Raw genomic sequence first — 228,034 nt, 5'->3', positions numbered from 1 at the left:
AAATCCGGCGGCGCCGGCGAGACACCGACCGGCTCGACCCCGACATCGAGCATCGAGGTTTCGATCTCGCGATAGCCGCGATTGTTCCAGACGACGAAGATCACCGGCGTCCCGGCATCGAGCGCCGCGCCGATCTCCGGCAGGGTGAACTGGAAGCCGCCGTCGCCGGTGAGACACACCACCGGCGCCTCCGGCACGGCAAGCGCTGCGCCGATTGCCGCCGGCGGACCGTAGCCCAACGCTCCGAAGCCGGTCGCGGCGTTGAACCAGCCGCCGGGACGGTCGTGGTCGTAATAGAGGTTGGCGGCATAGATCGGCTGGGTTGAATCGCCGACGATGATGGCGCCCGGCAGCGCGTCGCGGATCGTCTCCACGGCGCGAACCTGCGCCAGGTATTCGGGCCGCAGCTCGGCCAGCGCGGCCTTACGCGCGGCGGCCGCGCGGGCTTCCCCTTCCTGGGCTGCGGGGCGGCCCGGCCCGATCGCCGACAGCAAAGCCTCGACGCCTTCGGAGCAATCCGCCTGGATGCCGACCTTGACGGGCCGGCGCGCGATCTGGTCGGCGCCGATATCGATGCGGATCAGATTCTTCGGCAACACGAAGCCGCCGTCGCCATAGCCGTCATAGTCGGTGGGGCCGAATTCGGTGCCGGCGGCGATCACCACGTCGGCGTCCGCCATCAGCGCACGCACGGCGTTCAGGCTGGGGCTCGCCGGCACGCAAAGCGGATGGCCATGCAGGAGGCCGCGCGCATTGGCGGTCTCGACGACGGGCGCGCCGAGCGTCTCGGCCAGGCGCCGCAGCGCCGCATCGGCCTTCCTGGCGCCGCCGCCGGAAAGGATCAGCGGGCGGCTGGCGGCCTTGATCAACTTCGCCGCTTCGGCGACCGCAGCGGCGTCCGGCGCCGGCGGCGCGGCATTGCTCAGCGCCGCCGCGATGCCGTCTGCAGGCTTGACCATGACATCGGTGGGAATCTCGATATGCACCGGACCCGGCCGCGCCGACGAGAAGAGCGCGAAGGCGCGGGCGAGCGCGGCCGGCAATTGTTCGACCTCGGTGATGCGCTCGGAAGACAGCGCCACCTTTTCCATCATGCCGCGCTGGTCGGGCAGCTCATGCAGGAAGCCCAGGCCCTTGCCCAGCGTATCGGTGGCGTTGACGCCGGAGATGACCAGCATCGGCACCGAATCGGCGCGCGCCTGGCCCATGGCGGTGATGGTGTTGGTCAGCCCCGGCCCGGTGATGACGAAGGCGACGCCCGGCCGGCCGCCGGCGCGCGCATAACCGTCGGCCATGAAGCCGGCGCCCTGCTCGTGGCGCGGCGTGACATGGCGGATCCTCGAGCGCGCCAGGCCACGATAGAGCTCGACCGTATGCACGCCCGGAATGCCGAAGACGGTGTCGACGCCATGCGCTTCGAGCAAAGTGATCAGCGCTTCGCCGATGGTGGTCATTGGTCTTCTCCCTGTTCCGGCGCAAGTCCGAGCTCGGCTTCTATGGCTTTGATGCCGATCGCCGCCAATTCGCCGGGCGAGAACATCTCGCCGGCCAGGCAGCCCTCGACCCAGAGCCCGTCGATGATCGCGTTGATCGCGATGGCATGGTGCCGAAGTTCGGCCGCGTCCGGCTTGCGCTGCTCGGCGGCAAGCACTTCGGCCACGACGGCCTCCACCTCGTTGCGAAAGCCGAGATAGCCTTCGCGGTGGGCGCGGGCGAGCGTCGGATCCGCGCCGGCGCGGCCGATGAAGGTCGCCCACAGCGAGAACACCCGCTGGTCGATGATCGGCGCATTGAGATTGGCGGTGACGAAAGCCGCGAGGCGTTGGCGCGGCGAGGCATCTTCCATGGCCAAGGCCGCTTTCGCCTGCTCGGTCATGCGGCCCATCAACGCCGCATAGGCTTCCTGCAGCAAGTCTTCCTTGCCGGGGAAATAGTGGCGGATCAGCCCGGCGGTGACGCCGGCGCGCAGGGCGATGGTGCGCACGGTTGCGCCTTCGAGGCCATGTTCGGCCACGCTGTCCAAGGTGGCATCGATGAGATCCTGCCGCCGCCGCTCCTCACCCTCGCGGCGGAACTTGCGACGGGACGGCGCATTCATTGGCGCAGGATCGGCCGCGTCAGGCATGTCGGACCGCCTTCGCAGGCGATGCAGAGCGCGTCCGCCTCGAAGATTTCGACCGTGCAGCCGGCGGCTTCCATCGCGGCCTTGGTCCTAGGGAAGCCGGCCACGGCGATGACCTTCAACGGACTGGTCGGCAGCACGTTCAGGCTGAGGCCGTTGGAGGCGGCGAACTCTTGCGGGTCACCTTCGACGAGGCGAATGCCGCGCGCCTTCAGCATCTGGTAGAACGGGGCCGGCAGAAGCGGCGAATAGACCAGCGCGAGGTCGTCTGCCAGCGGGCTGATCACCGACATCAGATGCAGGCACGCTTCTTCGCCCTGCCACAGCGGCAGGTCGAAGCCATAGACGGAAATGCCGAGCGGCGTCAGCAGGTTGGCTACCTGTTGGATGCCTTCCTGGTTGGTGCGCACGCCGCGCCCGATCGCCAGCGTGCGGGCATCCACCCACACACAGTCGCCACCTTCGACCTGGCCGGGCGCTTCGACGCGGCCAAGGATCGGAATGCCCAGCCTTTTGTAGGTTTCCTCATGCAGCGAAGGCTCCTTGGCGCGCAACGGCTTGCCCATCGACAGGATCAGCGCGCCACGGTCGGTCATCAGCGACGGATCATGCGTGAACACCGAATCCGCGAGACCGTCGGGCCTGTCCTCGATCCACTCGATCTCGGCGCCGGAAGCCGCCACCAGCTCGGCGAGGGCCGCATGCTGCGCGGCTGCCTTCGCCGGGTTGAACCCGGGGCCATAGTGCCAGGCTGCCCTGTCGGCGTCGCGCATGGCGTTGGCCGCCGAACGCATCAGCACACGCCGCAACGGCGCCGCCATGGACTGTGATCCGAAAGCGCTCATCGATGCCCTTCTAAGATGAAAAAAAGCGAAAAAATTTCATGAAGGGCTATTTATACACTTGCACAACAACGCCGCAAGTGCCGTAATGAGCGGGATTGACGGGCTCGCGCTGCCGGGTCCATGCTGAAGTCTGGAGTGGGCAGGACAGCGTATGTTGATTAGCCGGATAGACCTTCGACGACCTGTCGTCGGCCATATTGAGGGCACCCGGTGAGCGCGGCAGGAACCGCCGAAGTCCGATCCGGCGAGGCGCAAAGCAGCGCCGCCGAAGCTATCCACGTCGAGAACCTGCATAAAAAATTCGGCCAGTTGCACGTGCTGAAGGGAGTTTCGCTGTCGGCGCGCGACGGCGAGGTGGTCGCCATCATCGGCGGCTCCGGCTCCGGGAAATCGACGCTGCTGCGCTGCATCAACTGCCTGGAAAATCCGACCAGCGGCATCATCCGCGTCAATGGCGAGGAGATCAAGCTCAAGGCCGACAGCCACGGCCACACCGTTCCGGCCGACCGCAGGCAGATCGAGCGGATACGCTCCAAGCTCGGCATGGTGTTCCAGAGTTTCAACCTGTGGAGCCACATGACGCTGATCGAGAACGTCATCGAGGTTCCGGTGCATGTGCTGGGCGTCAAGCGCGACGAGGCGATCGCGCAGGCCGAGAAGCTGCTTGCCCGCGTCGGGCTGGCCGAGAAGCGCGACGTCTATCCGGCCTTCCTGTCCGGCGGGCAACAGCAGCGCGCCGCCATCGCCAGGGCGCTGGCGATCAATCCGCGCGTCATGCTGTTCGACGAGCCGACGTCGGCGCTCGATCCGGAACTGGTCGGCGAAGTGCTGAAAGTGATCGGCGACCTGGCGCGCGAGGGGCGCACCATGGTGCTGGTGACGCATGAAATGAAGTTCGCCCGCGAGGTCGCGACGCATGTCGTCTATCTCTACAACGGGCTGGTCGAGGAGGAAGGTCCGCCGGAACAGCTGTTCGGCGCGCCCAAATCCGAAAGGCTCAAACAATTCCTCCGCAATGTCGGCTAGGAGCCGGCATCAAGCGGAGCGAAAAACCGGGAACAACAACAAACTGGGAGTCCTGAAATGAAGACTGTTCTCAAGACCTTCGCCACAGCGCTGCTTCTCGGCGTCGCGGCGATGGGCGGCGTGGCCAAGGCCGAGCAGGTCAAGATCGGCGTCGCCGCCGAGCCCTACCCGCCCTTCACCTCGCCCGACGCGACCGGCAAATGGGTGGGCTGGGAGATCGACTTCGTCAACGCCGTCTGCGCCGAGGAGAAACTCGACTGCGTCATCACGCCGGTCGCCTGGGACGGCATCATCCCGGCGCTGACCACCAAGAAGATCGACGCCATCGTCTCCTCGATGTCGATCACCGACGAGCGCAAGAAGACGATCGACTTCTCCGATAAGTACTACAACACCCCGACCGCGATCATCGGGCCGAAGGACCAGAAATTCGGCGCCACGCCTGACGACCTCAAGGGCAAGGTGATCGGCGTCCAGGTATCCACGGTGCATGCCGTCTACGCCAAGAAGCACTTCACCGGCGCGCAGGAGATCAAGGAATATCAGACGCAGGACGAAGCCAACAACGATCTGGCCGCCGGCCGCATCGACGCGGTGCAGGCCGACTCGATCGCGCTCGGCGAATTCCTGAAAACCGACCAGGGCAAGGCCTGCTGCGATCTTAAGGGCATGGTGGCTCCGGACGACGAAGTGCTTGGACCGGGCGTCGGCGCCGGCATCCGCAAGGAGGACACCGCGCTCAAGGAAAAGTTCAACGCCGGCATCAAGGCGATCCGCGCCAACGGCAAATATGACGAGATCTCGAAGAAGTATTTCGACTTCGACATCTATGGCGGCGCCACGCAGTCAAACTGAGCCCCTCTCGCAAACGAGTGAGGGCATGGCGTCCGCGCCATGCCCGACCCTTGCCACGCACGCTTGCCGCTGATCTTGACTTCAGCGGCTTGCCAGCAATCCGGGGGCGAAGCTGATCGACGCCTTTCTTCCGGCCTCCGCGGCCGGCATCATCGAACTCCTGTCACCCGTGGCGCCCGGCTGGGGCGGCACGCTGCTGATCGGCCTGCTTCATTCGATCGAGATCGCCGTGGGCGCAACCTGCCTCGGCCTCATGATCGGCACCGCCGGCGCCTTCGGCAAGCTCTATGGCGGCCCGGTGACGCGCGACCTTCTGGCCGTCTACACCACGGTGGTCCGCGCGGTGCCGGAACTGGTGCTGATCCTTTTGCTGTATTATGCCGGCACCGACCTCATCAACCAGGTGCTGACGGCAATGGGCTACAGCCGTGTCGACATCAGCGGACTCGCGGCCGGCATCTTCGTGCTGGGTTTCGTCCAGGGCGCCTATTCGACCGAAGTCATCCGCGGCGCCATCCTCGCCATCCCCCAGGGCCAGATCGAGGCTGCCCGAGCCTACGGCATGCCGCCCGGCCTGATGCTGCGACGCATCACGCTACCGGCCATGCTGCCCTTCGCCATACCCGGCCTCGCCAATCTCTGGCTCATCGCCACCAAGGACACCGCCCTGCTCGCCGTCGTCGGCTTCTTCGAACTGACGCTGGCGACGCGCCAGGCTGCGGGCGTCACCAAAGCCTACCTGCTCTTCTATCTCGCGGCCGGCGCGCTCTATCTCGCACTCACGCTGTTCTCCAATCTGATCATCGGCCGGGTCGAGGCATGGTCGCGGCGCGGCATGCCTTCCGTCAAGGAGGCGCGCTGATGTCAGCCGAAGCCACCGCGATCGACATGGCGGCGCGTGCCTCGATCTGGCTCAAGCCGCACCGCATCGTGCTGATCTTGATCGCCTTGGCGCTGGTGCTCTGCGCGGCCTTCTTCATGCGTTGGGACTGGCTGCCGCAATATTGGGAAATGGGCCTGATGGGCATCTGGCGGGCGCTGTGGATCCTTGCCGTCACTTGCGCGCTGGGCTTTGCGCTGGCCGTGCCGCTCGGGCTCGCCCAGGCCGGCGGGCCGATCTGGTTCTCGGCGCCGGCAAAAGCCTTCTGCACGATCATCCGGGGAACGCCGCTGCTCCTGCAGCTCTGGCTGCTCTATTACGGCCTCGGCTCGGTCTTCCCGCAATATCCATGGATCCGCGAATCGTGGCTGTGGCCATACCTCAGGCAGGCCTGGCCCTACGCCGTGGTGGCGCTGACCTTCTCCTTCGCCGGCTATGAGGGCGAGGTGATGCGCGGCGCCTTTGCCGGCGTGCCGCGCGGACAGCTGGAGGCGGCCCGAGCGTTCGGCATGAGCCGTTGGAAAATCTTCTGCCGCATCTGGCTGCCGCAAGCCTTCTACCGGGCGCTGCCGACGCTGACCGGCGAGACCGTGCTGCAGCTGAAGTCGACGCCGCTGGTGGCGACGATCAGCGTCATCGACATCTTCGCCGTCTCCTCCAAGGTGCGCCAGGACACGTACCTGACCTACGAGCCTTTGCTGCTTCTGGCACTGATCTATATGACGATCACCGGCATCCTGGTCTTCGTGTTCAGCCGGATCGAGGCGCGGATTCCGGTGAAGATCGGTTAGTAGGGGAGTAGGGGAGTAGGGGAGTAGGGGAGTAGGGGAGTAGGGGAGTGTTCAGCCACGATCCGCATTCACATTTCCATCCCCAGTCGCTATTCGCTCCACAATTTCCCCCTACTCCCTTATTCCCCTACTAACCTACTCCCTTAGGACAGCGACGATGCAACTCACCCTCGACCAGGCAACAGGCCTATGCCGGATGGCGGCGCTCGGCGCCGGCGCCAATGAGGAGGCGGCGCAGTCGCTGACCGCTTCCATCATCGCCGCGGAGGCGGAAGGCCTGTCGACGGTCGGGCTGTCGCATTTCATCGACTATCTGGAAGCGCTCGAAGCCGGCCGCATCGACGGCAATGCCGATCCGGTGGTCACCCGGCCGGCGCTCGCCGTCTACCTCTCCGACGCGCGCGGCGGGCTTGCCCATACGGGCTTCGACCGCACGATCGATGACCTGATCAAGGCGGCAAAACTGTTCGGCGTCTCGATCTTCTCGCAGAAGAACGCCTATACATGCGGCGCGCTCGGGTATTTCACCGGCCGGCTGGCGGAACAGGGGCTGGTCTCCTTCGCCGCCACCAACGGGCCGGCGGTGCTGGCCGGTTCAGGCTCGGTCAAGCCGGTCTATTGCACCAATCCGATGTCCTTCGCCTCGCCGGCCGCCGACGGGCCGCCGCTGGTCATCGACCAGTCGTCGAGCGCCACCGCTTTCGTCAACATCCGCAAGGCGGCCGAAGACGGCAAGAAGATCCCCGAAGGCTGGGCGCTGGACGCCAGCGGCAATCCGACCACCGATCCGGCGGCGGCGATGAAGGGTGCGATGCTCGCATTCGGTGGCCAGCGCGGCGCCAACATCGCTTTGATGGTCGAGGTGCTGGCCGCCGGCATTTCCGGCGCCAACTGGTCGCTCGACGCGCCCTGGTTCACCGGCGGGCCCGACAGCCCCGGCACCGGCCTTTTTGTCCTGGCCATCGAGCCAAAACTGCTCGACCCGGATTTCGAGCAGCGCATGAAGGACCAGCTCGACCGGCTGCGGCGGCGCTATGGCGTGCATATTCCCGGCCGCTCCCGCGCCGAAGCCGCGGAGAAGGCAAAGGCGCGCGGCATCACCACGTCCAGGGCGGTCGTGCAGCGCATTTCGGAATTCGCCGAGCGCTATTCGGCCTGATTTTTCCCACGCTGTCGAACCTTTTTCGCCGCCTGACTCCACCCATATCCGGCACCCCACGCCGCGAGCCGCCTTGGTCGGCTTCGTCCGGCTCGCGGCTGGCGGCGCCGCGCCGGGCGTTCAGGGCGGGGGCGGGCGTGCTTGCTTCACGCCACCTTGATACCGTCTCAGGTCAGGCCGCCTCGTTGGACCCTGTTTCGGCGCGGACACTGCCCGGAAAACCCCGCTTCGGCGGGGTTTTCTGCTTTCTTCAACCGCTGCAGGAGGGGCGCTCCGGGCAGGTCCAAAAACAACGCAATGGCGACCTCCGGTCGCTCTTTGCCTTTGGCGAGAAACGGATTAAGAAACGGCTTCAGCCAAGCACGCGCGCGGAGCCAGTCATGACCGAAATCCTGCAGACCCCCAAGCTCGTCGTCGTCTTCGGCGGCTCGGGCTTCGTCGGTCGCCATGTCGTGCGGGCGCTCGCCAAGCGCGGCTACCGCATCCGTGTCGCCTGCCGGCGGCCCGATCTTGCCGGCCATGTGCAGCCGCTCGGCAATGTCGGCCAGATCCAGCCGGTGCAGGCCAATGTGCGCGTGCGTTGGTCGGTCGACCGCGCGGTGCAGGGCGCCGACCATGTCGTCAACCTCGTCGCCATCCTGCATGAGACCGGGCGTCAGAAGTTCGGCGCCGTGCACGATTTCGGCGCGCGCGCCGTCGCCGAGGCCGCCCGCTCGGTCGGCGCCGGCCTCACCCAGATCTCGGCGCTCGGCGCCGATCTCAATTCGCCGTCCGACTACGCACGCACCAAGGCGCTCGGCGAAAAGGCGGTGTTCGAGACGATTCCCGATGCCGTCATCTTCCGCCCTTCGATCAATTTCGGACCGGAGGACCGCTTCTTCAACCGCTTCGCCGGCATGGCGCGCCTCTCGCCCGTCCTGCCGCTGATCGGCGGCGGGCAGAACAAGCTGCAGCCGGTCTATGTCGGCGACGTCGCCGAGGCGATCGCGCGCTCGGTCGACGGCGATGTCAAGGGCGGCCAGATTTATGAACTCGGCGGCCCGCAGGTGCTGACGTTCAAGGAATGCATGGAGGAGATGCTTGCCGTGATCGAGCGCAGGCGCCTCCTGGTGCCAGTGCCGTGGTGGGTCGCGAACATCCAGGCGTCGATCCTTCAGTTGCTGCCCAATCCGCTCCTGACCAAGGACCAGGTGCTCCAGTTGCGCGAGCACAACATCGTCTCGGATGAAGCCGCCAAGGCAGCCAGGACGCTTGCCGGTCTCGGCATCCAGCCGCAGGCGGTCGCCACCATACTGCCCAGCTATCTGTGGCGCTTCCGCGCCGCCGGCCAGTTCCAGCAGCGCCGGCCGATCGCCGACCGCTAAAGTATTTCGTTACACCCGCCGCGAGACCTGCATCGGCAGGCCGCCCTGCGGCTGCGTGGTGAGCTTCTGCACCGGCCATGGCCGGGTGTCGGACGTCGCATCGAAGCGAAAGCGCGACAACAGGATCGCCAGCGCGATGATCGCCTCCTGCATGGCGAAGCTGGCGCCGATGCAGACGCGCGGGCCGGCGCCGAAAGGCAGGTACTGGAAGCGGTCGATCCGATCGCGGTTTTCCGGATGGAAGCGCTCCGGCATGAAGGCGTCCGGCCTGTCCCAGAGTTTTCTGTGGCGGTGCACGACCCAGGGCATCACCAGCACGGCGGCGTATTTCGGGATATAAAGGCCGTTCCAGGTCTCTGGCTCGATCGGCTCGCGGTTGATCGAGGGCGCCGGCGGATAGAGCCTGAGCGCCTCCTCGAAGGCGGCGCGGGTGAACGGCATCGCGTCCAGCCACTTCGTCGGATCGGGCTCACGCGCCAGCACCGCGTCGATCTCCTGCTCGACCTTGTCGCGCTCCCAGGGCGCCTCGGCCAGGCAATAGATGGTCCAGCCCAGCGCCCGCGCGGTCGTCTCATGGCCGGCTCCGATGAAGGTGATGATGTTGTCCTCGACCTCGGCGCGGGTCAGCCCGTCCGGTCCCTCGGCGCGCAGCAGAAGCGTGAGGAAATCCTGCGGTACGCCGCCCGGGTCGCGCTTCATCCGCTCCTCGCGCATCCTCACCGTGCCGGCAACGATGTTGCGGAAATAGGCCATGGTCTTGCGACCGCGGATGCGGGTGAGGCGCGGCAGCCATTCGGGCGCGCGCAGAAGGTCGAGCGGGTCGACGCGGCCCATGGTCTCGAACAGGCGGTCGATCTCCTTGGCGAAGCTGCCCGGCTCACCGGCGATCTCGCCGGAAAACAGCGTCTCGGCCAGGATGTCATAGGTGAGCAGCGTCATGTCGTGGGCGACATCGGTCGTGCCACCAGCCTCGTATCTGGTGACGAAATCCAACGTGCGCTTCAGCATCGGCGCGGCGAAGCCGAAGATGTGGCGCGGCGTGAACACCGGCGCCATGGCCTTGCGCGAGCGTTTCCAGACCTCGCCCTCGGCAGTCAGCAGTCCGTCGCGCAGGATCGGACGCAGGATCAGCTGGCGCACCGTGGCCATCTTGTAGTTCCTGGCGTTGTCGATCAGAACGTGGCGGATGAGGCCGGGATCGTTGGCGACGATCAGATGCCCGCCGACGCCATTCGCCGAAATCCAGGGTTCGTTGTAGGTGTGCTCGCCCCACAATTCGAGCGGGTTGCGGTAGACGATGCGCATCATCTCCAGCGTCGAGGGCGGCTCGGTGCGCGGCTTCGGCGCCGGCGGCACGAAGGGGGCGGGCTTGGTGTCCATGAAGATGCTCCGCTGACAGCGCCGAATGTAGTGCCCTACGAAGCAGGCGTCCATGTGACAGGCAACCGGCGGCGAAGCGCTGAAGACTCTGCGGCCGCCGCACAGGTGCGGAGTCCTCCGGTACGGCACTTGCGGGGCCGCGTTTCGGCGCGGCTTTCGCGGTCGGATGCCCACCTGCGCAGGCCAGCATCTCGTGCGGGCCTGAAAAGACCGCTCGCCAAGCCGGCAAAATGGCCGCAAACCTTGGAAAAGCAACCGTTTGCGCCTATATCTAGGACATCAAAACGGCGCGATTCGCGGCCATTTTTCCGCGCCGGACCATCGACATCAATCAGACAGGTATTCATGAGCGACCAGACCGAAAGCGCCATTGGCGTGGAAGCCGAGTACGGCGCCGATTCCATCAAGGTTTTGAAGGGGTTGGATGCTGTGCGCAAGCGGCCAGGCATGTATATCGGCGACACCGATGACGGCTCGGGCCTGCATCACATGGTCTATGAGGTGGTGGACAACGCCATCGACGAGGCGCTGGCCGGCCACGCCGACCTCGTCTCGGTCACGCTCAACCCCGATGGTTCGGTGACCGTCATCGACAATGGCCGTGGAATTCCGACCGATATCCACCCCTCGGAGGGTGTTTCGGCGGCCGAAGTGATCATGACGCAGCTGCATGCCGGCGGCAAATTCGACCAGAACTCCTACAAGGTGTCCGGCGGCCTGCACGGCGTCGGCGTCTCGGTGGTCAACGCGCTTTCCGCTTGGCTAAAGCTCAAGATCCGCCGCAACGGCGAAATCTTCGAGATGAGCTTCACGCATGGCAATGCCGACGCGCCGCTTAAGGTCACCGGCACCTATGTGCAGGACAAGCAGCCCGGCACCTACGAGGGCCGCAGCGGCAGCGAGATCACCTTCTTCCCGTCGGCCGAGACCTTCAGCATGATCGAATTCGATTTCGGCACGCTGGAGCATCGCCTGCGCGAGCTTGCCTTCCTCAATTCGGGCGTGCGCATCATCCTGACCGACGCGCGCCATGCCGACCTCGTGCGCCACGAGCTGCATTATGACGGCGGCCTGGAAGAGTTCGTGAAGTATCTCGACCGGGTGAAGAAGCCGCTGATCGAGGCGCCGATCGCCATCCGCGCCGAGCGCGACGGCATCACGGTCGAAGTGGCGATGTGGTGGAACGACAGCTACCATGAGAACGTGCTGGCCTTCACCAACAACATCCCGCAACGCGACGGCGGCACGCATCTGGCGGGCTTCCGCGCGGCGCTGACCAGACAGATCACCGGCTATGGTGAATCCTCCGGCCAGACCAAGAAGGAAAAGGTCTCGCTCACCGGCGACGACTGCCGCGAAGGCCTGACCGCGGTGCTTTCTGTCAAGGTGCCGGACCCGAAATTCTCCTCGCAGACCAAGGACAAGCTGGTTTCCTCCGAGGTGCGCCCGGTGGTGGAGAGCCTGGTCAACGAGGCGCTCGGCACCTGGCTGGAAGAACATCCGAGCGAAGGCAGGGTGGTGGTCGAGAAGGTGATCCAGGCGGCCGCTGCGCGCGAAGCCGCGCGCAAGGCGCGCGACATCACCCGCAAGAGCACGCTCGGCGTCACCTCGCTGCCCGGCAAGCTCGCCGACTGCCAGGAGCGCGACCCGGCCAAGTCGGAAATCTTCATCGTCGAGGGTGACTCGGCCGGCGGCTCGGCCAAGGGCGGCCGCTCGCGCCAGAACCAGGCGATCCTGCCGCTGCGCGGCAAGATCCTCAATGTCGAGCGCGCCCGCTTCGACCGCATGCTCTCCTCCGACATGATCGGCACGCTGATCACCGCGCTCGGCACCTCGATCGGCAAGGACGAGTTCAACGCCGACAAGCTGCGCTACCACAAGATCATCCTGATGACGGACGCCGACGTCGACGGCGCCCACATCCGCACGCTGCTGCTGACCTTCTTCTTCCGGCAGATGCCGGAGTTGATCGAGCGCGGCCATCTCTACATCGCCCAGCCGCCGCTCTACAAAGTGACGCGGGGCAAGAGCTCGCAATATCTCAAGGACGAGAGCGCCTATGAGGAATATCTGATCGAGTCCGGACTGGACGAGGCCTCGCTGGTGCTGGCCTCCGGCGAGGTCCGGACGGGACAGGATTTGCGCGCCTCGGTCGACGACGCGCTGGCGGTGCGCCAGCTGATCAACGGGCTGCACACGCGCTACAACCGCAGCGTCGTCGAGCAGGCGGCGATCGCCGGAGCGCTCAACGCCGACGTGCTTGCCGATCTCGGCCGCGCCAACGCGATGGCCGAGCGCGTCGCGAAGCGGCTGGACATGATCGCCGAGGAGACCGAGCGCGGCTGGACCGGGCGGCTGTCGACCTCCAATGACGGCTCCGGCGGCTATGTGTTCGAGCGCACCGTGCGCGGCGTGAAAGATGTGGTGCAGCTCGATGCCGGATTGATCAATTCGGCCGATGCGCGCCAGCTCGACCGCTACGCGCCGCGGCTTTCGGAAGTCTATGCCGAGCAGCCGAGCCTGCGCCGGAAAGAGACCTCGGAGCTGCTTTCGGGGCCGCTGGCGCTGCTCAACGCGGTGTTCGCTTCCGGCCGCAAGGGCCTCACCATGCAGCGCTACAAGGGCCTTGGCGAGATGAATGCCGAGCAGCTCTGGGAGACCACGCTGGACCCGAATGTGCGCTCGCTGCTGCAGGTCAAGGTCAACGACGCGACGGACGCCGACTCGCTGTTCTCGCGGCTGATGGGCGACGAGGTCGAGCCGCGGCGCGAGTTCATCCAGGACAACGCGCTGTCGGTGGCAAATCTGGATATCTGAGCGCGCCTTACACAGTCAAAAGAAAGGCCCGGCAAATGCCGGGCCTTTCTTTTTGACGCCTGTTATACGGCTCAGTGATCCATTGCCTTGACGATTTCCTCGGTCATTTTCTTGGCGTCGCCGAGCAGCATCATGGTGCCGTCCTTGTAGAACAGCGTGTTGTCGATGCCGGCATAGCCGGAGCCTAGCGAGCGCTTGACGAACAGGCAGGTGCGGGCCTTGTCGACGTCGAGGATCGGCATGCCGTAGATCGGCGAGGACTTGTCGTCGCGCGCGGACGGATTGGTGACGTCGTTGGCGCCGATGACATAGGCGACGTCGGCCTGCGCGAACTCCGAGTTGATGTCCTCCAGCTCGAACACCTCGTCGTAAGGCACGTTGGCCTCGGCGAGCAGCACGTTCATGTGGCCCGGCATGCGGCCGGCGACCGGGTGGATGGCGTATTTGACCTCGACACCGGCGGCCTTGAGCTTGTCGGCCATTTCGCGCAGCGCGTGCTGCGCCTGGGCGACGGCCATGCCGTAGCCGGGCACGATGATGACCTTCTGGGCGTTCATCATCAGATAGGCAGCATCGTCGGCCGAGCCCTGCTTGACGGTACGCTCGATGCCGTCGTCGGCAGCCGCGGCCGTCTCGCCGCCGAAACCGCCGAGAATGACCGAGATGAAGGAGCGGTTCATGCCCTTGCACATGATGTAGGACAGGATCGCGCCCGACGAGCCGACCAGCGCGCCGGTGATGATCAGCGCCAGATTGCCGAGCGTGAAGCCGAGTGCCGCCGCCGCCCAGCCCGAATAGGAATTCAGCATCGACACCACGACCGGCATGTCGGCGCCGCCGATCGGGATGATCAGGAGCACGCCGAGCACCAGCGAGGCGGCGACGATGAGCCAGAAGACGACCTTCGACTCGGTGGTGACCAGCAGCACGATCAGCACCGCCAGGGCGACGCCGAGGGCGATGTTGATGAGGTGGCGGCCGCCGATCATGATCGGCTTGCCGGACATGCGGCCGTCGAGCTTCAGGAAGGCGATGACCGAGCCGGTGAAGGTGATGGCGCCGATGGCGACGCCAAGGCTCATCTCGACCAGCGCCTGGGCGTGGATGTCGCCCGCCGTGCCGATGCCGAAGCTTTCCGGCGCGTAGATAGCTGCGGCGGCCACCATGACGGCGGCGAAGCCGACGAGCGAGTGGAAGGCGGCGACCAATTGCGGCATCGAGGTCATGGCGATGCGGCGCGCAGTGACCGCGCCGATGCCGCCGCCGATGGCGAGGCCGAGCACGATCAGGCCGAAACGGCCGGCCGAGGGGGTCGCCAGCGCCAGCGTGGTGGCGATGGCGATCGCCATGCCGATCATGCCGTAGAGGTTGCCCTGGCGGCTCGTGGTCGGATGCGACAGGCCGCGCAGCGCCAGGATGAACAGGATGCCGGAGACGAGATAGAGGAAGGAAGCGAGATTGACGGTCACGTCACTTTTCCTTCTTCTTGTACATGGCGAGCATGCGCTGGGTCACCAGGAAGCCGCCGAAGATGTTGACCGAGACCAGCACCAGAGCGACGAAGCCGAAGCCCGCCGCAAGGCCGGAAGCCGCGATGCCGACCGCGAGCAGCGCGCCGACAACGATCACGGAAGAGATTGCATTGGTGACGGCCATCAGCGGCGTGTGCAGCGCCGGCGTCACGGACCAGACGACATAATAGCCGACGAAGATCGCCAGCACGAAGATGGCGAAGCGGAAGACGAAGGGATCGATGGCGCCGCCCGAGAGCGCGTGCGCCGCGCCGCCGGCGGCATCGGCCGCGCCCGGCGCATTGTTGGCGAGATCCTGCACCGCGAGCCTAACGGCGGCGGTCGCCTGATCGAGCTGGTCGAGGGCTTTCTGCAAGGCGTCCATCACGCGGTCCCCTTAGGCTTGGCTGCGGCCTTCTTCCTTGCCGCCGGCTTGGCATCGGCGGCATCGGCAACCATGGTCGTCGCCGGAATGGCCGCCGGCTCGGTGCGCGGCTCCTCCGCCTTGGCGAAATTGGGATGCACGACCTTGCCGCCATCGGTCAACATCGTCGCCTTGACCAGTTCGTCGTCGCGCTTGATGGCGAGCGTCTTGGTCGTCTTGTCGACCATGGTCTCGAGGAAGGCGTAGAGGTTCTTGGCGTAGAGCAGCGAGGCGGAGGCGGCGACACGGCCAGGCACGTTGAGGTGGCCGATGATCTTGACCCCGTTCTCGGTGGTCACGACCTTACCGGGCACCGCGCCCTCGACATTGCCGCCGCGCTCGACCGCAAGATCGACGATCACCGAGCCCGGCTTCATCGAGGCGACCATGGCGGCCGACACCAGCTTCGGCGCCGGGCGGCCGGGGATCAGCGCGGTGGTGATGACGATGTCCTGCTTGGCGATGTGCTCGGCCGTCAGCGCCGCCTGCTTGGCCTGATATTCCTTCGACATTTCCTTGGCGTAGCCGCCGGCGGTCTCGGCCGCCTTGAACTCCTCGTCCTCGACCGCCAAGAACTTGGCGCCGAGCGACTGCACCTGCTCTTTCACCGCCGGGCGAACGTCGGTGGCGGTGACGACCGCGCCGAGGCGGCGCGCCGTGGCGATCGCCTGCAGTCCGGCGACGCCGACGCCCATGATGAAGGCTTTCGCCGCCGGCACGGTGCCCGCCGCCGTCATCATCATCGGCAGCGCGCGATCATATTCGGCGGCCGCGTCGATCACCGCCTGGTAGCCGGCGAGATTGGCCTGCGAGGACAGCACGTCCATCACTTGCGCGCGGGTGATGCGCGGCATGAATTCCATGGAGAAGGCGGTGATGCCGGCCTTGGCCATGGCGGCCACCGCGGCATCGTTGCCGTAGGGGTCCATGATGGCGATGACGGCGGCGCCCGGCTTGTAGCCCTTCAGCTCCGCATCCGTCGGACGGCGCACTTTCAGCACGACATCGGCGTTCTTGGCGTCGGCCGCCGTTCCGATGGTGCCCCCGGCAGCAATGAAATCCTGGTCGGGGATGCGGGAACCGAGGCCGGCGCCCTTTTCGACGATCACGTCGAAGCCGATACCCGTCAGGCGTTTGACCGTCTCCGGCGAGGCCGCGACGCGCGGCTCGTTCGGGTCGACCTCACGAGGGATGAATACTATCTGTCCCACCGGATGATCCTTTCGGCTGGAACCTTGTTGCGCAAGGCGTCGGCCGGGACGTCCGGTGACGTCGAGTGCAATTGGCTTGGGAAATCTACCGCAGAATGAGAGTGCCGACGGCCATGATCAGGATGAACAGGATGGTCGCCGAGAAAAAGCCGCCAACGAAGAAGCCGAAGGCCATAGCGATAAGGATGGCGGCGCAGACCAGCGAGCCGTATTTGGCAAGGCCGAGGAAGGCCTTGTAGGTACGGTCATGCTCGGCATAGTCCATCTGCGCGCCAAGCTCGACAGGACCGGTCGGCGAGTGATCAGCCATGGAAGTACCCCTTCGAAAATGCCTGTGAGGCACATAGCGAAAAGCCGAACCAAGAGCAATGGCGCTATTGCCGCACGGCCAGCGACAAGAGCCTCAAACGAAAGTTGAAATTGAACGCGTTCCTTCGTCGGCGCGGCGAGGGGGATTCAGCCGGCGAGGTGGGGGAAAAGGCCGAGCAGGCCGACGACGATCAGGTAGAGCGCGACGATGTAGTTGAGCAGCCGCGGCATCACCAGGATCAGCACGCCGGCAATCAGCGAGATCAGCGGCGTCAGCGCGAGCGAGTGGATGGTCATGCGGGAATCCTTTCATTCGACTGGCAGCGGAGCTTGTTGACGCAATTCCGGCCGGAAACCGTTCACATTTTTCCTGGAATTGCCAACGCCACAGCCGGCGAAAGGTTCATGGCTGCAAGGTCAGGCGGCGGCGCGATAGTATTTCGCCGTCGGTACGATCGAGAGGGGTGTCAGCCGGTTGATGGCCGGATTGCCGAACATCAGCCGCTGTTCCATGGGCGTCGACCTGAAGAACGGAAGTCGTTTGAGCGTCAGGCGCATGTTTTCGCCGGCCGGGATTTCGAACAGTGCGAGCGGGGGAAGAACGCCCGGAAATACTTTACCCTCTGTCCTCTGCACGGCCTGAAAGTAACGGACGTAAAAAGCGGAATGCTCCATCTTCACCGGCGTCAGTACGGAGTCCTGGCCAAAATAACAGGAGGCGACCATGGCAATCCTGAGTGTCAGGAAAGGCAGCACGCCGGGTGCCGGCGCGCTGTCGGGATCGGCTGCGAAGCGGGTTCCGTCGATGAAGGTTTCGCCGCGGGCGAGGCGCGGGAGCAGGACCTCGGGATAGGCGTCGACCGAAGGCGAGTATGGCTGCGCACTGGTAATATAATGGAAACGCAGTGTGCTGACCAATTGGCCATAGCAATAGACACCGAACCGATAGGCGTTGGGCAGATTATCCCAGCGATCCTCGAACATCCCACTCGCGATCGGGCCACACATACCTGAGCGCCGATAGGAATTGTAGCGGAGCCGATAGATCGCCTCCTGATCTTCACCCCCCGTGATGAGACGATATTCGACATGATCCAGGAGTTCCATCATCGACCGGTTGAGCGCGGAGTCCATCCTCGCGCTGGCGTCGGCCGACGCACTCTTCCTCGCAGCATCCATTGTCAGTCCTCGAATTCCGCCTGCGACTAAGGCTATTCGAGTTGAAATGAGACACAAGCTGAAAATTCGATATTGCTGATTTACCTCTCGTTAACCTTAATGCCTGGCGCCCAATTTCGCTGATCATGGGCGAAAAAGCAAATCACGACGCGAGCGACCGTCTAATGCCAACCAATTATAATCGACGAAGTCGTTTCGAAGTCAGAGCTTCGAATGCGCCGAAGGCATGCCAGCCTACACTTGTCCTGTAGCGGCCAATATATTTGGCGGGCCCTCAATACAGGTCGCAATTCTGCAAAGTGGAAGCCGTTTTGCGCTTTGCCCGGAAATCCGGTCAGCTGGCTGTTCGTTTGCCGGCGATATACAAATCCGCGGCAAACGGCCACGTGACGCTCGACATGGTCTCGATGCCCGACGCGCTGAGCGCGGCGCCGAAGAGGAAGCCCTGCAGGAAGTCCGGCTTGACCAGATGGACCAGCGTCTTCAGTTGCTCGAAGGTCTCGACCCCTTCTATGGTGACCGAAAGACCCAACGTCCGGGACAGGCCGACGATCCCCTTCAGGAGATCTAGCGACTGCCGGTTCTGGTTCAAATCGACCAGGAATGAGCGATCGATCTTGATCTTGTCGAGCGGCAGCTTGTGCAAATAGCTGAGGCTGGAATAGCCGGTGCCGAAGTCGTCGAGCGCGATGCGCGCGCCGAGCGCCTTCAGTTCCTCGATCGATTCGCGCGTCAGCGACTTATCGTCCAGCAACGCGGTCTCGGTAACCTCGATTTCAAGCCGATGCGCCGCAAGGCCCGATTTGGCCAAAGCATCGCTGACCTTCTGGACGATATCGCGATTGCGGAAGTCCTTGGCCGACAGGTTGACCGACACGCTGGTCTGAGCCGGCCATTTGGCGCATTCGGCGCACGCGGCCTCCAGCACGAAAGAACTGATCTCGGAAACGATGCCCATCTCCTCGGCAAGCGGAATGAAAACGCTGGGCGAGATCGGGCCGAGATCGGGATGATCCCAGCGGCACAGCGCCTCGCAACTGGCGATGCGCATGGTGCTGACGGAAACGATCGGCTGATAGACGACGCGCAAATCCTTGGCCTGCACGGCATTGCGCAGATCAGCCTTCATCAGCTGGCGGTTGCGGAAAGCGGCATCCATGGCCGCCTCGAACAGCCGCCAGCTGTTCTTGCCGAGCTCCTTGGCCTTGTAGAGGGCAAGGTCCGCCTTGACGATCATGGTGTCCGCATCGGTGTCCTTGACCTTGGAAAGCACAGCGCCGCCGCTGGCCTGGATGCGCAAGCCGTGGCCGGCTACGTCCACCTCGCCCTGCAGGTCCGCGAATATCTGGTCAAGCAGGGTGCTGAGATGGCTCTCGTCCTCGACGCGGTCGAAGAAGACCATGAACTCGTCGCCGCCAAAGCGGCTGACGGTGATGCCCGGCCCGGCAATCGCCGCGAGGCGCTCGGCCACGGCATAGATCAGCCCGTCGCCGACCGGATGGCCGAGCGTGTCGTTGACGCTCTTGAAGTCGTCGAGATCGAGCACCGCCAGACCGCAGAGCCGGTCCTGGTCGCCGGAGGCCATCGCCTCGCCGACAAGCTCGTGGAAATAGGCGCGGTTCGGCAGTCCGGTCAGATTGTCGTAGCGCGCCATGAAGCGGATCTTTTCCTCCGCCTCGACGCGCACCGTCACGTCCTCGAAGGTGATGACGCCCAGTTCCTGGCTGCCTTCGCGGGCGGAGAATTCGTAATGCTGACCATTGGCCAGCGAAACAAGCACCTTGCGGTCGCGGCCTTCACGCAGGGCGCGCGTCAGCTGCGCCTCGATGTAGCGGCAGTCTTTCGGCGCCAGCATGCCGCCGGCGACGCCGCGCATCAAAAGGCCGTGAATGGAGCGTCCGAGCAAGGCATCGCCCGATCTCAGCGACATCAGGCGGGCGGCTTCGGCATTGGCCACCGCGACGCGCCCGTCCGGACCCAGCATGACAAGGCCGTGCGACATGGTGTTGAGCGCGCGATCGAACCGGCGTGTCAGGTTCCTGGCCTGCTTGTGGCCGACGACCGCGGAGAAGAGCACGTTGCGGACATGGTCGGCGCTGCTGATGGTGACGAACGTCAGCGGGATGATCATCAAGCCGAGGACGACAGAGGGCATATCCGTGCGAAGGATGAGCGCAAGAGCCGCCGGCCCGACGAGGGTCAAGGAAAAAATCTGGACCATGCGCATGGACCCGTAGCTTCGTCCGACAACCGTTACCAGGGTGGTCAACGACAACGACACCGACGCCAGTTCAGCAAATTGATCAGGACGCAGATAGATCGACACGAAGCAGAATGACCCCAATGCGAGGCCCTGCGCGCTGCCTTTGAGAATATAATTGCGCTCTATCGCTTCTGCCTCTGCGACACTTGCTATAATGCCGCCTGTTCTATGGAAGCTTCGGATGCTGAAGTACCGCCAGAGGCTGGCCGATAGCAGAACGAAAGCCAACGTCAGATAAAGCAGATCCTGCGTACGCAGGTAGACCATGAAACCGAGAATCCAGTAGCATACACCGCCGATCGCCACCATGCCGGCGTTGTCGAACAATGCCCGCACGAACTGGATATAGACATCCGCCGGGATGTTCTCGGTCTTTGTTCTGCCCATGTCGCTGGCCCAACACTACGCCCTCTAATGCCACGCCCGCCTTAAGAAAGGCTTAGAACAGCGGCCTGACCTCGGTTGCCGAAGTTACCAAACCGAGGGGCAGATCAGAGAATCTTCGGCAACAATCGGCCGGGCGGCGCGTTCACTCCGCCGCGCGAAGCGCCTGCTCCGCCGGAGCCTGGGCCAGACGCTCGATCAGCCGCGCACGCTCGCCCGCTGCCTTCGCGGCGCTGGCCTGCCGGACATGGCCGTAGCCGCGGATCAGCGCCGGCACGGAGGCTAGAGCGGTTGCGGCCTCCACCCTGCCCGGCGCAAGTGCTGCGGCGATCAGGTCGAGATCGGCCTCGTAGTCTCTCAGCGACTGCCGCTCCATGCGTCGCTCGGCCGTGTAGCCGAGAAGATCGAAGGCGGTTCCGCGCAGGCACTTCATCGCCGCCAGCAGCCGAAAGCCCTTCATCATCCACGGGCCGAAACTCGACTTCCGGGGTTTGCCGTCATTGGCGCGCCGCCCAAGGATCGGCGGCGCGAGGTGGAATTCGAGCTTCTCGTAGCTCTGGAACTGCTTGGCGAGGTCGGCAGCGAAGGTGCCGTCGGTATAGAGCCGCGCAACCTCATATTCATCCTTGATCGCCATCAGCTTGAAGAGGTTCCTAGCGACGGCCTCGGTCACCGCGGTCGAGCCTGGCACGGCCTTGGCTTCGGCGGTCCGCAACGCCGCCACCCGGTCGGCATAGCGCCTGGCGTAGGCGGCGTTCTGATAGGCGGTGAGGAAGGCGACGCGGCGGGCGATGACATCGTCCAGCGTCTCGGCCGGTTTTACCGCCGGCTTGCCGGTTTGGGCGACAAGACCGCGCACGAAATCGGGCTGATGCGCGGCGCGGCGGCCCCAGCGGAAAGCCGCGATGTTCATCGCCACCGCTTCACCGTTCAATTCTATCGCCTTTTCAACGGCTTGCGCCGACAGCGGGAGGCCGCCATGCTGGAAGGCGAAGCCCAGCATGAACATGTTGGCGCCGAGCGAATTGCCGAACAGCGCGGTTGCCGTGCGGGTGGCGTCGAAGAAATGCGCCTTGTCGTCGCCGGCGGCCGCCCGGATCGCCTTCTTCAGCCGCTCGACCGGCAGCGAGAAGTCGGCGGAGCGGGTGAACTCGCCGGGCATGATTTCGGCGGTGTTGGCGAGGAAGATCGTGTGACCCTCGCGCACCGCGCCCAGCACCTTCTTGGCGCCGGAGACGACGAGGTCGCAGCCGAGCACGAGGTCGGCCTTGCCGGCCGAAACGCGAATGGCATGGATGTCCTCGGGCGTCGGGGCGATGCGGACATGGGTGAACACCGAGCCGCCCTTCTGGGCGAGGCCGGCCATGTCGATCATGCCGCAGCCCTTGCCTTCCAAATGCGCGGCCATGCCGAGCACCGCGCCGACGGTGACGACACCGGTGCCGCCGACCCCGTCGATGATCCCGGCCCAGCCCTGGTTGCCCATGCGGAACTCGGCCGGCGCCGGCACGCCGTCGAGAGGATCGGCCTTGCCGGCAATGCCTTCGGCCTTCCGGATCTTGCCGCCATGCACGGTGACGAAGGACGGGCAGAAGCCGTTGAGGCAGGAAAAGTCCTTGTTGCAGCTCGACTGGTCTATCCGGCGTTTGCGGCCGAATTCGGTCTCGACCGGCTGGATGGAGACGCAGTTGGACTGCACGCCGCAATCGCCGCAGCCTTCGCAGACGAGTTCGTTGATGAAGACGCGCTTGTCCGGATCGGGGAAGGTGCCGCGCTTGCGGCGGCGGCGCTTTTCCGCGGCGCAGGTCTGATCGTAGATCAGCACCGAGACGCCCTTCACGTCGCGCAATTCGCGCTGGACGAGATCGAGATCGTCGCGGTGATGGATGGTTATGCCTGCCGGGAAATCGGCCTTGCCGGCATATTTGTCGGGCTCGTCGGTGACGACGGCGATGCGGTCGACGCCCTCGGCGCGCACCTGCCTGGCGATCATATCGACGGTGAGACCGCCCTCATGCGGCTGGCCGCCGGTCATGGCGACGGCGTCGTTGTAGAGGATCTTGTAGGTGATGTTGGCGCCGGAAGACAGCGCGAAACGGATCGCCAGCACGCCGGAATGGTTGTAGGTGCCGTCGCCGAGATTCTGGAAGATGTGGTCGCGCTTGGAGAACGGCGCCTGTCCGACCCATTGCGCGCCCTCGCCCCCCATGGCGGTGAAGCCGACCGTGTTCCTGTCCATCCACAGCGCCATGAAGTGGCAGCCGATACCGGCGGCGGCCAACGAGCCGTCCGGCACCTTGGTGGATGAATTGTGCGGGCAGCCCGAGCAGAAGAAAGGCGTGCGCGAGCCGATGTCGACGGTGTCGGCGAGCATCGCCTGGAACTGGCGCAGCTTGGCCACCCTGGCGGCGATCTCTTCCGAGGGGCCGATGGTGCGCAGGATGCGCTCGCCGAGCGCGATGGCGATTTCGTTCGGGTCGAGCGCGCCCTTGGCCGGAAACAGCCAGTCGCCGCGCTCGTCCTTCTTGCCGACGATCACCGGCTGGACGGCGGTGCCGTAGAGGTTCTCGCGCAGCTGGACCTCGATCAGCGAACGCTTCTCCTCGACGACGACGATGGTGTCGAGGCCGCGCGCGAACTCGGCGATATGCTGGAAGTCGAGCGGCCACGGGCAGCCGACCTTGAACAGGCGGATGCCGATGCGGTTGGCGGCCGCTTCGTCGATGCCGATATCCTCCAGCGCCTGGCGCACGTCGAGATAGCTCTTGCCGATGGTGATGACGCCGAGCTTGGGATTGCGGCCGCCGGAATAGACGATGCGGTTCAGCCCGTTGGCGTGGATGAAGGCGGAAGCGGCGGCGCGCTTGTATTCATGCAGCCGCTCTTCCTGGCCGAGCATGTCGATCTCGTGGCGGATGTTCAGGCCGCCCGGCGGCATGTCGAATTCGGGAATGACGATGTTCAGCCGCTCGATCGAGGCGTCGACCGAGGCCGTCGATTCGATGTTGTCCTTGACGCATTTGATCGCCGCCCAGGTGCCGGCGAAGCGCGACATGGCAAAGCCGTAGAGGCCGTAATCGATGATCTCCTGGACGCCGGCCGGGTTGAGGATCGGCACCATGGTGTCGACGAAAAGGAATTCGGTGGCATGCGCGTTGGTCGACGATTCGGCCATATGGTCGTCGCCCATCAGGGCAAGCACGCCGCCATGTTTCGAGGAGCCCGCCAGATTGGCGTGGCGGAAGACGTCGCCGGAACGGTCGACGCCCGGGCCCTTGCCGTACCAGACGGAGAAGACGCCATCATGCGTGCCCTCGCCCAGCAACTCGGTCTGCTGCGAGCCCCAGCAGGCGGTGGCGGCGAGTTCCTCGTTGAGGCCGGGCCGGAAGACGATGTCGGCTTGCGCGAGCTGCTTCTTCGCCCGCCACAACTGCATGTCGAGGCCGCCCAGCGGCGAGCCGCGATAGCCGGAGACGAAGCCTGCCGTGTTGAGGCCGGCGCGGCGGTCGCGCTCGCGCTGCATTAGAAGCATGCGCACGACCGCTTGCGCGCCGGACAGGAAGACGCGCTCCTTCCCAAGGTCGAACTTGTCGTCGAGCGCGACGTCGTGCAGCGTCATCAGGTATTTCCTCTGCGGAGGCGCCTCAAATCAGGCAGCCAACGTCGGAGTGGGACACCGCAGTCTTTCGTCCCTTGGCGGTGAGGTCAAACAAAATCGCAGAGGCCAGATAACACGCAACAAACGGTCTGGCGAGTAGCCGGCGGCGCATGCAAGATCATGCTAACCGCTTCGTGAGGAACAAAAATTTCGCGACAGGGACGGTTTCACCGTTTCACGGAAACGGTGGAATTGCTCCACGCCGCGCATTTCAGGTCGCTTTCGGGCAATCCGGCTTCTGCTCGTCGGGCAGCTTGCCGTCCGGGTGGCCGGCAAGGTCCGGATTGAGCTCGTATTTCGGGCCGATCACCAAGGGCCGGTCCGGCAGCATCGTCTGGTCCTCCGACGAGGTCATGGTGGTGTCGATGCTTTGCAGCAACGTGCCGCTGGCATCCTCGATGCGGATCGAGACTTTGTAGGGCTTGTCCTTGACCACGCAGGAGAGCGGCGGGCTGGTGAGCGTGATGTGCGGCAGCTTCGGCCAGATCTTCTGGTTGACGATGAGCGGGTCGCCGCCCGCCGGGTTCTGGAAGCTCACCACCGCAACCTGGCCATCGACCATCGGCCGCAACGGCTTCAGCGTGATGACATAGGTGGCGATCGCCAGCCGGTAGTTGAACTCGAACAGCTTGCCGGAAATGGCAAAGAGCTGGTCCTTGCCGGTGTCGCGGCAAGCGCCGAGCGCGACAGCGGCGACCAGGGCTGCGCCGACCAAGGCCGAACGCGACAACTTCCTAAGCATTGCCGACCTCCCTCGCCGCTGTACGGCGGCGGTAATGGCGGTTTGCCTTCTGGCGGTTGCCGCAAACGGCCATGTCGCACCACAACCGGCTGGCGTTGCGGCTGCGGTCGACGAACAGCCAGCTGCAATTGGGGCAGATCCGCAGCCGCGCCACCGTTTCGTCGCGCAGCAGCGACAGCGCCGAGACGGCCAAGGCCGCCTCGAAGGCAATCGGCGTTGCCGGATCGCCGAAAGGCCGGCCCGGCGTCCCGATCTCGGTCGCGCTGCCGGACAGTCCGCCGGCGCAGGCCGTAAGGAAATCCGGCAGGAGGCTGGTCGCGAGCGCGCCGCTCGAGACGGCGTGGCGAAACAGCCGATCGGTCGCTTCGCGGATCGAGATGACGGTCGGTTTTATCTCGCCCGGTTCGGGCGCGCGCAGCCGCCGGCCGCCGAGTTCGGCGGCGCGAAAACCACTCGCCGCCTCGGCGAAGCGGGCGATCTCGGCCGGGTCGTCGAAACGGTCGAAGGACTTTTGCGGATCGTTGCGCAGCACAACGGTATTCGCCGTGTCGAGCGCAAGGATGCCACCGGTGAAGCGGTGCGGGGTCCAGGATACCGTCATGACTGAAATCTAACCGATAAAACGTGTTTGACAAGTTAGATTCCGAATGTAACGGTTCGCCAAGGTCGCGTCACACGACCCGCGGGATATCGCATGCTCTATTTCTTCCAGCAGGTGCTGAACGGGCTGCATTCGGGGGCGCTCTATGCGCTGCTCGCCTTCGGCTATGTGCTGACCAACGGCATCCTGCATCGCACGAACCTGGCTTACGGCGCGCTGTTCGCCTTCTGCGGCCAAACGATGATCCTGACCGCCGCCTTCGGCTATCAGGCGCTGTGGCTGACGCTCGCCGCCGCGGTGGCGCTCGGCGTCGCCGCGGCCATCCTCTACGCGGCGCTGATCAGCCACGTCCTGTCGCGCAGCGTTTTCGAGAGGTTCGCCGACCGCTCGCCCAACGCGATCGTGGTGACGACGCTCGGCATCCTGCTCTTCTTGTCGGAGGCGAGCCGCATCGCCGCCGACACGCATGATCTTTGGCTGCCGCCGATGCTCGCCACCCCGGTAATCTTTGCCCGGGGCGAGGACTTCAAGGTCACGCTCACTGTCATCCAGCTGCTCGACTGCGCTTGTGTCATCGCGATTGTTGCGCTGGCGGCCTGGCTGTTCTCGCATTCGCGCTTCGGCCGCGCCTGGCGCGCCGTCTCCGACGATCCGAAAGCGGCGGCGATGTGCGGCATCGACGTCACCGCGGTGTTCCGCCGCGCCGTGCTGTTCGGCGGCTTCTGCGCCGCCCTGGCCGGCGTGCTTGCCGGTCTCTATTACGGCAATGTCTCCTTTGGCACCGGACTGACCTATGGCCTCAAGATCCTGTTTGTGACGGCGGTCGGCGGCTATCTGTCGCCGCTCAAGGCGGCGCTTGGCGCCGCGGCCTTCGGCATGGCGGAATCGCTCTGGGCCGGCTACTTCCCGCTCGAATGGCGCGACGCCTGGATCTATCTCTTCCTCGTCGCCATGCTGGTGCTGATCGGCGCCGGGCGCGACCAGGCCAAGATCGCCTGAGCCCCAGACTTTCGTTGTCTCCAGACTTTCGCTGCCCACAGACTTTCGTTGCATGACGCGGCGTCAGGCGGCGGCATTCCGCCGCTGTCCGGCGCGCCGATCTGTTTGCAGCGGCTTTGTCATGTTGACCTGCCGGACCACGCACTGCATATCGTTGGGCCAAGCGGCGCGACACCGGAGGGGGAATCGGGCGCGCCGCATGGTCAGGGAGGACAATGCATGGCAGGGCTGCTCGCTCTATCCAGGACGATCGACCGCATCAATGAGTTCATCGGCCGTTGGGTCTCCTGGCTGATCCTGCTCGCGATCCTGGTGAGCGCCGGCAACGCCGTCATTCGCAAGGTGTTCGATACCTCCTCCAATGCCTGGCTGGAGCTGCAATGGTATCTGTTCGGCGCCGCCTTCATGCTGGCTGCCGCCTACACGCTGAAGCAGAACGATCATATCCGCATCGATATCGTCTACGGCATGTTCCCGCGGCGCGTGCAGCACTGGATCGACCTCTTCGGCCACTTGTTCTTCCTGATGCCCTTCGTCGTGCTGATGGTGATCTATTTCGTGCCTTATGTGTCGCTGTCCTTCCGCAGCGGCGAGATGTCGACCAATGCCGGCGGGCTGATCGTGTGGCCGGCCAAGGCCATCCTGCTGGCCGGCTTCTTCCTGCTCGCGCTGCAGGGGGTTTCCGAGATCATCAAGAAGATCGCCATCATGCGCGGCGACATGGACGATCCCAACCCCTTCGTGTCGGCGCATGAGCAGGCCGAGCTCGAGGCAAAGGCGCTGGCCGAGGAAGCCAAGGCGATCGCGGGCGAGGCCCGCCCATGATCGAATTCATCGCGCAGAACATGGCGCCGATCATGTTCGCCTCGCTGATCGTCTTCCTGTTGATCGGCTATCCCGTCGCCTTCTCGCTCGCCGCAAATGGCTTGCTGTTCTTCTTCATCGGCGTGCTGGTCTCGCCCTATTCCGGCGGGTCGATCAACCTTGCCTGGCCGCTGCTGCATGCGCTGCCCGACAATTTCTACGGCACCAGGGTGATGTCGAACGACACGCTCCTGGCGATACCCTTCTTCACCTTCATGGGCATCGTGCTCGAACGCTCCGGCATGGCCGAGGACCTGCTCGACACGATCGGCCAGCTGTTCGGGCCGATCCGCGGCGGGCTTGCCTATGCCGTGATCTTCGTCGGCGCGCTGCTTGCCGCCACGACCGGCGTGGTCGCCGCCTCCGTCATCGCCATGGGGCTGATCTCGCTGCCGATCATGCTGCGTTACGGCTATGACCGCAGGCTGGCGTCCGGTGTCATCGCCGCCTCCGGCACGCTCGCCCAGATCATCCCGCCGTCGCTGGTGCTGATCGTGCTTGCCGACCAGCTCGGACGCTCGGTCGGCGACATGTATGCCGGCGCGCTGATCCCCGGCCTCGTGCTGACCGGCATCTACATGCTCTATATCCTGATCATGTCGATCGTCCGGCCGAACTCGATGCCGGCGCTGCCGCTCGAAGCCCGCACGCTCGGCCACGGCGTGCTGTCGCTGATCGTGGCGCTGCTCATCACCGGCGCCATCTCCTACGGCGCCTATCGCTATCTCGCGCCGACGCACGGCGACAACGCCGACATCCTCGGCTTCGCCGTCGGCGTCATCGTCATCTATGTCGTTGCCATCGTCGATCAGCGGCTCCGCATCAACATGATGTCCAAGCTGGCGCAGCAGGTGGTGATCGTGCTGATCCCGCCGCTGGCACTGATCTTCCTGGTGCTGGGCACGATCTTCCTCGGCATCGCCACGCCGACCGAAGGCGGCGCCATGGGCGCTGTCGGCGCGCTCATCATGGCGGCGATGAAAGGCCGCCTGACGAGGGAAGTCGTCAACCAGGCACTGGCCTCGACGACCAGGCTTTCCTCCTTCGTGCTGTTCATCCTGATCGGCGCGCGCGTCTTTTCGCTCACCTTCTACGGCGTCAACGGCCATATCTGGGTCGAGCACCTGTTGACCTCGCTGCCCGGCGGCGAGACAGGCTTCCTGATCGGCGTCAACATCCTGGTCTTCGTGCTCGCCTTCTTCCTCGATTTCTTCGAGCTCGCCTTCATCATCGTGCCGCTTCTGGCGCCTGCCGCCGACAAGCTCGGCATCGACCTGATCTGGTTCGGCGTGCTGCTCGGCGTCAACATGCAGACCAGCTTCATGCATCCGCCCTTCGGCTTCGCGCTGTTCTACCTGCGTTCGGTCGCGGCTCGCGTGCCTTATCTCGATCGAATCACCGGGAAGCAGATCGCGCCTGTTACCACCGGGCAGATCTATTGGGGCGCCGTGCCGTTCGTCCTGATCCAGGTGATCATGATCGGGCTCACCATCGCCTTCCCGCAGATGGTGATGCGCTACAAGGGCGCCGTGGTGGAGCCCAGCACGATCGATCTCAAGCTGCCCGACATGCCGTCGCTGTCGCCGCTCGGCACGCCGCCGGCGGACAATGGCGCGGCTCCGGCCAATGGCGGCGCCCCCGCCCCTGCCGCGCCCGGCACGCCCGATCTGTCACAGCCGCCGAATTTCGGCGACACCACGCCTGCCAAGCCGGCGACGCCGGCGCCCGACCTTTCGAAGCCGCCGAGTTTCAATTGAGGTGACCACGTCATGAGAGCCGTCCGGCTGGAAGCAATCGGCAGCATCGCGCTACGCGAAGTGGACAAGCCTTCGCCGGGACCGGAGGACGTCCTGGTGCGGATCGAGGCCTGCGGCGTCTGCGGCACCGACCGGCACCTCTTCCACGGCGAGTTTCCCTGCACGCCGCCGGTGACGCTCGGCCATGAATTCTCCGGCATCGTCGAAGCTGTCGGCCAGGCGGTGTCGGGGATTGCCGTCGGCGACCGCGTCACCGGCGATCCCAACATCGCCTGCGGGCGCTGCGCCCATTGCCATGCCGGCCGCGTCAATCTCTGCAGCAATCTGCGCGCCATCGGCATCCATCGCGACGGCGGCTTCGCCGATTACGTGCTGATGCCGCACAAGCAGGCCTTCCGGCTGCCGGCAAACCTCAAGCCGACGCATGGCGCCTTCTGCGAGCCGCTCGCCTGCTGCCTCCATGGCGTCGACCTTGCCGCGATCCGGCCGGGCGCGTCGGTCGTGGTGCTCGGCGGCGGCGTCATCGGCCTGCTCGTCGTGCAGTTGGCCAAGCTCGCGGGCGCGGCAACCATCATCCTGTCGACCAGGCAGGCCTCCCGCCGCGCGCTTGCCGAGGCGCTCGGCGCGACCGCGACGATCGACCCAGGCGCCGGCGACCCGATCGCGGCCGTCGCCGGCCCGAAGGGCCTGGTGCCCGGCGGTGCCGACGTGGTGCTGGAATGCGCCGGCGTTCGCGACACGGTAGAGCAGTCGGTGCGCATGGCTCGGGCCGGCGGCACGGTCGTCATCGTCGGCGTCGTGCCGCAAGGCATGAAGGTGGAAATCGAGCCGTTCGATCTTCTGTTCCGCGAATTGAAGGTGCTGGGCTCCTTCCTCAACCCATTCACGCATGGCAGGGCGGCGCAACTGATCGCCTCCGGAGCGATCGAGGTCGACAGGCTGATATCGAGGCAGGTCAGCCTGGGAGAAGCGCCGCAGGTGATCGCCAGCCCGCCGGCGCCGGGCGAGGTCAAGGTGCTGGTGGTGCCGGATCGGGGCTGAGACGCGGTCTTGCAGGTCGGCGATTGGCGAAACCGCCGAGAACAGCGCCCCTCTCCCCGTCTCTATACGGGAAGAAGGGCTAACCTTCCTACAGCTTGCCGTTGCGCTGCTGCACCATCATGAAGGTGTCGTAATTGTATTCGGCGACCTGGGCCCAAAGGTAGTGCTCCTTGCGGAAGGCCTTGATCGATTCCCAAATCTTCTTGAACGGCGCGTTGTTGGATTCCATCTCGGCGTAGACCTCGTTGGCCTTCTCGAAACAGGCGGCCATGATCTCCTGGCTGAACGGCCTGAGCTTGGCGCCGCCGGCCACAAGCCGCCGCACCGCCGGCGGATTCACATAGTCGTATTTCTGCAGCATGTTGGCGTCCGCGGCCTGCGCCGCGGTGCGAACCAGCGATTTGTAAGTCGGTGAAAGCTCTTCGTATTTCGCCTTGTTGAACAGGAGATGGACAGTGGGGCCGCCTTCCCACCAGCCGGGATAATAGTAATAGGGCGCGACCTTGTAGAAGCCGAGCTTCTCGTCATCATAGGGGCCGACCCATTCTGCGGCGTCGATGGTGCCCTTTTCCAGCGCCGGGTAGATGTCGCCGCCGGCGATCTGCTGCGGCACCACGCCGAGCTTTTCGACGACCTTGCCGGCAAATCCGCCGATGCGCATCTTGAGGCCCGACAGATCGGCGACGCTGTTGATTTCCTTGCGGAACCAGCCACCCATCTGGACGCCTGTATTGCCGCCCGGCAGACCGTACAGCCCTTGCGTTCCAAGGAATTCATTGAACAGGTCGATGCCGCCGCCATGGTAGTGCCAGGCGTTCATGCCGCGCGCGTTGAGCGAGAAGGGCACGGCCGCGCCCAACGCCCAGGTGGGGTCCTTGCCCCAGTAATAATAGGCCACGGTGTGGGCCGCTTCGACGGTGCCGGCGGCGGTGGCATCGGCCGCCTGCAGGCCGGGCACAAGCTCGCCCGAGGCGAAGACCTGGATCTGGAAATTGCCGTCGGTCGCTTCCGACAGCATCTTGGAGAAGACTTCGGCGCCGCCATAGATCGTGTCGAGCGACTTCGGGAAGGACGACGCCAGCCGCCAAGTCACTTTCGGGTTGGACTGGGCAATAGCCGGCGTGGCGAGTGCGGCGGCCGCTGCGGCGGCACCCACGCCGGAGGCTCCGGCCTTGCGAATGAATGAACGACGATCCATTAAGTTTCCTCCCTTGCGGATCAGCTTACCGATGCCCGGACATCCTCGGTGTCCGGACCGGTTGGGGGAGAAACATACACGGGCAAGAAGTCGAGTCCAGCGCCCCGGCCAAGCTTGCGGCCGTTCTCAGCGGCCCACTGCAACTATAGTCTAATATCCGCTTGCCTGGCCCATGCGAGGCGGCGAAACTTGCCATGGAAAAGCCGCGGCGGATCGCTTATTTTATAGGCAGAACAAATCCTTGGCCTGATGGAAACCAAACCCAAAATGCAGCAGCCGCTCGTCGCAGTCTCGACCGACGTCCGCCAGTTCGACAATTACACCTGGCACGCCGCGCCCCAGCAATATCTGGAAGCCGCGATCACGGGCGCCGGCGTGTTCCCGCTGCTGGTGCCGTCCTTCGGCGACCGGCTCGACCTAGACGAATTGCTGTCGTCCGTCGACGGCGTCATGCTGACGGGTTCGAAATCCAACGTCCATCCCTCGCTTTACGATGGCGACCCGAGCGAAGCCAACGGCCCCTACGATCCGGCGCGCGACGCCACCACGCTGCCGCTGATCCGCAAGGCGCTCGAGCGCGGCGTGCCGCTGCTTGCCATCTGCCGTGGCATCCAGGAGCTGAACGTTGCGCTTGGTGGCACGCTGGGCACCGAAATCCAGGAGCGGGAAGGCTCGCTCGATCACCGCGCGCCGGTGAGCGACAATCAGGACGAGCGCTTCGCCATCCATCAGACGGTCTCGATCAAGCCGGGAAGCTGCCTTGCCGGCGTGTTCGGCGCCGGAGACATCAAGGTCAACTCGCTGCATCGGCAGGGAATCGACCGGCTCGGCTCGAAACTGCAAATCGAGGCTTTGGCCACCGACGGCACGATCGAAGCGGTCTCCGTCAAGGATGCGCGGGCCTTTGCGGTCGGCGTGCAATGGCACCCCGAATACTGGGTGAAATCGGACAGCAATTCCGCCAAGATCTTCAAGGCCTTCGGCGACGCCGTGCGGCTGCATGCGGCGGCAAAGACGGGCGCCCGCGCCGCAGCGGAATAGAATGGCGGCGCTTCAAGCCGCCTTTCGAGATCAGAACTTGTAGCTGAAGCCGACGCGCACGGCGTGCGTCGTCACGTCGGTGGGGTAAAGAAACCCGCCGTCGGTTGCCGGATTGTCAGTAAATTTGCCGAAATCGCTGTAGCGATATTCGACGCGCGTCGTCCAGTTCGGCGTGAATGCATACTCGACGCCTGCGCCCACTGTCCAACCGGCTTTGGTGTGGGATGAGCTATCAGTTGTTACGCCATCATCATATTTGGTGTCGAAGTGAGCGACGGCGAGACCGCCCGTAGCGTAAAGAAGAGCCGGCCCCATCGCATAACCAAGGCGCGCCCGCAGCGAGCCCTGTACGTCGATCTTGGTCTTGATGTTGCCTGCAAATGCCGAATCCACTGATCCGCTCATTCCCGAGGCTTCAATGTCGGCTTCGGCGCCAAGGACGAATTGATCGTAAGCCTGGTTGTAGCCGATATGAATGCCACCCAGGACTCCATCGCTTTTCCAGGAGTCGGCCCAATCGGAAAAGCCAGTGGCCATCTCAGAATCGTGACTCTTTACCTTGCCCCAGCCATAGCCGAGTTGGACGCCGCCATAGAAGCCGCTCCACTCATAAGCTGCCGGAGCAGCAGGAGAAAGCGCGTCGGCCGCAAAGGCGCTGGCCGGAAACAAGGCAAGAATGGTCGAAGCAAGAAGAAAGGACTTCATTTAAGCACCCCAAAGCTACGATACACCTAATCGGCTTTGGTTGCGTTGCAAGACAGGCGAGCACCTCAGAGATGTTTTCCGATCCGAAGTTGCAAAAAGACCACGCCTAGGGACTACTGGCTGCCGCTATTCAGCGCCAGAAGCGGCGCGGCGGGCGCGTAGGATTCGTAGCCGTCGCCATCGGCGACGCCAAAGGTGACGATAGCGTCCATGCCGTTCTCGCTGAAAGCGACCGAGCCGTCCGCCTGCTCGCGCCAGAATTTCACACGCTCGATGCCGGGCATCAGCTTGCGGCAGTCCGGAGCGACGTCGAGCCGCGACAGGCCGTCCGAGACCCGAGCTCCCCGCTGCACGGCGCAGGCGGCTTCGTCGCCATTGGCCGTCAATCGATAGGCGCTTGACGAGGCGGTCTCGACAGCCGTGCTCTGGCCTTGGCCGCCATACAGGACATGCGCGCCTCCGAACAACGCAACCGACACAGCCAACCCGGCAACCAGCTTCACGCCGCTTCTCCACACTCAATTATGTATGAAGAATGAATTCAAAGGGTTAAGCGGCGGTTAATCTGCTTCGCAAGCATTAACACATGTGGCGGAAGCGTCCGGAGCAGTTCGACGTCCATGGGTTGAAACCGCTCACGCTTTTTCTGGAATTGCTCTAGCCGCGCGGCTTGACGTTGATCGTCTCCGGCACGGGCGTCAGCGGCCGGCGCTCTGTGAACCAGGCGACGAGATTGTCGACGCAGAGATCCGCCATGGCGCGGCGGGTGTGGACCGACGCTGAACCGACATGCGGCAGGAGCGAAGCGTTGGGGGCGTCGAGCAGGGCCCGCGATACATTCGGCTCGTCGGCGAAGACGTCGAGCCCGGCGGCGGCTATGGTGCTGCTTTCGAGGGCGGCGGCGAGCGCTGCCTCGTCGACCGTCGAGCCGCGGCCGATATTGACGAAGACGCCGTTCGAACCCAACGCCGACAAGATTTCGGCATTGATCGCCTTCTCGGTGGCGGCGCCGCCCGGCGCAACGCAGATCAGCGTGTCGACGGCCTCGGCAAGCCCCTTCAAAGTGGCATGGTAGTCGTAAGGCAGGCCTTCGACCTTGCGGCGGTTGTGGTAGGCGACCGGCAGGCCGAAGGCTTCGAGGCGGCGGGCGACGGCCCGGCCGATGCGGCCCATGCCGAAAATGCCGACGCTGCGGCCGCGCAAGGTAAGCCGGCTCAGGCGATAATTGCCCTTCTTCACCCAATCGCCGTCGCGCAGCCATTTCTCGGCGGCGTAGAGCTCGCGAACGGTGTTGATCAAAAGGCCGATGGCGGTGTCGGCGACCTCCTCGGTCAGGACGTCGGGCGTGTTGGTGACCATGACGCCGCGCTTGGCCGCGTGACTGGCGTCGATGGAATCGTAGCCGACGCCGAAGCTGGCGATGATCTCGAGATTGGGCAGCGCGTCGATCATCGCCGCGCTGATGCCCGCGTAGGAGGCGATGCCGCGTACCTTGGCGCGCATCTCCTCCGTCACCAGCCCGGGATCGGCGCGTTCGATCCGCACAGGCTCGAACGCCTTGTCGATGCGGCCGACGGCATGGTCGTTGAAATCGGCGGGCACCAGGATGGCGACCGGCAATTTTCCTTCAGGCCTGGTCATGCACGCTCCACCGGCTTGCCGGTCGACTGCCGCACATGCAGTTCCGGCTTGATCAGCTCCTGCGAGGGCCGCACTGCCTGCCCGTTCAACTTGTCGAGCAAGGCGCTCGCGGCGCGGCGGCCGACCTCGCGCTGCCCGTTCCAGACCGTGGTCAGCGCCGGTGTCGCGATGGCCGCCTCCTCGAGATCGTCGTAGCCGGTGACCGAAATATCGACGCCGGGCACGAGGCCGGCGCGCGCGATGCCGTTCATCAACCCGATCGCGACCAGGTCGTTCCAGCAGCATGCGGCCGTGGGCTTGTCCTTCAGCGCCAGAAACTGCCCCGCGGCCTCGAACCCCGCCTGCTTGGTGCGCGGCCCCGGAATGCGCCAGGACGGCTTCACCTCCAGGCCGGCCGCCTCCATCGCGTTGAGATAACCCTGGTAGCGGTCGCGGCCGGTCGAGGTCTGGTCGGTGCCGCCGACCATGGCGATACGCTTGTGGCCGAGCGAGATCAGGTGATTGGTGGCCAGTGCCGTGCCATAGGCATCGTCGCCGCGGAACACCGGCACGTCCGCGCCGGCAACGGTGCGCGCGATCAGCACCGCCGGCAGGCCGTTTTCCTCGGCCATGATGATGTCCTCGGCCGGCGTGCCGATGGCCGGCGACATGATGACACCGTCGGCGCCGAGCTGCAGCAGCGTGTCGATGAAGGTGCGCTGCTTTTCCAGCTGGTCGTAATGGTTGGAGAGGATGAACGTCTGCCGGCTGCGGTCGAGCTCGCTTTCGATCGAGCGCAGGATCTCGGCGAAGAACGGGTTCATGATGTCGTGAACGACGACGCCGACAATGCCGGAGCGCGAGGTGCGCAGCGAAGCGGCACGGCGGTTGTAGATATAGCCGATGGCGCGGGCATGCTCCTTGATGCGCTCGCGCGTGGCGCCTGCGACCAGCGGGCTGTCGCGCAACGCCAGCGATACCGTTGCCGTGGACACACCGAGCGCATCCGCGATCGTCGAAAGCTTGATCTTCTGTGCCAGTGCCCTTCGCTCCCCAGGGTCTCTCAATGCAGGTCTTTAAATTGTTTAAATTCGGCCTTATGCCATTGATCGGGACCAAATCAAAGTTTTTTCGCCAGTGCCTCGGCCTCGGTGTCGAGTGAGGCGGAGTTGCGCACGCGGAGCCTGTGCTCGCGGTGGATGATGTAGAGGCCGCTGGCAACGATGATGGCGGCGCCGAGCAAGGTCCAGCGGTCGGGGAACTGGTGGAAGATCACCCAGCCGGAGATGATCATCCACACCATCTGCGAGTATGGGAAAGGCGCCAGTTGCGTCGTGGTCGCCAGCCGATAGGCCCTGACCAGCAGATAGTGGCCGCCGGCGCCGAAGACGCCCAGCATCAGGACGATGAACCATTGAAAGCCGCCGTGCGGCAGCGTCGGCGAGAAGGCAAGCATCGGCGCCAATAGCACCGACGGCGCGAGCGCCGAGAATAGGATCAGGCTTTCGGATGTTTCGGTCGAGGACATGCGCCGCGTCATGATGACGTAGAAGCTGTTCGACAGCATCGAGCAGAGCGCGAAGAGATGGCCGATGCCGAACACGCCGACGCCGGGCCGGGTGATGATCAGGACACCGACAAAGCCGGCGAGGATCGCCAGCCAGCGCCGCCAGCCGGCCCATTCGCCGAGCAACGGGCCGGCAAGGGCGGTGATGACCATCGGGCCGAAGAAATAGATCGAGGTGGTTTCGGCAAGCTGCAGCGTCTTCAGCGCCAGGATGTTGAACATTGTCGAGCCGAAAAGCATGCAGCCGCGCAATATATGCGCCGGCAGGTTGTTGGCGCGAAAGCGCGCCGGCTCGCGCCAGCCGCGCAGGAAGAGGCCGACGAGCAGCACATGTACGGCGAAACGAGCCCAGGCGACGACCAGCGCCGAGACGCCGGCCAGCACTAGGTATTTGCTGGAGGTGTCGAGGAAGGTGAAGCAGACATAGACGCAAAGCATCAAAAGCATCGCCGCGGGGGGCGTTGCGCTGTCGTCTTGGGTTCGGGAAGCAGACAAATTCGGGCCGAGAGAAAGCAGAGGCGGAGGCCCACCTTTGCGGCAATCAAAGCTTGCCGGCAAGCCAATTGTCCGGCTTGGCCGGACCAAATGCGGCCGCTGCAACAATGCCCGCCCGTTCAGCCATGCATGCGGGCGCCCTTGGTGATCTTGTCGACGAGCTTCTTTTCGGCGCGTAAGGCGATGCCGACGATCTTGGCGTCGTCCGGCGCGAATTGGGCGAATACCGCGCGGTTGGCTACGTCGTGGCCGGTCGAAAACATCTCCTCGACATAGGCGGATGTGGTCACGCCGCGCTCCAAGGCCCGGCGATGGATGGCGCCCAGCGTCGCCACGTCGGCCGACAGGACGATGACCGGCTGGATCGACATCGGGTTGTAGAGGTTGCCGGCGCGATCGCGATAGGGCTCGCCGATGATCTCGGGGAACTGCGCGACGATGCCGCTGGTCAGGAACGCGGTGACGTTGAGCTTCTGCCACACCGGCAGATCGTCTCTCAGGACAATTGCAATTTTCGTATCGAACACCAAGATTGAGACTCCGGGATGGCCCATGACGGGCGGAACAGGGCGATGGCGCAGGCTCTAGGCGCGGAAGCGAAGGAAGGTCTTGAACGTTCGTGCGCGGGTGCGGCCAATGGCGATCGCATCGTCCCGGCGCCGGGCGGGCTTGGCCTCGAACGCATCGAGGCGCGCTTCCACGGCAACGCCTTCGAGCTGCACCGGCACGACACTTATGCCATCGGCGTGACACTCAACGGCGTGCAGCGCTTCCATTATCGCGGCGCGCTGCAACACAGCCTGCCCGGCCAGGCGATCGTGCTGCATCCGGACGAATTGCACGATGGCGGCGCCGGCACGGAGGATGGGCTGCGCTACAGGATCCTTTACCTGGAGCCATCCCTGCTGCTCGACTGCCTTGGCGGCGAGCCGCTGCCTTTCGTGCGTGAGGCGGTGGTCGACGATCCGGCGCTGCGGGACACGCTGCTCTCGGCGTTGGCGCCGTTGGACGAAGAGCTCGGCGACCTGTTCGTGGCGGATTTCGTCTCGCAACTGGCGCAGCATCTGAGGCGCCACGCGGGAAAGCCGGCAAAGTCAGCGAGCAAGACCGCCTGGCGCGCGGCGACGCTTGCGCGCGACTATCTGGAAGAGAATGCCGAGCGTGCAGTGCATTCCGATGAGCTGGAGGCCGTCACCGGCCTCGACCGCTACGCGCTGTCGCGCCATTTTCGCGCCACCTATTCGACCAGCCCGCATCGCTTCCTGTTGATGCGCCGGCTGCAAAAAGCGCGGCGCATGATCGCCGAGGGCGAGTCGCTGGCTGAAATCGCCGCCGGCGCCGGCTTCAGCGACCAGAGCCATTTCAACCGGCATTTCAAGAAGGCGTTCGGCATGACGCCGGGGCGCTGGGCGACGCTGGTGAGCGCGGCGCGTCAGCGTCGCTTACAACGCTAACGGGTCGGGCGGAGCGACGACGCTGCGCGGCGGGCTCACAACGCTGACGCGGTGCGTGGAGCGACGACGCTGCGCGTCGCGCTTACGCTTCGTCCATCTCCGCGTCGTCGTCGATCAGGACCAGATCTTCGTTCGACAAATTCGCCTCGATGCGGGCGAGCAGCTTGAACAGCGCCTTCTGGTCCTTCTTGTCGAGGCCCCTCAGCGCCTGCTTCTCGGTCTTCTTGACCGACTTCTCGATGGCGCGAATGGTTTCGCGGCCGGACTCGGTCAGGAAGATATGGGCCTGGCGGGCGTCGGCGTTGGAGGCGCGCTTTTCGAGGAAACCCTGCGCCTGCAGCCGGTTGATCGTCTTGGTGATGGTCGGCGGCCGCACGCCGAGCTTGCCGGCGAGGTTGCCGGGGGTCTGGCCGTCCTCGCGGTCGAGCGCCAGCATGATCTGGTCCTGGCCGGCATAGAAACCATGCGCCAGAAGCCGCGCCGCGAGCGCCGTGCGCGCCAACCTCGCCGCCGAATGCAGCCGGCTCATTGTCGCTGTCTTGTCCGCCTTGGCCATGGCCATTCCCTCTTCGGCCCAACCGGCACGGCCAGCATAGAGGCTGCCCGATGGTTGGCAAATGACGATCTCTAAGAATCCGGCTTGCGGAACGCTTTGCCGGCAAGCATTGCGGTGCCCGCGCAGGTGATGCCAGATGTTTATTTCAGTTAGATGACAAACGACTTTTGAACCGGCGCGATTCACAGCGGCTTGGCGCGGCTGCCGCAGGAGCCCTGCCAAGTTCCACCCTCGACACCAATTTTCCGTCCCGGTCCGGCTGCCGAGGCAAACGGATGGCTGGCCTATCGGTTTGAGGCGTGCAAAAGCCGCCCCCACATCCTATATGAGGCCGACAATCCAAGATTTTCGCCAAGATTTTCGAGGCAAACCATGAGCGATGCACAGACGCAAATCCCCGTAACCGTTCTCACCGGCTATCTCGGCGCGGGCAAGACGACGCTGCTCAACCGCATCCTGTCGGAGAACCACGGCAAGCGCTATGCCGTCATCGTCAACGAGTTCGGCGAGATCGGCATCGACAACGACCTGATCGTCGAATCCGACGAGGAAATCTACGAGATGAACAATGGCTGCGTGTGCTGCACGGTGCGCGGCGACCTGATCCGTGTCGTCGAAGGCCTGATGCGCCGGCCCGGCCGCTTCGACGCCATCGTCGTCGAGACTACGGGGCTCGCCGATCCAGTGCCGGTGGCGCAGACTTTCTTCATGGATGACGACGTGCGCACCAAGACCAAGCTCGATGCCGTGGTGGCGCTGGTCGACGCCAAGCATCTGCCGCTGCGCTTGAAGGATTCCAAAGAAGCCGAGGACCAGATCGCCTTCGCCGACGTTGTGGTGCTGAACAAGACCGACCTCGTCACGCCTGAAGAGCTGGAAAAGGTCGAAGCGACGGTCCGCGCCATCAATCCGGCGGCAAAGATCCATCGCACGCAGCGCTCGGGCGTTGCGCTTAACGAAGTGCTCGACCGCGGCGCCTTCGACCTGTCGCGCGCGCTGGAAAACGATCCGCATTTCCTCGACGCGCACGACCACGATCATCACGACCATGATCACGACCACCACGATCATGATGGGCACGATCACCATCACCATCATGCTTCCGACATCCATGATGTGACGGTAAAGTCGGTGTCGCTGCGCGGCGGCGAGATGGACCCGAAGAAGTTCTTCCCCTGGATCGAGAAGGTCACCCAGATGGAAGGGCCGAACATCCTGCGGCTGAAAGGCATCATCGCGCTCAAGGGCGACGAGGATCGCTATGTGCTGCAGGGCGTGCACATGATCCTCGAGGGCGACCACCAGCGTCCCTGGAAGGACGGCGAGAAGCACGAGAGCCGGCTGGTCTTCATCGGCCGCGATCTCGATGCGGAGCGGCTCAGGAAGAGCTTCGAGGCCTGCCAGGCGGCTTGATTTCCTGACTTTCAAGCGCTAGCGCTGCCCGTTCTTCCTTCTTCCCTTGTGGGAGAAGGTGGCCTCGCGAAGCGAGGTCGGATGAGGGGTGCTGCAGCTCGGCGATGACGGCGATCCGTCACCCACCCCCTCAACCGTCTCGGCATTGCGCGCCGATCCACCTTCTCCCACAAAGGGAGAAGGCAAGGTCGCACCTGGCCGCGCTGGCTAATCTCGAACGGACCGTTTGCATGCCCACAGTCGCCCCGCTTGATCTCGAAGGCCATTGCGTGGCCGCCGCCTTCCTCAACGACGTGCCGCATTTCGCCTTGGCCGACGGCGCGATCCATCGCTTGGACAATGGGCAGAAGACGGTGCAGGCTAATGACGGCCTGCTTGCCGCCTTTCATGACGCGGCCAACGACCGGCTGGTCACCGGCGGCGAGGACGGCAAGGTGTTTGCCGTGAAGGCCGGCGGCGAGGTGAGCGAACTCGCAAGCGCCGGCAGAAAATGGGTGACCAGCGTCGCCACCGGACCGCAGGGCGCGATCGCCTATGCCTCCGGCAAGACCGCCTTCGTGCGTTTCGCCGACGGCAAGATCAAGGAATTCGCGCATCCGCGCTCTGTGGAGGGGCTGGCCTTCTCGCCCAAGGGCATGCGGTTCGGCGTTGCCCGCTACAATGGCGCAACGCTGCATTTCCCGGCCGCCGAAGGCAAGCCGGTGGAGCTCGAATGGGCCGGCGCCCATACCGGCATCACCTTTTCGCCGGACGGCGCCTTCCTCGTCACCACCATGCAGGAAAACGCGCTGCATGGCTGGAAGCTCGCCGACGGCAAGCACATGCGCATGTCGGGCTATCCCGGCAAGGTGAAGAGCCTGTCCTGGAGCGTGAAGGGCAAATGGCTGGCGAGCTCGGGCGCGCCGGCGGCGATCGTCTGGCCGTTCCAAGCCAAGGATGGCCCCATGGGCAAGGCGCCGCTGGAGCTCGGCACACGCGGCAACACCATGGTGACCTGTGTCGCCTGCCATCCGAGCCAGGAGGTCACCGCCATCGGCTATGAGGACGGCATGGTGATCGCGGCGCGCTTCGCCGACGCCAAGGAAGTGCTGCTGCGCCGTCCCGGCAAGGGCGCCATCACCTCGATGATGTGGGACAAGGACGAGCGCCGCATCGTATTCGGAAGTGCCGCCGGCGACTGCGGCGTGATCGATATCACTGCCTAGGGGAATAGGAGAGTAAGGCAGTAAGGGAGTGGGGAGACAGCGGTCGAGCACCTCCCCTACTGCCCTACTGCCCTACTGCCCTACTGCCCTACTGCCCTACTGCCCTACTGCCCTACTGCCCTACTCCCCTACTCCCCTACTCCCCTACTCCCTGAGCCAACGCCCGCCCCCACCACGGCCAATTGCAGTTTTGCCAAGCGATGGGCAGAGTGCCGCGCGAAACAGAGGGGCATTCATGCAGGCATCGGACAGTTCCAGGAATTCCATCGGCGGCATCGACATCGCCCGCATCGCCGAGCTGCGCGAGGCGGAGGTGGCTGCCTTCCGCAAGGCGCGGCCGAAATCCGAGGCGAAGCTTGGCAACGGCATCGCCGGCTTCCTCGGCGGCGTGCCGATGCATTGGATGACCGACTGGCCGACGCCGTTTCCGATCCTGGTCGACGGCGCCAAAGGCGCCACCATCACCGATATCGACGGCAACAGGCTCGACGATTTCTGCCTTGGCGACACCGGCTCGATGCTCGGCCATTCGCCGCCGGCGGTCGCGCGCGCCATCCGCCGGCAGGCCGCGCGCGGCCTGACCTACATGCTGCCCAGCGAGGACGCGCTGGCGATCGGCCCGCTTCTGCAGCAGCGCTTCGGCCTGCCCTATTGGCAGATCGCCACCACCGCCACCGACGCCAACCGCTTCGCGCTGCGCGTCGCCCGCGCCGTGACCGGGCGCGAGAAGATCCTGGTCTTCAACGGCTGCTATCACGGCTCGGTCGACGAGACGATGGTGCGGCTGATCGACGGCAAGCCGGTCAACCGGCCTGGATTGGCCGGCGAATTCCGCGATCTCACGCGGGCGACCAAGGTCGTCGAGTTCAACGACATCCCTGCCTTGGAAGCGGCGCTTGCGGACCGCGATGTCGCCTGCGTCATCACCGAGCCGGTGCTGACCAATTCCTGCATGGTGCTGCCGGAACCGGGCTTCCACGACGCGCTGCGGCGGCTGACCCGTGCGGCCGGCACGCTGCTCCTGATCGACGAGACGCACACCATCTCCACCGGCCCCGGCGGCTATATCCGCGAACACGGGCTGGAGCCGGACCTGTTCGTGCTGGGCAAGCCGGTGGCGGGCGGCGTGCCGGCAAGCATCTGGGGCATGAGCGAGGAGATCGCCACGCGTTACGGCGCCTACAACCGGACCAAGGAACCCGGCTATTCCGGCATGGGCACGACGCTGTCGGCCAATCCGCTGCAATTCGCGGCGATGCGCGCGACGCTGGAAGAGGTGATGACGGATGAAGCCTACGCCCATATGGAGCGGCTGGCGCGCCGGCTCGATGCGGGGCTCTCCGCCGTGATCCAGCGAAACAAGTTGCCTTGGCATGTGGCGCGGGTCGGCGCGCGTGTCGAATTCATCTGCGCGCCGGGACCGTTGCACAATGGCGGCGAGGCCGAGAAGGCGCATGCGCCGGAGCTCGAAGCCGCCATCCATGTGGCGCTCGTCAATCGCGGCGTGCTGATCGCGCCGTTCCACAACATGATGCTGATCTCGCCGGTGACAACGTCCGCGCAGGTAAGCCGGCTGATCGCCGCCTTCGCCGCGGTTGCCGGCAAGCTTGCGGCGTGAGAAAAGCGGCCATGGACAATCCGAACGCCGTAAACACGTCTCCTTCAGGCTCGACGCCCGCCGAGGCAAAAGCCTTTCTCGACGCCCATCCCGACATAGAGGCGTTCGACATCGTGCTCACCGACGCCAACGGCATCGGCCGCGGCAAGATCGTGCGCCGGCACGAGTTGATGGGCATTTTCGAGAACGGCCGGCACCTGCCGATCTCGATCCTCGGCCTCGACATCACGGGCGAGGACGTGCACGAGACCGGGCTGGTGTGGGACACCGGCGACGGCGATCTCAGGGCATGGCCGATCCCGGGCACTCTGGCGCCGCTCTTCGGCACCAACCCGGCGCGCGGCCAGGTGCTGATGTCGATGTACCACCTCGACGGCCAGCCGATGACCTCCGACCCGCGGCTCGTGCTGGCAAGGCAGGTGGAACTGCTTGCGGCGCGCGGCCTGCATCCGGCCGGCGCCTTCGAGCTGGAATTTTTCCTGCTGTCCAACGAGCGCGACGCGGATGGCAAGGTGCAGCCCGCACGCGCGGTGCTCGACGGCCGACGCTCGGCCAAGACAGAAGTCTATTCGGTCGACCATCTGCATGGTATGGAGCCGCTGCTTTCCGACATTTATGCCGCGGCCAAGGCGCAGGGCATTCCGGCCGAGACCGTCATTTCGGAATACGCGCCCGGCCAGTACGAGCTGACGCTGAACTACCGCAAGGACGTGATGCGGGCGGCCGACGACCTCGTCATGCTGAAGCGGCTGGTCAGGGCGCAGGCGCGCCGGCACGGCGTCACCGCCTGTTTCATGGCCAAGCCCATCGAGGCCTATGCGGGCTCCGGCATGCATTTCCACGTCTCGCTGCAGGACGATGCCGGCCGCAACGTCTTCACCGAGGCCACCGGCGAGAAATGGTCGCCCAGGCTGCTCAACGCGCTTGGCGGGCTGATCCACGCCATGGCGGAATCGATGCTGGTGTTTGCGCCGCACGCCAATTCATGGCGCCGTTTCGTCTCGCAATCCTACGCGCCGGTGGCGCCGACCTGGGGTGTCAACAACCGTTCGGTGGCGCTGCGCGTGCCGGCGGGTGACGCCAGGAACCGCCGCATCGAGCACCGGCCGTCCGGCGTCGACGCCAATCCCTATCTGGTGGCGGCGACGGTGCTGGCGGGCATCGTCAAAGGCCTGGATGAAGGTCTGGATCCCGGCCCCGAAACGACCGGCAACGGCTACGAACAGGCGACCGAAAAATCGACCATGCCGGCCGACTGGCGCGCCGCGATCGAAGCGGCCAAGGGCTCCGATTTCCTGAAGTCGGCGCTCGGCCCCGACCTGCACCGGACCTTCGTGGCGATCAAGCAGGCCGAATATTTGCGCGTCGCCCGCACCGTCAGCGAATTGGATTACCATCTCTACCTGCACGAGGTGTGAGCCTCTGTCTCGTGTCGCGGCGATCACGTTTTGCCGACGGCAATCAAAAGTTATAGCCAATTGCATTTCTGGAACATATCATGAACAAATGGCTGTGCTTTCCGTCCGCGAAAAACTGGCGATCCTGTCCGATGCCGCCAAATACGACGCCTCCTGCGCATCGTCTGGATCGACGAAACGCGACTCGCTGAGATCGGGGGGCATCGGCTCGACCGAGGGTTCCGGCATCTGCCATTCCTACGCGCCGGACGGGCGCTGCATTTCGCTGCTCAAAATCCTGCTGACCAATTTCTGCATCTACGATTGCAGCTATTGCATCAACCGCTCGTCCTCGAATGTGCGGCGCGCTCGCTTCGCCGTCGAGGAGGTGGTGAAGCTCACCATGGATTTCTATCGCCGTAACTACATCGAGGGACTGTTCCTGTCGTCAGGCGTCATCCGCTCGCCGGACGAGACGATGGGCGAGATGGTGGAGGTGGCGCGGCGGCTCAGGATCGAGGAAAAATTCGGCGGCTATATTCACCTGAAAACCATTCCCGAAGCGTCGGCCGAGCTGATCGAAAGGGCCGGTTTCTATGCCGACCGGCTGTCGATCAATGTCGAATTGCCGACCGACGAGAGCGTGAAGAAGCTGGCGCCGGAGAAGAAGCCGGAAACGATCCGGTTATCGATGGCCAAGCTGCGCCGCAAGATCGAGGAAAAAGCCGAGCCGACAATGCAGAGCCGCAGGCGGGAGCGTTTCGCGCCGGGAGGCCAATCGACGCAGATGATCGTCGGCGCGGACAAGACATCCGACGACGGCATCTTGCGCGCCAGCGCCCGGCTCTATGGCAGCTATCATTTGCGCCGCGTCTACTATTCCGCCTTCAGCCCGATCCCCGATTCGTCTTCGGCGCTGCCATTGCGCAGGCCGCCGCTGATGCGTGAGCACCGGCTCTACCAGGCCGACTGGCTGATGCGGTTTTACGGCTTCTCGCAGCCGGAGATCCTGGCCGGGAGCAGCGACGGCATGCTCGACCTTGCCATCGACCCCAAGCTTGCCTGGGCGCTGCGCAATCGCGGCCGGTTTCCGGTCGACGTCAATCGCGCCGAGCGCGAAGCCCTGCTGCGCGTTCCCGGCCTCGGTGCCAAGGTGGTCGACAGGATCATCGAGACACGCCGTTACCGGCGGCTGCGGCTGGAGGATCTCGGACGCCTCTGCAATTCGGTCGCCAAGGTGCGGCCCTTCATCGTCGCGGAAGGCTGGTCGCCGGGCGCGCTGACCGACAAGGCCGGCCTGCGCCAGGCGATCACCCGCTCCTGCGAGCAGCTTTCGTTGTTCTGACCATGGCAAGCACTCAACTCAACCTCGCCACCCATCTCGTCCGGCTCGACAGCGAAACCGATTTTGCCGGCTGGCGCGACGCGGCGCGCCGGTTGGCGACGAACGACATAAGGCCGGAAAGCGTCGCATGGCAGGTCCCGGATAGTGAATGCCGGGTCGATGATTTGCCGGCCGCGAAGCCCGATGCTCGCCTTGTCGTTCCGCGCGACTTCATCGATCGGGCCGAGACGGTCATCTGCCATTGCGACCCCGAGCGCTTCGGCTTTCTTTATCGGCTGCTCTGGCGGCTGCGTTCTGAGCCGATGTTGCTCTCGATCGCTTCCGATCCGGATATCCGCAAGCTGGAGGCAATGGAGAAGGCGGTCCACCGCGATATCCACAAGATGCGCGCCTTCGTGCGCTTCCGGAAGATCGGCGAAGGCACGGACGAGCGCTATGTCGCGTGGTTCGAGCCCGACCATTTCATCGTCGAGCGCAATGCCGATTTCTTCGTGCGCCGCTTCACCGGCATGCGCTGGACGATACTCTCGCCGCACGCTTCCGCCGACTGGAACGGCGAGCGGCTGGCAATCGGCCCGGGAGCCGGCAAGCGCGACGCACCAGCCGAGGATGACGCCGAGGCGCTGTGGCGAACCTATTTCGAAAACATCTTCAACCCGGCTCGCCTCAAGGTGAAGGCGATGCAGAGGGAGATGCCGAAGAAATATTGGCGGAACCTTCCGGAGGCCTCGCTCATTCCAGATTTGATAGCAGGAGCGGACAAGGCTGCGTCAGCCATGATCGACCGGATGCCAACCACCCCAGCCCCGCACCACGCCAAGGTGAAGGCCAAGCACTGGCCAACGCCCGGGCCGTCCGATGTTGTTGCGCCTGAAGCCGAAGATATTCCGGAGTTGCGCGAGGAGGCGAAAGGCTGCCGCCGCTGCCCGCTCTGGCGCGATGCCACGCAAACGGTGTTCGGCGAGGGACCGGAAAATGCCGACGTGGTCTTCGTTGGCGAACAGCCGGGCGACCAGGAGGATCTGGCCGGCAAGCCCTTTGTCGGTCCGGCGGGCAGAATATTCGACAGCATTTTGGACGACGCCGAAATCGACCGCCGCAAGGTCTATGTGACCAACGCGGTGAAACATTTCAAATTCGAGCCGCGCGGCAAAAGGCGCATCCATTCCAAGCCCAATGCCGGCGAGATCCAGGCCTGCCGCTGGTGGCTGGACAAGGAGCTCGACCTGATCAAGCCAAACCTCGTGGTGGCGCTCGGCGCGACGGCGGCGCAGTCGCTGCTCGGCAAAGCGGTGCCGATCACCAAGATGCGCGGCGACGTTATCCAGCGCGAGGACGGCTTGCGCGTGTTCCTGACCATCCACCCATCCTTCATCCTGCGCATCCGCGAGCAGGAGGACAAGGAGGCGGAGCGGGAGCGGTTCTTGAAGGATATGCGGAAGGTCAAGCAGCTGATGGCTGCCTAGGCAGTATTGATCTTCAGGTGAGGCGGGCCTGCAAATGGCGGCGTCCTGCGCTTCCGGTGCTCACGTACGAAAAGTATGCTCCGCCCGGTTCTCGGAACCCACCATTTTCGACTCGGCCTGACCTGAATCTCAAAACTGCCGGGCCGAGCCAAGCCTAGCGGACCAGAATTGCCCTCAGATCATTCACATTCGTGCCCGTCGGCCCCGGCACGAACAAATCCCCGGCCGCATTGAAGGCCGTCCAGGCGTTGTTGCCGGCAAGCATCGCCTTGGCGTCAACGCCTGCCGCGCGCATGCGTGCCACGGTCGAGCCGTCGGCGAAGGCGCCGGCATTGTTCTCCGAGCCGTCTATGCCGTCGGTATCGGCGGCCAGAGCGTTGATACTGTCGACGCCGTCGATGCCGATGGCAAAGGCGAGCAGGAATTCGGAATTGCGGCCGCCTTTGCCCTTGGCGCGCAGCGTCACCGTCGTCTCGCCGCCGGAGAGGATCAGCACCGGCTTCTTGAAGGGACGGTTGCGCGTCGCTACCTCGCGCGCGATTGCGGCATGCACGCCGCCGACCTCGCGCGCTTCGCCTTCGATCGCATCCGACAGGATGACGGCCTCGATGCCTTGCCGCTTCGCTTCGGCGGCGGCGGCTTCCAGCGAGACGCCGGCGGAGGCGGTCAGGTGTACCTCATTGCCCGCGAAGCGCGGATCGTCGGGACGCGGCGCTTCGGCGGCCGGCGAATTTATGTGCGCCATGACCGACGCCGGAAGCTTCATGCCGTAGGCGGCGATCGAGGCCAGCGCGTCCGCGCGGCTGCCAGTGTCGGGAACGGTCGGCCCCGAGGCGACCAGTGCCGGGTTGTCGCCCGGGATGTCGGAGACGACCAACGATACGACCTTCGCCGGATGCGCCGCGGCAGCCAGGCGTCCGCCCTTGATGGTCGAGACATGTTTGCGGATGGTGTTCATCGCCGCGATCGGCGCGCCGGAGGCAAGCAGCGCCTCGTTGACGGCGATCTCATCGGCAAGCGTCAACCCGGGCGCGGGCGAAGGCAGCAGCGCCGAACCGCCGCCGGAGATCAGCGCCACCACCAGATCGTCGGCGGTCAGGCCCCGCACCTTCTCGAGCAAGCGGCGCGAGGCCTCGAGGCCGGCGGCGTCCGGCACCGGGTGCGCCGCCTCGATGATCTCGATGCGCTCGCATCTGGCGCCATAACCGTAGCGGGTGACGACAAGGCCATCGATCGGACCGTCCCAGACGCGCTCGAAGGCCGCCGCCATCTGCGCCGAGCCTTTGCCTGCGCCGATGACGATGGTGCGACCCTTCGGCTTTGCCGGCAAATGATTGCGGATCGTCTTTTCCGGGTCGGCGGCGGCGACGGCGGCATTGAAGATCGAGGTGAGGAAGGTTTTTGGATCGGTCATTTGTCTTCCGGCGGCAGCGCGAGCGCGCCCGCATCGATGCCAAGATGGGCGCAGATCGCTTCGACGACGACGCCGTGGTCCTCGCGCTCGGGCAGGCCCGAAACGGCGATGACACCGATCACGCCTGCGCCCTTGACGGTGACGGGGAAGCCACCACCGGCCAGCACATAGTCGGCAATGTCCAGGCCTTCACCGATTTTGAAGGTTCGGTCGGGGCGCTGCTGCTCCAGCACCAGGCGATAGGTGCTTGTGAGATACCGCTTCACGACATTGATCTTGCGCCGCGCCCAGTCCGGATTGGAGGCGTTGGAGCCAGGCATCGCGGCATAGAAGAGCGGCCGGTCGAAGGTCCTGATGTCGACGATAATAGGCAGATCTTCCTTCAGGGCCCGGTCCCTGATGGCGGAGCCGATTTTGAAGGCGACAGCCTCGTCGAAGGCCGGAAAGACCAGTGTGGCTTCCTGTTTCTTGATCAGAGCGATGTCGTCGGCGGTGGCCATGGCGTTCCCCTGTCAAATGTCGACGCACGCTTTGGCCGATGACTGACGCCGGGTCAAGCGAAGAGCGCGTCAAAGCTCACGCAACCATCGCGCTCTTTGCGGGCCGGCCCGCGACATAGACCTCGCGCACGGCGCGGTCGTCGCCAAGCGTCTGCAGGAGGAACAGCTCTTCCGCCAGTGCCTCCACCGTCTCCATCCTGAGCCGCATGCCGGGCGTCGCATGGGCATCGAGCACGACGATATCGGCATCGGTGCCTTCGTCCAGCGTGCCGACCTTGTCGGCCACGGACAGCGCCTCGGCATTGCCGCGGGTCAGCTGCCAGAAGGATTGGAAGGGGTTCAGCTTCTCACCATTCAGCGCGATCACCTTGTACCCCTCATCCATGGTGCGCAGCATCGAATAATTGGTGCCGCCGCCGACATCGGTGGCCGCGGCGATCCTGAGCGGCTTCTCGCGCCGGCGGTAACGCTGGTAATCGAACAGGCCGGAGCCGAGGAAAAGGTTGGAGGTCGGGCAGAACACCGCGACCGAGCCGGAGCCTGAAAGCGCATCCGCCTCGCGTTCGGACAGATGGATACAGTGGCCGAACAGGCTCTTCTTGCCGAGCAGTCCGTAGTGTTCGTAGACGTCGGTATAGTCGTGCGACCAGGGATAGAGCTCCTGGGTGAAGGCGATCTCGGCGTGGTTTTCCGACAGATGCGTCTGCATGTGGAGGTCGGGGTGCTCGCGGCAGAGCGCGCCCGCCATCTCCATCTGCTCCGGAGTCGACGTGATTGCGAAGCGCGGCGTGACGGCATAGAGCTGGCGGCCCTTGCCGTGCCATTCGGCGATCAGCGCCTTGGTGTCGTCATAGCCGGTCTGCGGCGTGTCGAGCACGCCGTCCGGCGCGTTGCGGTCCATCATCACCTTGCCGGCGATGTTGAGCATGTTGCGCTCATGCGACTCGGCGAAGAAGGCTTCCGCCGACGATTTGTGCACCGAGCAGTAGGCCGCGACCGTCGTCGTGCCGTGGCGCAGCATCTCGTCGAGGAACAGCCGCGCAATGCGGCGCCCATGCTGGGCGTTCTGGAACTTCGACTCTTCCGGAAACGTGTATTTATTCAGCCAGTCGAGCAGCTCGGCGCCGTAGGAGGCGATGATCTGCATCTGCGGCACATGAACGTGCGCATCGAGGAAGCCCGGCAAGATAAGATGCGGTCGATGGTCGACCGTCTCGACGCCGGCGCCCGCCTTCTTCGTGACATCCGCATAGGAGCCGGCGGCGACGATCTTGCCATTGTCGATCAGCAGAGCGCCATCTTCCTCGTAGCGCCAGGCGGAATGGTCGTCGAAGGTTTCCGGCCAGCGCAGGAACGTAAGTGTACGGCCGCGCAGAAGTTTCGAGGTCATGCTTACTTTCCGGCGCCTTCGAACCAGGCTACCAGAAGGGCCCGTTCCTGGTCGGTGATCTGGGTGACGTTGGCGGGCGGCATGGCGTGCGCCCGGCCGGCCTGGATATAGATCTCCCGCGCATGCTCGGCGATGCGCTCGTCCGTGTCGAGCAGCACGCCCTTCGGCGCATGGTAGATGCCCTCATAGACCGGCTCTTGCGCGTGGCACATGGAGCAACGGCCGAGCACGGTGTCGCGCACGGCCGGGAAATGGTCCGAAGCCATATAGACCTGCGCAGCGGTGGACGCGGCCGAGGTCTTCGGCTCGCCGGTCAGCACCTTCGGTACCGTCGACAGCCAGATGATGATCATGAACAGCACGGCGGCACCCAACCAGGTCCAGGTCGGGTTGCCTTTCCTGGCATGCACGGTGTTGAAATAATGCCGGATCAAAACGCCGATGATGAACACCAGCGAGGCGATGACCCAGTTGAACTGAGTGCCGAAGGCCAGCGGGTAGTGGTTCGACAGCATCAGGAACAGGACCGGCAAGGTCAGGTAGTTGTTGTGCAACGAGCGCTGCTTGGCGATCTTGCCGTATTTCGGGTCGGGCTTGCGGCCGGCGATCAGGTCGGCGACGACGATCTTCTGGTTGGGGATGATGACCATGAAGACGTTGGCCGACATGATCGTGGCGGTGATGGCGCCGAGATGCAGGAAAGCGGCGCGGCCGGTGAAGAGATGCGTCAGCCCCCAGGCGATGAAGACCAGCACGCAGTATAGCACCAGCATCAGTCCGGTGTCGCTTTTGCCGAGCGGCGAGCGGCAGAGCAGGTCGTAGACGATCCAGCCGACGCCGATGGTGGCCAGCGACAAGAGGATGCCGACCGGCACCGAGATGTTGAGCACGTTGGGATCGATCAGGAAGAGATCGGCACCGGCATAGTAGACGACGCAGAGCATGGCGAAGCCCGACAGCCAGGTGGCGTAGGATTCCCATTTGAACCAGGTCAAGTGCTCCGGCATCTCGGCAGGCGCCACCAGATATTTATGGATGTGATAGAAGCCGCCGCCATGCACCTGCCACTCTTCGCCAAAAGCGCCGACGGGCAGGCCCGGACGTTGGCGCAGGCCAAGATCGAGCGCGACGAAATAGAAGGACGAGCCGATCCAGGCGATGCCGGTGATGACATGCAGCCAGCGGACCGCAAAGCTCAGCCAGTCCCAGAAAATCGCGAAATCCATCATTGCACTCGTCCCTGCCGATGAGAGCGACTTTACGGTCTGGCGCGCAAACGAAAAGAGGCGAGGTGCGCGATGACTTTCAAAAAAAAATAAAAAATAATAGGGTGCCCCACGCAGCCGCATGAGAGCCACGCATGGCCTATCTCGACAACATCGCCGTCTTCGTCCGAGTCGTCGAGCTCGGCAACCTGTCGGCGGCGGGGCGCGACATGCGCATTTCACCGGCCGTCGCCTCCAACCGCATCAAGGAACTGGAAAAACACCTGGGCGTCAGGCTGTTCAACCGCACGACAAGGCAGCTGATGCCGACCGAGCACGGCACGGTGTTCTACACCGGCGCCAAGCAGGTGCTGGATGCGATCACCGAGGCTGAAGCCGCAGTCGCGGCCCTTTCCGGCCAGCCGCGCGGCACCATCCGGGTGACGGCGCCGCTCGGCCTCGGCCGCCGGCTGATCGCTTCCGGCATCCCGGATTTCCACGACAAATACCCCGATATCGAGGTGCGGCTGAGGCTCTCCGACCACAATGTCGACATCATGAAGGAAGGCATCGACGTCGCCTTCCGCCTCGGCATCATCGAGGATTCGAGCCTCCGGATGCGCGGCATCATGGAATGCGAGCGCGTGCTGGTGGCGGCGCCGAAATATCTGCAAGCGCGCGGCGAACCGGCCGAGCCGCAGGAATTGGTCGGCAAGAAGCACGATTGCCTGATGCTGCGCTATGCCGGCGCGCGCGAATTCGTCTGGACGCTGCAGACGCCAGGCGGCGTGCAGAAATTCGAGGTGCACGGCCCATACGACACCGACGACGGCGACGTGCTGACCGGCTGGGCGCTATCGGGGCGCGGCATCATCAACAAGCCGCGCTTCGAGGTGGAGCCGTTCATCCGCGACCAGCGGCTGAAGGTGATCCTGCCTCAGACGCCACCGACGCCGGTGCAATTCGCCGCCGTCTACCCGCACAAGAAGCTGCAGGACCCGAAGGTGCGGCTGCTGCTCGACTTCATGGCCGAGCGCTGCCAACGGCTGATCAAGGATATCTTGGCGGGGAAGTAACCTGGCCGGAAAGTGATGGGGCGCTGGTCTAGTCCCCCGGGCTTGCCTTGAACACCGCCGTACTTAGGTTGATGCGATGCATCTCGCCGTTTCGCTCGACATCGCCGTCACCGACAGTCAAGACATCTTGGACTTCGGCCAGATCAGCGCTTTCGTGCGGGACTTGGAAGCGGCAGGCGTCGACATGGTCGTCATTTCCGACGCCGCCGACGCGCCGTCCACCAGTCCGTTCGAAGCGACGACGCTGTTGGCCGCCCTGGCGACCGTGACCGAGAAGATCGGCCTCGTGGCCAGCGCCTCGACGCTGGCGCATCAACCCTACAATCTGGCACGCCGGTTTGCTTCGCTGGACATCATCAGCCATGGCCGCATCGGCTGGAACGCGACACTGAGGCAGAACCCGCGCGAGGCGGCGAATTTCAGCCGGCCGGAGGGGTTTTCAGACGATGACTTTCGCCGCCGCGCCGAGGAATTCATCAACATCGTACGGCTCTTGTGGGTCAGTTGGGAGCACGATGCCTTGTTGTTCGACAAGGTATCAGGCCGCTTCCACGATCCCGACAAGATGCATCTGATTGACTTCACGGGAGAATTCTTTTCAGTGCGAGGGCCGCTTAATGTCGCCCGCTCGCCGCAAGGCGTGCCAGTGTTGGTGATGTCCGGCCTCTCAGAAACCGAGCTCGATTTCGTCAGCCGCCGCGCCGATGCCGTTCTGTTGGACAAGCGTGAACCGGACGCGAAAGCGACCAGCGATGAAATCAAACGTAGAGCGCATGAAGCGGGGCGCAATCCGGCGACGATGAAGGTGCTGGCGGTGGCCGATGCGCGGCCGGAATTCGATGGCCGTAAGCTGAAGGAGCTATGCCTCTCATCCGGCTGCGACGGCATCGCTCTGAATGTGGAGGCTCGGACTGCCGCTTTGAAGGATTTCATCGAGCGATTGCTGCCAGACCTCGAGCGACAAGGATTTGCCAAGGCAAGATCCGGAAAGACGCTGCGAGATCGCCTTGGGTTGAGTGAGGATCGCAGGCCATGACCGCGCGCCAGATGAAGCTCGGCCTGTTCCTGTGGGCGACCGGCCATCACATCGCCGCCTGGCGCCATCCGGACGCGCATGTCACGGCCGGCATCGACATCGATCATTACATCGCACTGGCGCGGACCGCCGAAGCGGCGAAGTTCGACATGGTGTTCTGCGAGGACGCCGCCGGCCTGCGCGAAGCCAATGTCAACATTGCCAGCCAAACCTCGCGCTCGATCGGTTTCGAGCCGATCAGCCTGCTCTCGGCGCTGGCCGCGCAGACCGAGCGGATTGGCTTGGTTTCCACCGCGTCGACCAGCTACAACGAGCCCTATGGGCTGGCGCGCATGTTCGCCTCGCTCGACAATCTGAGCGGCGGCCGCGCCGGCTGGAATCTCGTAACCTCGGCGAGCCCCATCGAGGCCGCGAATTTCGGCGCGACGGGTTTGCGGCCGCATGCGGACCGTTATGCGCGGGCGCGCGAGTTCGCCACGGTTATCACCGGGCTCTGGCACCGCAAGCCAGCCGGCCATGACGGCGAAAGCTTCTCGGTGCGCGACCCGCTCGACATCCCGCCGTCGCCGCAAGGCGCGCCGGTGATGGTGCAGGCCGGCGCATCCAATGACGGCAAGGATCTGGCCGCGCGCACCGCCGATGTCGTGTTTTCCGCAGCGCAGACCTTCGAGGAGGCCAAGGCCTTCTATGACGACCTCAAAGGGCGGCTCGCCGCTTACGGACGCCAGCCGGACGATGTGAAGATCATGCCCGGCGTGGCGCCGATCGTCGCCGCCACGAAGGGCGAGGCGCAGGCGAAATACGATGCGCTGCAGGAGCTGATCCCCGACGATGTCGGCGTGGCGCTGCTCTCCAGCTATCTCAGCATCTCCGACCTCTGGCGCTATCCGATCGACGGGCCTCTGCCCGAACTGCCGGAGAGCGAAGGCATGAAAAGCCGGCAGGCGCTGGTCATCGAGCAGGCGCGCCGCGACGGGCTCTCGATCCGCGAGCTCGCGCGTTATTTTGCCGGCGCGCGCGGCCATTGGCGGATCGTCGGCACGGCCGGAGAGATCGCCGACGAATTGCAAGCCCGCTTCGAAGGCGGCGCGGCCGACGGCTTCAATGTCATGCCGTCCTGGTTCCCGGGCGAGCTGGACGCCTTCGCGACGCTGGTGGTGCCGGAGCTGCAGCGGCGAGGCCTGTTCCGCAAGGACTATGAAGGCCGAACGTTGCGCGAGCATCTCGGCCTGAAACGGCCGGTTTAAAGCCTCAGTCCATCAGCCGAGCCGTCCCGGAAACCCGGATCGAGCTGCCCGGCGCCGGCGGGATATCGGCATGGAGACGCGAGCGCATGCCCATATCCTCGCCCTGGACGATCTCGATGGCGCCGCCATGCGGCCAGCCGAGATCGCGCAGATAGCCGGCAAAGGCAGCGGTTGCGGCGCCGGTCGCCGGATCCTCGTAGACGCCGCCGGACGCGAAAGGATTGCGGGTGTGGAACAGGCGCGGCGTCTCGGCATAGGCGAGCAGGATCGTGACCAGGCCTTCGCGCCGCATGAAGGACCGGCCCCGCTTCAAATCATAGGCCATGGCAGCCAGTGCCTCGCGCGACTTCAGCGCCAGCACGAGATGATCGGCGCCGCCATGGATGAGCGCGGGCGGGATGGCGGGATCGAGATCGCCCGGCTCGTACCCGAACAAGGCGAGCGCCTCGCCGGCCAGCTCCGACGAAGCCGGCTGGCTGCGCGTCGGCGGCGATTGCAGCGCTGCGGCGACATTGGCGCCGTCGCGAAAGCCTTCGACGGTGATGTCGGCCTGGTTGAGCGCTAGCTTGAAGACGCCGTCGCCGAATTTCCTGACCAGCGCCGCGCCGAGCGCGATGGTGGCATGGCCGCAGAACGGCACTTCCGACTCCGGCGAAAAATAGCGCACGCGCCAGCGTTCGCCCTCGGGCGCGGCGAAAGCGGTTTCCGAGAAGCCGACCTCGGCCGCGACGCGCTGCATGTCGGACGCATCCGGCAAGGCTTCGCCGATCACCACGCCGGCGGGATTGCCGCCGGTGTTCCCATCCGAAAAGGCTGCGATCCTCAGTACATCCATGTTCTTGGCCTCGTTGTCCGTGCGGCGCAACAAACACGTTTCGGACCGGTTTGGGAAATGAAGAAAGCGGCGAGCAGCGGTGAGCGCCAGTCACATCTGCGATCAGCGCCGTGGGCATCGACCCAACGCGGAACGAAATTCGGCCTATCGCCGTTCTCACGGTTGGCGGTCGTCCGGGCCGCCTTCAGCTCTCATCAATCGACGCAGCGCGACAGGAGCCGACCATGGACGCCATCGTCACCAAGAACGACCTCAAATCCGACGCCAAGAAGGAATCGATCGATCTGCTCAACGCCAGGCTTGCCGACGCCATCGACCTGGCGCTGATCACCAAGCAGGCGCACTGGAACGTCAAGGGTCCGCAATTCATCGCCATCCACGAGATGCTCGATGAATTCCGCGAGGAGATCGACGGCCATGTCGACATCATCGCCGAGCGCGCCGTGCAGCTCGGCGGCACCGCGCACGGCACTTCGCAGGACGTGTCGAAGGCGACGAAGCTAAAACCCTATCCGACTGACATCCACAAGACCAAGGATCATCTGGCGGCGCTGATCGACCGCTATGCCACGGCCGCCAAGCTGGCGCGCGAAGCGATCGACGAAGCGGACGACGCCGGCGATGCCGATACCGCCGACATCTTCACCGCCTATTCGCGTTCGCTCGACAAATTGCTGTGGTTCCTGGAAGCGCACACGCAGGAGAAAGAATAGCCGGGACGCTGTCCTTGCCCGGCCGGCTGGATCAGCCGGCCATCGCCTTTTCTGCGCCGGCTGGCGCATCCGAGGCGCGCGACACCAGCGCCGTCATGATCTCGGCGGCCGCAAGCGCGGCGATCACCGGCGGGCGCTTATCCTTCACGATGCTGCCGCCGATCGGCGAGATCAGCCGATCGAGCTGCGCTTCGCTGCCCTCGGCCGACTTCAGGAACCAGTTCCGGAAGGTGGCCTTCTTGGTCTTCGAGCCGATCATGCCGACATAAGCGGTGTCGCCGCGCTTCAGCGCTTCGGCGACGATCAGGAAATCCAGCGCATGGTCGTGCGTGAGGATGGCGAAAGCCGATCCCGGCGGCGCCTCGCGCACCACGGCTTCGGGCATCGGCGTCAATCGCGTTTGCACCGTTTCCGGCATGGCCTCCAGCGCTTCGGATCGGGTCTCGACCACGACGACGTGGACCGGCAGCAGCGCCAGCGACGCGGCCAGCGCCTGGCCGACATGGCCGCCGCCGAAGAGATAGACATGCGGCAGATGTGCTTCTTCGGACTTAGCGTCGGCGATCAGCTTTTCCTCGATTGTCCCGTCAACAAGGCGGATCGACACCTCGACGCGCCCGCCGCAGCATTGACCGATCTCCGGCCCAAGCGGGACGTCTAGCGTGGCGCAGACTTCATCGACCTCAATGCGGGCTTCATTGGCCGAAGATCGCGTACCTCTGCCAAGCATCTGCCGCGCCTTGTCGATCGCCATATATTCGAGCTGGCCGCCACCGATGGTGCCGAAAATGGCCGATGTCGAGACAAGCATGAAGGCGCCGGCCTCGCGCGGCGTCGAGCCTTTCGTGGCCGCCACCTCGACAAGGGCAACCCGGCCAGCTTGGCCGAGAAACGCCTTCAGGCTTTGCACCTTCGAGTTCATCGTCCGCATTTCCATCCTGGAAATATAGCGTTTTGCGCCTGGAATTGCACGTTTAGGCAGATTCAGGCCGGCCTGAGGCTTCCCGCTTCAGGCGCTCGATCGCCATCAGCACCCGTTCAGGCGTTGCCGGCGCGTCGAGGCGCGGGCAGATCCTGTGATCCGCGACGCTGGCGACCGCGTCCGACAATGCATGCAGGACCGACATGCCGAGCGGGAAAGGCGGCTCGCCGACGGCCTTGGAGCGATGCACGGTCGGTTCGTTCGCCTCCGACCAGTCGGCCAGCGTGACGTTGAAGATTTTCGGCCGGTCGGAGGCGAGCGGGATCTTGTAGGTCGACGGCGCATGGGTGCGCAGGCGGCCCTTGTCGTCCCACCACAGTTCCTCGGTGGTCAGCCAGCCCATGCCCTGAATGAAGCCGCCCTCGACCTGGCCGAGGTCGATGGCGCGGTTCAGCGAGCGGCCGGTCTCGTGCAGGATATCGGTGCGCTCGACCACATATTCGCCCGTAAGCGTGTCGATCGAGACTTCCGAGCAGGAAGCGCCATAGGCGAAGTAGTAGAAGGGGCGGCCCTCGCCCTTGTCGCGGTTCCAGTGGATCTTCGGCGTCTTGTAGAAGCCGGCGGCCGAAAGCTGGATGCGGGCCATATAGGCCTGCTTGACCAGATCGCCGAAGGGTATCTCCTGGTTGCCGATGCGAACCCGGTTGGGGAGGAACAGCACCTGATCGCGCGGCACCTGGTATTTTTCCGAAGCGAAGTTGGTCAGCCGGTCCTTGATCTGCCGTGCGGCGTTCTGCGCCGCCATGCCGTTGAGGTCGGAACCCGAGGAAGCCGCGGTGGCCGAGGTGTTCGGTACCTTGCCGGTGGTCGTGGCGGTGATCTTCACCTGGTCAAGGTCGATCTGGAACTCCTCCGCCACGACCTGCGCCACCTTGAGGTAGAGGCCCTGCCCCATCTCGGTGCCACCATGGTTCAGGTGAACCGAACCGTCGGTGTAGACATGCACCAGCGCGCCGGCCTGATTGTAATGCGTGGCGGTGAAGGAGATGCCAAACTTGACCGGCGTTAGCGCCAGGCCGCGCTTGACGAACCGGCTGTTGGCGTTGAAGGCACTGATCTCGCGCCGGCGCCGCGCATAATTCGAGCTCGCCTCCAACTCGGCTACGATGCGCTGGATGACATTGTCCTCGACCACCTGGTGATAAGGCGTGATGTTGCGGTCGCCCCCCTTTTCACCGCTTGTGCCGTAGAAATTCTTCTTGCGGATCTCGAGCGGATCCTTGCCGAGGGCAAAGGCCACCTCGTCGATGACGCGCTCGGCGCCAATCATGCCTTGCGGGCCGCCGAAGCCGCGAAAGGCGGTGTTGGAAACCGTGTTGGTGTAGAGCGGCGCCGATTGGGCGTGCACCGCCGGCCAGAAATAGGTGTTGTCGCAGTGGAACAGCGCGCGGTCGGTGACCGGACCGGAGAGGTCCGACGAGAAGCCGCAGCGCGCGGCAAACATGAAGTCGACGCCGAGGATGTTGCCGTCGTCGTCGAAGCCGACCTCATAGTCGATCAGGAAATCGTGCCGCTTGCCGGTGGCGGTCATGTCGTCATCGCGGTCGGGCCGGATCTTGACCGCGCGACGATGGCGCTTGGCGGCGATCGCGGCGAGCGCCGCGAACTGGTTGCCCTGCGTTTCCTTGCCACCGAAGCCGCCGCCCATGCGGCGGATTTCCACCGTAACGGCATTGCTCGGGATACCCAGCGCATGGCTCACCATATGCTGGACTTCGCTCGGATGCTGGGTCGAGGAATAGATGGTGACGTCGTGGTCCTCGCCGGGGACGGCCATGGCGATATGGCCTTCGAGATAGAAGTGCTCTTGGCCGCCCACGCGCATCTTGCCCTTGAGCTTGCGGGGGGCCGCCTTGATCGCAGTCGCCGCGTCGCCGCGCCTCAATGTGAGCGGTGGCGTGACCAGCTTATCCTTGCGCGGGTCGAGCGCGCCGATGTCAGTGACGAAGGGCAGTTGCTCGTATTCGACCTTGGCCAGCCTAGTGGCGCGGCGGGCCTGTTCGCGTGTCTCGGCGATGACGCAGAAGATCGGCTGGCCGTAGAACTCGACCTTGCCGTCGGCGAGCACCGGCTCGTCATGACGACCGGTCGGGGAAATGTCGTTCTCGCCCGGCACGTCCTTTGCCGTCAGCACATCGACGACACCGGGCGCGGCGCGCACGGCCGCGAGGTCCATCTTCGTGATCGTCGCATGCGTCGCGGTGGAGAGGCCTAGGCAGCCATGCAGCGTGCCGGCCGGCTCCGGCATGTCGTCGATATAGACCGCCGTGCCGCTGACATGCTTGTGCGCGGAATCATGGCGCTGGTCGCTGGCGACGCCGCCGGAAATCTTCTGCGCCTTGAGGTTGGGGACGTGCTTGGTCATCAGGCAGCCTCGTAGCGGGAGACCTGCAACGGCGCCTTGGTGCCGGTGGTCTCGACAAAGAAGCGCAGCAACAGGTTCCTCGCCGCCAGCGCCCGGTATTCGGCGCTCGCCCGCATGTCGGTCAGCGGCGTGAAATCCCTGGCGTATTCGGCCATCGCGGCCTCCACCGTCGCTTCGTTCCAGGTCTTGCCGACAAGAGCTTTCTCGACCGCAGTGGCGCGTTTCGGCGTCGCCGCCATGCCGCCATAGGCGATGCGGATGTCGGCCACCGTGCCGTCCTTGGCCAAGGTTAGGTAGAATGCGCCGAGCGTCGCCGTGATATCCTCGTCGCGCCGCTTGGTGACCTTGTAGACGGCAAACTTCGTGCCCTTTGCCGGCACCGGGACATGGATCGCCTCGACGAACTCACCGGGCTGACGGTCCTGCTTGCCATAGGCGATGAAGAAGGTTTCGAGCGGGATCGTGCGGCGGGTCTTGCCCTTGCGCAGGGTGAGCCGAGCGCCGAGCGCGATCAGCGGCGGCGGCGTGTCGCCGATCGGCGAGCCGTTGGCGATGTTGCCGCCGATCGTGCCCATGTTGCGCACCTGCTCGCCGCCGATGCGGTCGACCAGCGGTCCCAGCGCCGGTATGCGCTTCGATAGCGACTCGAAAGCCTCGCTGTAGGTGACGCCGGCGCCGATGGTGATCACGCCATCCTTCTCCGACATTGTGCGCAGGCCCTCGAGCCCGCCGATAAAGACCGCCGGCGAGATGTCGCGCATGTGCTTGGTGACCCAAAGGCCGACATCGGTCGAGCCCGCGACGATGGTGGCGGCCGGCTCCTGCTCGAGCACGGCGGCGAAATCGTCGACATCGGCCGGCACGATCAATCGCGCCTTGCCCGCGTCGACCTCGACCCTGGCGCCATCGCGCAATGCCTCCAGCCGCGCGGTGATGTCCTTGCGCTCCACGGCCAGCGGATCCTTAGCCGCCTTGCCGTAGCTCGAGATGGCATGCGCGGCGCGCATGATCGCTTCGTAGCCGGTGCAGCGGCAGAGATTGCCCTGCAGCGCCTTTTCGATCGCAGCGTTGGACGGATCGGGCGTCTTCATCCAGAGCGCATAGAGCGACATGACGAAGCCCGGCGTGCAGAAGCCGCATTGCGAGCCGTGGAAATCGACCATCGCCTGCTGCACGGGATGCAACTTGCCAGGCTCGCCGCGCAGATGCTCGACGGTGACGACATGGGTGCCGTCGAGCGAGCCCATGAAGCGGATGCAGGCGTTGACGCTTTCGTAGACGAGGCCGTCGCCGGCAATCTTGCCGACCAGCACCGTGCAGGCGCCGCAATCGCCCTCGGCGCAGCCTTCCTTGGTGCCGCGCAGCGAGCGGTTGAGCCGCAGCCAGTCCAGCAGGGTCGCATCGGGCGCGATGTCTCTCAGAGCCACGTCGCTGCCGTTCAGGATGAAGCGTATCTCGTTGCGGATCTCTGCCATGTGTCAGCTCCCCCGATAGGTCGAGTAGCCATAGGGCGAAATCAAGAGCGGCACGTGGTAGTGCCGCGCCTCCGCCATGCCGAATCGGATGGGCACCACGTCCAGGAAAGCGGGGTCAGGCAGTTTCATGCCCTGGCCGCGCAGATAATCACCCGCGGCGAAAACCAGCTCATATTCGCCGACGTGGAAATCGGCGCCGGCGAGCAACGGCGCGTCGCAGCGGCCGTCGTCGTTGGTGGCGACGGTCTTGAGATGCGTGCGGCTCTGGCCCTCGATGCGGAAAAGGCCGATCGACAGGCCCTTTGCCGGCCGGCCGGTCGCTGTGTCGAGCACATGGGTCGTCAGGCGCCCACCATCGGCTTTCGACGTTTCTGCCACTGGCCGCCTCCCATTTTCCAGCACGACCGATTGGCCGGTACGTTTCAGGTCAATTGTGCGCCAATTAAAGGCGATGCATAAGCCCTGGTCGAGCGGAGTGCGGCAAAAAGCACTTTCAAAAATTTTCGGGGGAATGCTGCGGCACTCCTTTGGATATCTTCAGTGCAACAGTCGGGCAGGAGCAGCCATGCGTTACGATCGGGACATGCGCGGTTACGGGGCCAATCCGCCGGACCCGAAATGGCCCGGCGGCGCGCATGTCGCGGTGCAATTCGTCGTCAACTACGAGGAAGGCGGCGAGAACTGCGTGCTGCACGGCGACAAGGCTTCGGAGGCCTTCCTGTCGGAGATCGTCGGCGCGGCGCCCTGGGTCGGCCAGCGTCACTGGAACATGGAATCCATCTACGAATACGGCGCTCGAGCCGGCTTCTGGCGGCTCTACCGGCTTTTCACCGAAGCGCAGGTGCCGGTGACCTGCTACGGCGTCGCCACCGCGCTCGCCCGCTCGCCAGATCAGGTCACAGCGATGCAGGAGGCCGGCTGGGAGATCGCCTCGCACGGGCTGAAATGGATCGATTACCGCGACCATGCCGCCGAGGATGAAAAGCGCGACCTCGATGAGGCCATCCGGCTGCACTACGAAGTGACCGGCGCACGGCCGACGGGCTGGTACACCGGGCGCACCTCGGTGAACACGGTGCGTCTCGTCGCCGAGGAGGGCGGCTTCGACTACGTCTCCGACACCTATGACGACGAGCTGCCCTACTGGTTCGACCGCGACGGGCTGGAGAAGCCGCAGCTCATCATCCCCTACACGCTCGACGCCAACGACATGCGTTTCGCGACGCCGCAGGGCTTCAACTCCGGCGACCAGTTCTTCGCCTATCTGAAGGACAGCTTCGATACGCTCTATGCCGAGGGCAAGGCAGGGCGGCCGCGCATGATGAATATCGGCCTGCACTGCCGGCTGGTCGGCCGCCCCGGACGGGTGGCGGCATTGAAGCGCTTCGTCGACTATGTGAAGTCGCATGACAAAGTGTGGCTGACGCGGCGCATCGATATCGCCAGGCACTGGCGCGAAACGCATCCCTACGAGGCGCCGGCGCTGCGCCCATCACGGATGGAGTTCGAGGAATTCGTGCACACCTTCGGCGGCGTGTTCGAGCATTCGCCCTGGATCGCCGAGCGCGCCTACGAGCTGGAGCTCGGCCCGGCGCATGACAGTGCCGGCGGCCTGCACAACGCGCTCTGCCGCGTCTTCCGCGCAGCGAGCGAAGCCGAGCGGCTTTCCGTGCTCAACGCTCACCCGGACCTTGCCGGCAAGCTTGCGGCGGCCAAGCGGCTGACCCCGGAATCGGCCAAAGAACAGGCCTCCGCCGGACTCGACGCGCTGACCGACAAGGAGCGCGAGCTGTTCTCGAAACTCAACGCCGCCTATGTCACCACCTTCGGCTTCCCCTTCATCATCGCGGTCAAGGGCAAGACCAAGGACGAAATCCTGGCGGAGTTCGAGGCGCGGATCGGCAACAGCCGCGGCACCGAGTTCGAAACCGCCTGCAAACAGGTCGAACGCATCGCGCTGCTTCGACTGAAAGACATGCTCCCGCTCTGAACGTTTGTTGTTTTTGTTGACGCAATTCCCGACGGAAGACCGCTTCACACTTTCCTGGAATTGCTCTGAGGGTCAGGACCCCATGGATATGATCAAGACCGCCGAGCGAACCTATTACGCGCCGCAGGGCGGCCATCCCGGCCAGAACGAGCTCTTGACCGGCAGGGCCGTCTTCACCGAGGCCTATGCCGTCATCCCCAAGGGCGTGATGCAGGACATCGTCACCAGCCCGCTGCCCTTTTGGGACAAGACGAGGGCCTGGATCATCGCCAGGCCGCTCTCGGGCTTCGCCGAGACGTTCTCGCAATATATCGTCGAGGTCCTGCCCGGCGGCGGCAGCGACCGGCCCGAACTCGATTCCGGCGCCGAGGGCGTGCTGTTCGTCGTCGAGGGCGAGCTTACTGTTTCGCTAGCCGGCAAAAAGCATGTGCTTGCCCCCGGCGGCTTTGCCTTCCTGCCGCCGGGGAGTGGCTGGACGGTGCGCAACGATAGCGGCGCCGCTGCCCGCTTCCATTGGATCCGCAAGGCCTATGAAGCGGTCGATGGCCTCGACGTGCCGGAAGCCTTCTTCTCGAGCGACCAGGAGGTGGCGCCGAGCCCGATGCCGGGCACGGAAGGCCGCTGGGCAACGACCCGCTTCGTCGATCCGGCCGACATGCGCCATGATATGCACGTCACCATCGTGACGCTGAAGCCGGGCGCTGTCATACCCTTCGCCGAGACCCATGTCATGGAGCATGGGCTCTATGTGCTGGAAGGCAAGGCCGTCTACCGCCTCAACCAGGACTGGGTCGAGGTCGAGGCCGGCGACTTCATGTGGCTGCGCGCCTTCTGCCCGCAGGCCTGCTATGCCGGCGGCCCCGGCAATTTCCGCTATCTGCTCTACAAGGACGTCAACCGCCACGCCAGGCTTGGCGGTTATCTTGGGGGCGGCTATCTCGGGGGCAAGGCGCGGTGAGCCGCATCGTCGCCCGACCGCTGACCCGCGAGAACTTCGCGCCGTTCGGCGACGTCATCGACATGAGCGGCGACAACCGCTACCCGATCAATGGCGGCAAGGCGATGCGCTACCACGACCTCGCCACCGCCGAGGCCACCGGGCCGAATGCCAAGGTGCTGATCTCGATGGTGCGCGGGACGCCCTACGAGATGCCTTTGAAGCTCGGCATGGTCGAGCGCCATCCGCTCGGCAGCCAGGCCTTCATCCCGCTGTCGCCGCGGCCGTTCCTGGTCGTCGTCTGCCATGACACCAAGGACGGGCCGGGCGAGCCGCATGCCTTTCTCGCCGGCCCCGGACAAGGCATCAACTACCGGCGCAACCTCTGGCACGGCGTGCTGACGCCGATCGGCGAGGAACAGGATTTTATTATCGTCGACCGCGGCGGCGACGGCTCCAATCTCGAAGAATTTTATTTCTCGCACCCTTACGAAATCCATCTTCCCTGAAAGCCTTTCCCATGACCGACGTTTCGCTGATCGACCGCCTGCTCGACGTGATCGAGTACGACATCGTGCCGAAGACGGCGCAAGGCGTCGCGCATGGCAACAAGCTGTTCGGCGCCGCCATTCTGCGGAAAGACGATCGCTCCCTGGTGCTGGCCGAAACCAACAACGAGATGGAAAACCCGCTCTGGCATGGCGAGGTGCATTGCCTGAAGCGCTTCTACGAGATGCCGAAAGCCGAGCGCGTCGACACCAAGGACGCGCTGTTCATCGCCACGCACGAGCCCTGCTCGCTCTGCCTGTCGGCGATCACTTGGACCGGCTTCGACAATTTCTACTATCTGTTCAGCCACGAAGATTCGCGCGACAGCTTTGCCATCCCGCACGACCTCAAGATCCTGAAAGAGGTCTTCACACTCGACCCCGGCGGCTACAACGCCGAGAACGCCTATTGGAAAAGTTTCTCGATCCGCCGGCTGGTGCGGGCGCTGCCCGGGGGCGAACGTGAGCGGCTAGAGGCGAGGATCGGGAAAATCGCGGCGCGGTACGAAGAGCTTTCGAATGCCTATCAAGCCGGCAAGGCGGAAAACGACATCCCGCTGAACTGACGTAGATTGACCAGCCGATTTCGTCGGCTGGCCCATGACGCGCTGTTGGTCGCCGCATCATGTGGCGACGCTTTGGAGCGCGCCCCATGAAAATCGTCACAGAATTCCCTCGCAAGGTCGTCGAATTTCCCGACATGGGCATTGTCATGCCGGATGGCTGCCGGCTGTCGGCGCGTATCTGGATGCCCGAGGACGCGGCCGACAATCCGGTGCCTGCGATCCTCGAGCATCTGCCCTACCGCAAGCGCGACGGCACCATTTTCCGCGATCAGCTCACCCATCCCTATTTCGCCGGGCAGGGCTATGCCTCGATCCGTGTCGACATGCGCGGCAATGGCGATTCCGAAGGGCTGATGGACGACGAATATTCCGAGCAGGAATTGCAGGACGCCTGCGACGTCATCGCCTGGGCGGCGGCTCAGCCCTGGTGCAACGGCAATGTCGGCATGATGGGCATTTCCTGGGGCGGCTTCAACTGCCTGCAGGTGGCGGCGAAGCAGCCGCCGGCGCTGAAGGCGGTGATCAGCCTCTGCTCGACCGTCGATCGCTATGCCGACGACATCCATTACAAGGGCGGCTGCCTGCTCTTGGAAAATTTCGGCTGGGCCTCGACGATGCTGTCCTATTCGTCGCGGCCGCCGGATCCCGTGATCGCCGGCGGCAATCGCTGGCGGGATTTGTGGCTGAACCGGCTGGAAAACCAGCCTTTCCTCCTGCCGCTCTGGCTCAGCCACCAGCATCGCGACGCTTATTGGAAGCGCGGCTCGATCTGCGAGGACTTTTCCGCAGTCAAGGCGGCGGTGCTGTCGATCGGCGGCTGGCATGACGGCTACCGTAACACGATCTCCAATCTCGTCACCGGCATCCAGTCGCCGGTCAAGGGCATCGTCGGCCCCTGGATTCACAAATACCCGCACTACGCCGGACCCAATCCGGCCATCGGCTTCCTGCAGGAGGCGCTGCGCTGGTGGGACCGCTGGCTGAAGGGTGCTGCGACCGGCGTCGAGAACGATCCGGCCTACCGCGCCTATGTGATGGACAGCGTGCGGCCGGCGCGCTGGCATCCCGAGCGGCCGGGCCGCTGGGTGGCGGAACAGGAATGGCCGTCCTCGAACATCAAGGTCGAGGCGATCGAGCTCATTGCAGCGGACGCGAAACCCTCCATCGTCGCATCGCCCCAGACCTGCGGACTTGCCGGCGGCGAGTATTTTCCCTTCACCTTCGGGCCGGAACTGCCGGGCGACCAGCGCCCCGACGACGCGCTGTCGGTGTGCTTCGACCAGCCGGAACTCGGCGAGGCGATCGACATCGTCGGGGCGCCGGAACTCGAGGTCCGGCTTGCCTCCGACCGGCTCCAGGCCAACATCGCGGTGCGGCTTTGCGACGTGCATCCCGACGGCGCGTCGGAGCTGATCTCCTACGGCGTGCTCAATCTCACGCACCGCAACTCGCATGAGTTCCCGCAAGCGCTTGTTCCGGGCGAGACGGTGTCGGCGCGCGTGGTGCTCGACCAGTGCGCCTACCGGGTGCCGGCCGGCCACAGATTGCGCGTCGCCGTCTCCACCGCCTACTGGCCGATGATCTGGCCCTCGCCGGAACCGGTGCGGCTCGATCTGGCGCAGGCAACGCTGAAGCTGCCGCTGCGCCCGCCGGCAAAAGACAATGAGGTTTCGTTTCCCGAGCCGGAAGGCGCGACGCCCTGGGCGACCGAGACGATCCGGCCGGCGAATTCGGAACGCCATGTCGACCGCGACGAGAAGACCGGCCTGGTCACGCTTTCCATAACCGACGATTTCGGCGCGGTGCGCGATCTCGACCACGGGCTGGTCAATGGCAGCATCGTGCGCGAGACATGGGCGATCCATCCCGACGATCCGCTGTCGGCCACCGGAGCCACGCATTGGACACAGACATTGTCGCGCAACGAATGGTCTGTGCGGACCGAAACCTTTGCCAAGATGCGATCCGACGCCGCAAACTTCATCGTCAGCGCCAGAATCGAAGCCTATGAGGGCGAAAATCTCGTCTTCGAACGCGATTTCGAGCAGGCGATTCCCCGCGCGCTCGTCTGAGCGCAGGCAAGATTGGTCCAAATGCGACGTGCGATTTACGCCACCGCATGTCGCATTCGGTCTTGCCTGCCGCTTTCCCTTACGGTCATTATCTCCTCCAATAGCAAGAAACGACCATAAGGTCGCATACCCAGAGTGAGGAACCATAATGTCCAACGAACTTGACTATCTCAGCCGGCGAGTCGCGGCCGGAAAACTCAGCCGTCGCGATTTTCTCGGTCGCGCCGCGGCGCTCGGCGTCACCGCCACTTTCGCCAACTCGCTGCTCTCCAGCGCCGTGCGCGCCGCCGGCCCGGTCAAGGGTGGCACGCTGAAGGCCGGCCTGCAGGGCGGTGAATCCACCAACAGCCTCGATCCGGCGACCTTCCTCAGTCAGGTTCCGTTCGCCTTCGGCAAATGCTGGGGCGAGACGCTGGTCGAGCTCGCGCCGGGCGGCGGCGTCGAATATCTCATCGCCGAGGAGATCGGCAGCTCGAAGGACGCCAAGACCTGGACGATGAAGATCCGCAAGGGCGTCCAGTTCCACAATGGCAAGGAAGTGACGCCGGACGACGTGGTGGCGACGCTGAAGCGCCACAGCGACGAAAAGTCCAAGTCGGGCGCGCTCGGCGTCCTGAAGAGCATCGACACCATCAAGGCCGATGGCGGTAATGTCGTGGTCACGCTGAAGGACCCGAACGCCGACATGCCTTACCTGATGGCGGATTATCACCTGATCATCCAGCCGAATGGCGGCATGGACAAGCCGGACGCCGGCATCGGAACCGGCCCGTACAAGGTCACGGTGAACCAGCCCGGCGTGAAGCATGGCGGCGAGCGCTTCGCCAATTACTGGCAGGCCGACAAATACGGCCACGCCGACCAGGTCGAGATCGTCGTCGTCAACGACCCGACGGCGCGCATGGCGGCGCTGCAAGGCGGCCAGGTGAACATGATCAACCGCGTCGAGCCGAAGATCGTCGATCTGGTCAAGCGGCTGCCCGGCGTCACCATCCGAGCCGCCTCGGGCCGCGGCTTCTATCCCTTCAACATGTTTTGCGACACCGCGCCCTTCGACAACAACGACCTCCGCATGGCGCTGAAGCTCGCCATGGACCGCGAGGAGATGCTGACCAAGATCCTGCGCGGCTACGGCGAGGTCGGCAACGACATGCCCGTCAACAAGGCCTATCCGCTGTTCGCAGGCGATTTCGAGCAGCGCAAGTTCGATCCGGAGAAGGCGGCCGCGGCTTACAAGAAATCGGGCCATAGCGGTTCGATTTTGCTGCGCACCTCCGACGTCGCGTTCCCGGGCGCCGTGGACGCCGCCCAGCTCTATCAGCAGAGCTGCGCCAAGGCCGGCATCAAGATCGAGATCAAGCGCGAGCCGGGCGACGGCTACTGGACGGAAGTCTGGAACAAGCAGCCCTTCTCGCTCTCCTATTGGGGCGGCCGTCCGACCCAGGACCAGATGTATTCGACGGCCTATCTTTCGACCGCCGACTGGAACGACACCCGCTGGAAGCGCCCGGACTTCGACAAGATGGTGCTTGCGGCACGCGGCGAGCTCGACGAAGCCAAGCGCAAGAAGATCTACCGCGACATGGGCGAGATCATGCGCGACGAAGGCGGCCTGATCGTGCCGTTCTTCAACCAGTTCGTCGACGCGACCGGCAAGGGCGTCGAAGGCTGGGTCGACAATCCGGCGCAGGAACTCAGCAACGGCCACGCCCTGATCGAGTGCTGGCTGCAGGCTTGACGAAGGACAAAGGAAGGGCCGGCGCGAGCCGGCCCTTCCCGGCTTTCATGGCCCGCCCGAAGGGCGGGTGTCATCCCTTCTTCACCATTGCGGGTAGCCGATGTCGTCTCCGATCCTGAGATTGGTCGCTCAGCGCATCTTGCTGGGCCTTGTTCTTCTTTTGGCCGTTTCCGTGCTGATCTTCGCCGGCACGCAGATCCTGCCGGGCGACGTCGCCCAGGCGATCCTCGGCCAGTCGGCGACGCCGGAGGCGCTGGCCAACCTGCGCGAGCAGCTCGGGCTCAACGACCCGGCCTGGCTACGCTACGTGCACTGGCTTTGGGGCATCCTGCATGGCGATTTCGGCACGGCGCAGTCGAGCGGGCTCGATATTGCGAGCTCGATCAGCACCCGGCTGAAGAACACGCTGTTCCTGGCCGCCTGCGCGGCGATCGTCGCGGTGCCGCTGGCGATCATCCTCGGCCTGATCGCGGTGCGCTATCGCAACGGCTTCGTCGACAAGCTGATCTCCGGCCTGGCGCTGGCCTCGACATCGTTCCCGGAATTCTTCATCGGCTATGTGCTGATCTTCGTGTTTGCCGTGCACTGGCAGATCTTCCCGAGCATCTCGACGGTGGACGACTCAACGCCTTTTCTCGAAAGGCTGCAGGCCGTGGTGCTGCCGGCCACCGCGCTGACGCTGGTCGTGCTCGCCCATATGATGCGCATGACGCGCGCGGCGATCCTCAACGTCATGCAATCGGCCTATATTGAGACGGCCGAGCTCAAGGGGCTGAAACCCTTCGACATCATCCGCAAGCACGCGTTTCCGAACGCGATCGCGCCGGTCGTCAACGTCGTCATGCTCAACCTCGCCTATCTCATCGTCGGCGTCGTCGTGGTGGAGGTGATCTTCGTCTATCCCGGCATGGGGCAATATCTGGTCGACCATGTCGCCAAACGCGACGTGCCGGTGGTGCAGGCGGTCGGCCTGATCTTCGCCGCGGTCTACATCACGCTCAACATCGTCGCCGATATCGCCGCCATCGTGGCCAATCCGCGGCTGCGGCATCCAAAGTGACGGGGCATCCGAAATGACGGGCCGGACGCAAGAGAAGGGGAACTGAGGCGAATGGCGCTACGACAAATCCCAGTCACCGCGTGGATCGGGCTGATCCTGACCGGCGCTTTCGCGTTCTGCGCCATCTTCGCGCCCTGGGTGGCGCCGCACGGCAATGGCGAGATCGTCGGTGACGTTTGGGAGCCGATGTCGGCGGCGCACTGGCTGGGCACCGACAATCTCGGCCGCGATCTTATCTCGCGCATGATCTACGGCGCGCGCATCACCATGGAGATCGCGGTGGCGGCGACGGCGCTGTCCTTCTCGCTCGGCTCGATCCTCGGTTTCACGGCGGCTGTCTTCGGCGGCTGGTTCGACACGCTGCTGTCGCGCTTCGTCGACCTTCTGATGTCGATCCCGACGCTGATCTTCGGCCTCGTCGTCCTGTCGGTGCTGCCGACCAACACGCTGACGCTGATCCTGGTCATGGGCATCCTCGATTCCACCCGCGTCTACCGCCTGTCGCGCGCCGTCGCCGTCGACATCAACGTCATGGATTTCGTGGAGGCGGCCAAGCTGCGCGGCGAAGGCAAGGCCTGGATCATCTTCCGCGAGATCCTGCCCAACGCGCTGTCGCCGCTGGTGGCGGAACTCGGCGTGCGCTTCATCTTCGCTGTGCTCTTCCTGTCGGCGCTGTCCTTCCTCGGCCTCGGTGTGCAGCCGCCGGATTCGGACTGGGGCGGCATGGTCAAGGAGAACAAGGACGGCATCGTCTTCGGCATTCCGGCGGCGCTGATCCCGGCGGCCGCGATCGCGGTGCTGGCGATCTCCGTCAACCTCGTCGCCGACTGGGTGCTCAACCGCACGACGAGCCTGAAGGGAGGGCGCGGCTGATGGCCGACAGCAAGGCAAATTCAGGCAAGCTCCTCGACATCCGCAATCTGCGCATCGAGGCGACCGTCTACCCGCCGGGCGAAGCGCCGAAGACGATCACGCTCGTCCACGACGTTTCGCTGACGCTCGAGAAGGGCAAGGTTTTGGGCCTGATCGGCGAATCCGGCGCCGGCAAATCGACCATCGGCCTGTCGTCCATGGCCTATGGCCGCGGCGGCGTGCGCATCACCGGCGGCGAGGTGATCCTCAACGGCCGCGACATCCTGAAGGTCGGACCGAAAGGCGTGCGGGCGCTGCGCGGACGCGAGGTGTGCTATGTCGCGCAGTCGGCGGCGGCCGCCTTCAACCCGGCGCACAAGCTGATCGACCAGGTGGTCGAGGCCGCCATGCTGCACGGCACCGCGACCCGCGCCGAGGCGGAGAAGCGAGCCGTCGCGCTGTTCAAGAAGCTCAGCCTGCCCAATCCCGACACGATCGGCGAGCGCTATCCGCACCAGGTCTCCGGCGGCCAGCTGCAGCGCGTGATGACGGCGATGGCGCTCTGCTCGGAGCCGGACCTCATCGTCTTCGACGAGCCGACCACGGCGCTCGACGTGACGACGCAGATCGACGTGCTGGCGGCGATCAAGGACGCTATCCGCGACACGCATGTGGCGGCCCTCTACATCACGCATGACCTTGCCGTCGTCGCCCAGGTCTCGGACGAGATCATGGTGCTGCGCCACGGCCGGCTGGTCGAATGGGGCGGCACGCGGCAGATCATCAAGGAGCCGCGCCAGGAATACACAAACGCGCTGGTTTCGGTGCATGAGATCGAGCACAAGGAACAGCAGCCCGGCGCGACGCCCTTCCTGTCGGTGAAGAATGTGACCGCAGCCTATGGCGGTGGCCATGTGAAGGTGCTGAAGAACGTCTCGGTCGACATCTATCCGGGACAGACGCTGGCCGTCGTCGGCGAGAGCGGCTCCGGCAAGTCGACGCTGGCGCGCGCCATCACCGGCCTGTTGCCGCCCGAGGAAGGCACCGTCACCTTCGACGGCAGGCCGCTCGCCAACAGGCTGGCCGACCGGCCGAAGGAGGACCTGCGCCAACTGCAGATGATCTACCAAATGGCCGACGTGGCGATGAACCCGCGCCAGACCGTGGGCACCATCATCGGCCGGCCGCTGGAGTTCTATTTCGGCATGAAGGGACGCGAGCGCGACAAGCGCGTGGCAGAGCTGCTCGACGAGATCGAGATGGGCAAGGGTTTCGTCGACCGTTACCCGGCCGAGCTGTCCGGCGGCCAGAAGCAGCGCGTCTGCATCGCCCGCTCGCTCGCCGCGAAGCCGAAGCTGATCATCTGCGACGAGGTGACCTCGGCGCTCGACCCGCTGGTCGCCCACGGCATCCTCAAGCTGCTTCTCAATCTGCAGCAGATCGAAAACGTCGCCTATCTGTTCATCACCCATGACCTGGCGACGGTGAAGTCCATAGCCGATTCGATCGCGGTGATGTACCGCGGCGAGGTGGTGCGCTACGGCTCCAAGAGCAAGGTGCTGACGCCGCCTTTCGACGCCTATACGGATCTGCTCTTGTCCTCCGTGCCGGAGATGGAGATCGGCTGGCTGGAGAAGGCGATCAAAGGACGGCGCATGGAAAGCGCCGGAAACTGAAGCAATTCCAGGAAAAGTGTGAAGCGGTTTTCCGTCCGGAATTGCGTCTGATCAAAGAGAAAGCCGCCCAAGCGGTATCCGGTCGGCCATTGTCATGCGGCTGCAATGCGCAGCGTGAAAGATCGGCTGCGGGCAGGTAGGGCACGCGACATCAATCTCAAAAAAGGGGGCAGGACATGCAGACGGAACTCGATCATCTCGCCGAACTCGCCGGCAAGGGCAGGATATCGCGGCGCGATTTCCTCGGCCGCGCGGCGGCGCTCGGCGTGTCGGCGGCGCTGGCCACGACGCTGGCCGGCAAGGCTTTCGCGGCAACCCCGGTCAAGGGCGGCATCATCAGGGCCGGCCTGCAAGGTGGTGAGTCGACCAACAGCCTCGACCCGGCGCTGAATCTCAGCCAGGTGACCTACAATTTCTGCAAGCAGTGGGGCGAATTCCTCGTTCGGCTGACGCCCGAGGGCGGAGTCGAGAACCTGATCGCCGAGGAGATCGGCGCTTCGGCCGACGCCAAGACCTGGACGATGAAGATTCGCGACGGCATCGAATTCCACAACGGCAAGACGGTGACGGCGCAAGACGTCGTCGCCACGCTCGAGCGCCATGCCGACGAGAAGTCGAAATCCGGCGCGCTCGGCATCCTGAAGAACATCAAGACCATCAAGGCCGACGGCAAGGAGGTGGTGGTGACGCTCGGCGACGCCGATGCCGACTTCCCCTATCTGATGGCCGACTACCACCTCGTCATCCAGCCGAACGGCGGCAAGGACAATCCGAATGCCGGCATCAGCGCCGGCCCGTACAAGGTTGCCGTCAACCAGCCCGGCGTGAAGCATGGCGGCGAGCGCTTCGCCAATTACTGGCGTGGCGACAAGGCCGGCCATGCCGACCAGATCGAGATCGTCGTGATCAACGATCCGACGGCCCGGCTTGCGGCGCTGCAGGGCGGCCAGGTGCATCTCATCAACCGCGTCGAGCCCAAGGTGGTCGATCTGGTGAAGCGCATGCCGGGCGTCAGCATCGAGAACGTGGCGGGGCGCGGCTACTACCCGTTCAACATGTTCTGCGACACCGCGCCCTTCGACAACAATGACCTCAGGATGGCGCTGAAGCTCGCCATGGACCGCGAGGAGATGCTGGACAAGATCCTGCGCGGCTATGGCTCGGTCGGCAACGACTTCCCGATCAACGAAGCCTATCCGCTGTTTTCCGCCGACATCGAGCAGCGCAAGTTCGATCCGGAAAAGGCGGCCGCGGCCTACAAGAAGTCGGGCCATAGCGGCTCGATCCTGCTGCGTACCTCGGACGTCGCTTTCCCGGGCGCGGTCGACGCGGCGCAACTCTATCAACAGTCCTGCGCCAAAGCCGGCATCAAAATAGAGATCAAGCGCGAGCCCGGCGACGGCTATTGGTCGGAAGTGTGGAACAAGCAGCCCTTCTCGCTCTCCTACTGGGGCGGGCGGCCGACCCAGGGGCAGATGTATTCCACCGGCTATCTGTCGACCGCCGACTGGAACGACACGCGTTTCAAGCGGCCCGAATTCGACAAGATGCTCTACACGGCGCGCGCCGAGCTGGACCAGGCCAAGCGCAAGGCGATCTACCGCGACATGGCGATGCTGATGCGCGACGAGGGCGGCCTGATCGTGCCGTTCTTCAACCAGTTCGTGGATGCCGCCAACACCAAGAAGGTCAGCGGCTGGGTGAAGAACCCCAATGGCGAGATGATGGACGGCTACGCGCTCTGCGAGTGCTGGCTGAACGCCTGATATCAGGCTATCCAAAGCAGCGCCGCGTGTCCGCGCGACACGCGGCGTTTTCGTTTCGAAGAACAATCACAGGGACGTTTCGTGGCGCTCAAATCCAAACTGCTGCTCATCATCCTCGACGGCGTGCCCTACCGGAACTGGCGCCGGCTGATGGGCAATCTCGAGGGCTGGGCGCAATCGGGCGAAGCGCAGGTGTGGAAGATGCGCTCCGTGCTGCCGTCGACCTCGGCCTGCTGCTACGCCTCGATCCACACCGGGGTGACGCCGCAGGTGCACGGCATCCTGTCCAACGAGAACCGCTTTCGCGTCACCCAGCCGGATATCTTCTCGGAAGTGAGCAAGGCCGGCGGCAAGACGGGCGCGGTGACCCATTCCTATTGGTCGGAATTCTTCCGCTCGTATCCGTTCGATCTCGTCGAGGACATGGAGTTCGACGATCCAAGCGGACCGATCACGCATGGCCGCTTCCACACCATGACCGGCTACAACCTCAAGAACCAGATGACGCCGAGCGACGTCGACCTTTTCGCGACGCTGACCATGCTGACCAAGCGCCACCGCATCGACTACGGCATCCTGCACACCTGCACGCTGGACTCGATGGGTCATCGTTTCGGCCATGACTGCCACGAGATGGATCATGCCTGCTAAGCCATGGACGGGATGCTCGCCGCCTTCCTGCCGCAATGGCGACAAGCCGGCTATGAAGTGATCGTCACGGCCGACCATGGCCAGACCGACCGGGGCCACCATGGCGGCCATGACGACGAGATGCAGGATTTCGCGCTCTATTATTTCGGGCCGGCCAAAGGCCCCGAGGCCGACACGCGGCTCGATCAGCTGCAGCTCGCGCCCACGGTGCTGAGCCGGCTTGGGGTGACGATCCCCGAGACGATGAAGGCGAAGGTGTTTTTGGGGTAAGCGCGGCCCTCTCCTTCTCCCCTTGTGGGAGAAGGTGGATCGGCGCGCAGCGCCGAGACGGATGAGGGGTGTTCCAGCGGAGTGAGACGCTGGCTTTCCCTGGAACACCCCTCATCCGGCCGCTTCGCGGCCACCTTCTCCCACAAGGGGAGAAGGGAGGCGCCCTGCCCCTACTGGCAACCTCCCTTCTCTTCGGTTAGCCTCCGAAAATCCTTGGCGGAGGGTGAACCTTTTTGGACCGATCAGCGACAGAGCTTCGAGGAGCCAGGCGGCTCGACCGGCCATGAATGCGGCGACGGAAACCGATCGCGCGCTTGTAGACCGGGTCGCGAAGGGCGACCGGGCCGCCGTTCGGCTCCTGTTCATGCGTCACCACGCGCGGATCTACCGCTTCGTGGCGCGCCAGACGGGATCGGAAATGATGGCCGACGATATCGCGAACGAGGTTTTTCTCGAGCTTTGGAAACAAGCGCCCAGCTTTGAGGGCCGCTCCGAAGTTTCGACGTGGCTGCTCGGCATCGCCCGCTTCAAGGCGCTGTCCTTGCTGCGCAAGAAGAAGGAAGATTGGATCGACGACGACGACGCGGCGCAAGTCCCCGACGGCGCCGACACGCCGGAAATCGTCACCATGAAGGAGGACAAGGCTGCCGCCTTGCGCCGCTTCGTCGATGCCTTGGCTGAGGAACACCGCACGGTGATCGATCTTGCCTATTACCACGGCCAGTCGGTGACCGAGATCGGCGAGGTGCTCGGCATTCCGGTCGCGACCGTCAAGACCAGGATGTTCTACGCCCGCAAGAAACTCGGCGAAGCGCTGAAGGCCGCCGGTTACGACAGGGGGTGGCCATGAGTGCCGCTGAAAAGATGTCGCGCCGCGACGAGATGGAGACGCTGCTGCCGTTCTATCTGAACGGCTCGCTGGAAGGCGCCGAATTGGAAGCCGTCGAGGAATGGCTGGCCACCGATCCGGCGGCGCTTGCCGCCCTTGGCGAGGCCGAGGCCGAATTCTCCGGCACCGCCGCCGCCAACGAGGCGATCCGCCCGCCAGCCGATGCCCTGAGCCGTTTTACCAGGGCGCTCGACGCCGAGGCCGGCCCCGTGCGCGCGCCCGGCCAATCCTGGCTGGCAAAACTCTTCGGCCGGGTGACGGCAATGCCTGCCGGCGTCGCCTGGGCCGCGGCAGCGGTGCTGCTTGCGCTGGTCATCGCGCAGTCCTTCGAACGGCCGGGCGGCAAGGGCAACGACTTCGAGGTGGCCGGCGCCCAGGAGGATCTGGCGAAGCTGCCTTTCGCGCTGGTGAAGTTCAAGCCGGATGCCAAGATGGCCGATATCGCCGCCTTCCTCGGCCAGAACGGGTTGAAGATCGCCAGCGGCCCGACCGCGGACGGCGTGTTCCACCTGACGATCCCGGCCAGCACAGCTGCCGATTACGACAGGCTCGTCGGCCTTGTTGCCGCCCAGCCTTTCGCGGATGCTGTGGTGCAGGGAAGGAAACCGGCCGATGGCGGCTAAAGCGGTCATTCATTCGATGATCCTCACGGCGACATTTGTCGCCGCGCCTGCGTTCGCGCAGACCAATGATCCGAACCTGACGCAAAAACAGCTCGATTGCCTGAACCGCACGACGGCGGCAGGCGGCGAATGCGACAAGGACGGCGGCCCCACGGGCAACGGTGGTGCGCCGAGCAACGGCACGGCCACGGGCGGTGCGGTGCTCCTGCCGGCGCTGATCGTCGATCTGTTCCCGAACCCGCCGGCGAGTGCAGCTCCACAAACGCCCGCGCCGTCCAACGGCACATCCTCATCGAACGGTTCCGGCAACACACCGCCGCCCGCTCCGGCGCCGAGCGGCCCCGTCACCGTGCCGCAAGGCCTCAACGTTGCCGAGCCGCCGCGCGCAATTGCCGGCGAATTCGTGCCCGACGAGGTGCTGGTGACGGTCGCCGGCGATGCCGGCGTGGTGCAGCAGATCGCCAATTCCTTCGGCTTGCAGGTGCGCTCGCAGCGCCAGTCGCGGCTGCTCGGCACCACTCTGGTGCGCTTCGGCATCACCGACGGGCGACCGGTCGGGGTGGTGCTGGCGCAGCTCGCCGCCGATGGCCGCACGCAGCGGCGCGAGCCCAACCATATCTACACGCTGCAGCAGGCCGCCGGCATCGTGAACTATGCCTTCGACCGCATCGCGCTCGACGCCAAACAAGCAAGCGGCGAGAATGTGCGGGTCGCCGTCATCGATACCGGCATCGACGACACCAACCCTGCGCTTGCCGGCGTCATTGCCGAGCAATATGACGCGATGCCCAACGTGCCGGTCGAGAAGCGCGACCACGGCACCTCGGTCGACGGGTTGATCGCCGGCGTCGGGCCGCTGGAAGGCATGGCGCCGGGCGCTAAAATCTATCACGCGCGCGCCTTCGAAGGCGGCAAGTCGACCATGGACGTCATCCTGTCGGCGCTCGACTGGGCGGCCGAGAAAAATGTGCGCATTATCAATATGAGCTTCGTCGGTCCGAAGAACGACCTGCTCGGCACCGCCTGCCGCAATGCGCGGGCGATGGGCACGGTGCTGGTGGCCGCCGCCGGCAACAATGGCCCGAAGGCGCCCTATGGCTACCCGGCCGCTTTCGACGGCGTGATCGCGGTGACGGCGACCGACGCCAAGGATGGGCTGATGCCGCAAGCCAATCGCGGCGCATACGTCTTCATCTCGGCGCCGGGCGTCGAGATGGTGGCGCCGAGCGGCGCCGGCTCGGACGTGGTGACCGGCACGTCCTTTGCCGCCGCGATCGTGTCCGGCGCCATCGCCAACCTGCTCCACGCCGCGCCGGACCGCACGGCCGACGAGATCGAGAAGGCGCTTGCCGCAACCGCCAAGGATCTTGGGCCCAAGGGGCGGGACAATGATTTCGGCTATGGGCTGCTGGACATCAAGGCAGCTGGAGCGGCGAAGGAATGAGTCCAGGCAGTCTGCTACCCCATTTGCGGGATGGCGGCGGCCAGCTGCCTATTTAAAGCGCCGGCCCCAGCCGGACAGGGCTCCCATCGTAGAAGCGCGACAGCCGGAACCGGCTGAGATCGTGCCCGATGTCGTTTCCCTGGATCAGGTCAGAGACGACGCGGCCGATGCCAGGCCCGATGCCGAAGCCGTGGCCGCACATTCCCGTTGCGACGAAAAGACCGCCGATCGCCCGCACTTGGTCCACCACGGGAACGACATCGGGCATCGCGTCGATCATGCCGCCCCAGCCGGCCTTCAGGCGAACTGTCTCGAACCGGGGAAAAAGCTGCTTGAAATTGCGCTCGATCGATCGAAGCTTTGCCGGCTCAGGGGCTGGGTTGAGTACCCGCATTCTCTCGAAAGGACTCTCTGAATCCGGCGCCCAATCGCGCGGCGTCGACCAGCCATCGGGATAGCCCGACGGCGCGAAGGGGAAATAGCGCGTGCCGAACGGATTGTCCCTGAGGGCGGGAAGATATTGGGTGAAGTGCCGGAACGCGTCAGGCCCCAAATAAAGCAAATGGCTGCCGCCCGCGGCGAGCGTGTATCCGCCATCCTGCCTGCGCCTGAAGGCGATATGATCGTCGGCGGCCGCGCCTGCATAGATCTCGGGCAATGGTTCCGTCGCGGCCGCGGTGACGCGGACGCTGAGCTGGGGAATGGACACGCCATGCCTCGCCAGGAACAGGGAAGACCACGCGCCGCCCGCCACCAGCACGGTGGAAGTATCGATATATCCCGCCTCGGTCCACACGCCCTTGATCCTGCCGGCCGCGATGTCGAGGGTGCGCGCGGCGCAATTCTCCACGATCCTGACGCCCTTTCGCACGGCGAGCCTGGCCAGCGCCGGCACCGCCAGCCAAGGCTCCGCGCGCATATCGGAGGGCGTCGTCATCGCGCCTGCGAATCTACGCGACATGCCGGTGATGAGTTTCGCGGTCTCGTCGGCGTCCAGAAGGCGCGTGTCGAGATCATGGATCGCGGCGATCCTCATGAAATCTTCGAACTTGGCCATGTCCTTGTCGGCGTTCGCCAGGTAGGTCACGCCGGTCTGGTTAAGCCCGATGTCTTCGCCGCATTCCTCGGCCAGTTGGCGCCACAGGCGGCAAGCCTCGATGACGATCGGCAGCTCATCCGCGTCTCGCCCCTGCTTTCTGATCCAACCCCAGTTTCGGGAGGACTGTTCGGCCGCGACGCGGCCTTTTTCCAGCAGCGTCACCGGAACGTTTCGGGCCGCAAGGAAAAGGGCCGTCGTCACGCCGATGACACCCCCACCGACGATCACCACCTCCGAAGCCTTGGGCGGTGGCCCAGGGTGTTGGATTGGATCCGCTTCGGTGAACGGGAATATCGGCAAGTGGCGCACCCGACAGGACTGGTTGACGGTTCTGGCTTACCGGTTGTCACCGTCCAAGATCAGGAGCAGCAGAAGGCGGACCGTTGTCCCACGACAGCAAAGGCGGGCTTGAAGCGGTTGGCGAAGCTGTTGGATCCGGCCTAGAGCGGCGCCCCGGCCACGGACCCTCGCACCACTAGATCCACCGGCCAGACCTCTCCGCGCGCGCCCTCTTCGAGCCCCGAAATCCGCGCCGCGAGCCGCTCGGCGACACGCGCGCCGGCGAGGCGGATCGAGGAGCGCGTCGTCGACAGCGGAACCGGGAAATTCTCCGGCCGCAGCCAGGGAAAGACGTCGTCATGGGCGACCAGCGAGAGGTCGCCCGGGATGGTCAGGCCGAGATCGCGCACGGCGCGCACGACGCCCAGCGCCATGATGAGACTGGAGCAGACGATCGCCGTCGGCGGCTCGGCCTCCTCGAGCAGGCGGCGAGCGGCGCGGTAGCCGTTTTCCTCGGTCATGGCGACCGAGCGGATGTGGCGCTCGCCGAGCGTCAGCCCGCTCGTGGCCAGCGCGCGGCGGACGCCGCGCTCGCGGTGGATGGCGAAGGTTTCGCGCTCGTTGCCGTTGATCAGCGCCAAGCGCTTATGGCCGAGCTGGACCAGCAGGCGGGCCGCCTCGTGGAAGGCGCCCTCATTGTCGATGTCGAGATAGGGGTAGTCGAAGTCGAAGCCCTCGCTGCGGCCGTGGACGATGAAGGGAATGCCCAGCGTGTTGACCAGCGCCAGCCGCTTGTCGGCCGGACGCGGCGAGGAGATGTAGACGGCGTCGACCTGGCGGTTGGCGACGATGCGCCGGTAGGTCGTCTCCTCGTCGTCGGCGTCGGCGGGCGAAAGCACGAGGTCGAGCTCATGCGCACGGGCATAGTCGCCGAGGCCGGAGAGAAATTCGACAAAGTGCGGATCGATATCGACGGCGGTCCCCGTCGGCAGCACATAGCCGATCATGCCCGACTTGCCGGTGGCAAGGCGGCGCGCGCTGGGGTTGGGCCGGTAGCCGTGGCGCTTGGCGGCATCCATCACCCGGCGCCGGGTTTCCTCATTGACCTCAGGATAGCCGTTCAGCGCCCGGCTCACCGTGGTCTGCGAGAGCGACAGCATGTGCGAGAGTTGCTTGAGGTTCATCGGAGGCCTCCAGCCTCAAAGCGCTTTCAATTTGAATCGATCCGATGATTGTTGGCAAGGCCGCCAAACACGACCGGACTTTAAATGCCCATCAACGCCGTTTGAAGCAAAATTGCTGCTGCAGCGCCAAAAAAGCATGCTGCAGTGCAACTTATCTATCCGCTCACGCGACATTTAAATCGATTAACGAACTCACCCTCTTGACTTCCAAACGATTCAATGGCGAGATCAAAAGCGGCCAAAGCGCTTTGGAAGTCTCTTCGAAAGGTTGCGGTTGCCCTTTCGCTGAGTCACAGTTCCGCGGGCGTCGGCGGACGAAATGGAGGTTTCGTCCTGTTTGTGACCACTGGGAGGATTTGCGATGAAGAAAATGCTTCTCTTGGGTGCGGCATTCGCGGCACTCACCCTCAGCCTGCCGGCGCAAGCCGAACTGAAGTTCAAGCCGGGCGAGGATCCTAAATTTCATTGGTCGAACTACGACGACCTGAAGAAGGTCGACCTCAAGGGCGAAACGCTGACCATCTTCGGGCCGTGGCGCGGCGAGGACGAAACGCTTGTGCGTTCGGTCCTCGACTATTTCCAGGAAGCGACCGGCGCGGACGTGAAATATTCCTCGTCCGAGAACTACGAGCAGCAGATCGTCATCGACACCCAGGCCGGCAGCCCGCCCAACATCGCCGTCCTGCCGCAGCCCGGCCTCATCCAGGATCTTGCCTCCAAGGGCGTGCTCACCCCGCTGGGCGACGACGTCGCCGCCTGGATCAAGGAGAACTACGCCGCCGGCGATTCCTGGGCCAAGCTCGGCACCTATAACGGCAAGGACGGCAAGCCCGGCTTCTACGCCTTCCCCTACAAGATCGACGTGAAGGGGCTGGTCTGGTACTCGCCCGACAATTTCGACGAGGCCGGCTACAAGGTGCCGAAGACCCAGGAAGAGCTTGCCGACCTCGAGAAGAAGATCATCGCCGATGGCGGCAAGCCCTGGTGCATCGGGCTCGGGTCAGGCGGCGCGACCGGCTGGCCGGCGACCGACTGGGTCGAGGACATCATGCTCCGCACCCAGCCGCCGGAGGTCTACGACAAGTGGGTGAAGAACGAGATCCCGTTCACCGATCCGGCCGTGGTCAACGCCATCGACATCTTCGGCAAGATCGCCACCGACGACAAGATGGTGGACGGCGGCGCCAAGGCGGTCGCGGCGACCGACTTCCGCGACAGCCCGAAAGGCCTCTTCACCGTGCCGCCCAAGTGCTTCATGCACCATCAGGCATCGTTCATCCCGTCCTTCTTCCCCGAGAACGTGAAGCTCGGCCAGGACGCCGACTTCTTCCCCTATCCGCCTTACGCTTCCAAGCCGGAGCTCGGCACGCCGCTTGAGGTGGCCGGAACGCTGGTGATGATCACCAAGGATTCCAAGGCCTCGCGCGAGTTCATCAAGTTCCTCGAAATGCCGCTCGCGCATGAATTGTGGATGGCCCAGAAAAGCTTCGTCACTCCGTTCAAGGCGGCCAACAAGGATGCCTATGGCAGCGAGGCGCTGAAGAAGCAGGGCGAGATCCTGGTCGGCGCCACGACGGTGCGATTCGACGGATCCGACCTGATGCCCGGCAAGATCGGCGCGGGTTCGTTCTGGACCGGCATGGTCGACCTGGTCGGCGGCAAGTCCGCGCAGGACGTCGCCGCCGACATCCAGAAAAGCTGGGACGGCATCAAGTAAGCATCCCGAAATCCTCCTCATCCTCCACCTGGATCCGGGCCACGGCCCGGGTCCAACCGGCGGCCACGCCGGAAGCCTTCGCGTTTCGATTGTTCCGAATAACCGAAAGTCGGTGCATCCGATCGCCAGCCCCGGCTGAGCGATCATGCGCAGGGAGAGGGACCCATGGCGGCTCAGATTTTCTCGGCCATATTCGTCATCATCATCGGCGTCGGCGGCTGTGTCGCCTATTTCTGGGGCGCCAACAGACTGCTCGACCTCATCTTCCCCTCACGCGGGGTATCCGGCGCCGCCGCCATCAACAATCTGCGCCGGCAGGGATATGTGCGGCCGTGGCTGTTCGTCGGCCCGGCGCTGATCATTCTTGCCGTCTACCTGATCTATCCGGTGATCGCGACCCTGTGGCTCTCCTTCTTCGACCGCAGCGGCACCAGCTTCGTCGGGCTCGCCAACTATGAATGGGCGGCCGGCGATCACGATCTGCGCAACTCGATCCTCAACAACATATTGTGGCTTGCGGTGGTGCCGGCCGCCTGCACCTTCCTCGGTCTGGTCATCGCCGTGCTGACCGACAAGATCTGGTGGGGCACCATCGCCAAGAGCCTGATCTTCCTGCCGCTGGCGATCTCCTTCGTCGGCGCCAGCGTGATCTGGAAATTCATCTACGAGTATCGCGGCGAGGGCCAGGTGCAGATCGGCCTGCTCAACGCCATCATCCAGTATTTCGGCGGCCAGCCGCAGGTGTGGATATCGCTGCCGTTCTGGAACAATTTCTTCCTGATGGTGATCCTGATCTGGATCCAGACCGGCTTCGCCATGGTGATACTGTCGTCGGCGCTGCGCGGCATCCCGGAAGAGACGCTGGAGGCGGCGGTGATCGACGGCGCCAACCCGTTTCAGATCTTCTGGAAGATCATGGTTCCGCAGATCTGGGGCACCATCGCGGTTGTCTGGACGACCATCACCATCCTGGTGCTGAAAGTGTTCGACATCGTGCTGACCATGACCAACGGCCAGTGGAACAGCCAGGTGCTCGCCAATCTGATGTTCGACTGGATGTTCCGCGGCGGCGGCGATTTCGGCCGCGGCGCCACCATCGCCATCATCATCATGATCGCGGTCATTCCGATCATGGTCTGGAACATCCGCCAGGCCAACAAAGAGACGGGGGGGCACTGAGATGGCGACCAAGACCGGAAAGTCCTTTGTCGGCCGTTTCGGCGTCCACATCGCCGTGCTCGTCTTCGTGGCGATCTGGACCATCCCCACCCTCGGCATCCTCGTTTCGTCGCTGCGCGACAAGGACCAGATCGTCGCGTCGGGCTGGTGGAACTCCTTCGCCAATTCCAGCCAGAGCGAGGCGGGACGGCTGCCGGGCGCGTCGGCGCAAACCCAGAAGGACGGCAAATACGTCATCGAGGGCAACATCTTCGGCGATGGCCCCAAGCGCGAGATCAGCGCCTTCGGCGTGAAATCTTCTGCGCCGACGCAGTACAAGGCGGGATCGGTCGCCGACCTCAATGAGGGCGTCACCCTGCAGATGAATGCCGATGGCGGCTTTGTGCTGTCGTCACCGAAGGCCTTCGAGGGCGACCGCGGCCAGCGCGTCTACTATGCCTCCTCGGCGCCGCCGAAATTCACCACCGAGAACTACAGAACCGTGCTGTTCTCGGAAGGCATAGGCCGCTCCTTCATGAACTCGCTGACGGTGACCATTCCGGCGACCGTGATCCCGATCCTGATCGCCGCCTTCGCGGCCTACGCGCTGGCCTGGATGCGCTTTCCAGGCCGGGCGCTGCTGATCGCCGTCATCATCGGCCTTCTGGTGGTGCCGCTGCAGATGTCGCTGATCCCGCTGCTCAGGCTCTATAACGGCGTCGGCACCTTCTTCGGCGTGCCGTCCAAGACCTATCTGGGCATCTGGCTGGCACATACCGGTTTCGGCCTGCCCTTCGCCATCTACCTGCTCAGGAGCTACATCGCCGGACTGCCGCGCGAGATCATGGAATCGGCGCGCATCGACGGCGCCAGCGACTTCGAGATCTTCGTCAAGATCGTGCTGCCTCTGTCCTTCCCGGTGCTTGCCTCCTTCGCCATCTTCCAGTTCCTGTGGGTATGGAACGATCTGCTGGTGGCGATGGTTTTCCTCGGCACGGCACCCGACCAGATCGTGCTGACGGCCAAGCTCAATGCGCTGCTCGGCTCGCGCGGCGGCAATTGGGAGATCCTCACGACATCGGCCTTCATCACCATCATCGTGCCGCTGATCGTGTTCTTCTCGCTGCAGCGCTATTTCGTCCGCGGGCTGCTTGCCGGCTCGGTGAAAGGAGGTTGAAGACATGCAATCGGCTTTGAAGGCGACTTCGAGACCAGACCCCGCCATCGACCGCGACTGGTGGCGGGGCGCGGTGATCTACCAGATCTATCCGCGTTCCTATCAGGACTCCAACGGCGACGGCATCGGCGACCTGAAGGGCATTGTTCAGCGGCTGCCCTACATCGCCTCGCTCGGCGTCGACGCCATCTGGATCTCGCCCTTCTTCAAATCGCCGATGAAGGATTTCGGCTACGACGTTTCAGATTATTGTGACGTCGACCCGATGTTCGGCACGCTCGCCGACTTCGACGCGCTCGTGGCGGAAGCCCATCGGCTCGGCCTCAAGGTCATGATCGACGAGGTGCTGTCGCACACCGCCGACATCCACCCCTGGTTCAAGGAAAGCCGCTCCAGCCGCAACAATCCGAAAGCCGACTGGTATGTGTGGGCCGACGCCAAGCCCGACGGCACGCCGCCCAACAACTGGCTGTCGATCTTCGGCGGCTCGGCCTGGCAGTGGGACACCAGCCGTCAGCAATATTACATGCATAATTTCCTGGCCGAGCAGCCCGACCTCAACTTCCACAACAGAGAAGTCCAGGACGCGCTGCTCGACATCACCCGCTTCTGGCTCGAGCGTGGGGTCGACGGTTTCCGGCTCGACACCATAAATTTCTACTTCCACAGCCAAGGGCTGGAGGACAATCCGCCGCTGCCGCCGGAACAGCGCAACGACCAGACGGCGCCGGCGGTCAATCCCTACAACTACCAGGACCATATCTACGACAAGAGCCGTCCGGAGAATCTCGGCTTTCTCGAGCGTTTCCGCGCGCTCCTCGACGAATATCCGGCGCAGGCCGCCGTCGGCGAGGTGGGCGACTCGCAGCGCGGCCTCGAAGTGGTCGCCGCCTACACCGCCGACGGCAAGCGCGTGCATATGTGCTATTCCTTCGACTTCCTGGCGCCGGAGAAGATCAGCGCGGCGAAAGTGCGCGCGGTGCTGGAAGCCTTCGGCCGGGTCGCCAGCGATGGCTGGTCCTGCTGGGCCTTCTCCAACCACGACGTGATGCGGGTGGCCTCGCGCTGGGCCGCCAACGAAGCGGATCCGATCGCCTATCTGAAGGTGATCTCGGCGCTTCTGATGTCGCTGCGCGGCTCTGTCTGCATCTATCAGGGCGAAGAGCTCGGCCTTGGCGAAGCGGAGCTGAAGTTCGAGGACCTGCAGGACCCCTACGGCATTCGCTTCTGGCCGGAATTCAAGGGCCGCGACGGCTGCCGCACGCCGATGGTGTGGGAGGCCGCGGCCAAGAATGGCGGCTTCTCGACCGCAAAGCCCTGGCTGCCGGTGCCGGGCCGGCACCTGTCCCAGGCCGTCAGCGTGCAACAGGGCGACGCAAGCTCGCTGCTTGAGCACTATCGCCGCTTCCTCGCCTTCCGGCGCCAGCATCCGGCGCTGGCCAAGGGCGACATCGACTTTATCGAAAGCGATGGCGACACCGTCGCCTTCACCCGCCGCGAAGGCAATGAGCGGATCGTCTGCGCCTTCAACCTCGGCAGCAAGCCCGCCGAGATCGATCTTGGCAAAGGTGCGCTGCAACCCTTGCCCGGGCATAGCTTTTCGGGACAGACTGGCAGCGGGCCGGTCCGCATCGGCGGCTACGGCGCCTGGTTCGGACGCATCGACTGAACTTCTAAAACAGAGATCAACGGGAGAAGAAAAACATGGCCGATGTCACGCTCAACCAGGTGAAGAAATCCTACGGCAACCTCAACATTCTCCACGGCATCGACCTTGACATCAAATCGGGCGAGTTCATCGTCTTTGTCGGACCGTCGGGCTGCGGCAAGTCGACCCTGCTGAGGTCGATCGCCGGCCTCGAGGAGATCACCTCGGGCGAGTTGAAGATCGACGGCCAGGTGGTGAACGACGTGCCGCCGTCGAAGCGGGGCATCGCCATGGTGTTCCAGTCCTATGCGCTTTATCCGCACATGACCGTCTACGACAACATGGCCTTCTCGATGAAGATCGGCAAGGAAAGCAAGGCCGAGATCGACAAGCGTGTGCGCCAGGCGGCGGAGATCCTGCAGCTGACCAAATATCTCGACCGCCTGCCCAAGGCGATGTCGGGCGGCCAGCGCCAGCGCGTCGCCATCGGCCGCGCCATCGTGCGCAATCCGAAGGTGTTCCTGTTTGACGAGCCGCTGTCGAACCTCGACGCGGCACTGCGCGTCGCCACCCGCATCGAGATCGCCAAGCTGAAGGAGCAGATGCCGAACACGACCATGATCTACGTCACGCACGACCAGGTCGAGGCGATGACGTTGGCGGACCGCATCGTGGTGCTGAAGGAGGGCCGCGTCGAGCAGGTGGGTACGCCGATGGAACTCTACAAGCGTCCAGGCAATCTGTTCGTCGCCCAGTTCATCGGCTCGCCGGCGATGAACATATTGCCGGCAAAGATCGAAAAGGCTGGCAATCCGACCGTGGTCAGCCATGTCGGCGATCGCAAGGCAACGGTGCCGATCGCAACGCCCGCCTCGGCGAACGGCACGGCGGTGAGCTTCGGCGTGCGGCCGGAGGATCTTACGATCGCCACTGGCACGGACTACCTGTTCGAAGGCAAGGTCGACTATATCGAGCAGCTCGGCGAGGTTCAGCTCGTCTATGTCGATATCGGCCGCACTGACCTGCCGCTGGTGGCCAAGCTGCCGGGCAATGTCGAGGTCAAGCGCGGCGAGACGCTGCGGCTCAATGCCAGCTCCGGCGATCTGCACATCTTCGACGCCGACGGCCATTCCTTCACGCTGCATCGCGAGGAAGCCAAGGCAGCCTGAAGTGCCGACCTGAAGCCGATGCGGAAAAGAAAACGGCGGGCCAAGGCCCGCCGTTTGTGGTTGTGCAGGCTGTTAGCGGCCGAAGAGGTTACGGTCGCTGCCCTGGGGGGCCTGCTTGTGAACGTCGTTCGACGAGTTCAACAGCTTGTAGACCGTCGAGTCGGTGTTGATCGAGGACGTGCGCGTGGTGTCCACGGCTGAAGCCGGCTGGTTGGCGCGGACCTCACCGGTATGGCCGCTTTCCGCGGCAAAAGCAGCGCCGGAAACGGCCAGCAGGGCGGCCGTGGCAAGAACGATCTTCTTCATTTCAATGCTCCTGAATTCCATGGTCCGACCCATGCGGCGGGCAAGCCCGCCGCCGGGTCGAGGTCGGCTGTTAGTTATTGCCGAAAAGGTTGTGGTCGGCGCCCGTCGTGGCGGGCTGCTGAGTGGCCGGCGCGGACTTGTGGACCGAAGCCGTGTAGGACGAGTCGACCTGGGCCGACGCCTGATTGGCCTCGTTCGGGTTGTAATGGTCGCTACCAGCGAAAGCGCTGCCGGAAATTGCCAGAAGGGCTGCGGCAGTGAGAACAATCTTTTTCATTTTTGCTACTCCAGTATCTTTATTCCGTCCGTCTAGCGGCGTGTCTTGGGAATGAAATCGCGTCGTTCGGACAACGCTGATTTGGGTGAGCCGACTGCCGGATTCCAATCACGAAGTTTTTCCGTCTGGACCATGAATCCGCATCTTGAAGTTTTCATAAGCATGCCTACGACCTTGTTTTTATGTAATTTAATCAATAGCTTATGAGGATCTCGCCGTTGGCTCACCAAATGTATCGGGGCGCCAACGTTCACACCGTCCTGCACGCACCGTCAACAGAAACGAACCGTTCAGTTCGATTTTAGAATCTCCTAATAGTCACTTTTCGATACTGTTAACCATCCTACCCCCCGTCCGAAGGGCGTTTCGGCGCGCTCCAGAACCATGTTCAGGCTGAAGGCTGAAGGCCAAAGGGGCGTCCGTGCCGGAGGGAGCCGCAGCCGCCTCCTTGTCGAGGCTGGAAATCGAAGCTTGAACCGCCGGTTGAATCACAAAATGGTCGCGATGGTGCCTACGCGCTCAGGCTTGCCAAGCAAGGATCGAGTGTTTACAGGCGTTGTTCAGGGGCCAGGCAAGGATGCGACCGGCAGCAGCCAGCTTGCAGAGCGGGGTCAGGAACATGCCTCTTTCCGAGGTCTATGCCGTTGCGAGCAAGGACATCGTGTTCGAATCCTTCGACGGCGAAGCCGTCGTGCTCGACCTTTCGACTGGCAGATATTTCGGCTTCTCCGATTCCGGCAGCAAGGTGTGGCAGGCACTGTCTTCGGGCGTCGGTACCGAGGCTCTGATCCTGTCGGCCGCAGGCGCCGCGATGGTCGGCGCCGATGCGCTCGAGGCGTTCATTGCGCGGCTGGTCGAGCTTGGGCTGTTGGCCCCTTCCAGCGCAACGCCACTGCCCCCTCCCGACGATTTGCCCGCGGCGCTGGCTGCGGCGAGCGAGCCGCTCGATGTCAGCGTCCATGACGATCTTGCCGACCTCATCACCGTCGACCCGATCCACGAGGTCGAGGAGCCGCTCGGCTGGCCGGCCGTCAAGCAGGTGCCCTGAGCGGGCGGCCCCGGGTCGAGCCGGGCTGGAACAGACCATGCCACGCGTCACCCTCGATACTTTGCCGGACTATGCGCGCTTCCTGCTTGCCGCCGCCGAGAGCGCGGCCGGGCGGTTCCCGGTTCGGCGGACCGTGCGCCTGCCCGGGCTGGACTTGACCGCGCATCTCGATGCCGGCGCGCTGGCGGATGCCATGGGCGAGGCCTTCATCGAAACCAGCGGCGATCCGCCGGACCCCCGTCAATGCCATATCTTCATCGGCCATCCAGGTATCGGCGACATGCCGGCGCCGGCAAGTTGGGGCGATGCGCGTTTCACCGAACACGGCTTTGCCCAGAAACTCGCCGAGGCGGGACTGCGCGGCCATCATTTCCACGATCTGGACTTCTGGCAGGTCTACGACCCCGGGCGGCGCGTCGGCGTCCAACTGATGCGCTCGGCCGACGCGTATCCACCCTGGGAGCAGGGAGCGCCGCTGCGGGCCTTCCTGCACTGGGAATACGCCGCCCGCGGCATGCGCCTTGCCCATGCCGGCACTCTGGGCGTCGAGGGCAAGGGCGTGCTGCTGGCCGGCGCCGGCGGTGCGGGAAAATCCGGAACCGTCGTTGCGGGATTGCTCAACGGGCTGGACAGCGTCGGCGACGATTATGTGCTCATCGACCTCGGTAACGGCGTGACCGCGCGACCGCTGTTTTCGGTCCTGAAGCAGGATCCGAAGGGTTTTGCCCGGCTCGGGCTGGAAAGGCGGCTGGGCACCGACCGGCCGCTGAACTGGCAAGGCAAGCATGTCTTTCACATTACCGAGATCGCGCCACGGCCGATACCTGCAACCCTGGACATCCTTATGTTGATGGTACCACATATCGGCGGCGGCGAGACAAGTTCGATCGTGCCGATATCGCGCAAGGACGCAATGATCGCGCTGGCGTCGTCCGGCATCGCGCAGATGCCTGGCGAGCGGGAAAGCGGCTTTCGCTTCTTCAGCGATGTCACACGCCTGCTGCCGTGCTACCGGCTTTTCCTCGGGACGCATCCGGAGGAGATCGCCGGTACGATTGCGGATTTCCTTGCGCGGGCGCCCGATGAAGCTGAGCGTGATCATGCCGGTCCATAACCGCGAGCGCTTCGTCGTCCCGGCCCTGCGCTCGCTGCTGCGGCAGCGCGATGCCGCCGACCTCGACATCATCGTCATCGACGACGGCTCGACGGATGGATCGGCCGAGGTGGTTCGCTCCATGGCTGACGAGAACCCTTGCATCCGCCTGTTCCAGCACGCTCATATGGGCGTTGCGGCTGCCCGTAATGCCGGGCTGCGGCAATTGCCAGCGGATGCCGGCTTCGTGTCCTTCCTCGATTCCGACGACATTTCGCTTGCCAACCGGTTCAAGGCCGATCTCGCCCACTTCGAAACGCATCCCGAACTCGATCTGACTTACTCGCTGATGTGCCTGGTCGACCGTATCGACGACGAGACGTTGGAGCCGGCCGCGGACAGCCGTATGATGACGCTTCGCGGGCTCTCCCTGAGCACCGCCCTGTTCCGCCGGGCGCTCGTCGACCGCATCGGCTGGTTCGACGAGGAGTTCGAATTGTCCGAGGACACGGACTATCTGCTGCGCGTCTTCGAAACGGGTCCCCGTTACGAACTCCTGGACAGCGTCGCCATCTACTACCGGCGCCATGCGGGGAACGTCACCCGGCGGAATGACGGCAGGTTGCGCGACTATCTGCGGGCGATCCACAAATCGATGCGACGGCGCAGGGCGAACCCTTCGCTGCGCGAGGCTCCGGGCTTTTTCGAATACAAGAGCCCACCGGACTGGCAGGTCATGTGATGGGCGCCGGGGGGCGGGACGAAACAAAATGGTCGGGGAGCCACGGATGAAGCTCTCCGTGATCATGCCGGTCCACAATCGCGAGACCTATGTCCGCGCAGCGCTTCGTTCGCTGCTGAGGCAGCGCGCCGCGGCCGATCTCGACATCATCGTGATCGATGACGGCTCAACCGACGGTTCGGCTCAAGCCGTGCGCGCGATGATGGCCGAAGCACCGTGCATCCGGCTGTTCCAGCAGGAGAACATGGGCGTGACCCGGGCACGCAACAGCGGGCTCAGACGGCTCGAGCCGGAGACCGAACTGGTATCCTTTCTCGATTCCGACGACATCTCGCCAGCCGGGCGCTTCGCGGCGGATCTCGACTTTTTCAGGCGCGATCCCTCGCTCGATCTCACCTATTCCAGGATGATGCTGGTCGACAGGATCGACGATGAAACGCTGGAACCAACCCCGGACAGCAACAGCATCACCGTTCGCGGCATCCATCTGTCGGCCGCGATCTTCTCGCGCCGTCTGGTCGACCGGCTCGGCGGTTTCGACGAGGACTTCGTCCAGGCGGAGGATACGGACTTCCTGCTGCGCGGTTTCGAACTTGGCCCCCGCTACGTGCTCCCGGACACGTTGGCGCTTTACTACCGGCGGCACGCCGGCAACATGACAAGGCAGGAAGACGTGCAGTCGCGCGAATTCATGCGCGCGATCTACAAATCGATGAAGCGCCGCAGGGCCAATCCGTCGCTCAGGCCGATCGAGGGCATATTCGAACTGAAGAAACTCGCGGACTGGCGGTTCATGTGATGAACGGATACGGCGTCGTCATCCCTGCTTACAACGCCAGCGCAACGATCGCGGAGACGCTGCGGTCGGTCGCCGCGCAGACGATGCGGCCCGAGCTGGTCGTGGTGGTCGATGACGGTTCGACCGACGATCTCGCCGCCGCGGTTCACGGCATCGACCTGCCGCTCAGGCTTCTGCGTCAGGACAATGCCGGTCCGGGCAGCGCGACCACGCGCGGCATCGCCGCACTGCCGACGCCCTACATCGCTACGCTCGACGCCGACGACCTCTGGCTGCCCGGAAAGATCGCAGCGCAGCTTGCCCATCTGGACCGGCTTCCCGGGACATCCGGGGTCTTCACCCATATACGCAGTTTCCGCGACGGCGAGCCCGATGCGATGGCTCCGACCGCAACGCCCGGCTGGTCGCGCTCGACAATGCTGATACGCCGCGAGGCCGCGGAGAGTATCGGCCCGATGGTCGACCCGCCGGGCGGCCGCGGCGAGATGATCGACTGGATCGCCCGGGCCCGCGAAGCCGGCTTTGTCCTCGACATGATGCCTGACACTCTGGCGCTGCGGCGCATCAGGCCGGGCAGCCTGTCCTACGGGCGCGACGCGACGCGCGACCGCGGCTACCTGGAAGTGGCGCGGCTGGCCATGCTGCGGCGGGCGCAAAAGAAGGCCGGCTCCAGCTAATGGCCAAGGTCCGTCGCATCGGCAGGCGTTTTCCCGACTATGGCTGGTCCTGGCCGACCGGGTCGCTCGACCAATTGCTCAAGGCAGCGCTCCTGCCTAACGACGAAGCTGCGCGCTTGTGCGCCATGGGCTGGCTGGACCAGAACGACATCGATCACGTCTCCTTCCGCGAACACCGGCTGCTTGCGGCGATTTCCGACAGGTTCGGACGCAAGCTTGCCGGCCACGCCGCCTATCCGCGCCTCGTCGGCCTGCAGAAGATGCTGTGGACCAAGTCGCGCATGGCCATGCGCGAGGCCGAGCCGGCCTTGAAGGCGATGGTCGATGCCGGCTGCACGGTGATGCTGATCAAAGGCGCCAGCCGCATCGCTCTCGACGCCGCCGCGCAGCGCGGGCGGGTGGCGCATGACATCGACATACTGGTGCGGCCGGGCGATATGCAGCCGGCCTTCGATGTGCTGCGCGACCGAGGATGGCAGATCGCCACCGGCGTTTCCCCGCAATATCTGCGCACAAGGTTGGCGTCGCTGCGCTCGATGAATTTCTTCAAGGGCACTTATGGCGACATCGACCTGCATCAGCTTGCCTATGACGGCTCGCAGCAGAATGCCGAGGACGACCTGGCGATCTGGCAACGAGCGATCGCCGCCCAGTTCAGCGGTGTCGGCGTGGTCGTGCCCTCGCCGGCCGACCGCATCGCGCTCGCGATCGCGCATGGCGGCCTCGACGCACACACGCATAGCGACTGGCTGGTCGACTGCACCGTCGCCATCGAAGGCGGCGATGTCGACTGGACCATATTCCTCGATATCGTCGCCAGGCGAGGCCTCGCCGTCGCCGCGGCGGTCGCGCTTTCCTACCTCGCGCTGGAGATCGGCATCGCGGTGCCGGAAACCGTCCTGACGCAGGTGGTGAAGATGGCCGACCGGCGCGGCCCGGCGCGGCTGTCGTCCGTCCTGCAGGCCAAACCGCGCACCGATTTCGGTGCGCTGACCTGGCTGTCGCGCGGCTTTGCCAAGCAGTTGCGCCTGCAGCGCAAGAAGGGCCGGCTGAAGCAGACAGAGCCGGACATCGTGTGGCGCGGCAAGTCCATGGCGGCTAAGGCGGCCGGTGGGCCCGCCACCTTCGTGCTGTCGCAGCCCTTGAGCGAACCACAAGGCGATAGCGGCGAGATGATGCTCGACCTCGTCGTGCGCATCGTCGTTCCGCCGGTGAGGCGACGCATCGAGATGGAGATCAATGCGGGCGACCGGCACGTGGCGCGGCTGCGCTCGATGACGATCAGCCGCTCGGGCGGCGAGCGGATGCTGCGCTTTCGCGGCAAGGTGAAGCTCGACCAGACGGGAAGGACCCTGGTGCTGGAGGCGCGGCCGTCACGACAGTTTCGCGTCTGGGATAACGCACAGGCCGTCGCCACCTATGGGGCGCTGCCTTTCCAGCTCGTTTCGGCAAAATTCTCTCCGACTGGGTAGAGCATTTCACCGTTTCACGGAAACGGTGAAATGCTCTATCTCCTTGTTTTTACGCAATTCCGGGCGGAAAACCGCTCACACTTTTCTTGGAATTGCTCTAGATCGTGATGGTGTTTCGTTGAATCGCCCTCACGATCTAACTCTTTGTTGGAGCATGATCTTTCTCCGAAAACCGGTTCCCACTTTTCAGGATCATGCTCTAACGGGCCGTATCAAACCCCATAGCGCTCGGTGCGGATAATCCCCGCCGGAACGCCGGCGCCGATCAGGGCATCGGCGGCGGCGGAAACGAAGGCGTTCGAGCCGCAGACATAGGCGAGCCTCGGTGCCTTCGGCAGGCGCTCGATGGCCTGCGCCATCATGCGGGCGTCGACGCGGCGGGAATAGTCGGACGGCCGCCTTGCCGGCTCGCGGGTCAGCGTCAGCACCAGATCGAACCCGTCGCGACGATCGTCGAGACCGATCAGTTCGTCGCGAAAGATCACCTCGTCCCACAGCCGCGCCGAGAACACCAGCGCGACGGGCACCGCTTTGTTGCGCAGCGTGCGATGGCGCACCATCGCCATCAGCGGCACGACGCCCGAGCCGCCACCGACCAGTAGGATCGGCCCGCCGTCGCTCTCCTCCCAGATGAAATGGCCGCCCAGCGGACCGCGCAGCTCGATCTCGTCGCCAACCGCCGCCACGTCGTGGAAGAAGGGCGAGACCTCGCCGTCGTCGAGCCGCTCGATCGCCAGCTCGACGCCGCCGCCTGCTTCCGGCGCCGAAGCGATGGAATAGGAGCGGCGCGCCTGATAGCCGTCCGGCGCCGTCAGCCTGACGTCGACATGCTGTCCTGCCAGATGGGCGAAAGGCCGCGACGGCCGGAACCAGAAGCTGGTGACGCGCGGCGTGCGCTTTTCGATGCGGGTGATCGTGGCCGCCTGCCAAGGCGATTGCGGCGACGGCTCAGCGCTCATCGATCGCTGCTCACGGGTCACTGGAATAGCGCTGCTCGCGCCAGGGGTCGCCATACATGTGATAGCCGCGCAGTTCCCAGAAGCCCGGTTCGTCGCGCTCTGTGAACTGCAGCCCGTTCACCCATTTGGCCGATTTCCAGAAGTAGAGATGCGGCACCAATAGGCGCGCCGGCCCGCCATGATCCGGCGTGATCGGCTTGCCCTCATAAAGCAGCGCCACCATCGCCTTGCCGGCGACGAGGTCCTTCGTCGGAACGTTGGTGGAATAGCCGTCAAAGGACAGCGCCAGCGTGTAGGCGGTCGGCGGCTCGATGCCGGCATCGGCGAGGATGTCGTCGATCATCACGCCTTGCCAGGGGGTGTTGAACTTGGTCCAGGCGGTCACGCAATGGATGTCGCGCGTCATCTTGCTTTGCGGCAGGGCGTTGAATTCAGCCCAGTTCCATTTCTTGAGCGGATTTGGCCCCTGCTTGAGGGTGAAGGACCAGTCCTCGGTGCGCACGCGCGGCGTCGGCCCCGCCGAGAGAACCGGGAAACCCTGCTCCAGGTATTGGCCGGGCGGGATACGCGCGTCGGTGTCGGAAGGAGGACGCCGTCCGGAGAAGAAGCCGCGGGTCACCATCGAGACGCTCCTGTGCAACAGACCGCAGTGTTCTCGAAGACGTCCCGGTGGGCAACAGAAATTTCATGGGGACCTGCCGGCATGCCGGCAGGTCCCGGCCTATTCTCAGCCGGCGGCGAACGGGACCGCGACGAAGATCTGCGCGTCGCCGCGATCGATCAGCAGGAGCACCGACTTCTTGCCGGACTTGCCGGCCTCGGCGATCGCCTGGTTGGCCTGCCTGGCTGTCTTCACCGGCGTCTGGTCGACGCCGACGATGACATCGCCGGGCTGGATGCCGGCCGCCGAAGCCGCCTTGTCGGGATTGACCCGCTCGACCACCGCGCCGCGCTGGTTCTCGGAAAGGTTGAGCTGGTCGCGGATGTCGGGCGTGAGATCAGTCAGGCCGAGGCCGAGCGAGGGAACGCGCAAACCCTGGTCGGACGACGGGCTGCGGCCTTCATTGCCGTTCGACGCCGTCTTCTGATCTTCGGCGTTGCGGCCGACATCGGCGGAGATTTGCATCGCCTTGCCCTTGCGCCAGATATTGACGGTTTCCTTGGCGCCCGGCGACACGTCGGCTACAGCGCGCGACAGGTCCTTCGGATCCTTGATCTCCTGGCCGCCGAAGCCGGTGATGACGTCGCCGGTCTCGATGCCGGCCTTGGCCGCCGGCGATCCGTCGGTGACCTGGGAAACCAGCGCGCCGCCCGGATGGTCGAGGCCGATGGCGCTGGCGACATCCGGCGTGACCGGCTGGATCTGCACGCCAAGATAGCCATATTCGATGTCGCCGCCCTTCATCAGCTTGGCCACAACCTTCTGTGCCTGGTCCGACGGGATGGCGAAGCCGACGCCGACGCTGCCGCCATTGGGCGAATAGATGGCGGTGTTGATGCCGACGACATTGCCGTTGACGTCGACCAGCGGGCCGCCGGAATTGCCGTGGTTGATCGGCGCATCGATCTGGATGAAATCGTCGAACGGCCCGCTGTGCAGGTCGCGGCCGCGCGCCGAGACGATGCCGGCAGTGACGGTGGTGCCGATGCCGAACGGATTGCCGATCGCCAGCACCTGGTCGCCGGTCATCAGCTTGTTGGAATCGCCCCATTTGACGGTCGGCAGCTGCTTGTCAGCCTTGACCTTGAGCACCGCGAGATCGTTCTTGGCGTCGTGTCCGACGAGCTTGGCGGGAAGCTCGGTGCCATCGTCGAGCGTCACCTTGATCGAGCTGGCGCCGTCGATGACGTGATTGTTGGTGACGATGGTGCCGTCCGCGCCGACGATGAAGCCGGAGCCGAGCGCCTCGGCGCGCGGCCCCTGTTGCTGCTGCGGCGGCGTGCGCGGCATCGGCATGCCCTGGTCACCGAAGAACTGCTGGAAGAACTGGTCGAAAGGCGCATTGCCGCCAAAGGGTGAGCCCTCGTCCTGGGGCTGCGCCTTCATGATCGAGGTGATGGTGACGACGGCCGGCTTGGTGACAGCGATGACCGGGGCGAAAGAGCCGTTCGGGGCCGTGATGCCGGCGACGGGCGTCTGCGTCGTCGCGGCCACGGTGCTGAGGCCGGTATTGTTCTGGGCAAAGGAACCGATAACGGGAGAAATGATCAGCGCAGCGCCCAACAGGGCCGCGACGCGATGTCTGCGAAGAATGTTCATGGGTGACATGGTCGTTTCTGTCCGGGCGAGAGGTTGATCCGGCGCCCCGGATGGCCCTCGAAGCACGCATCCGTTGGCGTGTCGGCGACCGGGATTGCCTGCCTCGCCTTGCATGGCAGCCGGCCGGATCGACAATCAAGATTTAGGGTGCGGAATTGCCTGAATCAGGGCCTTTGGATGACCTTACGAAGATTTAATTCAGAGAGCGCTCACGAACCGCTCTCTCCGGCGCAGATACGCGGAGGCGATCTCATGCATGCGCTGGCCGGTAAAACTTGGGCCGTGGCCGCCATGGCCGATGCGGATCGGCAGGTCGAGCAGGCGCTGCATGGTATGGCAGTAAGCCGTGCGGTCCGAGTCCGGGAGGTCGTCGATCAGCATGCCGTCATAAATGGCGTCGCCGGCGAAGAAGAGGCCGTCGGCCTCATCGAACAGGCCGATCGAGTCCGGCGAGTGTCCAGGCAGATGCAGCACGCGGAATTTCCGGTCGCCGAGATCCACGACATCGCCCTCATCGAGCGCGCGGGTCAGCGGCGCGGATGGAATCCGGTAATCGGCCGCCTTCCAGTCCGGCGACGGCAGCTTGGAGACGGCGCCGTCGAGGTTGTGGAACATGTAGGCGTAGGTGACGGCATCATCCATGTCCGCGAATTGCGGTGCGCTCATTTCCGGCCCCATGCGCAGCGGGAACTCATGCAGCGAGCCGACATGGTCGAGATGGATGTGGGTCGCAACGACGATCAGCGGCTTGCCGGCCGGGGTGTCGATCTCAGGCGCCAACGGGCGGATGCCCATGCCGGTATCGACCAGCAGATCCGCATCACGGCCCTTCAGATGCCACATATTGGCGCGCACGAAATCATGCACGAAGGGTTCGGTCAGCATCGTCGTGGCGGCATCGACTTTCGCCTTGCCAAACCAGTCGCCGACCGCAAGCCCGGGCATCGGTCCGCCGGCCATCAGACGAACGGCTTCCCGACCTTGTACTTTTCCGGCACCAGCCGCTTCAGATAGGCCATGCCGGCTTCCGAAAGCTGGTTGGCGTCCGGCTTCAAGAAATCGTCCGGCATGTGCCGCGTCTTGCCGGCCACTGCCTTCAGCGGCACTTTCTTCAGCACCGTCTTCGACCCATCATATTGCAGCGCGACCGAGCCGCCGCCTTCGCTGGCCACAGCAACCGCGAAGGCGCCGGCATCGAAGGCTTCCTTGGCGTCGACGGCGCTGATCGCGCCGACATAGCCGCGCGGCATGTAGCCAAGCGCGTCGACCCGCGCGCGCTTGCCCGGCAGGCCTTCGGCCAGAGCCCGTTCGAGCGCCGCCGGCAGGTCGCTGCCCGACAATTTAACGTTGCCGTGCTGGTCGCGCTCGAGCTTGTCCGGCGGCACGAGGCTTTCGACCAGCGCCTTGCCGTCAGCGGTGCTGACGCCTTCCGAGACGGCGACGATGCAGCGCTTGTGGCGGTCGAGCTTTTCGCGCACCTCGTCGATGAAGCGCTTGGCCGAGAAGGCGCGCTCCGGCACGTAAATCAAATGCGGGCCGCTGTCGGGATCGAGTTGCCAGGCGGCCGCGGCGGCGGTCAGGAAGCCGGCATGACGGCCCATGACGATGCCGACATAGATGCCGGGCAGCGCCCGGAAATCGAGATCGACCGAGAGGAAGGCGCCGGCGACGAATTCGGCCGCCGAGATGAAGCCCGGCGTGTGGTCGTTCTCCTCGAGGTCGTTGTCGATGGTCTTGGGCGCATGCACGAAGGCGATCGAGCCGCCGGCGGCATCGGTCAGGATCTGCTGCGTGCCCGAGGTGTCGTTGCCGCCGATATAAATGAAGGCGTCGGCGCCGGCCTTCTTCAGGCCGTTGAGGATGACCTCGCAATAGGCGGCGTCGGGCTTGTCGCGGGTCGAGCCGAGGGCGGCGCTCGGCGTGCCGGCGATCAGCCGCAGCCGGTCCTCGGGGATGGCGGAGAGATCGACATAATTGCCGTCGCGGATGCCGCGCACGCCGTGGATAGAGCCCAGCACCTTGGCGCCTGGATGGCGCTTGCGGATTTCCAGCGTGGCGCCGACGACCGTCTGGTTGATGACGGCGGTGGGGCCGCCACCCTGCGCGATGACGAAGGTTCCAGCCATGCTTCTCTCCCGAGGCGAAGGTTTTCACGGCACCTTCGCCTGTCTTGCGGCATCGCGCAACGGAAGAGTGGGCCCGGTCAGACCACGACGACCGGGTTCTTCTTGGAAACGCGGCTGTAGAGGTCGATGATGTCCTGGTTGATCAGGCGCACGCAGCCCGAGGACATGGCCTGGCCGATGCTCCACCATTCGGGCGAACCGTGGATGCGATAGCCGGTGTCCTTGCCGTTCTGGTAGATGTAGAGCGCCCGGGCACCCAGCGGGTTGGTGAGGCCGCCGGGCTGGCCGCCCTGCCACTTCACGAGTTCCGGCTTGCGCTGGATCATCTCCGGCGGCGGCGTCCAGACGGGCCATTCGCGGCCGTACTGGATGTTGGCGCGGCCCGACCAGCGGAAACCGTCCTTGCCGATGCCGACGCCGTAGCGGATGGCGTCACCGCCCGGCTGGACGAGATAGAGCATGCGCTCCTCGAGATGCACGACGATGGTGCCGGGCGCCTCGCCGGTCTTGTCGACGACGATCTGGCGGCGAAACTGCGGCTTGACCTTCTGCCATGGCACCGCCGGCACATTGAAGCCGCCATCGGTCAACGAGGCGTACATGACGTCCGGACCGGTGACGTTCTTGTCGACGCTGATCGCCGGGCGCATCGGCGGCACGGAACCGGTGACGGTGTTGTCGAGCTGCATTTGCGGCAGGTCGAGCGTGTCGGTTGTGCTGCAGCCGGCAAGGCCAAGCAGCGCCATGGCGCCGGCGCCCGAAAGCACGGCGCGGCGGGAAAGGAGAATTTCGGCATCGATTGCGGCGCCATTGGAAGGCGGCGTCAGACTTTGCGGCAACTCGCGCATACACCAAATCCTAGGCTGCCGGCGGGAAGCACGGTCCGGCCGGATCGCAGGCATTTTCACCAGTCATGGTTGAAAAAGGGTGAAGGAGACGGATGCGGGCTTAACCCTAACGGACCGTTGCGGAGACCGATGAGCCCGCCGACCCGGTCGGTGAAGATTTTTCCAACGGCCTCTTTACATTCCCGACGACCCCAGGATTTATCCTTTTTTTTGCGCTCAAGGAGCAGGGAAATGTCCTTCGAAAACTGGGCTGCCTTCGCCGCCGCCTCTTCGATCCTTCTCGTCATTCCGGGCCCGACGATCCTGTTGGTCGTCTCCTACGCGCTGGGCCAGGGCTGGCGCACCGCGCTGCCGATGGCGGCGGGCGTTGCGCTGGGCGACTTCACCGCCATGACGCTGTCGATGCTCGGCATCGGCGCGCTGCTCGCGGCTTCAGCCGCGGTGTTCACCGTTCTCAAGGTGATCGGCGCCGGCTACCTCATCTATCTCGGCATAAAGCTGTTCCGCGCCGGTGGCGCGCTGAAGGCGGAACCGCGCACCGACGCGGTCTCGGCGGCAAGGATGATGGCGCATGCCTGGCTGGTAACGGCGCTCAACCCGAAGAGCATCACCTTCTTCGTGGCGTTCCTGCCGCAGTTCCTCGACCGTCACGCCGACTTCTGGACGCAGATGCTGATCTTCGAGACGACCTTCCTGACCTTGGCTTTCCTCAACGCCTTCGGCTACGCGCTGATCGCATCCAGGGCCCGCGCGATCGTGCGCAACCCGAAGGCGATCCGCATCTTCAACCGCACCGGCGGCACGCTGCTGGTCGGCGCCGGCATAGCCACGGTGGCGGTGCGGTCCAGCAGCTAGCCTGGCTAAACGAGGCAAGCGCAAGATCACGCCTCCGCAGTTGGCGGGCCGGCGCGGGATGCTCTAGGATCGGATCCCGACCGAAAAACCGTCGATAGCGAGGACGTGATGATGAAGGACGCCTCCGGCCTCACCTATTCCGGTGCGACTGAAGCCGCGTTTTCGTCCTACGCCCGCGCCGTGCATGAACTGCAATGCTTCATCGGCGATCCGGTCGCTGCAGTCGACCGTGCCATTGCCGATGACCCAGCCTTTGTCATGGCGCATGTCTTGAAGGGCTATCTGTTCGGCCTGGCCACTGAGCGGGACGCGATGGCGGTCGCTCGCTCAAGTCATCAGGCGGCGCTGCCGCTTGCCGCCACGACGCGCGAACAGGCGCATGTCGCCGCGCTCGGGCATCTTGCCGACGGGCGCTGGCATGACGCAGCGCGAATCCTGGAGGATATCGCAATCGACAATCCGCGCGATGCGCTGGCGCTCCAGGTCGGGCACCAGATCGATTTCTTCACCGGCAACGCGCGCATGCTGCGCGACCGCATCGGCCGGGCGCTGCCGGCCTGGCAGAAAGGCATGCCGGGCTATCACGCCATTCTCGGCATGCAGGCCTTCGGGCTGGAGGAAATGGGCGACTATGCGCGCGCCGAAACCATGGGCCGGCAAGCCATCGAGATCGAACCGCGCGACGGCTGGGCGCAACACGCGGTGGCCCATGTCATGGAAATGCAAAGCCGGCAAAAAGACGGCATCGCCTGGATGCGGGCCAATCCCGACGCGTGGTCGAAGGACAGCTTCCTCAAGATCCACAATTGGTGGCATCTGGCGCTGTTCCACTATGATCTCGGCGAGATTAACGAGGTGCTCAGGCTCTATGACGGGCCGATCTATGGCGACCGCTCGACATTGGCGCTCAACATGGTCGATGCCTCGGCGATCCTGTGGCGCCTCACTCTCGGCGGCGTCGATGTCGGCGACCGCTGGGCGACGCTCGCCGCCAACTGGATCCCGAAAGCCGCGGCCCGCAACTATGCCTTCAACGACGCGCATGCGATGATGGCTTTTGTCGGCGCCGGGCTGGAGGCGCCGGCGAAGGTGCTGATCGAGGCCCAGCGCGAGGCGATGCGCGGCAGCGACGACAATGCCGCCTTCACGCGCGATGTCGGCCATCCGCTGACGCTCGCGATCAAGGCCTTCGGCGCCGGCAATTACGACGAGGCCGTGCGGCTGATCCGCCCGATCCGCTCGATCGCGCACCGTTTCGGCGGCAGCCACGCGCAGCGCGACGTGATCGACCTGACGCTGATCGAGGCCGCGTTGCGCGCCGGCGACAAGCCACTCGCGCGGGCGCTGACCGCCGAGCGGCAGCTCGCCCGGCCCGACAGCCCGCTGTCGGCGCTGTTCTCGCGACGCGCATCCGATTTGCCGGACAATTGACCCGAAGCGGATCTTGTCTTAAAAACTGGCCGAGCCAGATTTTTTCGAGACCCGAAAAAATTAATGGCAATGGGAGGAAATCATGTATCTCGGCCTCGACCTGGGCACTTCGGGCGTCAAGGCGCTGCTGATCGACGACGACCAGAAGGTCATTGGTTCCGGCCATGGCACGCTCGACGTCTCGCGGCCGCACCCCGGTTGGTCGGAGCAGGATCCCGCGCATTGGATCGAGGCCTGCGAGGCAGCGATTGCCGAACTCAAGGCCTCGCACCCGAAGGAGCTTGCCGCGGTCAAGGGCATCGGCCTTTCCGGCCAGATGCACGGCGCCACGCTGCTCGATCAATCGGACAAGGTGCTGCGCCCCTGCATCCTGTGGAACGACACCCGCAGCCATGTCGAAGCGGCCGCGCTCGATGCCGATCCGCGCTTCCGCAAGCTCACCGGCAATATCGTCTTCCCGGGCTTCACCGCGCCGAAGCTTGCCTGGGTGAAGGAACACGAAGCCCGGATCTTTGCCGCTGTCGCCAAGGTGCTGCTGCCCAAGGACTATCTGCGGCTCTGGCTGACCGGCGAGCATATTTCGGAAATGTCGGATTCGGCCGGCACATCGTGGCTGGATGTCGGCAAGCGCCGCTGGGCGCCCGAATTGCTGGCGGCGACGTCGCTCGACGAGAACCACATGCCGTCGCTGGTCGAGGGCACTGCCAAGGCCGGTGGGCTGCGCGGCGAACTTGCTTCCAAGTGGGGCGTCGCGGCGGGTATTCCTGTTGCCGGCGGCGCCGGCGACAACGCGGCCTCGGCTTGCGGCATGGGCACGGTCGGCGCCGGGCATGCCTTCGTGTCGCTCGGCACGTCGGGCGTGCTGTTCGCAGCGAACGCCTCCTATCTGCCCAATCCGGAAAGCGCGGTGCACACCTTCTGCCACGCGCTGCCCGACACCTGGCACCAGATGGGCGTGATCCTGTCGGCCACCGATTCGCTCAACTGGCTGTCCGAAATCACCGGAAAAAGCGCCGGCGACCTGACCGGCGAGCTCGGCGACACGCTGAAGGCGCCGACGGGCGTTTCTTTCCTGCCCTATCTGTCGGGGGAGCGGACGCCACATAATGATTCCGCCATTCGCGGCTCCTTCACCGGGCTTGCGCACCAATCGAGCCGCGCGGTGCTGACGCAGGCGGTGCTGGAAGGCGTCGCCTTCGCCTTCCGCGACAGTCTCGAAGCGCTGAAGACCGCCGGCACGACGCTGAGCCGGGTGACCGCGATCGGCGGCGGCTCGCGCTCGCGCTACTGGCTGAAGGCGATCGCCACCGCGCTGCAGCTGCCGGTCGATATTCCCGCCGACGGCGATTTCGGCGCGGCGTTTGGCGCGGCAAGACTTGGGTTGATCGCCGCGACCGGGGCCGATCCGCTCGCGGTGTGCACGGCGCCGGCGACGGATGCGACGATCGAGCCGGAAGCCCGGCTTGGCGGGGCTTTTGCTGATGCCTATCAGCGCTATCGGGCGCTGTATCCGGCGATCAGGGCTGTAACCGCGTGAGTGGGCGCGAGGCATCTCGTAGTCGTACAAGCGGGCGCGAGGCACCCCCCTCTGTCCTGCCTCGCACCCCACCTCGCCAGCTAATCTCACTGCGCCGGCACCTTGTCGAGGAAGCCGGTGACGCTCTTCAGGCGGCCGTCCTCGATGACGCCGATATCCGTGCCCTCGATGACGGACTCCGTGCCTTCCGGCCCCAGATTCCACGAGAAGCGGATCTTGTCGGCGAAACCGTCCGGCTCGCCCTTCAGCGAGAAGCGGAAGCCGGCGAAGCGCTGCTGGACGCCGTCGATCAGAGTCGCGAGGCCTGCGTGGCCGTCGCCCTGCATGACCGGGTCGCGATAGCTGACATCCTTGGTGAAGGCTGCTTCGAGCAGCGCCTTGCGGCGGGCCGCATCGCTCTCGTTCCAGGCGGCGATGTAGTTGCGGGCGATCGTGTTGAGGTCGGTCATTGTGATGCTCCTTCGTTGGATCGTTTCGACATGACCCTTTTGGCCCCGTGAAAGAGCGAAACCAATTACGCCCGAGGTAATCGGGCAAAGCACTTGGAGAGGAAGGAAACCATGAGCAGCGGATTTTTCGGCGACATCAAGAAGATCAAATATGAGGGGCCGGATTCGACCAATCCGCTGGCCTATCGCTTCTACAACCCGGACGAGGTGGTCGCGGGCAAGCGGCTGGAGGACCATCTGCGCTTCGCCGTCGCCTACTGGCATTCCTTCGCATGGCCGGGCGGCGACCCGTTCGGCGGCCAGACCTTCGACCGGCCCTGGTTCGCCAAGCCGGGCGGCATCGACACGATGGAACTGGCCAAGCTGAAGGCCGATGTCGCCTTCGAGATGTTCTCGCTTCTCGGAGCGCCCTATTTCTGCTTCCACGACGCCGACGTACGCCCGGAAGGCAAGGATTTCTCCGAAAGTGCCGCGCGCCTCGACGAGATCACCGACTATTTCGCCGAGAAGATGAAGAAGACCGGCGTCAAGCTGCTCTGGGGCACGGCGAACCTGTTCTCGCACCGCCGCTTCATGGCGGGCGCGGCCACCAATCCGGATCCGGATGTGTTTGCCTATGCGGCGGCAACGGTGAAGAAATGCATCGACGTCACCAAGAAACTGAAGGGCGAGAACTATGTGCTGTGGGGCGGGCGCGAAGGCTATGAGACGCTGCTCAACACCGACCTCGCCCGCGAGCAGGAACAGGCCGGCCGCTTCCTCAATCTCGTCGTCGATTACAAGCACAAAATCGGCTTTGAGGGCACGATCCTGATCGAGCCGAAGCCGCAGGAGCCGACCAAGCACCAGTACGATTACGACGTCGCCACGGTGTACGGCTTCCTCAAGCGCTTCGGGCTTGAGAAGGAGGTAAAGCTCAACATCGAGCAGGGCCACGCAATCCTTGCCGGCCATTCCTTCGAGCATGAGCTTGCCTTGGCCAACGCGCTCGGCATCTTCGGCTCGATCGACATGAACCGCAACGACTACCAGTCGGGTTGGGACACCGACCAGTTCCCCAACAATGTGCCGGAGATGGCCCTGGCCTATTACCAGGTGCTGCAGGGCGGCGGCTTCAAGACCGGCGGCACCAATTTCGATGCCAAGCTCCGGCGCCAGTCGCTTGACCCGGATGACCTCCTGATCGGCCATATCGGCGGCATGGATGCCTGCGCGCGCGGCCTGAAGGCGGCGGCGAAAATGATCGAGGACAAGGCGCTGTCCGGCCCGCTCGCCGAGCGCTATGCCGGCTGGAACACCGCCGAAGGCAAGGCGATGCTTTCGGGCAAGCGCACGCTGGAGGAGATCGCCGAACGCGTGGTGAAGGAGAAGATCGAGCCACAGCCGCGCTCCGGCCGGCAGGAGCTGCTGGAGAATATCGTCAACAGGTATGTCTAAAGAGCGGCAGGCTGCCTCGCGCCCGAGCGATCGGGACGCGAGGCAGGCTTGAAATTGCGTTCCCGCGGGCTGAATCACGCGACAAAACTTTGCCCCGCGCTGCCCCTCAATGACCTCGTTCTTGCCTTCAAACAGCCGTCACGGAACTCGTATAAACGTGGCTCCTGTGGCGGGAAGGAAAGAAGGAGGCGAAACGTATGCAGCACGAACGCGAAATCGACGCCCTGCTCTCTTCCAGCGAGGCTGGTTCGATCATCGATCGGCTGATGGCGCTGCCGCATTCGAAAGACGGCGCCCGCAAGCCCAATGAATGGGATCGCGCGGTCGCGGCGCGGCTCGAAACGGCGCTGGCCAGGAGCATGCGCTCGCGCATCGTCGGCGAAGGTCGCGACGCGGCCTGATTCCACCTTGGCCCGTTCTTCCGCGGCCCGGTTCTTCCTTTGTTTGACGAACGGAGACTGTTTCTCCATCCTGCACCGATGATACGCGCGGTGCTGCTCGATCTTCTGGGTGTCGTCTACAATGGCGACGTCCAGATAGCGGGCGCGGCAGCGGCCATCGAGCGTCTGCGCGGCGCCGGGCTGCCGCTCCGTTTCGTCAGCAACACGACGCGCTCCCCGCGCAACGCGATCATCGCTCAACTTGCCGGGCTGGGCGTCGGGGTAGAGGACGAGGAATTGCTGACGCCGGCGCGCGCAGCCGTCGAATGGCTACGCAAGCACGGCCGCCGGCCGCATCTGCTCGTCCATCCCGACCTCGAGGCCGAGTTTTCCGGAGTGGGAAGCGGGAGCGGCAAAGCCGTCGTCGTCGGCGATGCCGGCGATTCGTTCAACCACGCCAGCCTCAACCGCGCTTTCCGCGCGCTGGTTGCCGGCGCCGATTTCGTGGCGCTTGCAGTCAACCGTACGTTCAAGGATGCCGACGGGCTGCTCAGCCTCGACACCGGCGCCTTCGTCGCGGCGCTCGAATTCGCCAGCGGCCGCAGCCCTGTCGTGCTCGGCAAGCCGTCGCCCGACTTCTTCCTGTCGGCGCTTGCCGGGTTGCGTTGCCCGCCGACCGATGCGGTCATGGTCGGCGACGACGCGGAGAGCGATGTCGCCGGCGCATTGCGCGCCGGACTCGGCGCGGCGCTGCTCGTGCGGACCGGCAAGTACCGTCCTGGCGACGAAACGCGCTTCGATCCGGCGCCCACTGCCGTCGTCGACGATCTGGCGGCAGCGGCCGACTGGATCCTTACAGCGCGTCGCGCTGAAGCGGATTCAGGCGACGCGCTTTAGGCCTTGTTTGATGCATGTCGTTGTCCCAAAACCGCTTCGCACTTTTGGGCGACATGCATTAGCCGCGCCGCAGCCTGACCGGCGCCTCGCCGAACGCCCTGGAGAACGCTCTGGAAAAGGCCGCTGCGGACGAAAAGCCTGTGCGACCGGCAATATCGGCCATGGCGATGCGCGTGTCGACCACAAGGCGACGGGCGGCGCTGAGGCGCAGCCTCAGATAATAGGCGCCTGGCGTCTCGCCGATCGACTTGCGGAAGATGCTTTCCAGCGTGCGCGCCGTCACGCCGGCGCGCTTGGCCACGGCGTCGATGGTGAGCGGCTGGTCGACATGCGCTTCCATCAGGCGGATCGCCTGGGCAAGGCGCGGGTCGTAGCCATCGAGCCGGCCGAGCGAGACCAGCGGCTGCGCGTCGGTCGCGGCGCGGGCCTGGTCGTAGATGAAGACGCTCGCCACGTCGAGCGCCGCGGCCATGCCGAGCCTGGTGCGGACCAAATGCAGCATCAGGTCGAAGGTCGGGGAGGCGCCGCCGGAGGTGAAGACCGGCCCGTCGATGACATAGCGGTCCGGCCGCACGTCGACACCCGGGAAGGCGGCGGAGAAATCCTCCATGTCTTCCCAATGGGTGGTGGCGCTGCGGCCTTCGAGCAGCCCGGCGCGCGCCACCAGCCAGGTGCCGGCCTCGACGCCGCCGCAGGCGCGGGCCGCTCGGGCGGCGCGGCGCAGACCCGCAAGCAAAGCCGACGTGGCGTAGTTCTGCGTGCCGAAGCCGGCGACGACCACCAGCATGTCGGTCGCCTCGGCGGCGTCGAAGCGGCCGCTGACCGCCACCGGCAGGCCGCATGTCGTGACCGGCGCCTCGCCGGTGACCGAGACCAGCTTGAAATCGAACAGCGTCTCGCCCGAGATGCGGTTGGCGGCGCGCAGCGGGTCGACCGCCGAGGCCACGCACATGATCGACGAGCCCGAGAACACAAGGAACGTCACCTTGAGCGTCTCGCGCTCGGACCGAAAGATGGTCGGCTTTTCGCTTTTGATCATGAGAGCTTCGTAAAACGCAAAACAGTTTCCGGCAAGTCGGTCATTCTTGGCGAGCTTCGGCGCATGTCGTCATACCAAAGCCGGTTTCCGGCTCTCTGGTCGACATGGGTGGCTGATCGAACTGGGAGGAAAGACTATGCCGCTTGCGATGAACCGCGAGGTCTTCATTACCTGTGCCGTGACCGGCTCCGGTGGCACGCAGGACCGCAGCCCGCACGTGCCGCGCTCGCCCAAGCAGATCGCCGATTCGGCGATCGATGCGGCAAAGGCCGGTGCGGCGATCGTCCATTGCCATGTGCGCGACCCCGAGACCGGCAAGCCGAGGCGCGACGTGCATCTCTACCGCGAGGTGACCGAGCGCATCCGCGAAGCCAATGTCGACGTAGTGCTGAACCTCACCGCGGGCATGGGCGGCGACATGGTGTTCGGCTCGCCGGAAGCGCCGCTGCCGCTCAACGAGAAAGGCACCGACATGGGCGGCGCCACCAACCGCATGGAACATGTGCGCCAGTGCCTGCCGGAGATCTGCACGCTGGATTGCGGCACGATGAACTTCGCCGAGGCCGATTATGTGATGACCAACACGCCCGGCATGCTGCGCGCCATGGGCGGCATGATGACGGCGCTGGGCGTCAAGCCCGAGATCGAGGCCTTCGACACCGGACACCTGTGGTTCGCCAAGCAGCTGGTCGAGGAGAAGGTCCTCAACCCTGATGCGCTGGTGCAGCTCTGCATGGGCGTGCCGTGGGGAGCGCCTGACGACCTCAACACCTTCATGGCGATGGTCAACAACGTGCCGTCGACCTGGAACTGGTCGGCCTTCTCGATCGGCCGCAACCAGATGGCCTATGCGGCGGCTGCGGTGCTTGCCGGCGGCAATGTCCGCGTCGGCCTGGAAGACAATCTGTGGCTCGACAAGGGCGTGCTGGCGACAAACGCGCAGCTGGTCGAGCGCGCGGCCAGCATCGTCACCAATCTCGGCGCGCGTATCCTGGGGCCTGAGGAAGTGCGCAAGAAGCTCAACCTGACCAAGCGGGCACCGATCGCGGCCGCGGCGTAAGGCGGGCGCCGGCCATGGCTGATACCGTCAAATTCACCGCTATGAAGGACGGCGACAAGGAAGACTACGAATTCCTGACCGCCCATGAGATCGACTATGCCGCCAAGACCGGCGACCGGCTGCTCGACGCGCTCGTGCAGCTGGACGAAGGGCTTTCCGGCTACAAGATCACCCGGCTCGGCCACTCGCTGCAGGCGGCGACGCGCGCCTGGAAGGATGGCGCCGATACCGACTGGATCGTCTCGGCGCTGCTGCACGACATCGGCGACATCTACGCGCCCTACAACCACGACGAATATGCGGCTGCGATCCTGAAACCCTTCGTGCGCGAGCAATGCACATGGGTGGTGGAAAAGCACGGCGATTTCCAGCGCCTCTATTACGCGCATCATCTGGGCGGCAACCGGCATGCGCGCGACCGCTTCGCCGGTCACGCCTATTTCGACGACTGCGACCAGTTCTGCGAGCGCTGGGACCAGTCGAGCTTCGACCCCGACTACGAGACGCTGCCGGTCAATTTCTTCCGGCCCTTCGTGCTCGAGGTCTTCGCCCGCAAGGCCTACGACCCGGCCGTGATCCGCGCCGGCGAGCGTGTGGCCCTCACCAACCCCGATACAGCCAAGACGAGAACCGGAGCCTGACCATGAGCATCATCAACAAGGCGGCCGCCATCGGCGGCGGCGTCATCGGCGCCGGCTGGGTGGCGCGGCTGCTCTTGAACGGCATCGACGTGTCGATCTTCGATCCGGATCCGGAAGCGTCGCGCAAGGTGGGCGAAGTGATGAAGGGCGCGCGCCGCGCCTATAAGCAGATGCTGCCCGGCGGCCTGCCCAAGGAAGGCAAGCTGACCTTCGCCAAGACCATCGCCGAAGCGGTGGCCGATGCCGACTTCATCCAGGAGAGCGTGCCGGAGCGGCTGGACCTCAAGCACAAGGTGCTGGCCGAGATCGACCAGCATGCGCCGGCCAATGCCATCGTCGGGTCCTCGACCTCGGGCATCAAGCCGACCGACATGCAGGTGGCGATGAAGAAGCACCCCGAGCGGTTGGTGGTCGGCCATCCGTTCAACCCCGTCTACCTCTTGCCGCTGGTCGAGATCGTCGGCGGCGAGCAGACCTTCCCGGAGGCGATCGAAGTCGCCAAGGAGCTCTATGCCTCGATCGGCATGAAGCCGGTGGTGGTACGCAAGGAGATCGAGGCCTTCGTCGGCGACCGTCTGCTCGAGGCTGCCTGGCGCGAGGCACTGTGGCTGGTCAAGGACGGCATCTGCACCGTCGAGGAACTCGACGACATCATGCGCTATTCCTTCGGCCTGCGCTGGGCGCAGATGGGCATGTTCCAGGTCTACCGCGTCGCCGGCGGCGAGGCCGGCATGCGCCACTTCATGGCGCAGTTCGGGCCGTGCCTGAAATGGCCGTGGACCAAGCTGATGGACGTGCCGGAGTTCAACGACGAGCTGGTCGACCTGATCGCCACGCAGTCGGACGAACAGGCGCACGGGCTGTCGATCCGCGAGCTGGAGCGCATCCGCGACGACAATCTGGTCGCGATCATGGAAGCGCTGTCGAAGCAGAACAAGGGCAAGGGCTGGGGCGCCGGCGCGCTGCACAAGGACTATACCAGGCAGCTCGCCAAGCTGGCGGCGAGGAAGACCCCAGCCAAGGCTGCCGCGAAGGCCAAGGCAACCAATCCGGCGAAGAAGGCAGCCAAGCCGGCAAAGGCTGAAAAGCCCGCGAAGAAAGCCGGGAAGCCTGCAAAGGCCGACAAGGCGAAGAAGAGCAAGAAGAAGGGCTGATCCATGAATTTCGGTCTTTCGGAAGAACAGAAGCTCATCGTCGAGACGACGCGTGCCTTCGTCGAGAACGAGCTTTACCCGCATGAGCGCGAGGTGGAGCGCACCGGCGAGCTGCGCCGCGAGCTGATCGAGGAGCTGAAGGCCAAAGCGATCGCAGCCGGACTCTACGCGGCCAACATGCCGGCCGATGTCGGCGGCGCGGGTCTCGATACGGTGAGCTGGCTGCTCTATGAGAAGGAGCTTGGCCGCGCCAATTACGCGCTGCACTGGACCTGCGTGGCGCGTCCGTCCAACATCCTGCTCGCCGGCACGCCGGAGCAGCGCGAGAAATATCTCTTCCCCTGCATCCGCGGCGAGAAGTGGGACTGCCTGGCGATGACGGAACCCGGAGCCGGTTCCGACCTGCGCGGCATGAAGGCAACCGCGGTGCAGGACGGCTCGGACTGGGTGCTCAACGGCACCAAGCACTTCATCAGCCACGCCGACATCGCCGATTTCGCCATCGTCTTCATGGCTTCGGGCGAAGAGGATTCGCCGCGCGGCAAGCGCAAGAAGATCACCGCCTTCTTCGTCGACAAGGGCACCAAGGGTTTCACGGTGCGCGACGGCTATCGCAATGTCTCGCATCGCGGCTACACCAATTCGATTCTCGAATTCGACGATTGCCGGCTGCCGGCGAGCCAGGTGCTCGGCGAGGTGCACAAGGGCTTCGACGTCGCCAATTCCTGGCTTGGCGCCACCCGGCTGCAGGTCGGCGCGACCTGCCTCGGCCGCGCCGAGCGCGCGCTGTCGCACGCCATCGAATATGCCGCGCAGCGTCAGCAATTCGGCCAGCAGATCGGCAAGTTCCAGGGCGTTTCGTTCAAGCTCGCCGACATGGCGACGGAACTGAAGGCCGCCGACCTGATGGTCTTCGAAGCCGGCTGGAAGTACGATCAGGGCACCGTCACCGACCAGGACATGGCGATGGCCAAGCTGAAGGCCACCGAGATGCTGGCCTTCGTCGCCGACGAAGCCATCCAGATCCATGGCGGCATGGGGCTGATGGACGACCTGCCTCTGGAACGCATCTGGCGCGACGCCCGCGTCGAGCGCATCTGGGAAGGCACGTCGGAGATTCAGCGACATATTGTTTCGCGGGCGCTGCTGCGTCCGTTCGGAGCTTAGAGCATGATGCGCCAAAGCCGGGATCGGCTTTGGCGAAGATTGCGCTCAAATGAAAAGATGACCATGCATAAACTCGAACGTCTCCTGCGCCCGAAATCGATCGCCGTGTTCGGCGGAGCGCAGGCCGCCGCCGTCGTGGCGCAATCGATCAAGATGGGCTTTGCCGGCGAAATCTGGCCGGTGCATCCGACCAAGGACGAGGTCGCCGGCCGCAAAGCTTACCGTTCCGTCGCCGACCTGCCCGGCGCGCCGGACGCTGCATTCGTCGGCGTCAACCGGCATCTCACCATCGAGGTGGTCAAGGCGCTGGCCGAGCGCGGCGCCGGCGGCGCCGTCTGCTTCGCGGCCGGCTTCCTCGAGACCGAAGCCTATGATGAGGACGGCGAGCGGCTGCAGGCGGAGCTCGTCGCCGCCGCCGGCCAGATGCCGATCATCGGCCCGAACTGCTACGGCCTGATCAACTATGCCGACGGCGCGTTGCTTTGGCCCGACCAGCATGGCGGCATCCGCCTGGCCGAAGGCGGCAAGGGTGTGGCCATCATCACCCAGTCGTCCAATATCGCCATCAACATGACGATGCAGAAGCGCGGCCTGCCGATCGCCTTCCTGATGACGGCCGGCAACCAGGCGCAGACCGGGCTCTCCGAAATGGCGTTCGGCCTGATCGAGGACGAGCGCGTCACCTCGCTCGGCCTGCATATCGAGGCTTTCGATTCGGTAGCCGGCTTCGAGAAACTGGCGGCGCGGGCGCGCGAATTGAAGAAGCCTATCATCGCCATGAAGGTCGGCCGCTCGGAACAGGCGCGACAGGCGACGGTGTCGCACACTGCCTCGCTCGCCGGATCGGACGCCGCCTCCGGCGCCTTCCTGAAACGGCTCGGCATTGCGCGCGTCGATTCCATCCCGGCCTTCATCGAGGCGCTGAAGCTTCTGCACATCACCGGGCCATTGCCCGGCTACAAGCTGTCGTCGATGAGCTGCTCCGGCGGCGAGGCGTCCGTCATGGCCGACAGCGCCGAGGGTCGCTGGGTGCATTTCCCGGCCCTGACGGCCGAACACCGCGCGCATGTGAAATCGACGCTCGGGCCGCTGGTCGCGGTCGCCAACCCGCTCGACTACCACACCTTCATCTGGAACAACGAGCCGGCGATGACGGCCACCTTCACGGCCATGGTGTCGGGCGGCTTCGACCTGAACATGCTGGTGCTCGACTTCCCGCGCCCGGATCGCTGCTCGGATGTCGACTGGTGGGCGACGCTGCGCGCCTTCGAGGCGGCGCTGAAGACCAACAAGGCGCAAGGCGCGATCGTCTCTTCGCTGCCGGAAAACCTGCCCGAGGAGTACACCGCCGGCCTGATGGCGCGCGGCATGGTGCCGTTGTTCGGCATTTCGGAGGCCATGGACGCCGCCCAGGCCGCCGCCTTCATCGGCTGGGCCTGGCGCGAGCCGCAGGCGCAGCCGGTCGACACCACGGCGGCAGGCGCGTCCGAAGCCAAGCGCGTCACGCCGGACGAGGCCGAGGCCAAGGAAAGGCTGATCAAGGCCGGCCTGCCGGTGCCGAAGGGCGAACGCGCCTCCAACGCGGTGGAGGCGGTGATCTCGTCAATGACGCTCGGCTTCCCGGTAGCGTTGAAAGCGCTCGGCGTGACGCACAAGTCGGAAGTCGGCGCCGTCAGGCTGAACCTCAAGGACGCCGAATCCGTCAGCTCGGCCGCGCATGATTTGCTGCCGCTCGGCACCGGGCTCTATGCCGAGCGGATGGTGCACGACGGCGTCGCCGAGCTGATCGTCGGCTTCACCCGCGATCCGATGTTCGGCGTGGTGATGACGCTCGGCACCGGCGGCGTGCTGGTCGAGCTGTTGCGCGACAGCGTGACGCTCATGCTGCCGGCGACGCGCGACGACATCGAGGCGGCATTACGTGGGCTCAAGCTCTATCCGCTGCTCGAAGGCTATCGCGGCCGGCCGAAGGCCGACGTCAACGCCGCCATCGACGCCATCGCCGGCATCGCCGACTTCGTGCAGAAGAACGAAGGCGAGATCGAGGAACTCGACATCAACCCGCTGATCGTCTGCGCCGAAGGCAAGGGCGCATGGATCGCTGACGCCCTGCTCGTGCTTGGAGAGAAGAAGAATGGCTGACGTCATCACCACCCGCCGCGAAGGCGCGATCCTCGAGGTCACGCTCGACCGGCCGAAGGCAAACGCCATCGACCTCAAGACGTCGCGGCTGATGGGCGAGACCTTCAAGGCGTTCCGCGACGACCCCGAGCTGCGCGTCGCCATCGTCAAGACGGCCGGGGACAAGTTCTTCAGCGCAGGCTGGGACCTGAAGGCGGCGGCGGCCGGCGATGCGGTCGACGGCGATTACGGCGTCGGCGGCTTTGCCGGGCTGCAGGAGCTGCGCGACCTCAACAAGCCGGTGATCGCCTGCGTCAACGGCATGGCGGTGGGCGGCGGCTTCGAGCTGGCGCTGTCCTGCGACCTCATCTACGCCTCGGATCATTCCTCCTTCGCGCTGCCGGAGATCCGCGCCGGCACGCTGGCCGACGCCGCGACGATCAAGCTGCCGAAGCGCATCCCCTACCATATCGCCATGGACCTTCTGTTCACCGGCCGCTGGATGGATGTCGCCGAGGCGCATCGCTGGGGCCTGGTCAACGAGGTGCTGCCCAAGGACAAGCTCGAGGAGCGCGTCTGGGAGATCGCAAGGCTTCTGGCCAGCGGCCCGCCGCTGGTCTTCGCCGCGATCAAGGAGACGGCGCGGGCTGCCGAGGCGCTGACCTTCCAGGACGCCATGAACAAGGTGACGCGCCGGCAGCTCAGGACAGTCGATATCCTGTACGGGTCGGAAGACAATATGGAAGGGTTCCGGGCGTTCGCGGAGAAGCGCGACCCGGTTTGGAAGGGCAGGTGACGCTGCCTTACCCTCCCCTTGATGGGGAGGGTCGGACCGAAGGTCCGGGGTGGGGTGAAGCGCCGCCACCCCCACCCGCCGCTTTGGGACGACCTCCCCCATCGAGGGGGAGGTAAGGAGTGCCGATGACCGACTACAAGACCCTGATCGACGCCGAGACCTGGGCCTTCATCGAGAAGACCAACTCCTACTACCCGCCCGATACGATCGACTACACGATCGAAGAGCAGCGCGCGATCTACGACCGGATGTGCCGGGAGTTCTTTGCCGGCTATCCGCAAGGGGTGACGGCGGAGACGACCGCCGTTGCCGCCCCCACCAACAGCATCCCGATCCGCATCTACCGCAACGCCGTTCCGAACAAATCCGCCATGGTGCTCTATATCCATGGCGGCGGCTTCATCCTCGGCGGCCTGGACAGCCATGACGATGTGTGCGCCGAGCTTTGCGCCCGCACCGGCTATGAGGTGGTCTCGGTCGATTACCGGCTGGCGCCGGAGCATCTGCACCCGGCGGCATTCGACGACGCCATGGACGCCTTCGAATGGGCCGCCAAGACTTATGATTGTCCTGTGGTTCTCTGCGGCGACAGCGCAGGCGGCAATCTTTGCGCGGCGGTCGCGCATGCGACGCGCGGCCATGGAAAGAAGCCAGCCGGCCAGGTGCTGATCTATCCCGGCCTTGGCGGCGACCATTCGCGCGGCTCCTACGTCACCCATGCCGAGGCGCCGATGCTGACCGTGCGCGACCTCGATTTCTACAAGCATATCCGCACCGGCGGCATCGATATGACCGGTGACATCACGCTCTACCCGCTCGCCGACGCCGATTTCGCCAACCTGCCGCCGACCGTGCTGATCACCGCCGAATGCGACCCGCTGTCCTCCGACGGCGAGGCTTATCGCGACCGCATTGTCGCGGCCGGCGGACGCGCCACCTGGTTCGAGGAGCCGGGACTGGTGCATGGTTATCTCAGGGCCCGGCACATGGTCGGCCGGGCTCGGACGAGCTTCAGCCGCATCGTCGAGGCGGTTTCGGCGCTTGGGCGCGGCGACTGGCTCTGGTGATCGCCTCGTACAGCCGACTTTTCTGCCGCCTCGCATCCGCCGCATTGAACCTTTCCGCTCTGAACCGCGACTGACGGTCTGGCGCCGCAATGATGCGGCTCGGAGGAAGGCGTCAATGATCAGAACTCCAGAGACTTCGAGAGTTCAAGAAACAACGTACGCCCGGCACAACCATCGCCCGCGGGATGGCGTCGATGCGCTGGGCTTCCTGCTGGTTCCGTTGACCCCTCCCCGGCGCAAGCGTATCGTCGCCTGGACAAAGGCGGACAATTCAGCTGGGGAAGAACGTGCCGCAACGCCGCGCCTTGCCCCGGTTGGCGCGGCAGAGGCGAACGTTCCTTCCAGCGGCTTCGGGGGGAGTTCAATGTCTGGCGTTCGCGGCTCTTTCCTGCGTTCCGGTGGCGGCCGTTTGCGCCGGGCAATCGCGACAAGCAGCGGAATTCTTGCCCTGGCGTTGTCCGCCGGCCTCCTTCTCGGCGGCGCGGCGAAGGCGCAGGAAACCCAGATCATCTATCCCGGTTCCGTGGCGGTCACCGACTTTCCTGGCACCACCATTCCCGATTTCGATCAGGGCCTGCCGCCCGGCGTCGACCCGGTCGACGAGACCTTCATCGACACCTCCCGCGCATCCTTGCGCGTTTTCAACGTTTCCAATCTCGGCGGCCCGGCTTCAGGCCAGCTTGTCTTCACGCCGCCGCCCTTCGAGGTGACCGCCGGTCAGATCGGCGAGGTGTTCGGCCTCGCCTATGACGACGGCATCCGCGACGGCGTGCCGTCGGGCATCCCGAACCTCTACGCGGCCGCGACCTCGCTGCATGGCGTCGCGATCGTCACGCCGGACGCCGACAATGACGGCAGGCCGGAGCGGCAGCGCCGCGGCGCCGTCGGCGCTACCTTCATGGACGGCCAGTTCGGCACGGAGAACGGCGGCGGTCCGGGGACGATCTGGAAGATCGACGGCATCACCGGCGCGGTCTCCAAATTCGCCGACATCGACACCAACAGCGGGCCGGGCATCGGCAACCTCGCCTTCGATCCGACCCACCGCGAGTTCTTCGCTTCGGATCTCGACACGGGGCTCATTCATCGCATCGATATCGAGGGCAATCTGATCGACAGCTTCGACCATGGCGTCGCCGGGCGCCCGGCGCATGGGCTCGCACCGGTCGCCGACGACGGCGCCACGATGGACATCCAGGCTGCCGCTTTCGATAGCGAAGACCCCGCGACCTGGGGCTACACGCAGGATGCGCGCCGGGTCTGGGCCGTCGCCTATCATGGCGGCCGGCTCTACTATTCCGTCGGCGAGAAGGCCGAAATCTGGTCGGTCGGTATCGCGAGCGACGGAGGCTTTGCCGGCGATCCGCGCTGGGAACTGACGGTCAAGGCGGACCAGGACTATGCCGTCACCGATATCGCCTTCGACAACAAGGGCTTCATGTACCTCGCCCAGCGCGGTCCGGTCGAGAACCGCTACGACTACAGCCGCTTCGCCTCCTCCGGCAAAGGCGAGCTGATCCGCTACTGGCGCGAGGACCCGGACGATCCGGCGACGGAATCCGCCTGGGTCGAGGTTCCAGAGGAATATGCGGTCGGCTTCCCGCAGGGCAATCGCCAGTCGGCCGGCGGCGTCGATCTACAGTACCGTTACGACGCCGAAGGCAATCTCGACACGTCCGTCTGCACCGACACCGTCGTCAACACCGGCGACAAGTTGCGCGACAATCCGGAGCTTGCCGAGCGGCTGGCCGCCGGCGGGCCGCTTGCGGTGCATGGCGTGCAGCTGACGCCGAGCGCGCTGGTCAAGCCGGCCAATGTGCCGCCTTTCGGCTCCTGGTTCGTCGATTTCGACGGCTATTTCGAAGACCCAGACGTGCAGGGCCATGTCGGCGACGTCAGGGTCTGGCGCCCCTGCGAGGGCCGCGCCGGCTATTATGAGGAAATCCCCGGCGGCTATCTGCCTCCGTTCTATCCGCCCGACTTCCCGCCGCCCGGCAATCTGCCGCCCTGCGTGGATGTCGAGGACGTGCATTACTACTGCACGCCGCGCGGGCTGCGGGCCGAACTCACTCTCCATGACCATGCGGGCTTAGGCGGCGATTCGATCAAGGCGCAGTCCAGGACGCCCGGCGTCGGGGTGACGACCCCAATGTCGCATGCCCCGGGCAAGCCCTACACGGTCGACATCACGGGCCATAATCCGGGCGACACCGTCAATGTCGGGCTCTGCTTCTATCGCAAGTCCGACCAGGACAAGGGTGGCTATTATCCTTGCTGCAAGATGACGCTGCCGCTCAGGACGCCAGCTGTCGACTGCGAAGCGCCGAGGAGGGAAAGATGAGCGATCTCGTCCATTCCCGCCTGGCTTCGCGCAAAGTCGTCATGGAGACGATCATGAAACCACTGTCATATGCCAGGCGCGGCGCGCGCTGGCTGATGGCGGCCGGTGTCGCGGTCGCCATGATGCCGGCCCTGCCGGCGCTCGCCCAGGACCGGGCTCCGGCCGCAACCGATCAGGCCGCCAACCCGCCGTCACGAGGCATCAACGCGGAACTCGCGCGGATCGTGCCGTTCTTCACCAAGAAAGGCGGCCAGAGAAGCTGCGATACGGTCGAGTATGTCCTGAGCTTCGGCATCCATGGCGACCCGCAGGACTTCGACCGGCCAAGCGTGGCTGCCTTGCTCAAGGCGACAAGGCTCGATTTCAGGGACCAGCTGCCGCACGGCCTGCAGATCGTCAGCGTCGATGTCGCCGGCGACGGCACCAGCGCCTCCGGCGGTCCGCTGCCCGCTGCTTCGGTCAGCACGTCGGCCGGCCCGAACGACACGGCGAGCGTCTCCAACTTCCGCATCAGCGCTGCCAACCTCGATGGCGCGGGTGCCGCGAACGAGCGCATCATTACCTTCCGCATCACCGCCAAGATAGACCATGCGACCTTTCCCGTGCCGACGACGGTCGAAAACCAGGGTGAGATCCAGGTGGCCTTCAGGGGCGGTCCGGCAACGACCATTCCCTCGCAGGATCCGGACAAGCCCGACGACGGCGATTTCCTCACAGGCGTGAAGACCTCGATCAAGATCGACCCGACCAAATGCAACCCGCCGCCTCCGCCTCCCGGGAAGGAATGCTTCAAGGTCGAGCGCGGCACGGTCGACTGTGTGCCAGGCGGCGGCGCCTTCATCTACCACATGCCGGTCGGACCCGAGATGGGCGGCAAATGGGTGCAGGTGTCGACGACGACCCCCGGCGTCACCATCGTTCCCGATACGCAGAAGGTGCCGGTCGGCGGCGGCGTGCTGAACTGGAAGATCATCGGCGCTTCGCCAGGCGACACCGTCCATCTCATCGTCACCGGCATCGAGACCTATGCCGGACCGAAGGAGGGCTGGGGGCTCTGCTGCACGCAGGTCATCGACATCGTCATCCCGCGTGATTTGAGATGCCCGCCGAAGGACAAAGAGCCGGACCTCAAGGTCGAGAAACGTGCCGACGTGCCGCGTTGCACGATGGCGGGCGGCTGCGACTTCACCATCACCGTCACCAATGTCGGCGACGCACCCTATAACGGCAAGATCGTGCTCGAGGAGGTGACCTTGCCAGCCGGCTCCGTACTGACCTCCGGGCCTAATGCGCCGTGGGTCTGCGTGCCCGGCACGACGCCGATGACCTGCACCTATCCGGCGACGACGCTCAATCCCGGCGCCTCGGTCAACCTCAAGCTCGGCTTCAAGCCTGCTGGCGGCTGGCAGGGCAGCGTGCTGCGCAACTGCGCCGCCTATGACTACCAGGCCAGCGGCAAGCCGCTGTTCGGCAGCCAACAGAACGACCGCGGCTGCGCCTCGATCCCGATCTGCCGGCGTGGCGATCGCGATCCACAATGCAATCCGCCGGTCGAGAAGAAGGTCGACCTGATCCTGAAGAAGCGCGCCCGCGCCCCGGTCTGCACGCCGGACGGCGTTTGCTCTTTCGTGATCGACATCATCAACAACGGTACCAGCACCTATAACGGGCCGCTGACGGTGATGGACACCTATCCGGGCGGCGCGCCGGCCTCGTCGACCTTCGGGCCAAGCCCGCCGTGGGCTTGCGGACCGAATGGTCCTGGACAGTTCCGTTGCGACAATGCCGGCATCTCGCTGCCTCCGGGCGCCTCGACGCCGATCGTCGTCAAGGCGGTGATGCCGGCAAACTATCGGCCGGACACGGTGGAAAACTGCGCCGAGGTGAAAGGCGTTCCCGGCGAGGCCGACCTCGCCAACAACAAGGCTTGTGCGAGCGAGCGTATCCGCCACCCGAATGGCGGCCAGCCCGGCCTGCGCATCACCAAGACCTGCGACAGCTCGCCGGCCGGTGCCGTGGCTGTTTCCTGCCGCATCACCGTCACCAATGCCGGCACCGCGGCCCCCACAGGTCCGGTGCGGGTGAGCGATGCCGCCACGCTGGTGTCGGGCGGAGCGCCGGTCCAAATCCAGACCGTCACCCCTGACGGCGCGGACTGGGCTTGCGGACCGGTGCCCGCCGACGCGCTGTCGTGCCAGATTCCCGGCGGCGCGATGGCACCCGGAACGAGCCGGCACTTCGACGTGACAGTGAGCGGCAATGGCGTGTTCGAGAACTGCGCGCGCGGCAGCTTCGGGCCGGCGCCGGGAGACGATATCGTCTACCCGATCGGCCAGGCCTGCGCGAAGGGCGGCGGCGCTTCCACCATCCGCGTCGAGAAGACCGGCGATGCCGAGTGCCGGCTGGGAGAACCCTGTTCGTTCGAGATCACCATCACGAATGATGGGCCTACCCCCTTCTCGGGTCCGGTCCGCATCGGCGATGCGATCGGCGTGGAAGGTCTCGGCCGGCTGGAAGGCGTCCGGATCACCTCGATCGACCCGCCTTTCGGCTGCTCGCCGGAGCCGACGACGCTGCCAGCGTCCTGCATCGCCAACCTGGCGCTGGGCGCCGGCGAAAGCCACAGCCACCACGTCACCGTGACCCTGCCCGAGGACGGGCGCATTGCCGATCTGCAGGGAACGGTCAACGGCCAGAACTGCGTCGGCGTGCTGCCTCCGAACACGCCGGTGCAAGGCGGCGGCGATGTGCTGTCGCGCGACCTGAACAACGTCCAGGGCGATCGCGGCAAGGCCTATGCGTGCCATCCCTTCACCATCAGGCATGAGGTGAAGAACCAGTGCCTGTATGGAATGGTGCTGAACTCGGCCGGCCGCTGTGTCTGTCCGGAAGGCACCACCTTCCGTGACGGCCAATGCTCGTCCGGCGGCACCAAGCTCCTGCCGCTGCCGGTGCCGCAGCGCTGCGTTCTGCTCCAGGGCCAGATCCGCACCGAGGACGGACGTTGCGTCTGCCCGCGCGGCACGGAGCTGGAAAACGGCAAGTGCGTTCAGCGCGGAGAGCCGCAGGAGCCGCAATGCACGCTGCGTCCCGGGCAGTACCGCGACCAGGACGGCAATTGCGTCTGCCGCCGCGGCGAACTGGTGAACGGCGTGTGCCAGGTCGTCCCGCCGAAATGCACGATCCGCGGCGCGGTGCCGACTTCGAACGGCTGCGCCTGCCCGAACGGCACGCATCTCGACCGCGCGGCCAAGGCGTGTGTACCTGACCGGCAGCCGCCCGCCCAGTGCCGTATCCGCGGCCAGTCCCGCAACGCCGACGGCGATTGCGTCTGCCCGAGCCGCACGGAAGTGCGCGACGGCGCCTGCCGGCCGATCGTGTCGAAGCAGTGCCCGATCCGCGGCCAGGTGCGCGACGCCGACGGCAATTGCGCCTGCCCGGACGGGCTGGAGGTGCGGGGCAAGGCCTGCCAGCGGCCGAAGCCGAGCCAGGAGCAGTGCACCATCCGCGGCCAGGTCCACAACAAGCGGGGCGATTGCGTCTGCCCGCGCGGAACCGAAATCCGCAACGGCGCCTGCCGCAAGCCGCAGGTGGAATGCGCACCGGGCGCGGAGTTCATCGACGGACAGTGCCAGCCGGTCTTCACCCGGCGGCGCTGCCCGGCCGGAACGGCCGGACAGTATCCGGATTGCTACCCGATCCGCAGGCGGCCGGGCGTCGAGATCAACCCCGGCATCCTGCTCAACCCGAATGTGCTGCGTCAATTCCCGCAGCGCCAACCGCGGCGCATGTTGCAGGACCCGACAGGCGCGGACATCCAGTAGCGTCAAGCCGCAAATTGCCGGCTTAAGAAGAACCCGCCGGAGCGCTCCGGCGGGTTTCTTTTCCACATCACAGCTGGCGAGCGATGCGCCCGTCCGAAAACATGCTTCCCCTTGGCCGGTTCATGGTCTAGGCAATCGCCCTGACAGGCGCGCGTCCGCGCGCACAGGACCGCCGGGAGAATTTGCGCCATGAGCAAGAAGACCCTGATCGCGCCATCGGTGCTGGCGTCGGATTTCTCCAAGCTGGGCGATGAGGTCGAGGCCGTGGCGGCGGCCGGCGCCGATTGGATCCATCTCGACGTGATGGACGGCCATTTCGTGCCCAACATCACCTTCGGCCCGCCGGTGATCAAGGCGATCCGCAACCGCACCAAGGCCTTCTTCGACTGTCATCTGATGATCGCGCCGGCCGATCCCTACCTGGCGGCCTTCGCCGAAGCCGGCTGCGACGGCATGACGGTGCACGCCGAGGCCGGGCCACATCTCGACCGTTCGTTGCAGACCATCAAGAGCCTCGGCAAGAAGGCCGGCGTCTCGCTCAATCCGGCGACGCCGGAAACGGCGATCGAATATGTGCTCGACCGGCTCGACCTGATCCTGATCATGACGGTCAATCCGGGTTTCGGCGGGCAGGCCTTCATCCCGGCGATCGTCGACAAGGTGAAGCGGGTAAAGGCGCTGATCGGCAGCCGGCCGATCCATATCGAGATCGATGGCGGCGTTTCGGCCGAAACGGCGCCGCTGGTGACCGCGGCCGGCGCCAATGTGCTGGTGGCGGGCGCCGCCGTCTTCAAGGGCGGCAGCGTCGAAGCCTATAGGGCAAATATCGAAGCAATTCGCGCTGCTGCTGACGAGACCGCAAGTTGAACGCGCGGCCGCTCGATCTCTCGCGGAAGTTGCATGCCCCCGATAGAGATTGAACGACTGTTCAATATGTGAAGCAGTGTAGAAATATCAGCTTTTTTGTCGAGATTCTACTTTGTTCGATAAATAAACGGCCCATCTTGTCTTAAAGTCGAATATCGCAATCTTCCGCTTGAGGCGTCACTGCCCGGCTGTATGATACATGTACGGGAATTGCTTCGCCGAGGGGCCCTGGCACAACAGGGGCAAGCGACAGGAGTTCGATTGACAAACGGAAACACCGAGCCGGGCGAAAGCAAGGGCGGCAAAAGCACGCTTGCCAGTTCGGTCTACCAGCAACTGCGAGACGACCTGCTGCGCGGCGCTCTGGAGGCCGAAACGAAGCTGCGTGTCGAGTGGGTCGTTTCACGCTATGGCGCCGGCGCCTCGCCCGTGCGCGAGGCCCTCAACCGGCTGGCCGCCGAGGGCCTGCTCGGCCGTCATGACCAGCGCGGCTTCTTCCTGATGCCGGTCAGTGCCGCGGAACTGGAGGAATTGACGCGCACGCGCTGCTGGCTGGAGGAACGGGCTCTGCGCGAATCCATCGCTCACCGCACTGCCGAATGGGAAGAGCAGCTGGTGCTGGCGCTGCACCGCCTTGCGCGCGCCGAGCGCCGCCTGCCGGATGACCCAGCCACCAACAATCCGGAGTGGGAAAAGCTGCACCGCGCCTTTCATCGCGCGCTGATCGCGGCATGCCGGTCGCACTGGCTGATCGGCTTCTGCGACCAGCTTTCCGATCAGGCCTCGCGCTACCGCCTGATCTCGCAAAGCGTGCCGGGGACGGGCCGCGACGATCTCGGCGAGCATCGCGTGATCGCCGAGCGCACGCTGGACGGCGACGCCGACGGCGCGGTCGAGGCGCTCCTCAACCACTACCGCCTCACCGCGGCGATGTGCATGGAACGCCTCGCCCAGGGCTATGATCCGAGGGCCGGCAAGTCCAAACGCGGCCGCAAATAGCGCACGCAAAACCGCTGCGCAGTTTCGCCGAAATCTGATATTCGCTCGGCCGAGCGCGCGCTTGTGCCGTCGGCGCGCCCCGAGGACGTTCCATGACCAATCATCTGTTCAGCGCCTTCCGTTCCCGCATGCCGGCGCCCGGCCGGCTTCTGATGGAGACGGATGACGGCCGTTCGCTCACCTATGGCGACATGCTGGCGAAGTCCGCGCAACTGGCGCATGCGCTGGCGCAGGCGGGCGTCGAGCCCGGCGACCGCGTCGCGGTCCAGGTCGAGAAAAGCCCCGAGGCGGTGCTGCTTTATCTCGCCTCGTTGCGCGCCGGCGCGGTCTTCCTGCCGCTCAATACCGCCTACACGCTTCCCGAGCTCGACTATTTCTTCCGCGACGCCGAACCGAGGCTGATCGTGTGCGACCCGGACCGTCTTTCCGGCGTCGAACCGCTTGCCGCGGCGATCGGCGCGACGGTGCTGACGCTTGGCCGCGACGGGCAGGGAACGCTGGCCAGCCAGGCTTCACGGCAGGCAACCGAATTCAGCGATGTCGCGCGCGGGCCGAACGATCTTGCCGCCATCCTCTACACCTCCGGCACGACCGGCCGTTCCAAGGGCGCGATGCTCAGCCACGAGAACCTCGCCTCCAACGCGCGCGTGCTGGTGGAGCAGTGGCGATTCGGCGCCGACGACGTGCTGATCCACGCGCTGCCGATCTTCCACACGCACGGCCTGTTCGTCGCCACCAACGTCATCCTGATGGCCGGCGCGATAATGTTCTTCGAGCAGAAATTCGACCCGGCGCGCGTCCTGTCGCTGATGCCGCGCGCGACGGCGCTGATGGGCGTGCCGACCTTCTATGTGCGGCTGCTGCAGCAGGAGGGGCTGAACCAGGATGCGGCCAAAGGCATGCGCGTGTTCATCTCCGGCTCCGCGCCGCTGCTCGCCGAGACGCACAAGGCCTGGCGCGAAAAGACCGGCCACGCCATCCTCGAGCGCTACGGCATGACCGAGACCAACATGAACACCTCCAACCCCTATGATGGCGAGCGGCGCGCCGGCACGGTCGGCTTTCCCCTGCCCGGCGTCTCGCTGCGCATCACCGATCCCGAGAACGGCGGCGCGTTGGCGCAAGGCGAGATCGGCATGATCGAGGTCAAAGGCCCGAACGTCTTTGCCGGCTACTGGCGCATGCCCGAGAAGACGAAGGCCGAATTCCGTGACGACGGCTTCTTCATCACCGGCGATCTCGGCCTGATCGACGCCGACGGCTATATGCACATCGTCGGCCGTGGCAAGGACCTGATCATCTCGGGCGGCTACAATGTCTATCCGAAGGAGATCGAGAGCGAGATCGACGCGCTCGACGGCGTCAGCGAAAGCGCGGTGATCGGCGTCGCGCATCCCGATTTCGGCGAAGGCGTCACCGCTGTCGTGGTGCGCAAGCCGGGCTCCGCGATCAGCGCAGCCGACATTGCCGGCGCCATCGCCGGCCGGCTGGCGAAATACAAGCATCCGAAGCAGGTGATCTTCGTCGACGAGCTGCCGCGCAACACGATGGGCAAGGTGCAGAAGAACGTGCTGCGCGAGGCGTATAAGGATATCTACGCCAAAGCCGGCTAACCGGTTGGTCGAACCTCGACCGGCTTGCCGGGAGATCGTGGACGTTGGAGATTAGCCAAGACGCCTATGACGTCGTCATTCTAGGGCGAAGCAAGGAGCGGAGCGACGCGCGCAGACCCTAGAATCCATGCCGTGACGCTAAGGCGTTGCAGCGTTTACAGAATTCTGCACCGTTGAGCTCCGCGGCAATGGTCACGGCATGGATCCTCGGGTCAAGCCCGAGGATGACGAAGCGACGGCTCTCGCTCAGGGTCCAAACACCCGCTCGCCGCCGATCCAGACGTTCCTGACATCCAGCCCCTCAGACAGCCCAACAATATCGGCGGCTGTTCCGTTGGCGAAGCGGCCGAGGCGGTGCGCCTGGCCGATCGCCTCGGCCGGATAGAGCGAGGCCATACGCAGGGCCTCGTCGAGCTCCAGGCCCACGACGCGGTGGACGTAGCGAACGGCCGAAATCATATCGAGGTCGGCGCCGGCCAACGTGCCGTCGGCGAGCCTGAGGCTCCCGTCCTTGCGATAGATGGTGCGGCCGTTGAGCATGAAGGACGTCATGTCCGTGCCGATCGTCGCCATGGCGTCGGTGACGAGCACGATCTTGCCCGGCCCCTGCTTGCCGCGCAGCGCGAGGATCATCGTCGCCGGATGGACATGGATGCCGTCGGCGATGATGCCGGCATATAGACCGCCGCTGTCGATCGCCGCGCCTGCCAGGCCCGGCTCGCGGTTGCCGATCTGGCTCATGGCGTTGAAGAGATGCGTGACCACCGTGGCGCCGGCTTCGGCGAAGGCGCCCGCCGTCGCATAATCGGTATCGCTATGGCCGAGGCTGACGACGACGCCGGCCTTGGCCAGCGCGGCGACGCGATCCGGCTGCACCGATTCCGGCGCGATCGTGGTGAGCAGCACCGGCAGGTCCCGACGCGCGGCGATCAGCGCCGCCTGGTCAGCATCGGTCATCGGCCGGATCAGCGCCGGGTCATGCGCGCCCTTGCGGCCCATGGAAAGATGCGGACCTTCCAGATGCAGGCCGAGGAAGCCCGGCACCTTTTCCCGGGCAGCCTCGGCGCCGGCGGCAACGGCCGCGGCGGTGATCGCCGGCGTGTCGGTGATCAGCGTCACCAGCAGCGCCGTGGTGCCGAAGGGCGCATGCGCCCGGCAGATGGTTTCGATCGAGGCGACATCGGGATGATCGTTGAGCATGACGCCGCCGCCGCCATTGACCTGGATGTCGACGAAACCCGGCACCAGCAGGCCCCCGCCGGTCTCGACCACGGAAACGCCGGAGGGGATTGCACCGGCGGGCAGGATTGCCTCGACCGCGTCGCCATTGACGACAAGGGCGGCGTTGTCATGCCAGTCGGCGCCGTCGAAGATGCGGGCGCCGGTGAGTGCGAAACGGTTGCTCATACAGTTTCCGTCACCTTGCGCAGGTTGCGCGGCGTATCCGGATCAAGGCCGCGATGGCGGGCGAAGGCCTCGACAAAGCCGTAGAAGGATACGATCAGCGGCAGCGGATCGGTCAGCGGATGGCCGGTGGCGACATGCGGCAGAAGCCTCGCGGCCTTCGCCTTGTCGGAGGTGATGAAGGCGGCGGCGCCCTTGGCCCTCAGGCCGTCGGCCGCCTCGGCGACCGAGGGTTCGGACGCATCACGCGCGGCGAGCGCCAGGACCGGGAAACCCGGTCCGACCAGCGCCAGCGGCCCATGCATGACTTCCGCCGCGCTATAGGCCTCGGCATGCATGGCGCAGGTTTCCTTGAATTTCAGCGCCGCCTCGCTGGCGATGGCAAAGGACGGTCCGCGGCCGAGGATGAACAGCGATTGCGGGTTCTCCAGAGCGCCGGCGAGCGCCATCCAGTCGCAGGCGATCGCTTTCTCGAAATGGCGGGGCAGGCCCGCGAGCGCCTTGAGCAGCGTCTGGTCGTCGGTGGCATGCGCCATCAGCGCGAGACCGGCCACGGCCGAGTTGACGAAGGTCTTGGTGGCCGCGACGGAGCGTTCCGGCCCTGCCAGGATATCGATGGCGTAATCGGAAGCCCGCGCGAGCGGCGAGTCGGCCGTGTTAGTGATAGCGACGGTGAGCGCCCCGCCGGCCCTTGCCGTTTCGGCCATCGCGACGATGTCCGGGCTCTTGCCCGACTGCGAGACCGCCAGGCAGGCGGAGCCGCGCAACCTGAGCTTCGCGCCGTAGATGGAAGCGATCGATGGCCCGACGGAAGCGACTGCAAGGCCTGCGGTCAGCTCGACGGCATATTTCATGAAGGTCGCGGCATGGTCGGACGAGCCGCGCGCCACGGTGACGACGAATTGCGGGTCGCGCTCGCGCAGGCCGCGCCCTGCCTCGGCCAAAGCTGAAGCCGAGCCGTCGAGAAGGCGAGCGGCGGCTTCCGGGATCTCGTCGATCTCGCGCCGCATATGGGTGGTGGTGTTGGCGCTCATGGCCGGATCTCCTCTCCCGGCCCGGTCAGCCGGAGTTCCGCGACGAAATCATAGGCGTCGCCCCTGTAGACCGAGCGGGTGAACTCGATCACCTTGCCGCTCGCCAGATAGGAAATGCGCTCGATCTGCAGTCCGGCAACCCCCGGCGGCACTTCCAGGAGGCGCGCATCGGCATCGCCGAGATTGGTGGCCGAGATGCGCTGCACGGCGCGCACCGGGCGATTGCCGGTCGTGCCGAGCGCGGCGTAGAGGGAGGAGCCGATCGCTTCGGGATCGGGCAGGACGCTGGCCGAGAGCGCCGCGCGCTCGATCGCCAGCGGCGTGTCGTTGGCGATGCGCAGGCGCGCGACACGCGCCACCAGCTCGGTCGAGGACAGGCCAAGCACCATCATCTCGTCCGGCGACGGCGCATAGAGGCCGCGGTCGAGCCAGACCGAGCGCACGTTCATGCCGCGGCGCGCCATGTCCTCGGTGAAGGAGGTGAGCCGCGACAGAGACTGCTCGACGCGCTCCATGCGCGGCGCGACGAAAGTGCCCGAGCCATGGCGCTGGACGAGGATGCCGCCCTTCACCAGGTCCTGCACAGCCTTGCGCACGGTGACACGCGAGATATCGGCCTTGCTGGCGATGTCGCGCTCGGACGGCAATGCGTCGCCCGGGCCGATCAGGCCGCGATTGACCGCTTCCTCGATGCTGCGCCTGAGCTGCAGGTAAAGCGGAGCGCCGCTCTGCGAGGATTCCTTCAGCATGGCGAAGATCTGGTCGGCGGCGCTCATCGCGGCGCCTCCTGGCCTCTGGCGAAGAGGCGCAGGGCCATCTGCACGGCGCCGCCCAGCGCGTCGTCGAGGGGAGCTTTGAGCAGCGCCTGATAGCGCGCCGACAGGCGGGGCGCGTAAAGCGGCGCAAGGCCGCCGAGCAGGCAAAGCGGCGCGTCCTCGGCAAGATCGAGCGCGCCGAGCGAAGCCTCGACATCGGCCACCGCCTTGGCGAGGATGAAGTTGGCGACGAGGTCGCCCTTTTCGGCATGCTCGAAGACTTTTGGCGCGAAACCGCCGAAATCGCCGGGCTTGGCGTTGGTGGTGAACTCGACCACGTCTTCGGGATTGTTGCGGAAGACGGCGAGCATGGCGTCGGTCAAAGGCGAGCCCGGACGGATGCCGTCATAGGCGAGCAGGGTCTGTTCCAGCAGGTCGCGGCCGATGCGGGCGCCGCTGCCCTGGTCGCCGACCTGGAAACCCCAGCCGCCAATGGCGCGCGATTTTCCACCCTTGCGCGCCATATAGGCGGTGCCGGTGCCGAGAATGGCCATGGCGCCGTCACCGGAACCGACCGCGCCCTCGAGCGCGATCTCGGCGTCGGTCTCGACGCGACTCCGGCTGAAGGGCAGGATTGCCTCGAGCTGCTGCCGATAGGTGCCGACATTGGCGCCGGCGAGGCCGAGAATGGCGGGCGTCTGCGGGATCAGCTCCGGATCATGGCCGGCGGCAAGGAAAGCCTGCCTGGCCGCCTCGACGATGTTGGCGCGAGCGCCGGTGAGGTCGGTGCGGATGTTGGCGGCGCCGCTCTTGGCGCGGCCGACGACGGCGCCGTCGACGGTCGCAAGGGCCGCCCTGCAGCTGGTGCCGCCGCCATCGATGCCAAGCACGAATTTCACGCGATTTCTCCTCGGAGCCGGATAATACCAATAAAATACCAATAGCCAAGAGTTAATTTCGGTTCAAAAAAGATTAAGCCGTATTTTATTGAAAAACCACGTTAATTTGCCGGCAAGCGAGTTCCTCGGTCCGAAATTCGTTAATGCATGTGGACAAGTGGTATTTTTTTGGTATTGTTCCCTCAGTTGGAGGAAAATGCATGGCCGAGACGCGCACGGAAGCGCTCCACCAGAATGCCGAGGGGCTGGATATCCAGACGCCGGAAGCCATTCTGGCGTCCCTGGCCAATGCCCAGATCGAGGCCGCCAAGGCCGTGCACGGCGCCATTCCAGCGATCGCCGTTGCGGCCGAAGTCATCGCGAAGCAATTGAAGAACGGCGGCAGGCTCGCCTATGCGGCGGCCGGCAGCTCCGGCCTGATGGCGGTGGCCGACGCGCTGGAACTGCCGGGCACCTTCGGCATCGGGCGCGACCGCATCGCTATCCTGATCGCCGGCGGCGACAATGCCTTCCGCACCCTGGCCGGCGGACCGGAGGACGACACCGGGGAAGCGTCGGCGGCTGTCGCCGCCGCCGCCATAGGCAAGGGCGACTGCCTGATCGCCATCTCCGCCAGCGGCTCGACCCCCTATGCGGTCCAGGCGCTGCAGGATGCGAAGAGCCGCGGCGCGGCAACCATCGCCATCGCCAACAACCGGGGCGCCGCGCTGTTCAAACAGGCCGACGTCGCCATCCTGCTCGAGACCCCGCCGGAGTTGATCGCCGGCTCGACGCGCATGGGCGCCGGCACCGCGCAGAAAATCGCGCTCAACATGCTGTCGACGCTGACTGCCATTCATCTCGGCCATGTCCATGACGGCTACATGGTCAATCTCACCGCCGACAACATCAAGCTGCGCGACCGCGCCGTGCGCATGGTCGCGGCCATCAGCGGCAAGAGCCGCGACGACGCCGCCCGCCTGCTCGAGGAAAGCGGCGGCGTGGTCAAGACAGCCATTCTGCTCGCCGCGGGTGCCGCCAGCACCGGCGCGGCCGAGAAGATACTGGAAGGAACCGGCCAGAAGCTTCGGCCGGCGCTTTCCGCGCTGGGGCATGATCCCGAAAAGCGGAATCCGCTTTTCGGAAAAGATCATGCCCTGACAAAGAAGTAGGGCCTGTTTCAACCCGATTTCCATTGGGTTGAAACAGGCTTGCGAGGGGAGCAAGGGGCGCTGAGCCCCTGTTCTCATCAGAACCGAACCTGAAAAAGGTCAACAGGGAGACTGAAGATGAAGACCAAACTACTGACGGCCCTACTGCTCGGCACAAGCATTCTCGGCACGACCGGGATGGCGCTGGCCGAGGACGTGACGCTCAACATCGAAAGCTGGCGCGGCGACGACCTGACCATCTGGAAGGACAAGCTGATCCCGGCCTTCGAAGCCAAGAACCCCGGCATCAAGGTGGTGTTCGCGCCTTCGGCCCCGACGGAGTATGACGCAGCACTCGGCGCCAAGCTCGCCGCCGGATCGGCCGGCGACCTGATCACCTGCCGCCCCTTCGACAAGTCGCTCGAACTGTTCAAGAAGGGCAACCTTGCCGATATCAGCTCGCTGCCCGGCATGGAGAACTTCTCGCCCGTCGCCAAGGCCGCATGGCAGACCGACGACGGCAAGTCGAGCTTCTGCGTGCCGATGGCCTCGGTCATCCACGGCTTCATCTACAACAAGGACGCCTTCGAAAAGCTCGGCCTCAAGGTGCCGACGACCCGCGACGAGTTCTTCGCCGTGCTCGACAAGATCAAGGCCGACGGCACCTACATCCCGATGGCCATGGGCACCAAGGATCTCTGGGAAGCGGCGACCATGGGCTACCAGAATATCGGTCCGAACTACTGGAAGGGCGAGGAAGGCCGCCAGGCGCTGATCAAGGGCGAGCAGAAGCTGACCGACAAGGACTGGGTCGCGCCCTTTGAGGAACTGGCCAAATGGAAGCCTTATCTCGGCGACGGCTTCGAGGCGCAGACCTATCCGGACAGCCAGAACCTGTTCACGCTCGGCCGCGCCGCCATCTATCCGGCCGGCTCGTGGGAGATCGGACTGTTCAACACCCAGGCGCAGTTCAAGATGGGCGCCTTCCCGCCGCCGGTCGAGAAGGCCGGCGACACCTGCTACATCTCCGACCACACCGACATCGGCATGGGCCTGAACGCGGCGTCGAAGCATCAGGAAGAGGCCAAGAAGTTCCTCTCATGGGTCGCCTCGCCGGACTTCGCCACCATCTATGCCAACGCGCTGCCTGGCTTCTTCAGCCTGAACTCGACGCCGGTGAAGATGGAAGACCCGCTGGCCCAGGAATTCGTCTCCTGGCGCGGCAAGTGCAAGTCGACCATCCGCTCGACCTACCAGATCCTGTCGCGCGGCACGCCGAATCTCGAGAACGAGACCTGGGTTGAATCGGCCAATGTGATCAACGGCACCGACACGCCGGAAGCCGCGGCCAAGAAGCTGCAGGCCGGCCTCGACGGCTGGTACAAGCCGGCGAAGTAAGAGCACCCTTGCGATGCCGGCCGGGCGCGCGCCCGGCCGGCAATCAACAATTCCAGATAGCGATTGTCGGTGCAGCCTCCCGGTCTTACCCTCGATCTCGCGGGGAAGACCGAGCCGATCTGTCGCTGGCCTTGTCTTTCTCCGAAGGGGACAGCCAGGCCGTGCATCGAGGCATCAACTAGCATCACCTGAACTGGAACCCAGAGACGGCGGGGAACCGAACTCATGGACACCGAGACCATGGCTGCAGAAACGCGAGCGAAAAGACCGATCCGCTGGCATGTCGGCGTCTTCCTGGCGCCGGCGGTGCTGGTCTACACCGCCTTCATGATCCTGCCGCTGTTCGGCACCCTCCAGCTCTCCCTGTTCCGCAACATCGAACAGTCCCAGGTCTTCGTCGGCCTCGGCAATTTCCGCACGCTGTTCGGCGATCCAAACTGGTCGGTGAATTTCTGGAACGCGCTCAGGAACAATGTCTGGTTCTTCATCATCCACATGCTGGTGCAGAACCCGATCGGCATTCTGCTCGCGGCGCTTCTTTCCAGCCCCGGGCTGCGTTTCACCGCCTTCTACCGCACGGCGATCTTCGTGCCGACGATCCTGTCCTTCGTCATCGTCGGTTTCGCCTGGAAGCTGATCCTGTCGCCGATCTGGGGCGTGGCGCCGCATCTGATGGATTTCGTCGGCTTGAAGAGCTTCTTCACGCCATGGCTCGGCAAGGAGCAGTACGCGCTCACCGCGCTCAGCCTGGTGTCGGTCTGGCAGTTCGTCGGCATCCCGATGATGCTGATCTACGCGGCGCTGCTGTCGATCCCCGACGAGGTGATCGAAGCGGCCGAATGCGACGGCGTCACCGGCATGGCGCAGTTCTGGAAGATCAAGCTGCCGCTGATCCTGCCTTCGATCGGCATCATCTCGATCCTGACCTTCGTCGGCAATTTCAACGCCTTCGACCTGATCTATACCGCACAGGGGGCGCTCGCCGGGCCGAACTATTCAACCGACATTCTCGGCACCTTTCTCTACCGCGCCTTCTTCGGCTTCCAGCTGCAGGTCGGCGATCCCAATATGGGCGCCGCGATCGCCACGATCATGTTCCTGATCATCCTCGCCGGCGTCTGCGTCTACCTGTTCCTCGTGCAGACGCGCCTGCGTCGCTACCAGTTCTGAGGCGCGCCATGAGCACAGCCACCCGTTCGCTTCCCCGCACTATCGGCGCGCATGCGATCCTTATCACCTACACGGTGATCGCGCTGTTTCCGGTGATCCTGGTGGTGATGAACTCTTTCAAGTCGCGCGCGGGCATCTTCGGCGCGCCGCTGACGCCGCCGACGCCGAAGACCTTCGACGTGATCGGCTACACCACGGTGTTCGGCCAGGGCGATTTCTTCCACTATTTCCAGAACAGCCTCATCGTCACCGTGCTCTCGCTGTTCTTCGTGCTCTTGTTCGGCGCGATGGCTGCCTTCGCGCTGTCCGAATATCGCTTCCGCGGCAACACGCTGATGGGGCTCTACCTGGCGCTCGGCATCATGATCCCGATCCGCCTCGGCACGGTGGCCATCCTGCAGTTGATGGTGGCGACGGGGCTGGTCAACACGCTGGCGGCGCTGATCCTGGTCTACACCGCGCAAGGCCTGCCGCTGGCGATCTTCATCCTGTCGGAATTCATGAAGCAGGTGTCCGACGACCTGAAGAATGCCGGCCGCATAGACGGGCTTTCCGAATACACGATCTTCTTCCGGCTGGTGCTGCCGCTGGTTCGGCCGGCGATGGCGACGGTTGCCGTCTTCACCATGATCCCGATCTGGAACGATCTGTGGTTCCCGCTGATCCTGGCGCCCTCGGAACAGACCAAGACGGTGACGCTCGGCGCGCAGCTCTTCCTCGGCCAGTTCGTCACCAACTGGAACGCGATCCTGGCGGCGCTGTCGCTGGCGATCCTGCCGGTGCTGATCCTCTATGTCATCTTCTCGCGGCAGCTGATCCGCGGCATCACGTCGGGAGCCGTCAAGTGAGTTCAGAAAAACCCCTTCGCGTCCCAAATCCTCTACGGGTAATTGTCGCCGGGCTCGGCAATATGGGGCGCAGCCATGCGCTGGCCTATCACACCAATCCGGGCTTCGAGATCGCCGCGCTCGTCAACCGATCCGACGTCCCGCTGCCCGATGGGCTTGGGCGTTACGGCATCCGCCGCTCCTTCGAGGAGGCATTGCGCGACGAGAAGCCGGATGTGGCGGCGATCGCGACCTATTCCGACAGTCACGCCGATTATGCGGTGCGTGCCTTCGAGGCCGGCTGCCATGTCTTCGTCGAGAAGCCGCTGGCAACGACGGTGGCCGACGCGCAACGCGTGGTCGACGCCGCCAAGGCCAACGGCAGGAAGCTGGTGATCGGCTATATATTGCGCCACCATCCGTCCTGGATCCGGCTGATCGCCGAGGCGCGCAAGCTCGGCGGCCCGTATGTCTTCCGCATGAACCTAAACCAGCAGTCTTCCGGCCACACCTGGGAGACGCACAAGCAGCTGATGCGGACCACATCGCCGATCGTCGATTGCGGCGTGCATTATCTCGACGTGATGCTGCAGATCACCGATGCGAGGCCGGTCGAGGTGCGCGGGATGGGCGTGCGCCTGACCGACGAGGTGGCCCCCTCCATGTACAATTACGGCCACCTGCAGGTGCTGTTCGAGGATGGCTCGGTCGGCTGGTACGAGGCCGGCTGGGGTCCGATGATCTCGGAGACGGCCTTCTTCGTGAAGGACGTGATGTCGCCCAAAGGATGCGTTTCGATCGTCATGAAGGAGGGCGTGAAGTCCGACGACATCGACACCCACACCAAGACCTCGACCATCCGGCTGCACAGTGCCGCGACCGGGCCGGACGGCAAGTTCGCCAGGGAAGACCAGTTGCTGTCGATGGAGGGCGAGCCGGGCCACCAGGAACTCTGCGACCTAGAGCAGGCGTTCCTGCTCAAGGCCATCCGCGAGGATATCGACCTCACCCGCCACATGGACGATGCCGTGAAGTCGCTCGCCGTCTGCCTCGCCGCAGACGAGAGCGTACGCAGCGGCAACGCCGTCAAACTCTAAAACAGGAACGAAGCCGTGGGCTCGCTGAAGATCGAGAATGTGAAGAAGGCTTTCGGGCCGGTCGAGGTGCTGAAGGGCATCGACCTTCAGGTCAGTGACGGCGAGTTCGTCGTCTTCGTCGGCCCGTCCGGCTGCGGAAAATCGACGCTGCTGCGCGTCATCGCCGGGCTGGAGGATTCGACCTCCGGCCGCGTGCTGATCGACGGCGCGGACGTTTCGGTCACGCCGCCGGCGAAACGCGGCATCGCCATGGTGTTCCAGACCTACGCGCTCTACCCGCATCTGACGGTGAAGAACAATATGGCGCTGGGCCTCAAGCAGGCCGGCACGCCGGCGGCCGAGATCGAGCGCCGCATCAAGATCGCTTCCGCCATGCTGTCGCTCGAACCCTATCTCGAGCGCCGGCCGGCGGAATTGTCGGGCGGCCAGCGCCAGCGCGTCGCCATCGGCCGCGCCGTGGTGCGCGAGCCGAAGCTTTTTCTCTTCGACGAACCGCTGTCGAACCTCGACGCCGCGCTGCGCGTCAACACCCGCCTGGAGATCGCGCAGCTGCACCGGCGGCTCAAGGCGACGATGATCTATGTCACCCACGATCAGGTCGAGGCGATGACGCTGGCCGACAAGATCGTCGTGCTCAATGCCGGCCGCATCGAGCAGATCGGCAGCCCGATGGAGCTCTACAATTCGCCGGCCAACGAATTCGTCGCCGGCTTCATCGGCTCGCCGAAGATGAATTTTATCGACGGCGCAAAGCTGGGCGAGACGGCGAAGACCATCGGTGTGCGGCCGGAGCATCTGACGGTGGATACTAAGTCCGGCGCCTGGAAAGGCACGGTGGTGCATGCCGAGCATCTCGGCGCCGACACCAACCTCTATCTCGACTGCGAGAAGGCGGGGCTGATCACCGTGCGCATCTTCGGCGTCTACAATGCCGAACCCGGCGCGACGCTCTACGCGACGCCGGATGCGGCAAAGACGTATCGGTTCGGGGTGGATGGGAAGGTGTTGAAGTAGCACGCCTTTTTCCTTCTCCCCTTGTGGGAGAAGGTGGATCGGCGCGCCAGCGCCGAGACGGATGAGGGGTGCTCCAGCGGAGCGCGCCCTCAAGGGCTCCAGGCGTTTATCCTGCTTCGCCGAGATCCTTCCAACACCCCTCATCCGGCCGCTTCGCGGCCACCTTCCCACAAGGAGGAAGGGGAGGTCTGCCCTACTCGTCCGCCTTGAACGTCTGCTTCTGCTGGCCGAGGCCTTCGATGCCGAGCTCGACGACGTCGCCGGGCTTCAGGAACACCGGCGGCTTCATGCCCAGTCCGACGCCGGGCGGGGTGCCGGTGGAGATGATGTCGCCGGGATGCAGCGACATGAACTGGCTGAGATAGGAGACCAGATATTTCACGCCATAGACCATGGTCTTGGTCGAGCCGTTCTGCATGGTCTTGCCGTTGACGGTCAGCCACATCTTCAGGTTCTGCGGGTCGGCGACCTCGTCCTTGGTAACCAGCCACGGGCCGGTCGGGCCGAACGTGTCGCAGGACTTGCCCTTGGTCCACTGGCCCTGGCGCTCGGCCTGGAAGGCGCGCTCCGACACGTCATGCGCAACGGCGTAGCCGGCGACATAATCCAGCGCATCATCCTCCGAGACGTATTTCGCGGTCTTGCCGATGATGACGGCGAGCTCGACTTCCCAATCGGTCTTTTCCGAACCGCGCGGGATCAGCACATCGTCATCCGGCCCGACGATCGCCGAGCTCGCCTTCATGAAGATGATCGGCTCCGGCGGCACGGTGGCGCCGGTCTCGGCGGCGTGATCGGAATAGTTGAGGCCGATGCAGATGAACTTGCCGGTGCCGGCGACGCAGGCGCCCAGGCGCGGCTTGCCGGAGACCAGCGGCAGCGACTTCGGATCGAGCTTCGAAAGCATCTCCAGCGAGGCCGGATGAAGCGCCGTGCCGGCGATGTCGGCGACATGGGCGGAAAGGTCGCGGATATTCCCATCCGCATCAAGCAGGCCGGGCTTCTCGCTGCCAGCTTCGCCATAGCGCAACAACTTCATCTCAACGTTCTCCACCTTGCGGCCAAGGGCCGGTTTTGCAAATTGCCATCAAAGCCAGCGGACCCTAGTCGCCGGCCCCGTCGGCGGCAAGCAAGCCTTGCCGCTTGCCGACCAAATCGTCGATTTTTTCAGACGTTTCGATCCGACCGCCTCACCGATACCCGAGCCTTTCGTCAGATCGACCAGCCGCCGTCGATGTTGTAGGCCTGCCCCGACGTGTAAGTCGCGCCGGCCAGATAGACGGCGAGATCGGCGATCTCCTCCGGCGTGCCAAGCCTGCCCATCGGCTGGCGGGCGATGAAGGCCGCGCGCGCTGCCTCATAGTCGCCCTGCGCATGCATGCGGTCCTGCAGCGACGGGCTTTCGACCGTGCCCGGGCAAATGGCGTTGCAGCGAATCCCCTTGGCGACATAATCGGCGGCGACCGCCTTGGTCAGGCCGACCACGGCCGCCTTGGTCAGACCGTAGACGAAGCGGTTCGGCACGCCCTTCTGCGAGCTTGCCAACGAGGCCATGTTGATGATCGAGCCATCGCCGCGTTCCAGCATGCCGGGCAGCACGGCGCGGATGGTGCGGATCATCGAACGGACATTGAGGTTGATCGCGAAATCGAGATCCTCGTCCTTCATCTCAAGGATCGAGCCGGCATGAACGAAACCGGCGCAGTTGAACAGGACATCGACCTGGCCGATCTCGGCGAAGGCGGAGGCAACGGCCGCGTCGCTCAGCACGTCGAGCTTGCGGGTCTTGATGCCAGGCGTTTTGCCCAGTTCGGCCAGCAGCGGCTCGTTGATATCGGTGGCGTGAACGGTCGCGCCTGCCTTGGCGAAGGCCAGCGCGCTCGCCCGGCCGATGCCTTGCGCCGCCGCGGTGACGACGACCACTTTACCTGCCAGATCCGCCATGTTCTTCTCCTCGCCTGCCTGGAGCGTTTCACCGTTTCACAGAAACGGCGAACCGCTCCATCTGTGCTTGGCGCAATTCCGGACGGAAAGCCGCTCACACCTTTCCTGGAATTGCCAGTGCGTCCGCCTCTATCGATGGCCGACCCGGGCGTCGTGTGCCAGACGGCCGGCATCGTGCGGTCAGATTCCCGCTTCACAGATAAAGATGTTTTTTCTCGTTAAAGAACACGCGGACGGGCGTCAAGCCCGAAGGCGATCACCTTCGCGACAGCGGCCGAAGAAACGGCTCCGGCAGGGGTGCCTCAGGCAGGCAAACGCCTCAATCGCCGTAAGGAACCCAGACGTTCTTGGCCTCGATGGCGCGGCGCAGGAAGGCCTCGCCGGCCGCCTCGCTCGACGTCCAATCGAGCGTACGGCCATTGCCAGTCCAGACGCGCTTGAGGTTGCCGATCGAATCCGCTTCCGCCTTGGCGCAGGTGTCGGCATCGGCGAACAGCCAGAGCCCGTCCACATCGTCGTGCTTCGCCAGCACGCCGGCGAGCTCGGGGCTGCGGCCGGTGACGATGTTGATGGCGCCGGCCGGAATGTCGGAATATTCGATCACCTGATAGAGGTCGGTGGCCAACAGCGGATGCCGCTCCGACGGAACGGCGACCACGGTGTTGCCCATGGCGAGCGCCGGCGCGACCAGCGATATGAAGTTGAGCAGCGGCTGGTTGTCCGGCGCGACGATGCCGACGACCCCGACGGGCTCATGCAGCGCCAATGTCACGACGCGGGCCGGCGGCTGATGGACACGGCCCTCGAATTTGTCGGCAAGGCCGGCATAGAGGAACAGCCGCTCGATCGACTGCTCGACCTCTTCGCGCGCGGCCTTGGCGGTGACGCCAGTCAGCTGGACAAGCCGCGTGGCGAACTCGTCGGCGCGGCCGGACAGGTTTTCGGCGAAATAGTAAAGCACCTGGCTCCGGTTATAAGCGGTCGCGTCCGGCCAGGCCTTGCAGGTGCGGGCAGCGGCGACGGCGTCGCGGATGTCCTTGCGGTTGCCGAGGCCGACTTCACCGGCAAGCTTGCCTTTGGCGGTGACGACGGCGAGCGAATAGTTGCCGTCCGGTCGCGCCTGCTTGCCACCGATGAACAATTTTGCCGTGCGGTCGATGGCCGTACCGTCAGCCTGCTCGACCGGCTGTGCCGAGCCGACCGCCGTCGGCTTGATGGCAGCGCCGACGGGGAGCTTTGCCGCGAGATATTCGAACATGCCCTCGCGGCCGCCTTCGCGGCCGAAGCCGCTTTCGCGATAGCCGCCGAAGCCGCAGGCGGCGTCGAACATGTTGGTGCCGTTGACCCACACCACGCCGGCCTTCAATTGCGGCGCGACGTGCAGGGCAAGATTGACATTCTCGCTCCACACCGAAGCGGCGAGGCCGTAGCGCGTGTTGTTGGCGAGCTCGATCGCTTCCTCGGTGTTGCGGAAGCTCATCGTCGCCAGCACCGGGCCGAACACTTCTTCCTGCGCCAGAATGTTTGCCGGCGAAACGCCAGTCGCCAGCGTCGGCAGGTGATAGTAGCCGGAGGACGGCAGCGCTGCGTCCGGTTGCCAGCAGACGGCGCCCTGCTTCGCGCCCTCGGCGATCAAGCCCTTGACGCGGTCGAGCTGGGTGCGATCGACCAGCGGGCCGATATCGGTGTTCTTGTCGAGCGGGCTGCCGACCCGCAGCCGGCTCATCCTGACCTTGACCTTGGCGATGAAGGCTTCCGCGATGCCTTCCTGAACCAGGAGGCGCGAGCCGGCACAGCAGACCTGGCCCTGGTTGAACCAGATGCCGTCGACGAGGCCCTCGACGGCGCTGTCGAGATCGGCATCCTCGAAGACGATGAAGGCCGATTTGCCGCCGAGCTCGAGCGAAAGCTTCTTGCCCGATCCCGCAGTCGCCTTGCGGATGATCTTGCCGACCTCCGAGGAGCCGGTGAAGGCGATCTTCTGGACGCCCGGATGGTTGACGATGGCAGCGCCCGCCTCAGGGCCGCCCTGGACGATGTTGACGACGCCTTTCGGCACGCCGGCGCGCTCGCAGATCTCGGCGAACAGGATCGCGGTGAGCGGAGTGAATTCGGCCGGCTTCAGCACCACGGTGCAGCCGGCGGCCAAAGCCGGCGCGATCTTCCAGGCCAGCATCAGCAGAGGGAAATTCCACGGGATGACCTGACCGACGACGCCGACCGGCTTGTTGCCCGGAAAATCCTTCTCGAGCGTTTGCGCCCAGCCGGCATGATGGATGAAATGGCGGATCGCCAGCGGCACGTCGATGTCGCGGCTTTCGCGGATCGGCTTGCCGTTGTCGATCGATTCCAGAACCGCGAACAGGCGCTGGTGGCGCTGCATGGCGCGGCCGATGGCGTAGAGGATTTTTGCGCGGGCGTAGCCGGAGGAAGCCGACCATTTCGGCAGCGCCTTGGCGGCGGCCTGGACCGCGGCATCGATGTCGGCGGCGCCGGCATCCGAGACCTTGGCCAGAAGCTTGCCGGAGGACGGCTCGCTGGTGTCGAAGGTCTTGCCGCCGGCCGCCGCCTTCCAGGCGCCGTCGATAAACAGGGCCTTGGAGAAATCGCGCGAGGCCAACCAGGCATCGGCCTCGTTGCGGGCCTCCGGCGCCGGACCGTATTCCATGGCGTGATAGCGTTCTAGGATGTTCATGGGGCGCTCCTTCCGGAGAATATTTCAGGATAAGTTGGCGCTCTACGGCGCCCCCCTCTGTCCTGCCGGACATCTCCCCCACTTGTGGGGAGATTGGCCGTCATCGGCGATTTCGCCAATCTCCAGCGTTGCAGGACTGGAGCGGACAAAGGCGCGAGCTGATCTCCCCCCTTGTGGGGGAGATGTCCGGCAGGACAGAGGGGGGCGCGAAGGAGCTCGGCGCTCAAGGCCTTCGCTCGCCCTACGCCATCGCGTGGCGGTGGTTGGCCGAATAGTGGCCGGTCAGATGATGTTCGAGCTGGCGTTCGATGTCGGTGAGCAGGCTCGACGCGCCGAAGCGGAACAGCTCCGGCTCAAGCCAGGGCCGGCCAAGCTCTTCCTTCATCAGCACCAGCCAGTCGAGCGCGACCTTGGCGGTGGAGATGCCGCCCGCCGGCTTGAAGCCGATGAGATAGCCGGTTTCCTCGAAATAGGCGCGGATGGCGCGGACCATGGCAAGACCGACGGGAAGCGTGGCGTTGACGCTTTCCTTGCCGGTCGAGGTCTTGATGAAATCGGCGCCCGCCATCATCGCCACCATCGAGGCGAGCATCACATTGCGCAGCGTGGAAAGGTCGCCGGTGCCGAGGATGACCTTGAGATGGGCGTCGCCGCAGGCGGCGCGCATGGCGACGATCTCGTTGAACAGCTCGCGCCACTTGGCGCCGTAGACCAGGCCGCGCGGGATGACGACGTCGATCTCGTCGGCGCCGTCCTTCACCGAGGCCTCGATCTCCTGCAGGCGGGTCGAGAGCGGCGCCAGGCCGTGCGGAAAGGCGGTGGAGACCGCGGCGACATGGATGCCTGTGCCGCGCACGGCGTCGACCGCGGTCGCGACGAAGGGATGATAGACGCAGACCGCCGCCGGCCGGATCGTCTCGCCCGATATGCCGAGACCCTCGACGATGTCGCGGCGCAGCGGGTTGATCGCCTTGGCACAGAGTCGGCGCACGCGCTCGTCGGTGTCGTTGGAATTGAGCGTCGTGAGGTCCATGCAGGCGATGGCCCGCAAAAGCCAGGCCGCCTGGTTGTCGGCCTTGATCGAGCGCCGCTTGGTGAGCGTGGCGACACGACGCTCCAGCGCCGAGCGGTTGACGCTGCGCACCGATTCCAGGAAGCCGAGATCGAGCTTCATGCCGGGGTTGCGGGCGATGCCGTGTTCCAGCGGCAGCGGCGTGTTGGCGGCGGCGCGCGCCGGCAGCGGCATCACCTTGGACGCGCCTGCGCCTGCTTCGCGGATCGTGCTCATCTCCTGCCCTCTTATTCAGCTGCGTACGCCGAAGGATAGCCCGTGAAGCGTTGCTTCACGAGTCTTTCGGTGGCTCATAGCGGAAAAAGACAGCAAAAGCAGCCGATTTTTGACCGCAGGGTCAAACCGGCGGACGCGTGCCTCAGCCGACGAAGGCGCGCTCGACGACGAAGCTGGCCGGATGGCTCAAGGAGCCTTCCTGGAAGCCGAGGCTTTCGGCAAGCTCCTTGACGTCCTTCAGCATATGCATCGAGCCGCAGATCATGATGCGGTCGGTCTCGGGATTGAGCTTGTCGATGCCGAGGTCGGAATAGAATTTTCCGGACCCGATCAGCGCGGTGATACGGCCCATGCGCGCCGATTCCTCGCGGGTCGTCGAATTGTATAGCGTGACGCGGCCCGCGGTCAGCTCACCGATCAGAGGATCGTTCTCGAGCGCCGCCACCAGTTCCTGGCCGTAAGTGAGCTCTGCAATGTCGCGGCAGGTGTGGGTGAGGATCACCTGATCGAACTTCTCATAGGTGTCGGGATCGCGCAGCAGGCTGGCGAAAGGCGCTATGCCGGTGCCGGTCGAGATCATGAACACGCGCTTGGCGGGCGTCAGCGCATCGAGCACTAGCGTGCCGGTCGCCTTCTGGCGCATGATGACGGTGTCGCCGACCTGAATTTTTTGCAGCTCGGAGGTCAGCGGGCCGTCCGGCACCTTGATCGAGAAGAATTCGAGCTCATCATCCCAGGCCGGGCTGGCGACGGAATAGGCTCGGAAGATCGGCTTCTCGGCATTGGGCAGGCCGATCATGACGAACTCGCCGGAACGGAAGCGCAGTGACTGCGGCCGGGTGATGCGGAAGGAGAACAGCCGGTCAGTGTAATGCTTCACCGACACCACGGTTTCGGCATAGACATTGGCCGGGATCGGGAACTGCAGCGGCCTTGCGCCAGCGACGTTCAACGCGGATGTCGTGTTCATTCCAACCCAACTTTCCGGCCCAGACGAAACGCACCGGGCGCCAAACTTTCTCCTGCGCGTCCGAACGGTCAGGTTCCGACGTGCCCGCTGCACATTGCCTAGCGGTAAGCTCTTGTGTCGGAAACTTATTAGTATACAAATGATCTTGAGGTCAAGATGGCGACGTAAAATGCGGTTCCAAACCGCGGCATATCCGTAGTCCTGGTATTTCGGGTTTCGGCAATGAATGAGAAATTTTCAGCGTCGGCGGGAAGCGTCGTGGCTGGCATCGATGTAGGCGGAACCTTCACCGACCTGCTTTTGATAGATGGCAAGGCCGGCGGCAAGGTCCATATCGCCAAGACCCCGACCACGGTGGAAAACCAGGCCTTCGGCGTGGTCGCCGCGCTCGGCGCGACCGGCTTTCCGATCGACGGCATCGACCTCATCGTGCATGGCACGACGACCACGACCAACGCCGTGCTGGAGCGCCGCCTGGCGCGGACCGGCATGATCACCACGCGCGGCTTTCGTGACGTGATCGAGCTTGGCCGCCGCACGAGGCCGCAGGCCTATGGCATGACGGGTACGTTTGTCCCCGTCATTCCCCGCGACCTTCGGCTCGAAGTGTCGGAACGGGTCGAGGCTTCCGGCGCCGTGCGCATTCAACTCGACGAAGCCGAGATGCGCGATGCGGTGAAGAAGCTGCTCGACGCCGGCTGCGAGTCGCTGGTCATCCACTTCCTGCATTCCTACGCCAACCCAGCGCATGAAAGGCGGGCGGCGGAGATCGCGGCGGAGCTCTGGCCGAACGGCCATATCACCACCGGACACGCGCTGCTTTCGGAAGCGCGCGAGTTCGAGCGCGGCGTGACGGCAGCGGTCAACGCCTCCGTGCAGCCGATCCTCGAGCGCTATGTCGAGCGGCTGCGCAAAGAGCTCGGCGCGAAAGGCTACGCCCGCGACTTCCTGATCATGAACGGCAATGGTGGCATGATCTCAGCCCGCTTCGTCACGCTGGAATCGGCGAAGACCGTGATGTCCGGTCCGGCCTCGGGCGTGATCGCCGCCGCCTATACGGGCAAGCGCGCCGGCTTCGGCAACCTCGTCACCTACGACATGGGCGGCACCTCGACCGACGTGGCGCTGATCCGCAATGCGGAACCCGCCGTCTCGAACGAGATCGAGATCGAATATGCGATGCCGATCCATGTGCCGATGGTGGCGGTGCATACGGTCGGCGCCGGCGGCGGCTCGATCGCGCGGGTCGACGCAGCAGGGCTGATCCAGATAGGCCCGGAAAGCGCCGGCGCCAATCCCGGCCCGATCTGCTACGGGCGCGGCGGCACCCAGCCGACGATCACCGACGCCAATCTCGTGCTGGGGCGCCTGGCGCCGAAGAGGCTGCTCGCGGTCGACAATCCGGTCACCGTCGAACGCGTCACCGGCATTTTCGAAGAGACGATCGGCAAGCGCACCGGCCTTTCCGGCGTCGAGGCGGCGGGCGCGGTGCTCAGGCTCGGCAACATGAAGATGGCGGGCGCGATCCGCATGGTCTCGGTGTCGCGCGGCCATGACCCACGCGATTTCGCGCTGTTCGCCTTCGGCGGCGCCGGACCGCTGCACGCGACGGCGCTTGCCCGCGAGCTCGGCCTCCCGCGCGTGCTGGTGCCGGCGCGCCCGGGCATCACCAACGCGCTCGGCTGCGTCGTCGCGGATCTGCGGCACGACTTCGTCAACACAATCAACCAGCCAGTGAAGCTGCTCGACGAAGCCATGCTTCGCGAGGTATTGGAACGGCACCGTAACGAAGGCGAGATGCTCATCGCCAAGGAAGCGGTGAAGCCGGACGCGATCCGCGTCACCCATTCGGCCGACATGCAGTTCGTCGGCCAGACACACATCATCAACGTGCCGCTGCCGTCGTCCTCGGTTTCACGAGAAACGCTGCAGCTTCTGTTCGAAAAAGCTTACTTCGCCCGCTTCAAGGTCGAGTTGCCGGAAATCCGCGCCAACCTCGTCAACCTCAACACCTCGGTCACCGGCGTGCGGCCGCAGATCGACCTGTCGCGGCTGATCGATCCGGCAGGACGCGCGGCGACGCTCGAGGAAGCGCGGCGGGAGATCCGTCCGGTTTGGTATCACGGCACCTGGCACGACACGCCGGTTTATGCCCGCGAAAAGCTGCCGCTCGACGCCGTGATCGAAGGGCCGGCGATCCTCGAACAAATGGACGCCACCACCGTGCTCGAACCCGGCGACCGGGCGCGCTCGGACGCCGACGGCAACATCATCATCGACATCGGCGAGGCCTGAGATGAGCACGCTCGACACGATCACGCTTTCGGTGCTGCAGGCGGCGCTGCAGCAGGTCTGCGACGAGATGGACCTGACCTTCTCGCGCGCGGCCTTCTCGCCGGTCATCGCCGAAGCCAACGACCGCTCTGACGGCATCTACTCGGCCGTCGACGGCTCGCTGATCGCGCAAGGCAGCCAGGGCCTGCCGGTCTTCGTCGGCGTCATGCAATATTCGACCAGGATGGTGATCGAGATGATCGCCGACGGTCGCTGCCTCGCACCGGAGCCGGGCGACATTTACATCGTCAACGATCCCTATCTCGGCGGGACGCATCTGATGGATGTGCGCTTCGTCATGCCGGTCTATCGCGGCGGCAAGATCTTTTGCTGGCTTTCCAACACCGGGCATTGGCCGGATATCGGCGGCTCGGTGCCTGGCGGCTTCTCCGCTTCGGCCACTGCCGTCGAGCAGGAAGGGCTCAGGCTGCCGCCGGTCAAACTGTTCAAGAAGGGCGTGCTCGATCCCGAGATCTACGCCATCATCTGCTCGAACATCCGCGTTGCCGACCAGCGCATCGGCGACATCCGCGCGCAGGCGGCGGCTTTGGTGATTGGCCAGGACAGGCTGAACGAAATCCTGGATCGTTACGGTGACGAAACCGTCGTCGAGGCGATCGCGGAGCTGCGCAGCCGCGCCGCCGAGCAGATGCGCGCCTCGATCGCCGTCATACCCGACGGTACCTACCGCTCTCAGGCCTTCGTCGATTCCGACGGCGTGGTGAACGAGCCGCTGACCATCAATCTCGCCGTCGAGAAAAAAGGCGACACGCTGGCCTTCGATTTCGCCGGCTCGTCGAAGCCATGTGCAGGCCCGATGAACAGCGTGCTGGCGACGACCTTATCGTCGGTCTATCTCGCCATGCGGCATATTTTCCCGGAGGTGCCGATCAGCGCCGGCGCCTTCGAGCCGCTGACCGTCAAGCGGCCGGAGGGCACCTTCCTCGACGCGAAATATCCTCGGCCGGTCTCGGGCTGCGCGGCGGAGGTTTCACAGCGCATCGCCGAGGCGGTATTCGCGGCGATGGTGCAGGCATTGCCGGAGAAGGTGACGGCCGCACCCGCCGGTTCCAGCGGGAATTTCGCGCTCGGCGGCAACGATCCGGCGCGCGGGCGCGACTATGTCATGTACCAGATTTCCGGCGGCGGCTATGGCGGCAATGCCAGCCATGACGGCTTGAGCAATGGCTGCTCGACCATCGGCATTTCGAAATCGCCGCCGGTCGAAATCATGGAGCAGGCGTTTCCGGTGCTCTACCGGCACTACGCGCTGCGCGAAGGCTCCGGCGGCGCGGGAAAACATCGCGGCGGCTTCGGGCTTGCCTATGAGGTTGAAATCCTGCGCGGCGAGGCCCGTGCTTCCTTCGTCATGGACCACGGCCGCTTCGGCCCGCAGGGCGCGCTCGGCGGCAAGGACGGCGCGCCGAACAGCGTGACCGTGTTCCGGAACGGCGAAGCGCATGTGCCGCCGCATCTTTCCAAGGAACAGGACATCGCGCTGAAAGCCGGCGACCGCGTGCGCGTCGGCACGCCGGGCGGCGGCGGCTATGGCGACCCGCGCGAGCGCGACCCGAAGCTGGTCGCGGAAGACATTCGACTTGGCTACTATACATCCGAACAGGCGGAGGAGATGTTCGGCATAGTTGTCTCTTCGCCGCCGGGCGCTCCCCGGCTATAGTATCAATATATTATATACGCCTAAAATAGTTACCCGTTTGGAACTTCGGACATGAACCGATTGGATAAGGAGATATTAAGCCGACAATTATAGATAGGAACCCTCGATGACGTTTCGGGGGACGGTCGTGGAGCTATCCGACGATTTACTTGAGAGTGCAAGTTCACCAGACCGTGCGCGATGGCAACTTGGTCGGCTCGCGCGTTTCCCCGAATTGGGCAATGTTCCGCAAAAGCTGTTCGGGCTGTGCCTGGTCTATATCACCATGGCGGCGCTGATCTGGCCGTCGGCATATTCCGCGATGGCAGAGATGTACTTGCTGCGGCTTTTCGTCTTTGGACCGCTCAGCTTTCTGGCAGTGGCGATCCCAATGGCGATTGCCCTGTCGCCGAAGGCTCCGGTCACATTCATCGCAATGTCGATCCGCACCAATGGGCTGCGGGCGGCGATTGTCGTGATCATGTTCATGCTGATGCTCTCCGCGTTCACGACCTACAAGGTGAACATACCCGACATCGTCCCCTTTTACTGCGACAAAGCCCTGGCCGATTTCGGCGAACTGCTGCACGGTCAGGCGCCATGGCGCATCGCTCACGCATTCGACTCCGACCTTCTGGCGACGGTCGTAGCGGTGACCTATGCCAGACTCTGGTTTCTCGAATGGTTCGGCTTGGTGTTTTTTGCAGCGCTACTCGCCAACCAGCCGGTGCACCTGCGGTATCTCGCCGCGATGGCCCTTGTGTTTATGGTGGTCGGAACGGTCATGGCGACGTTGTTTTCCTCCGTCGGCCCGATCTTTTACCAGGAATTGGTGGGCGGCGATCGCTATGCCGAGCTTCTGGACGTGTTGAAGCAGCGGCCCTCCAACGAGCACGTCCTATCTTATTCCAGCTACCTTCTTGCCACCTATAAGAACGACATGCCGGCGCTTGGTTCCGGGATTTCCGCCATGCCCAGCATGCATATGGCGGTCGCCACGCTGAATGCGTTTTACCTTGGGCGGCTCAACCGCTGGCTCGGCATTGCAGGCTGGGCATTCGCGATCGTCATCCTGTTCGGTTCGGTCTATACAGGCTGGCACTATGCTGCTGACGGCTACGTTTCGATGCTGGTCGTGGCCTTGATCTGGCGGCGCACCGCAAGCATCAGCGACGGCAAGAGGGTGACGGGTGCATGGTCCTCAAAGCCGGTAGCCGAAGCCGCATCCTGACCTTAACTTTTGTCAGGGCATGATCTTTCCGAAAACCGGGTCCCAGCTTTCGGATGAGCTCTAAGCTAGTTTTGCCAGCAGTCGCAGGAATGTCGCGACTTCCTTGGCGGTCAGCGGCGCCAGCGTCTCCTCGGTGATGGCGCGCGCGAGCGGGATCAACCGCTCGATCGCCTCCCGGCCTTCCGGCGTCAGATTGACCAGCAGCCGCCTTTTGTCGACCTCGTGCTTGGAGACTTCGACAAGGCCGCGCGCCTTCAGCCGGTCGATGACGCCCTTCACGGTTGCGGCGTCCATGGCAATCAGCGTTCCCAACTGGTTCTGGGAGGTCTCGCCGATGTCGTAGAGCTTGGCCAAAGCAGCGAATTGCGGCGGTGTCAGGTCGCCGATATGCGAGGCAAAGATCGAGACATGGCGCTGATGCGCCTTGCGCAGGATGAATCCGACCTGGTCCTGCAGATGGTAGTTGTTCTCGTCGCCATCCTCGGCCTCGACCAGCCGCAGCAGATTGTCCTCGCCGCTCATCTGAGGCCATCCCATGCCTTGATGTCCTCTGCCGCCAGGCCGCCCATGCGGTTGTGGACGCGCGGACCGCAGGTCATGGCGAGGCAGAACAGGATCTCGTCGGGACGCGGGCCGTCGCTGATGCCCACTTCCATCGCGTCGAAATGGCTGCGGACATAGGCGGCGTTGATGTGGCCGAGCGGCACGTCGAGCTTTGACCCGAACGCGCCGACCTTCTTGGCCGAGGGCACGATGGCCTTGGCGTCGCCGAGACGCTCGCGCATGGCGTAGCCGCCCGGCACGTGCCAGAGCGCGCCATGCTCCAATTCGCCGGCCGTGCCAACGATGGCGCCCTTGCCGTAGCCGTCGATCTTCTTGACGTCGCCGCCGAGCGCCGCGATCAGCCTGTCCGACAGCAGAAGCCCGAGCGGCTTAAGGTCTTCCATCGCGCCCTGCAGATCCTCGACATAACGGCCGGCGAATGGATTCTTCACAAGCGCCATGGCAGCGGCGCGCAGGCGCGGCTCCTTCGCCGCTGGTCCGCCCTCGTGGAAGATCTCCTCATTCAGCACCGCGATCTTGCGGATCGGAAACTCAGGCATCGGCAAATTCCTCCTGTGCATGCTTGTTGGGCGCAGCGAGCGTCACCGAGCCACTGATGCGGGCCTCGCCCGCCAGAAACAGCGCCGAGGCGGCGATCAGGCCGCGCCGGCGAAAATCTTCGGCGACCGCGAGGCCCTTGTCCAGCGCCCGGGCAACCTCGTCGGGCGAAAGCGCGCCGACGCTTTGTGTCACCAGCTGCTCACCCAGATCGCTGTCGGGCGCGAGGTCGCGCGCCGGAACGCGCGCGATGGCAGGGTGACCGGGCAGGTCGACGGCGTTGGCAATCAGCGTTGCCGCGGCGTCGGCCTCGGCGCCGGTGCGCGCTAAAACGGTGACGGCATCGGCAATGCCCAGCGAAAACGACCGCCCGCGCCAGCCGCTGGTGGCAACACCGCGAACGCCATCCTCGGCGCGGATGCCGACACGATCGGCCATGCCATTCCCGGTGCCGGCGATCGCCACCGTCATCGACCGGCCGCTGCCAAGATGGAGCGCGCAGTCGCCGCCGTTGTTGACATAGGCGCGGTCGAGCCGCCGGCCGGCGAGCATGGCGCCGAGAATTTCGTCGGCTACCGAACCGGCAACGGCGGCCATCGGCGTGATGAAGCATTCCGCCAGCGGCATGACAGCGGCCTCCATACGGCGGGCGGTCGGGCCGGCGAAGTCACGCGGCGCCAGGAAGAAGGCCGGCAGGCGCAACTCGGGCAGTTCCTCGACGACCTCGATCAGGATCGTCTGGAAGCGCGCGACAGCCTGCTCGTAGGCGGCGCGACGCTCATCCGGCTCACCAAAAGCCTCCACGATCAGATCGATCGGCCCGTGGTTGAGATGGAGTCGCCGGCCGTCGGCAAGCCAATGCGCCTGCGGGCCGTTCATCAGCCGGCACCGTTCGCCGCGCGCCGCAACTGCGCCAGCGGCGGCCAGGGATTGCCGGCCGGCGCGCCGGTATTGCTGCGCGGGTTTAGATACTCGCCACCCTTGGCGAGAATGTCCTCGACGCTGCGGATCTCATTCTCGTAGCCGCCGAGCCGGACATAGTCGTCGCGGCGCATGGTGAACTCGATGGGCGCCACCAGCGCCGGCGTCGGCACATAGCCGAAGGCGCCTTCCGGCACGCGGGTGACGTCGACCATCAGCGTGATGCCGCCGCCCGGCCAGACATAAACAGGCGCGCCGCCGACGGTCACATAGGTCTTCAAGCCCTGAACCGAGCGGGTGAGGTTGACGGGGTTTTCGGTGACGCCGGCGCGGAGCGAGCCGCCGGCGCCGCCGATGAACAGCACCGTGCAGAGCGCCGGCTCGCAATTGTCCTCGATCAGGCCGACCGACTTTTGCAACCGCTCTGGAAATGGCTTCTGGACCGGCTTCAACTCGTCGTCCAACTCGTAATAGGCGAACTGCTCGCCGGTGGTCGACACCATCAGCAGCGACAGGCCGGGGCGCGCGCCCTTCTTGGCGTTCCAGTCGCCAAGGATCGACAGCGGGTCGGAGATCGTCGTGCCGCCCCAGCCGAGGCCGGGCTCCGAGACCTTGAAGTAGCGGCCGGGCGTAGAACGGCGGCCGATGATCTTTATGCCGGTGTCCTCCCAGCCCAGAACCTTGCCGGCCTGATGTTCGGAGACGACGCCGGTGATGTGGTCGTCGACCACCACCACCTCATCGACCAGACCGCGCCATTGCGTGGCGAACATGCCGATGGTGGCCGAGCCGCAGCCGACGCGCATGCGGTGTTCGATCTTGCCGTCGATGACCGGCGCCTTGCCGGCTTCGACGATGACCGTCGCGCCGCCATCGATGGTGAGCTCGACCGGCTTCCTGTTGCAGAGATTGAGCAGCGCGTCGCAGGTGGCGCGCCCCTCCGCCTTCGAGCCGCCGGTCAGGTGATGCACGCCGCCGAGCGACAGCATCTGCGAGCCGTATTCGCCTGTCGTGACATGGCCGATCGCCTCGCCTTCGGAACGCACCGTCGCCGTCTCGTCGCCGATATGGCGATCGGTGTCGATCTTCACCTTGACGCCGCAGTACGAAAAAATGCCTTCGGTGACGACAGTGACGAGGTCGACGCCCTCGACCTCCTGGCTGACGATGAAGGGCGCCGGCTTGTAATCGGGATAGGTGGTGCCGGCGCCGATCGCGGTGACGAAGCGGCGGCCGGTGTTGACCAGCTCGCCGCTCCAGGCTTCGCCTTCGGCGACGAACGGCACGACCGCGCCGCCGGTCTCGGCCGCGTGGTCGAGGATGGTCAGCGGGTCCATGCGCACGATGCGGCCGCCGATATTGCCGTAGCGGTCGCAAGCGCCGGTTCGGCCGTCGGCGATGTAGCACATGACCGGACAGGCATCGCAGCGGATCTTCTCCGCCACCTGCTTCTCGCCGGGATCGTGAGTTTCGAAACGTTCGGCAAGCTCGCTCATCGGCGCGCCTCCTTCTCGCGGATCGCCGCCAGGATGCGGCTCGGCGTCGCCGGCACCTTGGTGACCAGGACGCCGGTTGCATGACGGATGGCGTTGAGGATCGCCGGCGCTGTCGGGATCAGCACATGCTCGCCCAGACCCTTGGCGCCGAACGGCCCTTCGGGATCCGGAACCTCGACCAGTATGTGCTCGACCGGCGGCACGTCGCCGATGGTAGGAATGAGATAATCGTGCAGGTTCTCGGTGCGGCCGGGGATGTATTCCTCCATCAGCGCCATGCCGATGCCTTGCGCGATTCCGCCCTCGATCTGGCCCTCGACCAGCACCGGGTTGATCGCCTTGCCGACGTCATGCGCGGCCGTGATCTTGATGAGCTTCACGGTGCCGAGCTTGAGATCGACCTCGAGCTCGGCGATCTGCGCGCCATAGCCATAGACGGCATAGGGCTTGCCCTGGCCCCTGGCGTCGAGCGGCAGGGTCGGCGGGTCGTAGGTTTCCTCGGCGACGAAGACAAAACCGTCTGCATCGGCCTTCAGCGCCGCGAGATCGATGCGCCGCGCAGCATCGCCTTCGCGGATGGAGATGCTTGCGCCGTCCAGCGCGATCGTCGCCTGCTCCGACACATTGGCGAAGCGCAGGATCTTCTCGCGCAAGGCGCGGCCTGCTTTCTCCGCCGCCTTGCCCGTGACAAAGGTCTGGCGCGAGGCGGATGTCTTGCCGGCGTCAGGCGTGATGGCGGTATCGGCGCTCTTCAGCTTGAACCTGTCCAGCGGCAGGCCGAGCGCGTCGGCGCAGATCTGGGTGATGACCGTGTTGGAGCCCTGGCCGATGTCGACCGCGCCCTGATGCAGGATCACCTCGCCGGAAGGCGAAATGCCGACCTTGATGGTCGAGGGATTGGGCAAGGAAGTGTTGCCGCAGCCATACCAGCAGGAGGCGATGCCGACGCCGCGCTTGCTTGCGGCATGGGCCGCGTTGAACGCCTCCGCATCCGCCAGCGCGCGCGCCCAATGCGGTTTGAGCTGCTCGAGGCATTCGCCGATGCCGACGCCGGACTCCAGGCGCTGGCCGGTGACCGTCTCGCAGCCGTCGCGCAGGCAGTTCCTTAGCCGGAACTCCAGCCTATCCATGCCAAGCTTGCCGGCGAGCTCGTCATAGAGCGTCTCCTGCATGATGGTGGCTTGCGGCACGCCGAAACCGCGGAAGGCGCCGGCGATCGGGCCATTGGTGTGGATGGCATGGCCGGTCGCCCGGTAGTTCGGCGTAAGATAGGGACCGGAGGCATGCACCGGCACGCGGTTGGCGACGGTCGGCCCCCAACTGGCATAGGCGCCGGTGTTGAAATCGCCCTCGAAGACCATGCCGGTGATACGGCCTTCGGCGTCGGCGCCGATGGACGCCTTCATCTCGGCGGGGTGACGCTTGGTGGTCGACATCATCGATTCGTTGCGGGTGTAGGCGAGCGCGGCCGGCCGGCCCGTCTTCATCGCGACAAGGCCGATGAGCGGCTGCAGCGAGACATCGAGCTTCGAGCCGAAGCCGCCGCCGGTGGCGGTCGGCACGATGCGCACCTTGTCGACGGCAAGGCCCAGCACCTTGGCCGTCTCGTCGCGGTCCATGTAAGGGGCCTGGGTGCAGGCGACGACGACGAGCGTGTCGCCATCCATGTAAGCGTAACCGGCTTCCGGCTCGATATAGGCGTGCTCGACGAAGGAAGTCTCGATGGCGCCCGAGACCCTGGCGGCAGCACCTGCAAGCGCTGCTTCAGGATCGCCGCGCTCGACATAGCCGGAGGTGAGCAGGTTCGCGGGACGGTGGCTGTGGATCAGCGCGGCGCCTTCGGCCTTTGCTTCGCACGGCTGCAGCATAGGCGGCAGTTCGGTCCAAGTGATCGGAAAATCCGTCAGGTCGAGATCGAGAATGGCCTCACGCTCGCCCGCCACCAGCGCCACCGCCTCGCCGCGCAAGCGGACAAAATCCTCGGCAAGCGCCGGCTGGTCGGCAAAGGGACCGATGACGCCGAAGCAATTCTTTCCCGGAATATCGGCGGCGGTGAAGACGCCGGCGATGCCTGGATGTGCCTTGGTCCAGGCGCCGAGATCGCCAAAGCTGAAGCGGGCATGATAGTGCGGTGAGCGGATGACCAGCACGGACAACGCGTCGGCTGGAAAGGAATCGCCGCCGAACTTCTCGCCGCCGGTGACCTTCGGCATGCCGTCGAGGCGGATCGGCGAGGCGCCGACGGCGCGGCCCGCTTCCGGCAGGCGAAGATCGATCCCGTTCATGTGCCGCGACGCGCCCATCACCGCCGCGACGATCTTCCTGTAGCCAGTGCAGCGGCAGAGCACGCCGCCCAGCGCATCCTGCGTCTCGGCCTCGCTTGGCGTGGGGTTGCGCTCCAAAAGCGCGGTGGCCGCGACCAGCAGGCCGGGTGTACAGATGCCGCATTGCGCGGCGCCATGTTCGAGGAACGAGGCCTGCAGCGCCGACAGCCTGCCATTGGCAAGGCCCTCGACGGTGGTGACGGCGGCACCGGACACCGTGGCCGCCGGCATCAGGCAGGCACAGACCGGATTGCCGTCGACAAGCACCGTACAGGCGCCGCAATCGCCGGCATCGCAGCCAACCTTGGTGCCGGTCAGCTGCAACTCGTCGCGCAAGACCTGCGACAGGCGCCGCACCGGCGGCACGGAGACGCTGACGGCGGCGCCGTTGACCTCGAAGGCAATGTCGGCGCGTTCCATTCCGGATTGGGCCATGCCGGATTTGGCGGTGCCGGATTGGACCATGCTCATGCGGCCACCTTGCTTTGATCGAGCCCGGTTGCCGCGCGCATGGCGCGGACGACGATCTCGCGCGCCGCTTGCTCCCGGTATTCGGCGCTGCCGCGCACATCGGCGATCGGCGACAGTTCATCGAACGGCGCCGACAGCACGGCATCGGCAAGCGCGGACGTGACTGGCCGGCCACGCAGGACCGCCTCGACGCCGGCGAGACGGCATGCGACCGCCGAACAGGAGCCGACGGCGATCGCCGCTTCGGCGACGATGCCATCCTCGACCACCAGCCGCGCCGCGGCCATGGCGATCGAGATGACGAGATAGCGCCGGGCGCCGAGCTTGACGAAAGCCGAGGCGCCGGCCGCGGAACGCTTCGGGACACGGATGGCGGTGACCATCTCGCCGGGCTGCAGCGCCGTGCGGCGATTGCCGAGGATGAACGCGCCGAGCGGCAGATGGCGGGTGGCTTTCGCCGAGCGCAATTCGACATCGGCGTCGAGGACCGAAAGCGCCGGCACGCCATCGGCAGCGGGCGAGGCATTGCAGAGATTGCCCGCAACCGAGGCGACGTTCTGGATCTGGACCGAGCCGACCTCGCGCGCCGCCGATTTCAACGCCTCGAACGCCGCCGGCAATGGGTAGCGCACGATATCGGTCCAGGTCGTGCGGGCGCCGATGCGCCAATGCTCGTCGGTCTCGGCAATGCCGCGCAGTTCGGCGAGACCGTTGATGTCGAGGATGTTGTCGCGGAAAGGTTTCGCGCCCTGCGCTGGGTAGAAATCCGTGCCGCCGGCGAGGATGCGCCAGCGATCCTCGCCAAGCAGAGCGAGCGCCTCGTCGACCGTGGTGGGTTTCGCATAACGGATCACGCTCTGCCTTCCAGACAATTGGCCTTCCCGAAAAAGAGCCTTCCCCTGGCCCTCCGAAGTGCCTGCTTCGGGTGTTCTTGCCGGCGCACGGGCCGGTCAAATTCATTCGTATGCAAATGATATCAGGCCGTTCGGAATTGTCAAAGCCGGAGTTGGGCCGGAGTTGGCGCCGCGAAGAGCTGAACGCGATTGTTATGGCGCCGGAGGTTGACGCCGCGGGCCATCTGGTCAAGGTTCCCTCTCCGGTCGCGTCAGCGGCTTTGGACTGGAGCCCCCAAACCAACCAGGGGGTAGAACCAGGGCCGAAACGAGAGGAAGCCGCATGGCCGAAGAAGCGCTCATCGTCATCGACCTGCAGAACGATTTTTGCCCGGGCGGCGCGCTGGCGGTTGCCGGCGGCGACGAGATCGTGCCTTTGGTCAACGACCTGATCCGCCGGACCGACCATGTGATCCTGACGCAGGACTGGCACCCGGCCGGACATTCGAGCTTTGCCTCCAGCCATCGCGGAAGGCAAGCGTTCGAGACGATCGAGATGCCTTACGGACCGCAGACGCTGTGGCCGGATCATTGCATCCAGGGGAGCCTTGGTTCCGATTTCCATTCCGGGCTGGCATGGACCAAGGCGGAACTGGTGATCCGCAAGGGTTTCCGCACCGCGATCGATTCCTATTCGGCCTTCTTCGAGAACGACCACACGACGCCGACCGGCCTTGGCGGCTATCTCAAGGAACGCGGCATCGACACGATCACGCTGGTTGGGCTCGCCACCGACTTCTGCGTCGCCTTCTCCGCCCTCGACGCCGCGAAGCAGGGCTTCAAGACCACGGTCAGGCTCGACGCCTGCCGCGGCATCGATCTCAACGGCTCGGTCGAGGCGATGCTGAAACGCATGCGCGAAGCCGGCGTGACGCTCGAAGATCATTCGGCGGATTGACCGGACTGTGGGGAAGGCCCCCCTCACCCGGATTGCCAACCGAATTGCGAAGAGCAATTCGGGGCAATCCGACCTCTCCCCGAGGGGAGAGGAGGTCGCCGGCGCTGGCGCCAGCCTCTTCTCCCCACCGGGGAGAAGGTGGCCGCGAAGCGGCCGGATGAGGGGGCGTCTCGCATTTGCCGCGCTCGCGATCGCGCTGCTGCTTCCTGCACAAGCTTTCGCCGCCGAAATCCATGAGTTGCCGGGCGCCGCCATGTCGCTCTGGTGGGCGTTGCCCTTCGCCGGCCTGCTTTTATCGATCGCCACCGGACCGCTGCTCTTCCAACATGTCTGGGAACATCACTACGGCAAGATCGCCGCCGCCTGGGCGGCGCTGGTCGTGGTTCCTCTGGCAGTCGCCTTCGGCATCGCGACCGCAGGCGAAGCGGTGCTGCACACGCTGCTCACCGAGTATCTGTCCTTCATCATCCTGTTGTTCGCGCTCTACACGATCTCGGGCGGTATCCTGCTTGCCGGCAACATCCACGGCACGCCGCTCACCAATGCCGGCCTGCTGCTCATCGGCGCGCTGCTCGCCTCGGTGATCGGCACGACCGGCGCCTCTATGATCCTGATCCGGCCGATGCTGCGCGCCAACGACAACCGGCCGTTCAACGCCCATGTGGTCATCTTCTTCATCTTCCTGGTCTCCAACATAGGCGGTTCGCTGACGCCGCTCGGCGACCCGCCCTTGTTCGTCGGCTTCCTGCGCGGCGTCGATTTCTTCTGGACGACCGCGAATCTGTGGCGCGAGACGCTGTTCACAGGCGGGCTGGTGCTCATCGTCTTCCTGGCGCTCGACACTGTGCTGCATCGGCGGGAGGGTGGCATGCCGAAGATCAAGGACCCGACGCCGGACACGAAGGTGCGCCTGCGCGGCCTGGCCAATTTGCCGTTGCTCGCCGGCGTGATCGGCGCCATCCTGCTTTCGGCGAGCTGGAAACCGGGCGTCAGCGTCCCGATCCTCGGCGTTGGCCTCGAGCTGCAGAACCTGGTGCGCGACGCCATCATCCTGGCGCTGGCCTTGCTGTCGCTGAAGGTCTCGTACAAGAGCCACAGGGAGGCCAATGGCTTCACCTGGGGGCCGATCGCCGAAGTGGCGAAACTCTTTGCCGGAATCTTCGTCTGCATCGTGCCGGTCATCGCTATCCTGCGGGCCGGCCAGGACGGCGCGCTGGCGCCGCTGGTGGCGCTGGTCAGCTCCACGGAAGGCCAGCCCAACGACCTCGCCTATTTCTGGCTGACCGGGGCGCTGTCGTCCTTCCTCGACAACGCGCCGACCTATCTGGTGTTCTTCGAGCTGGCCGGCGGCGATGCGCGCCACTTGATGACGGAGACCGCCTCGACGCTTGCCGCGATCTCGGCCGGCGCGGTGTTCATGGGCGCCAACACCTATATCGGCAACGCGCCGAACTTCATGGTCTTTGCCATCGCCAGGCATCGCGGCTTCAAGATGCCGGGCTTCTTCGGCTACATGGCGTGGTCGGGCCTTGTGCTGATCCCGACGTTTTTGATTGCGGGATTCCTTTTTTTCTAACCGACACCCACATATCTTCGCACCGCCGACGGATCGGCCCGCAGTGCCTCGACATCGACCGTCTCGCGGTTGCGGCCGTTCTCGATGAAGCAGACACGATCCGCCACCGACAGCACGGCGTCGACACGCTGCTCGACCAGGATGGTCGAGACGCCGAGCTCGCGCAACTTCGCCACCGTCTCGCGGATCTTGGCGATCATCGACGGCATCAATCCTTCGGTCGGCTCGTCGAGTAGCAGCACCTGCGGCTCGAGGCAGAGCGCGCGGGCCATGGCCAGCATCTGCTGCTCGCCGCCGGAGAGCGTGCCGGAGCGCTGCTTCAGCCGCTCCCTGAGCAACGGGAAGAGATCGAGGACGTTTTCACGCGCCTCTCTGCCCTTGCCGCGCGCCATCAGCCCGATCTCGATGTTCTCCGCCACCGTCATCTCGGCGAACAGCCGCCTGCCCTGGGGTACATAGGCGACGCCGGCCTTCGGCACGTCATGCGCGGCGAGGCCGGTCAGTTCCTTGCCGTCCAGCTTGATCGAGCCGGCCGCTGCCGGCACCAGACCCATGATCGCCTTCAGCGTCGTCGTCTTGCCGGCGCCGTTGCGGCCGAACAGACACAGCACCTCGCCCTTGTTCAAGGCCAGGTCGAGACCGTAGAGCACCTGCACCTCGCCATAGAAGCAATCGAGGCCGGAGATGGCAAGCAATCCACCATCGGTTCCAACGGTGTCAGCCATGGGTCGCTCCGAGATAGGCGTCCTGGACTTGGCGGTTGGCGCGGATCTCATCCGGCGTACCTTCGGCGAGGATCTTTCCCGAATTGACGACGGTGATGCGGTCGGCAAGCTGCATGACCACCGGCATGTTGTGCTCGATCAGAAGCACCGTTGCGTCCTTGGCGATCTCGCGCACCAGCGTGATGAAATTGTCGATCTCGCTATCGGCCAGGCCTTGTGTCGGCTCGTCGAGGATGAGCAGGCGCGGCTTCAGCGCCAGGCCCATCGCGACTTCGAGCAGGCGCTGGTGTCCGTAGGAAAGCTGCCCGGCCGGCGTGCCGGCGCGGTCGGCCAGGCCGGTGCGTTCGAGCGCCGCCATGACGCCGGTCCTGACCTGCCCCTTCGAGCGGCCGTCGGTCAGCGTGCGTTGCACCGGCAGCGCGACATTGTCGAAGGCCGTGAGATTGGCAAAGACGCTGGTGATCTGGAACGTGTAGGCGACGCCGAGGCGAACTCGTTTGTAAGCCGGCATGGCAGTGATATCGGCGCCGTCGAAGACGACCCTGCCGGAGGACGGACGGATGCGGCCCGAGAGCAGGCTGACGAAAGTGGTCTTGCCGGCGCCATTGGGACCGATGACGGCGCGGATCTCGCCCGGCATCAGCGCGAAGTCGACGCCGTCGACGGCGCGCAAGCCGCCGAAATTGCGCGACAGGCCCTTGGTGGTGAGCAGCGGCGTCATGGCAGCCACCCCAGCCAGCGCTCGCGGATGCTGCCCATAATGCCTTTCGGGGCGAACAGGACGAGCAGGATGAGCGCCACGCCGACGATCAGCAGATAGGCGGAGGTGAAGCCGCTGGTGATGTCGGTGACATAATACATGAACAGGGTGCCGACCAGCGGGCCGAGCGTGGTCGCGGCACCCCCGAGCAGCACCCAGAGCAGCGGCAGGATCGAATACTGGATCGATGCGAAATTCGATCCGACATAGCCGAACAGCAAGGCATAGGCAGCACCGGACGCAGCGCAGATGGCGCCGGAGGCGACGACCGCGGCAAGCTTGTTGGCGACCGTGTCGTAGCCCAGCATCCTGGTCCGTTCCTCGTTCTCGCGGATCGCGACCAGCACACGGCCGAAGCGGGAGCGGACGACGGCAAGTGTGATGAGCAGCACGACCGCGAACAGCGCCAGCGCGCTCATGTAGCGCACGGTTGGATCGGTCAGGTCGAAGGAGGCGCCGCCGATCGAGACCACCCGCGACGCCTGCTGGATGACGAGGCCCTGGTCGCCGCCGGTCCAGGCGGCGAAATAGAGGATAAGCAGATAGAAGACCTGGGCGAACATCATGGTGACGATCATGAAGGCGACACCCGAGGTGCGCAGCGCCAGTAGGCCGACGGCCAGGGCCAGCAGCGCGCCGCAGGCGATACCGGCGACGAAGGCTTCCGGAACGCCCCAGCCGAGGTGATACATGGTCAGGCCGGCGCCGTACAGGCCGGCGGAGAAGAACATGGCGTGGCCGAGGCTGAGCAGGCCGACATAGCCGAAGAGCAGGTTGTAGCCCATGGCGAAGACGGCCAGCGCCATGATGCGGGCGAACAGGCCCTGGTGATAATCCGGCAGGACGAAGTTCAGCGCGAACAGAAGCGCGATGACGCCGATATGCAGGGCGTAGGTCTTTGCCGGCGAAGCATCCCTCATCTGGATGTCGTCCCGAACAGGCCTTGCGGCCGGAACACCAGCACCATGGCGACGACCAGCGTGGCGATGATCTTGGCGAGCGTCGGCGAGAAGAACATCGAGACGATGCCGTCGGAGAGGCCGATCAGGACCGCCGCGACGATGGTGCCGCGCAACGAGCCGAGTCCGCCGATGATGACGACGATGAAGGAGAGCAGCAGCGGGTCTTGTCCCATCAGATAATGCGCCTGGCTGATCGGCACTATCAGCACCGCGGCGATCGCCGCCAGCATGGCGCCGACGGCGAAGACGCCGGCATAGACGCGCTCGACCGGAATGCCGAAGGCCTGCGCCGTCTCGCGGTCATATTGCGTGGCGCGCATGATCAGGCCGATTTTCGTCCGGGTCAGCACCAGCCAGGTGATCACCAGCAGAATGGCGGAGGCGGCGACCACCGACAGCTTGTAGCCGGAATAGCCGAACCACGGCAAAAGGATGCGGTAGCTGAAGGGCGGCTCCACCGGGCGCGCCTCGGGGCCGTAGAAGGTCAGCGCCAGTTGCTGGATGATGTAGAGCATGCCGATAGTGGCGACGATGGTGCCTTCGGGATTGTAGTTCAGCCGGCGCAACACCAGCCGCTCGGCGACGAGCGCGACCAGCCCGACGAGCAAGGGCGCGATCACAAGTGCTGCCACGAAGCCGATCGCCGGGTGGCCGGAGATCGCCGTCGAGACCGCCCAGGCGAGCACCGCGCCCAGCATGAAGAACTCGCCATGCGCGACGTTGACGACGCGCATGACGCCGAACACCAGCGACAGCCCAAGCGCCGTCAGCGCCAGCACCGCAGAAGTGACGAGGCCTTCGAGAGCGGCGAGGAGGAGGTGGGGTCCGAAGTGCATCAGCTATGAGGCAAGCTCACAGCGCCTGCGTCGTGTAATCCCCTTCCGGCTCGTAGAGCCCGTCTTCGATCTTGGTCTTGTGGACGACCTTGAGCTTGCCGCCTTCGATCTTGGAGATGTTCTGGATGCCGAAGCACTGGTGGATCTTGCCGTTGAAGGTTTTCGGGCCCTGCGGATGCTCCGGCCCTTCGGCGAATTCCTTCAACGCCTCGGTGGCCTCGATCAGTTTGGCGCGGTCCTCGGGTCCCTTGTAGCCGGCATCCTCCATCGCCTTCTTGACGACATAGAGCGTTTCCCAGCAGCCGAACATATGGGCTGCGGTGGAGACGTCCTTGGGATCACCGACGGCGGCGCCATTGTCGTCGATGCCGACGGCGGCGCGATAGGCTTTTTGCGCAGCGGAATCGTCAGGCTGCGCATAGCGCGGCGAGCCTTCCCAGAAATGGCTGCCATCGAGGAATTCGAGGCCGGGGCTGTTGATGTCGACGGCTTCGAGCGAATCGATGAAGCCGAAGAGTTGCGGTCGCTGCGAGCCGTAGAACTCGCCGAGCTCCTTGACGAAGGTGAGCACGGCAGGGCCGACCATGACGTGGTAGATCACCTCGGTCTCGGCCGGGATCTGCGGGAAGTATTTCGTGAAGGACGACTCCGTCGGCGGGATGGCGATCTGGGCGATCACGTCGGCGCCCTGCGCCTTCAGCGCAGGCGGCAGGTAGTCGCGATGGTCGTAGCCGAAGGCGAAGTCGGGGAAGATCTGCGTCACCTTCTTGCCGGCGTTGGCAGCGATCCACGGCGCCATCGACTGGATCTGGCTCTTCACATCGGTGATGCCGGGCTGGAAGACGTAGCGGTTGAGCTTGGTGGAGGCGACGTGATGGCCTTCGCTGACCACGAAATAGGGGATCTTGTTCTCGCCGGCGGCCGGCGCCGAGCCGATCACGACATGCGAAAAAAGCGTGCCGAAAACGATGTCGGTCTTGTGCTGCTTGGCGAATTTGTTGACCACTTCGGCGCCGCGCGCCGGATCGGTGCCGTCATCTTCGATCACCAGCTCGACCTTGCGGCCGCCGATGCCGCCGGCGTCGTTGATCGCCTTGACGGCGGCCGCGCTCGTCCTCTCGTACCAGCGGCCATAGGCGGCGCCGATGCCGGTGCGGTGCGACTGGAAGCCTATTCTGATGGGCGCCGAGCTCTGCGCCTGGCTGTAGCGGACGAAGCCGGGGGCCAGCGCAAGGCCGGTGCCCGCGGCGATGCCCTTCAGCGCGCTGCGGCGCGACAGCGTCGTCTTGGAGAGGTCGAAAAATCCGTTCTTGTCAGCCATGTCCGTTCCCCTGTTTTTTCAGTCTTGACCAGCGATAAGGCGGCTCGATCCTCCGCGCTCGGAGGACGCGAAAATTGCATGTGTACAAACTAAATCACCAAAGCCGCGACGTGGCAAGCGAGCTTCCCCAACGGTATTGAGGGCGCCCTTGTCTCATCCCGCCGTCGGTGTGGCAAGCAACCAAAGGCCGAATATCGTATAGGCGATCATCAGGAGCGTCAGCGGAAGCTGGCTGAGTGCCGCGCGGGAGGCTTGCGGATGCAGCCGCCAGGTGAGGCCATGCGCGACGACCACCGCCAGCACATGGCCGGCGATGATGACGCCGGCCTGCAGGTTCCACAGCCACCAGGCCGACTCCGCGCCGGCGACGATGCCGGCCTCGACCATCCTATTGGCGGTGCCGAACAGGTTCCAGCCGAGCCCGAAAGGATCGGAGAGCGCGACCAGCGCATACTGGCCGTCTACCAAAAGCACCGTGAGGTAATGCGCGATGTGATAGGCAAGCGCGATCGGCACGATCGACCAGACCAGCAGGCCGGCGGTTTTTCCGAACGACTGCGCATCGCCGGCGAGGCGCTGGCCGAGAAAGACGGCCAACGTGAACACCGCCGCGAGCAGGACAAAGGTGAGCACGAGGCCGAAGCTGCCGACGCCGATCAGCGCGGTGCGGCCGGGATATTCCAGCGGATTGACGCCGAACAGGCCGAGCCAGAAGAAGGTTTTCGACAGGCCGTCGAAGGATACCGACGACAGCGACAGCAGGAGGAAAGCCGTGCCGCTCAACGGCAGCGGCTCGGCGGCGAGCAGCTTGGCGCCGGGCCAGCAGAGCGACAGCCGGCCATCCCGCCGCTCAAGTGGCGCGAAGCGGGCGACCATGGAAAAGAAGACCGTGAGGAATTCGCCGCGCTTGCTCCAGCCGCCATAGCCGAAGAGAAGCATCGCGACAAAGCTCGCCAGCCAGTAGATGCCGGCGGCAAAGGCAAGGCGGGCCGGATCGTCGGGCGCCGGGTCGACCAGCTCGAACCAGGCGAAGGCGACGAACAGCGCGAAGGCCGGCCAGTAGCCCAGCCATGGCGGCAGGCGTGACGGCTTTGCCTCGTCGCTTTGAAGGCCGAAGACGCGAGAGGCGACGCGCCAAGGGCCGTACCACGGGTTGAGCCACGACCACAGGTCGCCGAACACGCCCTGCAGCAGCGTGAAGCCGGCCCAAAGCAGCGTCCAAATCACGAGCGGCAGCGGGTTGGAAAGCGGGTCGCGGCTGCCGAGAAGGCCCGCCGCGATCAGCAATACGAAGCCGGCAAATGAAATCAGGCTGACGATGGCGCGAGGGCGATCGCCGAACGCGAAGAGCGCCAGGCGCTTGCGCAAGAAATTGTCGAGCGCGGCGGGCGGCAGAAACGCCAGGACGAGGAAGCTGACGGCCACGGCAAAAGCGCCGCCGGCGATGTAGTAGCCCGTCGGGAGAAGCAGCACGTGGCCGCCGTCGGAGGCGTGGGCGAAGGCGGAGGTGGGGAGAGCGGCGAGGGCGGTGGCCAATGCGAAAACAACGCCAGCGCCGCGATCCTTCACACCCCCCTCTGTCCTGCCGGACATCTCCCCCGCAAGGGGGGAGATTGGCAGCTTCGAGCGCACCGCCTCTTTCTGCGACGTCGAAAATTGGCGAAGGCCGAGGCGACATCCGATCTCCCCCCTTGCGGGGGAGATGTCCGGCAGGACAGAGGGGGGTGGGCGGGAGCTCAACATTTCGGGGTTATGGGCGTCAGGTGGTGATCCAGGCGAGGACATCACCGCCACCGCTCTACACCTTCACCAGTTGCTCCACCCGCCCCTTCTCGCCGAAAATCCTGAGATATCTTTTGATCTCCTTCTCGTCCCCCGTCGCCTTGGCGGGGTTGTCCGACAGCTTCACCGCCGGCCTTCCATTGGCCTCGCTGACCTTGCAGACGAGCGAGATGGCGTCGAGGCTCTTGGTTTCGGTCGGCGCGCAGCCCTCGAAATCGTTGGTGAGGTTTGTGCCCCAGCCGAAGGACATGCGCACCTTGCCCTTGAAGTGACGATAGGTCTCCTCGATGGTCTCGACTTCCAGGCCGTCGGAGAAGATGAGCAGCTTCTGCTTGGGATCCTTGCCCTTCTCGCGCCACCAGGCGAGGATCTTCTCGCCGCCTTCGATCGGCGGCGCGCTGTCGGGGCGGAAGCCTGTCCAATCGGCGATCCAGTCCGGCGCATCGCGCAGGAACGCGGCCGTACCGAACGTGTCGGGCAGCACGATCAGCAGATTGCCGCCATAGTAGCGCTGCCAGTCCTGCAGCACCTTGTAGGGTGACTGCCTCAGCTCCTCCTCGGAATTGGCGAGCGCCGCGAAGACCATCGGCAGTTCATGCGCGTTGGTGCCCAAAGCCTCAAGGTCGTTGTCCATGGCCAGAAGCACGTTGGACGTGCCGGTGAAGGCTTCGCCGATGCCTTCCTTCAGCGCCTCGACGCACCAGCGCTGCCACAGAAACGAATGGCGGCGCCTTGTGCCGAAGTCGGAAATACGGATGCCGGGCAAGGCCTTCAGCCGCTCGGTCTTGTCCCACATCTTGGCCTTGGCGCGGGCGTAGAGCACGTCGAGCGTGAACGGGCCGAAGGAGCGCATCGCCGCTCGCGAGCGCAGCTCGTTGATGATGGCCAAAGCCGGGATTTCCCAGAGCGTCGTGTACATCCAGGGCCCGGCGAAGGAGAGCTCGAACTGGCCGTCGCGCCTGGACAACTCGTAGTCGGGCAGGCGGAAATCCTCGAGCCAGGCGAGGAATTCCGGCTCGAAGATCTGCTTGCGGCCGTAGAAGGTGTTGCCGCCCAGCCAGATCATCTCCTTCTTGGAAAAGCGCAAGGTGCGGGCATGGTCGAGCTGCTCACGCAGCTCCCCCTCGTCGATCTCGTCGGCCAGGCGCACCGAAGTGGTGCGGTTGATCAGGGAGAAGGTGGCGTCGACCTTGGGATACATGCCCCAGATCATCTGCAGCATCAGAAGCTTGTAGAAGTCGGTGTCCAGCAGGCTGCGGACGATCGGGTCCAGCTTCCAGGTGTGGTTGTAGACGCGCCGCGCTATATCGGTCTTTGCCATGCTCGCTCATCCATAAAGCGCAACGCACGGAAACGCGGGCGTCACGCCTCAGATCCTTGTTTGAACAATTCCGAACGGAGGACCGTCGCATGGAATTGCTTTAGCCAACTGCCTCTTAGCATTGTATTTTCGAACGCGCTCCCCGCTTTGCAAGCTGGCCCGACAAAAAGCAGCTAAGCAAGTCCAGCCGTCAGTGCCCGGTTCTGGCACCTACGACCTTGAGCGACGGGCGTTTCCTGCGGCCCGGCACGCGACCGGCCACTGGGGCGTCGGCGCGGGCCTCGTCCTGCTCCTTTTCAGCGAACAGCCAATCGATGAAGAGCTGGACGATCGGCGCCGAGCGCATCTCGTTGCGGCAGACGACGTAGAAATCGTCGACTGCCGGCACCGACAGGGTAAAGGGCGCGACGAGCATGCCCCTGGCAAGCAAGGCGCGCGCGGTGACGGAATCGCCGAGCGCCACGCCGTGGCCGTGCACGGCGGCCTCCGTCGCCATGCGCGCATCTCCCAGACGGTGGCGGCGGCCGCGCTCCAGATCGAGCGCATCGGCGGCGGCCAGCCAGGTGTGCCATTCACGGCCGTCGTCGCCATGCAGGAACACATGGTCGGCGAGGTCGCGGACGCTGCGGATCGGCCGGTTGTTGATCAACGTCGGACTGACGACGGGGAAGAGCTCCAGCCCGGACCATTTGCGTATCCAGCAGTCGCTCCAGCCGCCGTCGCCATAATGCACGCAGACGTCGATATCCGCGGCGCGGATGTCCTTGGGATCGTTGGACGGGATCAGCGTCAGCTGGATGTCGGGATATTGCGCCGTGAACGAGCCGAGCCGCGGCGTCATCCACAGCAACAGCAGCGCCGGCACGCAGGAGACCGAGAGCGCGCCGGCGCTCGCCGGCCTGGTCATGCGCTGGGTGGCGGCAGCGATGCCCTCGAAAGCGGCCGAGACCGCCGGCAGGAATTCCGCGCCATGCGGCGTCAGCTTCACGCGCTGACCGGTGCGCTCGAAGAGCTTCACGCCGAGCGACTGCTCGAGCGCCTTGATCTGATGGCTGACGGCGCCGTGGGTGACGTTGAGCTCACCCGCCGCCTTGGTCAGCGAGGCGTGCCGCGCCGTGGCCTCGAAGGCGCGCAACGGGTTCAGCGGCGGCAGGCGCTTGGCCATGGAGATCTCCTACTTTGTGAGATTTTCTCACAATCGAGACCCTAACAATATCAATTGATTTTTCAATGCGGCTGCCCGACACTTTTACCCGGAACAGCTTTCAAGAGACGTGAAATCCGCATGGCGCAGCGGGCAACGATCCAGCCGGACAACAGGCTGGCTTGGCAAATCGTCCGTGCGGGCAGCAAGCAGAGGAGACCGGACATGGGTTACGATCGCGGCAAGCTCGAAGCGTTGCGCCGCAAATATGGCGAGAGCCATGGCGGCGAGATGTTCGATCCGAAATTCCGCAAGGTCGCCGACAAGATCTTCAACAAGTCGGGCACACGCCTCGCCCCCTATTCCGGAATCCCGACCTTCCTCGCCGCGCCCTACCGCGAAATCGCCGCCGAGAACCCGGATTTCGGCGACCTGCAGGTGGCGATGATCGGCGTGCCGATGGATCTCGGCGTTACCAATCGCCCCGGCTCGCGCTTCGGGCCGCGCGCGCTGCGCGCCATCGAGCGCATCGGCCCGTACAATCATGTGCTGGAATGCGCGCCGACGCATGAGCTGCGCGTCGCCGACATCGGCGACACGCCGTTCCGCAGCCGCTACCGGCTGGAGATCAGCCACGAGGACATCGAGAAGCGCACCAACCAGATCGTCGATGCCGGCGTGCTGCCGCTCTCGGTCGGCGGCGACCATTCGATCAGCCACCCGATCCTGAAGGCGGTCGGCAAAAAGGCGCCGGTCGGCATGATCCATATCGACGCCCATTGCGACACCAGCGGGCTGTTCGACATGACCAAGTTCCACCATGGCGGACCGTTCCGCAACGCGGTGCTGGACGGCGTGCTCGATCCGTCGCGCACCATCCAGATCGGCATTCGCGGCTCGGCGGAATATCTGTGGGAGTTCACCTACGAGTCCGGCATGACCGTCGTGCATGCCGAGGAGGTGACCGGGCTCGGCATCCCTGCCATCATCGAGAAGGCCCGGAAAATCGTCGGCGACGGGCCGACCTACATCTCCTTCGACGTCGACAGCATCGATCCGGCCTTCGCGCCGGGCACCGGCACGCCGGAAGTCGGTGGGCTGACGACGCGCGAGGTGCTCGAGTTGCTGCGCGGGCTGAAAGGTCTCAACATCGTCGGCGGCGACGTCGTCGAGGTGGCGCCGCAATATGACTCGACCACCAACACCGCCCATGTCGGCGCCCAGGTCCTGTTCGAGATCCTGAGCCTGATGGTGTTCAGCCCGGCGATCAAGAAAGGCTGATACAACAAACGAAATACGGCCGCCGCGCTGGAGCCGGCGGCCGGATGCAACAACAAGCTTCCAGCAGGGGAACCAAAAATGACTCTTCGCAACGCACTGAAATCCGTCATCACCGCAGCCGTCATCCTTGGCGCCGGTCTCGCCACGCAGGCCAAGGCGGACGCCATCGACGACATCACGAAGGCCGGCGCCATCAATGTCGGCATCTTCTCGGACTTCCCGCCTTTCTCCTCGGCCAGCGCCGATATGAGCATCAAGGGCTACGATGTCGACGTCGCGCAGGCGATTGCCGATGCCTTGAAGGTGAAGCTCAACCTCGTCAGCGTCACCGGCCAGAGCCGCATTCCCTATCTCACCGACAAGCGCGTCGATCTGTTGATGAGCGTCGGCTATTCCAAGGAGCGTGAGCAGGTGATCGATTTCGCCGCTGCCTACGCGCCTTATTACATCGCCGTCATCGGGCCGAAAGCGCTCGCCGTCAAAGGCAAGGAAGACCTTGCCGACAAGTCGATCGCCGTCAATCGCGGGACGCTTGAGGATACGTCGCTGACGGAAGCGGCGCCGGCTTCCGCCGATATCCGCCGCTTCGACAACTACAACTCCGTCATCCAGGCCTTCATCTCCGGCCAGACGCAGCTGATGGTAGTGGGCAACGATGTCGGCGCGCAGGTGCTGGCCAAGCAGGACGCGTTGCAGCCGGAGCAGAAATTCCAGTTGCTCACCTCGCCCTCGCACATCGGCCTCAACAAGAACGAGGACAGGCTGAAGAAGGCGGTGAATGATGCGGTCGCCAAGATGCTCGCCGACGGCAAGCTCGACGAGAGCTCGAAGGCATGGCTGAAGACGCCGCTCAATCCCGACAACCTCAAGGATTGATCTCCAGGGCGGCTCAGCTCGCGACAAAGCTCTGAGCCGCTCCGACTGTTCCAATAAGGTCGATCGCCATGGGCTACAGCCTCGACTTCGGCTGGCTTGCGGGTGCGGCGGGCGTGATCGCGCGCGGCGCGGCGATGACACTTCTGTTGATCGCCGTCACCACGCTCGCCGGCACCTTCCTCAGCATCCTCGGCGCTGCCGGCAAGCGAAACGGGCCTAAGCCGCTTCAGGCGGCGATCGCCTGTTATGTCGAGGTGATGCGCAACACGCCGTTCCTGGTGCAGCTGTTCTTCATCTTCTTCGGGCTGCCCACGCTGGGGATCAGGCTGGACCCGATCGTGGCCGCCATGCTGGCGATGACGCTCAACATGGCGGCCTACACGATCGAGATCGTCGGCGCGGGACTCGACGCCGTGCCGCGCGGGCAGACCGAAGCCGCGCTTGCGCTTGGGCTCCGGCCCCGCCAGGTGTTCGTCAAGATCGTGCTGCCGCAGGCGCTGAAGGTGATCTATCCGGCGCTGACCAGCCAGATCGTCATCATGATGCTGGAATCGGCCGTCGTGTCGCAGATCGCCGTGCGCGAATTGACCTATGAGGCCGACATGCTGCAGGCCCGCACGTTTCGCGCGTTCGAAACCTATTTCGTGGTGACCATGGTCTATCTCGGCCTGTCGATGGGGCTGCGCCGGCTGCTGGTCGCCGGCGGCCGCCGGGCGCTTGGAGCAGGCGTGTCATGATCGAGTTCACCTTCTGGGACATCGTCCGCAACCTTCTGCTTGCCGCCCGCTGGACGGTGCTTTTGTCGCTCGCCGCCTTCATCGGCGGCGCGCTGGTCGGGCTGCTCGTGCTGTTCTTCCGCATCGCCCGCAACAAATGGGTGAAGCGCATCGCCTCGGGTTACATCGCGCTGTTCCAGGGCACGCCGCTTTTGATGCAGCTCTTCCTGATGTTCTTCGGCCTGCCGATGCTCGGGCTGCGCATCGAGCCGTGGACGGCGGCGATGCTTGGGCTGACCTTCTTCGCCAGCGCTTACCTCGCCGAGATCTGGCGCGGCGGCGTCGACGCGCTGCCGCGCGGCCAATGGGACGCCGGCGCCAGCCTCGGGCTGCACTATCTGCAGGAGCTCAGGCTGATCATCCTGCCGCAGGCCTTCGCCATCACCCGCGCGCCGACGGTCGGCTTCCTGGTGCAGCTCATCAAATCGACGGCGCTGACCTCGATCATCGGCTTCGAGGAACTGGTCAGGACCTCAAACGCCATCAACAACGCGACCTTCGAGCCGTTCAAGGTCTACGGGCTGGTGGCGCTGATCTTCTTCGTGATGTGCTTCCCGCTGACGCAATATGCGCGCCGGCTCGAAAAGCAGGCTCCGATGCGCTGAGCCGGCGAAAGACTGCCGACCGGACCGGCAGCCCTCTGTCGATCAATGCTCGAACGACAGCGCCGGCGCGATGCGGTCGCGCCGGAGCCAGCGCGCGAGCAGCAGCGCCGCCACCACGGCCAGCCCCGAGGCCAGTCCGATCCAGATGCCGACGCCGTTCAGGCCGAAATGGAAGGCGAGCAGCACGCCGAGCGGCAGGCCGACGCCCCAATAGCCGATCGCCGCATAGATCATCGGCACCTTGGTGTCGTGCAGGCCGCGCAGCATGCCGGCCGCAACGGCCTGGGCACCATCGAAAATCTGGAACAGCGCGGCGAAGGCAAGGAACGAGACGGCAAGCGTGATCACCCGGGCATTGGCGGGATCGGCAAGATCGATGAAGGCGCTGATCAGCGTGTGCGGCCAGAGAATCATCACCAATCCCATCAGCGCCATGAAGGACACGCCGATGACGAAGGCGGTCCAGCCGGCGCGCGATACGCCTTCCGGGTTGCCGGCGCCATGCGCAAGGCCAACCCGCACGGTGACCGCCTGGTTGAGGCCGAGCGGCACCATGAAGGAGATCGAGGCGATCTGGATGGCGATGGCGTGGGCGGCCAGCGAATCCGCGTCGATCAGGCCCATCAGCAGGGCCGCTGCATTGAAGATCGTCACCTCGAAGGCGAGGATGCCGGCGATCGGCAGGCCGAGTCTCAACAGGCCGCGGAAGCGCGGCCAGTCGGCGCGCCAGAAGCGGCCGAACAGACGGTAACGGCGAAACTTTTTCTCCTTGATCACCACGGCGGCGAGGCCGACGAACATCAGCGTGCTGGACAAAGTCGTGGCGAGGCCCGAGCCGGCGATGCCCATCGACCTGACGCCGAGATTGCCGAACATGAACACCCAGTTGAAGAAGGCGTTGCAGGCGACCGCGACGAAAACGATGATCAGCGCCCAGCCCGGCCGTTCCAGCGCCGAGATGAAGGAGCGCAGCACGATATAGCCATAGAAGGGCAGCACCGCCCATTGCAGCCAGTGCAGGTAGATGCCGGCCTCGTGCGCGAGTTCCGGCTTCTGGCCCATGGCCAGGAGCACCTCCTCGCCATGCCAGAGAAAAATCCAGATCGGGATCGAGATCAGGATCGCCAGCCACAAGCCCTGGCGCACGGTGCGGCGCAGGTCGCGCACCGAATGGCGATGACGACCGAGCTCGGTCGCCATCATCGGCGAGGTCGCCAGCATCAAGCCGAGGCCGAAGATCAGCGGCATGAAATAGAGGTTGGAGCCGAGCGCGCCGGCGGCGAGCGTATCGGGTCCGAGCCGGCCCATCATCATGACGTCCGTCGCGGTCATGGCGGTCTGGCCGAGATTGGTCAGCACCATCGGCCAGGCAAGCGCGATCGTCGCCCTGATTTCCTGACGCCAAAGGTTTTCCGGCGCGCGAGCGCCGGCTTCGATCGCAGACATTGTTCCGCTCTTTCAGAACACGGCGCGTCGGCAAAAAAGCCGGAAGCCGTACAGCAACGGCGCAAAATGGCGCCATTTGCGTCGCCTTGTGGACGAAAAGCGACATGTTGGCAAGGGAGGAGGCCCGGCTAGCGATTGATCCAGGCGGAGCCCGGATTCCGCGACGCCTCTTTCATTTGCCGGCCTTGGGCTGCTACGGATGCCCAGCATGCAGCAGGCGCCCCATGCCGGGAGGAATGGATGCCGTTCAGGCGCAGAAAGAACACGGCCGCGATCCCTCGCACGGCGCCCGCCTTCGAGCACATCGTGACCGAGGCGAGCGAGAGCTTCCTGTGGCGGCTGGACGATTATCCGTGGGAGCGCAATGTCTGGAATTTCCATCCGGAATACGAAATCCATCTGCTCAGGAAATCGTCCGGCGTGGTGCTGGTCGGCGATCATATCGGCGAGTTCGGGCCAGGCTATCTGACCATCGTCGGCGGCGGGCTGCCGCACGACTGGGTGACGGCGGTGCAGCCCGGCGAGCTGATCGAGGGCCGCGATATCGTGCTGCAATTCGATCCCGAGCGGCTGCGCGGCTCTTCCGGACTGCTGCCGGAGCTGCGCGAGCTTGAGCCGTTCCTGGAGCGCTCGCTGCGCGGCATGGTCTTCCATGGCCGGACGGCGCTCGACGGCGCCGAGCTGATGGAGCGGATGGGCGAGGTTCACGGGCTGGCGCGGTTCCGCATGTTCCTCGAGCTGCTCGAGCTTCTGGCCACCACCGACGAATACCAGCTTTTGTCGTCGCCTGACTTCTCGCCGCTGCTCGACGCCGAGTCGCTGGATATCATCCAGCGATCGCTCACCTATCTGTTCCAGCATTTCGCCGAGGACCTGAAGCTGCCGGAGGTGGCTCAGTTGGCCGGCATGAGCGAAAGCAGTTTTTCCCGGTTCTTCCAGAAGAACACCGGCAACTCCTTCAGCGACCACCTCACCAAGCTCAGGCTCTGGCAGGCCTGCAAGCTGCTCGCCGACACCGAGATCCCGATCACCGACATCTGCTTCCAGGTCGGCTACATGAACATCTCCAACTTCAACCGGGCCTTCCTGCGCAAGCACAAGATGACGCCGTCCTCCTACCGCAAGCTGTCGCGGCAACGGCTGACGTTACGGGCGTAAGGCAGCCGCGATAACGGCCGCTTCAATGGTACTGATACTCGTGTGACGAGCGGACTCTGCCTTCTCCATATTTTGCGGCGCACAATGCATAAAAGTACAGGTCTGCTGCAACGAGGCTTCTAGCCTCGCCTCCTCCAACTGCTCATTTTGGCGATGGGTGGCAAGTCACCCGGGCGACGGTGAGGGTCGCTTGGCCTGCGGATTTGCCGCTTCCGCGAGTGTTCCTGGAGGAGAAAAACCAATGAATTCAAATCGGCTCGCTGCCAGCCTCGGCGCAGCGTTCGTGCTTACCGCTTCCGTATCAACCGCGGCACTTGCCCAGGCGCCGGTCTGCTCGGCACCGGTCAAGGTGCTGGCGCAGCCACGCGACGGCCTGACGCTTCTGGAGGACTCCAAGGACGAGTTCAAAAAACTCTCCGGCGCCTCGTTCCAGATCGATTACCTCAATGAGAACGACCGCCGCGCCAAGTCGCGCGCCGACGCCTCCACCGTCGGCAACTACAACGTCTACTATGTCGACGAGGCCAATGTGGCGCTGTTCGCCTCGTCTGGCTGGATCGCACCGCTTACCGATTACTACCCAGCTGACTATGACTATGCCGATTTCGATCCCGGTCGCCAGAAGGTTGCCACCTATGACGGCAAGGTGTGGTTCGCGCCGCTGACCGGCGGCGGCGATCTGATGGTCTATCGCAAGGACGTGCTTGAGGCCGCCGGCATCCAGCCGCCGAAGACGCTGGACGAGCTGATCGCCGACGTGCCGAAGCTGACCAATGCCGACAAGGGCATGTACGGCATCGCGCTGCGCGGCGCCCGCGGCTCGGGCGCCAATGTCTGGCGCTGGATGCCGTTCTTCAAAGCCTATGGCGGCAAGTGGTTCGACGGCGACAAGCCGGCCTTCAATTCGGACGCCGCGGTCAAGGCGACCGAGACCTATCTCAAGCTATTCAAGGACTCGGCGCCCGGCACGCAGACCGGCAGCTGGGATGAATCGACCGGCGCCTTCCTTTCCGGCCAGGTCGCCATCCTCGTCGAATCGACGCCATTGTCGGGCATGGCGGTGGACCCGAAGACCTCGCAGGTGGTCGGTAAGGTCGGCTTCTTGCCGCCGCCCTCGCCGCTGCCGGGCGGCGGCTACGGCCATGGGCTTGCCATCGGCACCAAGGCCAATGCGGATGACGCCGCGAAGAAATGCGCCGGCCTGTTCATCGCCTGGGCGACGTCGAAGGAGAACGAGAAGCGCCGGCTCGACGCGCATCAGTTCGGCGAGCTGAACCGCACCAGCATCCTCTCCAGCAAGGAATTCGCCGACATCTACGGCGCCGATCTCGGCCAGGCGCTGGCCGAAACCGGCAAGGTGACGGCGGTGAACTTCTGGCAGGATCCGCGCTGGCCGGATCTCGGCGACCGCTGGGGCATCATCCTCGAAGAGCTGGTCACCGGCACGCGCACCGACATCAAGGGCGGCCTCAACGAGCTCGAGGCGTATGCCAACGAGTTGGTGAAGAAGAAGTAATCCTCCCGCCCGCGGCGCACGGTCCACGGCATTCGAACGAATGCCGGGATCCGCGCCGCGGGTTCACCCTCGATCCAAGGCACCGCGATAAATCCGAGGAGAGGCAATGCGCCGACGCTCTTCCCTGCCGGTCACATTCCTGGTTCCCACCCTTGCCATCCTCCTGGTGCTGTCGATGGTGCCGACGCTCTACGCCGTCGTGATCGCGCTGCAGAACCGGGAGTTGAGCGCGCCCGGCTATTCCTGGGTGTGGTTCTCGAACTTCGTCGATCTCTTTGCCGACCGCCGCTTCCTCAACGCCGTCTGGGTTTCGGTGAAGTGGGAGATCGTCACCGTCATCGCGACCATGGTGGTGGCTATCGGGCTTGGCGTGCTGATGTTCGAGGTCGCCGGCCCGCGCCTGCGCAATTTCTACTGCCTGCTGTTCATCATCCCGGTGCTTTTGCCGCGCGTCTCCGCCGCCTTCGTCTGGAAATTCGCCTATCACCCGCTCTACGGCATCGCCACCTATCCCTACCGGCTGATCACCGGCGGGTTGATCTTCGATCCGCTATCCAAGCCGGGCACCGCGCTCTTCGCAGTCGCTTCGGTCGATGTCTGGCAATGGGGCCTGTTCTTCGCCGTCATCGTGCTGAAGCTGCTCGAAACCCTGCCGCCGCAGCCGATCGAGGCGGCCAGGCTCGACCACGCCAGGCGCTGGCAGATCCATGCCTATGTGACCCTGCCGATGCTGAAGGCGCCGCTGATCAGCCTGATGTTCGTCAAGATGATCGAGTCGCTGCGCTCCTTCGACCTGATCTATGTGATGACGCGCGGCGGGCCCGGCGTCGCGACCGAGACGCTCGACATGTATGCCTTCTCGCAAGGCTTCATCGAGTCCGGCAAGGTCTCCTACGCTTCGGCGATGGCCGTGCTGATGATGATCGCGACCGTCATCACCTTCACCATGCTTTGGAAGCGGGTGCAGGCATGAAGCAATATCGGATGAGACCGGGCCGCCTGGTCGCCAGGGCCATCCTGGCGCTGGCCGGATTCCTGGCCGTGTTCCCGCTGGTGTGGACGGCGCTCAACGCGTTGAAGAACAATGTCGACATCATCACCCGCGTGCCGAAGGTGATCTTCACGCCGACGCTCGCCAACGTCAGCTACATCCTCGGCCGCGACAGCGTGCTGACCGGCCTCTACAACTCCGCGGTCGCCTGCGGCGTGGCGGTGCTGATCGGCATCGTGCTCGGCCTGCCGGCGGCCTATGCGGTGGCGCGCTATCCCAATCGCTTCGCCGGCGACATCCAGTTCTTCGTGTTGTCGCTGCGCTTCCTGCCGCCCGTGGCGGTGGCGATCCCGCTGATGGTGATCTGGCTGCAGCTCGGGCTCTACGACACTTTGCCGGCGCTGATCGTCACCTACTCGCTGCTCACCATCTCCGTCATCATGTGGCTCGCCATCCCGGCCTTCCAGGGCGTGCCGAAGGAGATCGAGGAGGCGGCCTTCGTCGACGGCTACGGCGCTTATGCGGTCTTCTGGCGGATCGCGCTTCCCGTCGCGGCGCGCTCGCTGATCGGCGCCATCGCCTTCAGCTTCGTCTTGGTCTGGAACGAGTTCCTGATCGCGCTGATGCTGTCGAGCTCCAACGCCAAGACGCTGCCGATCGTGGCGTCCGAGCTGTCGCAGCAAGGCATGAACGTGCCGTGGGGCATCCTCAACGCCTCGGTCGTGCTCCTTTCGCTGCCGCCGCTTTTGTTCCTCGGCGTTTTGAGCGGCTTCCTGAATTCCGTTTTCCGGCCAAAGAAAAGTTGAAGTGAGGATACCCGATGCGGGCACTGGTGCTTGAGAAAAAAGGCGAACTGTCGCTGCGCGAGATCGCGCTGCCGCAAGACGTCGGACCGGACGATCTTCGGATCGCCATCCACACGGTCGGCGTCTGCGGCAGCGACGTGCATTACTACACGCATGGCGCCATCGGCAGCTACATCGTGCGCCAGCCGATGGTGCTCGGCCATGAGGCCTCGGGAACGATCGTCGAGGTCGGCGCCAACGTCACCAGCCTGAAGGTGGGCGACCGCGTCTGCATGGAGCCGGGCGTGCCGAACCTTGCGTCGCGCGCGACCAAGCTCGGCATCTACAATGTCGATCCGGATGTCCGCTTCTGGGCAACGCCGCCTGTGCATGGGGTGCTGGCGCCTTATGCCGTTCATCCGGCGGCCTTCACCTACAAGCTGCCGGACAATGTCTCCTTCGCCGAGGGCGCGATGGTCGAGCCCTTCGCCATCGGCATGCAGGCGGCGGCGCGCGCCCGTATCGTGCCGGGCGACGTCGCCGTCGTGGTCGGCTGCGGGCCGATCGGCATCATGATCGCCTTGGCCGCGCTGGCGGGCGGCTGCGCAAAAGTGCTGATCTCGGACTTCTCCGCGCCCAAGCTGGAGATCGCCGCCCGGTATCCCGGCATTGTGCCCGTCAATATCGGCGAGCAGTCGCTGGTCGATGCCGTGCGGGCCGCGACCGACAATTGGGGCGCCGATATCGTGTTCGAGGCGAGCGGCAGCCCGAAGGCCTTCGACAATCTGTTCGACATCGTGCGGCCGGGCGGCGCGGTGGTGCTGGTCGGGCTGCCGGTGGAAACGGTTGAGCTCAACGTGCCGGCGGCGATCTCCAAGGAAGTGCGCATCGAGACGGTGTTCCGCTATGCCAACATCTTCGATCGCGCCTTGCAGCTGATCGCCTCCGGCAAGGTCGACCTCAAGCCGCTGATCACCGGCACTTATGACTTTTCCGAAAGCATCCAGGCGTTCGAGCGCGCGGCGCAAGGCCAGCCGCAGGACGTCAAGCTGCAGATCCTGCTGACCGGCGAGAAGGGGTAAGGCATGTCCGCAATCGTTTGCTCCCATGTCGACAAGGCCTATGGCGCCACGACCGTCATCCGCGATCTCAACCTCGCGATCGAGGAGCATGAGTTCGTCGTGTTTCTTGGGCCGTCCGGCTGCGGCAAGTCCACGCTCCTGAGGATGCTGGCGGGGCTGGAGGACATCAGCGGCGGCGAGGTGTCGATCGGCGGCAAGGTGGTGAACGATCTCGAGCCCGGCGACCGCGGCATCGCCATGGTGTTCCAGAACTATGCGCTCTATCCGCATATGACGATCTTCGACAACATCGCCTTCGGGTTGAAGCGGCAGAAGGTGCCGGCAAGCGAGATCAGAAAGCGGGTCGATGCCGTCTCGAAGACGCTCGGGCTGGAGCCCTATCTCGGCCGCAAGCCGACCGAGCTTTCCGGCGGCCAGCAGCAACGCGTGGCGATCGCGCGCGCCATGATCAAGACGCCGAAAGTGTTCCTGTTCGACGAGCCGCTCTCCAACCTTGACGCCAAGCTGCGCAACCATATGCGGGTCGAGATCGCCAGGCTGCACCAGTCGCTGAAGACCACCACCGTCTATGTCACGCACGACCAGCTGGAGGCGATGACGCTGGCCGACCGCATCGTGCTTCTGAAGGACGGCGTGATCGAGCAGATCGGCTCCCCGGCGGAAATCTATCGCCGTCCCGGCAACCAGTTCGTGGCCGGCTTCATCGGCACGCCGAACATGAATTTCATCGAGGCCATGGTCGGCCGCAAGGAAGATGGCTGGACGCTGACCGGCGCCGGAACGGTGCTGTCGCTGCAAGGCAGCGATTTTTACCTGCAGCATGGCGATCGCGTGGTGCTCGGCATCCGGCCCCCGGATCTGAAGACGGCGCAGGCCGGCGCAGCAAATCTTTTGCAAGGCACCGCCGACCTCATCGAGTTCCACGGCAATGACGCGCTGGTGACGTTCGGCTCCGGCGGCAAGGAGATCAGCGCGCTGGTGCCGGCCCGCGAATGCCCGGAATTGCGAGCGCTCGTGCGCTTCACATTCGATGAGGATAGCATCCACCTGTTCGACGCGGAGACAGGCAAGTCGCTGCGCAAACAGGCTAATTGATCGCGTCGAGCACCTGCCGCTGACGGTGCATTTCGAGGAAGATGCGGTAGTCGCGATCGAAGCGCGCGCCGGCTTCCTTGCTGGGCGCGCGCGTCTTGCCGCCCTGCTGCATGGCGACACAAGCCGCGTTGAGGTCGGGATAGAGCCCGGCGGCGGTCGCCGCCACCATGCCGGTGCCGAGCAGCACCGCCTCGTCGGCCAGCGGCTCGACCACCGTGCAACCGGTGGCGTCGGCGTAGAGCTCCATCAAAAGCGGGTTCTTGGTGTGGCCGCCTGTGACATGCAGCGTGTCGATCAGGTAGCCGTTCTCGTTCAGCGCCTCGAGCACATGGCGCACGCCGAGCGCGATGCCGACGGCGGTGCGCCAGTAGAGCTTGCACAGGCTGTCGAAGGAGGAATCGAGCGTCAGGCCGCTGATGACGCCGACCGCATGCGGGTCGGCGAGCGGCGAGCGATTGCCGTGGAAATCAGGCAGCACGTGCAGCCTGGCCGCCAGCGCATCGCCATCCTCGGCGCGCAGCTCGGCGACGCGCCTGGCGATCTTCATATGCATGGCCGCGTCCGGCTCGCCGCCGGCGCCGTGCCAGCGGATGATGTGGTCGAGCAGCGCGCCGGTGGCCGACTGGCCGCCTTCCGACAGCCAAAGCGTCGGCAATGCCGTGCCGTAATACGGACCCCAGACGCCGGCAAAGGGCTGCGGGTCGGGCGACATCGCCATCACGCAAGACGATGTGCCGGCGATCAGCGCCAGATGGCGGCTGATGTTCTTCTCGTCGCCGGCAAAGCCGCCCAGGACGCCCAGCGCGCCGGCATAGGCATCAATGACACCGGCGCCGACCCGGCATTTCTCGGTCAGGCCGAGCTCAGAGGCGGCCTTCGCCGTCAGCGGGCCGATATCGGCGCCGACCGGGCTCGCCTTTTCCGGAAGATTGCCGTGCTCGAACAGATCGCCGAGCCCGACAAGCTCGAAGAAATCGCGGCGCCAGCTTTTCTCCTCATGGGCGAGATAGGTCCATTTGGCCGTCAGCGTGCATTGCGAGCGGGCGAGCGAGCCCGACGCCTTCCAGGTCAGGAAATCGGCGAGGTCGAATAGATAGCCGGCTTCATTCCATGTCTTCGGCAGGCCGCGCTTCAGCCACATCAGCTTCGGCGTTTCCATCTCCGGCGACATCACGCCGCCGATATAGTCGAGCACGGCGTGGCCGCTGGTCGTGCATTCGTCGGCCTCGACGATGGCGCGGTGATCGAGCCAGACAAGCGTGTCCCAGCGCTTCTCGCCGGTGACCGAGACGCTGATCTGGCCGCCTCGCCTGTCACGGACGACCAGCGAGCAGGTCGCGTCGAAAGAGATGCCGGCGACATCGCCTGCGGCGACCCCGGATTTCTCGAGCGCGGACCGTACGGATTTGCAGACCGCCGACCAGATGTCTTCGGAATCGTGCTCGGCATGATCGGGCTTGGGCTGGTGCATGGCGATCGGATGATCGGCGCGGCCGAGCAGGTTGCCGCGCGCGTCGAGAATGCCCGCGCGAGCGCTCCCGGTGCCGACATCGACCGCGCAAACGAAACTCTTCGTCAAGATGCTTTTTCTCTCGCTCCCAGGCCTGCAATCAGATCGGGCAATTGCAGCATGTCAGCGAATATAAAGTCAGGCTCGGTCGACGCAAGCCGCGCCTTCAGCGCCGGGTTGGACGCATGCGAGCCGCCGGTGAAGGCCAGGACGCGCATGCCGGCCGCGCGGGCAGCGGCGACGCCGGCGGGGCTGTCCTCGATCACCAGGCAGTTGCCCGGATGCGCGCGCATCGAGGCGGCGGCATGGAGGAAGAGATCGGGCGCCGGCTTGCCGCGTTTGACCATGGTGGCGCTGAACAGATGCGGCTCCAGCAGCGGCAGCAGGCCGGTGACGTCGAGCGCATAGCGAATGCGCTCCAGCGTGCCGGACGAGGCGACGCAGCATGGCAGGCCGAGCTTCGGCAGCACCTCCTTGACGCCCGGGATCGGCTTCAACTCCTCGCGGAACTTGCGCATCAGGTCGACGCGCATGGCGGTCAGGTGCTGGTCGCTGATGTCGAGCCCGAACTCTTGGCCGAGAATCTCGCGCACGCTCTTCATGCTCTTGCCCAGGAAATGCTCGTAGGCGGCGTCCTCGCTGACCGTGCCGCCGGCGAGCTCGATCATGCCGAGCAGCGCGGAGACCGAAAGCGCCTCGCTGTCGACCAGCACGCCGTCACAGTCGAAGATGACCAGTTCCGGCCGCATCGCGATCTGCTTCCAGTGGGCGTCAGAGCTTGCCGGCAAGATAGCGCGTCAGGGTCTCGCGCGCGCCGTCCGCCCACAGCGCCTTCAAGGCATGGCCGAACGCCTCGGCGAAGACGGGAGAGCGGCCGACATCGCCGTAGATGTCCTCCATCGCCAGCCAGGCCTTGGGATCGGCCTTGGCCGCCTTCGCTGTGGCCTGCATGCGGTCCCAGTTCGGATCGTTCGGCTCGATGACGGCGCCGCTGTCGGTGGTGCCGAAGCAATAGCGGCACCAGAGCGCGGATTCCAGCGCGAGGCCGGCGACGCCCTTGCCTGCCTTCAGCCGATCGGCGATCGTCGGGATGATGAATTTCGGCTGGCGGTTGGAGCCGTCGAGGCAAAGCCGGCGGATGGTGTCGCCGATCTTCGGATTGGAGAAGCGGCGCTCGATGAGCTGGTAGTACTCCTCGAGATCGGTATTCGGCACCGGCGGCACGGTCGGGATGATCTCGTCATGCTCGAGCTTCGACAGGAAGGCGCGCACCAGCGGCTCCTGCATGCCTTCATGCACGAAATGGATGTCCATCAGGCCGGCCGGATAGGCTATCGTTGCATGGCCACCATTGAGAATGCGGATCTTCATCAGCTCGTAGGGCGAGACATCCTTGACGAATTCTACGCCGACCTTTTCCAAGGCCGGGCGGCCGGCGGTGAAATGGTCCTCCAGCACCCACTGCTTGAACGGCTCGCAGAACACCGGCCAATTGTCCTCCAGCCCGAAATCGTCGGCCAGGATCTTCCGCTCGCGATCGGTCGTGGCCGGGGTGATGCGATCGACCATGCCGTTGGGGAAGGCGACCTTGTCCTCTACCCATCTGGCGAGATCCTCGTCGATCAGCCGGGCAAGGCCGATGACGCCGTCGGAGGTCACATGGCCGTTATGGGGGATGTTGTCGCAGGACATGACGGTGAATGGCACGATGCCGTCCGCGCGCCGGCGCAGCAGGCCGGCCAAAATGATGCCGAAGACGGTTTTCGGCGTAGCCCCCTGCTGTGCGTCGGCGACGATGTCGGGATGGGCAGGGTTGAACTTGCCCGAAGCCGGATCGATGAAATAGCCGCCTTCGGTGATGGTCAGCGAGACGATCTTGATCGCGGGATCGGCGAGCCGCTCGATGATGGCGGCGGCATCGCCGGGCGTCAGGAAATCGATCATGGCGCCGGTGACGCGGGCGCTCATATGGCCCTGGTCCTGCTCGACCACGGTGGTCAGCCAGTCCTGTTCCTGCAGCTTGGAACGGCCGATCTTCTCGCCTTCGAACACACCGGCGCCGATCAGCGCCCAGTCGTGGCCCTCGCCCGTAGCGAACAGATCGTCGAGGTAGACCGCCTGGTGCGAGCGGTGGAAATTGCCGACGCCGAAATGGACGATGCCGGCCTTCAGCGTGGAGCGATCGTATTTCGGACCGACGACCTTGGCCGGGAGCCTGGCGAGGTTCGAGGAAGAGAGTTTCACGGTCATCTCATTTACCCTTTGGCCGATCTGCAGCCCGACTGATTACGCCTCCTTCAGAGGAGCGAGGATGAGGGGCAACACCTGGTGTTCCAGTATGCTGCCCCTCACCTGCCCCGCGACGCTTTCTCCGGAGGAAAAGAGAGAAGCGCCTTCCCCCTCAACTCATCCCGTCAGCTCATCCATTGGCCGCCATCGACATTGTAGGTCTGGGCGACAATGTATTCGGCCTCGTCGCTGGCGAGGAACACGGCCATGCCGGCAAGGTCCTCGGGCTTGCCCATGCGGCCATAGGGAACGCCTTCGCCGACCAGCCGCTTCTTCTCGCCCTTCGGACGGTTCTCATATTTGGCGAACAGCGCGTCGACCTGGTCCCACATGTCGCTGTCCACGACGCCCGGCGCTATGCCGTTGACGTTGATGCGGTGCTTGATGAGGTCGAGCCCGGCCGACTGCGTCAGGGAGATGACGGCGGCCTTGGTGGCGCAATAGACCGCGACCAGCGGCTCGCCGCGACGGCCTGCCTGGCTCGCCATATTGATGATCCTGCCGCCCTTGCCACGCGCGATCATCGAGCGGGCGGCGGCCTGCAGCATGAACAGCGTGCCGGCGACATTGACCGCGAACAGCTTGTCGTAGCTCGCCCTGGTTATCTCGACGATCGGCGCCAGGTCGAAGATCGCCGCGTTGTTGATCAGCACATCGAGCCCGCCGGTCTTCGCCTCGACCGCCTTCACCGCCGCCTCGATCGAGGCCTGGTCGGTGACGTCGAGCCGGATCGCGTAAGCCGCGGAACCGATCGCCTTCGCCGTCGCTTGCGCCGCGTCGAGGTCGATGTCGGCAATCGCCACCGTCGCGCCTTCGCGCGCATAGGCTTCGGCGAAAGCCCTGCCGATACCCCGCGCCGATCCGGTGATCAGCGCCGATTTGCCTTTCAGCCTCACTTTTCCATCCTCACTGGGCCAGCGCCCTGCCGTCGGCGCCGAAACGGTGGAGCTTGGTCTTGTCGGGGGTCAGGTAGACGGTGTCGCCATGTTTCACACCGACCTCGCCGTCGGCACGGACATTGACGGTGCCGATGCCGTCTGCCTGAACATGCAGGAAGGTGTCCGAGCCGAGATGCTCGGCAACGCCGACGGTCGCCTTCCAGTCGCCGGACGAGGTCGAGATGTTGAGATGCTCTGGCCGGATGCCGATGGTCCTGGCGCCGTATTTCTCCGCCGGCGCGCCTTCGATCATGTTCATCTTAGGCGAGCCGATGAAGCCGGCGACGAAGAGGTTCTTGGGCGTCTTGTAGAGCTCCATCGGCGAGCCGACCTGCTCGATGTTGCCGGCGTTGAGCACGACGATCTTGTCGGCCATGGTCATAGCCTCGACCTGGTCGTGGGTGACATAGATCATCGTCGTTTTCAGCTGATGGTGCAGTTCGCTGATCTCCAGCCGCATCGTGCCGCGAAGCGCGGCGTCGAGGTTGGACAGCGGCTCGTCGAACAGGAAGGCCGAAGGCTGGCGCACGATGGCGCGGCCGATGGCGACGCGCTGGCGCTGGCCGCCGGACAGCTGGCCTGGGCGGCGCTCGAGATAGTTGGTGAGGTTGAGCACGCGGGCTGCGTCCTTCACCTTCTTGTCGATGGTCGCCTGGTCCTCGCCGGCCATCTTCAGCGGGAAGGCGATGTTCTTGGCGACGGTCATATGCGGGTAGAGCGCGTAGGACTGGAACACCATGGCGAGCTTGCGCTTGGCCGGCGCCTCGCGGGTGACGTCGCGGCCATCGATCGAGATGGTGCCGCCGCTGGTGTCCTCCAGCCCGGCGATCAGCCTGAGCAGCGTGGACTTGCCGCAACCCGAGGGGCCGACGAACACCACGAACTCGCCGTCCTCGATGTCGAGGTCGATGTTCGGAATGATCGTCGTCGACCCGAAGGACTTGGAGACGTTCTTGAGCGTGATGTTTCCCATGGTTTCCTCCCGGGGATATCTATCGTCGTCCGCCGCTTGGGCGTTCCTACTTCACGGCGCCAAAGGTCAGGCCGCGCACCAGCTGCTTCTGGCTGAACCAGCCCATGATCAGGATCGGCGCGATCGCCAATGTCGAGGCCGCCGAGAGCTTTGCCCAGAACAGGCCTTGCGGACTGGAGAAGGAGCTGATGAAGGCCGTCAGCGGCGCGGCGTTGGTGGTGGTGAGCCGGATGGTCCAGAACGCCTCGTTCCAGGCCAGGATGATATTGAGCAGCATGGTCGAAGCGATGCCGGGAACGGCCATCGGCGTCAGCACATAGATGATCTCGTTCCACAGCGAGGCGCCGTCCATGCGGGCCGCCTCCAGGATCTCGCCCGGGATCTCACGGAAATAGGTGTAGAGCATCCAGACCACGATCGGCAGGTTGATCAGCATCAGCATCACGGTAAGGCCGATACGGCTGTCGAGCAGCCCGGAGTCGCGGAAGATCAGGTAGATCGGGAACAGCACCGCGACCGCCGGCATCATCTTGGTGGACAGCATCCACATCAGGATGTCCTTGGTGCGCTTGGTCGGCGAGAACGCCATCGACCAGGCCGCCGGGATAGCGATGATAAGTGCGAGGATCGTCGAGCCGACCGACAGCAGCACCGAATTGAAGAAGAACTTGAAGTAGCCGCTCTGCTGCTGGACCTCCGAATAGCTCTCGAAGGTCCCGGACGGGATCAGGTTGAAGCCCTGGATCGCCTCCTGCTCCGATTTGAACGAGGTGATGATCGTGTAGAGGATCGGAAAGAAGATCAGCAGGGCGACGACCCAGGCCGCGGCCGTGGCGATGGTCTTGTGCTGGGTGGTGACTGCGCGGGCCATCTTGTCCTCCCTTATTTGTCCAGGTTCTTGCCGACGGCGCGCATGGCGAAGAAGGCAACGATGTTGGCGAGAATGACGGCGATGACGCCACCGGCGGATGCCTGGCCGATTTTGAACTCCAGCAGCGCCTTCTGGTAGACGAGGAAGGGCAGGTTGGTGGAGGCGTAGCCCGGGCCGCCATTGGTGGTGACCAGTATCTCGGCATAGATCGAGAGCAGGAAGATCGTCTGGATCAGGATGACGACGGTGATGGCGCGCGACATATGCGGCAGCGTCAGATACCAGAAGCGGCTGAGGAAGCCGGCGCCGTCCATCTCGGCCGCCTCCTTCTGCTCGCCGTCGAGCGACTGCAGCGAGGTGAGCAGGATCAGCGTGGCGAAGGGCAGCCACTGCCAGGCGACGATCAGGATGATGGCGGTCAGCGGGTGCTGGCCGAACCAGTCGATCGGCTGGGCACCGAAGAAGCGCGCTATGTCGGCGAAGACGCCGTATTGCGGGTGCATGATCATGTTCTTCCAGACAAGGGCCGCGACCGGCGGCATGACGAAGAACGGCGAGATGACCAGGATGCGCACGATGCCCTGGCCCCAGATCGGCTGGTCGAGCAGCATCGCCAGAAGGATGCCGCCGACCACCGTGATGACCAGCACGCTGACGACGATGATCAGCGTGTTGAGAATCGAGGAGAGGAAGGCCGGGTTGGAATAGAACAGCGCGTAGTTGGAGAAGCCGACGAAGCCGTCACGCATCGGGTTCAGCGGATTGTATTGCTGGAACGAGAACCAGAGCGTGAACAGCAGCGGCACGATCATCCAGACGAACAGCAGGATCACCGATGGCGCCATCATGAAACGGGCAAGCGAACGGGTTTGCTGAGTAGCCATGACGGTCACCCTCCCAAAGTCAGCCGGATTTTCAGTGTTGTGCCAGAATTTTCCCGATTTTGAAGGGTGGCCGCCCGAACTGGGTTTCGGGCGGCCCCTTGCCGGTCATGATAGGCGGCCGGCGTTCGGCACCGGGAGGAGCCTTACTTGATGTAGCCGCCTTCGGTCATCGCCGCGGTGGCCGCGTCCTGTGCCTGCTTGAGAGCGTCGTCGACGCTCGACTGGCCTGCGAGAGCGGCCGAGAAGAGCTGGCCAACGGTGGTGCCGAGGCCCTGGAACTCAGGAATGGCGACGAACTGCACGCCGACATAGGGCACCGGCTTGACGGTCGGATGCGTCGGATCGGCGGCGTTGATGGAGTCCAGCGTCATCTTCGCGAAAGGCGCCGCCTTCTGGTACTCCGGATTGGCGTAGAGCGAGGAACGCGTGCCCGGAGGAACATTCGCCCAGCCTTCCTTCGAGGCGACCAGCTCGGCATAATGCTTGCTGGTTGCCCAGGAGACGAACTTCTCGGCGGCGTCGGCCTTCTGGGTGCCGGCGGGGATCGCCAGCGACCATGCCCACAGCCAATTGCCGCGCTTGCCGAGGCCGTTGTCGGGCGCCAGCGCATAGCCGACCTTGTCGGCGACCTGCGAGGCCTTCGGGTCGGAGACGAAGGACGCGGCGACCGTGGCGTCGATCCACATGCCGCACTTGCCCTGCTGGAACAGCGCCAGGTTCTCGTTGAAGCCGTTGGAGGAAGCGCCTTCCGGACCGTCGGCCTTCATCAGGTCGACGTAGAACTGCAGCGTGTTCTTCCATTCGGGCTGATCGAATTGCGGCTTCCAGTTCTCGTCGAACCAGCGGGCGCCGAAGGAGTTCGACATGGCGGTGAGGAAGGCCATGTTCTCGCCCCAGCCGGCCTTGCCGCGCAGGCAGACGCCGTTCACGCCGTTGGCGCGGTCGGTCATCTTGTCGGCGGCCTGCTTGATGAAGTCCCAGGTCGGCGCGTCGGGCATCTTCAGGCCCGCCTTCTCCATCAGGTCCTTGCGGTACATGACGAAGGAGCTCTCGCCGTAGAAGGGCGCGGCATAGAGCTTGCCGTCGACGGAAAGGCCGCCGGCGATGGCCGGGATGATGTCCTTGACGTCGTAGTCGTCGCCGAGCTTGTCGAGCGGCAGGAGCCAGCTCTGCTTGGCCCAGATCGGAACCTCATAGGTGCCGATGGTCATGACGTCGTACTGGCCGCCCTTGGTGGCGATGTCGGTGGTGACGCGCTCGCGCAGCACGTTCTCTTCAAGCGTGACCCAGTTGAGCTGGATGTCGGGGTTGGCCTTGGTGAAGTCGTCCGTCAGCTTCTGCATGCGGACCATGTCGCCATTGTTGACGGTGGCGATGGTGATGGATTCGGCATGCGCGGCGAAAGCGAGGGCGCTGGCCGACAACAGGCCCAGGGTGAGCGTGCGAAGTTTCATCAAATTCCTCCCTTAAACCAAGATGAGCATTTGCCTTGGCTTTGAGCAATTACTCACTTACCGTGATTTATGTCAAGCCGGAATCTATGCTGCGGCGCAACAGAAATGACGTCACGTAAACCGCCCGGCGACGTCGCCGGGCGGAAGGGAGCGGGAAGCTGGGGAGGTCTTCTTACGGGCAGGCGATCTCGGCCAGGATCCAGTCGCGGAAGGCGCGGATCTTCGGCACGTTGCGGCGGGCGGTCGGATAGACCAGCCAATAAGCATGGCCGTCATCACCGACCAGATCGAAAGGCTGGATCAGGCGGCCGTCGGCGAGCTCGTTCTTGAACAGCGCCCTGGTCAGGATCGCCACGCCATGGCCGGCCATCGCCGCGTTCGCCTCATAGGCCTGCGCGCCCATGCTGGAGCCCGGCCGCTTGGCGAGATCGTGCCCGGTCACGCCGGCGGCTTCGAACCATTGCGACCACCAGATGTCGCCCGGATCGAGGATCGGCAGGCGCAAGAGGTCGGCCGGCTCCGTGACGCCGCCGATGCTCGCGGCGAGCTTGGGGCTCAGCATCGGCGTGAAGTCGGCGTCGAGCAGCTTGTGCGCTTCCAGGCCCGGCCACTTGCCGCCGCCGGAGCGGATGGCGAGATCGACATCCTCGCGCGCGAAATCGGTGAGGCGGCTCGACGTGTCGAGCCGCACGGCAAGGGCCGGATGGGCGAGTTGGAACGAGCCCAGATGCTGCGCCAGCCAGTTGGAGGCGAAGGTCAGCACGGTGGTGACGCAGAGCAGTCCGTCGGCGCCGCCGCGCGCCGCGGCATAGGCCTGGCCCAGGATGGAAAAAGCTTCGCTGACGGCAGGCGCCAGGCGCCGGCCGGGCTCGGTCAGCTCGATCTGCTTAGGCCTGCGCAGGAACAGCGGCGCGCCGATGCGCTCCTCCAGCACCTTGATCTGGTAGCTCGCGGCCGCCTGGGTCATGCCCAGTTCCTGCGCCGCCTTGGTGAAGGACAGGTGCCTTGCCACCGCTTCGAACACCCGGATCGCCTGCAGCGGCGGCAGCGGCGCAAGCTGCGGAGGGCTGAGATCGGGCATAAGGCCTCCTTATGGGTCATGATCGAGGTTTAATTGGAAGCACGAACCGGCCAGACAGATATTTGGGATCAACGATCAATCCAGTTCAAGGCTGACGATCATGGTCACGGTTCAGGAAAAACTCGTTTCCACCCCGGCGCACGGCTGGTTTTACGCGCTCATGCGCGGATTTGCATGGTTTTCGGGTCGCAGGCGCGGCTATATCGATGTCCGGGAACTATCCGAGCATCTGCAGCGCGACATGGGGTTTCTCGACGGCAACGACCCGCGCAGCCCCTCGCAATAAGCCGGCTGTTTTATGGGCAATCAGCCGGCAAGCAGGGCTTCGGCAGTCCGCTCGTCGGTGATGAGGCCATTGACCAGCCGGCGGTTGACGGCCGCCAGGATGCCCGGCAGCTTGCGCTCGCCCATGGCCAAGGCGATGACCAGCGACTTCTCCCGCGACGGCAGCGCGGCGGAAGAAACGCGGTCGTTGGTGATACCTTCGATCATGCGGCCCTCGCGGTCGAAGACCCAGCCGACGATCTCGGCGATGCCGCCGGCCTTCTGCAGCGCCTTCAGCTCGCCTTCTGAAATGAAGCCGTCTTCGTAGAGCGGCGCCTTGGGCCCGAGATCGCCGATGCCGACGAAGGTGACGTCGGCTTCCGCGGCCAGCGCCAGCGTCGGCTGGATCATCGGCTGGTTGAGCAGCATCTCGCGCTCTTCCGGCGAGGAGGCGATGACGGGCAGCGGCATCGGGAAAGACCGCGCCTTGACGCGGTCGGCCATGGTGAAGATGACGTTGTAGAAGGCGGCCGAGCCGTCGGGCGAGATGTTGCCGGTCAAGGACACGACCTTGTGCTGCGGGCAGTCCATCGGCGGCAGCTGCTCGATGGCGGCCTTCAGCGTGCGCCCGGTGCCGATCGCCATGACGATGGGGGCTTCGGAACGCAGCCGGCGTTCGATCTCGGCGGCGGCCGCCTCGGCGATGCCGATCGTCGTCGAGTTCGAGGTCGGGTCGCTCGGCACAACTTCCACAAGGTCGAGCGCGAAGCGCGACTTCAGCCGCGCGGCGAGGTCGAGGCAATTGGCGATCGGATGGTCGACCCGCACCTTGATCAGCCCTTCCGACATGGCAAGCGACACCAGCCGCTGCGCCGTCTGCCTGGAGATGCCGAGCTTGGCGGCGATCTGGTCCTGCGTGTTGCCGGCGACGTAATAGAGCCAGCCGGCGCGCGCGGCGTCGTCCAACCTGGTGCTGCCGGTTTCCTGTCGCGAATACACGTCCTGCCTCCCCGCCCGCGAGAATGCTGAAACGGGCGCCATAGCTTACAGCGAATATCGCGACGCGCAATTGTCTATCGAAAGAGCAATTGCTTGCACGTGTTGAAGGCTCTCGACGGACCAGTCAGCCGTCCGCCCAAGCATTTGCCGGCGGGATGGTTTATCTCCACCCGGAAACCGATTAAGGGGATCGGCGAAAGGAGCCGCGCATGACGCCGAAAGCCGTTTTCTGGGATATGGACGGAACACTGGTCGACAGCGAGCCGTTGCACGCGGCGGCGCTGGCGGCGGCGCTGCGCAGCGTCGGCATCGCCCCGCCGCACGACCTGCATGAGCGCGTGCTGGGCATCGCGGCATGGCCGGTCTACGAGATGCTGCGCGACGAATTCGGCCTCGCCCTGCCCTTCGATGACTGGATCGTGCGCAAATACGATCACTATTTGCCGCTGGCCGAAACGCTGAAGCCGCGCCCCGGCGCGATCGAAGTGTTCAACGAATTGCGCGCGCTCGGCGTCGCGCAGGCGGTGGTGTCCAACTCCGACCGTCTGATCGTCGACGCCAATCTGCGCGCCGTCGGCCTCACCTATCCCGGCATGCTGACGGTCAGCCGCAACGATGTGATCGACGGCAAGCCGCTGCCCGAGCCCTTTTTGCGCGCCGCCTATCTGGCCGGGGTCGAGCCGGCGGACGCGTTCGCGGTCGACGACAGCCTGACCGGCGCCATGGCCGGACTGGCGGCCGGCATGAAGACGATCTTCTGGCCGGAAGCGCCGATGGAAGGTCCGGCCGGCGCGATCGTGATCAGCAGCGCCGAGGAGCTGCGGGCACAACTGGGGCTTTAACCCCGAACGTCGGCGCTGCCCCTCATCCGCCTGCCGGCACCTTCTCCCCGTGAACGGGGGAAGGAAAGGAGCTTCAATTCCGGTAGACCGGCTCTTCCTCGTCGAGGATCGCTTTCAGCTCGGCCAGATGGCGCTCGGCCTGGCCCGGATAATCGTCCATCTCGCGCGCGGTCTTCTCGGCGATCTCATCGGAGAGCGTACGCAGCGGACGGCCGGTCCACAGCGCCTTGATGTAGGTCTCGGCGGCGCGCTCGAAATAGAACATGCGGTTGAAGGTGTCGGCGACGGTGTCGCCGATGACCATCACGCCGTGATTGCCCATGACCATCACCTTGACCTTGGGGTCGGTGAGAAGCTGTGAGCAGCGTTCGCCCTCTTCCTCGAAAGCCAGCCCGCCATAATTGGCGTCGACGACATGGCGGTTGAAGAACATGGCCGAGTTCTGGTCGACCGGCGGCAGCGTCGAATCGGCCAGCGAGGCAAGCACCGTGGCGTGGATCGAATGGACATGCATGGCGCAGCGCGCATGCGGGACGTTGCGATGGATGGCGCCATGCAGGCCCCAGGCGGTCGGGTCGGGCGCGTTGGGGCCGGACAGCGTGTCGGGATCGTTGGCGTCGATCAGGAGCAGGTCGCTCGCCTTGATGCGCGAGAAATGCACCTGGTTCGGGTTCATCAGGAACTTCGTGCCGTCCTCATTGACGGACAGCGAGAAGTGGTTGGCCACCGCCTCGTGCATGTTGAGCCGGGCAGTCCAGCGGAAGGCGGCGGCAAGGTCGACCCGCTCCTCGTAATAGGGCAGGTTGCTCAGCGGCTCCTTGTGCAGGCGGGCAAGGCTCATTGAAAATCCTCCGCTTGGGTTTGTTTTTCCGACAATGCCGTGCGACGCCGCTGCCAGCAACCGATAATCGGTGGCTCAGTGGATCAAGCCGCCGGGCGCGCCGACTGCAGCCCGCCCTGCTCGACGATGAAGTCGATCACCTCCTGCAAGCCCTTGCCGCGCGACAAGTCGGTGAAACCGAACGGCCTTTTGCCGCGCATGCGGCCGGCATCCGACTCCATGACGTCGAGGTTGACGTTCACATAGGGCGCCAGATCGCTCTTGTTGATGATCAGGAAATCGGAGCGGGTGATGGCCGGGCCGCCCTTCCTCGGAATCTCCTCGCCCTGGCAGACCGAGATGACATAGAGCGTCAGGTCGGCAAGGTCCGGCGAGAAGGTGGCGGCGAGATTGTCGCCACCGGATTCGATGAAGATGATGTCGAGATCCGGAAACTTTTTGTTCAGCTCAGCTATCGCCCGCAGATTGATCGAGGCGTCCTCCCGGATGGCGGTGTGCGGACAGCCACCGGTCTCGACCCCGACGATGCGCTCTTCAGGCAACGCCTGCAGCCGCGCGAGCATCATCGCATCTTCCTTCGTGTAGATGTCGTTGGTGACGACGGCGATGGAGAAATCGTCGCGCAGCGCCTTGCAAAGCTTTTCGGTGAGCGTGGTCTTGCCGGAGCCGACAGGGCCGCCGATGCCGATGCGAAGAGGACCATTTTTCGACGTCATGCCGGAAACTCCGAGATAGAGAGAATGACAAAGCCCAGCCCGATCAACAGGCAGAACGGCGAATAGAGGCTTTGGTCGAGCCGCGCGAAAGGCTGCTCGGGCGCGAGCCTTCGCCACCAGGGCGTGAAGCCCGCGATGCCGCGGCCAAGGAAGAAGAGGCCGATCATCAACGCCGTGGCGGCCAGGCCCTCCCGTGGAAAGGGTGTCGCGAAGACGCCGGCCAGCGCCAGCGGCCAGAGCGTCGCGAGCGCGAGGCACGCGGCGACGGCAAAACTCGCGAAGGTCGAAGGCATCTCGTCGACACCGCGGAAGCCGACGACGGCGCGGGCGCAGGATGCCTGATCCGTGCCCGGCCAGATGCCGCCTATGCCCCAATAGACATGCAGGGTGGTGATCAAGAGCAGGATGAAGGAGAGAGCGACGGCAAGCACGATCATGAGCGGAACAGCCGCGAGTATTGGGTTTCGTGATTCATCGCCGCTATGTCGGAGACAAAGGTCGCGCCGCCCAAATCGTCCAGGCTGGAAGCGGCGGCGCGTGATGCGGTTGCCAGCGCCAGAGATTCAAAGCCGGCTAACAGCACGACGGCATCGCTTTGACCGACGACGCCAAGCCTGATCGCCGCCTGCACGAGATTGGAGAAGAAAGCCTGCAGGAAGGCGCAAAGCGATTCCGCGAGGCCGACACCCCCGCTGCCCGCAACGGCGCCGACCGCAACGCAATAGGGACAATCGGCCGGCAGTCGCTGCAGCGCCTGAGACGGCCAGACGGTTGCAGCCTGGAGAAAAGCCGTGCCCTGCAGCATGGTTTCGAGATGACGCTCCCGCGATCCGGCAAGCGCCTCGGCAAGTGCTGCGACTTCCGCCAGGTCGCCGTCATTACGAACGCGGCGCCAGCTTTCGGCGAAGAGCACGGCGTCGTTCCACCCCGACCCCATCTCGACCAGCGTCTCCAGCCAGCCGGCGAGATCCTCGCGATCCGCGATCAGTCCATCCTGCACGGCGCGCTCGAGGCCGTGGCTATAAGAGAAGCCGCCGACCGGAAAGGCCGGCGACAGCCAGGTCATCAGCCGCAGCAGCGCTATCGACGACGGCTGGTCAGTCATGGTGGTGATGGTGGCCGTGATCGTGGTGGTGATGGTCATGATCGTGGCTATCGTGGCCCTCGTGGTCGTGGTCATGGCCATGGCGATGGCCATGATGATCATGGTCATGGTGGTGGTGCGAATGGGCGTGGTCGTAGCCATGCCCGGAATAGGCGCCGCGCACCGGGCTGAACGGCTGCGAAACCTCGTTCACCGTGGCGCCAAGGCCTTCAAGCATCGCCTTGATGACATGATCGCGCAGGATGAGGATGCGGTCCGCCTCGATCGCCGCGGCAAGGTGACGGTTGCCGATGTGCCAGGCAAGCTCGGTGAGATGAACGGCGTCGCGGGCGCGGATGTCGTAGACCTCCTCGGGCGCCGCGACGATCTCGATCTGGCGGCCGTCTTCCAGCACCAGCCGGTCGCCATCATTGAGCGCCACCGGCTCGGGCAGGTCGACCAGCACCTTGTCGCCGGCCGCCGTCTCTATGGCGCGGCGGCGCAGATGCCGCTCGTCATGCGGCAGCACGGCCTTGTCGTAGGGTGCGCTCGAAGCCGGATCGCCGGCGGCAAGCACCGAGACGGCGCGGGGAAATTTGGTGAAATCGGTGGTGATGTTGAGCTTCATGTCATGGCTCCGCCATTGGCTTGCGCCCTTGCACGGGCGGGGCGTTCGAGGACGCGGTCGAAATAGGCATTCACCCGGTCGGACTCGATCGGGAAACGGCCGGCGCGCGCCCAGCCGCCCATATCGCCGAGCAGGATGTCGACCGCGGAGAACCGGTCGCCCAGCGCATAGGGCTTGTCGCCAAGCCGGCGATCCAGCGCTTTTATTTCGGATGCGAAATCATAGGCTGCGGCCGGACCGACATCGACGCGAATATCCTTGGGCAGCAGGAACCGGTGACGCAGCTTGTTCCACAGCGGCGCTTCCAGCTCGCTTTGGGCGAAATGCATCCAGGAATCCATCTCGGCGCGGCCGGCAAGACCGGGATTGGCGCCCATGCCCTTGTCGGCATGCTTGTCGGCCAGATAGACGCAGATCGCCGCCGAATCCGTGATCTTCAACTCGCCGTCGATCAGGATCGGTACCTTGCCGGACGGGTTGAGCGCGTAAGCCTCCGGCGAGCGCAGCTTGACCTCGACGAACTCGTAGGGCTGCCCGAGCTCCTCGAGCATCCAGAGCACCCGGCTGACCCGGGAGCCGCGCGATCCGACGGCCTTGTACATGGTCGAGTCCTGCATTTCCCGCAATCCTAGATCAATGCAAGCGTCAGCCCAATGGCGCTCAGACGATGGTGTCGAAGAGCCGCAGGATGAAGGATATCTGATAGACCAGCGCGGCCGCGACGAAGGCGATGTGGAAGCGCTTGTCGCGCACCAGGATCGCGACGATGCAGAGCGCCACGAAGACCGGCGTCCGGAACAGATATTCGTTGCCGAAGCGGGCGAAGTGCTCCGAGCCCTTGAGCAGCGTGTCGATGACGTCGAGCAGATAGGTCGCGCCAAGCAGCCCAAAGAACCAGGCGCGGCGCGAATAAAAATAATCCTCGTAGCTGGTGTAATCGAGCATCGAATCCGGAAACAGCAGCGCGCAGAGCAGGAACAGCGTGATGGCGTAGAAGATGATGAAAAGGTATTTGCCGAAGGTCCAGTTCTCGATGGCGTAGAGGCCGAACTCCCACCACCAGAAATGCACCAGCATCAGCAACACCGAGGCGACCCAGGCGAGATGCACCGCGTAGAGCCGGTATTGGCCGGGATGCTGGACGATGCGGGCAGTTCCCGAAAGCAGGCGCGTGACGCCAAGGCCGATCACCATGCCCATGACGATGCGGATGTGCGGAAAGATGTCGTGGGGCGAGGCTATCTCGGTGGCCATGGTTGTCCGCTATGCAGTTGCTCAACCGCATAGTGCAGGGTCCATACTCCAGCCGCAACGGAATTTGCCCGCTCACCGGAAAGCGCAATCGGCCTAAAACAGAAAATACCTCTGCGCCATCGGCAGCACGGTGGCGGGCTCGCAGGTCAACAGCTCGCCGTCGGCCCGCACTTCGTATGTTTCGGGATCGACCTCGACATGCGGCGTGGCGTCGTTGAGCACCATGGAATGCTTGCCGATGCCGCCGCGCGTGTTCTCGACGGCGATCATCGCCTTGTCGACGCCCAGCCTGTCGCGCAGACCGGCATCGAAGGCGGCCTTCGAAACGAAGGTCACCGAGGAATTGGTCAGCGCCTTGCCGTAGGCGCCGAACATCGGCCGGTAGTGCATCGGCTGCGGCGTCGGGATGGAAGCGTTGGGATCGCCCATGGGCGCTGCCGCGATCGAGCCGCCGACCAGCACCATCTCCGGCTTGACGCCGAAGAAGGCTGGGTTCCACAGCACCAGATCGGCCCGCTTGCCGACGGTGATCGAGCCGATCTCCTTCGACAGCCCGTGCGCGATGGCCGGGTTGATGGTGTATTTGGCGATGTAGCGGCGGACCCGGAAATTGTCGTTGTCGCCGGTTTCGCCCGGCAGCGCGCCGCGCTGGCGCTTCATCTTGTCGGCGGTCTGCCAGCAGCGGATCGCCACCTCGCCGACCCGGCCCATGGCCTGGCTGTCGGAGGAGATGATGGAGAAGGCGCCGATGTCGTGCAGGATGTCCTCGGCCGCGATCGTCTCCTTGCGAATGCGGCTTTCGGCGAAGGCGATGTCCTCCGGGATCGATGGCGACAGATGATGGCAGACCATCAGCATGTCGAGGTGCTCGGCCAGCGTGTTGACCGTGTAGGGCCTGGTCGGGTTGGTCGAGGACGGGATAACGTTGGGCAGGCCGCAGACCTTGATGATGTCGGGCGCATGGCCGCCGCCGGCGCCTTCGGTGTGGAAAGCGTGGATTGTGCGGCCTTGAATAGCCGCCACCGTGTTCTCGACGAAGCCGGATTCGTTCAGCGTGTCGGTGTGGATCATCACCTGCACGTCGTACTCGTCGGCGACCGACAGGCAGCAGTCGATGGCCGCCGGCGTCGTGCCCCAGTCCTCGTGCAGCTTCAGCGAGCAGGCGCCGGCCAGCACCATCTCTTCCAGCGCCGCCGGCTTTGAGGCGTTGCCTTTGCCCGACAGGCCGATATTCATCGGAAAGGCGTCGAAGGACTGGATCATGCGCGCCATGTGCCACGGGCCGGGCGTGCAGGTGGTGGCCAGGGTGCCATGCGCCGGACCGGTGCCGCCGCCGAGCATCGTGGTGATGCCGCTCATCAGCGCTTCCTCGATCTGCTGCGGGCAGATGAAGTGGATATGCGCGTCGAAGCCGCCGGCCGTCAGGATCTTGCCTTCGCCGGCGATGATCTCCGTGCCGGGCCCGATGACGATGGTGACGCCGGCCTGCGTGTCCGGATTGCCGGCCTTGCCGATCGCGGCGATGCGGCCGTCCTTCAGGCCGATATCGGCCTTGACGATGCCGGCAAGCGCATCCACGACCAGCGCATTGGTGATGACCGTATCGACCGCGCCGCCCGCCCGCGTGATCTGGCTCTGGCCCATGCCGTCGCGGATGACCTTGCCGCCGCCGAATTTCACTTCCTCGCCATAGACGGTGAGGTCCTTCTCGACCTCGATGAAGAGCTCGGTGTCGGCGAGCCTAACCTTGTCGCCGACCGTCGGTCCATACATCTGCGCATAGGCGGCGCGGCTTATCCTGGCCATCAGCAATCGCTCCCGAAATTCCAATTGACTGCGCGCGGGGCACACATTCTCGCCACCCAATGGTCACGCAATGACCCACCCGGCGACACTTTGAGCGCCCATTTCAGCGTTCCCATCGGGCCGTCGAGGCGGGCGGAGCCACTCCCAAGCCGATGGAAGGAATATCCATGCGCAACGCGATACTTGTCGCCGCAGCCGCCACCTTGTTGATGGCGGGCGCTGCCGGGGCCCAGCAGCAGCAGACGCCGCAGCCAAGCCCGGCGCCGGCCGCCCCCGCCGCGCCGAAAGCCGAGCCCGCGGCGCCGGCGATCCAGAGCGTCAACGTCGTCGATATCACCGAATTGCCCAAGGACACGCAGACGCAGGTCAACCAGATCGTGGCGCAGCGCGGCGACGCCGGCCTGCAGACCTTGCGCAAGTCGATCGACGCGACGCCCAAGGTGAAATCCGCGCTCGAAGCCAAAGGCATGAGCTCGGCGCAGGTGATCGCCGCCAGCATGCAGCCCAACGGCGCGCTGACGCTGATCACCAAGAAGGCAAGCTGATTGCGTGCCCCGGCGGGCCGCCCTGCGGTCCGCCAACCATATTTTGAAGGGGATGCGGGCCGCCCTGCGGTCCGCCAACCATATTTTGAAGGGGATGCGGGCCGCCCTGCGGTCCGCCAACCATATTTTGAAGGGGATGCGGGCCGCCTTGCGGGCCGCCAACCCTATTTTGAAGGGAATGCGGGCCGCCTTGCGGCCCGGCGTCCGGTTTTTGAAGGGAACCTGCGGCCAGACCGCACCGTTTCGCTGTTTTCGCCCCGTCACGAGGTCAGTCAGGAGCGAACGATGGCGAATGCTCGGCGTTCTCCAAGATGGAGTTTCGTGGTTGCCGCCGCGCTTTTCGCGGTCGCCGCGCCCCATGCCGCGTCCGCGGCGCAGCCGCTGGGCAACGGCAATGCTGCCGCGGCGATCGTCGATTCCAACGTCCGCGAGGAAGTGGCGCTCTCCAGGACGGAGGCCGGAAAGGTCATCACCGCCATCGACCGCACCCGCGACAATATCGGCACGGTGCGAAAGACCACCAAGCTCGACACGGTCGACATCGTGTTCCTGACCGATGCCGCGCGCAGCGAAGGCGGGCCGCCGCCGGCCATCGAGAACAAGGTTAAGCAGCACCAGGAGGACGTCGCCGAATTGCGCCAGGAGATCGAAGCGAACGCCCTGCTGTTCAACGCGATCGATTCGCGGCGCGTGCAGGCCGAGGACGTGCTCGCGGTGGAGTTCGACGATCCGGGGAAGGTCGTCATCTATGCCGCCGCCAAGCCGCCGAAATGATGGCCGCCGAAGTGATGTGAGCGCGCCGCCGGACCTCACAGCTTGCCCATCACCTTCTGCTGGAAACCATAGACCTCGCGCTTGCCGCCCAGCGGCACCAGGGTGACGTCACGCTCCTGCCCCGGCTCGAAGCGCATGGCGGTGCCGGCGGCGATGTCGAGCCGCATGCCGCGTGCGCGCTCGCGGTCGAATTTCAGGCCCTCGTTGGTCTCGAAGAAATGATAGTGGCTGCCGACCTGGATCGGCCGGTCGCCGCTGTTTGCGACCTTGAGCGTCACGGTGGGCAGGCCCTTGTTCAGCTCCATGTCGCCTTTGGCCGTGATGACTTCGCCGGGGATCATCGCGCCCTCACAACACACCGAAGGCAAGGCCGAGGCCGATCGCCGCGCAGGCGGCGCCGGCGGCGCGCGCCAGGCCGCGGAGGCGCGAGCCCAGCCCGAGACCGGCCGCGATGCCGAAGCCGTGGAGCAGCGCCGTGGCCATCGCGAAGCCTGCCATATAGTCAAAACCGCCGGCATTTTCCGGCACTTCGGTGCCATGGGCATGGCCGTGGAACAGCGCGAACAGGCCGATGACGGCGATCCCGGCCGCGACCGGCAGGTCGATCGCAAGGGCCACCAGCAGGCCGAGCGCCACGACGGACGCGAGGATAGCCGGCTCCACGAACGGCACCGGCACATGCAGCATGCCGAGCGCGCCGCCGGCCAGCATCACGCCGACGAAGGCCAGCGGCCAGGCCCAGACGGCCTTGCCGCCCTTCATCGCCGCCCACAGGCCCACGGCGATCATGACCGTCATATGGTCGAGCCCGGACAGCGGATGCGCGAAACCGGCGGCGAAGGAAGAGGTGGAGCCTGCGCCGACATGGGCTTCAGCCGGCACGGCGGCTGCCAGGAAAAGGATCGCGGCAAGTGCGGTTCGTTTCGTCGAGGCGGGGATCATCTTTCTGCCTTCTCCAATTGACCTGTTAAGCAGCCTTGCGCGGGCCGCAGCCTTCGGCCTTGAGCACGCGCCTGGTCGACGGCGGATATTTCGTAAGCTTCGCCGCCGGCCGGATCGGCCGCGGCGCGAAATTGCCGCCGCAATTCGGGCAGACGCCGCCCAGCACATTGTCGACGCAGCCGGCGCAGAAGGTGCATTCGAAGGTGCAGATCAGCGCATCGGTCGCTTCCGGCGGCAGATCCTTGTCGCAGCATTCGCAATTGGGCCTGAGCTCCAGCATCGGTCTTTCTCCTCACCGAATCGGTTCATGCACGGTCACCAGCTTGGTGCCGTCGGGAAACGTCGCTTCGACCTGGACGTCGTGGATCATCTCGGCAATGCCGTCCATGACCTGGGCACGGGTGACGACATGGGCGCCCGCCTCCATCAGTTCCGCGACGGGACGGCCGTCGCGCGCGCCTTCAACGACGAAGTCGGTGATCAGGGCGATGGCTTCTGGATGGTTGAGCTTGACGCCACGCTCCAGGCGCTTGCGCGCCACCATCGCCGCCATGGCGATGAGCAGCTTGTCCTTTTCACGCGGCGTCAGATTCATGCAATGTCCCGGTATTTTAAATCAGAGTGACCACAATTTGGGCAGGCCCGCCCGTCCATTGAGCAGTTCGACCAGCGGAACCAGCCGCTTGCGGAGCTGGTAGCCGTCGCCGGCGCACAGCCTCGCAAGAAGCTTGCCAGATCGGCCGACGCTCCAGAAACTGGCGCCGCCGCCCTCACTGATAACGGGACCGCCGATGCCGGGATCGCCGATGATGGCGCGGGCCTCGTCCAGCAGGCTTTCCGCCTGCGGCGAAACGAAGAGCAGCGTGGCGACGGCAAGCGCGCCGCCGGTCGCCGCCGGCCGCCGCAGCGTTGCCGCGATCTCCGGGCCCAGCCGGAAATCCTCCGCATGGATAAGCGCGCCGCCCTGGCGGACCCGCCAGCGATCGTGGAAGCTGCCCCGGACCGCCCGCTCGCCCATCGCAAGCCGGCCGAACAGCGTGGCTTCCAGTAGCAATGCCTCGGCCTCGTCGCCAAGCTCGACATCCAGCGTGCGGGCAAAGGCGGCGCGGTCGAAAACGATGGTTTCCTGCGGCAGCCAGGCGATGCGGCCGCCCGGACCGACCCGCAGGCCGACGCTTGTCTCGGCCCTGTCGGCAGCGGCGCGGTAGACCTTCTCGCAGGCCTGGGTGGTGATGGAGGCGGAGGCGCCGGCGCCGACCTCGATCGTCCAGCCGAGGCGGTCGCCGCCGGTCATTCCGCCGGCCGTGTTGATGAGCACCGCCTCGAGCGGATCGCCTTCTACCGCCGGCAGGCGGATCTTGGCCGATCCGTCCTGGTAGAGCCGCTGCAGGCGCGTCCGGCCCTCGCTCTTGCCGCAGAAAAGCCTGGCTCGCCCGGCAACACGTTGCGCGGCAGGCAAAGGAGCGGCGGCCAAAGGCAAGACGGGCCGGGATGTCAGGGCATTCTCGATCGTGTCCACGATTCCAGGTTAAGCACTCCGGCGGCTTTGTCGATATATCGCTTGTTGCTTGACATCGTTTTGGTTTCTATAGAGGGAAGCCACCCTGGAGCGGTCGCGCGATGTCTGGCGAGGTAAGGGCAACGGCGTTGTTGGATCCGGGGATCAAAAAGGGCGCTGATCAGTTGGCGTCGGGGAAACGACAGGGAAGGAACCGAATGGCTGACCAACTGACGACCGAGATCATCGAAAAGATCAAAGCGCATGCCGACACTGGCGGCGAGGAAATCACCGCCAGCACCGATCTCGGAACGCTCGGCATCCATTCGCTGGAGTTGACCGAGATCATCTTCGATCTCGAGGAAAAATACGGCATCGAGATCGAGATGAACACGGTCGATGCCTGGAGCAATCTCAAGAACGTCGGCGACATGGTCGAGGCGGTTCGCGAACTGATCGCGAAAAAAGCCTGACTGCATGCAAAAACGCGTCGTCATCACCGGTATCGGCGGGATTTGCGGGCTAGGCAACGATGCAGCGGCGATTTGGGACGCCATGCGCGCAGGCCGCTCGGCCATCGGCCCTATCGACAATCCGTCGCTGCATGACCTCAAGGTCAAGACCGGCTGCGAAATCAAGGAACTGCCGGATCATGGCATCGACCGCAAGCAGGTCGTGTCGATGGACCGTTTCAGCCTGCTGGCGGTGATCGCCGCGCGCGAGGCCATGCGGCAGTCCGGATTGACGGCCCATGCCGACAACACCTACCGGATGGGCGCAATCGTCGGCATCGGCGTCGCGGGCTTCGAGACCATCGAGGAGAATTACCGCGCGATCCTGCTCGAAGGGCGCAACCGCGCCGCCATTTTCACCGTGCCGAAAGTGATGCCGGGCGCGGCCGCTGGCCAGGTCAGCATGAATCTCGGGTTGCGCGGCCCTGTTTTCGGCGCCACGTCGGCCTGCTCGTCCGCCAACCACGCGATTTCCTCGGCCGTCGACCAGATCAGGCTCGGCCGCGCCGACGTGATGGTCGCCGGCGGCACCGAAGCGCCGCTGGTTTGGGGCGTGCTGAAGGGCTGGGAGGCGCTGCGAGTGCTTTCGCCCGACACATGCCGGCCGTTCTCGGCCGATCGTGCCGGCCTTGTGCTCGGCGAAGGCGCCGGCATGGCGGTGCTCGAAAGCTACGATCACGCGATGGCGCGCGGCGCCACAATCCTGGCCGAGATCGCCGGCGTCGGGCTTTCGGCCGACGCCTCCGACATCGTCGCCCCGACCGTCGAGGGACCGGAAGCGGCCATGCGTTTCTGCCTGGCGGATGCCGGGCTCAATCCGGAAGATGTCGACTACCTCAACGCGCACGGCACCGGCACCAAGGCCAACGACCAGATCGAGACAGCGGCGATCAAGCGCGTCTTCGGCGACCATGCCCGTTCGCTTTCGGTCTCTTCGACCAAGTCGATGCATGCGCATTGCCTGGGCGCCTCCGGCGGGCTGGAGATGATCGCCTGTGTCATGGCGATCCGCGACGGCATCGTGCCGCCGACCGCCAACTACCGCGAGCCGGATCCGGAATGCGACCTCGACGTGACGCCCAACACGGCGCGCGAGCGCACGGTGCGCGCGGCGCTCAGCAACAGTTTCGCCTTCGGCGGAACCAACGCGGTGCTGGCCTTCAAGGCGGTCTGACCGAAGCCGACCGGTTGACTGTGTGTGCATGGCGGGGTGGTTGCCGGTGTATTGATCCCGGCCGGCCGCGGACCTAATTCTTGCCTCACCCGCCGTATTCTTTGCCACCTATATGGGCGCCGCCCGGCGCCAATCCGCATCCGGAGTTTTTCATGACCGACCTGTCCGCCTTTCCGATCACCAAGCGCTGGCCGGCCAAGCAGCCCGAGCGCCTGCAGCTCTATTCCGCCACGACGCCCAACGGCGTGAAGGTCTCGATCGCGCTGGAGGAGATCGGCCTTGCCTATGAGCCGCACTATGTCGATATCGGCAAGAACGAGAGCTGGACGCCGGAGTTCCTGTCGCTCAACCCGAACGGCAAGATCCCGGCGATCGTCGATCCGGACGGCCCGGGAGGCAAGCCTATCGGCCTGTTCGAGTCCGGCGCCATCCTGCTCTATCTGGCCGACAAGACCGGCAAGCTCATTCCTGCCGATCCGGCGCGGCGCTACGAGACGATCCAGTGGGTGTTCTTCCAGATGGCGGCGATCGGCCCGATCTTCGGACAGGTCGGCTTCTTTCACAAATTCGCCGGGCGCGAGATTGCCGACAAGCGGCCGCTGGAGCGCTACCGCGACGAGTCGCGGCGGCTGATCGGCGTGCTCGAAACGCGGCTGAAGGGCCGCAAGTGGATCATGGATGACGACTACACCATCGCCGACGTATCGATGCTGGGCTGGGTGCGCAACCTGATCGGCTTCTACGAGGCGCGTGAGTTGGTCGGTTTCGACGATTTCCCGACTGTCGCCGACTGGCTCGAGCGCGGTCTGGCGCGGCCGGCGGTGAAACGGGGCCTCACCATCCCGGCGAAGGGCTGAGCCCTCACTTCGTCTTGGCGCTCGCGCCACCGCGGCCGAACATGGACGCCGCCAGCCTCGCGGTTGCCACGACCGCTCCGGTCGCGACGGTGGCCACGGTGCGGATCGGGCCCGACTTCTTCGCCGCCGGTCCCGTTGCGGGCTTGTGGGGCTTCGCGGTCGTGGCAGCGACCTTGTGGGCGGCGCCCGGCGTCACTCTCTTCGGCGGTGCCTTGCCGAAAGCCGGCTTGGCGTCCTTCGACCGTTCGGCGATCGCGGGGGCGGCGCCGGCCCTGGCTTGCGCCGGCTTGGATTGATTGGCCCTAGCCTTCTTGAGCGCGGTTTTTCTGCTGTTGGTTGCCATCTGACAGCTCCTGCAATTTTCCTCGCAACTCCAGGCGGAAAGCGATGCGCGCCTTCCTGGAATTGCTCCGGCGCCGGACAATTCGGGATAGGGTCATAACGGCGTGAAAACCTTAAGGTTCCCACCCAAAAATATTGAAAATTGAGCAGGTTAACCAATGATCCGTCATCAACCAACGACCATGTCGGCAGGCCGGCGCCGCGCCAGAACCCGCTCGATGTTGGGCATGTCGTTGGAGGCGATCCAGGCGCGGGCGTCCTCATCGGACTTGCCGTGCTCGCGCCAGCGCTCCATCAGCCGGCGCTCGAGCTCGTTGCGCGGCACGTCCACGAAGATGGTGAAATCGAACAAAGGCGCCAGCCGCGACCACGGCTCCTCGTCGAGCAGCAAGTAGTTGCCCTCGACCAGGATGAACTTTGTGTCGGCGCCGACGATCTCGGCCGCCGCGCGCGACAGTTCGATGCTACGGTCGAACACGGGAATGGCGATATCGGGCTCGCCGGAGCGGATGCGCTTCAGCAGCGTTTCGAAGCCGGCGAAATCGAAGGTTTCCGGCGCGCCCTTGCGGGGGCGCAGGCCGCGGCGGTTCAGAATGATGTCGTCATAATGGAAACCGTCCATCGGCACGACCTCGGAGCTGCCTTCCGGCAAAAGCTCACGCAGGTTTGCCGATAGCGTCGACTTGCCGGAGCCCGGCGGACCGGCGATGGCGACGACGAAGCGTTTGGCCTTGCCGGCGCGCTTGAAGATGGCGGCTGTGATATGGGCGATCTCGGACATCGGCGCCTTTCCGGTGCGGTTCGGCCCGCATCTTGGCGGGTGTCGGCGGAAAATTCAAACCTCGTTCCTAGACGCCGAGGTTTGCTCCGCCCTGGAATGACGAACTCAGGCGCTCAGGCCGGAACCGAACGCCCAATACGCAAGAAGCCGCCGTCGAAAGGCACCTCCTTCGCCGCGCCGTTCGGGGCAAGGATGCGCAAGCGATCGGGCGCGGCTTCGATGCCGGCCGGCGCCTCGGCTTCCGCGAACGGAACGCCGCCGATGACATGGCGAAACGACACCGAGCGGCCCTCGGCCAGCGCGAAGGCCGTCGCCACGCCTTCATGCTTCAGCCAGTTGTCGCCGAGCGAGGCGGCGTGGCCGATGGCGGTGCGGCCGTCCTCGATGCCGAGCACGCCGAGATGGCGGCCGCTCCAGGGCGCGTAGTCGCGGCCGCCATTGGAGAACCAGAGCATCGTCACGGGCAGTTCGGCCGGGTTCTTCAGCACCAGCACCAGGTCCCGCTCGGCGCGCCGCGCGACCGCCGTCCAGCCGGGGCCGCCATGATCGGCCTCGACCAGGGTGATGAAATCCTCGCGCTTGTCTTCGATGCGGTAGTCGGTGAGATCGGTCGCGCCGCCGGCGGCGAGCGGGAACTGCTCAAGGTCGCCGGCGCGTGCCGGATAGGCCAGCATGAAGCGGCCGCGCGCCGGATCGGGCTCGAGCGGCGTAGCGGGCGTGACCGCCACGCGTTTCGGCGAGAAGGCCAGCCGGCCGCCGCCTTGCATGACCGTCATCGGATGGTGGGCGACGGAGATGGCGCCGGAGCCGCCGGAAAAGACGTGTTCCTGGTAAAGGAAGGGGTGGCCGTCGCGCAGCGTGAAAATCTTGTCGACGGTCGCGCCCATCACCTTGCGGCGCAGCCGGAAAACGGCCCGCCAGCCGCCGGCAGCCGCGCCGTTCTCGACGACGTCCCATGCGCTGTTGGCCGGCCAGCCATGCAGCGGTGCGGCCTCGACGTCGCTGGCCGAGAAGGGCGCGCAAAGGAAATCGCCGGAAAGCCGCACCGTGCCTTCGGGAAGGTTTGCGGGCAATGTCTCGCGCGGCGCGCCGACCCACGGCGCGCGATGCAGCGGCTTCAGGACGCGCCCGTCGGCCTCGATATCCATGGCGGCGATATGGCCGACGGCAAGATCGAGCGAAACCGAAATGCCCTTCGCGCTGATCGTGACCGTGTCCATGAGTGCCTCTCCGAATCTTTTGCTTCTACCAACAAAGCTCGTCCGGCGACGGATACGCAAGCGTGATGACGGGCAATTTGCATCAGGCGTGCGACCCGCTTTGTGCCTTTGCAGGCAGCTTCGGCAACGGCGCCCGGATGCAATTCGGTGTTAAGATCGCCGTTAACCAGTTGGACGCGGCATATGGGTTACGTTAGCTTCGCCGCATCTCAGCAACAGCTTTAGAAACGTCTTGCCCCGCCCCTTCCTCAGCCTCCAGAAACTCATCGCCGCGATGGCCCTGCTCCTGCTGGTCGCCGGCTGCACGACGGCGGCGCCGCCTGAAAGCGTGCTCGCCGTCCCGGCGCAGCCGCAGAAATATGCGGCGATCGTGGTCGACGCATCGACCGGCAAGACCCTGTTCGAGGTCAATTCGAGGTCGCAGCGCTATCCGGCGTCACTGACCAAGATGATGACGCTCTACATGCTGTTCGAGGCGCTGGAGAGCGGCCGCGTGACCAAGGAAACGCGGATCCCGGTTTCCGACCACGCCGCCTCGCAGCCGCCGACCAAGCTGCGCTTCCGGCACGGCGAGACGATCGACGTCGATTCCGCAATCCGCGCCATGGTGGTGAAGTCGGCAAACGACGTGGCGGTGGCGGTGGGCGAATATCTGGGCGGCGGCTCGGAGGACCAGTTCGCGGCGATGATGACCGCCAAGGCGCGCTCGCTCGGCATGACCGGCACCAATTTCCGCAACGCCTGCGGCCTGCCCGACGACGGCCAGGTGACCACGGCGCGCGACATGGCGGTGCTGGGCATGGCGCTGGAAAAGCGCTTCCCGCAGCATTTCCACTATTTCTCCGAAAGCGACTTCATGTTCCGCGGCCGGCTGGTGCGCGGCCACAATGACATGCTGGGGCGCGTGCGCGGCGTCGACGGCATCAAGACCGGCTACATAAGGGCTTCCGGCTACAACATCGTCACCTCCTACAATGCCGACGGCAGGCATCTGATCGTGGTGGTGATGGGCGCCGATACCGCGCGCCAGCGCAACGACCATGTCGAGGCGCTGATCCAGCGGAGTCTCGGACCGACGATCGCCGATGCCGGCCAGCCCAGGCTGATGTATTCCGGGCAGCAGCCGGCCTCGCCGCCGCCCGCCCTGCTGCCGCCGCCGGACTCGGCATTGCCAGGGTTGCTGCCGCCGCAGCCGGCGACGCCCGGCCAACCGGCGTCCGATTTTCCGTCGCCGGATCTCGCATCGCCCGGCGCGCCGCTGCTGCCGACGCAGTAGGGCGGCTAGCGGAAAAGTCCGAGACGTCGGCGGGACAGCGCCCCCCTCTGGCCTGCCGGCCATCTCCCCCACTTGGGGGGAGATCGGATGTCACGCCGGCTTTCGCCAATCACCAACGTCGCAGGAATGAACGGAGCGCCGAAACCGCCAATCTCCCCCTTGGTGGGGGAGATGTCCGGCAGGACAGAGGGGGGCGCGGAGGATCGCTGCCTATCTCGTTCTCACACCGCCTCCACCAGGCGGACCCTACCGAACCACCAGCACCGGGATCGTCGTCAGCGACACCACTTCCGCCGTCTGGCTGCCCAGCACCAGCCGTCCCAGCCCGCGGCGGCCGTGCGAGGCCATGACGATCAAGTCGCTGCCTTCCGCGCCGGCGACCTCGAGGATCGCCTCGGCGGGCGTCCGGTTCTCGATATGCAGGGTCTTCGCCTCGACGCCCTTCGCATCGGCCTCGGCCTTGCATTTGGCGAGCAGCTCGCTGGCGTATTTGCGCGCGCTTTCCTCGTAATTGACCAGCTCGTCGGCCGCGACATAGCCGGCCATGGCGCCGCCCCAGGCGAGCGCCGGGAACGGCTCCGAGACGGTGACGAAGGCGACGCTGGCGCCGAGCCCCTTGGCCAGCTCCAGCCCGTGGACGACGCCCTTCTGGGCGAGTTCCGAGCCATCGGTGGCGATCAGGATTTTCTTGTACATGGTGGCGATCCCTCATTGGCGGGGCAATGCGCCCCAGCGGCGGGAGCCTGAACGCTCCGGCCTGATCTCGATATAGTCAGCCTATCAGGCCGGCCACAGGGGCCAGTTTGATGCGGATCAAGGCCAGGCGGCGGAGACGATTGCGCCAGGGGTGTGAAATCATCAACGGCGCTCCCCCTCACCCAGCCTCCGCTTCGCTCGGCTGACCATTCCGGGGCGAGCCACGGGTCTCGCCCGTCCTTCGGACCCCCGGCGGGGAGAGGAGATTGTCGGCGCCGGCGCTTCCCTCTTCTCCCCGCCGGGGAGAAGGTGGCCGCGTAGCGGCCGGATGAGGGGGCTGCGCCGACCTACGCAATTGCCTCCGCAACTCGCCCCCCAATCACAACAACTTGTTCGGTCACACCACTTTCACACTGACCATGGATATGCCGCGCCGGCTTGGCGTATCGTACTCAAAAGGCCTCGAACAGGAGCACCGACCATGGCAGGCGACCCGAAGGCATCCGCGCAGATCCAGGCCGACAACGAGAACGACGTCGCCGGCGAATATCTCGAGGCCGAAACCGTGCCGGAGGATGCGCAGGCCGCCGCCGACGAGATCCTCGAAGCGCCGGAAGTGCCGGATTCCGAGCCGCACGCCGAACCGCATGTTCCAGGCACGGCCCGGATCAAGCCCAAGAAAAAACCCTCGGCGATCTCGGGGCGCAAATTCCGCAAGCGCGACCTGGTGCGCATCGACGATCTGAGGCCCAGCCTCGCCGACCGCATCCGCTCCGACCATCCCGACCTGCCGCGCGGCGCCCGCATCAGCCGCGAGGAGCTCGGCCGCTACCGCATGCGCTACATGGAGGAATTGCTGCAGCAGGAGCACGGCGAATTCTCCGAGCTCGACCGCCAGGTGGTGGAATCGATCGCCAAGCAGGACACGATCTCGGAGAACTCGGAAGAGGAATATGAGGAGCACCGCTCCTTCCCCGACCGTGTTTCCGACACGATGGCCGAGTTCGGCGGCAGCTGGTGGTTCCTGATCTCCTTCGCCACGGTGCTGCTGCTGTGGATCGGCATCAACCTGATCGCCGGCACGACCAACGCCTTCGACCCCTACCCGTTCATCCTGCTCAACCTGCTGCTCTCCTGCATCGCCGCCATCCAGGCGCCGGTGATCATGATGAGCCAGAAGCGCCAGGAAGCCAAAGACCGGCTGCGCTCCTTCAACGACTATCGGGTGAACCTCAAGGCCGAGCTGGAGGTGCGGCACCTGCACGAAAAGCTCGACTACCTCATCTCGCGCCAATGGCAGCGCCTGGCCGAAATGCAGCAGATGCAGCTCGACGCCATGCACGAGCTGGCCGCGAAGAAGGCGAAACGCGCGACCCGGGCGGCGCGGCGCAAGACGACCAAGGCGCCGGCGGAGGGGTGAGCGGGAGTTCCTCGCCCCACGCGGTGGGGAGAGGTGGCCCGGCGAAGCCGGGACGGAGAGGGGCGCGCCCTCTCCGAAAGCCCATCGGCCAGCCAATCACCCCGCCAGCCCTCCACCCAATCGCCAATTGCCCGTTGAAGCGTGCTGCGGCTTCCGCTAAGAAGCCGTGGCTGGCCGGCTCACCGGCCGGTTCGTTTCCCCCGGGAAGCACCCGTAGCTCAGCTGGATAGAGCGCTGCCCTCCGAAGGCAGAGGTCACAAGTTCGAATCTTGTCGGGTGCGCCAATCCATTGGGGCCGCTACCCCCCTCACCCCAGCACTTCCCCAATCGCCTGTGCCAATCTCTCCACCCCGTCCCGCGTCTGCGCCGCGTCACACGCGGCGTAGCCCAGCACCAGCCCTTGGGTCGGCGCGGTGTTCTGGAAGTATTTCGACAGCGGCGAGACGTTGATCGCCCTTTTCGCCGCTGCCTGGCCGACCTTGATGTCGTCGATGCCTTCCTTGAGATAACCCACCACCTGGATGCCGGCTTCGGCGGGCGAAAGCGTGATCTCGTCGCGCAGGCGCTCGGTGACGATGTCGCGGAAGAGCTGGCGGCGTTGGGCGTAGATGCGGCGCATGCGCTTCAGGTGCCGGCTCATATGGCCTTCGGTGATGAAATCGGCCAAGGCTGCCTGCAACAGCAGCGGCGCGAACTGGCCGGTGGTGGAGAGCGCGTTGACGATGCGGCCGGCGAGCTCCGGCGGCAACACCATGAAGCCGAGGCGCAGCGCCGGGAACAGAAGCTTGGCGAAGGTGCCGACATAGATGACGCGGCCTGAGCGGTCCATGCTCTGGATCGCCGGCACGGGGCGGCCTTGAAAACGGTATTCGCCGTCGAAATCGTCCTCGATCACCCAGGAATTGGCGGTTTCGGCGATGTCGAGCAGGCGCAGCCGCTCCTCCATGCGCATGGTGATGCCGAGCGGATGCTGGCAGGCCGGCGTCACATAGATGAGGCGGGGCAACGGGTCCGGCGGGTCGAGGCGCCAGCCGCGCTCCTGGTCGACCGCGATCGGCAGGATCCTTGCGCCGGCCACGGTGAAGGCGGCCTTGGCGCCGTAATAGCCGGGCTCCTCCATCCACACCGTGTCGTCGGGGTCGAGCAGCAGGCGTGCGAGAAGGTCGAAGGCGGCCTGCGCGCCGGTGGTGACGACGATCTGCTCCGGCCGGCAGCGCACGCCGCGCGCGGAGAAGAGGTAGCCGGCGATCGCCTCCTTCAGCGCCGGGTGGCCGGTGACGTCATAGGTGCCGAACAGCGTCTCGCCGCCATGGCTGGCGCGGCGCGCCACCAGCCGGCCCCAGACACCGAAGGGAAAGCTCTGCGCGTCCGGCATGCCGGGGTGGAAGGCGACATGGCCTGGACGGCCGTGATGGTAGGGCTGGCTGAGCAGAAGCCGGCCGCGCAGCGAGGGCGATCGCAGCGGGGCGGGCGACTCCTCGCGCGGCGACTCGCGCGGGCCTTCGGGCAGGTCGACGATGACCGGGCGGGCGCCCCGGCGGTTGGCGAGATAGCCCTCGGTGACGAGTTGGTCGTAGGCGGCGACGATGGTGTTGCGGCCAAGGCCGAGCTCGGCGGCGAGAGCCCGGGTGGAAGGCAGCTCCGAACCGGGGGGCAGCGCGCGGCTGCGGATGATGGCGACGAGGCCGTGATAGAGCTGGCGCGACAGATGCTCGGGGCTCGAGCGGTTCACGGTGAGCGTGTCGAGCGGGAAGGGTTGGGGTTTGGGGTGGGGGCGCATGGGTTACCGCTCGGCGTGGGTAATGCGGTTACCGCGTGCGACCCTTCGAGGTCGCGTTCCTTCGCGCCCCCCTCTGTCCTGCCGGACATCTCCCCCACTAGGGGGGAGATTGGCAGCTTCGCCCCCTCGCTCTTTCCTGCGGCGTTTGTGATTGGCGAAAGCCGGCGTGACATCGATCTCCCCTCTCGTGGGGGAGATGCCCGGCAGGGCAGAGGGGGGCGCTGTCCCGCCGACGTTCGACATTTTTGCTGATCTCCGTCCCATTCCCCATCCTGCCACACCCACCCCCCAACACAAACTGGTTCCTTCATTTTCCGCAAAACTGGCCCTCGCGGGGGAGACAGAGCGGGATAGACTTCGCTCACTGACGTTGGGGCAAGACGTCGACAAGGACATGCACGACGGGGACATGCAAGACGGGGACATGTGAGGCACGGCGCTGGGAGGGCGTCTTGCCGAACGAAACGGCAGGGTTTCGCCTTGCCGCCAGCAATCGCAGCCATCTCCTCCCGAGACCATGAACCCCGCAGCCATCCGGCTGCGGGGCGGAAAGCGAGCAATGACGACAGTCCGACTTGGCATCAACCCGATCACCTGGACAAATGACGACGTGCCGGAACTGGGCGGCGACACGCCGCTCGAGACGTGCCTCGCCGAAACCGCGGAAGCCGGCTATGCCGGCACCGAGCTAGGCGACAAGTTTCCGCGCGACAGCCGCGCGCTTCGGCCCATCCTCGACCATTACGGGCTGGCGCTGGTCTCCGGCTGGTATGACGGGCGCATCTGCGAGAAGGAGGTGGACGAGGAATTCGAGGCGATCCGGCCGCATCTGACGCTGCTCCGGGACCTCGGCGCCCGGCGCGTCGTCTATGCCGACACCTCGCGCGGCCGGCATGGCGCGATCCACGACCCGATCTCGCAGCGGCCGAAGCTGATGGACGGCGAATGGAAGGCCTATGGCGCCAAGATCACCCGGCTCGCCGAGCGATTTTCCGATTTCGGCGTCGGCATGGCCTTCCATCATCACATGGGCACAATCGTCGAGACCGACCAGGAGATCGACAGGCTGATGCACACGACCGGCGAGGCGGTCGGCCTGCTCTACGACACCGGGCATTGCGCCTTTTCCGGCGGCGACCCGGAGCAGTTGCTGCGCCGGCATGTGGAGCGCGTCGTGCATGTGCATTGCAAGGATGTCCGCCCGGCCGTGCTGAAGAAGGCGCGCGAGGCCGACATGAGCTTCATGGGCGCGGTGATGGAAGGCATCTTCACCGTGCCGGGCGACGGCGCGATCGACTATGCGACGCTGCTCAAGATCCTCGCCGGCCACGGCTATTCCGGCTGGCTGGTGGTCGAGGCCGAGCAGGACCCGGCCAAGGCGCACCCCTTGACCTATGCCACGATGGGGTATCGCAATCTGAAGACGCTGGCGCAGGGCGCGGGCTTCTATGTGCACGAGCGCAAGACCTGAAGAAAGCATGGGGCGCCGGGGAGGGAGATGAGTTCGGTTCAGTACCAGAAGGTGGTCAAGAGCTTCGGCGCGCTCAACGTGCTGCGGTCGCTCGACCTTGCCGTGCCGGACCACAAATTCCTCGCTTTGCTCGGCCCGTCGGGTTGCGGCAAGACGACGGCGCTGCGCATCCTGGCCGGGCTCGACATGCCGACCGCGGGCAAGGTCTTCATCGGCGAGCGCGACGTGACCCGGCTGCAGCCGCGTGACCGCGACATCGCCATGGTCTTCCAGAGCTACGCGCTCTATCCGCAAATGACGGTCGCCGAAAACATCGGCTATCCGCTGTGGATTCGCGGCACGCCGGAAGCCGGGCGAAAGACCAAGATCGGCGAGGTCGCAGCCATCCTCGAGATCGGCCATCTGCTCGACCGGCGGCCGCGCCAGCTTTCGGGCGGACAGCGCCAGCGCGTCGCGCTGGCCCGCGCCATCGTGCGCGACCCGGCGGCGTTCCTGATGGACGAGCCGCTCTCCAATCTCGACGCGCGGCTCAGGCTCACCATGCGCGGCGAGATCAAGCGGCTCTGCCAGCGCCTCAGCGCCACCACCATCTATGTCACCCACGACCAGGTCGAGGCGCTCACCATGGCCGACCTCGTCGCCGTCATGCATGGCGGCGAGCTGCAGCAGATGGCGCCGCCCATCGAGATATATGACCGTCCGGCCAACCGCTTCGTCGCCACCTTCGTCGGCAACCCGCCGATGAACATCCTGCCGGCCGGGCTTTCCGAGCAAGGCGTCATCGTAGCCGGCAAGGTCGTCCCGCTGGATGCCGCGCGGCTTGCCGCCTGCCGCGCCGCCTCCGTCGCCGAAATCGGCCTGCGGCCGGAGGACTGCAGCGCCGCCGCCGTCGACGCGCCTGGCGCTCTGCCCGGCGAAATCTACGTCGTCGAACCGATGGGCAACGAGACGCTGATCAATGTCCGCCTGGACGGCGGCAACGTCTCGGTCCGGGCCGGCCGCGAATTCCGGGGTGTGGTGGGTGAAAGCATCGGCGTCGCCTTCGACCCGGCGAACGCTTGTTTCTTCAATTCGGCCGGCCTGACAACCGTCCATAGGGTCAACAACAATGGGAGAGTGACATGATGCATTCCAGCAGACTTACTCGCCGCTCCGTCATCAAAAGCGCGCTTGGCCTGGCCTTGGCGACCACTGCGCTGACCACGCTCGGCCTGCCGATGCCGGCCAAGGCGGCCGGCAAGAAAGTGATCATCGGCGCCTTTGCCGATGGCGGCCTGACGCCGTTCAAGGAAAAGATCATCCCGCTGGCCAAGGAACAGGGCTTCGACATCCAGTTCCTCGAGGACGAATACGGGGTGACGCTCGAGAAGTGGTTCGCCGATGCCCAGAGCGGCGCCGGCCAGTATGACCTCTACCTGCTCGACGACCCCTGGGTGCCGCAGTTCGGCGCCGCCAACGTCCTGGAAGATCTCGGCGCCGGCGGCATCGATGGCTCCGACAAGGACTGGATCGGCCCGATGATCGACATGGGCTACTGGCCGCCGCAGCAGGGGCCGCGCGTCAAGGGCTTCGAGAATGCCAAGCCGACGCTGATCTGCGTGCCCTTCGTCGGCGACCTGCAGACGCTGACCTATCGCAACGACGTCTTCACCGGCGGCGCGCCGAAGACCTGGGACGAGGTGATCGCCAAGGGCAAGGAAGGCGTCGCCGCCGGCAAGATCAAATATCCGGTCGTGTTCCGTGGCGTCACCGGCAACCCGATCGTCACCAGCTGGTACCCGATCTTCCTGTCGTTCGGCGGCTCCTTCTTCGACGACAAGTGGAACCCGATCTTCAATTCGGCCGAAGGCAAGGCCTCGGCCGATTTCTTCGTCGGCACGATGAAGCAGAACGCGCCGAGCGGCGTGGTGGAGTTCGATTCCGATCAGGAGGGCGCGGCGATCCTCGGCGGCGATGCAGGCGCCATCATCCAGTATTCGGGCAACGCGCTGAAGGCCGACGATCCGGCCCAGACCAAAGTGGCCGGCAAGCTCGATTTCGGCGTTGTGCCGAAACAGAAAAAGGCGATCGCCCAAATGGGCATCTTCATCGCCGGCGTGCCGAAATCGGCGCGCAACAAGGCGAACTCGATCCAGTTCCTGAAGTGGTATGTCAGCGCCGAAACCCAGGCCAAGCTCTCGGAAGCGGGCTCCATTCCGGTCAAGCGCAGCGCCTTCGGCATCGCCAAGCCCGGCAACCGGCTGATCCCGGTCGCGCTCCAGCAGCTCGATGCCGGCGCGCTGCCAAGGCCGCGCACGCCCGACTGGGCAAAGGTCGAGGAACTGCTCGGCATCGAGCTCAACAAGGCGCTGCAAGCCGGCTCCGGCGGCGGCGCCGCGCTCGACACGGCCGCCAAGCAGGTCAAGGACTATCTCACCACGGCCGGATACTACTGATGCCAAGCGGCACGCAGGCTCGCAAATATCGCCTGCAGGGGGCGGGGCTCGACCTCGCCCTCCCCTATCTCATGCTGGCGCCGGGCTTGACGATCGTGCTCGGCGTGCTGGTCTATCCGCTCTGGGATGGGCTGCGCGCCAGCACCCGGGCTTACCGCTATGGTTCACCGATCTCCAATGTCGGCTTCCAGAACTATGTGCAGCTTTGGAGCGACGCGCAGTTTCTCAATGCGCTCTGGGTCACAGTGAAGTTCGTGGCGCTGTCGGTGTCGTTCGAGGCGGTGCTTGGCTTCGCGCTGGCGCTGTTTTGCCTGCATGAATTTCGCGGCATCCGGCTGCTCAGGACCGTGCTGATCATTCCCATGGTGATCACGCCGGTGGTCGTCGCCATCGTGTTCCGACTGATCTACGCCAGCGACGCCGGCATGCTGACGGCGCTGTCAAAGGCCACGGGCGGAGGCGAGGTGCAGATCCTCGGCAATCCGCTCAATGCCTTCATCGGCCTTGTTGCGCTGGACGTCTGGGAATGGACGCCGCTGATGTTCCTGATCCTGCTCGCCGGGCTGCAATCGCTGCCGCACGAGCCGTTCGAGGCGGCGCGGGTCGACGGCGCCGGCGCCTGGCGCGTCTTCGCCGACCTCACCTTCCCGATGATGCGTCCGGTGCTGGCGGTGGCGATCGTTCTCAGGACCATCGACGCCTTCGGCACTTTCGACCAGGTTTTCGTCTTGACCCGTGGCGGGCCTGGCGAAGCGACGAGGCTGATCTCGATCTACGGCTACGACACCGCCTTCAAGTTCCAGCAGACCGGATATGCGGCGGCTCTGTTCGTGACGATCGGCCTCGTCGTGCTCGCGCTCGCCTTCAGCGCCATCAGGCTGTTGCGCAGGGTGGACGCGTCATGAGCAACCGCCTGTCGCGCATCCTCACCACCATCTTCGTGCTGGCCGTCGTGCTGTTGCCCATCTACTGGCTGGTTTCCACCTCGCTCAAGTCGAACCGCGAGATAACCCAGGAAGGCACGCTCTACCCGCATGTGCCGACACTCGACAATTACGTGCGGCTGTTCACCGAGAAGCAGTTCGGTTCCTACCTGACGAACTCGCTTGTGGTGACCTTCTTCTCGGTCGCTATCGCGCTGATCGTCGGCGCGATGGGCGCCTATGCGATCGCGAGGTTCCGCCTGCCTTTCGCCGCGGAGCGCAAGGTGGGCCTGTTCCTCCTGACGCTTCGCATCATCCCCCCGGTCGTCATCCTGATCCCGGTCTATCTCCTGATGCTCAGCCTGGGCCTGCTCGACTCCTGGCTCGGACTGATCGCCACCTACACCGCCTTCAACGTCACGTTCTGCGTGTGGATGATGGAGAGCTTCTTCCGCGAGATCCCCGTCGACCTTGAGGAGGCGGCCATGGTGGATGGCGATTCGCGCTTCGGCGCCTTTCGCCGCATCACGCTGCCATTGGCGGCACCTGGGCTCGCGGCCACCGCCATCTTCGCCGTGCTGGTCACCTTCAACGAATTCCTTTTCGCGCTGGCGCTGACCGCGACACCGCGGGCGATGACCATGCCGCGCGGAACCGCCACGCTCATCGGGCGCATCGATACCGACTGGGCCTCGATGGCCGCAGCCGGGGTCATCGGGGCGCTGCCGATCGTTTTTTTCGCGCTGTTGGTGCAGCGGCACCTCGTTCGCGGCCTGACCATGGGCGCCGTGAAATGACCGCCGGCCAAGCATGTTGAACTCGCCGTCGCGGACGGCCGCACAGGAAAGTTGAACGCATGATGGATGTTTGTCTGTTCGGAGTTGGATTGATCGGAAGGGTGCATGCCGGCAATCTCGCGCGTCACCCGAAGGTGCGGCTGCGCTATGTCGTCGATCCCAACCGGGAGGCCGCCGCCAAAGTCGCGGCCGCGACCGGCGCCGAGATCGCGGACACAGAGACCGTGATGAACGATCCGGCGGTGAAGATGGTGTTCATCGCGTCGGCGACGCGCACCCATGCCGATCTCGCCATGGCAGCGGCGGCAAAGGGCAAGGCGATCTTCTGCGAGAAGCCGATCGATCTCGACCTCAAGCGCACCGACGAGTGTCTGGCGGCGGTCGCGAAGGCCGGCGTGCCGTTCCAGATCGGCTTCAACCGCCGCTTCGATCCGAGCTTCCGGGCGTTGAAGGAGCGCCTCGACGGCGGCGAAATCGGCGCCGTCGAGCAAGTCATCATCACCAGCCGCGACCCCGAGCCGGAAACCGAGGAAGCGCTGGCCGGAGGCGGCGGCGTCTTTCGCGAGATGACCATCCACGACTTCGACATGGCGCGCAACATGCTCGGCGAGGAGCCGGTGGAGCTGTTCGCGACCGGCTCCTCGTTGGTGGCGCCGCAATACAAAAAGCTCGGCGACTACGACACCGCGATGTTCATCCTGCGCACCGCGTCCGGCCGGCAATGCCATATCAACAACAGCGTCAGGGCCGCCTATGGCTACGACCAGCGCATCGAGGTGCATGGCGCCGACGGCATGCTGCAGGCCGGCAACCGGCTGCCGACCTCGGTGGAAATGTATGGCGGCAAAGGCATATCGCGCGACAAGCCCTACTATTTCTTCGTCGAGCGCTACGCCGAATCCTACGCCGCCGAGATCGACCACTTCATCACCTGCGTCGAAACGGGCAGGAAGCCGGCCGTCACTGCGAGCGACGGCCGAAAGGCGATGATCCTTTGCGAGGCCGCGCTTGCCTCCGCCAGGTCGGGCAGGTTCGAGCCCGTGCAACTCTGAACCGATGGTCCAACCTCAACCGGGAGTTCCGATATGAAGATCGGCATGATCACCGACAGCCTGGGCAACCTGTCCTTCGACGAGATGCTGCGCGCCTCGGCGGAGCTCGGGCTGGAGACGCTCGAATTCGCCTGCGGCAACTGGTCGTCGGCGCCGCATATCGATCTGCAGACGATGCTGGACAGTGCTTCCGCGCGCTCCGAATTCGCAGCCAAGGTCCGCGACCACGGGCTGACGATCGCGGCGCTCAACTGCTCCGGCAATCCGCTGCACCCGGGGCCACAGGGCAAGCAGCACCGCCAGGTGACCGAGGATACGATCCGGCTGGCGAGCCTGATGGGCATCGACCGCGTGGTGATGATGTCCGGCCTGCCGGGCGGACCCGGCGACGCAAACCCCAACTGGATCGTCACCGACTGGCCGCCCGAATGCGCCGACATCCAGCGCTACCAGTGGGACGATTGCATCATCCCCTACTGGCGCGATCTGGTGAAATTTTCGAATAATCTCGGCATCGGCAAGCTCTGCCTGGAACTGCACGGCCATCAGGCCGTCTATAACGTCCAGACGCTGTTGCGGCTGCGCGATGCCGTCGGCGAGACGGTCGGCGCGAACTACGATCCGAGCCATCCGATGTGGATGGGCGCCGACCCCATCGCCGCCGTGCGCAAGCTTGGTTCGGCGATCTACTATGTCCACGCCAAGGACACACGAGTCGAACCGATACCGGCGGCCGTCGACGGGGTGCTCGATGCGCGTCCGCCAAACCACTATGCCGAAAGGGCCTGGAACTACATCACACTTGGCTACGGCCATGGCGAGACCTGGTGGCGGCAGTTCTGCACCGCGCTGAAGCAGGCCGGCTACGACGATGTGCTCTCGATCGAGCACGAAGACATGATGCTGTCGCCGATGGAAGGCATGCGCAAGTCCGTCGCGTTGCTGCGCAATGTCGCCATCAACCTGGCTTGAATGCTTGGATCCGCTCTTGCATGGGCCGGCCGCCGCCTGTTCTGGCGCTGCCGATGGCCGGTGGCCCTATCTCACATCGATCCAGCGCTGCTCCTGGAAGGAGCGCGCCATGGCATGCACGGTGCGTTCGATCTCCAGGCCCTCGTCGAAGTCGATGATGCGGGCCGGCTTGCCGGCGATGCGCATCAGAAGCTCGCGGCATTCGATCATCTTGAGGTCGTTGAAGCCGAGGCCGTGGCCGGGCGCGGGCAGGAAGGAATCATAGGGCTTGTGGTGCGGCGCGACCAGGATGGTGCGGTAGCCCTGCTCGGTCGGCCGGTCGGCGGTGAGGTAGAGCTGGAACTCGTTCATCCGCTCCTGGTCGTAGAGGATCGAGCCCTTCGAGCCGAAGATCTGGATGGCGATGCGGCCCTTGCGGCCCCAGGCCGAGCGGTTGACGAGCAGCGTGCCGGCGACGCCGTTTTCGAGATGCATCAGGACGCTGGCGATGTCGTAGGTCTCGACCGCGCGGCGGGCGCCGGAAGCAGTCTTGCGGTCGGCATAGGGTTTGACCATGTCGCACATGACGCGCGACACACGGCCGAACAGCGCCTTGATCAGCGACAGCGGGTGGACGGCGAAATCGTCGAGCGCGCCATAGCCGGACGAAGCCTCGTGCTTCCAGAAGAACAAAGCTTCCGGGTCGGCCATGAAGTCCTCGTCCATCTCGATGCGCACGAGATTGACGTCGCCGATGATTTTCTCATCGAGCAGCGCGCCGATATGGCGGATGGCGGGGTTCTGGATGTAGTTGTAGCCCAGCACGGCGACCTTGCCGGATGTCCTCGCCGCGGCAGCCATAGTCTCGGCCTCGGCGAAACTCGGCGCCATCGGCTTCTCGCACCAGAGATGCTTGCCGGCTTCGAGGACAGCGATCGCCATCTCGGGATGGAACTGGTTCGGCGTGGTCAGCGAGACGACATCGACCTCCGGATCGTTGACCACGGCGCGCCAGTCGCCGGAGCCTTTCGCGAAGCCGAACTCGCCGGCCTTGCGCCGGGCCAACTCGTCATTCACCTCGCCCAGATGCACCAGTCTCGGCTTGTCGACATCGGGAAAGACGGTGCCCACCGCGTTCCAGGCGATGGCGTGGCACTTGCCCATGAAGCCCGTGCCGATGAGGCCCACTCCGACCATGTCGATTGTCTCCAGATGCGGGGAATAGCGATATGGATGAATTAGTCCATTTTGGTAGAGAATGGAACATACAAATCATTTTTTATGGTGTTCTTGCACGAACTCGCTATGATGAGGCAGGAGAGGGACAAACCATATGGGCGCGGACGGAGCGACGATGGACGAACGGGTGCCTCGCGATTTCGAAACGCTGCGCGCGACGATCCTGGACAGGCGCGCAAGCCTGCCAAAGCGCATCGCGCAGATCGCCGCCTATGCGCTCGACAATCCCGACGATATCGCTTTCGGCACGGCCGCGAGCATCGCCGCCTCGGCCGGCGTGCAGCCCTCGACGCTGATCCGTTTTGCCCAGCAGCTCGGCTTCGACGGCTTCACCAGCCTGCAGCAGGTTTTCCGCGAGCGGCTGCGCGAGCGCAACTCCTCCTATGACGAGCGGCTGGCGGCATTGCGCGCCAAGGCCGAGGAAGGCGGCGGGCACCGGGCGATCTTCGACGGCTTCGTCGCCGCCGCCAGCACTTCTCTGGGCGACATCTCGCGCACGTTGAACGATGCCCATTTCGAAGAGGCGGTCAATTTGCTGGCGAAGGCCGAGACCATCTATGTGCTGGCCAAGCGCCGCTCCTATCCGGTCGCCTCCTACATCGCTTATGCGCTGGGCAAGCTCAAGATCCGCAACCAGCTGATTGAATCGGCCGCGGGCTTGAATGCCGAGATGATCGGCTTCGCCACGCCGCGCGACGCCGTCATCGCCATCAGCTTCTCGCCTTACGCGCCGGCGACCATCGAGGAGACGCGCGCGATCGCCGAGCAAGGCGTGCCGATCGTCGCGATCACCGACTCGTCCTTCTCGCCGCTGGCGCAATTCGCCAAGGTCTGGTTCGAGGTCGCCGAGGCCGATTTCGGCGGCTTCCGTTCGATCTCGGCGACCATGGCGCTGGCCATGGCGCTGACCGTCGCCGTCGGCGAAAAGCGCCGCGAAGCCGGACGCCGACGCAGGGGCTGAGCCTCGCCGAGGAGCGCTTTTCGGCTTGGGAACGCTCATTCCATATTGACTACAGATTGGAATTAATATTTCATATTGGCGATACCACGCTGCCGCTGGCGCGTGCTGTCCAAAACGACGCTGCTCTGCACAACAAGGCCGATGGGAGGTTCGAATGGGCGAAGCCGTGGAAGGGAAATACCCGGCGCTCGACGTCATCACCATCGGCCGCGCTTCGGTCGATCTCTATGGCCAGCAAATCGGCTCGCGGCTGGAGGACATCACCTCCTTCGCCAAGTCCGTCGGCGGCTGCCCGGCCAATATTTCCGTCGGCACGGCAAGGCTCGGCCTGCGCTCGGCCCTGCTCACCCGCGTCGGCGACGAGCAGATGGGCCGCTTCATCCGCGAGCAGCTTCGGCGCGAGGGCGTCTCGGTCGACGGCTTGAAGACCGACAAGGAGCGGCTGACCGCGCTGGTGCTGCTCTCGGTCGAGAGCGAAGGCGTGTCGCCGATGATCTTCTACCGCTCCGACTGCGCCGACATGGCGCTGGCCGAAGAGGATATCGACGAGGCTTTCATCGCCTCGGCGCGTTCCGTCGTCGTCACCGGCACGCATTTCTCGCGGCCCAACTCCGATGCCGCGCAGCGCAAGGCGATCCGCCTGATGAAGGCCCAGGGTGGCAAGGTTGTGTTCGATATCGACTACCGCCCGAACCTCTGGGGCCTCGCCGGCCACGCCGAGGGTTTCGAGCGCTACGTCAAGTCCGACCGCGTCTCGGCGCAGTTGAAGACGGTGCTGCCGGATTGCGATCTCATCGTCGGCACCGAAGAGGAGATCATGATCGCGTCCGGAGCCGACGATTGCCTGAGCGCGCTGAAGACGATCCGCGCGCTGTCCGCCGCCACCATCGTGCTGAAGCGCGGCGCCAAGGGCTGCATCGTCTATGACGGGCCGATCAGCGACGACCTCGAGGACGGCATCGTCGGCAAGGGTTTCCCGATCGAGATCTACAATGTGCTCGGCGCCGGCGACGCCTTCATGTCGGGCTTCCTGCGCGGCTGGCTCGGTGGCGAAAGCTTCGCCACCGCCGCGACCTGGGCCAATGCCTGCGGCGCCTTCGCGGTGTCGCGCCTGCTCTGCGCGCCGGAATATCCGACCTTCGAGGAGCTGCAGTTCTTCCTGAAGCACGGCAGCAAGCATCTGGCGCTGCGCAAGGACGAGGCGATCAACCACATCCATTGGGCGACGACGCGCCGGCGCGATATCCCTTCGCTGATGGCTCTGGCCTGCGACCACCGCGTGCAGCTGGAAGATGTCGCCGCGAGAGTCGGCGCCGACGCCTCGCGCATTCCGGATTTTAAGGTGCTGACCGTCAAGGCGGCCGCAAAGGTTGCCGCCGGCCGCGATGGCTACGGCATGCTTATCGACGAAAAATACGGCCGCGACGCGATGTTCGAATTCGCCCGTCATCCCTTCGCCTGGCTCGGCCGACCGGTCGAGCTTCCGGGATCACGGCCGCTGCGCTTCGAATTCTCGCAGGACATCGGCTCGCAGCTCACCGAATGGCCGGTCGATCACTGCATCAAATGCCTGTGCTTCTACCATCCGGACGATCCGGAGGCGCTCAAAGTCGAGCAGCAGCAGAAGGTGCGCGCTTTGTTCGAGGCGGCGCGGAAAGTCGGCCGTGAATTGCTGGTCGAGATCATCGCCGGCAAGCATGGCAAGCTCGACGACACCACCATTCCGCGCGCGCTGGAGGAGCTCTATGCGCTGGGCATCAAGCCGGACTGGTGGAAGCTCGAGCCGCAGGCTTCGGCAGGCGCCTGGGCGAAGATCGAACAGGTGATCGTCAAGAACGACCCCTGGTGCCGGGGCGTCGTGCTGCTTGGGCTGGAGGCGCCGCAGGACGAGCTGGTCGCAGCCTTCGCCGCCACCGCCAATGCGCCGATCGTCAAGGGTTTCGCCGTCGGTCGCACCATCTTCATCAACGCCGCCGAACAATGGCTGGCCGGCAAGATGTCGGATGACGAGGCTGTCGCCGATATGGCCGCCCGCTTCGAACAGTTGACCGAAGCGTGGCTTGCCGCGCGCGGCCGTAAGGCAGCATAAGAGCACGGGCAGCATAACAAAACGGCTTGATGAAAGCCGGAGGAAACGACCAATGACGAAGACCGTTCGCCTGACGATGGCGCAGGCTGTGACCCGCTTCCTTAGCCGGCAGAGGACCGTGATCGACGGCAGGACGGTGCCGATCTTCGGCGGCGTCTGGGCGATCTTCGGCCACGGCAATGTTGCCGGCATCGGCGAGGCGCTCTACCAGGTGCGCGACGAGCTGCCGACCTTCCGCGCGCATAACGAGCAGGCGATGGCGCATGCCGCGATTGCCTACGGCAAGGCGAACTTCCGCCGCCGCTTCATGGCGGCGACCTCTTCGATCGGCCCCGGCGCGCTGAACATGGTGACGGCGGCGGCGCTCGCGCATGTGAACCGGTTGCCCGTCCTGTTTTTGCCCGGCGATGTGTTCGCCAACCGCCTGCCCGATCCCGTGCTGCAGCAGGCCGAGGATTTCTCCGACGGCACGGCGAGCGTCAACGACTGCTTCCGCCCCGTATCGCGCTATTTCGACCGCATCACGCGGCCGGAGCAGATCATCCCGGCGCTGAACCGCGCCATGCAGGTGCTGACCGATCCGGCCGAATGCGGCCCGGTCACGCTTTCGCTCTGCCAGGACGTGCAGGCCGAGGCTTATGATTATCCGGAAAGCCTGTTTGCCGAGCGCGTCTGGACGCCGCGCCGGCTGCGCCCGGACCGCAATGAGCTGGCGGCCGCCGTCGCGGCGCTGAAGGGCGCCAAGAAGCCGCTGGTGATCGCCGGCGGCGGTGTCCTCTATTCGCAGGCCTCGGACGAACTGGCCAAGCTGGTGCAGGGCGCCGGCATTCCGGTCTGCGAAACGCAGGGCGGCAAATCCTCGCTGCCCGACGATCATCCGCTCAACATGGCCGCCGTCGGCGTCACCGGCACGTTGGCCGCCAACCGGCTGGCCGAGGAAGCCGATGTCGTGCTCGCCGTCGGCACCAGGCTGCAGGATTTCACGACTGGTTCCTGGGCGCTGTTCAAGAATGCCGGCCGCACCATCATAGGGCTGAACACGCAGGTCTTCGATGCGGGCAAGCACTGGGCGCTGCCGCTGGTGGCCGACGCGGCCGAAGGACTTTCCGAGCTGGCCGCCGCGCTCAAGGGCTGGAAGGCCCCTAGCGCCTGGACCGACAATGCGCTGAAGGGCAAGACGGAGTGGCAGGCCGCCGCCGCCAAGGTGACGGCCTCGACCAACGCCGCCTATCCTTCCGATGCGCAGGTGATCGGCGCCGTGCAGCGCGCCATGGGTTCGGGCGTCACGCTGCTGCATGCCGCGGGCGGACTGCCCGGCGAATTGCACAAGCTGTGGCAGGCCGGCGCGCCGGGCTCCTACCATGCCGAATACGGCTTCTCGACCATGGGCTACGAGATCGCCGGCGGCCTCGGCGTGAAGATGGCGAAGCCCGATCAGGAGGTCGTCGTCATGGTCGGCGACGGCTCCTATCTGATGCTCAATTCCGAGATCGCCACCTCGGTGATGCTTGGCCTCAAGCTCACCATCGTGCTCCTCGACAATCGCGGCTTTGGCTGCATCAACCGGCTGCAGATGGCGACCGGCGGCGCCAACTTCAACAACCTGCTCAAGGACGCGCGCCACGAGGTGCTGCCGGACGTCGACTTCGCGGCGCATGCGGCAAGCATGGGCGCCGTGGCCGAGAAGGTGGCGTCGATCGCTGAGCTGGAAACGGCGCTGGCCAAGGCGAAGAAGAATGACAGGACGACTGTGCTGGTCATCGACACCGATCCGCTGGTTTCGACCGAGGCCGGCGGCCATTGGTGGGATGTCGCCGTGCCGGAAGTCTCGGCGCGGCCCCAGGTGAACGCCGCGCGCAAGAAATATGAGGAAGCCGTGGGCAGCCGTCAGGGCTGAACTGCGTCCGCCTGCAACGATTGAAGCTGGAGTGACGACTTGAAAGCCAAACTGGGCATGTCCCCCATCGCATGGTGGAACGACGATCTCGTGGAACTGAGCGATGACGTGTCGCTGGAGGAGTGCTTGCGGCAATCGCGCTCGGCCGGCTTCACCGGCATGGAGATGGGCCGCCGCTTCCCCAACGACCCGAAGGTGATGCTGCCGATCCTGAAAGAGGCCGATGTGACGCTTTGCGGCGGCTGGTTCTCCGGCACGCTGGTCGATGAGGATCTGGCCAGGAACAAGGACCGCATCCAGCCGATGATCGATCTGTTCAAGGCGGTCGACGCGCCCTGCATCGTCTACGGCGAGGTGGGCCGCTCGATCCAGGGCGACCGCTCGAAGCCTCTGGCCACCAAGCCGAAGCTTTCCGACGACGAGATGAAGGCCTATGGCCGCCGCGTCACCGAGTTCGGCGAATGGTGCGCGGAGCAGGGCATGCCGCTTTCCTACCACCACCACATGGCCGCCGTGGTCGAGACCGAACCGGAGCTCGACGCCTTCATGCGCAACTCCGGCGAAGGCATTCCGCTGCTGCTCGACGCCGGCCATCTCGCCTTTGCCGGCGGCGACGTGCCGCGCGCCATCGACAACCATCACAAGCGTATCAACCACGTCCATGTGAAGGACGTGCGCATGGGCGTGATCGAGAGGCTCGACCGCTCGAAACAATCCTTCCTCGACGCGGTGGCGCTCGGCGCCTTCACCGTGCCGGGCGACGGCTCGCTCGATTTCGGCGCCATCGTCCAGCGTTTCGCCGATCACGGCTATGAGGGCTGGTTCGTGGTCGAAGCCGAGCAGGATCCGAAGAAGAACCCGCCCCTCAAAATGGCGCAGGTCGGCCACAAGGAGCTGATGCGGGTGATGACGGCCGCCGGCTACACGGTGGAGACGCAAGGGTTCCCGGCGTAAACGGTGGATTCGCCCGGGCGCGCGGTTTATCCGTTGCGCCTTGGGCAAATCCTGGATTGGCGCGATGAAAGACTATGAGCATCCCTTCTTCCGGCCACTGTGGCGGCGCATCGCCGTCGTCGCCGTCTGCCTGATCTGGTCGCTGATCGAGTTCGCCTCCGGCACACCGTTCTGGGGCGTCATCGCGCTGGGCTTCGCCGGCTATGCGGTGTGGCAGTTTTTCTATCTCTACAAGCCGGTGGAGGAGGCAAAGCCTCCGGCCGAGCCGAAGGAATAATCCAAGGAGCTCCGTATGTCGAAACTCATCGTCAAGGCCGACAAGGGACACGGCCATGTCGCTCACGTCACGCCGCAAAGCGCCGGCTGGACTTACGTTGGTTTCGATCTCCACCGTTTGCGGCCGGGCGAGACGGCGTCCGGCAAGACCGGCGAGCGCGAGGTCTGCCTGGTCTTCGTCACCGGCAAGGGCAAGGCGTCGGCCGGCGGCAAGGATCTCGGCCTGCTCGGCGAGCGCATGTCGCCCTTCGAGGGCAAGCCCTGGTCGGTCTATGTGCCGCAAGGCACCGACTGGTCGGTGACGGCGGACACCGAGCTGGAGCTCGCGGTCTGCTCGGCGCCTGGCCTCGGCGGCGGCCTGCCGGTGCGCGTCATCGGACCTGACGATCTCGGCCAGGAGGTGCGCGGCAAGGGCACCAACACGCGCTACGTCACCAACATCCTGCCCGAGGGCAAGCCGGCGGATTCGCTGCTGGTGGTCGAGGTCATCACGCCCGGCGGCCATACGTCGAGCTATCCGCCGCACAAGCACGACCAGGACAATCTGCCGGCCGAATCCTATCTCGAGGAGACCTATTACCACCGCCTCAACCCGCCGCAGGGCTTTGCCTTCCAGCGCGTCTACACGGATGCCGACCGCAACGGCGTGCGCGAATTGGACGAAGCAATGGCGATCGAGGACGGCGATGTCGTGCTGGTGCCGAAGGGCTATCATCCTTGCGCGGCCTGCCACGGCTACGACCTCTATTACCTCAACGTCATGGCCGGACCGAAGCGGACGTGGAAGTTCCACAACGCGGCCGAGCATGAGTGGCTGATGAAGACCTGATCAGGATCTGTTGATATTCAGGTGATGCCGGCCTGCAAATGGCGGTTTCCTGCGCTTCCGGTGCTCACGTACTCCAAGTACGCTCCGCTCCGGTTCTCGGAAGCCACCATTTTCGACTCGGCCTGACCTGAATCTCAACACACCCTGGCAGCTCGGCAAAGCCGTTGGTCCAGCCCGGGGAAAATCGTCGGCTAAGGACCACCGGGGGTTGCTTGCCTTCGAAAACCCATGAAAGCTTCGTCAATCCGTCATGGAAATCACCTATGGCAGCGGGTCTGATGCATGTCGCCGCAAGCGCTCCGGCGTTTTTGGGCCCACGACTTGCCAAGACAATGACTTGAAGCGCGTCGCATGATCCTTTGGGCGCGGCGCGCTTGACGAGGAACGCCGATGCGCTACGCCATCTACTACACCCCGGGACAGGACGAGAAGCTGGCGCGCATTGCCGCCAACTGGCTGGGCCGCGACCCGTTCGGCGCGGCGACGCGGCCGGTCGAGGCTGTCGGCGATCTATCCGCCGCGGAAGTCGCCTTCCACACCGCCTCCGCCAGGCGCTACGGGTTCCATGCCACGCTGAAGGCGCCGTTCCGGCTCGCGCCGAACGAGACGGAAGCCTCGCTGCGCG

General features: G+C 64.9%; 205 protein-coding genes, 1 tRNA gene and 1 pseudogene (2 of these 207 cut by a window edge). 111 read left to right on the top strand and 96 right to left on the bottom strand.

Features of this window, described 5'->3' with window-relative positions; translation table 11 throughout:
- The 3 genes in view from MJ8_RS02435 to MJ8_RS02425 are tightly spaced (each overlapping or abutting the next) and all read right to left on the bottom strand, a layout consistent with a single transcriptional unit that may run on beyond the window.
- Window positions 1-1,454: the 5' portion of a 5-guanidino-2-oxopentanoate decarboxylase gene (locus tag MJ8_RS02435; protein ID WP_201412919.1), read on the bottom strand. The gene continues 127 nt to the left of window position 1, outside the view; 1,454 of the gene's 1,581 nt are visible here — the first part of the coding sequence; it begins with the start codon at window positions 1,452-1,454; its stop codon lies beyond the left edge, outside the window.
- Window positions 1,451-2,125 (bottom strand): TetR family transcriptional regulator C-terminal domain-containing protein, encoded by a 675-nt coding sequence (locus tag MJ8_RS02430; protein WP_225248107.1) that lies wholly within the window; start codon window positions 2,123-2,125, stop codon window positions 1,451-1,453. The genes MJ8_RS02435 and MJ8_RS02430 overlap by 4 nt, the downstream gene beginning before the upstream one ends.
- On the bottom strand, window positions 2,095-2,967 hold the full coding sequence (locus MJ8_RS02425; RefSeq protein ID WP_201412918.1) for a dimethylarginine dimethylaminohydrolase family protein: 873 nt from the start codon (window positions 2,965-2,967) through the stop codon (window positions 2,095-2,097). The genes MJ8_RS02430 and MJ8_RS02425 overlap by 31 nt, the downstream gene beginning before the upstream one ends.
- A gap of 210 nt (window positions 2,968-3,177) precedes the next feature.
- Here MJ8_RS02425 and MJ8_RS02420 point away from each other — a divergent pair, with 210 nt between their 5' ends.
- The 6 genes from MJ8_RS02420 (at window position 3,178) to MJ8_RS02395 (ending at window position 9,042) form a co-directional block, all read left to right on the top strand.
- Entirely contained in the window at window positions 3,178-3,993 is an 816-nt protein-coding gene (locus MJ8_RS02420; RefSeq protein ID WP_318528201.1) for an ABC transporter ATP-binding protein, read from the top strand.
- Between the two features lie 57 nt (window positions 3,994-4,050).
- Window positions 4,051-4,848: a transporter substrate-binding domain-containing protein gene (locus tag MJ8_RS02415; protein ID WP_201412917.1), complete on the top strand. Its 798-nt coding sequence runs from the start codon at window positions 4,051-4,053 to the stop codon at window positions 4,846-4,848.
- A 196-nt stretch (window positions 4,849-5,044) separates the two neighbouring features.
- Window positions 5,045-5,710 carry an ABC transporter permease gene (locus MJ8_RS02410; protein WP_201415275.1) on the top strand — a complete coding sequence of 222 codons (666 nt, stop codon included), beginning with the start codon at window positions 5,045-5,047 and terminating at the stop codon, window positions 5,708-5,710.
- Window positions 5,710-6,519, top strand: coding sequence for an ABC transporter permease (locus tag MJ8_RS02405; protein WP_201412916.1), 810 nt, complete (start codon window positions 5,710-5,712; stop codon window positions 6,517-6,519). The genes MJ8_RS02410 and MJ8_RS02405 overlap by 1 nt, the downstream gene beginning before the upstream one ends.
- 157 nt (window positions 6,520-6,676) lie before the next feature.
- Window positions 6,677-7,678: an Ldh family oxidoreductase gene (locus MJ8_RS02400; RefSeq protein WP_201412915.1), complete on the top strand. Its 1,002-nt coding sequence runs from the start codon at window positions 6,677-6,679 to the stop codon at window positions 7,676-7,678.
- 380 nt (window positions 7,679-8,058) lie between these two features.
- Window positions 8,059-9,042, top strand: coding sequence for a complex I NDUFA9 subunit family protein (locus MJ8_RS02395; protein WP_201412914.1), 984 nt, complete (start codon window positions 8,059-8,061; stop codon window positions 9,040-9,042).
- Between the two features lie 9 nt (window positions 9,043-9,051).
- Here MJ8_RS02395 and MJ8_RS02390 read toward each other — a convergent pair whose 3' ends face one another.
- The gene (locus MJ8_RS02390; protein ID WP_201412913.1) at window positions 9,052-10,422 is read right to left on the bottom strand and encodes a cytochrome P450; all 1,371 of its coding nucleotides are present in this window, start codon (window positions 10,420-10,422) and stop codon (window positions 9,052-9,054) included.
- Between the two features lie 345 nt (window positions 10,423-10,767).
- Between MJ8_RS02390 and gyrB the strand changes: the two genes are divergently transcribed.
- The gene (gyrB, locus tag MJ8_RS02385; RefSeq protein ID WP_201412912.1) at window positions 10,768-13,239 is read left to right on the top strand and encodes a DNA topoisomerase (ATP-hydrolyzing) subunit B; all 2,472 of its coding nucleotides are present in this window, start codon (window positions 10,768-10,770) and stop codon (window positions 13,237-13,239) included.
- Between the two features lie 71 nt (window positions 13,240-13,310).
- On the opposite strand, the gene MJ8_RS02380 is transcribed toward gyrB, so the two are convergent.
- The 10 genes from MJ8_RS02380 to MJ8_RS02335 all read right to left on the bottom strand — a co-directional run bounded on the left by MJ8_RS02380 (window position 13,311) and on the right by MJ8_RS02335 (window position 25,521).
- Window positions 13,311-14,708: an NAD(P)(+) transhydrogenase (Re/Si-specific) subunit beta gene (locus MJ8_RS02380; protein WP_201412911.1), complete on the bottom strand. Its 1,398-nt coding sequence runs from the start codon at window positions 14,706-14,708 to the stop codon at window positions 13,311-13,313.
- A 1-nt stretch (window position 14,709) separates the two neighbouring features.
- Window positions 14,710-15,135: a proton-translocating transhydrogenase family protein gene (locus tag MJ8_RS02375; RefSeq protein ID WP_041000216.1), complete on the bottom strand. Its 426-nt coding sequence runs from the start codon at window positions 15,133-15,135 to the stop codon at window positions 14,710-14,712.
- Entirely contained in the window at window positions 15,135-16,385 is a 1,251-nt protein-coding gene (locus tag MJ8_RS02370; RefSeq protein ID WP_201412910.1) for a Re/Si-specific NAD(P)(+) transhydrogenase subunit alpha, read from the bottom strand. Before MJ8_RS02370 ends, MJ8_RS02375 begins: the two co-directional genes overlap by 1 nt.
- A gap of 85 nt (window positions 16,386-16,470) precedes the next feature.
- The gene (locus tag MJ8_RS02365; RefSeq protein ID WP_201412909.1) at window positions 16,471-16,695 is read right to left on the bottom strand and encodes an aa3-type cytochrome c oxidase subunit IV; all 225 of its coding nucleotides are present in this window, start codon (window positions 16,693-16,695) and stop codon (window positions 16,471-16,473) included.
- Between the two features lie 146 nt (window positions 16,696-16,841).
- Complete coding sequence (locus MJ8_RS02360; protein WP_023729728.1) at window positions 16,842-16,991, bottom strand: DUF3096 domain-containing protein; 150 nt, start codon at window positions 16,989-16,991, stop codon at window positions 16,842-16,844.
- Between the two features lie 120 nt (window positions 16,992-17,111).
- Window positions 17,112-17,873: an N-acyl amino acid synthase FeeM domain-containing protein gene (locus tag MJ8_RS02355; protein WP_201412908.1), complete on the bottom strand. Its 762-nt coding sequence runs from the start codon at window positions 17,871-17,873 to the stop codon at window positions 17,112-17,114.
- A gap of 334 nt (window positions 17,874-18,207) precedes the next feature.
- Window positions 18,208-20,523 (bottom strand): putative bifunctional diguanylate cyclase/phosphodiesterase, encoded by a 2,316-nt coding sequence (locus MJ8_RS02350; RefSeq protein ID WP_201412907.1) that lies wholly within the window; start codon window positions 20,521-20,523, stop codon window positions 18,208-18,210.
- A gap of 142 nt (window positions 20,524-20,665) precedes the next feature.
- Entirely contained in the window at window positions 20,666-24,139 is a 3,474-nt protein-coding gene (locus MJ8_RS02345; protein WP_201412906.1) for an indolepyruvate ferredoxin oxidoreductase family protein, read from the bottom strand.
- Between the two features lie 250 nt (window positions 24,140-24,389).
- Window positions 24,390-24,920: a hypothetical protein gene (locus MJ8_RS02340; protein WP_201412905.1), complete on the bottom strand. Its 531-nt coding sequence runs from the start codon at window positions 24,918-24,920 to the stop codon at window positions 24,390-24,392.
- Entirely contained in the window at window positions 24,913-25,521 is a 609-nt protein-coding gene (locus tag MJ8_RS02335) for a CGNR zinc finger domain-containing protein (RefSeq protein WP_201412904.1), read from the bottom strand. Before MJ8_RS02335 ends, MJ8_RS02340 begins: the two co-directional genes overlap by 8 nt.
- 93 nt (window positions 25,522-25,614) lie before the next feature.
- On the opposite strand from MJ8_RS02335, the gene MJ8_RS02330 reads away from it, so the two are divergent.
- The 4 genes from MJ8_RS02330 to MJ8_RS02315 all read left to right on the top strand — a co-directional run bounded on the left by MJ8_RS02330 (window position 25,615) and on the right by MJ8_RS02315 (window position 30,182).
- Entirely contained in the window at window positions 25,615-26,520 is a 906-nt protein-coding gene (locus MJ8_RS02330; RefSeq protein ID WP_201412903.1) for a branched-chain amino acid ABC transporter permease, read from the top strand.
- A 219-nt stretch (window positions 26,521-26,739) separates the two neighbouring features.
- Window positions 26,740-27,345, top strand: coding sequence for a TRAP transporter small permease subunit (locus MJ8_RS02325; protein ID WP_201412902.1), 606 nt, complete (start codon window positions 26,740-26,742; stop codon window positions 27,343-27,345).
- Window positions 27,342-29,141: a TRAP transporter large permease gene (locus tag MJ8_RS02320; protein WP_201412901.1), complete on the top strand. Its 1,800-nt coding sequence runs from the start codon at window positions 27,342-27,344 to the stop codon at window positions 29,139-29,141. Before MJ8_RS02325 ends, MJ8_RS02320 begins: the two co-directional genes overlap by 4 nt.
- Window positions 29,142-29,153: 12 nt before the next feature.
- Window positions 29,154-30,182 carry a zinc-dependent alcohol dehydrogenase family protein gene (locus tag MJ8_RS02315; protein WP_201412900.1) on the top strand — a complete coding sequence of 343 codons (1,029 nt, stop codon included), beginning with the start codon at window positions 29,154-29,156 and terminating at the stop codon, window positions 30,180-30,182.
- An 88-nt stretch (window positions 30,183-30,270) separates the two neighbouring features.
- Here the strand turns inward: MJ8_RS02315 and MJ8_RS02310 are convergent, their stop codons facing one another.
- Window positions 30,271-31,380, bottom strand: coding sequence for a TRAP transporter substrate-binding protein (locus tag MJ8_RS02310; RefSeq protein ID WP_071069519.1), 1,110 nt, complete (start codon window positions 31,378-31,380; stop codon window positions 30,271-30,273).
- A 267-nt stretch (window positions 31,381-31,647) separates the two neighbouring features.
- Here MJ8_RS02310 and MJ8_RS02305 point away from each other — a divergent pair, with 267 nt between their 5' ends.
- Entirely contained in the window at window positions 31,648-32,421 is a 774-nt protein-coding gene (locus MJ8_RS02305) for a gamma-glutamyl-gamma-aminobutyrate hydrolase family protein (RefSeq protein ID WP_201412899.1), read from the top strand.
- 30 nt (window positions 32,422-32,451) lie between these two features.
- On the opposite strand, the gene MJ8_RS02300 is transcribed toward MJ8_RS02305, so the two are convergent.
- From MJ8_RS02300 to MJ8_RS02275, 6 genes are all read right to left on the bottom strand, one after another.
- Entirely contained in the window at window positions 32,452-33,126 is a 675-nt protein-coding gene (locus MJ8_RS02300) for an outer membrane protein (protein WP_201412898.1), read from the bottom strand.
- A gap of 113 nt (window positions 33,127-33,239) precedes the next feature.
- The gene (locus tag MJ8_RS02295; RefSeq protein ID WP_201412897.1) at window positions 33,240-33,629 is read right to left on the bottom strand and encodes a hypothetical protein; all 390 of its coding nucleotides are present in this window, start codon (window positions 33,627-33,629) and stop codon (window positions 33,240-33,242) included.
- Window positions 33,630-33,783: 154 nt separating this feature from the next.
- Complete coding sequence (locus MJ8_RS02290; protein WP_201412896.1) at window positions 33,784-34,767, bottom strand: 2-hydroxyacid dehydrogenase; 984 nt, start codon at window positions 34,765-34,767, stop codon at window positions 33,784-33,786.
- Window positions 34,764-35,786, bottom strand: coding sequence for a LacI family DNA-binding transcriptional regulator (locus MJ8_RS02285; protein ID WP_051334212.1), 1,023 nt, complete (start codon window positions 35,784-35,786; stop codon window positions 34,764-34,766). Before MJ8_RS02285 ends, MJ8_RS02290 begins: the two co-directional genes overlap by 4 nt.
- An 80-nt stretch (window positions 35,787-35,866) precedes the next feature.
- Window positions 35,867-36,751 carry a DMT family transporter gene (locus MJ8_RS02280; RefSeq protein ID WP_201412895.1) on the bottom strand — a complete coding sequence of 295 codons (885 nt, stop codon included), beginning with the start codon at window positions 36,749-36,751 and terminating at the stop codon, window positions 35,867-35,869.
- 176 nt (window positions 36,752-36,927) lie between these two features.
- A complete protein-coding gene (locus MJ8_RS02275; protein ID WP_201412894.1) occupies window positions 36,928-37,335 on the bottom strand; it encodes a DUF2000 family protein in 408 nt (135 codons plus the stop codon).
- Window positions 37,336-37,380: 45 nt separating this feature from the next.
- Between MJ8_RS02275 and MJ8_RS02270 the strand changes: the two genes are divergently transcribed.
- Complete coding sequence (locus tag MJ8_RS02270; RefSeq protein ID WP_201412893.1) at window positions 37,381-38,262, top strand: AraC family transcriptional regulator; 882 nt, start codon at window positions 37,381-37,383, stop codon at window positions 38,260-38,262.
- Between the two features lie 82 nt (window positions 38,263-38,344).
- Here MJ8_RS02270 and MJ8_RS02265 read toward each other — a convergent pair whose 3' ends face one another.
- Entirely contained in the window at window positions 38,345-38,818 is a 474-nt protein-coding gene (locus MJ8_RS02265; protein WP_042645190.1) for a MarR family winged helix-turn-helix transcriptional regulator, read from the bottom strand.
- Between the two features lie 372 nt (window positions 38,819-39,190).
- Here MJ8_RS02265 and MJ8_RS02260 point away from each other — a divergent pair, with 372 nt between their 5' ends.
- The 6 genes from MJ8_RS02260 to MJ8_RS02235 all read left to right on the top strand — a co-directional run bounded on the left by MJ8_RS02260 (window position 39,191) and on the right by MJ8_RS02235 (window position 47,262).
- Window positions 39,191-40,231, top strand: a complete 1,041-nt coding sequence (locus MJ8_RS02260; protein ID WP_201412892.1) for a CobW family GTP-binding protein — start codon at window positions 39,191-39,193, stop codon at window positions 40,229-40,231.
- A 230-nt stretch (window positions 40,232-40,461) separates the two neighbouring features.
- Window positions 40,462-41,436 carry a WD40 repeat domain-containing protein gene (locus MJ8_RS02255; protein ID WP_201412891.1) on the top strand — a complete coding sequence of 325 codons (975 nt, stop codon included), beginning with the start codon at window positions 40,462-40,464 and terminating at the stop codon, window positions 41,434-41,436.
- Window positions 41,437-41,671: 235 nt separating this feature from the next.
- Window positions 41,672-43,054 (top strand): aspartate aminotransferase family protein, encoded by a 1,383-nt coding sequence (locus MJ8_RS02250; RefSeq protein ID WP_201412890.1) that lies wholly within the window; start codon window positions 41,672-41,674, stop codon window positions 43,052-43,054.
- An 11-nt stretch (window positions 43,055-43,065) separates the two neighbouring features.
- Window positions 43,066-44,472 (top strand): glutamine synthetase family protein, encoded by a 1,407-nt coding sequence (locus tag MJ8_RS02245; RefSeq protein WP_201412889.1) that lies wholly within the window; start codon window positions 43,066-43,068, stop codon window positions 44,470-44,472.
- Window positions 44,473-44,560: 88 nt separating this feature from the next.
- Complete coding sequence (locus tag MJ8_RS02240) at window positions 44,561-45,796, top strand: putative DNA modification/repair radical SAM protein (protein ID WP_201412888.1); 1,236 nt, start codon at window positions 44,561-44,563, stop codon at window positions 45,794-45,796.
- Window positions 45,797-45,798: 2 nt separating this feature from the next.
- On the top strand, window positions 45,799-47,262 hold the full coding sequence (locus MJ8_RS02235; protein ID WP_201412887.1) for a UdgX family uracil-DNA binding protein: 1,464 nt from the start codon (window positions 45,799-45,801) through the stop codon (window positions 47,260-47,262).
- A gap of 154 nt (window positions 47,263-47,416) precedes the next feature.
- Here the strand turns inward: MJ8_RS02235 and MJ8_RS02230 are convergent, their stop codons facing one another.
- From MJ8_RS02230 to MJ8_RS02215, 4 genes are all read right to left on the bottom strand, one after another.
- Window positions 47,417-48,676, bottom strand: coding sequence for a glycerate kinase (locus tag MJ8_RS02230; protein WP_201412886.1), 1,260 nt, complete (start codon window positions 48,674-48,676; stop codon window positions 47,417-47,419).
- Entirely contained in the window at window positions 48,673-49,176 is a 504-nt protein-coding gene (locus MJ8_RS02225) for a heme-degrading domain-containing protein (RefSeq protein ID WP_201412885.1), read from the bottom strand. The genes MJ8_RS02230 and MJ8_RS02225 overlap by 4 nt, the downstream gene beginning before the upstream one ends.
- A 76-nt stretch (window positions 49,177-49,252) precedes the next feature.
- Entirely contained in the window at window positions 49,253-50,566 is a 1,314-nt protein-coding gene (gene guaD / locus MJ8_RS02220) for a guanine deaminase (RefSeq protein WP_201412884.1), read from the bottom strand.
- A gap of 2 nt (window positions 50,567-50,568) precedes the next feature.
- Complete coding sequence (locus MJ8_RS02215) at window positions 50,569-51,795, bottom strand: urate hydroxylase PuuD (protein ID WP_201412883.1); 1,227 nt, start codon at window positions 51,793-51,795, stop codon at window positions 50,569-50,571.
- A 131-nt stretch (window positions 51,796-51,926) separates the two neighbouring features.
- On the opposite strand from MJ8_RS02215, the gene MJ8_RS02210 reads away from it, so the two are divergent.
- The 3 genes from MJ8_RS02210 to MJ8_RS02200 all read left to right on the top strand — a co-directional run bounded on the left by MJ8_RS02210 (window position 51,927) and on the right by MJ8_RS02200 (window position 55,130).
- Entirely contained in the window at window positions 51,927-52,847 is a 921-nt protein-coding gene (locus MJ8_RS02210; RefSeq protein WP_201412882.1) for a LysR family transcriptional regulator, read from the top strand.
- Between the two features lie 76 nt (window positions 52,848-52,923).
- Entirely contained in the window at window positions 52,924-53,883 is a 960-nt protein-coding gene (locus MJ8_RS02205; protein ID WP_201412881.1) for an LLM class flavin-dependent oxidoreductase, read from the top strand.
- Window positions 53,880-55,130 carry an LLM class flavin-dependent oxidoreductase gene (locus MJ8_RS02200; protein WP_201412880.1) on the top strand — a complete coding sequence of 417 codons (1,251 nt, stop codon included), beginning with the start codon at window positions 53,880-53,882 and terminating at the stop codon, window positions 55,128-55,130. The genes MJ8_RS02205 and MJ8_RS02200 overlap by 4 nt, the downstream gene beginning before the upstream one ends.
- Window positions 55,131-55,134: 4 nt before the next feature.
- Here MJ8_RS02200 and MJ8_RS02195 read toward each other — a convergent pair whose 3' ends face one another.
- Window positions 55,135-55,965: a PhzF family phenazine biosynthesis protein gene (locus MJ8_RS02195; protein WP_201412879.1), complete on the bottom strand. Its 831-nt coding sequence runs from the start codon at window positions 55,963-55,965 to the stop codon at window positions 55,135-55,137.
- 224 nt (window positions 55,966-56,189) lie between these two features.
- On the opposite strand from MJ8_RS02195, the gene dps reads away from it, so the two are divergent.
- Complete coding sequence (gene dps, locus MJ8_RS02190) at window positions 56,190-56,678, top strand: DNA starvation/stationary phase protection protein Dps (RefSeq protein WP_040979811.1); 489 nt, start codon at window positions 56,190-56,192, stop codon at window positions 56,676-56,678.
- A 31-nt stretch (window positions 56,679-56,709) separates the two neighbouring features.
- On the opposite strand, the gene xdhC is transcribed toward dps, so the two are convergent.
- From xdhC to uraH, 4 genes are read right to left on the bottom strand one after another with little or no spacing between them, the layout of a single operon-like run.
- On the bottom strand, window positions 56,710-57,600 hold the full coding sequence (gene xdhC, locus MJ8_RS02185) for a xanthine dehydrogenase accessory protein XdhC (RefSeq protein WP_201412878.1): 891 nt from the start codon (window positions 57,598-57,600) through the stop codon (window positions 56,710-56,712).
- A 52-nt stretch (window positions 57,601-57,652) separates the two neighbouring features.
- Window positions 57,653-60,025, bottom strand: a complete 2,373-nt coding sequence (xdhB, locus tag MJ8_RS02180; RefSeq protein ID WP_201412877.1) for a xanthine dehydrogenase molybdopterin binding subunit — start codon at window positions 60,023-60,025, stop codon at window positions 57,653-57,655.
- Entirely contained in the window at window positions 60,025-61,500 is a 1,476-nt protein-coding gene (gene xdhA / locus MJ8_RS02175; RefSeq protein ID WP_201412876.1) for a xanthine dehydrogenase small subunit, read from the bottom strand. Before xdhA ends, xdhB begins: the two co-directional genes overlap by 1 nt.
- A 3-nt stretch (window positions 61,501-61,503) precedes the next feature.
- On the bottom strand, window positions 61,504-61,878 hold the full coding sequence (gene uraH, locus MJ8_RS02170; RefSeq protein ID WP_201412875.1) for a hydroxyisourate hydrolase: 375 nt from the start codon (window positions 61,876-61,878) through the stop codon (window positions 61,504-61,506).
- A 187-nt stretch (window positions 61,879-62,065) separates the two neighbouring features.
- Between uraH and puuE the strand changes: the two genes are divergently transcribed.
- The 14 genes and pseudogenes from puuE to MJ8_RS02100 all read left to right on the top strand — a co-directional run bounded on the left by puuE (window position 62,066) and on the right by MJ8_RS02100 (window position 78,582).
- On the top strand, window positions 62,066-63,490 hold the full coding sequence (gene puuE / locus MJ8_RS02165) for an allantoinase PuuE (RefSeq protein ID WP_201412874.1): 1,425 nt from the start codon (window positions 62,066-62,068) through the stop codon (window positions 63,488-63,490).
- A gap of 82 nt (window positions 63,491-63,572) precedes the next feature.
- Window positions 63,573-64,448 (top strand): bifunctional allantoicase/(S)-ureidoglycine aminohydrolase, encoded by an 876-nt coding sequence (locus MJ8_RS02160; RefSeq protein WP_201412873.1) that lies wholly within the window; start codon window positions 63,573-63,575, stop codon window positions 64,446-64,448.
- Complete coding sequence (locus MJ8_RS02155) at window positions 64,445-64,936, top strand: ureidoglycolate lyase (protein WP_201412872.1); 492 nt, start codon at window positions 64,445-64,447, stop codon at window positions 64,934-64,936. Before MJ8_RS02160 ends, MJ8_RS02155 begins: the two co-directional genes overlap by 4 nt.
- A gap of 11 nt (window positions 64,937-64,947) precedes the next feature.
- Window positions 64,948-65,541, top strand: coding sequence for a nucleoside deaminase (locus MJ8_RS02150; protein WP_201412871.1), 594 nt, complete (start codon window positions 64,948-64,950; stop codon window positions 65,539-65,541).
- Between the two features lie 86 nt (window positions 65,542-65,627).
- Complete coding sequence (locus tag MJ8_RS02145) at window positions 65,628-67,613, top strand: CocE/NonD family hydrolase (RefSeq protein ID WP_201412870.1); 1,986 nt, start codon at window positions 65,628-65,630, stop codon at window positions 67,611-67,613.
- Between the two features lie 148 nt (window positions 67,614-67,761).
- Window positions 67,762-69,351, top strand: coding sequence for an ABC transporter substrate-binding protein (locus MJ8_RS02140; protein WP_201412869.1), 1,590 nt, complete (start codon window positions 67,762-67,764; stop codon window positions 69,349-69,351).
- Window positions 69,352-69,451: 100 nt separating this feature from the next.
- Window positions 69,452-70,411, top strand: coding sequence for an ABC transporter permease (locus tag MJ8_RS02135; RefSeq protein WP_201412868.1), 960 nt, complete (start codon window positions 69,452-69,454; stop codon window positions 70,409-70,411).
- Window positions 70,412-70,462: 51 nt separating this feature from the next.
- Window positions 70,463-71,284: an ABC transporter permease gene (locus MJ8_RS02130; protein ID WP_128259938.1), complete on the top strand. Its 822-nt coding sequence runs from the start codon at window positions 70,463-70,465 to the stop codon at window positions 71,282-71,284.
- A complete protein-coding gene (locus MJ8_RS02125; RefSeq protein ID WP_201412867.1) occupies window positions 71,284-72,939 on the top strand; it encodes an ABC transporter ATP-binding protein in 1,656 nt (551 codons plus the stop codon). Before MJ8_RS02130 ends, MJ8_RS02125 begins: the two co-directional genes overlap by 1 nt.
- 176 nt (window positions 72,940-73,115) lie before the next feature.
- Complete coding sequence (locus MJ8_RS02120; RefSeq protein ID WP_201412866.1) at window positions 73,116-74,705, top strand: ABC transporter substrate-binding protein; 1,590 nt, start codon at window positions 73,116-73,118, stop codon at window positions 74,703-74,705.
- A gap of 81 nt (window positions 74,706-74,786) precedes the next feature.
- Window positions 74,787-75,626 (top strand): annotated as a pseudogene (locus tag MJ8_RS02115) (alkaline phosphatase family protein).
- Between the two features lie 283 nt (window positions 75,627-75,909).
- The gene (locus MJ8_RS02110) at window positions 75,910-76,476 is read left to right on the top strand and encodes a sigma-70 family RNA polymerase sigma factor (protein WP_201412865.1); all 567 of its coding nucleotides are present in this window, start codon (window positions 75,910-75,912) and stop codon (window positions 76,474-76,476) included.
- Entirely contained in the window at window positions 76,473-77,138 is a 666-nt protein-coding gene (locus tag MJ8_RS02105) for an anti-sigma factor (RefSeq protein ID WP_201412864.1), read from the top strand. The genes MJ8_RS02110 and MJ8_RS02105 overlap by 4 nt, the downstream gene beginning before the upstream one ends.
- The gene (locus MJ8_RS02100; RefSeq protein ID WP_201412863.1) at window positions 77,128-78,582 is read left to right on the top strand and encodes a S8 family serine peptidase; all 1,455 of its coding nucleotides are present in this window, start codon (window positions 77,128-77,130) and stop codon (window positions 78,580-78,582) included. The genes MJ8_RS02105 and MJ8_RS02100 overlap by 11 nt, the downstream gene beginning before the upstream one ends.
- Window positions 78,583-78,634: 52 nt before the next feature.
- Here the strand turns inward: MJ8_RS02100 and MJ8_RS02095 are convergent, their stop codons facing one another.
- Together MJ8_RS02095 and MJ8_RS02090 are read right to left on the bottom strand one after the other, a co-directional pair.
- Window positions 78,635-79,981, bottom strand: a complete 1,347-nt coding sequence (locus MJ8_RS02095) for an NAD(P)/FAD-dependent oxidoreductase (RefSeq protein WP_201412862.1) — start codon at window positions 79,979-79,981, stop codon at window positions 78,635-78,637.
- A 140-nt stretch (window positions 79,982-80,121) separates the two neighbouring features.
- A complete protein-coding gene (locus MJ8_RS02090; protein WP_201412861.1) occupies window positions 80,122-81,144 on the bottom strand; it encodes a substrate-binding domain-containing protein in 1,023 nt (340 codons plus the stop codon).
- Window positions 81,145-81,505: 361 nt separating this feature from the next.
- Between MJ8_RS02090 and MJ8_RS02085 the strand changes: the two genes are divergently transcribed.
- From MJ8_RS02085 to MJ8_RS02065, 5 genes are all read left to right on the top strand, one after another.
- Entirely contained in the window at window positions 81,506-82,861 is a 1,356-nt protein-coding gene (locus tag MJ8_RS02085; RefSeq protein WP_201412860.1) for an ABC transporter substrate-binding protein, read from the top strand.
- Window positions 82,862-83,026: 165 nt separating this feature from the next.
- Window positions 83,027-84,040 (top strand): carbohydrate ABC transporter permease, encoded by a 1,014-nt coding sequence (locus MJ8_RS02080; RefSeq protein WP_201412859.1) that lies wholly within the window; start codon window positions 83,027-83,029, stop codon window positions 84,038-84,040.
- A 1-nt stretch (window position 84,041) separates the two neighbouring features.
- Window positions 84,042-85,196 (top strand): carbohydrate ABC transporter permease, encoded by a 1,155-nt coding sequence (locus tag MJ8_RS02075; RefSeq protein WP_201412858.1) that lies wholly within the window; start codon window positions 84,042-84,044, stop codon window positions 85,194-85,196.
- 4 nt (window positions 85,197-85,200) lie between these two features.
- Window positions 85,201-86,865, top strand: coding sequence for an alpha-glucosidase (locus MJ8_RS02070; protein ID WP_201412857.1), 1,665 nt, complete (start codon window positions 85,201-85,203; stop codon window positions 86,863-86,865).
- A 35-nt stretch (window positions 86,866-86,900) separates the two neighbouring features.
- Window positions 86,901-88,013 (top strand): ABC transporter ATP-binding protein, encoded by a 1,113-nt coding sequence (locus MJ8_RS02065; RefSeq protein ID WP_201412856.1) that lies wholly within the window; start codon window positions 86,901-86,903, stop codon window positions 88,011-88,013.
- Between the two features lie 72 nt (window positions 88,014-88,085).
- On the opposite strand, the gene MJ8_RS02060 is transcribed toward MJ8_RS02065, so the two are convergent.
- Together MJ8_RS02060 and MJ8_RS02055 are read right to left on the bottom strand one after the other, a co-directional pair.
- Window positions 88,086-88,319, bottom strand: a complete 234-nt coding sequence (locus tag MJ8_RS02060; protein WP_201412855.1) for a DUF680 domain-containing protein — start codon at window positions 88,317-88,319, stop codon at window positions 88,086-88,088.
- A gap of 70 nt (window positions 88,320-88,389) precedes the next feature.
- Entirely contained in the window at window positions 88,390-88,596 is a 207-nt protein-coding gene (locus MJ8_RS02055) for a DUF680 domain-containing protein (RefSeq protein ID WP_140754706.1), read from the bottom strand.
- A gap of 619 nt (window positions 88,597-89,215) precedes the next feature.
- Here MJ8_RS02055 and MJ8_RS02050 point away from each other — a divergent pair.
- From MJ8_RS02050 to MJ8_RS02025, 6 genes are read left to right on the top strand one after another with little or no spacing between them, the layout of a single operon-like run.
- On the top strand, window positions 89,216-89,644 hold the full coding sequence (locus tag MJ8_RS02050; RefSeq protein WP_201412854.1) for a PqqD family protein: 429 nt from the start codon (window positions 89,216-89,218) through the stop codon (window positions 89,642-89,644).
- Window positions 89,645-89,681: 37 nt separating this feature from the next.
- Window positions 89,682-90,758, top strand: a complete 1,077-nt coding sequence (locus MJ8_RS02045; protein WP_201412853.1) for a serine kinase — start codon at window positions 89,682-89,684, stop codon at window positions 90,756-90,758.
- Window positions 90,727-91,479, top strand: a complete 753-nt coding sequence (locus MJ8_RS02040) for a glycosyltransferase family 2 protein (protein ID WP_201412852.1) — start codon at window positions 90,727-90,729, stop codon at window positions 91,477-91,479. Before MJ8_RS02045 ends, MJ8_RS02040 begins: the two co-directional genes overlap by 32 nt.
- Before the next feature lie 46 nt (window positions 91,480-91,525).
- Window positions 91,526-92,278 (top strand): glycosyltransferase family 2 protein, encoded by a 753-nt coding sequence (locus MJ8_RS02035; RefSeq protein WP_201412851.1) that lies wholly within the window; start codon window positions 91,526-91,528, stop codon window positions 92,276-92,278.
- On the top strand, window positions 92,278-92,955 hold the full coding sequence (locus MJ8_RS02030) for a glycosyltransferase family 2 protein (RefSeq protein ID WP_201412850.1): 678 nt from the start codon (window positions 92,278-92,280) through the stop codon (window positions 92,953-92,955). Before MJ8_RS02035 ends, MJ8_RS02030 begins: the two co-directional genes overlap by 1 nt.
- Window positions 92,955-94,427, top strand: a complete 1,473-nt coding sequence (locus tag MJ8_RS02025) for a nucleotidyltransferase family protein (RefSeq protein WP_201412849.1) — start codon at window positions 92,955-92,957, stop codon at window positions 94,425-94,427. The genes MJ8_RS02030 and MJ8_RS02025 overlap by 1 nt, the downstream gene beginning before the upstream one ends.
- Window positions 94,428-94,639: 212 nt before the next feature.
- Here MJ8_RS02025 and MJ8_RS02020 read toward each other — a convergent pair whose 3' ends face one another.
- The 6 genes from MJ8_RS02020 to MJ8_RS01995 all read right to left on the bottom strand — a co-directional run bounded on the left by MJ8_RS02020 (window position 94,640) and on the right by MJ8_RS01995 (window position 100,518).
- The gene (locus tag MJ8_RS02020) at window positions 94,640-95,386 is read right to left on the bottom strand and encodes a ferredoxin reductase (protein WP_201412848.1); all 747 of its coding nucleotides are present in this window, start codon (window positions 95,384-95,386) and stop codon (window positions 94,640-94,642) included.
- A 10-nt stretch (window positions 95,387-95,396) separates the two neighbouring features.
- Window positions 95,397-96,008, bottom strand: coding sequence for a sulfite oxidase-like oxidoreductase (locus MJ8_RS02015; protein ID WP_201412847.1), 612 nt, complete (start codon window positions 96,006-96,008; stop codon window positions 95,397-95,399).
- 105 nt (window positions 96,009-96,113) lie between these two features.
- Entirely contained in the window at window positions 96,114-97,655 is a 1,542-nt protein-coding gene (locus tag MJ8_RS02010) for a DegQ family serine endoprotease (protein WP_201412846.1), read from the bottom strand.
- 189 nt (window positions 97,656-97,844) lie between these two features.
- Window positions 97,845-98,606 carry an MBL fold metallo-hydrolase gene (locus MJ8_RS02005; RefSeq protein WP_225248106.1) on the bottom strand — a complete coding sequence of 254 codons (762 nt, stop codon included), beginning with the start codon at window positions 98,604-98,606 and terminating at the stop codon, window positions 97,845-97,847.
- Entirely contained in the window at window positions 98,606-99,772 is a 1,167-nt protein-coding gene (locus tag MJ8_RS02000; protein ID WP_201412845.1) for a diphosphate--fructose-6-phosphate 1-phosphotransferase, read from the bottom strand. The genes MJ8_RS02005 and MJ8_RS02000 overlap by 1 nt, the downstream gene beginning before the upstream one ends.
- 77 nt (window positions 99,773-99,849) lie before the next feature.
- Complete coding sequence (locus MJ8_RS01995; protein WP_225248346.1) at window positions 99,850-100,518, bottom strand: L,D-transpeptidase; 669 nt, start codon at window positions 100,516-100,518, stop codon at window positions 99,850-99,852.
- A 333-nt stretch (window positions 100,519-100,851) separates the two neighbouring features.
- Between MJ8_RS01995 and MJ8_RS01990 the strand changes: the two genes are divergently transcribed.
- From MJ8_RS01990 to xylB, 3 genes are all read left to right on the top strand, one after another.
- A complete protein-coding gene (locus tag MJ8_RS01990; RefSeq protein ID WP_201412843.1) occupies window positions 100,852-101,475 on the top strand; it encodes a LysE family translocator in 624 nt (207 codons plus the stop codon).
- A 111-nt stretch (window positions 101,476-101,586) separates the two neighbouring features.
- The gene (locus tag MJ8_RS01985) at window positions 101,587-102,906 is read left to right on the top strand and encodes a tetratricopeptide repeat protein (protein WP_412177140.1); all 1,320 of its coding nucleotides are present in this window, start codon (window positions 101,587-101,589) and stop codon (window positions 102,904-102,906) included.
- Window positions 102,907-102,988: 82 nt separating this feature from the next.
- A complete protein-coding gene (gene xylB, locus MJ8_RS01980; protein WP_201412841.1) occupies window positions 102,989-104,443 on the top strand; it encodes a xylulokinase in 1,455 nt (484 codons plus the stop codon).
- Window positions 104,444-104,529: 86 nt separating this feature from the next.
- On the opposite strand, the gene MJ8_RS01975 is transcribed toward xylB, so the two are convergent.
- Complete coding sequence (locus tag MJ8_RS01975; protein ID WP_201412840.1) at window positions 104,530-104,892, bottom strand: nuclear transport factor 2 family protein; 363 nt, start codon at window positions 104,890-104,892, stop codon at window positions 104,530-104,532.
- 111 nt (window positions 104,893-105,003) lie between these two features.
- On the opposite strand from MJ8_RS01975, the gene xylA reads away from it, so the two are divergent.
- The 3 genes from xylA to MJ8_RS01960 all read left to right on the top strand — a co-directional run bounded on the left by xylA (window position 105,004) and on the right by MJ8_RS01960 (window position 107,606).
- Window positions 105,004-106,329: a xylose isomerase gene (xylA, locus tag MJ8_RS01970; RefSeq protein ID WP_201412839.1), complete on the top strand. Its 1,326-nt coding sequence runs from the start codon at window positions 105,004-105,006 to the stop codon at window positions 106,327-106,329.
- Window positions 106,330-106,526: 197 nt separating this feature from the next.
- Window positions 106,527-106,730 carry a hypothetical protein gene (locus MJ8_RS01965; protein WP_201412838.1) on the top strand — a complete coding sequence of 68 codons (204 nt, stop codon included), beginning with the start codon at window positions 106,527-106,529 and terminating at the stop codon, window positions 106,728-106,730.
- A 90-nt stretch (window positions 106,731-106,820) separates the two neighbouring features.
- Window positions 106,821-107,606 (top strand): TIGR01458 family HAD-type hydrolase, encoded by a 786-nt coding sequence (locus MJ8_RS01960; protein WP_318528200.1) that lies wholly within the window; start codon window positions 106,821-106,823, stop codon window positions 107,604-107,606.
- A 58-nt stretch (window positions 107,607-107,664) separates the two neighbouring features.
- Here MJ8_RS01960 and MJ8_RS01955 read toward each other — a convergent pair whose 3' ends face one another.
- The gene (locus MJ8_RS01955; RefSeq protein WP_201412837.1) at window positions 107,665-108,645 is read right to left on the bottom strand and encodes a GlxA family transcriptional regulator; all 981 of its coding nucleotides are present in this window, start codon (window positions 108,643-108,645) and stop codon (window positions 107,665-107,667) included.
- A 136-nt stretch (window positions 108,646-108,781) separates the two neighbouring features.
- On the opposite strand from MJ8_RS01955, the gene MJ8_RS01950 reads away from it, so the two are divergent.
- From MJ8_RS01950 to MJ8_RS01895, 12 genes are all read left to right on the top strand, one after another.
- The gene (locus MJ8_RS01950) at window positions 108,782-109,705 is read left to right on the top strand and encodes a 3-keto-5-aminohexanoate cleavage protein (protein ID WP_040979910.1); all 924 of its coding nucleotides are present in this window, start codon (window positions 108,782-108,784) and stop codon (window positions 109,703-109,705) included.
- A gap of 14 nt (window positions 109,706-109,719) precedes the next feature.
- A complete protein-coding gene (locus MJ8_RS01945) occupies window positions 109,720-110,346 on the top strand; it encodes an HD domain-containing protein (protein WP_201412836.1) in 627 nt (208 codons plus the stop codon).
- A 2-nt stretch (window positions 110,347-110,348) separates the two neighbouring features.
- Entirely contained in the window at window positions 110,349-111,500 is a 1,152-nt protein-coding gene (locus tag MJ8_RS01940) for a carnitine 3-dehydrogenase (protein WP_225248105.1), read from the top strand.
- Between the two features lie 3 nt (window positions 111,501-111,503).
- Window positions 111,504-112,667, top strand: coding sequence for an acyl-CoA dehydrogenase family protein (locus tag MJ8_RS01935; RefSeq protein ID WP_201412835.1), 1,164 nt, complete (start codon window positions 111,504-111,506; stop codon window positions 112,665-112,667).
- Between the two features lie 63 nt (window positions 112,668-112,730).
- Entirely contained in the window at window positions 112,731-114,809 is a 2,079-nt protein-coding gene (locus tag MJ8_RS01930) for an acetate--CoA ligase family protein (protein ID WP_201415272.1), read from the top strand.
- Complete coding sequence (locus tag MJ8_RS01925) at window positions 114,802-115,584, top strand: carnitinyl-CoA dehydratase (RefSeq protein ID WP_201412834.1); 783 nt, start codon at window positions 114,802-114,804, stop codon at window positions 115,582-115,584. Before MJ8_RS01930 ends, MJ8_RS01925 begins: the two co-directional genes overlap by 8 nt.
- Window positions 115,585-115,709: 125 nt before the next feature.
- Window positions 115,710-116,651 (top strand): alpha/beta hydrolase, encoded by a 942-nt coding sequence (locus tag MJ8_RS01920; protein ID WP_201412833.1) that lies wholly within the window; start codon window positions 115,710-115,712, stop codon window positions 116,649-116,651.
- Between the two features lie 364 nt (window positions 116,652-117,015).
- Complete coding sequence (locus tag MJ8_RS01915; RefSeq protein ID WP_201412832.1) at window positions 117,016-118,992, top strand: hypothetical protein; 1,977 nt, start codon at window positions 117,016-117,018, stop codon at window positions 118,990-118,992.
- Window positions 118,989-122,816, top strand: coding sequence for a hypothetical protein (locus MJ8_RS01910; protein WP_201412831.1), 3,828 nt, complete (start codon window positions 118,989-118,991; stop codon window positions 122,814-122,816). Before MJ8_RS01915 ends, MJ8_RS01910 begins: the two co-directional genes overlap by 4 nt.
- A 189-nt stretch (window positions 122,817-123,005) precedes the next feature.
- Window positions 123,006-123,683 (top strand): ribulose-phosphate 3-epimerase, encoded by a 678-nt coding sequence (gene rpe, locus MJ8_RS01905; RefSeq protein WP_201412830.1) that lies wholly within the window; start codon window positions 123,006-123,008, stop codon window positions 123,681-123,683.
- A gap of 261 nt (window positions 123,684-123,944) precedes the next feature.
- Window positions 123,945-124,682 carry a GntR family transcriptional regulator gene (locus tag MJ8_RS01900; RefSeq protein WP_225248104.1) on the top strand — a complete coding sequence of 246 codons (738 nt, stop codon included), beginning with the start codon at window positions 123,945-123,947 and terminating at the stop codon, window positions 124,680-124,682.
- Between the two features lie 92 nt (window positions 124,683-124,774).
- Window positions 124,775-126,295, top strand: a complete 1,521-nt coding sequence (locus MJ8_RS01895) for a malonate--CoA ligase (RefSeq protein WP_201412828.1) — start codon at window positions 124,775-124,777, stop codon at window positions 126,293-126,295.
- A gap of 246 nt (window positions 126,296-126,541) precedes the next feature.
- Here MJ8_RS01895 and nagA read toward each other — a convergent pair whose 3' ends face one another.
- Genes nagA through MJ8_RS01875 form a run of 4 tightly spaced genes read right to left on the bottom strand, consistent with a single transcriptional unit; the run spans window position 126,542 to window position 130,387 of the window.
- On the bottom strand, window positions 126,542-127,702 hold the full coding sequence (gene nagA, locus MJ8_RS01890; RefSeq protein ID WP_201412827.1) for an N-acetylglucosamine-6-phosphate deacetylase: 1,161 nt from the start codon (window positions 127,700-127,702) through the stop codon (window positions 126,542-126,544).
- Complete coding sequence (locus tag MJ8_RS01885; RefSeq protein WP_201412826.1) at window positions 127,699-128,733, bottom strand: SIS domain-containing protein; 1,035 nt, start codon at window positions 128,731-128,733, stop codon at window positions 127,699-127,701. Before MJ8_RS01885 ends, nagA begins: the two co-directional genes overlap by 4 nt.
- Window positions 128,730-129,509, bottom strand: coding sequence for a GntR family transcriptional regulator (locus tag MJ8_RS01880; RefSeq protein ID WP_128259892.1), 780 nt, complete (start codon window positions 129,507-129,509; stop codon window positions 128,730-128,732). The genes MJ8_RS01885 and MJ8_RS01880 overlap by 4 nt, the downstream gene beginning before the upstream one ends.
- Window positions 129,506-130,387: an N-acetylglucosamine kinase gene (locus MJ8_RS01875; protein ID WP_201412825.1), complete on the bottom strand. Its 882-nt coding sequence runs from the start codon at window positions 130,385-130,387 to the stop codon at window positions 129,506-129,508. Before MJ8_RS01875 ends, MJ8_RS01880 begins: the two co-directional genes overlap by 4 nt.
- 200 nt (window positions 130,388-130,587) lie before the next feature.
- Here MJ8_RS01875 and MJ8_RS01870 point away from each other — a divergent pair, with 200 nt between their 5' ends.
- The 6 genes from MJ8_RS01870 to MJ8_RS01845 all read left to right on the top strand — a co-directional run bounded on the left by MJ8_RS01870 (window position 130,588) and on the right by MJ8_RS01845 (window position 137,023).
- Window positions 130,588-131,538, top strand: a complete 951-nt coding sequence (locus tag MJ8_RS01870) for an N-acetylmuramic acid 6-phosphate etherase (protein ID WP_201412824.1) — start codon at window positions 130,588-130,590, stop codon at window positions 131,536-131,538.
- Between the two features lie 117 nt (window positions 131,539-131,655).
- On the top strand, window positions 131,656-132,915 hold the full coding sequence (locus MJ8_RS01865) for an ABC transporter substrate-binding protein (protein WP_201412823.1): 1,260 nt from the start codon (window positions 131,656-131,658) through the stop codon (window positions 132,913-132,915).
- Between the two features lie 240 nt (window positions 132,916-133,155).
- On the top strand, window positions 133,156-134,085 hold the full coding sequence (locus MJ8_RS01860) for a carbohydrate ABC transporter permease (protein ID WP_201415271.1): 930 nt from the start codon (window positions 133,156-133,158) through the stop codon (window positions 134,083-134,085).
- A gap of 8 nt (window positions 134,086-134,093) precedes the next feature.
- Complete coding sequence (locus tag MJ8_RS01855) at window positions 134,094-134,933, top strand: carbohydrate ABC transporter permease (RefSeq protein WP_201412822.1); 840 nt, start codon at window positions 134,094-134,096, stop codon at window positions 134,931-134,933.
- 62 nt (window positions 134,934-134,995) lie between these two features.
- A complete protein-coding gene (locus tag MJ8_RS01850) occupies window positions 134,996-136,009 on the top strand; it encodes a Gfo/Idh/MocA family protein (protein ID WP_201415270.1) in 1,014 nt (337 codons plus the stop codon).
- Window positions 136,010-136,024: 15 nt separating this feature from the next.
- Window positions 136,025-137,023: an ABC transporter ATP-binding protein gene (locus tag MJ8_RS01845; RefSeq protein ID WP_201412821.1), complete on the top strand. Its 999-nt coding sequence runs from the start codon at window positions 136,025-136,027 to the stop codon at window positions 137,021-137,023.
- A gap of 193 nt (window positions 137,024-137,216) precedes the next feature.
- Here the strand turns inward: MJ8_RS01845 and MJ8_RS01840 are convergent, their stop codons facing one another.
- The 5 genes from MJ8_RS01840 to MJ8_RS01820 all read right to left on the bottom strand — a co-directional run bounded on the left by MJ8_RS01840 (window position 137,217) and on the right by MJ8_RS01820 (window position 143,920).
- Window positions 137,217-138,062 (bottom strand): fumarylacetoacetate hydrolase family protein, encoded by an 846-nt coding sequence (locus tag MJ8_RS01840; protein WP_201412820.1) that lies wholly within the window; start codon window positions 138,060-138,062, stop codon window positions 137,217-137,219.
- A 173-nt stretch (window positions 138,063-138,235) separates the two neighbouring features.
- Complete coding sequence (locus MJ8_RS01835; RefSeq protein WP_201412819.1) at window positions 138,236-138,967, bottom strand: SDR family oxidoreductase; 732 nt, start codon at window positions 138,965-138,967, stop codon at window positions 138,236-138,238.
- A gap of 319 nt (window positions 138,968-139,286) precedes the next feature.
- Complete coding sequence (locus tag MJ8_RS01830; protein ID WP_201412818.1) at window positions 139,287-141,662, bottom strand: aldehyde dehydrogenase family protein; 2,376 nt, start codon at window positions 141,660-141,662, stop codon at window positions 139,287-139,289.
- A gap of 241 nt (window positions 141,663-141,903) precedes the next feature.
- Entirely contained in the window at window positions 141,904-142,950 is a 1,047-nt protein-coding gene (deoC, locus tag MJ8_RS01825) for a deoxyribose-phosphate aldolase (protein ID WP_201412817.1), read from the bottom strand.
- A gap of 142 nt (window positions 142,951-143,092) precedes the next feature.
- Window positions 143,093-143,920, bottom strand: coding sequence for a ferredoxin--NADP reductase (locus tag MJ8_RS01820; protein ID WP_201412816.1), 828 nt, complete (start codon window positions 143,918-143,920; stop codon window positions 143,093-143,095).
- A gap of 222 nt (window positions 143,921-144,142) precedes the next feature.
- On the opposite strand from MJ8_RS01820, the gene MJ8_RS01815 reads away from it, so the two are divergent.
- The 3 genes from MJ8_RS01815 (at window position 144,143) to MJ8_RS01805 (ending at window position 149,142) form a co-directional block, all read left to right on the top strand.
- Window positions 144,143-146,215, top strand: a complete 2,073-nt coding sequence (locus MJ8_RS01815) for a hydantoinase/oxoprolinase family protein (RefSeq protein ID WP_201412815.1) — start codon at window positions 144,143-144,145, stop codon at window positions 146,213-146,215.
- 1 nt (window position 146,216) lies between these two features.
- A complete protein-coding gene (locus MJ8_RS01810; protein ID WP_201412814.1) occupies window positions 146,217-147,932 on the top strand; it encodes a hydantoinase B/oxoprolinase family protein in 1,716 nt (571 codons plus the stop codon).
- 106 nt (window positions 147,933-148,038) lie between these two features.
- Complete coding sequence (locus MJ8_RS01805; RefSeq protein ID WP_201412813.1) at window positions 148,039-149,142, top strand: phosphatase PAP2 family protein; 1,104 nt, start codon at window positions 148,039-148,041, stop codon at window positions 149,140-149,142.
- A 60-nt stretch (window positions 149,143-149,202) separates the two neighbouring features.
- Here MJ8_RS01805 and MJ8_RS01800 read toward each other — a convergent pair whose 3' ends face one another.
- Genes MJ8_RS01800 through MJ8_RS01775 form a run of 6 tightly spaced genes read right to left on the bottom strand, consistent with a single transcriptional unit; the run spans window position 149,203 to window position 156,309 of the window.
- A complete protein-coding gene (locus MJ8_RS01800; RefSeq protein WP_201412812.1) occupies window positions 149,203-149,664 on the bottom strand; it encodes a MarR family winged helix-turn-helix transcriptional regulator in 462 nt (153 codons plus the stop codon).
- A complete protein-coding gene (locus MJ8_RS01795; protein WP_201412811.1) occupies window positions 149,661-150,245 on the bottom strand; it encodes an amino acid synthesis family protein in 585 nt (194 codons plus the stop codon). Before MJ8_RS01795 ends, MJ8_RS01800 begins: the two co-directional genes overlap by 4 nt.
- A complete protein-coding gene (locus MJ8_RS01790; protein WP_201412810.1) occupies window positions 150,238-151,122 on the bottom strand; it encodes a UPF0280 family protein in 885 nt (294 codons plus the stop codon). The genes MJ8_RS01795 and MJ8_RS01790 overlap by 8 nt, the downstream gene beginning before the upstream one ends.
- Window positions 151,122-152,660, bottom strand: a complete 1,539-nt coding sequence (locus tag MJ8_RS01785; protein WP_201412809.1) for a 6-hydroxynicotinate reductase — start codon at window positions 152,658-152,660, stop codon at window positions 151,122-151,124. The genes MJ8_RS01790 and MJ8_RS01785 overlap by 1 nt, the downstream gene beginning before the upstream one ends.
- Window positions 152,657-155,404: a molybdopterin-dependent oxidoreductase gene (locus MJ8_RS01780; protein ID WP_201415269.1), complete on the bottom strand. Its 2,748-nt coding sequence runs from the start codon at window positions 155,402-155,404 to the stop codon at window positions 152,657-152,659. Before MJ8_RS01780 ends, MJ8_RS01785 begins: the two co-directional genes overlap by 4 nt.
- A gap of 47 nt (window positions 155,405-155,451) precedes the next feature.
- The gene (locus MJ8_RS01775) at window positions 155,452-156,309 is read right to left on the bottom strand and encodes an FAD binding domain-containing protein (RefSeq protein WP_201412808.1); all 858 of its coding nucleotides are present in this window, start codon (window positions 156,307-156,309) and stop codon (window positions 155,452-155,454) included.
- A 322-nt stretch (window positions 156,310-156,631) separates the two neighbouring features.
- Between MJ8_RS01775 and pncA the strand changes: the two genes are divergently transcribed.
- Both pncA and MJ8_RS01765 read left to right on the top strand, forming a co-directional pair.
- The gene (pncA, locus tag MJ8_RS01770; RefSeq protein ID WP_201412807.1) at window positions 156,632-157,246 is read left to right on the top strand and encodes a bifunctional nicotinamidase/pyrazinamidase; all 615 of its coding nucleotides are present in this window, start codon (window positions 156,632-156,634) and stop codon (window positions 157,244-157,246) included.
- 157 nt (window positions 157,247-157,403) lie between these two features.
- On the top strand, window positions 157,404-158,822 hold the full coding sequence (locus tag MJ8_RS01765; RefSeq protein WP_201412806.1) for a sodium:proton antiporter: 1,419 nt from the start codon (window positions 157,404-157,406) through the stop codon (window positions 158,820-158,822).
- Here the strand turns inward: MJ8_RS01765 and MJ8_RS01760 are convergent.
- The 8 genes from MJ8_RS01760 to gcvA all read right to left on the bottom strand — a co-directional run bounded on the left by MJ8_RS01760 (window position 158,819) and on the right by gcvA (window position 167,694).
- Window positions 158,819-159,547 carry an ABC transporter ATP-binding protein gene (locus tag MJ8_RS01760; RefSeq protein WP_201412805.1) on the bottom strand — a complete coding sequence of 243 codons (729 nt, stop codon included), beginning with the start codon at window positions 159,545-159,547 and terminating at the stop codon, window positions 158,819-158,821. The two genes, MJ8_RS01765 and MJ8_RS01760, sit on opposite strands and share 4 nt — an antisense overlap.
- On the bottom strand, window positions 159,540-160,268 hold the full coding sequence (locus MJ8_RS01755) for an ABC transporter ATP-binding protein (RefSeq protein ID WP_201412804.1): 729 nt from the start codon (window positions 160,266-160,268) through the stop codon (window positions 159,540-159,542). The genes MJ8_RS01760 and MJ8_RS01755 overlap by 8 nt, the downstream gene beginning before the upstream one ends.
- Window positions 160,265-161,227: a branched-chain amino acid ABC transporter permease gene (locus tag MJ8_RS01750; protein ID WP_201412803.1), complete on the bottom strand. Its 963-nt coding sequence runs from the start codon at window positions 161,225-161,227 to the stop codon at window positions 160,265-160,267. Before MJ8_RS01750 ends, MJ8_RS01755 begins: the two co-directional genes overlap by 4 nt.
- Window positions 161,224-162,105, bottom strand: a complete 882-nt coding sequence (locus tag MJ8_RS01745) for a branched-chain amino acid ABC transporter permease (protein WP_201412802.1) — start codon at window positions 162,103-162,105, stop codon at window positions 161,224-161,226. Before MJ8_RS01745 ends, MJ8_RS01750 begins: the two co-directional genes overlap by 4 nt.
- A gap of 16 nt (window positions 162,106-162,121) precedes the next feature.
- Window positions 162,122-163,426, bottom strand: a complete 1,305-nt coding sequence (locus MJ8_RS01740) for an ABC transporter substrate-binding protein (RefSeq protein ID WP_201412801.1) — start codon at window positions 163,424-163,426, stop codon at window positions 162,122-162,124.
- A gap of 153 nt (window positions 163,427-163,579) precedes the next feature.
- Window positions 163,580-165,019, bottom strand: a complete 1,440-nt coding sequence (locus MJ8_RS01735; protein ID WP_201412800.1) for a hypothetical protein — start codon at window positions 165,017-165,019, stop codon at window positions 163,580-163,582.
- A 205-nt stretch (window positions 165,020-165,224) separates the two neighbouring features.
- Complete coding sequence (gene pncB / locus MJ8_RS01730) at window positions 165,225-166,529, bottom strand: nicotinate phosphoribosyltransferase (RefSeq protein ID WP_201412799.1); 1,305 nt, start codon at window positions 166,527-166,529, stop codon at window positions 165,225-165,227.
- Between the two features lie 190 nt (window positions 166,530-166,719).
- Window positions 166,720-167,694, bottom strand: coding sequence for a transcriptional regulator GcvA (gene gcvA / locus MJ8_RS01725; RefSeq protein WP_201412798.1), 975 nt, complete (start codon window positions 167,692-167,694; stop codon window positions 166,720-166,722).
- A 204-nt stretch (window positions 167,695-167,898) separates the two neighbouring features.
- Between gcvA and speB the strand changes: the two genes are divergently transcribed.
- From speB to MJ8_RS01705, 4 genes are all read left to right on the top strand, one after another.
- Window positions 167,899-168,954: an agmatinase gene (gene speB, locus MJ8_RS01720; RefSeq protein ID WP_127226660.1), complete on the top strand. Its 1,056-nt coding sequence runs from the start codon at window positions 167,899-167,901 to the stop codon at window positions 168,952-168,954.
- Between the two features lie 78 nt (window positions 168,955-169,032).
- Entirely contained in the window at window positions 169,033-169,830 is a 798-nt protein-coding gene (locus tag MJ8_RS01715) for a transporter substrate-binding domain-containing protein (RefSeq protein ID WP_201412797.1), read from the top strand.
- A gap of 68 nt (window positions 169,831-169,898) precedes the next feature.
- Complete coding sequence (locus tag MJ8_RS01710; RefSeq protein WP_201412796.1) at window positions 169,899-170,567, top strand: amino acid ABC transporter permease; 669 nt, start codon at window positions 169,899-169,901, stop codon at window positions 170,565-170,567.
- Window positions 170,564-171,211 (top strand): amino acid ABC transporter permease, encoded by a 648-nt coding sequence (locus MJ8_RS01705; protein WP_201412795.1) that lies wholly within the window; start codon window positions 170,564-170,566, stop codon window positions 171,209-171,211. The genes MJ8_RS01710 and MJ8_RS01705 overlap by 4 nt, the downstream gene beginning before the upstream one ends.
- A 42-nt stretch (window positions 171,212-171,253) precedes the next feature.
- On the opposite strand, the gene MJ8_RS01700 is transcribed toward MJ8_RS01705, so the two are convergent.
- Complete coding sequence (locus MJ8_RS01700) at window positions 171,254-172,657, bottom strand: MATE family efflux transporter (protein ID WP_201412794.1); 1,404 nt, start codon at window positions 172,655-172,657, stop codon at window positions 171,254-171,256.
- Window positions 172,658-172,897: 240 nt separating this feature from the next.
- Between MJ8_RS01700 and MJ8_RS01695 the strand changes: the two genes are divergently transcribed.
- From MJ8_RS01695 to MJ8_RS01670, 6 genes are all read left to right on the top strand, one after another.
- Entirely contained in the window at window positions 172,898-173,815 is a 918-nt protein-coding gene (locus MJ8_RS01695) for an AraC family transcriptional regulator (RefSeq protein ID WP_201412793.1), read from the top strand.
- A gap of 241 nt (window positions 173,816-174,056) precedes the next feature.
- On the top strand, window positions 174,057-175,331 hold the full coding sequence (locus tag MJ8_RS01690; protein WP_201412792.1) for an ABC transporter substrate-binding protein: 1,275 nt from the start codon (window positions 174,057-174,059) through the stop codon (window positions 175,329-175,331).
- A gap of 106 nt (window positions 175,332-175,437) precedes the next feature.
- Window positions 175,438-176,304, top strand: coding sequence for a carbohydrate ABC transporter permease (locus tag MJ8_RS01685; RefSeq protein ID WP_201412791.1), 867 nt, complete (start codon window positions 175,438-175,440; stop codon window positions 176,302-176,304).
- 11 nt (window positions 176,305-176,315) lie between these two features.
- Window positions 176,316-177,128 (top strand): carbohydrate ABC transporter permease, encoded by an 813-nt coding sequence (locus tag MJ8_RS01680; protein WP_201412790.1) that lies wholly within the window; start codon window positions 176,316-176,318, stop codon window positions 177,126-177,128.
- 14 nt (window positions 177,129-177,142) lie between these two features.
- On the top strand, window positions 177,143-178,189 hold the full coding sequence (locus MJ8_RS01675; RefSeq protein ID WP_201412789.1) for an NAD(P)-dependent alcohol dehydrogenase: 1,047 nt from the start codon (window positions 177,143-177,145) through the stop codon (window positions 178,187-178,189).
- 3 nt (window positions 178,190-178,192) lie between these two features.
- The gene (locus MJ8_RS01670) at window positions 178,193-179,284 is read left to right on the top strand and encodes an ABC transporter ATP-binding protein (RefSeq protein ID WP_201412788.1); all 1,092 of its coding nucleotides are present in this window, start codon (window positions 178,193-178,195) and stop codon (window positions 179,282-179,284) included.
- Here the strand turns inward: MJ8_RS01670 and MJ8_RS01665 are convergent.
- From MJ8_RS01665 to MJ8_RS01625, 9 genes are all read right to left on the bottom strand, one after another.
- Window positions 179,277-180,863, bottom strand: a complete 1,587-nt coding sequence (locus MJ8_RS01665) for an FGGY-family carbohydrate kinase (RefSeq protein WP_201412787.1) — start codon at window positions 180,861-180,863, stop codon at window positions 179,277-179,279. The genes MJ8_RS01670 and MJ8_RS01665 overlap by 8 nt on opposite strands.
- Window positions 180,860-181,543, bottom strand: coding sequence for an HAD family hydrolase (locus tag MJ8_RS01660; RefSeq protein WP_201412786.1), 684 nt, complete (start codon window positions 181,541-181,543; stop codon window positions 180,860-180,862). Before MJ8_RS01660 ends, MJ8_RS01665 begins: the two co-directional genes overlap by 4 nt.
- A gap of 22 nt (window positions 181,544-181,565) precedes the next feature.
- Window positions 181,566-183,044 (bottom strand): mannitol dehydrogenase family protein, encoded by a 1,479-nt coding sequence (locus MJ8_RS01655; protein WP_201412785.1) that lies wholly within the window; start codon window positions 183,042-183,044, stop codon window positions 181,566-181,568.
- Window positions 183,045-183,208: 164 nt separating this feature from the next.
- A complete protein-coding gene (locus tag MJ8_RS01650; RefSeq protein WP_201412784.1) occupies window positions 183,209-183,979 on the bottom strand; it encodes an L-iditol 2-dehydrogenase in 771 nt (256 codons plus the stop codon).
- 10 nt (window positions 183,980-183,989) lie between these two features.
- The gene (locus MJ8_RS01645; RefSeq protein WP_201412783.1) at window positions 183,990-184,994 is read right to left on the bottom strand and encodes an ABC transporter ATP-binding protein; all 1,005 of its coding nucleotides are present in this window, start codon (window positions 184,992-184,994) and stop codon (window positions 183,990-183,992) included.
- Window positions 184,995-185,040: 46 nt separating this feature from the next.
- Complete coding sequence (locus tag MJ8_RS01640) at window positions 185,041-185,865, bottom strand: carbohydrate ABC transporter permease (RefSeq protein WP_201412782.1); 825 nt, start codon at window positions 185,863-185,865, stop codon at window positions 185,041-185,043.
- An 11-nt stretch (window positions 185,866-185,876) separates the two neighbouring features.
- Window positions 185,877-186,749, bottom strand: coding sequence for a carbohydrate ABC transporter permease (locus MJ8_RS01635; RefSeq protein ID WP_041003816.1), 873 nt, complete (start codon window positions 186,747-186,749; stop codon window positions 185,877-185,879).
- A gap of 143 nt (window positions 186,750-186,892) precedes the next feature.
- Window positions 186,893-188,203: an ABC transporter substrate-binding protein gene (locus MJ8_RS01630; protein ID WP_040986998.1), complete on the bottom strand. Its 1,311-nt coding sequence runs from the start codon at window positions 188,201-188,203 to the stop codon at window positions 186,893-186,895.
- Between the two features lie 172 nt (window positions 188,204-188,375).
- Entirely contained in the window at window positions 188,376-189,284 is a 909-nt protein-coding gene (locus MJ8_RS01625; RefSeq protein ID WP_201412781.1) for a LysR substrate-binding domain-containing protein, read from the bottom strand.
- Between the two features lie 100 nt (window positions 189,285-189,384).
- Between MJ8_RS01625 and MJ8_RS01620 the strand changes: the two genes are divergently transcribed.
- Complete coding sequence (locus tag MJ8_RS01620) at window positions 189,385-189,570, top strand: hypothetical protein (RefSeq protein ID WP_201412780.1); 186 nt, start codon at window positions 189,385-189,387, stop codon at window positions 189,568-189,570.
- A gap of 20 nt (window positions 189,571-189,590) precedes the next feature.
- On the opposite strand, the gene MJ8_RS01615 is transcribed toward MJ8_RS01620, so the two are convergent.
- Window positions 189,591-190,589, bottom strand: coding sequence for a sugar-binding transcriptional regulator (locus tag MJ8_RS01615; RefSeq protein WP_263481722.1), 999 nt, complete (start codon window positions 190,587-190,589; stop codon window positions 189,591-189,593).
- Window positions 190,590-190,756: 167 nt separating this feature from the next.
- Between MJ8_RS01615 and MJ8_RS01610 the strand changes: the two genes are divergently transcribed.
- Entirely contained in the window at window positions 190,757-191,389 is a 633-nt protein-coding gene (locus MJ8_RS01610; RefSeq protein ID WP_201412778.1) for an HAD family hydrolase, read from the top strand.
- 73 nt (window positions 191,390-191,462) lie between these two features.
- Here MJ8_RS01610 and MJ8_RS01605 read toward each other — a convergent pair whose 3' ends face one another.
- From MJ8_RS01605 to ureC, 8 genes are all read right to left on the bottom strand, one after another.
- The gene (locus tag MJ8_RS01605; RefSeq protein ID WP_040986987.1) at window positions 191,463-192,230 is read right to left on the bottom strand and encodes a class II aldolase and adducin N-terminal domain-containing protein; all 768 of its coding nucleotides are present in this window, start codon (window positions 192,228-192,230) and stop codon (window positions 191,463-191,465) included.
- Window positions 192,231-192,313: 83 nt separating this feature from the next.
- Window positions 192,314-192,946: an urease accessory protein UreG gene (gene ureG, locus MJ8_RS01600; RefSeq protein WP_140628301.1), complete on the bottom strand. Its 633-nt coding sequence runs from the start codon at window positions 192,944-192,946 to the stop codon at window positions 192,314-192,316.
- Window positions 192,943-193,383 (bottom strand): DUF3995 domain-containing protein, encoded by a 441-nt coding sequence (locus tag MJ8_RS01595; RefSeq protein ID WP_201412777.1) that lies wholly within the window; start codon window positions 193,381-193,383, stop codon window positions 192,943-192,945. The genes ureG and MJ8_RS01595 overlap by 4 nt, the downstream gene beginning before the upstream one ends.
- Window positions 193,380-194,051 carry an urease accessory protein UreF gene (locus MJ8_RS01590; protein ID WP_201415268.1) on the bottom strand — a complete coding sequence of 224 codons (672 nt, stop codon included), beginning with the start codon at window positions 194,049-194,051 and terminating at the stop codon, window positions 193,380-193,382. The genes MJ8_RS01595 and MJ8_RS01590 overlap by 4 nt, the downstream gene beginning before the upstream one ends.
- Window positions 194,044-194,658 carry an urease accessory protein UreE gene (ureE, locus tag MJ8_RS01585; RefSeq protein ID WP_201412776.1) on the bottom strand — a complete coding sequence of 205 codons (615 nt, stop codon included), beginning with the start codon at window positions 194,656-194,658 and terminating at the stop codon, window positions 194,044-194,046. The genes MJ8_RS01590 and ureE overlap by 8 nt, the downstream gene beginning before the upstream one ends.
- Window positions 194,655-195,260, bottom strand: a complete 606-nt coding sequence (locus MJ8_RS01580; RefSeq protein WP_201415267.1) for a glutathione S-transferase family protein — start codon at window positions 195,258-195,260, stop codon at window positions 194,655-194,657. Before MJ8_RS01580 ends, ureE begins: the two co-directional genes overlap by 4 nt.
- A 58-nt stretch (window positions 195,261-195,318) precedes the next feature.
- Window positions 195,319-195,912, bottom strand: coding sequence for a hypothetical protein (locus MJ8_RS01575; RefSeq protein WP_201412775.1), 594 nt, complete (start codon window positions 195,910-195,912; stop codon window positions 195,319-195,321).
- Window positions 195,913-196,005: 93 nt separating this feature from the next.
- The gene (ureC, locus tag MJ8_RS01570; protein WP_412177088.1) at window positions 196,006-197,718 is read right to left on the bottom strand and encodes an urease subunit alpha; all 1,713 of its coding nucleotides are present in this window, start codon (window positions 197,716-197,718) and stop codon (window positions 196,006-196,008) included.
- Window positions 197,719-197,885: 167 nt separating this feature from the next.
- Here ureC and MJ8_RS01565 point away from each other — a divergent pair, with 167 nt between their 5' ends.
- Together MJ8_RS01565 and MJ8_RS01560 are read left to right on the top strand one after the other, a co-directional pair.
- Window positions 197,886-198,263, top strand: coding sequence for a hypothetical protein (locus MJ8_RS01565; RefSeq protein WP_201412774.1), 378 nt, complete (start codon window positions 197,886-197,888; stop codon window positions 198,261-198,263).
- Between the two features lie 285 nt (window positions 198,264-198,548).
- A complete protein-coding gene (locus tag MJ8_RS01560) occupies window positions 198,549-199,037 on the top strand; it encodes a hypothetical protein (RefSeq protein ID WP_201412773.1) in 489 nt (162 codons plus the stop codon).
- Window positions 199,038-199,072: 35 nt separating this feature from the next.
- On the opposite strand, the gene MJ8_RS01555 is transcribed toward MJ8_RS01560, so the two are convergent.
- Genes MJ8_RS01555 through MJ8_RS01535 form a run of 5 tightly spaced genes read right to left on the bottom strand, consistent with a single transcriptional unit; the run spans window position 199,073 to window position 201,459 of the window.
- Window positions 199,073-199,378 carry an urease subunit beta gene (locus MJ8_RS01555; protein ID WP_201412772.1) on the bottom strand — a complete coding sequence of 102 codons (306 nt, stop codon included), beginning with the start codon at window positions 199,376-199,378 and terminating at the stop codon, window positions 199,073-199,075.
- 7 nt (window positions 199,379-199,385) lie between these two features.
- Window positions 199,386-199,979, bottom strand: a complete 594-nt coding sequence (locus MJ8_RS01550) for a HupE/UreJ family protein (protein ID WP_201412771.1) — start codon at window positions 199,977-199,979, stop codon at window positions 199,386-199,388.
- Window positions 199,980-200,004: 25 nt separating this feature from the next.
- Window positions 200,005-200,259: a DUF1272 domain-containing protein gene (locus MJ8_RS01545; RefSeq protein WP_201412770.1), complete on the bottom strand. Its 255-nt coding sequence runs from the start codon at window positions 200,257-200,259 to the stop codon at window positions 200,005-200,007.
- A gap of 12 nt (window positions 200,260-200,271) precedes the next feature.
- On the bottom strand, window positions 200,272-200,574 hold the full coding sequence (locus MJ8_RS01540; RefSeq protein WP_041003069.1) for an urease subunit gamma: 303 nt from the start codon (window positions 200,572-200,574) through the stop codon (window positions 200,272-200,274).
- Between the two features lie 21 nt (window positions 200,575-200,595).
- Window positions 200,596-201,459, bottom strand: coding sequence for an urease accessory protein UreD (locus MJ8_RS01535; RefSeq protein WP_412177139.1), 864 nt, complete (start codon window positions 201,457-201,459; stop codon window positions 200,596-200,598).
- A gap of 236 nt (window positions 201,460-201,695) precedes the next feature.
- On the opposite strand from MJ8_RS01535, the gene MJ8_RS01530 reads away from it, so the two are divergent.
- The 3 genes from MJ8_RS01530 (at window position 201,696) to MJ8_RS01520 (ending at window position 204,020) form a co-directional block, all read left to right on the top strand.
- Window positions 201,696-201,950 carry an acyl carrier protein gene (locus tag MJ8_RS01530; protein ID WP_041003067.1) on the top strand — a complete coding sequence of 85 codons (255 nt, stop codon included), beginning with the start codon at window positions 201,696-201,698 and terminating at the stop codon, window positions 201,948-201,950.
- Between the two features lie 4 nt (window positions 201,951-201,954).
- A complete protein-coding gene (locus MJ8_RS01525) occupies window positions 201,955-203,163 on the top strand; it encodes a beta-ketoacyl-[acyl-carrier-protein] synthase family protein (RefSeq protein WP_201412769.1) in 1,209 nt (402 codons plus the stop codon).
- 152 nt (window positions 203,164-203,315) lie between these two features.
- On the top strand, window positions 203,316-204,020 hold the full coding sequence (locus MJ8_RS01520; protein ID WP_201412768.1) for a glutathione S-transferase family protein: 705 nt from the start codon (window positions 203,316-203,318) through the stop codon (window positions 204,018-204,020).
- Between the two features lie 4 nt (window positions 204,021-204,024).
- Here the strand turns inward: MJ8_RS01520 and MJ8_RS01515 are convergent, their stop codons facing one another.
- From MJ8_RS01515 to MJ8_RS01505, 3 genes are all read right to left on the bottom strand, one after another.
- A complete protein-coding gene (locus MJ8_RS01515; RefSeq protein ID WP_201412767.1) occupies window positions 204,025-204,363 on the bottom strand; it encodes a hypothetical protein in 339 nt (112 codons plus the stop codon).
- Window positions 204,364-204,531: 168 nt separating this feature from the next.
- Window positions 204,532-205,143: a nucleoside triphosphate hydrolase gene (locus MJ8_RS01510; RefSeq protein WP_201412766.1), complete on the bottom strand. Its 612-nt coding sequence runs from the start codon at window positions 205,141-205,143 to the stop codon at window positions 204,532-204,534.
- A gap of 113 nt (window positions 205,144-205,256) precedes the next feature.
- Window positions 205,257-206,363: a hypothetical protein gene (locus tag MJ8_RS01505; protein ID WP_201412765.1), complete on the bottom strand. Its 1,107-nt coding sequence runs from the start codon at window positions 206,361-206,363 to the stop codon at window positions 205,257-205,259.
- Between the two features lie 274 nt (window positions 206,364-206,637).
- Between MJ8_RS01505 and MJ8_RS01500 the strand changes: the two genes are divergently transcribed.
- Window positions 206,638-207,639 carry a D-alanyl-D-alanine carboxypeptidase family protein gene (locus MJ8_RS01500; protein ID WP_201415264.1) on the top strand — a complete coding sequence of 334 codons (1,002 nt, stop codon included), beginning with the start codon at window positions 206,638-206,640 and terminating at the stop codon, window positions 207,637-207,639.
- 246 nt (window positions 207,640-207,885) lie between these two features.
- Here MJ8_RS01500 and MJ8_RS01495 read toward each other — a convergent pair whose 3' ends face one another.
- Window positions 207,886-208,335 carry a universal stress protein gene (locus MJ8_RS01495; RefSeq protein ID WP_201412764.1) on the bottom strand — a complete coding sequence of 150 codons (450 nt, stop codon included), beginning with the start codon at window positions 208,333-208,335 and terminating at the stop codon, window positions 207,886-207,888.
- Window positions 208,336-208,816: 481 nt separating this feature from the next.
- Between MJ8_RS01495 and MJ8_RS01490 the strand changes: the two genes are divergently transcribed.
- Window positions 208,817-209,755 (top strand): DUF1003 domain-containing protein, encoded by a 939-nt coding sequence (locus tag MJ8_RS01490; RefSeq protein WP_201412763.1) that lies wholly within the window; start codon window positions 208,817-208,819, stop codon window positions 209,753-209,755.
- Between the two features lie 207 nt (window positions 209,756-209,962).
- A tRNA-Arg gene (locus MJ8_RS01485) sits at window positions 209,963-210,039 on the top strand.
- 23 nt (window positions 210,040-210,062) lie between these two features.
- Here MJ8_RS01485 and MJ8_RS01480 read toward each other — a convergent pair.
- On the bottom strand, window positions 210,063-211,535 hold the full coding sequence (locus MJ8_RS01480; protein WP_201412762.1) for a PLP-dependent aminotransferase family protein: 1,473 nt from the start codon (window positions 211,533-211,535) through the stop codon (window positions 210,063-210,065).
- A 559-nt stretch (window positions 211,536-212,094) separates the two neighbouring features.
- Here MJ8_RS01480 and iolE (MJ8_RS01475) point away from each other — a divergent pair.
- Genes iolE (MJ8_RS01475) through MJ8_RS01445 form a run of 7 tightly spaced genes read left to right on the top strand, consistent with a single transcriptional unit; the run spans window position 212,095 to window position 219,185 of the window.
- Window positions 212,095-213,006 carry a myo-inosose-2 dehydratase gene (gene iolE / locus MJ8_RS01475; protein ID WP_201412761.1) on the top strand — a complete coding sequence of 304 codons (912 nt, stop codon included), beginning with the start codon at window positions 212,095-212,097 and terminating at the stop codon, window positions 213,004-213,006.
- 27 nt (window positions 213,007-213,033) lie between these two features.
- Window positions 213,034-214,131, top strand: a complete 1,098-nt coding sequence (locus MJ8_RS01470) for an ABC transporter ATP-binding protein (protein ID WP_201412760.1) — start codon at window positions 213,034-213,036, stop codon at window positions 214,129-214,131.
- On the top strand, window positions 214,128-215,441 hold the full coding sequence (locus MJ8_RS01465; protein WP_201412759.1) for an extracellular solute-binding protein: 1,314 nt from the start codon (window positions 214,128-214,130) through the stop codon (window positions 215,439-215,441). Before MJ8_RS01470 ends, MJ8_RS01465 begins: the two co-directional genes overlap by 4 nt.
- The gene (locus tag MJ8_RS01460; RefSeq protein ID WP_201412758.1) at window positions 215,441-216,346 is read left to right on the top strand and encodes a carbohydrate ABC transporter permease; all 906 of its coding nucleotides are present in this window, start codon (window positions 215,441-215,443) and stop codon (window positions 216,344-216,346) included. The genes MJ8_RS01465 and MJ8_RS01460 overlap by 1 nt, the downstream gene beginning before the upstream one ends.
- Window positions 216,343-217,161 (top strand): carbohydrate ABC transporter permease, encoded by an 819-nt coding sequence (locus MJ8_RS01455; RefSeq protein WP_201412757.1) that lies wholly within the window; start codon window positions 216,343-216,345, stop codon window positions 217,159-217,161. Before MJ8_RS01460 ends, MJ8_RS01455 begins: the two co-directional genes overlap by 4 nt.
- 59 nt (window positions 217,162-217,220) lie before the next feature.
- Entirely contained in the window at window positions 217,221-218,213 is a 993-nt protein-coding gene (gene iolG / locus MJ8_RS01450; RefSeq protein WP_201412756.1) for an inositol 2-dehydrogenase, read from the top strand.
- A 33-nt stretch (window positions 218,214-218,246) separates the two neighbouring features.
- A complete protein-coding gene (locus tag MJ8_RS01445) occupies window positions 218,247-219,185 on the top strand; it encodes a sugar phosphate isomerase/epimerase family protein (RefSeq protein ID WP_201412755.1) in 939 nt (312 codons plus the stop codon).
- A gap of 66 nt (window positions 219,186-219,251) precedes the next feature.
- Here MJ8_RS01445 and MJ8_RS01440 read toward each other — a convergent pair whose 3' ends face one another.
- Window positions 219,252-220,361 (bottom strand): Gfo/Idh/MocA family protein, encoded by a 1,110-nt coding sequence (locus MJ8_RS01440; RefSeq protein WP_201412754.1) that lies wholly within the window; start codon window positions 220,359-220,361, stop codon window positions 219,252-219,254.
- 157 nt (window positions 220,362-220,518) lie between these two features.
- Here MJ8_RS01440 and MJ8_RS01435 point away from each other — a divergent pair, with 157 nt between their 5' ends.
- The 7 genes from MJ8_RS01435 to MJ8_RS01405 all read left to right on the top strand — a co-directional run.
- Window positions 220,519-221,364, top strand: coding sequence for a MurR/RpiR family transcriptional regulator (locus MJ8_RS01435; RefSeq protein WP_201415263.1), 846 nt, complete (start codon window positions 220,519-220,521; stop codon window positions 221,362-221,364).
- A gap of 154 nt (window positions 221,365-221,518) precedes the next feature.
- A complete protein-coding gene (locus tag MJ8_RS01430; protein WP_201412753.1) occupies window positions 221,519-223,453 on the top strand; it encodes a bifunctional 5-dehydro-2-deoxygluconokinase/5-dehydro-2-deoxyphosphogluconate aldolase in 1,935 nt (644 codons plus the stop codon).
- A 52-nt stretch (window positions 223,454-223,505) separates the two neighbouring features.
- A complete protein-coding gene (gene iolD / locus MJ8_RS01425) occupies window positions 223,506-225,350 on the top strand; it encodes a 3D-(3,5/4)-trihydroxycyclohexane-1,2-dione acylhydrolase (decyclizing) (RefSeq protein ID WP_201412752.1) in 1,845 nt (614 codons plus the stop codon).
- 39 nt (window positions 225,351-225,389) lie between these two features.
- Window positions 225,390-226,304 (top strand): myo-inosose-2 dehydratase, encoded by a 915-nt coding sequence (gene iolE / locus MJ8_RS01420; RefSeq protein WP_201412751.1) that lies wholly within the window; start codon window positions 225,390-225,392, stop codon window positions 226,302-226,304.
- 64 nt (window positions 226,305-226,368) lie between these two features.
- Complete coding sequence (locus tag MJ8_RS01415; protein ID WP_201412750.1) at window positions 226,369-226,581, top strand: DUF3329 domain-containing protein; 213 nt, start codon at window positions 226,369-226,371, stop codon at window positions 226,579-226,581.
- Between the two features lie 15 nt (window positions 226,582-226,596).
- On the top strand, window positions 226,597-227,409 hold the full coding sequence (gene iolB / locus MJ8_RS01410; RefSeq protein WP_201412749.1) for a 5-deoxy-glucuronate isomerase: 813 nt from the start codon (window positions 226,597-226,599) through the stop codon (window positions 227,407-227,409).
- A 390-nt stretch (window positions 227,410-227,799) separates the two neighbouring features.
- On the top strand, window positions 227,800-228,034 hold the 5' portion of the coding sequence (locus MJ8_RS01405; RefSeq protein WP_201412748.1) for a DUF1045 domain-containing protein. Its footprint extends 473 nt past the window's final position; only the first 235 of its 708 coding nucleotides appear in the window; it begins with the start codon at window positions 227,800-227,802; the stop codon falls past the right edge of the window.

The sequence above is a fragment of the Mesorhizobium sp. J8 genome, assembly GCF_016591715.1.
In the GTDB taxonomy this organism is placed as follows: domain Bacteria; phylum Pseudomonadota; class Alphaproteobacteria; order Rhizobiales; family Rhizobiaceae; genus Mesorhizobium.
This window is presented reverse-complemented; position numbering and strand designations above follow the sequence as displayed.

Excerpts from the sequence above, each read along its gene's own strand:
- MJ8_RS02430 (WP_225248107.1), bottom strand. The coding sequence starts at position 2,125 with ATGCCTGACGCGGCCGATCCTGCGCCAATGAATGCGCCGTCCCGTCGC.
- MJ8_RS02425 (WP_201412918.1), bottom strand. The coding sequence starts at position 2,967 with ATGAGCGCTTTCGGATCACAGTCCATGGCGGCGCCGTTGCGGCGTGTG.
- MJ8_RS02415 (WP_201412917.1), top strand. The coding sequence starts at position 4,051 with ATGAAGACTGTTCTCAAGACCTTCGCCACAGCGCTGCTTCTCGGCGTC.
- MJ8_RS02405 (WP_201412916.1), top strand. The coding sequence starts at position 5,710 with ATGTCAGCCGAAGCCACCGCGATCGACATGGCGGCGCGTGCCTCGATC.
- MJ8_RS02400 (WP_201412915.1), top strand. The coding sequence starts at position 6,677 with ATGCAACTCACCCTCGACCAGGCAACAGGCCTATGCCGGATGGCGGCG.
- MJ8_RS02395 (WP_201412914.1), top strand. The coding sequence starts at position 8,059 with ATGACCGAAATCCTGCAGACCCCCAAGCTCGTCGTCGTCTTCGGCGGC.
- MJ8_RS02390 (WP_201412913.1), bottom strand. The coding sequence starts at position 10,422 with ATGGACACCAAGCCCGCCCCCTTCGTGCCGCCGGCGCCGAAGCCGCGC.
- gyrB (WP_201412912.1), top strand. The coding sequence starts at position 10,768 with ATGAGCGACCAGACCGAAAGCGCCATTGGCGTGGAAGCCGAGTACGGC.
- MJ8_RS02375 (WP_041000216.1), bottom strand. The coding sequence starts at position 15,135 with ATGGACGCCTTGCAGAAAGCCCTCGACCAGCTCGATCAGGCGACCGCC.
- MJ8_RS02365 (WP_201412909.1), bottom strand. The coding sequence starts at position 16,695 with ATGGCTGATCACTCGCCGACCGGTCCTGTCGAGCTTGGCGCGCAGATG.
- MJ8_RS02360 (WP_023729728.1), bottom strand. The coding sequence starts at position 16,991 with ATGACCATCCACTCGCTCGCGCTGACGCCGCTGATCTCGCTGATTGCC.
- MJ8_RS02355 (WP_201412908.1), bottom strand. The coding sequence starts at position 17,873 with ATGGATGCTGCGAGGAAGAGTGCGTCGGCCGACGCCAGCGCGAGGATG.
- MJ8_RS02350 (WP_201412907.1), bottom strand. The coding sequence starts at position 20,523 with ATGGGCAGAACAAAGACCGAGAACATCCCGGCGGATGTCTATATCCAG.
- MJ8_RS02345 (WP_201412906.1), bottom strand. The coding sequence starts at position 24,139 with ATGACGCTGCACGACGTCGCGCTCGACGACAAGTTCGACCTTGGGAAG.
- MJ8_RS02340 (WP_201412905.1), bottom strand. The coding sequence starts at position 24,920 with ATGCTTAGGAAGTTGTCGCGTTCGGCCTTGGTCGGCGCAGCCCTGGTC.
- MJ8_RS02335 (WP_201412904.1), bottom strand. The coding sequence starts at position 25,521 with ATGACGGTATCCTGGACCCCGCACCGCTTCACCGGTGGCATCCTTGCG.
- MJ8_RS02330 (WP_201412903.1), top strand. The coding sequence starts at position 25,615 with ATGCTCTATTTCTTCCAGCAGGTGCTGAACGGGCTGCATTCGGGGGCG.
- MJ8_RS02325 (WP_201412902.1), top strand. The coding sequence starts at position 26,740 with ATGGCAGGGCTGCTCGCTCTATCCAGGACGATCGACCGCATCAATGAG.
- MJ8_RS02320 (WP_201412901.1), top strand. The coding sequence starts at position 27,342 with ATGATCGAATTCATCGCGCAGAACATGGCGCCGATCATGTTCGCCTCG.
- MJ8_RS02315 (WP_201412900.1), top strand. The coding sequence starts at position 29,154 with ATGAGAGCCGTCCGGCTGGAAGCAATCGGCAGCATCGCGCTACGCGAA.
- MJ8_RS02310 (WP_071069519.1), bottom strand. The coding sequence starts at position 31,380 with ATGGATCGTCGTTCATTCATTCGCAAGGCCGGAGCCTCCGGCGTGGGT.
- MJ8_RS02305 (WP_201412899.1), top strand. The coding sequence starts at position 31,648 with ATGCAGCAGCCGCTCGTCGCAGTCTCGACCGACGTCCGCCAGTTCGAC.
- MJ8_RS02300 (WP_201412898.1), bottom strand. The coding sequence starts at position 33,126 with ATGAAGTCCTTTCTTCTTGCTTCGACCATTCTTGCCTTGTTTCCGGCC.
- MJ8_RS02290 (WP_201412896.1), bottom strand. The coding sequence starts at position 34,767 with ATGACCAGGCCTGAAGGAAAATTGCCGGTCGCCATCCTGGTGCCCGCC.
- MJ8_RS02280 (WP_201412895.1), bottom strand. The coding sequence starts at position 36,751 with ATGCTTTGCGTCTATGTCTGCTTCACCTTCCTCGACACCTCCAGCAAA.
- MJ8_RS02270 (WP_201412893.1), top strand. The coding sequence starts at position 37,381 with ATGGCGCAGGCTCTAGGCGCGGAAGCGAAGGAAGGTCTTGAACGTTCG.
- MJ8_RS02265 (WP_042645190.1), bottom strand. The coding sequence starts at position 38,818 with ATGGCCAAGGCGGACAAGACAGCGACAATGAGCCGGCTGCATTCGGCG.
- MJ8_RS02260 (WP_201412892.1), top strand. The coding sequence starts at position 39,191 with ATGAGCGATGCACAGACGCAAATCCCCGTAACCGTTCTCACCGGCTAT.
- MJ8_RS02255 (WP_201412891.1), top strand. The coding sequence starts at position 40,462 with ATGCCCACAGTCGCCCCGCTTGATCTCGAAGGCCATTGCGTGGCCGCC.
- MJ8_RS02250 (WP_201412890.1), top strand. The coding sequence starts at position 41,672 with ATGCAGGCATCGGACAGTTCCAGGAATTCCATCGGCGGCATCGACATC.
- MJ8_RS02245 (WP_201412889.1), top strand. The coding sequence starts at position 43,066 with ATGGACAATCCGAACGCCGTAAACACGTCTCCTTCAGGCTCGACGCCC.
- MJ8_RS02240 (WP_201412888.1), top strand. The coding sequence starts at position 44,561 with ATGGCTGTGCTTTCCGTCCGCGAAAAACTGGCGATCCTGTCCGATGCC.
- MJ8_RS02235 (WP_201412887.1), top strand. The coding sequence starts at position 45,799 with ATGGCAAGCACTCAACTCAACCTCGCCACCCATCTCGTCCGGCTCGAC.
- MJ8_RS02230 (WP_201412886.1), bottom strand. The coding sequence starts at position 48,676 with ATGACCGATCCAAAAACCTTCCTCACCTCGATCTTCAATGCCGCCGTC.
- MJ8_RS02225 (WP_201412885.1), bottom strand. The coding sequence starts at position 49,176 with ATGGCCACCGCCGACGACATCGCTCTGATCAAGAAACAGGAAGCCACA.
- guaD (WP_201412884.1), bottom strand. The coding sequence starts at position 50,566 with ATGACCTCGAAACTTCTGCGCGGCCGTACACTTACGTTCCTGCGCTGG.
- MJ8_RS02215 (WP_201412883.1), bottom strand. The coding sequence starts at position 51,795 with ATGATGGATTTCGCGATTTTCTGGGACTGGCTGAGCTTTGCGGTCCGC.
- MJ8_RS02210 (WP_201412882.1), top strand. The coding sequence starts at position 51,927 with ATGGCCTATCTCGACAACATCGCCGTCTTCGTCCGAGTCGTCGAGCTC.
- MJ8_RS02205 (WP_201412881.1), top strand. The coding sequence starts at position 52,924 with ATGCATCTCGCCGTTTCGCTCGACATCGCCGTCACCGACAGTCAAGAC.
- MJ8_RS02200 (WP_201412880.1), top strand. The coding sequence starts at position 53,880 with ATGACCGCGCGCCAGATGAAGCTCGGCCTGTTCCTGTGGGCGACCGGC.
- MJ8_RS02195 (WP_201412879.1), bottom strand. The coding sequence starts at position 55,965 with ATGGATGTACTGAGGATCGCAGCCTTTTCGGATGGGAACACCGGCGGC.
- dps (WP_040979811.1), top strand. The coding sequence starts at position 56,190 with ATGGACGCCATCGTCACCAAGAACGACCTCAAATCCGACGCCAAGAAG.
- xdhC (WP_201412878.1), bottom strand. The coding sequence starts at position 57,600 with ATGAACTCGAAGGTGCAAAGCCTGAAGGCGTTTCTCGGCCAAGCTGGC.
- xdhB (WP_201412877.1), bottom strand. The coding sequence starts at position 60,025 with ATGACCAAGCACGTCCCCAACCTCAAGGCGCAGAAGATTTCCGGCGGC.
- xdhA (WP_201412876.1), bottom strand. The coding sequence starts at position 61,500 with ATGGCAGAGATCCGCAACGAGATACGCTTCATCCTGAACGGCAGCGAC.
- puuE (WP_201412874.1), top strand. The coding sequence starts at position 62,066 with ATGCGTTACGATCGGGACATGCGCGGTTACGGGGCCAATCCGCCGGAC.
- MJ8_RS02160 (WP_201412873.1), top strand. The coding sequence starts at position 63,573 with ATGGATATGATCAAGACCGCCGAGCGAACCTATTACGCGCCGCAGGGC.
- MJ8_RS02150 (WP_201412871.1), top strand. The coding sequence starts at position 64,948 with ATGACCGACGTTTCGCTGATCGACCGCCTGCTCGACGTGATCGAGTAC.
- MJ8_RS02145 (WP_201412870.1), top strand. The coding sequence starts at position 65,628 with ATGAAAATCGTCACAGAATTCCCTCGCAAGGTCGTCGAATTTCCCGAC.
- MJ8_RS02140 (WP_201412869.1), top strand. The coding sequence starts at position 67,762 with ATGTCCAACGAACTTGACTATCTCAGCCGGCGAGTCGCGGCCGGAAAA.
- MJ8_RS02135 (WP_201412868.1), top strand. The coding sequence starts at position 69,452 with ATGTCGTCTCCGATCCTGAGATTGGTCGCTCAGCGCATCTTGCTGGGC.
- MJ8_RS02130 (WP_128259938.1), top strand. The coding sequence starts at position 70,463 with ATGGCGCTACGACAAATCCCAGTCACCGCGTGGATCGGGCTGATCCTG.
- MJ8_RS02125 (WP_201412867.1), top strand. The coding sequence starts at position 71,284 with ATGGCCGACAGCAAGGCAAATTCAGGCAAGCTCCTCGACATCCGCAAT.
- MJ8_RS02120 (WP_201412866.1), top strand. The coding sequence starts at position 73,116 with ATGCAGACGGAACTCGATCATCTCGCCGAACTCGCCGGCAAGGGCAGG.
- MJ8_RS02110 (WP_201412865.1), top strand. The coding sequence starts at position 75,910 with ATGAATGCGGCGACGGAAACCGATCGCGCGCTTGTAGACCGGGTCGCG.
- MJ8_RS02105 (WP_201412864.1), top strand. The coding sequence starts at position 76,473 with ATGAGTGCCGCTGAAAAGATGTCGCGCCGCGACGAGATGGAGACGCTG.
- MJ8_RS02100 (WP_201412863.1), top strand. The coding sequence starts at position 77,128 with ATGGCGGCTAAAGCGGTCATTCATTCGATGATCCTCACGGCGACATTT.
- MJ8_RS02090 (WP_201412861.1), bottom strand. The coding sequence starts at position 81,144 with ATGAACCTCAAGCAACTCTCGCACATGCTGTCGCTCTCGCAGACCACG.
- MJ8_RS02085 (WP_201412860.1), top strand. The coding sequence starts at position 81,506 with ATGAAGAAAATGCTTCTCTTGGGTGCGGCATTCGCGGCACTCACCCTC.
- MJ8_RS02080 (WP_201412859.1), top strand. The coding sequence starts at position 83,027 with ATGGCGGCTCAGATTTTCTCGGCCATATTCGTCATCATCATCGGCGTC.
- MJ8_RS02075 (WP_201412858.1), top strand. The coding sequence starts at position 84,042 with ATGGCGACCAAGACCGGAAAGTCCTTTGTCGGCCGTTTCGGCGTCCAC.
- MJ8_RS02070 (WP_201412857.1), top strand. The coding sequence starts at position 85,201 with ATGCAATCGGCTTTGAAGGCGACTTCGAGACCAGACCCCGCCATCGAC.
- MJ8_RS02065 (WP_201412856.1), top strand. The coding sequence starts at position 86,901 with ATGGCCGATGTCACGCTCAACCAGGTGAAGAAATCCTACGGCAACCTC.
- MJ8_RS02060 (WP_201412855.1), bottom strand. The coding sequence starts at position 88,319 with ATGAAGAAGATCGTTCTTGCCACGGCCGCCCTGCTGGCCGTTTCCGGC.
- MJ8_RS02055 (WP_140754706.1), bottom strand. The coding sequence starts at position 88,596 with ATGAAAAAGATTGTTCTCACTGCCGCAGCCCTTCTGGCAATTTCCGGC.
- MJ8_RS02050 (WP_201412854.1), top strand. The coding sequence starts at position 89,216 with ATGCCTCTTTCCGAGGTCTATGCCGTTGCGAGCAAGGACATCGTGTTC.
- MJ8_RS02045 (WP_201412853.1), top strand. The coding sequence starts at position 89,682 with ATGCCACGCGTCACCCTCGATACTTTGCCGGACTATGCGCGCTTCCTG.
- MJ8_RS02040 (WP_201412852.1), top strand. The coding sequence starts at position 90,727 with ATGAAGCTGAGCGTGATCATGCCGGTCCATAACCGCGAGCGCTTCGTC.
- MJ8_RS02035 (WP_201412851.1), top strand. The coding sequence starts at position 91,526 with ATGAAGCTCTCCGTGATCATGCCGGTCCACAATCGCGAGACCTATGTC.
- MJ8_RS02030 (WP_201412850.1), top strand. The coding sequence starts at position 92,278 with ATGAACGGATACGGCGTCGTCATCCCTGCTTACAACGCCAGCGCAACG.
- MJ8_RS02025 (WP_201412849.1), top strand. The coding sequence starts at position 92,955 with ATGGCCAAGGTCCGTCGCATCGGCAGGCGTTTTCCCGACTATGGCTGG.
- MJ8_RS02020 (WP_201412848.1), bottom strand. The coding sequence starts at position 95,386 with ATGAGCGCTGAGCCGTCGCCGCAATCGCCTTGGCAGGCGGCCACGATC.
- MJ8_RS02015 (WP_201412847.1), bottom strand. The coding sequence starts at position 96,008 with ATGGTGACCCGCGGCTTCTTCTCCGGACGGCGTCCTCCTTCCGACACC.
- MJ8_RS02010 (WP_201412846.1), bottom strand. The coding sequence starts at position 97,655 with ATGTCACCCATGAACATTCTTCGCAGACATCGCGTCGCGGCCCTGTTG.
- MJ8_RS02005 (WP_225248106.1), bottom strand. The coding sequence starts at position 98,606 with ATGGCCGGCGGACCGATGCCCGGGCTTGCGGTCGGCGACTGGTTTGGC.
- MJ8_RS02000 (WP_201412845.1), bottom strand. The coding sequence starts at position 99,772 with ATGGCTGGAACCTTCGTCATCGCGCAGGGTGGCGGCCCCACCGCCGTC.
- MJ8_RS01995 (WP_225248346.1), bottom strand. The coding sequence starts at position 100,518 with ATGGCGCTGCTTGGCCTTGCCGGCTGCAGCACAACCGACACGCTCGAC.
- MJ8_RS01990 (WP_201412843.1), top strand. The coding sequence starts at position 100,852 with ATGTCCTTCGAAAACTGGGCTGCCTTCGCCGCCGCCTCTTCGATCCTT.
- MJ8_RS01985 (WP_412177140.1), top strand. The coding sequence starts at position 101,587 with ATGAAGGACGCCTCCGGCCTCACCTATTCCGGTGCGACTGAAGCCGCG.
- xylB (WP_201412841.1), top strand. The coding sequence starts at position 102,989 with ATGTATCTCGGCCTCGACCTGGGCACTTCGGGCGTCAAGGCGCTGCTG.
- MJ8_RS01975 (WP_201412840.1), bottom strand. The coding sequence starts at position 104,892 with ATGACCGACCTCAACACGATCGCCCGCAACTACATCGCCGCCTGGAAC.
- xylA (WP_201412839.1), top strand. The coding sequence starts at position 105,004 with ATGAGCAGCGGATTTTTCGGCGACATCAAGAAGATCAAATATGAGGGG.
- MJ8_RS01965 (WP_201412838.1), top strand. The coding sequence starts at position 106,527 with ATGCAGCACGAACGCGAAATCGACGCCCTGCTCTCTTCCAGCGAGGCT.
- MJ8_RS01955 (WP_201412837.1), bottom strand. The coding sequence starts at position 108,645 with ATGATCAAAAGCGAAAAGCCGACCATCTTTCGGTCCGAGCGCGAGACG.
- MJ8_RS01950 (WP_040979910.1), top strand. The coding sequence starts at position 108,782 with ATGCCGCTTGCGATGAACCGCGAGGTCTTCATTACCTGTGCCGTGACC.
- MJ8_RS01945 (WP_201412836.1), top strand. The coding sequence starts at position 109,720 with ATGGCTGATACCGTCAAATTCACCGCTATGAAGGACGGCGACAAGGAA.
- MJ8_RS01940 (WP_225248105.1), top strand. The coding sequence starts at position 110,349 with ATGAGCATCATCAACAAGGCGGCCGCCATCGGCGGCGGCGTCATCGGC.
- MJ8_RS01935 (WP_201412835.1), top strand. The coding sequence starts at position 111,504 with ATGAATTTCGGTCTTTCGGAAGAACAGAAGCTCATCGTCGAGACGACG.
- MJ8_RS01930 (WP_201415272.1), top strand. The coding sequence starts at position 112,731 with ATGCATAAACTCGAACGTCTCCTGCGCCCGAAATCGATCGCCGTGTTC.
- MJ8_RS01925 (WP_201412834.1), top strand. The coding sequence starts at position 114,802 with ATGGCTGACGTCATCACCACCCGCCGCGAAGGCGCGATCCTCGAGGTC.
- MJ8_RS01920 (WP_201412833.1), top strand. The coding sequence starts at position 115,710 with ATGACCGACTACAAGACCCTGATCGACGCCGAGACCTGGGCCTTCATC.
- MJ8_RS01915 (WP_201412832.1), top strand. The coding sequence starts at position 117,016 with ATGTCTGGCGTTCGCGGCTCTTTCCTGCGTTCCGGTGGCGGCCGTTTG.
- MJ8_RS01910 (WP_201412831.1), top strand. The coding sequence starts at position 118,989 with ATGAGCGATCTCGTCCATTCCCGCCTGGCTTCGCGCAAAGTCGTCATG.
- rpe (WP_201412830.1), top strand. The coding sequence starts at position 123,006 with ATGAGCAAGAAGACCCTGATCGCGCCATCGGTGCTGGCGTCGGATTTC.
- MJ8_RS01895 (WP_201412828.1), top strand. The coding sequence starts at position 124,775 with ATGACCAATCATCTGTTCAGCGCCTTCCGTTCCCGCATGCCGGCGCCC.
- nagA (WP_201412827.1), bottom strand. The coding sequence starts at position 127,702 with ATGAGCAACCGTTTCGCACTCACCGGCGCCCGCATCTTCGACGGCGCC.
- MJ8_RS01885 (WP_201412826.1), bottom strand. The coding sequence starts at position 128,733 with ATGAGCGCCAACACCACCACCCATATGCGGCGCGAGATCGACGAGATC.
- MJ8_RS01880 (WP_128259892.1), bottom strand. The coding sequence starts at position 129,509 with ATGAGCGCCGCCGACCAGATCTTCGCCATGCTGAAGGAATCCTCGCAG.
- MJ8_RS01870 (WP_201412824.1), top strand. The coding sequence starts at position 130,588 with ATGGCCGAGACGCGCACGGAAGCGCTCCACCAGAATGCCGAGGGGCTG.
- MJ8_RS01865 (WP_201412823.1), top strand. The coding sequence starts at position 131,656 with ATGAAGACCAAACTACTGACGGCCCTACTGCTCGGCACAAGCATTCTC.
- MJ8_RS01860 (WP_201415271.1), top strand. The coding sequence starts at position 133,156 with ATGGCTGCAGAAACGCGAGCGAAAAGACCGATCCGCTGGCATGTCGGC.
- MJ8_RS01855 (WP_201412822.1), top strand. The coding sequence starts at position 134,094 with ATGAGCACAGCCACCCGTTCGCTTCCCCGCACTATCGGCGCGCATGCG.
- MJ8_RS01850 (WP_201415270.1), top strand. The coding sequence starts at position 134,996 with ATGGGGCGCAGCCATGCGCTGGCCTATCACACCAATCCGGGCTTCGAG.
- MJ8_RS01840 (WP_201412820.1), bottom strand. The coding sequence starts at position 138,062 with ATGAAGTTGTTGCGCTATGGCGAAGCTGGCAGCGAGAAGCCCGGCCTG.
- MJ8_RS01835 (WP_201412819.1), bottom strand. The coding sequence starts at position 138,967 with ATGGCGGATCTGGCAGGTAAAGTGGTCGTCGTCACCGCGGCGGCGCAA.
- MJ8_RS01830 (WP_201412818.1), bottom strand. The coding sequence starts at position 141,662 with ATGAACATCCTAGAACGCTATCACGCCATGGAATACGGTCCGGCGCCG.
- deoC (WP_201412817.1), bottom strand. The coding sequence starts at position 142,950 with ATGAGCACGATCCGCGAAGCAGGCGCAGGCGCGTCCAAGGTGATGCCG.
- MJ8_RS01820 (WP_201412816.1), bottom strand. The coding sequence starts at position 143,920 with ATGAACACGACATCCGCGTTGAACGTCGCTGGCGCAAGGCCGCTGCAG.
- MJ8_RS01815 (WP_201412815.1), top strand. The coding sequence starts at position 144,143 with ATGAATGAGAAATTTTCAGCGTCGGCGGGAAGCGTCGTGGCTGGCATC.
- MJ8_RS01810 (WP_201412814.1), top strand. The coding sequence starts at position 146,217 with ATGAGCACGCTCGACACGATCACGCTTTCGGTGCTGCAGGCGGCGCTG.
- MJ8_RS01805 (WP_201412813.1), top strand. The coding sequence starts at position 148,039 with ATGACGTTTCGGGGGACGGTCGTGGAGCTATCCGACGATTTACTTGAG.
- MJ8_RS01800 (WP_201412812.1), bottom strand. The coding sequence starts at position 149,664 with ATGAGCGGCGAGGACAATCTGCTGCGGCTGGTCGAGGCCGAGGATGGC.
- MJ8_RS01795 (WP_201412811.1), bottom strand. The coding sequence starts at position 150,245 with ATGCCTGAGTTTCCGATCCGCAAGATCGCGGTGCTGAATGAGGAGATC.
- MJ8_RS01790 (WP_201412810.1), bottom strand. The coding sequence starts at position 151,122 with ATGAACGGCCCGCAGGCGCATTGGCTTGCCGACGGCCGGCGACTCCAT.
- MJ8_RS01785 (WP_201412809.1), bottom strand. The coding sequence starts at position 152,660 with ATGAGCGAGCTTGCCGAACGTTTCGAAACTCACGATCCCGGCGAGAAG.
- MJ8_RS01780 (WP_201415269.1), bottom strand. The coding sequence starts at position 155,404 with ATGGAACGCGCCGACATTGCCTTCGAGGTCAACGGCGCCGCCGTCAGC.
- pncA (WP_201412807.1), top strand. The coding sequence starts at position 156,632 with ATGGCCGAAGAAGCGCTCATCGTCATCGACCTGCAGAACGATTTTTGC.
- MJ8_RS01765 (WP_201412806.1), top strand. The coding sequence starts at position 157,404 with ATGAGGGGGCGTCTCGCATTTGCCGCGCTCGCGATCGCGCTGCTGCTT.
- MJ8_RS01760 (WP_201412805.1), bottom strand. The coding sequence starts at position 159,547 with ATGGCTGACACCGTTGGAACCGATGGTGGATTGCTTGCCATCTCCGGC.
- MJ8_RS01755 (WP_201412804.1), bottom strand. The coding sequence starts at position 160,268 with ATGACGCCGCTGCTCACCACCAAGGGCCTGTCGCGCAATTTCGGCGGC.
- MJ8_RS01750 (WP_201412803.1), bottom strand. The coding sequence starts at position 161,227 with ATGAGGGATGCTTCGCCGGCAAAGACCTACGCCCTGCATATCGGCGTC.
- MJ8_RS01745 (WP_201412802.1), bottom strand. The coding sequence starts at position 162,105 with ATGCACTTCGGACCCCACCTCCTCCTCGCCGCTCTCGAAGGCCTCGTC.
- MJ8_RS01740 (WP_201412801.1), bottom strand. The coding sequence starts at position 163,426 with ATGGCTGACAAGAACGGATTTTTCGACCTCTCCAAGACGACGCTGTCG.
- MJ8_RS01735 (WP_201412800.1), bottom strand. The coding sequence starts at position 165,019 with ATGTCCGGCAGGACAGAGGGGGGTGTGAAGGATCGCGGCGCTGGCGTT.
- pncB (WP_201412799.1), bottom strand. The coding sequence starts at position 166,529 with ATGGCAAAGACCGATATAGCGCGGCGCGTCTACAACCACACCTGGAAG.
- gcvA (WP_201412798.1), bottom strand. The coding sequence starts at position 167,694 with ATGGCCAAGCGCCTGCCGCCGCTGAACCCGTTGCGCGCCTTCGAGGCC.
- speB (WP_127226660.1), top strand. The coding sequence starts at position 167,899 with ATGGGTTACGATCGCGGCAAGCTCGAAGCGTTGCGCCGCAAATATGGC.
- MJ8_RS01715 (WP_201412797.1), top strand. The coding sequence starts at position 169,033 with ATGACTCTTCGCAACGCACTGAAATCCGTCATCACCGCAGCCGTCATC.
- MJ8_RS01710 (WP_201412796.1), top strand. The coding sequence starts at position 169,899 with ATGGGCTACAGCCTCGACTTCGGCTGGCTTGCGGGTGCGGCGGGCGTG.
- MJ8_RS01705 (WP_201412795.1), top strand. The coding sequence starts at position 170,564 with ATGATCGAGTTCACCTTCTGGGACATCGTCCGCAACCTTCTGCTTGCC.
- MJ8_RS01700 (WP_201412794.1), bottom strand. The coding sequence starts at position 172,657 with ATGTCTGCGATCGAAGCCGGCGCTCGCGCGCCGGAAAACCTTTGGCGT.
- MJ8_RS01695 (WP_201412793.1), top strand. The coding sequence starts at position 172,898 with ATGCCGTTCAGGCGCAGAAAGAACACGGCCGCGATCCCTCGCACGGCG.
- MJ8_RS01690 (WP_201412792.1), top strand. The coding sequence starts at position 174,057 with ATGAATTCAAATCGGCTCGCTGCCAGCCTCGGCGCAGCGTTCGTGCTT.
- MJ8_RS01685 (WP_201412791.1), top strand. The coding sequence starts at position 175,438 with ATGCGCCGACGCTCTTCCCTGCCGGTCACATTCCTGGTTCCCACCCTT.
- MJ8_RS01680 (WP_201412790.1), top strand. The coding sequence starts at position 176,316 with ATGAGACCGGGCCGCCTGGTCGCCAGGGCCATCCTGGCGCTGGCCGGA.
- MJ8_RS01675 (WP_201412789.1), top strand. The coding sequence starts at position 177,143 with ATGCGGGCACTGGTGCTTGAGAAAAAAGGCGAACTGTCGCTGCGCGAG.
- MJ8_RS01670 (WP_201412788.1), top strand. The coding sequence starts at position 178,193 with ATGTCCGCAATCGTTTGCTCCCATGTCGACAAGGCCTATGGCGCCACG.
- MJ8_RS01660 (WP_201412786.1), bottom strand. The coding sequence starts at position 181,543 with ATGCGGCCGGAACTGGTCATCTTCGACTGTGACGGCGTGCTGGTCGAC.
- MJ8_RS01655 (WP_201412785.1), bottom strand. The coding sequence starts at position 183,044 with ATGACCGTGAAACTCTCTTCCTCGAACCTCGCCAGGCTCCCGGCCAAG.
- MJ8_RS01645 (WP_201412783.1), bottom strand. The coding sequence starts at position 184,994 with ATGGGAAACATCACGCTCAAGAACGTCTCCAAGTCCTTCGGGTCGACG.
- MJ8_RS01640 (WP_201412782.1), bottom strand. The coding sequence starts at position 185,865 with ATGGCCCGCGCAGTCACCACCCAGCACAAGACCATCGCCACGGCCGCG.
- MJ8_RS01635 (WP_041003816.1), bottom strand. The coding sequence starts at position 186,749 with ATGGCTACTCAGCAAACCCGTTCGCTTGCCCGTTTCATGATGGCGCCA.
- MJ8_RS01630 (WP_040986998.1), bottom strand. The coding sequence starts at position 188,203 with ATGAAACTTCGCACGCTCACCCTGGGCCTGTTGTCGGCCAGCGCCCTC.
- MJ8_RS01625 (WP_201412781.1), bottom strand. The coding sequence starts at position 189,284 with ATGCCCGATCTCAGCCCTCCGCAGCTTGCGCCGCTGCCGCCGCTGCAG.
- MJ8_RS01620 (WP_201412780.1), top strand. The coding sequence starts at position 189,385 with ATGGTCACGGTTCAGGAAAAACTCGTTTCCACCCCGGCGCACGGCTGG.
- MJ8_RS01615 (WP_263481722.1), bottom strand. The coding sequence starts at position 190,589 with ATGGCGCCCGTTTCAGCATTCTCGCGGGCGGGGAGGCAGGACGTGTAT.
- MJ8_RS01610 (WP_201412778.1), top strand. The coding sequence starts at position 190,757 with ATGACGCCGAAAGCCGTTTTCTGGGATATGGACGGAACACTGGTCGAC.
- MJ8_RS01605 (WP_040986987.1), bottom strand. The coding sequence starts at position 192,230 with ATGAGCCTTGCCCGCCTGCACAAGGAGCCGCTGAGCAACCTGCCCTAT.
- ureG (WP_140628301.1), bottom strand. The coding sequence starts at position 192,946 with ATGACGTCGAAAAATGGTCCTCTTCGCATCGGCATCGGCGGCCCTGTC.
- MJ8_RS01595 (WP_201412777.1), bottom strand. The coding sequence starts at position 193,383 with ATGATCGTGCTTGCCGTCGCTCTCTCCTTCATCCTGCTCTTGATCACC.
- MJ8_RS01590 (WP_201415268.1), bottom strand. The coding sequence starts at position 194,051 with ATGACTGACCAGCCGTCGTCGATAGCGCTGCTGCGGCTGATGACCTGG.
- ureE (WP_201412776.1), bottom strand. The coding sequence starts at position 194,658 with ATGAAGCTCAACATCACCACCGATTTCACCAAATTTCCCCGCGCCGTC.
- MJ8_RS01580 (WP_201415267.1), bottom strand. The coding sequence starts at position 195,260 with ATGTACAAGGCCGTCGGATCGCGCGGCTCCCGGGTCAGCCGGGTGCTC.
- MJ8_RS01575 (WP_201412775.1), bottom strand. The coding sequence starts at position 195,912 with ATGGCCACCGAGATAGCCTCGCCCCACGACATCTTTCCGCACATCCGC.
- ureC (WP_412177088.1), bottom strand. The coding sequence starts at position 197,718 with ATGGCCAGGATAAGCCGCGCCGCCTATGCGCAGATGTATGGACCGACG.
- MJ8_RS01565 (WP_201412774.1), top strand. The coding sequence starts at position 197,886 with ATGCGCAACGCGATACTTGTCGCCGCAGCCGCCACCTTGTTGATGGCG.
- MJ8_RS01560 (WP_201412773.1), top strand. The coding sequence starts at position 198,549 with ATGGCGAATGCTCGGCGTTCTCCAAGATGGAGTTTCGTGGTTGCCGCC.
- MJ8_RS01555 (WP_201412772.1), bottom strand. The coding sequence starts at position 199,378 with ATGATCCCCGGCGAAGTCATCACGGCCAAAGGCGACATGGAGCTGAAC.
- MJ8_RS01550 (WP_201412771.1), bottom strand. The coding sequence starts at position 199,979 with ATGATCCCCGCCTCGACGAAACGAACCGCACTTGCCGCGATCCTTTTC.
- MJ8_RS01545 (WP_201412770.1), bottom strand. The coding sequence starts at position 200,259 with ATGCTGGAGCTCAGGCCCAATTGCGAATGCTGCGACAAGGATCTGCCG.
- MJ8_RS01540 (WP_041003069.1), bottom strand. The coding sequence starts at position 200,574 with ATGAATCTGACGCCGCGTGAAAAGGACAAGCTGCTCATCGCCATGGCG.
- MJ8_RS01530 (WP_041003067.1), top strand. The coding sequence starts at position 201,696 with ATGGCTGACCAACTGACGACCGAGATCATCGAAAAGATCAAAGCGCAT.
- MJ8_RS01525 (WP_201412769.1), top strand. The coding sequence starts at position 201,955 with ATGCAAAAACGCGTCGTCATCACCGGTATCGGCGGGATTTGCGGGCTA.
- MJ8_RS01520 (WP_201412768.1), top strand. The coding sequence starts at position 203,316 with ATGACCGACCTGTCCGCCTTTCCGATCACCAAGCGCTGGCCGGCCAAG.
- MJ8_RS01515 (WP_201412767.1), bottom strand. The coding sequence starts at position 204,363 with ATGGCAACCAACAGCAGAAAAACCGCGCTCAAGAAGGCTAGGGCCAAT.
- MJ8_RS01510 (WP_201412766.1), bottom strand. The coding sequence starts at position 205,143 with ATGTCCGAGATCGCCCATATCACAGCCGCCATCTTCAAGCGCGCCGGC.
- MJ8_RS01505 (WP_201412765.1), bottom strand. The coding sequence starts at position 206,363 with ATGGACACGGTCACGATCAGCGCGAAGGGCATTTCGGTTTCGCTCGAT.
- MJ8_RS01500 (WP_201415264.1), top strand. The coding sequence starts at position 206,638 with ATGGCCCTGCTCCTGCTGGTCGCCGGCTGCACGACGGCGGCGCCGCCT.
- MJ8_RS01495 (WP_201412764.1), bottom strand. The coding sequence starts at position 208,335 with ATGTACAAGAAAATCCTGATCGCCACCGATGGCTCGGAACTCGCCCAG.
- MJ8_RS01490 (WP_201412763.1), top strand. The coding sequence starts at position 208,817 with ATGGCAGGCGACCCGAAGGCATCCGCGCAGATCCAGGCCGACAACGAG.
- MJ8_RS01480 (WP_201412762.1), bottom strand. The coding sequence starts at position 211,535 with ATGCGCCCCCACCCCAAACCCCAACCCTTCCCGCTCGACACGCTCACC.
- iolE (WP_201412761.1), top strand. The coding sequence starts at position 212,095 with ATGACGACAGTCCGACTTGGCATCAACCCGATCACCTGGACAAATGAC.
- MJ8_RS01470 (WP_201412760.1), top strand. The coding sequence starts at position 213,034 with ATGAGTTCGGTTCAGTACCAGAAGGTGGTCAAGAGCTTCGGCGCGCTC.
- MJ8_RS01465 (WP_201412759.1), top strand. The coding sequence starts at position 214,128 with ATGATGCATTCCAGCAGACTTACTCGCCGCTCCGTCATCAAAAGCGCG.
- MJ8_RS01460 (WP_201412758.1), top strand. The coding sequence starts at position 215,441 with ATGCCAAGCGGCACGCAGGCTCGCAAATATCGCCTGCAGGGGGCGGGG.
- MJ8_RS01455 (WP_201412757.1), top strand. The coding sequence starts at position 216,343 with ATGAGCAACCGCCTGTCGCGCATCCTCACCACCATCTTCGTGCTGGCC.
- iolG (WP_201412756.1), top strand. The coding sequence starts at position 217,221 with ATGATGGATGTTTGTCTGTTCGGAGTTGGATTGATCGGAAGGGTGCAT.
- MJ8_RS01445 (WP_201412755.1), top strand. The coding sequence starts at position 218,247 with ATGAAGATCGGCATGATCACCGACAGCCTGGGCAACCTGTCCTTCGAC.
- MJ8_RS01440 (WP_201412754.1), bottom strand. The coding sequence starts at position 220,361 with ATGGTCGGAGTGGGCCTCATCGGCACGGGCTTCATGGGCAAGTGCCAC.
- MJ8_RS01435 (WP_201415263.1), top strand. The coding sequence starts at position 220,519 with ATGGACGAACGGGTGCCTCGCGATTTCGAAACGCTGCGCGCGACGATC.
- MJ8_RS01430 (WP_201412753.1), top strand. The coding sequence starts at position 221,519 with ATGGGCGAAGCCGTGGAAGGGAAATACCCGGCGCTCGACGTCATCACC.
- iolD (WP_201412752.1), top strand. The coding sequence starts at position 223,506 with ATGACGAAGACCGTTCGCCTGACGATGGCGCAGGCTGTGACCCGCTTC.
- MJ8_RS01415 (WP_201412750.1), top strand. The coding sequence starts at position 226,369 with ATGAAAGACTATGAGCATCCCTTCTTCCGGCCACTGTGGCGGCGCATC.
- iolB (WP_201412749.1), top strand. The coding sequence starts at position 226,597 with ATGTCGAAACTCATCGTCAAGGCCGACAAGGGACACGGCCATGTCGCT.